General features: G+C 44.8%; 193 protein-coding genes, 2 pseudogenes and 1 riboswitch (2 of these 196 running past the window's edge). Of the genes and pseudogenes, 157 read left to right on the plus strand and 38 right to left on the minus strand.

The window, feature by feature from the left end; genetic code table 11:
- The 3 genes from F0220_RS13710 to F0220_RS13720 all read left to right on the plus strand — a co-directional run.
- Positions 1-399, plus strand: partial view of a sulfite exporter TauE/SafE family protein gene (locus tag F0220_RS13710; RefSeq protein WP_105598562.1) — the 3' end only. The gene continues 399 nt to the left of window position 1, outside the view; only the last 399 of its 798 coding nucleotides appear in the window; the start codon falls outside the window, past its left edge; it ends in the stop codon at positions 397-399.
- Between the two features lie 187 nt (positions 400-586).
- Positions 587-2,968, plus strand: a complete 2,382-nt coding sequence (locus F0220_RS13715; protein ID WP_105598563.1) for a polyprenyl synthetase family protein — start codon at positions 587-589, stop codon at positions 2,966-2,968.
- A gap of 268 nt (positions 2,969-3,236) precedes the next feature.
- Positions 3,237-5,864 carry a PAS domain S-box protein gene (locus tag F0220_RS13720; RefSeq protein WP_181155389.1) on the plus strand — a complete coding sequence of 876 codons (2,628 nt, stop codon included), beginning with the start codon at positions 3,237-3,239 and terminating at the stop codon, positions 5,862-5,864.
- 123 nt (positions 5,865-5,987) lie between these two features.
- Here the strand turns inward: F0220_RS13720 and F0220_RS13725 are convergent, their stop codons facing one another.
- A complete protein-coding gene (locus F0220_RS13725) occupies positions 5,988-7,754 on the minus strand; it encodes an ABC transporter substrate-binding protein (protein ID WP_149846592.1) in 1,767 nt (588 codons plus the stop codon).
- Positions 7,755-8,083: 329 nt separating this feature from the next.
- Between F0220_RS13725 and F0220_RS13730 the strand changes: the two genes are divergently transcribed.
- The 3 genes from F0220_RS13730 (at position 8,084) to F0220_RS13740 (ending at position 13,433) form a co-directional block, all read left to right on the plus strand.
- Complete coding sequence (locus F0220_RS13730; protein WP_105598566.1) at positions 8,084-9,319, plus strand: MDR family MFS transporter; 1,236 nt, start codon at positions 8,084-8,086, stop codon at positions 9,317-9,319.
- Positions 9,320-9,921: 602 nt separating this feature from the next.
- Positions 9,922-11,667, plus strand: a complete 1,746-nt coding sequence (locus tag F0220_RS13735) for an ABC transporter ATP-binding protein (RefSeq protein WP_091016650.1) — start codon at positions 9,922-9,924, stop codon at positions 11,665-11,667.
- Complete coding sequence (locus tag F0220_RS13740; protein ID WP_105598567.1) at positions 11,664-13,433, plus strand: ABC transporter ATP-binding protein; 1,770 nt, start codon at positions 11,664-11,666, stop codon at positions 13,431-13,433. Before F0220_RS13735 ends, F0220_RS13740 begins: the two co-directional genes overlap by 4 nt.
- A 115-nt stretch (positions 13,434-13,548) precedes the next feature.
- On the opposite strand, the gene cyoE is transcribed toward F0220_RS13740, so the two are convergent.
- Positions 13,549-14,478 (minus strand): heme o synthase, encoded by a 930-nt coding sequence (gene cyoE, locus F0220_RS13745; protein WP_036608378.1) that lies wholly within the window; start codon positions 14,476-14,478, stop codon positions 13,549-13,551.
- Positions 14,479-14,940: 462 nt separating this feature from the next.
- Between cyoE and F0220_RS13750 the strand changes: the two genes are divergently transcribed.
- Together F0220_RS13750 and F0220_RS13755 are read left to right on the plus strand one after the other, a co-directional pair.
- Positions 14,941-15,861, plus strand: a complete 921-nt coding sequence (locus tag F0220_RS13750; RefSeq protein ID WP_105599127.1) for an NAD(P)/FAD-dependent oxidoreductase — start codon at positions 14,941-14,943, stop codon at positions 15,859-15,861.
- 298 nt (positions 15,862-16,159) lie between these two features.
- The gene (locus tag F0220_RS13755) at positions 16,160-19,411 is read left to right on the plus strand and encodes a bifunctional cytochrome P450/NADPH--P450 reductase (RefSeq protein WP_105598568.1); all 3,252 of its coding nucleotides are present in this window, start codon (positions 16,160-16,162) and stop codon (positions 19,409-19,411) included.
- Between the two features lie 306 nt (positions 19,412-19,717).
- Here F0220_RS13755 and F0220_RS13760 read toward each other — a convergent pair whose 3' ends face one another.
- Positions 19,718-21,421, minus strand: coding sequence for a collagen-like triple helix repeat-containing protein (locus F0220_RS13760; RefSeq protein ID WP_105598569.1), 1,704 nt, complete (start codon positions 21,419-21,421; stop codon positions 19,718-19,720).
- Positions 21,422-21,682: 261 nt separating this feature from the next.
- Between F0220_RS13760 and F0220_RS13765 the strand changes: the two genes are divergently transcribed.
- The 3 genes from F0220_RS13765 (at position 21,683) to F0220_RS13775 (ending at position 24,779) form a co-directional block, all read left to right on the plus strand.
- Entirely contained in the window at positions 21,683-22,270 is a 588-nt protein-coding gene (locus tag F0220_RS13765) for a TetR/AcrR family transcriptional regulator (RefSeq protein WP_074094904.1), read from the plus strand.
- A 68-nt stretch (positions 22,271-22,338) separates the two neighbouring features.
- Positions 22,339-23,820 (plus strand): DHA2 family efflux MFS transporter permease subunit, encoded by a 1,482-nt coding sequence (locus F0220_RS13770; protein ID WP_105599128.1) that lies wholly within the window; start codon positions 22,339-22,341, stop codon positions 23,818-23,820.
- Positions 23,821-24,131: 311 nt separating this feature from the next.
- The gene (locus F0220_RS13775) at positions 24,132-24,779 is read left to right on the plus strand and encodes a protein kinase family protein (protein ID WP_091016643.1); all 648 of its coding nucleotides are present in this window, start codon (positions 24,132-24,134) and stop codon (positions 24,777-24,779) included.
- Positions 24,780-24,866: 87 nt separating this feature from the next.
- Here the strand turns inward: F0220_RS13775 and F0220_RS13780 are convergent, their stop codons facing one another.
- Entirely contained in the window at positions 24,867-25,844 is a 978-nt protein-coding gene (locus F0220_RS13780; protein WP_091016641.1) for an alpha/beta fold hydrolase, read from the minus strand.
- A gap of 199 nt (positions 25,845-26,043) precedes the next feature.
- Here F0220_RS13780 and F0220_RS13785 point away from each other — a divergent pair, with 199 nt between their 5' ends.
- The gene (locus tag F0220_RS13785; protein WP_105598571.1) at positions 26,044-27,021 is read left to right on the plus strand and encodes an MBL fold metallo-hydrolase; all 978 of its coding nucleotides are present in this window, start codon (positions 26,044-26,046) and stop codon (positions 27,019-27,021) included.
- Positions 27,022-27,073: 52 nt separating this feature from the next.
- Here the strand turns inward: F0220_RS13785 and F0220_RS13790 are convergent, their stop codons facing one another.
- Entirely contained in the window at positions 27,074-27,655 is a 582-nt protein-coding gene (locus F0220_RS13790; protein ID WP_105598572.1) for a LysE family transporter, read from the minus strand.
- Between the two features lie 129 nt (positions 27,656-27,784).
- Here F0220_RS13790 and F0220_RS13795 point away from each other — a divergent pair, with 129 nt between their 5' ends.
- On the plus strand, positions 27,785-28,339 hold the full coding sequence (locus F0220_RS13795) for a helix-turn-helix domain-containing protein (RefSeq protein ID WP_105598573.1): 555 nt from the start codon (positions 27,785-27,787) through the stop codon (positions 28,337-28,339).
- Positions 28,340-28,469: 130 nt separating this feature from the next.
- On the opposite strand, the gene F0220_RS13800 is transcribed toward F0220_RS13795, so the two are convergent.
- Positions 28,470-30,887, minus strand: a complete 2,418-nt coding sequence (locus F0220_RS13800) for an arabinan endo-1,5-alpha-L-arabinosidase AbnB (RefSeq protein WP_105598574.1) — start codon at positions 30,885-30,887, stop codon at positions 28,470-28,472.
- 385 nt (positions 30,888-31,272) lie between these two features.
- Between F0220_RS13800 and F0220_RS13805 the strand changes: the two genes are divergently transcribed.
- Positions 31,273-35,010, plus strand: a complete 3,738-nt coding sequence (locus F0220_RS13805) for an alpha-L-arabinofuranosidase C-terminal domain-containing protein (RefSeq protein ID WP_105598575.1) — start codon at positions 31,273-31,275, stop codon at positions 35,008-35,010.
- Positions 35,011-35,147: 137 nt separating this feature from the next.
- On the opposite strand, the gene F0220_RS13810 is transcribed toward F0220_RS13805, so the two are convergent.
- Together F0220_RS13810 and F0220_RS13815 are read right to left on the minus strand one after the other, a co-directional pair.
- Positions 35,148-36,545: a TrkH family potassium uptake protein gene (locus F0220_RS13810; RefSeq protein ID WP_105598576.1), complete on the minus strand. Its 1,398-nt coding sequence runs from the start codon at positions 36,543-36,545 to the stop codon at positions 35,148-35,150.
- On the minus strand, positions 36,529-37,194 hold the full coding sequence (locus F0220_RS13815) for a potassium channel family protein (protein ID WP_091016628.1): 666 nt from the start codon (positions 37,192-37,194) through the stop codon (positions 36,529-36,531). The genes F0220_RS13810 and F0220_RS13815 overlap by 17 nt, the downstream gene beginning before the upstream one ends.
- A gap of 310 nt (positions 37,195-37,504) precedes the next feature.
- Here F0220_RS13815 and F0220_RS13820 point away from each other — a divergent pair, with 310 nt between their 5' ends.
- From F0220_RS13820 to F0220_RS13840, 5 genes are all read left to right on the plus strand, one after another.
- Positions 37,505-38,410 (plus strand): ABC transporter permease, encoded by a 906-nt coding sequence (locus F0220_RS13820; RefSeq protein WP_105598577.1) that lies wholly within the window; start codon positions 37,505-37,507, stop codon positions 38,408-38,410.
- A gap of 15 nt (positions 38,411-38,425) precedes the next feature.
- Positions 38,426-39,316 carry a carbohydrate ABC transporter permease gene (locus F0220_RS13825; RefSeq protein ID WP_091016624.1) on the plus strand — a complete coding sequence of 297 codons (891 nt, stop codon included), beginning with the start codon at positions 38,426-38,428 and terminating at the stop codon, positions 39,314-39,316.
- A gap of 62 nt (positions 39,317-39,378) precedes the next feature.
- Positions 39,379-41,160, plus strand: a complete 1,782-nt coding sequence (locus F0220_RS13830; RefSeq protein WP_105598578.1) for a sensor histidine kinase — start codon at positions 39,379-39,381, stop codon at positions 41,158-41,160.
- 4 nt (positions 41,161-41,164) lie between these two features.
- On the plus strand, positions 41,165-42,844 hold the full coding sequence (locus tag F0220_RS13835) for a response regulator (protein WP_105598579.1): 1,680 nt from the start codon (positions 41,165-41,167) through the stop codon (positions 42,842-42,844).
- Between the two features lie 119 nt (positions 42,845-42,963).
- The gene (locus tag F0220_RS13840) at positions 42,964-44,607 is read left to right on the plus strand and encodes an extracellular solute-binding protein (protein WP_105598580.1); all 1,644 of its coding nucleotides are present in this window, start codon (positions 42,964-42,966) and stop codon (positions 44,605-44,607) included.
- An 82-nt stretch (positions 44,608-44,689) separates the two neighbouring features.
- Here F0220_RS13840 and F0220_RS13845 read toward each other — a convergent pair whose 3' ends face one another.
- Together F0220_RS13845 and F0220_RS13850 are read right to left on the minus strand one after the other, a co-directional pair.
- Positions 44,690-44,950, minus strand: coding sequence for a hypothetical protein (locus F0220_RS13845; protein ID WP_105598581.1), 261 nt, complete (start codon positions 44,948-44,950; stop codon positions 44,690-44,692).
- Between the two features lie 95 nt (positions 44,951-45,045).
- Positions 45,046-45,174, minus strand: a complete 129-nt coding sequence (locus tag F0220_RS13850; protein WP_047842809.1) for a DUF4023 family protein — start codon at positions 45,172-45,174, stop codon at positions 45,046-45,048.
- Between the two features lie 206 nt (positions 45,175-45,380).
- Between F0220_RS13850 and F0220_RS13855 the strand changes: the two genes are divergently transcribed.
- The 4 genes from F0220_RS13855 (at position 45,381) to F0220_RS13870 (ending at position 48,845) form a co-directional block, all read left to right on the plus strand.
- Complete coding sequence (locus F0220_RS13855; RefSeq protein WP_091016614.1) at positions 45,381-46,133, plus strand: TrmB family transcriptional regulator; 753 nt, start codon at positions 45,381-45,383, stop codon at positions 46,131-46,133.
- Positions 46,134-46,261: 128 nt separating this feature from the next.
- Positions 46,262-47,425, plus strand: a complete 1,164-nt coding sequence (locus F0220_RS13860; RefSeq protein WP_105598582.1) for an MFS transporter — start codon at positions 46,262-46,264, stop codon at positions 47,423-47,425.
- A 217-nt stretch (positions 47,426-47,642) separates the two neighbouring features.
- Positions 47,643-48,209, plus strand: coding sequence for a sugar O-acetyltransferase (locus F0220_RS13865; protein WP_105598583.1), 567 nt, complete (start codon positions 47,643-47,645; stop codon positions 48,207-48,209).
- 39 nt (positions 48,210-48,248) lie between these two features.
- Positions 48,249-48,845, plus strand: coding sequence for a sugar O-acetyltransferase (locus tag F0220_RS13870; RefSeq protein ID WP_105599129.1), 597 nt, complete (start codon positions 48,249-48,251; stop codon positions 48,843-48,845).
- 185 nt (positions 48,846-49,030) lie between these two features.
- Here F0220_RS13870 and F0220_RS13875 read toward each other — a convergent pair whose 3' ends face one another.
- Positions 49,031-50,464: a glycoside hydrolase family 1 protein gene (locus F0220_RS13875; RefSeq protein ID WP_105598584.1), complete on the minus strand. Its 1,434-nt coding sequence runs from the start codon at positions 50,462-50,464 to the stop codon at positions 49,031-49,033.
- Between the two features lie 180 nt (positions 50,465-50,644).
- Here F0220_RS13875 and F0220_RS13880 point away from each other — a divergent pair, with 180 nt between their 5' ends.
- Positions 50,645-51,613 (plus strand): LacI family DNA-binding transcriptional regulator, encoded by a 969-nt coding sequence (locus F0220_RS13880; RefSeq protein WP_091016606.1) that lies wholly within the window; start codon positions 50,645-50,647, stop codon positions 51,611-51,613.
- Positions 51,614-51,817: 204 nt separating this feature from the next.
- Positions 51,818-52,111, plus strand: coding sequence for a DUF3817 domain-containing protein (locus F0220_RS13885; RefSeq protein WP_091017704.1), 294 nt, complete (start codon positions 51,818-51,820; stop codon positions 52,109-52,111).
- Positions 52,112-52,190: 79 nt separating this feature from the next.
- Here F0220_RS13885 and F0220_RS32490 read toward each other — a convergent pair whose 3' ends face one another.
- Complete coding sequence (locus F0220_RS32490; RefSeq protein WP_179198532.1) at positions 52,191-52,328, minus strand: hypothetical protein; 138 nt, start codon at positions 52,326-52,328, stop codon at positions 52,191-52,193.
- A 118-nt stretch (positions 52,329-52,446) separates the two neighbouring features.
- Between F0220_RS32490 and F0220_RS13890 the strand changes: the two genes are divergently transcribed.
- The 6 genes from F0220_RS13890 (at position 52,447) to F0220_RS13915 (ending at position 59,063) form a co-directional block, all read left to right on the plus strand.
- Positions 52,447-52,791 carry a thioredoxin family protein gene (locus F0220_RS13890; RefSeq protein ID WP_105598585.1) on the plus strand — a complete coding sequence of 115 codons (345 nt, stop codon included), beginning with the start codon at positions 52,447-52,449 and terminating at the stop codon, positions 52,789-52,791.
- A 180-nt stretch (positions 52,792-52,971) separates the two neighbouring features.
- Entirely contained in the window at positions 52,972-53,994 is a 1,023-nt protein-coding gene (locus tag F0220_RS13895) for a LacI family DNA-binding transcriptional regulator (RefSeq protein ID WP_091016602.1), read from the plus strand.
- A 119-nt stretch (positions 53,995-54,113) separates the two neighbouring features.
- Positions 54,114-55,103, plus strand: a complete 990-nt coding sequence (locus tag F0220_RS13900; protein WP_206099103.1) for an ABC transporter permease — start codon at positions 54,114-54,116, stop codon at positions 55,101-55,103.
- 15 nt (positions 55,104-55,118) lie between these two features.
- Positions 55,119-56,006, plus strand: coding sequence for a carbohydrate ABC transporter permease (locus F0220_RS13905; RefSeq protein WP_017688674.1), 888 nt, complete (start codon positions 55,119-55,121; stop codon positions 56,004-56,006).
- 37 nt (positions 56,007-56,043) lie between these two features.
- Positions 56,044-57,687, plus strand: a complete 1,644-nt coding sequence (locus F0220_RS13910) for a type 2 periplasmic-binding domain-containing protein (protein WP_181155394.1) — start codon at positions 56,044-56,046, stop codon at positions 57,685-57,687.
- Between the two features lie 29 nt (positions 57,688-57,716).
- Positions 57,717-59,063 carry a glycoside hydrolase family 30 protein gene (locus F0220_RS13915; protein WP_105598586.1) on the plus strand — a complete coding sequence of 449 codons (1,347 nt, stop codon included), beginning with the start codon at positions 57,717-57,719 and terminating at the stop codon, positions 59,061-59,063.
- A gap of 113 nt (positions 59,064-59,176) precedes the next feature.
- Here F0220_RS13915 and F0220_RS13920 read toward each other — a convergent pair whose 3' ends face one another.
- Positions 59,177-59,581, minus strand: coding sequence for a hypothetical protein (locus F0220_RS13920; protein WP_223199941.1), 405 nt, complete (start codon positions 59,579-59,581; stop codon positions 59,177-59,179).
- A gap of 311 nt (positions 59,582-59,892) precedes the next feature.
- Here F0220_RS13920 and F0220_RS13925 point away from each other — a divergent pair, with 311 nt between their 5' ends.
- Complete coding sequence (locus F0220_RS13925; RefSeq protein ID WP_146118053.1) at positions 59,893-60,885, plus strand: CgeB family protein; 993 nt, start codon at positions 59,893-59,895, stop codon at positions 60,883-60,885.
- 59 nt (positions 60,886-60,944) lie between these two features.
- Complete coding sequence (locus F0220_RS13930) at positions 60,945-62,030, plus strand: glycosyltransferase WbsX family protein (RefSeq protein ID WP_105598588.1); 1,086 nt, start codon at positions 60,945-60,947, stop codon at positions 62,028-62,030.
- Positions 62,031-62,056: 26 nt separating this feature from the next.
- Here F0220_RS13930 and F0220_RS13935 read toward each other — a convergent pair whose 3' ends face one another.
- Positions 62,057-62,902: an AraC family transcriptional regulator gene (locus tag F0220_RS13935; protein ID WP_105598589.1), complete on the minus strand. Its 846-nt coding sequence runs from the start codon at positions 62,900-62,902 to the stop codon at positions 62,057-62,059.
- Positions 62,903-63,024: 122 nt separating this feature from the next.
- Between F0220_RS13935 and F0220_RS13940 the strand changes: the two genes are divergently transcribed.
- Both F0220_RS13940 and F0220_RS13945 read left to right on the plus strand, forming a co-directional pair.
- Positions 63,025-64,482 (plus strand): alpha-L-fucosidase, encoded by a 1,458-nt coding sequence (locus tag F0220_RS13940; RefSeq protein WP_105598590.1) that lies wholly within the window; start codon positions 63,025-63,027, stop codon positions 64,480-64,482.
- Between the two features lie 283 nt (positions 64,483-64,765).
- On the plus strand, positions 64,766-66,151 hold the full coding sequence (locus F0220_RS13945; protein WP_105598591.1) for an exosporium glycoprotein BclB-related protein: 1,386 nt from the start codon (positions 64,766-64,768) through the stop codon (positions 66,149-66,151).
- Between the two features lie 121 nt (positions 66,152-66,272).
- On the opposite strand, the gene F0220_RS13950 is transcribed toward F0220_RS13945, so the two are convergent.
- Positions 66,273-66,707: a hypothetical protein gene (locus tag F0220_RS13950; RefSeq protein ID WP_105598592.1), complete on the minus strand. Its 435-nt coding sequence runs from the start codon at positions 66,705-66,707 to the stop codon at positions 66,273-66,275.
- Positions 66,708-67,700: 993 nt separating this feature from the next.
- On the opposite strand from F0220_RS13950, the gene F0220_RS13955 reads away from it, so the two are divergent.
- The 33 genes from F0220_RS13955 (at position 67,701) to F0220_RS14115 (ending at position 109,267) form a co-directional block, all read left to right on the plus strand.
- A complete protein-coding gene (locus F0220_RS13955) occupies positions 67,701-72,947 on the plus strand; it encodes a S8 family peptidase (RefSeq protein ID WP_105598593.1) in 5,247 nt (1,748 codons plus the stop codon).
- Positions 72,948-73,204: 257 nt separating this feature from the next.
- On the plus strand, positions 73,205-74,377 hold the full coding sequence (locus tag F0220_RS13960; protein ID WP_308737306.1) for a GntR family transcriptional regulator: 1,173 nt from the start codon (positions 73,205-73,207) through the stop codon (positions 74,375-74,377).
- 223 nt (positions 74,378-74,600) lie between these two features.
- Complete coding sequence (locus tag F0220_RS13965; RefSeq protein WP_105598595.1) at positions 74,601-75,902, plus strand: glycoside hydrolase family 125 protein; 1,302 nt, start codon at positions 74,601-74,603, stop codon at positions 75,900-75,902.
- Between the two features lie 78 nt (positions 75,903-75,980).
- The gene (locus tag F0220_RS13970; protein WP_105598596.1) at positions 75,981-77,360 is read left to right on the plus strand and encodes an extracellular solute-binding protein; all 1,380 of its coding nucleotides are present in this window, start codon (positions 75,981-75,983) and stop codon (positions 77,358-77,360) included.
- Between the two features lie 68 nt (positions 77,361-77,428).
- Positions 77,429-78,295 (plus strand): carbohydrate ABC transporter permease, encoded by an 867-nt coding sequence (locus F0220_RS13975; protein ID WP_036608294.1) that lies wholly within the window; start codon positions 77,429-77,431, stop codon positions 78,293-78,295.
- A gap of 22 nt (positions 78,296-78,317) precedes the next feature.
- Entirely contained in the window at positions 78,318-79,142 is an 825-nt protein-coding gene (locus F0220_RS13980; RefSeq protein WP_076211825.1) for a carbohydrate ABC transporter permease, read from the plus strand.
- Between the two features lie 18 nt (positions 79,143-79,160).
- Positions 79,161-81,962 (plus strand): alpha-mannosidase, encoded by a 2,802-nt coding sequence (locus F0220_RS13985; RefSeq protein ID WP_105598597.1) that lies wholly within the window; start codon positions 79,161-79,163, stop codon positions 81,960-81,962.
- Between the two features lie 241 nt (positions 81,963-82,203).
- Entirely contained in the window at positions 82,204-83,208 is a 1,005-nt protein-coding gene (locus F0220_RS13990; RefSeq protein WP_105598598.1) for a Gfo/Idh/MocA family protein, read from the plus strand.
- 24 nt (positions 83,209-83,232) lie between these two features.
- The gene (locus F0220_RS13995) at positions 83,233-84,156 is read left to right on the plus strand and encodes an AraC family transcriptional regulator (protein ID WP_223199942.1); all 924 of its coding nucleotides are present in this window, start codon (positions 83,233-83,235) and stop codon (positions 84,154-84,156) included.
- Positions 84,157-84,168: 12 nt separating this feature from the next.
- Positions 84,169-85,266: a Gfo/Idh/MocA family protein gene (locus F0220_RS14000; RefSeq protein ID WP_091016569.1), complete on the plus strand. Its 1,098-nt coding sequence runs from the start codon at positions 84,169-84,171 to the stop codon at positions 85,264-85,266.
- Positions 85,267-85,417: 151 nt separating this feature from the next.
- A complete protein-coding gene (locus tag F0220_RS14005) occupies positions 85,418-86,131 on the plus strand; it encodes a glycosyltransferase family 2 protein (RefSeq protein WP_091016567.1) in 714 nt (237 codons plus the stop codon).
- A gap of 385 nt (positions 86,132-86,516) precedes the next feature.
- Positions 86,517-87,269, plus strand: coding sequence for a FadR/GntR family transcriptional regulator (locus F0220_RS14010; RefSeq protein ID WP_091016565.1), 753 nt, complete (start codon positions 86,517-86,519; stop codon positions 87,267-87,269).
- Positions 87,266-88,477, plus strand: a complete 1,212-nt coding sequence (locus F0220_RS14015) for a M20 metallopeptidase family protein (protein ID WP_091016564.1) — start codon at positions 87,266-87,268, stop codon at positions 88,475-88,477. Before F0220_RS14010 ends, F0220_RS14015 begins: the two co-directional genes overlap by 4 nt.
- The gene (locus F0220_RS14020; RefSeq protein WP_105598600.1) at positions 88,474-90,039 is read left to right on the plus strand and encodes an ABC transporter substrate-binding protein; all 1,566 of its coding nucleotides are present in this window, start codon (positions 88,474-88,476) and stop codon (positions 90,037-90,039) included. Before F0220_RS14015 ends, F0220_RS14020 begins: the two co-directional genes overlap by 4 nt.
- A gap of 101 nt (positions 90,040-90,140) precedes the next feature.
- The gene (locus F0220_RS14025; protein WP_105598601.1) at positions 90,141-91,058 is read left to right on the plus strand and encodes an ABC transporter permease; all 918 of its coding nucleotides are present in this window, start codon (positions 90,141-90,143) and stop codon (positions 91,056-91,058) included.
- A 16-nt stretch (positions 91,059-91,074) separates the two neighbouring features.
- Positions 91,075-92,004, plus strand: a complete 930-nt coding sequence (locus tag F0220_RS14030) for an ABC transporter permease (protein WP_091030896.1) — start codon at positions 91,075-91,077, stop codon at positions 92,002-92,004.
- Positions 92,005-92,025: 21 nt separating this feature from the next.
- Positions 92,026-94,044, plus strand: a complete 2,019-nt coding sequence (locus F0220_RS14035) for an alpha/beta hydrolase family protein (RefSeq protein WP_149846593.1) — start codon at positions 92,026-92,028, stop codon at positions 94,042-94,044.
- Positions 94,041-94,517: a hypothetical protein gene (locus F0220_RS14040; RefSeq protein WP_105598603.1), complete on the plus strand. Its 477-nt coding sequence runs from the start codon at positions 94,041-94,043 to the stop codon at positions 94,515-94,517. Before F0220_RS14035 ends, F0220_RS14040 begins: the two co-directional genes overlap by 4 nt.
- A gap of 164 nt (positions 94,518-94,681) precedes the next feature.
- The gene (locus tag F0220_RS14045) at positions 94,682-95,044 is read left to right on the plus strand and encodes an Asp23/Gls24 family envelope stress response protein (protein ID WP_091016552.1); all 363 of its coding nucleotides are present in this window, start codon (positions 94,682-94,684) and stop codon (positions 95,042-95,044) included.
- Positions 95,045-95,076: 32 nt separating this feature from the next.
- Positions 95,077-95,685 carry a GNAT family N-acetyltransferase gene (locus F0220_RS14050; protein WP_091016551.1) on the plus strand — a complete coding sequence of 203 codons (609 nt, stop codon included), beginning with the start codon at positions 95,077-95,079 and terminating at the stop codon, positions 95,683-95,685.
- 252 nt (positions 95,686-95,937) lie between these two features.
- Entirely contained in the window at positions 95,938-96,543 is a 606-nt protein-coding gene (locus tag F0220_RS14055) for a pentapeptide repeat-containing protein (RefSeq protein ID WP_017688649.1), read from the plus strand.
- Positions 96,544-96,680: 137 nt separating this feature from the next.
- Positions 96,681-97,064 (plus strand): hypothetical protein, encoded by a 384-nt coding sequence (locus F0220_RS14060; protein WP_105598604.1) that lies wholly within the window; start codon positions 96,681-96,683, stop codon positions 97,062-97,064.
- A 35-nt stretch (positions 97,065-97,099) separates the two neighbouring features.
- On the plus strand, positions 97,100-97,636 hold the full coding sequence (locus F0220_RS14065) for a GNAT family N-acetyltransferase (protein ID WP_105598605.1): 537 nt from the start codon (positions 97,100-97,102) through the stop codon (positions 97,634-97,636).
- Positions 97,637-98,011: 375 nt separating this feature from the next.
- A complete protein-coding gene (gene abc-f, locus F0220_RS14070) occupies positions 98,012-99,490 on the plus strand; it encodes a ribosomal protection-like ABC-F family protein (protein WP_105598606.1) in 1,479 nt (492 codons plus the stop codon).
- A 215-nt stretch (positions 99,491-99,705) separates the two neighbouring features.
- Positions 99,706-100,272: a TetR/AcrR family transcriptional regulator gene (locus F0220_RS14075; RefSeq protein ID WP_105598607.1), complete on the plus strand. Its 567-nt coding sequence runs from the start codon at positions 99,706-99,708 to the stop codon at positions 100,270-100,272.
- A gap of 244 nt (positions 100,273-100,516) precedes the next feature.
- Positions 100,517-101,032, plus strand: coding sequence for an RNA polymerase sigma factor (locus F0220_RS14080; RefSeq protein ID WP_091016540.1), 516 nt, complete (start codon positions 100,517-100,519; stop codon positions 101,030-101,032).
- Positions 101,019-102,629, plus strand: coding sequence for an RNA polymerase subunit sigma (locus F0220_RS14085; protein ID WP_105598608.1), 1,611 nt, complete (start codon positions 101,019-101,021; stop codon positions 102,627-102,629). Before F0220_RS14080 ends, F0220_RS14085 begins: the two co-directional genes overlap by 14 nt.
- A gap of 369 nt (positions 102,630-102,998) precedes the next feature.
- Positions 102,999-104,153 carry a glycosyltransferase family 2 protein gene (locus F0220_RS14090; RefSeq protein ID WP_091016536.1) on the plus strand — a complete coding sequence of 385 codons (1,155 nt, stop codon included), beginning with the start codon at positions 102,999-103,001 and terminating at the stop codon, positions 104,151-104,153.
- A 37-nt stretch (positions 104,154-104,190) separates the two neighbouring features.
- Complete coding sequence (locus F0220_RS14095) at positions 104,191-105,498, plus strand: aminotransferase class III-fold pyridoxal phosphate-dependent enzyme (RefSeq protein ID WP_091016535.1); 1,308 nt, start codon at positions 104,191-104,193, stop codon at positions 105,496-105,498.
- A 42-nt stretch (positions 105,499-105,540) separates the two neighbouring features.
- Positions 105,541-106,572 carry a zinc-dependent alcohol dehydrogenase gene (locus F0220_RS14100; RefSeq protein ID WP_091016533.1) on the plus strand — a complete coding sequence of 344 codons (1,032 nt, stop codon included), beginning with the start codon at positions 105,541-105,543 and terminating at the stop codon, positions 106,570-106,572.
- An 80-nt stretch (positions 106,573-106,652) separates the two neighbouring features.
- Positions 106,653-107,897 carry an MFS transporter gene (locus F0220_RS14105; RefSeq protein ID WP_091030860.1) on the plus strand — a complete coding sequence of 415 codons (1,245 nt, stop codon included), beginning with the start codon at positions 106,653-106,655 and terminating at the stop codon, positions 107,895-107,897.
- 95 nt (positions 107,898-107,992) lie between these two features.
- On the plus strand, positions 107,993-108,586 hold the full coding sequence (locus F0220_RS14110) for a DUF1349 domain-containing protein (RefSeq protein ID WP_149846595.1): 594 nt from the start codon (positions 107,993-107,995) through the stop codon (positions 108,584-108,586).
- A 39-nt stretch (positions 108,587-108,625) separates the two neighbouring features.
- Entirely contained in the window at positions 108,626-109,267 is a 642-nt protein-coding gene (locus F0220_RS14115; protein ID WP_149846596.1) for an HAD family hydrolase, read from the plus strand.
- Here F0220_RS14115 and F0220_RS14120 read toward each other — a convergent pair.
- Positions 109,264-110,079 carry an AraC family transcriptional regulator gene (locus F0220_RS14120; RefSeq protein ID WP_149846597.1) on the minus strand — a complete coding sequence of 272 codons (816 nt, stop codon included), beginning with the start codon at positions 110,077-110,079 and terminating at the stop codon, positions 109,264-109,266. The genes F0220_RS14115 and F0220_RS14120 overlap by 4 nt on opposite strands.
- A 295-nt stretch (positions 110,080-110,374) precedes the next feature.
- Here F0220_RS14120 and F0220_RS14125 point away from each other — a divergent pair, with 295 nt between their 5' ends.
- The 3 genes from F0220_RS14125 (at position 110,375) to F0220_RS14135 (ending at position 113,245) form a co-directional block, all read left to right on the plus strand.
- The gene (locus tag F0220_RS14125) at positions 110,375-111,517 is read left to right on the plus strand and encodes an NAD(P)/FAD-dependent oxidoreductase (protein WP_149846598.1); all 1,143 of its coding nucleotides are present in this window, start codon (positions 110,375-110,377) and stop codon (positions 111,515-111,517) included.
- Positions 111,514-111,801 carry a hypothetical protein gene (locus F0220_RS14130; protein ID WP_149846599.1) on the plus strand — a complete coding sequence of 96 codons (288 nt, stop codon included), beginning with the start codon at positions 111,514-111,516 and terminating at the stop codon, positions 111,799-111,801. The genes F0220_RS14125 and F0220_RS14130 overlap by 4 nt, the downstream gene beginning before the upstream one ends.
- Before the next feature lie 211 nt (positions 111,802-112,012).
- A complete protein-coding gene (locus tag F0220_RS14135) occupies positions 112,013-113,245 on the plus strand; it encodes a cytochrome P450 (RefSeq protein WP_149846600.1) in 1,233 nt (410 codons plus the stop codon).
- Positions 113,246-113,346: 101 nt separating this feature from the next.
- Here F0220_RS14135 and F0220_RS14140 read toward each other — a convergent pair whose 3' ends face one another.
- A complete protein-coding gene (locus F0220_RS14140; protein ID WP_149846913.1) occupies positions 113,347-114,786 on the minus strand; it encodes a DHA2 family efflux MFS transporter permease subunit in 1,440 nt (479 codons plus the stop codon).
- 282 nt (positions 114,787-115,068) lie between these two features.
- Between F0220_RS14140 and F0220_RS14145 the strand changes: the two genes are divergently transcribed.
- The 16 genes from F0220_RS14145 to F0220_RS14220 all read left to right on the plus strand — a co-directional run bounded on the left by F0220_RS14145 (position 115,069) and on the right by F0220_RS14220 (position 133,786).
- Entirely contained in the window at positions 115,069-115,674 is a 606-nt protein-coding gene (locus F0220_RS14145; protein WP_105598614.1) for a TetR/AcrR family transcriptional regulator, read from the plus strand.
- A 45-nt stretch (positions 115,675-115,719) separates the two neighbouring features.
- Positions 115,720-115,881: a hypothetical protein gene (locus F0220_RS32880; RefSeq protein ID WP_223199943.1), complete on the plus strand. Its 162-nt coding sequence runs from the start codon at positions 115,720-115,722 to the stop codon at positions 115,879-115,881.
- A gap of 27 nt (positions 115,882-115,908) precedes the next feature.
- Positions 115,909-116,583, plus strand: a complete 675-nt coding sequence (locus F0220_RS14155) for a response regulator transcription factor (RefSeq protein ID WP_017688634.1) — start codon at positions 115,909-115,911, stop codon at positions 116,581-116,583.
- Positions 116,580-117,950, plus strand: coding sequence for a sensor histidine kinase (locus F0220_RS14160; RefSeq protein WP_149846601.1), 1,371 nt, complete (start codon positions 116,580-116,582; stop codon positions 117,948-117,950). The genes F0220_RS14155 and F0220_RS14160 overlap by 4 nt, the downstream gene beginning before the upstream one ends.
- A gap of 218 nt (positions 117,951-118,168) precedes the next feature.
- A complete protein-coding gene (locus F0220_RS14165; RefSeq protein ID WP_149846602.1) occupies positions 118,169-119,155 on the plus strand; it encodes an alpha/beta hydrolase in 987 nt (328 codons plus the stop codon).
- A 126-nt stretch (positions 119,156-119,281) separates the two neighbouring features.
- Positions 119,282-120,265, plus strand: coding sequence for an alpha/beta hydrolase (locus F0220_RS14170; protein WP_149846603.1), 984 nt, complete (start codon positions 119,282-119,284; stop codon positions 120,263-120,265).
- Positions 120,266-120,393: 128 nt separating this feature from the next.
- Positions 120,394-121,848 carry an alpha/beta hydrolase family protein gene (locus tag F0220_RS14175; protein WP_149846604.1) on the plus strand — a complete coding sequence of 485 codons (1,455 nt, stop codon included), beginning with the start codon at positions 120,394-120,396 and terminating at the stop codon, positions 121,846-121,848.
- 36 nt (positions 121,849-121,884) lie between these two features.
- Complete coding sequence (locus F0220_RS14180; RefSeq protein ID WP_149846605.1) at positions 121,885-123,972, plus strand: serine hydrolase domain-containing protein; 2,088 nt, start codon at positions 121,885-121,887, stop codon at positions 123,970-123,972.
- 226 nt (positions 123,973-124,198) lie between these two features.
- Entirely contained in the window at positions 124,199-124,873 is a 675-nt protein-coding gene (locus tag F0220_RS14185; protein ID WP_149846606.1) for a response regulator transcription factor, read from the plus strand.
- Entirely contained in the window at positions 124,870-126,231 is a 1,362-nt protein-coding gene (locus F0220_RS14190) for a sensor histidine kinase (RefSeq protein WP_149846607.1), read from the plus strand. Before F0220_RS14185 ends, F0220_RS14190 begins: the two co-directional genes overlap by 4 nt.
- Before the next feature lie 194 nt (positions 126,232-126,425).
- Entirely contained in the window at positions 126,426-128,555 is a 2,130-nt protein-coding gene (locus tag F0220_RS14195) for a serine hydrolase domain-containing protein (protein WP_149846914.1), read from the plus strand.
- A 57-nt stretch (positions 128,556-128,612) separates the two neighbouring features.
- Complete coding sequence (locus F0220_RS14200) at positions 128,613-129,554, plus strand: alpha/beta hydrolase (RefSeq protein WP_149846608.1); 942 nt, start codon at positions 128,613-128,615, stop codon at positions 129,552-129,554.
- A 178-nt stretch (positions 129,555-129,732) separates the two neighbouring features.
- On the plus strand, positions 129,733-130,107 hold the full coding sequence (locus F0220_RS14205) for a hypothetical protein (RefSeq protein WP_149846609.1): 375 nt from the start codon (positions 129,733-129,735) through the stop codon (positions 130,105-130,107).
- 2 nt (positions 130,108-130,109) lie between these two features.
- Complete coding sequence (locus F0220_RS14210) at positions 130,110-131,828, plus strand: ABC transporter ATP-binding protein (protein ID WP_091016502.1); 1,719 nt, start codon at positions 130,110-130,112, stop codon at positions 131,826-131,828.
- Between the two features lie 459 nt (positions 131,829-132,287).
- Complete coding sequence (locus tag F0220_RS14215) at positions 132,288-132,710, plus strand: MarR family winged helix-turn-helix transcriptional regulator (RefSeq protein ID WP_091016501.1); 423 nt, start codon at positions 132,288-132,290, stop codon at positions 132,708-132,710.
- A complete protein-coding gene (locus F0220_RS14220; protein ID WP_091016499.1) occupies positions 132,707-133,786 on the plus strand; it encodes a threonine aldolase family protein in 1,080 nt (359 codons plus the stop codon). The genes F0220_RS14215 and F0220_RS14220 overlap by 4 nt, the downstream gene beginning before the upstream one ends.
- 179 nt (positions 133,787-133,965) lie before the next feature.
- Here F0220_RS14220 and F0220_RS14225 read toward each other — a convergent pair whose 3' ends face one another.
- A complete protein-coding gene (locus F0220_RS14225; protein WP_149846610.1) occupies positions 133,966-134,883 on the minus strand; it encodes an AraC family transcriptional regulator in 918 nt (305 codons plus the stop codon).
- A 371-nt stretch (positions 134,884-135,254) separates the two neighbouring features.
- Here F0220_RS14225 and F0220_RS14230 point away from each other — a divergent pair.
- The 13 genes and pseudogenes from F0220_RS14230 to F0220_RS14290 form a co-directional block, all read left to right on the plus strand.
- Positions 135,255-135,530: pseudogene (locus F0220_RS14230) on the plus strand (aldo/keto reductase); the annotation flags it as partial.
- A 163-nt stretch (positions 135,531-135,693) separates the two neighbouring features.
- Positions 135,694-136,473 carry a class I SAM-dependent methyltransferase gene (locus tag F0220_RS14235; RefSeq protein WP_149846611.1) on the plus strand — a complete coding sequence of 260 codons (780 nt, stop codon included), beginning with the start codon at positions 135,694-135,696 and terminating at the stop codon, positions 136,471-136,473.
- On the plus strand, positions 136,470-137,099 hold the full coding sequence (locus tag F0220_RS14240) for a pentapeptide repeat-containing protein (protein ID WP_149846612.1): 630 nt from the start codon (positions 136,470-136,472) through the stop codon (positions 137,097-137,099). The genes F0220_RS14235 and F0220_RS14240 overlap by 4 nt, the downstream gene beginning before the upstream one ends.
- A 70-nt stretch (positions 137,100-137,169) precedes the next feature.
- Positions 137,170-137,270: riboswitch (guanidine-I (ykkC/yxkD leader) on the plus strand.
- Positions 137,271-137,372: 102 nt separating this feature from the next.
- Entirely contained in the window at positions 137,373-137,711 is a 339-nt protein-coding gene (locus tag F0220_RS14245) for a DMT family transporter (protein ID WP_105598629.1), read from the plus strand.
- A complete protein-coding gene (locus F0220_RS14250; protein ID WP_105598630.1) occupies positions 137,711-138,025 on the plus strand; it encodes a DMT family transporter in 315 nt (104 codons plus the stop codon). The genes F0220_RS14245 and F0220_RS14250 overlap by 1 nt, the downstream gene beginning before the upstream one ends.
- A 117-nt stretch (positions 138,026-138,142) precedes the next feature.
- On the plus strand, positions 138,143-139,570 hold the full coding sequence (locus F0220_RS14255; protein ID WP_105598631.1) for a DEAD/DEAH box helicase: 1,428 nt from the start codon (positions 138,143-138,145) through the stop codon (positions 139,568-139,570).
- Positions 139,571-139,713: 143 nt separating this feature from the next.
- Positions 139,714-140,070 carry an MmcQ/YjbR family DNA-binding protein gene (locus F0220_RS14260; protein ID WP_149846613.1) on the plus strand — a complete coding sequence of 119 codons (357 nt, stop codon included), beginning with the start codon at positions 139,714-139,716 and terminating at the stop codon, positions 140,068-140,070.
- A 56-nt stretch (positions 140,071-140,126) separates the two neighbouring features.
- A complete protein-coding gene (locus F0220_RS14265; protein WP_149846614.1) occupies positions 140,127-140,816 on the plus strand; it encodes a hypothetical protein in 690 nt (229 codons plus the stop codon).
- Positions 140,817-140,987: 171 nt separating this feature from the next.
- Complete coding sequence (locus F0220_RS14270) at positions 140,988-141,872, plus strand: alpha/beta hydrolase (protein WP_149846615.1); 885 nt, start codon at positions 140,988-140,990, stop codon at positions 141,870-141,872.
- 265 nt (positions 141,873-142,137) lie between these two features.
- The gene (locus tag F0220_RS14275) at positions 142,138-143,295 is read left to right on the plus strand and encodes a type III polyketide synthase (protein WP_149846616.1); all 1,158 of its coding nucleotides are present in this window, start codon (positions 142,138-142,140) and stop codon (positions 143,293-143,295) included.
- On the plus strand, positions 143,282-144,001 hold the full coding sequence (locus F0220_RS14280) for a methyltransferase domain-containing protein (RefSeq protein ID WP_149846617.1): 720 nt from the start codon (positions 143,282-143,284) through the stop codon (positions 143,999-144,001). The genes F0220_RS14275 and F0220_RS14280 overlap by 14 nt, the downstream gene beginning before the upstream one ends.
- 6 nt (positions 144,002-144,007) lie before the next feature.
- The gene (locus F0220_RS14285) at positions 144,008-145,156 is read left to right on the plus strand and encodes an NAD(P)/FAD-dependent oxidoreductase (RefSeq protein WP_149846618.1); all 1,149 of its coding nucleotides are present in this window, start codon (positions 144,008-144,010) and stop codon (positions 145,154-145,156) included.
- 178 nt (positions 145,157-145,334) lie between these two features.
- Entirely contained in the window at positions 145,335-146,525 is a 1,191-nt protein-coding gene (locus tag F0220_RS14290; protein ID WP_149846619.1) for an aminotransferase-like domain-containing protein, read from the plus strand.
- A gap of 69 nt (positions 146,526-146,594) precedes the next feature.
- Here F0220_RS14290 and F0220_RS14295 read toward each other — a convergent pair whose 3' ends face one another.
- Entirely contained in the window at positions 146,595-147,020 is a 426-nt protein-coding gene (locus F0220_RS14295; protein WP_091016472.1) for a MaoC family dehydratase, read from the minus strand.
- A 161-nt stretch (positions 147,021-147,181) separates the two neighbouring features.
- On the opposite strand from F0220_RS14295, the gene F0220_RS14300 reads away from it, so the two are divergent.
- From F0220_RS14300 to F0220_RS14340, 9 genes are all read left to right on the plus strand, one after another.
- Positions 147,182-148,180, plus strand: a complete 999-nt coding sequence (locus tag F0220_RS14300) for a LacI family DNA-binding transcriptional regulator (protein WP_317452000.1) — start codon at positions 147,182-147,184, stop codon at positions 148,178-148,180.
- Positions 148,181-148,298: 118 nt separating this feature from the next.
- On the plus strand, positions 148,299-149,183 hold the full coding sequence (locus tag F0220_RS14305; protein WP_188310548.1) for an AraC family transcriptional regulator: 885 nt from the start codon (positions 148,299-148,301) through the stop codon (positions 149,181-149,183).
- An 85-nt stretch (positions 149,184-149,268) separates the two neighbouring features.
- On the plus strand, positions 149,269-150,534 hold the full coding sequence (locus F0220_RS14310) for an ABC transporter substrate-binding protein (protein ID WP_091016467.1): 1,266 nt from the start codon (positions 149,269-149,271) through the stop codon (positions 150,532-150,534).
- A 105-nt stretch (positions 150,535-150,639) separates the two neighbouring features.
- Positions 150,640-151,530, plus strand: coding sequence for a carbohydrate ABC transporter permease (locus tag F0220_RS14315; RefSeq protein WP_091016465.1), 891 nt, complete (start codon positions 150,640-150,642; stop codon positions 151,528-151,530).
- A 14-nt stretch (positions 151,531-151,544) separates the two neighbouring features.
- Positions 151,545-152,426, plus strand: a complete 882-nt coding sequence (locus tag F0220_RS14320) for a carbohydrate ABC transporter permease (RefSeq protein WP_091016464.1) — start codon at positions 151,545-151,547, stop codon at positions 152,424-152,426.
- Positions 152,427-152,627: 201 nt separating this feature from the next.
- Complete coding sequence (locus F0220_RS14325; RefSeq protein WP_091016462.1) at positions 152,628-154,037, plus strand: spore germination protein; 1,410 nt, start codon at positions 152,628-152,630, stop codon at positions 154,035-154,037.
- Between the two features lie 40 nt (positions 154,038-154,077).
- Positions 154,078-155,193 (plus strand): GerAB/ArcD/ProY family transporter, encoded by a 1,116-nt coding sequence (locus F0220_RS14330; RefSeq protein WP_179198528.1) that lies wholly within the window; start codon positions 154,078-154,080, stop codon positions 155,191-155,193.
- A gap of 42 nt (positions 155,194-155,235) precedes the next feature.
- The gene (locus F0220_RS14335) at positions 155,236-156,387 is read left to right on the plus strand and encodes a Ger(x)C family spore germination protein (protein WP_188310549.1); all 1,152 of its coding nucleotides are present in this window, start codon (positions 155,236-155,238) and stop codon (positions 156,385-156,387) included.
- A 44-nt stretch (positions 156,388-156,431) separates the two neighbouring features.
- Positions 156,432-156,650, plus strand: coding sequence for a hypothetical protein (locus F0220_RS14340; protein ID WP_091016457.1), 219 nt, complete (start codon positions 156,432-156,434; stop codon positions 156,648-156,650).
- Between the two features lie 87 nt (positions 156,651-156,737).
- On the opposite strand, the gene F0220_RS14345 is transcribed toward F0220_RS14340, so the two are convergent.
- Complete coding sequence (locus tag F0220_RS14345; RefSeq protein WP_149846621.1) at positions 156,738-158,012, minus strand: stalk domain-containing protein; 1,275 nt, start codon at positions 158,010-158,012, stop codon at positions 156,738-156,740.
- A gap of 181 nt (positions 158,013-158,193) precedes the next feature.
- On the opposite strand from F0220_RS14345, the gene F0220_RS14350 reads away from it, so the two are divergent.
- Together F0220_RS14350 and F0220_RS14355 are read left to right on the plus strand one after the other, a co-directional pair.
- Positions 158,194-158,562, plus strand: coding sequence for a hypothetical protein (locus F0220_RS14350; RefSeq protein ID WP_091016454.1), 369 nt, complete (start codon positions 158,194-158,196; stop codon positions 158,560-158,562).
- Positions 158,563-158,580: 18 nt separating this feature from the next.
- Positions 158,581-159,813 carry a sialidase family protein gene (locus F0220_RS14355; protein WP_149846622.1) on the plus strand — a complete coding sequence of 411 codons (1,233 nt, stop codon included), beginning with the start codon at positions 158,581-158,583 and terminating at the stop codon, positions 159,811-159,813.
- A gap of 80 nt (positions 159,814-159,893) precedes the next feature.
- On the opposite strand, the gene F0220_RS14360 is transcribed toward F0220_RS14355, so the two are convergent.
- Together F0220_RS14360 and F0220_RS14365 are read right to left on the minus strand one after the other, a co-directional pair.
- Positions 159,894-160,319: a hypothetical protein gene (locus tag F0220_RS14360; RefSeq protein WP_149846623.1), complete on the minus strand. Its 426-nt coding sequence runs from the start codon at positions 160,317-160,319 to the stop codon at positions 159,894-159,896.
- 42 nt (positions 160,320-160,361) lie between these two features.
- Entirely contained in the window at positions 160,362-161,597 is a 1,236-nt protein-coding gene (locus F0220_RS14365; protein ID WP_149846624.1) for a GAF domain-containing hybrid sensor histidine kinase/response regulator, read from the minus strand.
- Positions 161,598-161,759: 162 nt separating this feature from the next.
- Between F0220_RS14365 and F0220_RS14370 the strand changes: the two genes are divergently transcribed.
- From F0220_RS14370 to F0220_RS14390, 5 genes are all read left to right on the plus strand, one after another.
- The gene (locus tag F0220_RS14370; protein WP_149846916.1) at positions 161,760-162,068 is read left to right on the plus strand and encodes a hypothetical protein; all 309 of its coding nucleotides are present in this window, start codon (positions 161,760-161,762) and stop codon (positions 162,066-162,068) included.
- 153 nt (positions 162,069-162,221) lie between these two features.
- A complete protein-coding gene (locus F0220_RS14375) occupies positions 162,222-162,827 on the plus strand; it encodes an esterase/lipase family protein (protein ID WP_411157706.1) in 606 nt (201 codons plus the stop codon).
- Between the two features lie 205 nt (positions 162,828-163,032).
- Positions 163,033-164,031 carry a helix-turn-helix domain-containing protein gene (locus tag F0220_RS14380; RefSeq protein WP_091016447.1) on the plus strand — a complete coding sequence of 333 codons (999 nt, stop codon included), beginning with the start codon at positions 163,033-163,035 and terminating at the stop codon, positions 164,029-164,031.
- A 130-nt stretch (positions 164,032-164,161) separates the two neighbouring features.
- On the plus strand, positions 164,162-164,956 hold the full coding sequence (locus tag F0220_RS14385; RefSeq protein WP_149846626.1) for an SDR family NAD(P)-dependent oxidoreductase: 795 nt from the start codon (positions 164,162-164,164) through the stop codon (positions 164,954-164,956).
- A 188-nt stretch (positions 164,957-165,144) separates the two neighbouring features.
- Positions 165,145-167,964, plus strand: coding sequence for a DUF8487 domain-containing protein (locus tag F0220_RS14390; RefSeq protein WP_149846627.1), 2,820 nt, complete (start codon positions 165,145-165,147; stop codon positions 167,962-167,964).
- Between the two features lie 105 nt (positions 167,965-168,069).
- On the opposite strand, the gene F0220_RS14395 is transcribed toward F0220_RS14390, so the two are convergent.
- Positions 168,070-169,443: a sugar phosphate nucleotidyltransferase gene (locus F0220_RS14395; RefSeq protein ID WP_149846628.1), complete on the minus strand. Its 1,374-nt coding sequence runs from the start codon at positions 169,441-169,443 to the stop codon at positions 168,070-168,072.
- A gap of 17 nt (positions 169,444-169,460) precedes the next feature.
- A complete protein-coding gene (locus tag F0220_RS14400; RefSeq protein ID WP_149846629.1) occupies positions 169,461-170,270 on the minus strand; it encodes a DUF6492 family protein in 810 nt (269 codons plus the stop codon).
- Between the two features lie 202 nt (positions 170,271-170,472).
- On the opposite strand from F0220_RS14400, the gene F0220_RS14405 reads away from it, so the two are divergent.
- From F0220_RS14405 to F0220_RS14425, 6 genes are all read left to right on the plus strand, one after another.
- Positions 170,473-171,237 (plus strand): YheC/YheD family protein, encoded by a 765-nt coding sequence (locus F0220_RS14405; protein ID WP_223199945.1) that lies wholly within the window; start codon positions 170,473-170,475, stop codon positions 171,235-171,237.
- Positions 171,238-171,433: 196 nt separating this feature from the next.
- Entirely contained in the window at positions 171,434-172,174 is a 741-nt protein-coding gene (locus tag F0220_RS14410; RefSeq protein WP_149846631.1) for a LytR/AlgR family response regulator transcription factor, read from the plus strand.
- Position 172,175: 1 nt separating this feature from the next.
- Positions 172,176-172,379, plus strand: a complete 204-nt coding sequence (locus F0220_RS33320) for a hypothetical protein (RefSeq protein WP_317452001.1) — start codon at positions 172,176-172,178, stop codon at positions 172,377-172,379.
- 80 nt (positions 172,380-172,459) lie between these two features.
- On the plus strand, positions 172,460-173,473 hold the full coding sequence (locus F0220_RS14415) for a sensor histidine kinase (protein WP_317452002.1): 1,014 nt from the start codon (positions 172,460-172,462) through the stop codon (positions 173,471-173,473).
- Between the two features lie 110 nt (positions 173,474-173,583).
- On the plus strand, positions 173,584-175,635 hold the full coding sequence (locus F0220_RS14420) for a serine hydrolase domain-containing protein (protein ID WP_149846917.1): 2,052 nt from the start codon (positions 173,584-173,586) through the stop codon (positions 175,633-175,635).
- Positions 175,636-175,832: 197 nt separating this feature from the next.
- Positions 175,833-177,236 carry a PQQ-binding-like beta-propeller repeat protein gene (locus F0220_RS14425; protein WP_149846632.1) on the plus strand — a complete coding sequence of 468 codons (1,404 nt, stop codon included), beginning with the start codon at positions 175,833-175,835 and terminating at the stop codon, positions 177,234-177,236.
- 69 nt (positions 177,237-177,305) lie between these two features.
- Here F0220_RS14425 and F0220_RS14430 read toward each other — a convergent pair whose 3' ends face one another.
- On the minus strand, positions 177,306-177,980 hold the full coding sequence (locus tag F0220_RS14430; RefSeq protein ID WP_149846633.1) for a class I SAM-dependent methyltransferase: 675 nt from the start codon (positions 177,978-177,980) through the stop codon (positions 177,306-177,308).
- Between the two features lie 163 nt (positions 177,981-178,143).
- On the opposite strand from F0220_RS14430, the gene F0220_RS14435 reads away from it, so the two are divergent.
- The 13 genes from F0220_RS14435 to F0220_RS14495 all read left to right on the plus strand — a co-directional run bounded on the left by F0220_RS14435 (position 178,144) and on the right by F0220_RS14495 (position 197,370).
- The gene (locus F0220_RS14435; RefSeq protein WP_149846634.1) at positions 178,144-178,767 is read left to right on the plus strand and encodes a DUF8580 domain-containing lipoprotein; all 624 of its coding nucleotides are present in this window, start codon (positions 178,144-178,146) and stop codon (positions 178,765-178,767) included.
- 169 nt (positions 178,768-178,936) lie between these two features.
- The gene (locus tag F0220_RS14440) at positions 178,937-179,917 is read left to right on the plus strand and encodes an SDR family NAD(P)-dependent oxidoreductase (RefSeq protein WP_149846635.1); all 981 of its coding nucleotides are present in this window, start codon (positions 178,937-178,939) and stop codon (positions 179,915-179,917) included.
- Between the two features lie 267 nt (positions 179,918-180,184).
- Entirely contained in the window at positions 180,185-181,075 is an 891-nt protein-coding gene (gene murB / locus F0220_RS14445; protein ID WP_091016425.1) for a UDP-N-acetylmuramate dehydrogenase, read from the plus strand.
- Positions 181,076-181,222: 147 nt separating this feature from the next.
- Positions 181,223-181,918, plus strand: a complete 696-nt coding sequence (locus F0220_RS14450; protein ID WP_149846636.1) for a hypothetical protein — start codon at positions 181,223-181,225, stop codon at positions 181,916-181,918.
- A 268-nt stretch (positions 181,919-182,186) separates the two neighbouring features.
- On the plus strand, positions 182,187-183,146 hold the full coding sequence (locus F0220_RS14455; RefSeq protein WP_091016421.1) for an ABC transporter permease: 960 nt from the start codon (positions 182,187-182,189) through the stop codon (positions 183,144-183,146).
- Positions 183,147-183,148: 2 nt separating this feature from the next.
- Positions 183,149-184,018: a carbohydrate ABC transporter permease gene (locus F0220_RS14460; protein WP_083679484.1), complete on the plus strand. Its 870-nt coding sequence runs from the start codon at positions 183,149-183,151 to the stop codon at positions 184,016-184,018.
- A gap of 23 nt (positions 184,019-184,041) precedes the next feature.
- On the plus strand, positions 184,042-185,580 hold the full coding sequence (locus F0220_RS14465) for an extracellular solute-binding protein (RefSeq protein WP_091016419.1): 1,539 nt from the start codon (positions 184,042-184,044) through the stop codon (positions 185,578-185,580).
- Entirely contained in the window at positions 185,577-186,905 is a 1,329-nt protein-coding gene (locus F0220_RS14470; RefSeq protein WP_149846637.1) for a Gfo/Idh/MocA family protein, read from the plus strand. Before F0220_RS14465 ends, F0220_RS14470 begins: the two co-directional genes overlap by 4 nt.
- Position 186,906: 1 nt before the next feature.
- A complete protein-coding gene (locus F0220_RS14475) occupies positions 186,907-189,138 on the plus strand; it encodes a glycoside hydrolase family 88/105 protein (RefSeq protein WP_149846638.1) in 2,232 nt (743 codons plus the stop codon).
- 87 nt (positions 189,139-189,225) lie between these two features.
- Positions 189,226-191,520 carry an AraC family transcriptional regulator gene (locus F0220_RS14480; protein ID WP_149846639.1) on the plus strand — a complete coding sequence of 765 codons (2,295 nt, stop codon included), beginning with the start codon at positions 189,226-189,228 and terminating at the stop codon, positions 191,518-191,520.
- 43 nt (positions 191,521-191,563) lie between these two features.
- On the plus strand, positions 191,564-193,621 hold the full coding sequence (locus F0220_RS14485) for a glycoside hydrolase family 65 (RefSeq protein WP_149846918.1): 2,058 nt from the start codon (positions 191,564-191,566) through the stop codon (positions 193,619-193,621).
- Between the two features lie 66 nt (positions 193,622-193,687).
- A complete protein-coding gene (locus tag F0220_RS14490; RefSeq protein ID WP_223199946.1) occupies positions 193,688-194,833 on the plus strand; it encodes a glycoside hydrolase family 88/105 protein in 1,146 nt (381 codons plus the stop codon).
- Positions 194,830-197,370: a glycosyl hydrolase family 95 catalytic domain-containing protein gene (locus F0220_RS14495; protein ID WP_149846640.1), complete on the plus strand. Its 2,541-nt coding sequence runs from the start codon at positions 194,830-194,832 to the stop codon at positions 197,368-197,370. The genes F0220_RS14490 and F0220_RS14495 overlap by 4 nt, the downstream gene beginning before the upstream one ends.
- Before the next feature lie 163 nt (positions 197,371-197,533).
- Here the strand turns inward: F0220_RS14495 and F0220_RS14500 are convergent, their stop codons facing one another.
- Entirely contained in the window at positions 197,534-198,310 is a 777-nt protein-coding gene (locus F0220_RS14500) for a DUF817 domain-containing protein (protein ID WP_149846641.1), read from the minus strand.
- 266 nt (positions 198,311-198,576) lie between these two features.
- On the opposite strand from F0220_RS14500, the gene F0220_RS14505 reads away from it, so the two are divergent.
- The 7 genes from F0220_RS14505 (at position 198,577) to F0220_RS14535 (ending at position 204,013) form a co-directional block, all read left to right on the plus strand.
- Positions 198,577-198,921 (plus strand): YojF family protein, encoded by a 345-nt coding sequence (locus F0220_RS14505; RefSeq protein WP_091016410.1) that lies wholly within the window; start codon positions 198,577-198,579, stop codon positions 198,919-198,921.
- A gap of 23 nt (positions 198,922-198,944) precedes the next feature.
- Positions 198,945-199,619 carry a bacillithiol biosynthesis deacetylase BshB2 gene (bshB2, locus tag F0220_RS14510; RefSeq protein WP_091016408.1) on the plus strand — a complete coding sequence of 225 codons (675 nt, stop codon included), beginning with the start codon at positions 198,945-198,947 and terminating at the stop codon, positions 199,617-199,619.
- Positions 199,620-199,936: 317 nt separating this feature from the next.
- Positions 199,937-201,325 (plus strand): right-handed parallel beta-helix repeat-containing protein, encoded by a 1,389-nt coding sequence (locus tag F0220_RS14515; RefSeq protein WP_223199947.1) that lies wholly within the window; start codon positions 199,937-199,939, stop codon positions 201,323-201,325.
- Positions 201,322-201,903 carry a nitrous oxide reductase accessory protein NosL gene (locus tag F0220_RS14520; protein WP_091016406.1) on the plus strand — a complete coding sequence of 194 codons (582 nt, stop codon included), beginning with the start codon at positions 201,322-201,324 and terminating at the stop codon, positions 201,901-201,903. Before F0220_RS14515 ends, F0220_RS14520 begins: the two co-directional genes overlap by 4 nt.
- A 28-nt stretch (positions 201,904-201,931) precedes the next feature.
- Positions 201,932-202,753, plus strand: a complete 822-nt coding sequence (locus F0220_RS14525; RefSeq protein ID WP_149846920.1) for an ABC transporter permease — start codon at positions 201,932-201,934, stop codon at positions 202,751-202,753.
- Entirely contained in the window at positions 202,746-203,459 is a 714-nt protein-coding gene (locus tag F0220_RS14530; RefSeq protein WP_149846642.1) for an ABC transporter ATP-binding protein, read from the plus strand. Before F0220_RS14525 ends, F0220_RS14530 begins: the two co-directional genes overlap by 8 nt.
- A 53-nt stretch (positions 203,460-203,512) precedes the next feature.
- Positions 203,513-204,013, plus strand: a complete 501-nt coding sequence (locus F0220_RS14535) for a TlpA family protein disulfide reductase (RefSeq protein ID WP_223199948.1) — start codon at positions 203,513-203,515, stop codon at positions 204,011-204,013.
- Between the two features lie 173 nt (positions 204,014-204,186).
- Here the strand turns inward: F0220_RS14535 and metE are convergent, their stop codons facing one another.
- The gene (metE, locus tag F0220_RS14540) at positions 204,187-206,481 is read right to left on the minus strand and encodes a 5-methyltetrahydropteroyltriglutamate--homocysteine S-methyltransferase (protein ID WP_149846643.1); all 2,295 of its coding nucleotides are present in this window, start codon (positions 206,479-206,481) and stop codon (positions 204,187-204,189) included.
- Between the two features lie 223 nt (positions 206,482-206,704).
- Between metE and F0220_RS14545 the strand changes: the two genes are divergently transcribed.
- A complete protein-coding gene (locus F0220_RS14545; protein WP_149846644.1) occupies positions 206,705-207,328 on the plus strand; it encodes a hypothetical protein in 624 nt (207 codons plus the stop codon).
- 73 nt (positions 207,329-207,401) lie between these two features.
- On the opposite strand, the gene F0220_RS14550 is transcribed toward F0220_RS14545, so the two are convergent.
- On the minus strand, positions 207,402-208,067 hold the full coding sequence (locus F0220_RS14550; protein WP_149846645.1) for an MBL fold metallo-hydrolase: 666 nt from the start codon (positions 208,065-208,067) through the stop codon (positions 207,402-207,404).
- A gap of 218 nt (positions 208,068-208,285) precedes the next feature.
- On the opposite strand from F0220_RS14550, the gene F0220_RS14555 reads away from it, so the two are divergent.
- The gene (locus F0220_RS14555; protein WP_091016394.1) at positions 208,286-208,756 is read left to right on the plus strand and encodes a GNAT family N-acetyltransferase; all 471 of its coding nucleotides are present in this window, start codon (positions 208,286-208,288) and stop codon (positions 208,754-208,756) included.
- Positions 208,757-208,866: 110 nt separating this feature from the next.
- On the opposite strand, the gene F0220_RS14560 is transcribed toward F0220_RS14555, so the two are convergent.
- Positions 208,867-209,235, minus strand: coding sequence for a winged helix-turn-helix transcriptional regulator (locus F0220_RS14560; RefSeq protein WP_149846922.1), 369 nt, complete (start codon positions 209,233-209,235; stop codon positions 208,867-208,869).
- A 124-nt stretch (positions 209,236-209,359) separates the two neighbouring features.
- Here F0220_RS14560 and F0220_RS32885 point away from each other — a divergent pair.
- A pseudogene (locus F0220_RS32885) lies at positions 209,360-209,877 on the plus strand (arginase family protein); the annotation flags it as partial.
- Between the two features lie 102 nt (positions 209,878-209,979).
- Positions 209,980-211,158, plus strand: a complete 1,179-nt coding sequence (locus F0220_RS32495) for an MFS transporter (RefSeq protein ID WP_188310550.1) — start codon at positions 209,980-209,982, stop codon at positions 211,156-211,158.
- 85 nt (positions 211,159-211,243) lie between these two features.
- Here F0220_RS32495 and F0220_RS14570 read toward each other — a convergent pair whose 3' ends face one another.
- Positions 211,244-212,056: an undecaprenyl-diphosphate phosphatase gene (locus tag F0220_RS14570; protein WP_091016392.1), complete on the minus strand. Its 813-nt coding sequence runs from the start codon at positions 212,054-212,056 to the stop codon at positions 211,244-211,246.
- A 209-nt stretch (positions 212,057-212,265) separates the two neighbouring features.
- Between F0220_RS14570 and F0220_RS14575 the strand changes: the two genes are divergently transcribed.
- From F0220_RS14575 to F0220_RS14590, 4 genes are all read left to right on the plus strand, one after another.
- On the plus strand, positions 212,266-213,294 hold the full coding sequence (locus tag F0220_RS14575; protein ID WP_149846646.1) for an ABC transporter substrate-binding protein: 1,029 nt from the start codon (positions 212,266-212,268) through the stop codon (positions 213,292-213,294).
- A 184-nt stretch (positions 213,295-213,478) separates the two neighbouring features.
- Entirely contained in the window at positions 213,479-213,904 is a 426-nt protein-coding gene (locus F0220_RS14580; protein WP_091016387.1) for a MarR family winged helix-turn-helix transcriptional regulator, read from the plus strand.
- Positions 213,905-214,101: 197 nt separating this feature from the next.
- Positions 214,102-214,446 (plus strand): rhodanese-like domain-containing protein, encoded by a 345-nt coding sequence (locus F0220_RS14585; protein ID WP_149846647.1) that lies wholly within the window; start codon positions 214,102-214,104, stop codon positions 214,444-214,446.
- Positions 214,447-214,558: 112 nt separating this feature from the next.
- Entirely contained in the window at positions 214,559-215,581 is a 1,023-nt protein-coding gene (locus F0220_RS14590; protein WP_149846648.1) for an NADH:flavin oxidoreductase/NADH oxidase, read from the plus strand.
- Positions 215,582-215,715: 134 nt separating this feature from the next.
- On the opposite strand, the gene F0220_RS14595 is transcribed toward F0220_RS14590, so the two are convergent.
- Positions 215,716-216,639 (minus strand): AraC family transcriptional regulator, encoded by a 924-nt coding sequence (locus F0220_RS14595; protein ID WP_149846649.1) that lies wholly within the window; start codon positions 216,637-216,639, stop codon positions 215,716-215,718.
- 289 nt (positions 216,640-216,928) lie between these two features.
- Between F0220_RS14595 and F0220_RS14600 the strand changes: the two genes are divergently transcribed.
- Complete coding sequence (locus tag F0220_RS14600; RefSeq protein ID WP_149846650.1) at positions 216,929-217,510, plus strand: TetR/AcrR family transcriptional regulator; 582 nt, start codon at positions 216,929-216,931, stop codon at positions 217,508-217,510.
- Between the two features lie 96 nt (positions 217,511-217,606).
- Here the strand turns inward: F0220_RS14600 and F0220_RS14605 are convergent, their stop codons facing one another.
- Complete coding sequence (locus F0220_RS14605) at positions 217,607-218,020, minus strand: MerR family transcriptional regulator (protein ID WP_017688550.1); 414 nt, start codon at positions 218,018-218,020, stop codon at positions 217,607-217,609.
- A 191-nt stretch (positions 218,021-218,211) separates the two neighbouring features.
- Here F0220_RS14605 and F0220_RS14610 point away from each other — a divergent pair, with 191 nt between their 5' ends.
- The 3 genes from F0220_RS14610 (at position 218,212) to F0220_RS14620 (ending at position 220,412) form a co-directional block, all read left to right on the plus strand.
- On the plus strand, positions 218,212-219,252 hold the full coding sequence (locus F0220_RS14610) for an NAD(P)-dependent alcohol dehydrogenase (protein ID WP_149846651.1): 1,041 nt from the start codon (positions 218,212-218,214) through the stop codon (positions 219,250-219,252).
- 153 nt (positions 219,253-219,405) lie between these two features.
- Positions 219,406-219,912 carry an HIT family protein gene (locus tag F0220_RS14615; RefSeq protein WP_223199949.1) on the plus strand — a complete coding sequence of 169 codons (507 nt, stop codon included), beginning with the start codon at positions 219,406-219,408 and terminating at the stop codon, positions 219,910-219,912.
- A 128-nt stretch (positions 219,913-220,040) separates the two neighbouring features.
- A complete protein-coding gene (locus F0220_RS14620) occupies positions 220,041-220,412 on the plus strand; it encodes an iron chaperone (RefSeq protein ID WP_105598678.1) in 372 nt (123 codons plus the stop codon).
- Positions 220,413-220,486: 74 nt separating this feature from the next.
- Here the strand turns inward: F0220_RS14620 and F0220_RS14625 are convergent, their stop codons facing one another.
- From F0220_RS14625 to F0220_RS14635, 3 genes are all read right to left on the minus strand, one after another.
- Positions 220,487-221,467: an aldo/keto reductase gene (locus F0220_RS14625; RefSeq protein ID WP_149846652.1), complete on the minus strand. Its 981-nt coding sequence runs from the start codon at positions 221,465-221,467 to the stop codon at positions 220,487-220,489.
- Between the two features lie 230 nt (positions 221,468-221,697).
- The gene (locus F0220_RS14630) at positions 221,698-222,576 is read right to left on the minus strand and encodes an SDR family oxidoreductase (RefSeq protein WP_149846653.1); all 879 of its coding nucleotides are present in this window, start codon (positions 222,574-222,576) and stop codon (positions 221,698-221,700) included.
- 146 nt (positions 222,577-222,722) lie between these two features.
- Complete coding sequence (locus F0220_RS14635; RefSeq protein ID WP_149846654.1) at positions 222,723-223,040, minus strand: winged helix-turn-helix transcriptional regulator; 318 nt, start codon at positions 223,038-223,040, stop codon at positions 222,723-222,725.
- A gap of 366 nt (positions 223,041-223,406) precedes the next feature.
- Here F0220_RS14635 and helD point away from each other — a divergent pair, with 366 nt between their 5' ends.
- The gene (gene helD / locus F0220_RS14640; protein WP_149846655.1) at positions 223,407-225,821 is read left to right on the plus strand and encodes an RNA polymerase recycling motor HelD; all 2,415 of its coding nucleotides are present in this window, start codon (positions 223,407-223,409) and stop codon (positions 225,819-225,821) included.
- Between the two features lie 221 nt (positions 225,822-226,042).
- Positions 226,043-226,747 carry an SDR family oxidoreductase gene (locus F0220_RS14645; RefSeq protein ID WP_036616036.1) on the plus strand — a complete coding sequence of 235 codons (705 nt, stop codon included), beginning with the start codon at positions 226,043-226,045 and terminating at the stop codon, positions 226,745-226,747.
- Between the two features lie 117 nt (positions 226,748-226,864).
- On the opposite strand, the gene F0220_RS14650 is transcribed toward F0220_RS14645, so the two are convergent.
- From F0220_RS14650 to F0220_RS14660, 3 genes are all read right to left on the minus strand, one after another.
- Entirely contained in the window at positions 226,865-227,695 is an 831-nt protein-coding gene (locus F0220_RS14650) for a carbohydrate ABC transporter permease (RefSeq protein ID WP_017688542.1), read from the minus strand.
- 1 nt (position 227,696) lies between these two features.
- Positions 227,697-228,569, minus strand: coding sequence for a carbohydrate ABC transporter permease (locus F0220_RS14655; protein ID WP_036670879.1), 873 nt, complete (start codon positions 228,567-228,569; stop codon positions 227,697-227,699).
- Positions 228,570-228,637: 68 nt separating this feature from the next.
- The gene (locus F0220_RS14660) at positions 228,638-229,951 is read right to left on the minus strand and encodes an ABC transporter substrate-binding protein (RefSeq protein ID WP_091016368.1); all 1,314 of its coding nucleotides are present in this window, start codon (positions 229,949-229,951) and stop codon (positions 228,638-228,640) included.
- Between the two features lie 206 nt (positions 229,952-230,157).
- Here F0220_RS14660 and F0220_RS14665 point away from each other — a divergent pair, with 206 nt between their 5' ends.
- Positions 230,158-230,686, plus strand: the 5' portion of a protein-coding gene (locus F0220_RS14665) for a sensor histidine kinase (RefSeq protein WP_149846656.1). It continues 1,235 nt past the right edge of the window; 529 of the gene's 1,764 nt are visible here — the first part of the coding sequence; the start codon lies at positions 230,158-230,160; its stop codon lies beyond the right edge, outside the window.

Here is a 230,686-nt window from a genome sequence, read left to right on the forward strand (position 1 = left end):
CCCGGAAAAGGAAAGCTTGATACCTCAGCACCACTGGTGTTTAATCGATGGATTGCAGCAGGCACTGCTTTTGCAGTAGGCATTGTATCAGGAATTGTTGGTGCGGGTGGTGCCTTTATTCTTATTCCCATCATGCTGACGATTCTCAACATCCCCGTACGAACGACGATTGCTTCTTCACTGGCGATTGTATTTATCTCCGCTATTGGCGGCGTTATAGGGAAAATTACGGGTGGAGACATTCCGATGGAACCCATCATCTATACGGTGATCGGCAGTTTGCTCGGGGCATCCCTTGGTTCACGGGTTAGTTCGATGATCAATGTGAGGGTACTTCGATATGCATTAATCGTACTTATCGCCATCACAGCGGTCAAAGTCTGGTCATCCATTCTGTAAAATCACATATATGGGAATGAACAATGACGATTTCGTAACCAAACGGTTGGATCGCCGTATAAAGGTTATGAACATGAGCTGAAGCGTTGGATACACGATCAAATGAGTTCAGTTTTCGTCCATGGAGCACCTCATCTCCTTTCATGGATACATGTTTAACATTAATAGAATTTGAGGTATCCACCCTATGAATAACGTACTTACAGAACAGGCTGATGCAGGATATCGGCTAGCTGAGCAGAAAGCATCTCAGTATTTTACTTCTCTTAGGCAGCAACTTATGGATCATACGTATACGACAGCACTTACCCAAGATATTCATGTATGGCAAAAAAAACATATTCATCGTTTTGCCTGGCTTTCTCTGTTATCACCTAGCAAAAGAAAACCGGATCCCCGGGATGTCCATAGATATATCCACTGGCTGAATACGACTGGAAAGCTGGATGATTACCTGGATCGGAGTATCTCATATATTTATATGCGAGATCTGGGGCAAGCCCTTGATTCTCCGGATACGCAAGCCCGAATTCAGCACGTTGTCCAGAATACCAAAAAATACTTTATGGGCTCTGCCACTGGGCGCAGAGGACAGCCCGATTATATCAGTCTGGCTGCGTTGTACCGGTGGGGACAGAAGGAGCACATTGAAACGGCTGTCATCTGGGTGATGAACAAATTAAAGAATGTAGCATCCAACATTCCGAAGGAGCTGGATGCAGAGCAGGCGCAGCGGAAGCTTATCAAAATTATTCTCGGCGTGGTTCTTCATGTGGACGATGAGATGAACGAGCAGACCCCACCTGAGGAACGGGCCCGAAGATTTGATGCGGCGATCAGACTCGGTTATTCATACGGTTTGACGTATCCATTTGTGGATGACCTGCTGGATTCTCAAGCCTTGACTGTTCAGGAAAAAGAACAATATTCACTGATGATACGCGAAGCACTTCTTACCGGGGTTGTACCTGATCTGGGAGAGTGGAAAGGCAGTAACCTTGAAGTGATTGAATATGTGCATTCCGAGCTTCGGGAAGCATTTGAGTACATCAAGAACTATCAGCATCCAGAGAAACAGCGCACGTTTTTAGAGCAATCCTATGTGTTCTTTCAGTCCCAGGAGATCGATCGCAATAAGAAATTAGCCAATGCGAATTATACCAATGAAGAATTGTACATTCCGATTATTATCAAATCTTCGTCTTCCCGATTAATCGTCCGGTCTGTTCTCAGTGCACCAGTGGATGAAGGATTTGATCTGCGGACGTTCTATTACGGGATATATAATCAGTTGTCCGATGATTTTGCCGATATGTTTGACGATATGGAAGAAGGGGCAGTAACTCCGTATACGTACTATTTGAAGTATCGAGATTTGCGTCCCGACTTGATTAATCCATATGAATTGTATTGGGCAGTCATCTCTCATCTAATCCATGATGTATATAACTCGGACGCCAAGACCCGCGAGGTCATACTGGATCGTGCCATTAACGGTCTGAAGCGTTGTAAAGAACGGTTGGGGCAGCAGAAATATGATGAAGTGATGTCGATCTTTACCTCTGGGCAGCCTGAATTCAATCAACTGGTTCAACAGATGGTGCGAAAAGCAGATGACGTTGATTTCCTTGATAAATTGTTACGGGATCAGGTCGTGCTTCAATTGAAAAATGACAAGCAGGAGAAAGAGGAGTTCAAGCAGACCATTCGAACAGTTCGCGAACAGATTAATGTGGAGTTGCAGATTGCGAAGCCCGGTGGACTTCATGAGATGAAAGAAACGCTGATCGATGCAGCCAATTATAGCTTGCAGGGAGACGGAAAGAGGTTACGCCCTATATTAACCTGGGTTATGGGCGTGCGCGAGTATGGCCTACCCGAATCGTCTATTGTTCCGCTGCTACGATCGCTGGAGTACATGCATACCGCTTCCCTGATCTTTGATGATCTGCCTACGCAGGATAATGCTTCGACAAGACGTGGACGATCCACGCTGCATCAGGTACACAATAGCGCCACAGCAGAGCTTACGGGTCTGTTTCTCATTCAGAAGGCGATAGGAGAGCAATCCTCATTGGATCGTTTCGATGCGGCGACCGTGCTCAGACTCATTCAGTATTCGGCTGAAAAAGCAGAGGATATGTGTATGGGGCAGGCGATGGATCTGAACTCCAAAGGCAAGGCACTGACGCTTGAGCAGTTGAACATGATCTGTTTTTACAAAACAGGCATTGCCTTTGAAGCTGCCCTGGTCATGCCAGCGATACTTGCCCAAGTGAAGGAACCGGAGATGGCTACGCTGAAAAAGTTCGCTTATCATGCGGGGATCGCCTTCCAGATCAAGGATGACTTGCTGGATTTCGAGGGGAATCACCTCATACTTGGGAAACCCGCAGGTCAGGATGAGCGGAACAACAATTCAACCTTTGTATCCATTCTTGGTGATGAAGGCGCGAAGAAAGAGATGTGGGAGCATTATTGTCTTGCTACAGATGCATTGAACGAGATGCGAAAACCGATTTCATTTTTGAGACATTTATTGGATTATCTTGTTGGTCGTGAGCGCTAATCCATTTTTCTAGCGATTCATTATTGCATATGACTTATAATGATATATACTGACAAAGGTCAGGATTCCATATGAATGGATTCCAGGCCTTGTTTGAATTTGTAGACACAAAATTCTTAAAAATATTTGTTTCAACTCCTGAAATTTGGGGTATTAAGCAGATACTGTTGTTTTAAAACTGACTATATTTTATAGAACATCTTATATCAGTAAAAATTTAGTTTTCGACAAACTTTACATGGAGTCTATGCCAAAAGGAGAACTTACAATGCAGGTTCAAAAGGTCGATCATCATGAATTGTTCGAGCAGATCTATAACCAAGCACCTATTGGAATTGCACTCGTTGCTCCAACAGGACAATGGATGAAAGTGAATCCTGCTTTTTGCTGTTTGCTAGGTTATACAAGTGATGAATTAATGGATCTCACGTATCAGGATATTACACATCCGGATGATTCACCGCAAGATATGATCTGTAGTTACGAGTTATTTGAAGGTAAAATAAAAGAAAATCAATACGAAAAGCGTTACATCAATAAAAATGGTGACATCTTATGGACGTCATTGCATGTTACATTAGTTCGTAGCGAAATTACGGATGAACCTATTTACTTTATTTGCCATATTGTTGATATTACTGACCGCAAAATGTCTGAACAAAAGCTTCTGCATAGTGAAGAGATGTTCAAACTTATTACAGATCATGCTCAGGAGATCATCTATATTGCCGATCAGGAGGGTGTTTGTCGATTCTGCTCACCCTCCGTTCAAGGTTTACTGGGTTATTCGCCAGAACAAGTAATTGGCCAAAATAATGATGCATATTTTCATCCACAAGATCTGGAACGGATTTCACAGATGGACTTGACCAAGGGTAATCTGTTGAATACTAGGGTCCGTCATAAAGATGGGCATTATCTGTGGTTTGAAACCACATACAAGGTCTTTGGTGATGCTGAGCATGGAATGCAGATTTTTTCAATTGGACGAGATGTATCCGAACGAAAAAAACATAAAGACATCAGTGCAGAGGCTGAACGCATCGCCTTAATTGGCAGTTGGGAATGGGATATGGTCAATGACCAGATCGCTCTTTCAGATCAGATTTTTGAGATTCTTGAATTCGAACGTACACGAAAATCATATCGTGCAAGTGATATAGCTAATGTGATTAATCCCGCGGATAAAGCCTCCTTATACGAACAAATGGAATGGGTAAAACAAGGGAAAGCGCTAGATTTCGAGTACAAGCACATTAGCACGAATGGAAGTGAGAAGTATCTTCACTTACGCGGGTTAGTTACGCTCGATGAGAATGGTCAGCCAGTCCAGCTAAACGGAACACTACAGGATATTACTGAACGCAAACGTATCGAATTTAAATTGCAGGAATCTGTGGAGCGATACACTTCGCTTAAGAAATACAATCATGACGCCATTATCTCGTTTAACATGGATGGTAATATTATGAATGCGAATCCAGTAGCGGTGAAAATGACGGGCTGTCCCGTGGCTGAAATGATCGGCACAAGCATAAGCAGATTTATCGGAGCTGTTAATCTGGGTCTGATTCTGGGCAGTAATTATGAGATGGCTGAGAAGGAGATCAACGTTGTTCGGCACACGGATGGCTTTGAGACAGAAGTCTTGGCTACACTTGCTCCAATCATTGTTAATAAATCCAATGTCGGGTTTTACCTGATTGCGAAGGATATTACAGAGCAGAAAAAACTGCTTGTAGCCAAAGAGACAGCGGAGAGAATGAATAAGGCCAAAAGTGAATTTTTGGCGATGATGAGTCATGAAATCCGTACACCTATGAACGGTGTAATTGGGATGACGGATTTGCTCTTGGATACTCCTGGACTTAGCGGGGAACAAAAGGAATATATTGAAATCATTCAGAAGAGTGGAGATTCCTTGCTGGCCATCATTAATGATATTCTTGATTTTTCCAAAATCGAGTCAGGCAAAACTGATCTGGTCGAAGATCCTTTTGATTCCGTAGAAATCGTGACCGAGACGGTGCAAATCGTTAAACCACTGGCTCGTGAAAAGAAGCTGGATGTTCGTATGTGCGTAGAAGACGCTATTCCAACTCCAGTGTATGGTGATGCTTATCGTCTTAAACAGGTACTTACCAATATCATTGGCAACGCGGTCAAATTCACTTCAGAAGGCGGCGTGGAAGTTAAAGTGGGTGTTAAGGAGCAGCAGGGCAATACCGTGCAGCTTTATTTTCAGGTAAAGGATTCGGGCATTGGGATTCCCGCTGAGAGGAAACAACAATTATTTGAACCTTTCTACCAACTGGAGAATTTTATGACCCGCAAACCCCAAGGTACGGGTCTTGGCCTTGCCATTAGCAAGAAACTGGTAGAGCTTATGCATGGAAATATCTGGATTGAGGAGTCGGATGAACCGGGTACAATATTTATATTTACTGCCCAATTCAAATTAAATAACGGTGAAGAGAGCAACAGGTTAGATCAACAGCAGAAGAAGAGCAGAACTTCAGCCTTGCGAATATTAATCGCAGAAGACAATGAGGTGAATAAGCTCGTCCTTAGCAGAATTGTTGAGAAAAAAGGGCACTTCGTGGATCATGTGGTGGATGGTGTTGAGGCAGTCGAGGCGGTCAAACACAATTCATATGATATTGTCTTCATGGATGTGCATATGCCAAGGCTTAATGGATTTGAAGCGACAAAATTGATTAAAAATTCTTTGCCCCCCGAGAGTTGTCCATACATTATTGCGGTAACTGCAAATGCCGTAAGAGGAGACATGGAGAACTGTTTGAAGGCAGGCATGGATGCGTATGTCAGCAAACCGATTAAAATCGAGTCCATTATGCAGGTATTGGAGACCTATTACACCAAATATAATCTCTAAGTGCACTCAAAATGGATCGGCAATAGAGCCGTTAGCTTATCGTAAATAGGCTAGCGGCTTTTTTGCCGATCCATGATTTTGTTCAGCCCTGTATCTCGCAGTTGCGTCTGTGAACATATATCCCTAAGGATTTTTGATCCACAATTGGGAGATGTCCATATATCCGAATTCTGCTATCTGCATGCCGAAAATGCTCTGATCCAGTTCAGCCTGCTTGTTCATGTGACAGCCATGCAAGATCCAGCAGTGATCACGTAGCAAGGCTTCAGCTTCATCCAGGAGTGTTGTGCGGTCTGCCCGATGAAGCGTTGCGAAATGATCCAGTTTGTCATCCAGTTGAGACTGGAATACAGGGGACATACACATATGAAAATGATTGGACAGGTTTTTGAAAAAATGAATCATGCCGTACTGCCAATCTTCCTCCAGTATCTCTTCAGCCAAGATCAATTGGGCGTTCGTGGTTTCCTCTGAGTTGAAATAATCCACAACGGCGTGCATGCTGATGTTCATTCCGATGGACTGCGCACGACATTGGAACCACTCCGCAACGTCTGCGTCCTTATTATGCTTATACGATAAAGTTATCGTCTCACCCCGGTACCCACAGCTATGCAGCAATTCACGAGCATGGTCAAGAGAAACGGCTGTCCAGTCTTGGGCTGCACTTCTCCAGGGAAGGAAGCTGCTGGCTGGTGTGATCCGATTGCCACCGAGATCTCTGACAAGCGCGACCGGATCATAGACGATACGCAGGGCTTGTCGAAATAGGGGATGATGATGGATGCCTTCCTTGTGAAAATTAAACAGCATATACTGACAACCCAGCGCCGGATAATTGATGCTGTTGGTCTGTTCACAGCCTGTTGTGAGACTCAATCGATCAGTACCTGGTAGCTCATAATAGCGATCATTCGGACTCAGGTCAGTCACAAACCAGAAATGAACTTGATCCAGATGTGGCCGGATGCCGTAATAGGCATCAAATGCGGTAAGTTCCAACACATCTTCATTCAGCTCAGAGATCTGAAAAGGACCGGTACCTATTAAGGTATTGGCTACATTGTAATCGTAGGGCAGGATTGTCATTCGAATACAACTGAACAGATGCAAGAAGAACCGATTAGGACGACGAAGAACAAACTTGATACAGTAATCGCCAGCTACTTCCGCACGTTCGATATCCCGGTACAACCAGATGGACGGACTATTCACATCTATCAATCGTTGCAACGTCGCTTGGACATCCCGGGACGTCATGATACGTCCGTTGTGAAAACGTACACCTTTCCTGAGATAGAAGGTCCACAATCGATGGTCCTCACTACACTCCCACATATGAGCCAATGCTGGCCGGAATGATTCCATCTTGGCATTATAAGTGATCAACGTATTACAGACCTGGCTCAGCAGATAGGTTTCAAATGCAGTATAAACAAAGGCTGGGTCCAGATCACCTAACTGGCGAGACCTCATAATGCGCAGGATATCCTGACCTGAGGAAGTTTCCTCGTGGCTGTGAAATCCCATCTGTTGATGGAGGGAGAGCATGAGCTGTTCTCGCAGTGAATCATGCATCTGAATGGTTCCGATGAGTTCAATGGCATCTTTCATTTTGCCTTTAGCGAGAAGTTCGGTAAAACTGGCTTCCAGCGCATCATTCATGCTACGCAGTAACGTTAACTCCGAATGGTGCCCACGACCACGCCCGGGTTGCCAGTGGATGAAGCCTTGCTCCTCCAATTTTCTAATGATGAACTTCACATTACGAGGGGTGCAGCACAAGGCAGCGGACAGGCTATCAATTGTTACCGCTACAGGTTCATGGAGCTTGAACGAAAGTTGTTCGGCCCCGGCGAGCCTTATAAAGTGTGTATGTAGGGTATCCATGTGCATAACTCCTCTATTAAAGGTGAAAAGTGTGATCATATGTTTACACTTTTACTTCCCCCTTTTATCCTTACAATTATACATTAGTAGAAGTTGTTCAAAAAGTCCGCTTTTGATTACAAAAGATGCCTAAAGGCATCATCAGCATCGAAGATGGAATTCAGCCGAAATGTCCGTTGCTCACGTAGTTTTCCCTACGCTCCGCTACTCCATTTCTAGCTTAATCCCATCTTCTCGGTACTGAAAACCGAACTTTTTGAACACGAATTAGTAGAAGTTGTTCAAAAAGTCCGCTTAGGAAGCATCTAGAATGAATAGGAGAAGTTCGCATGAAGCAATATTTAAGGCAAATTCACCCCTTGGCATGGACCATCATTATCGGAACCATGTTTGGACGTCTTGTCACGTCAATGAGTATCCCGTTTCTATCCATCTATCTGACACGTGTACTAGAGGCTACACCGACCCAGACCGGTATTACTGTGGCCGTTAGCTCGCTGGCAGGTGTAATGGTCAGCTTTTATGGCGGTTATATTTCGGACCGGATCGGTCGCAAAATCGTGATGTTAATCTCGGTATTTAGCTGGGCAGGTGTTTTTTTCATTTTTTCAGCAGCAGAGCATCTATGGGTGTTCTTTGTTGCCAATACGTTAAACGGATTATGCCGCGCAGTATTTGAGCCCACCTCCAGAGCGCTGTTATCGGATATTACTTCTCCGGAGAACAAATTGCTGGTGTTTAACCTCAGATATGCTGCAATTAATCTCGGTGTAGTCTTTGGGCCAATTATCGGATTTCAGCTGGGATCATCTGAATCAACGTTTCCGTTTGTGATTTCCGGATTGGTATACATAGCCTATGGACTTGTATTATTTCTGCAATTCAAGTTACAGCATGCCAATCTGCCAGAGCGTCATCAGGCAACTGCACCACGTTTGCGTGAAGCACTTATGACCACCGGTCGCGACCGGGTATTTCTGCCGGTATTGATCGGTACCACATTCTGTGTTCTGGGCTACGGACACTTTAGTTCTACGTTGGCACAGTACTTGGCAAGGAGTCCGATCTTTGAGAATGGAAGCCAGATGTTCTCGTACATGCTTTCCCTGAATGCCGTGACGGTACTGATTATTCAGTATCCTCTTGTGCGAACATTCCGAAACTTTCCACCGCTGGTTCCTCTGATTGTAGGTAACCTGCTGGTCGCAACCAGTCTGATGATGGTCGGAATCGCTGAAGGTGTACTCATGATGATGATGAGTGTCATACTATTTACCATTGGGGAAGTGCTGTTGTTCACCATGATGGATATGCTCATTGACCGGATTGCGAAGCCGGAATGGAAAGGAACGTATTTCGGTACCATCGGCTTCAATAATATCGGTAGTGTCATTGCTCCTGTCATGGGAGGGGTGTTGTTAAGTCAATTTGGAGCGGAGAATGGGCTCGCTGTCTTTCTACCGATTGCGCTGACGACTGCTCTGGGAGTACCTTTTCTTCTGATCGCACATAGACGTCTTGTTGTTAGAGAGAAGCAAACAGAGTCCACATCATTGAGTATGTAGCAGGAATTGAAAGATTAATGCCATGAATTAAATAACAATTCAGTTAAAATTATCTTGACGGATGTTAGTCCAGCGAATACAATAAACAACAAATATGTGAAACGGGTGGGATGATGATTATGTTTATGCCTATACAGATTTCGAATCGATAACTGAATACGCATGAGCATAGTGACATTAATCCAATTTTTTTGCAATGATCGCGTTGGGACAGTCATGTTTGTGCACCTCTGTCGTGGACGCTCATCATTATTGCGATGCAGAGGAGATACGGGAAATGCTTTGCATTTCATTCGATCTCTTTTGGCTACAAGCTGTAGATGAACATTAGTTCATCTATGGCTTTTTTGCATGCATTTCACCCAATTTGTTCACATGGAAAGGAGCGTTTGGAGCGTTATTTTATAAAAAACTAACTTGTTAAAAAGGAGAATGTACAATGGTCAACATAGGTTCTACATATCAATTATGGGCGGGAAATACCGATTTTAATGTCTTTATGTATGACTCATCCTAGTGATCGCAAATTTGCTATCGTTAAGATCATCAATAAATATGAATAGGCAAGAACAATTAAATAAACCGATAAAGAGGTGGGACCTGTGCCCAAAACAGAGAAAGGCTCCATGTCATGGCTGCTGCGTTATCTGAAACCCGTTAAAGGACGGCTGGCCTTACTTTTAATCATGTTGCTCACATCAACGGGGCTTCAGCTTTTGAATCCACAGATTATTAAACGATTTATTGATACAGCAGCAAGTGGGGGAGTCCTCACCAATCTTGTTCAGCTTGCAGGAATATTTCTGGTTGTAGCCGTGTTTAATCAACTCATTACGGTAGCGGTCAGTTATTTGGGGAACGACGTGGCCTGGCGGGCCACGAATCAACTGCGCGGAGATCTGCTGAAGCACTGCCTGCGTCTTGATATGCGTTTTCATAATGTGAAAACACCTGGAGAGATGATTGAACGTGTGGATGGTGACGTAACGAGCATCTCCAATTTTTTCGCGATGTTCATTGTGCAAGTGATCGGGAGTTTTGTGCTGCTGGCCGGAATTCTCGGATTCATGTTCAGTGTCAATGTGCCCATTGCTTTGGTGATGACCGTGTTCACATTATTATCGATCCTGTTCATGGTCTTCATCCGAAATCTGGGCGTGGACTCTTCCAAAAATGAACGGGCGGCAAGTGCCTCTCTGTTCGGATTAATTGAAGAACGCATCGCCGGGATTGAAGATGTGCAAGCGAATGGTCATGTGCCGTATGTGATGAACCGCTTTTACCGCACGATGCGCACGGTATTCCGTAAGGGGAGAAAAGCCTGGCTGCTACGGGTTATTCCGTGGAATACCACAGTGGTTCTGTTCGCTCTGGCGGTCACTGCGGTGCTTTTGCTGGGTGTGCATTATTATATGGAAGGTCTAATTAGTATCGGAACGTTATTTCTGATCTACCAATATACGCAGATGCTGAATGATCCGATTGAGATGCTTGGAGATCAGGTGCAGGAGTTCCAAAAAGCAAAATCAGGCATGCTGCGCTCCAGAGAGCTGTTGTCCATGCAGAGTGTGATTGAAGAAGGGATAGAGGAGCAATTGCCTGAAGGACCGCTTGGATTGGAATTCAGTCAGGTACACTTCAGTTATAACCAGGATAAACCGGTATTGCAGGACATTACTTTTGCTATTAAGCCTGGTGAACGTCTGGGAATCATTGGTCGCACAGGTAGCGGCAAATCGAGTCTTAGTCGTGTTCTTCTCCGGCTGTACAATCTGGATCGGGGTACGATCCGCGTAGGTGGAACGGATATCACAAAGCTTTCGTTACAAGCGCTTTATCGCCGCGTTGGTATGGTAACACAGGATGTGCAGTTGTTTGATGGCACGCTGCGTGACAATCTTACCCTCTTCAATGGGGATGTAACAGATCATATGATCAAGGAAACGACGGATCGCCTTGGGCTTAGCCAATGGATTAATTCACAACCAGAAGGACTCGATACGTATCTGGCAGCAGGTGGAGCTTCATTGTCGGCAGGGGAAGCACAGTTATTTGCCTTAACCCGCGTATTCCTGACCGAACCAAGTCTGGTTATTCTGGATGAGCCTTCGTCACGTCTGGATGCTGCGACTGAAAGCATGCTGCAATCTGCAATTGACCAGTTAATGAAACAATCCACCGGAGTTATTATTGCTCACCGATTAGCTACACTCGAGAAAGTGGACCGGATTATGGTGCTCGGGGATGGGAAGGTACTGGAATTTGGAGCGAGAGAAGAACTTGCTAGTAACCCGGCATCTCATTATGCCAGACTGCTCATTACAGGCCGAGAGGAGGAATTGGCATGACTGTAGCAGGATTTATAGGCCGTTTGTTTCGATTCAGGCCTTTGTTATTTGTAATCAACGGATTGTTATGGTGTATATTTCACTCCTTGCCGCTAGCCATTGGTATTGGAATGCAATGGTTTTTTGATCGCACAACAGTGGGGTCAAATGACTACATGTGGCTTGTTGTGCCGCTTATCTTTATTGCTTTGGTCCGAATGGCACGGGTGGGTACATTTTTTGTAGCCTTCTATGCATGGGTTACGTATCTGTATCATGTTCAGGCGATTTTGCGAACCAACATGCTCGCAGCGATCATGCGCTGGCCTGGGCGTAATCTTCCGGCTTCACCAGGGGAGGCGATGAGTCGCTTTCGGGATGATGTCGATGAAGTCGTCGAGTATGTAGAATCATGGGTGGACTTCTGGGGACGACTTGTATTCGCTATTGTGTCCATCGTCATTATGGCGAACATTAATTGGCAGATCACGTTGGTTGCAGTGCTGCCATTGGTGGTCGTGACCTTACTTAACAACCTGTCCGGAAATCGGGCTCGAAAGTATGCACAGGTTAATCGCGAAGCGACTGGGCGAATTACCAGTTTTATTGCGGAAACGTTTGGAGCAGTGCAAGCCCTGAAACTGGGTCAGGCCGAAGAGAATGTCTCTTCACGTTTTAACCAGTTGAATGAGGATCGTCGTCAGGCTGCACTCCGGGACAATCTGTTTAAGCAGTGGATGAGATCGATGAATCAGCATGTTCTAAGTATCTGTACCGGATTGATTCTACTGATGTGTGCAGCTGAGATGAAAGCAGGGAACTTTACCGTAGGTGATTTTGCCTTATTCACGAGTTATCTGGCCAATATCGGATTTAGCATTTCACTGTTTGGTTATATGGTATTTCAGCACAAAAGGCTCAAAGTATCCTATGATCGTATGCGTAAGCTATTCCGCCCAGGAGAAGAAGACCAGATCATGGATTCGAGGGAAATCTATCTGTATGAAGATCCGCCGGAGCTTGTAAGTGAACAGAGGGACCCTAAGGAGAAGTTGCAATCTCTTGAGGTGAATAAGCTGACTTATCAATATCCGAATTCTGCAAATGGCATAGAAGAGATCAGTTTCCGTCTGAAACGCGGACAATTTCTTGTTATTACGGGACGGATCGGGTCAGGTAAATCAACACTTGTACGCACACTTCTTGGACTGTTACCCAAGCAAAAAGGGGACATTCACTGGAATGGAGCAGCTGTTGATCCAGCCACGTTCCTGATGCCGCCTAGAGCAGCGTATACCCCGCAAGTGCCAAGACTGTTTAGTGATACGTTGAAAGAAAATATCGTCCAGGGCAAACAGGGTAACACCGAGCAAGCCCTTGAAAAAGCCATTCGTCTGGCTGTGATGGAGAAGGATATCAAACATCTGGATCAGGGGCTTGAGACTCCAGTTGGTCCCAGAGGGGTGATGCTGTCAGGCGGGCAGATTCAGCGCGCGGCCACAGGACGCATGTTAATGACGGAGGCGGACCTGTTTATCTTTGATGACCTGTCCAGTGCACTGGATGTGGAGACAGAACAACAAGTATGGGAAGGGCTGTTCCAAGAGCCGGATGTCACTTGCATCGCAGTTTCTCACCGCAGGGCAGCACTTTCCAAAGCAGATCACATTATCGTGATGAAAGATGGACGTATTGAAGCCGAGGGAAGTTTGGCCGAATTGCTTGCCACCAATGAAGAGATGCAGTTACTGTGGCAAGGGGAGCAAACCCCAGCCAAAGTCGGATAGCTTTAAAAATTTAGAAAAGATAATAACAAAGCAAAAAAGCCTTACAGACGACTCCTTGGTAGAGTACAGTCTGTAAGGCTTTTATCGTTATAACGAGTGGAAATATGGAATATTTTTATCTCATCATTTGAGCAATCAGGGAATACGCAATGATAACCAGGAAGATAATAGTGATATGGTTAATGGAGAAGATAAACATCCGTTTGGACCATTTTTCTGTTTCTTTCTTATCAAAGGTAGCCACACTAAGAATGAGCCAGGCCAAGCTGACCAGAAATGCCACAATAGCGACAAATGGGCTCATCGGCCAGAATAAAAAGCTGGAGATCAGTAACAGTACCAGATACACATTTGTCTGAATGTATGTCCGTCTGATGCCTTTAACAACGGGTAGCATGGGAACACCAGCAGCTTTGTATTCGTCAAAACGACGAATCGCAATCCCGTAGAAGTGAGGCATTTGCCATAAGAGCATCGTAACAACCAATGCCCAGATCTCGAAATGACCCAGTTCCGGTGAAATGGCTGCCCAACCGATGAGTGGGGGCACAGCACCCGAAAGACTTCCCACTTCCGTGTTGTAGATCGTTGTACGTTTGGTCCACATCGTGTAAGGGAACACGTAAAGCAACAGACCCAAAATACCAAATACAGCAGCGGATGGGGAAGCGATGTACAACATGATGCCCCCGATGATGGTGATGGCAATACCGAGAATCAGACCCGACTTGGTATCTACGCGACCCGTAACGGTAGGGCGTTTCTTCGTACGTTCCATGATCGCATCGATATCACGATCATACAAGTTGTTAAACACCCCTGCAGCTCCAATAATGAGAGAAGACCCAATAAAGGAAAGGATGATTGGTACAATATTAGCTAAGATTGAAGCATCAAATACATATAAAGCCAAACTTAAACCCGCAAACATGGCGATCAGGTTGGACTTGATGATTCCGATTTTGATCGTATCGAAGAATACTTTCGGAATCGAGCTATACTCCAGGCTGATATTGGTCTGTGAACCATTATTCAATGTTTTCAAGAACTCACTTCCTATATCTATACTTGTATATTATGTCGCTATTATACCATTCAATACACTATGTGATTTAATTAACGTTTTAGTATTTAAAATAATGTCATTTGATTGTGAACAATTTAAAAACAAGGTTGTTTTTAATTGTTAAATAATTATTTCTGTGTTACAGGAGAGAATCCAAAAATCCGGGTATAACAGTGATTTAAAGTTTGTTCTGTCATTGTAGTGTAAGTGTAAATAATCTTTTATTCAACTGACACAGACTGGATTGAAGAAGGTAGTTAAAGATATATGTTGCAAAATGGTTAGGTTTTGTTTATTGTAGATATAAGATATCTTTAATAGACTTTTTTTGGTGTGTTCTTGCAAATCTCCGATATTACTTTCTTAAGAGAGAGCGGAGGTTATTTTTAAAACTTAATTAGAGATATTAAATGTCTGGAAAGGGTGAGTAATATGAGTAATATGAATCAACTCTTGGATGTACTTATTATTGGTGGAGGACCAGCGGGGCTTAATGCAGCCCTAGTACTCGGCAGGGCCCGTAAGAACGTTGTGGTCATCGATGATGAGACACCGCGAAACTGGGTAACAAGGGAGTCGCATGGGTTTGTGACAAGAGATGGGGCTAGTCCACGTGAATTCCGCAAAGCAGCCAAAGAACAGATTGCAGCGTATCCCTCAGTTCAATTTGCATCCGATACGGCAACAGCGATAACAGGTAACGATGGTGATTTTGTAATCAAGACTACTCAGGGGGCAAGTTATCGCACGAGAAAGATTTTGTTTGCGGTAGGTAAGAAAGACCTTCCTTTGGATATTAACGGATTAACAGAGGTTTACGGTAAAAGTGCGTTTGTGTGTCCATATTGTGATGGATGGGAGTTAAGAGACCAATCGCTGGTCATCATCGTTAGTGGAGATAAGGCATTACATATGGCAAAAGTCATATCCGGCTGGACAACACAATATACGATCTGTACGAATGGATCAGATTCCTTAACCGATGAGCAGCGTGAAGAGCTGAAGCGGCATAATGTTACTGTATTCGATGCACCGATTCAATCCATTAACTCTGAAGAAGGGATGGTACAGCAAGTTGTACTAAATGACGGTATAGCGATTCCATGCACAGGAGTCTTCTTCCAACCAAAACTGTTTACCGGATCAGAACTGCCAAAGGCCATCGGTTGTGAAATTACAGAGTCGGGGACGGTTATCGTTGATGCTTCCGGCAAAACATCCGTAGCGGGTGTTTACAGTGCTGGTGATGCAGCATCCGAGATGTATCAGGCAATCACGGCTGCGTCTCTGGGGGCATTGTCTGCGGTAAGCATTAATAATGAATTGAATTTCGAGAAGTGGGATGAGCCAACTCATCGTTAGATTAAATTAATAAGCGTCATAGAATCATAGCGTCATTGGTTCATACAGTAGGGGATTGCATATGCAATCCTCTATTTGTTGTTATTCAACCTAAATGTTGAATAATTCAAATGAAAGTAATAAAGCCGGGAGAAATTTGATATTAAATCAATTATGGTTTATCATTTTATCAAATGATACATATTTCTATCATTTATGAAATCATTAAAGGAGAGATCACTTATGAATGAAAGCAGAGCAGCCATCATATGGCTAACGAATACCCTGCTCCACGACGTACAGTTAAGAGGTGATCATCATGAGTGATGCAACTTACATTCCACAACCGAGAACGTATGGACCACTTGGAAACCTGCCCCTGATTGATAAAGAGAAACCAACGCTTTCTCTTGGAGTACTTGCCGAACAGCATGGACCAATATATCGACTTACCGTTCCCGGTTATTCCGGTTTAATCGTATCTGGACCAGATCTTGTTGCTGAGTTATGTGATGTGTCCCGTTTTGACAAATATGTATACAATGAACTCGAAAATGTACGTGCCTTTGGAGGCGATGGTTTATTTACAAGCAGAACATCGGAGCCCAATTGGAAAAAGGCCCATAACATTCTGCTTCCCACCTTCAGCAAACAGGCCATGAAAGGTTATCATCCCATGATGGTTGATATTGCCGAACAGTTGATCAACAAATGGGCACGTCTCAATTCCAACGATACGATTGATGTTGCGGATGATATGACACGCCTTACGTTGGATACCATTGGATTATGTGGATTCAATTATCGGTTTAACAGTTTTTACAGACAGGACCACAGTCCTTTTATTGAAAGTATGGTTAGGGCATTAAATGAAGCGATGCAGAAGAGCTCACGTTTGAAAATTCAGAATCTGCTTATGGTGAAAACCAAACGACAGTTCCAGGACGATATTCAGACGATGTTCTCTCTGGTAGATCAAATTATAGAGGAACGTAAAGCGAGTTCAGCACCCGAAGAGGTTGACTTGCTCGCTCGTATGCTGAATGGCAAAGATCCAGAGACTGGAGATATGCTGGATGATGAGAACATCCGTTATCAGATTATTACTTTTCTTATTGCCGGACATGAAACCACGAGTGGTCTATTATCTTTTGCTCTTTACTTTCTACTGAAAAATCCGGAATCGCTTCAAAAGGCGTATGACGAGGTGGATCAGATATTGGTCAGTGAATCACCACAGTACGAGGAAATTCTTCAGCTTTCCTATATTCGCATGATTCTCAGTGAATCGTTACGTCTCTGGCCAACCGCCCCGGGATTTGACGTATATGCCAAAGAAGACACCGTCATAGGTGGCAAATATCCCTTGAAGAAAGGGGAAAGCTGCAGTATTCTCCTGCCTCAGCTACACCGTGATAGAGAGGCATGGGGAGAGGATGCGGAGCTTTTCCGTCCAGAGCGATTTGAAGATACGGCGAAAGTGCCTCATCATGCGTATAAACCTTTTGGTAATGGGGAGAGAGCGTGTATCGGCATGCAGTTTGCTTTATATGAAGCAACACTTGTGCTTGGCATGGTCCTCAAACATTTTGACCTGATCGATTATAGCAACTATGAGTTGGATGTTAAACAGACACTAACGTTGAAGCCGGGAGACTTCCGGATCCAGGTGAAAGAGCGCAAGGTGTCACAAAAGATGAATAAGTCTACCGTATCCGTGAAAGAGAAACCTGCTCTTGTTGTTCATAGGAATATAACAAGTGACAGCCTGAGGGGAGAAATCCTGGTCGTTGAAACAGATGGTAACCCTTCGCTTCTGGTGTTATATGGTTCCAATCTGGGAACGGCAGAAGGCATTGCCCGAGAGCTTGTGGAGAAAGGCCGTTCTTATGGAATCCCAAGTGAAGCAGCCACTCTGAATGAGTGGGCTGGCCGCATACCCCGCCAAGGTGTCGTTCTCATCGTCACTGCTTCGTATAACGGTAAACCTCCGCAAAATGCTACGGCATTTGTAGACTGGTTGAAGGGAGCAGAGTCAGAGGAAACAAGGGATGTAAACTATGCAGTTCTGGGCTGTGGAGATCGGAGTTGGTCTGGAACGTACCAGAGCATTCCTCGATTAATGGATGAGAAGCTTGAAAAATTAGGTGGCAAACGACTGTTATCCCGCGGTGAAGCCGATGCCGGAGGTGATATGGAGAAACAAGTCGAGGCATGGCAGCATATGTTGTGGCCGCAGGTGTTGAACGCTCTGGGAATCAACGCGGAAGTAGTGAAGCCAACCCTGCCAAGCACAAGGGGAATTCAAATGGAGTTTGTCCATGAGGCAGCTGAGATGCCGCTTGCACAAACATATGATGCCAGCTATGCCACGGTATTAGTTAATAAAGAACTTCAGGAGATGGGAAGTGGGAGAAGCACACGTCACATTGAGGTGTTACTGCCTGATGGTACGAGTTATAGAGAGGGCGACCATCTCGGCGTGTTGCCTAGCAACCCGAAGCAGAATGTGGATCGGATACTCAGTCGGTTCCGACTAAATGGGGATATTCAGATCCAATTAACTTCGGACGTCAGCCATCTTACACACCTACCACTGAACAGACCCGTCAAGATTCATGAGCTGCTCGCTCATTGTGTGGAATTGCAGACACCAATTTCCAGAACACAGTTGCAGGAGTTAGCTAATCATACGGTATGTCCACCTCATAAGCGTGAACTGGAAGGCATGTTGGATGAAAACAGCTACAAGGATTATATTCTTGCCAATCGAATCACGATGTTGGACCTGCTAGAAAAGTATGAGGCGTGTGAGCTGCCATTCGAAAGGTTCCTTGAACTATTGCCTCCGCTTAAGCCCAGATATTATTCAATATCCAGCTCGCCAAGCCTGAATACCGGGCAAGCGAGCATAACGGTATCGGTAGTAAGAGAGCCTGCATGGAGTGGCAAAGGCGAATACCAGGGAGTTGCTTCATCGTACCTTGCCGGTTGTCCATCCGGAGAACGTATTCTGATGTTTGTACGTACGCCGGAATCCGAATTTCATCTGTCCGAAGAGGTTGATGTTCCAATGATCATGGTGGGACCGGGGACGGGGGTTGCACCGTTCAGAGGTTTCCTCCAGTCGAGAGCGGTCATGAAACAGAGAGGTATGCCACTGAGTGAGGCGCATTTGTTCTTTGGGTGCAGGAATGATTCAGACTTCATCTATCGTCAGGAGCTAGAACAATACGAACGAGAAGGCATTGTTAAGTTACACACTGCTTTTTCTCGTGCGGATGGCAAGCCCAAAACGTATGTACAGCATCTGATGAAGGAGGATTCCGAACAGTTGATTCACATGCTGATGAACAAAGGAAAACTCTACGTATGCGGGGATGGAAGCCAGATGGCTCCTGCGGTAGAAGAGGCTTTACAGCAATCATATCAGGAGGTGCAGGGAGCAACGATGCAGCAAGCGAAAAACTGGCTTATTCAGCTTCAGGTGGAAGGACGCTACGTGCAAGACGTGTGGGCATGTAATAAACGAACAAGTGTGGGTTATCAGAATCTATCTATTAAAACTTAAATATGAAAGAAAGATGATGAAAAAGAAACGTATGGTAGTCTTCTGACTGTCGTAGCATGTTTCACGCTTGCGATATTCCGATGACAGCAAGTTATAAAGTTGATCCATATCGGGGACAACTCACACTACAATCCGTTGATGGTCAGACAGGTTATACATGGACCGTGACCTACGGAGGTTATGTAACCTATTAATTAATAATGGAATAATGCTCTACTCATCCAAAAACAGCCGTTCGATCTGGAGTTCCACATCCAAATCGGCGGCTGTTTTGATTAGGAGCTTTGTAAGAACGAGTAATGATTTTTATCTGGAATCCTGAACCGTTGCCGTACTGTTGTTGGCGCTCAGGGCGGAAATCGGATCGAAAGGGGGACCTGTTATTGTACCTACGAGCAGTGCAATATCCACCGCATTGACCGGGCTGCCCCATGAATTCCCAGAGAAGACCATGACGGCCCGGTCATTAACAAATCCTCGGGTATTATAAACAACATTGCTAATAACTTCTCCAGTCGTATTAGGGTTAAAGTAGGCTGGCTGACGTAAGGAATAAAAAATATTATTTTGTACAAGCAAGCCAGTCATATTTCCAGTCTGGGTCACGAGACCACGATTGACAACCCAACCTGAAGAAGGGCCAGCTTGAGGAGGACCGAATATCGTATTATTTATTACGGTATGATTGGTTCCGCCTAATTGAATAAATTCAACAGCATAAGGGTTATCACTAGTGATCGTTAATCCGTCTACAGTTACTCCGCTTCCAATGATAGTGAAAGGGATAACAGCAGCTTGTAACAGGATGATTGTACTAGGATAGCCTTTTAGAGTTATTCCTGCTTTATTAATGGTAATGTTCGCAGTGATTGGGTATGTGCCACCAAGAATATGAACGGTTCCTGTTGGAGATACCGCGGTTACACCTTGTTGAATCGTTCCAAAAGGACTGGCCTGTGTTCCATTTCCGCCCACCGCGCCTTGTAAAACATATACATTAAAGGGATCGGGCAGTACAGTACCCGTCGCCCCCGTTGCACCCGTGGTGCCAGTAACACCTGTCGCTCCAGCGAGGCCAGTTGCTCCAGTGGCACCTGTATTGCCTGTAGCCCCCGTTGCACCTGTAGCTCCGGTAGGGCCCTCCGGACCGCCAGAGGGTCCAGTGTCACCCGTGGGACCTGTAGTTCCTGTCGCGCCCGTGGCTCCGGTGAGTCCAGTGGATCCGGTAATGCCCGTTGCCCCGGTAGGACCTGTCGCACCAGTGTCACCCGTGGGACCTGTAGTTCCTGTCGCGCCTGTGATTCCGGTAAGTCCAGTGGATCCGGTAATGCCTGTAGCCCCTGTAGGACCTGTCACGCCAGTGTCACCCGTGGCACCTGTAGTCCCAGTTACTCCAGTGATGCCTGTAGCTCCTGTAAATCCTGTAATGCCCGTGACTCCTGTATCGCCTGTAGAGCCGGTAATACCTGTAGCTCCGGTAGGACCTGTACTCCCGGTAGGACCTGTCACGCCCGTGGCACCCGTCGTGCCCGTATTGCCACTGGCACCTATCGCGCCTGTAAGACCCGTGGCGCCTGTTGTCCCGGTAGCTCCGGTGGAGCCAGTGACTCCTGTAACGCCTGTAGCTCCTGTAGCCCCGGTAGCTCCATTAAAATTCTCACTGCCAAATAATTCGGAATAAACGAGTCGGTGAGCAGCAACCAAAGAGCCGGCAGTGTTTTTCCCCCAAAAAGAAACCAAAATGTCCTCAGGGGTTGCTCCTGTAACGGTAATAACGTATTCGAAACTGTTAAGATCAGCAAAATAAGTTCGTGTAGCTACTGCACCGGGTAAGATTGTGAATTGCTCACTTACATATAGAGCTCTGTTTGTAATTAATGAATATCCCTGGACAAGTATAGTTGCGGCGTTTACGACACTCTGATTTTCAACTTTAATGGAAACAATCTGAGTTGGCCTTACCCCATTCACGGGGCTATTATCAATAGGGCCAGTTAGCAGGATTGCCAAGTTTCTCACTCCTTTTCTCAAAAATCGAAACTAAGTGTGATTCAGCATTGATGTATGTGTATTCGAAGACAGGGAAAAGTTCCCTACTTTCTCAGAATGAAATCTATAAAAGGTAATAATTAAAAAAAGAGGATGTTATGATGCCTCTCATATGAAAATGCTTTCAAATTAAAAGTGAAATATTATGATTGACAGCACCGATCTGAGCGGGTTTAATTATATAGACCGATTGTTATAATTATTTGAAGGAAGTGGCTTTCGTTGAGTGAAAAGTCTAATGCTAGAGAGTCCATTGTCAGCACAGCAGCGAGACTGTTTTTTTCACAAGGATATCATGCGACCGGTCTGAATCAGATCATCAAAGAGAGTAGTACGCCGAAAGGGTCGTTGTATCATTATTTCCCGCAAGGCAAGGAAGAGCTCGCGCACGAGTGTATTCAAAAAGCCAATGAACAAATCTTGCAGACATTTGAGAAAACATTTGCAGCCCACGACAATACGGGGGATGCCATTCAGAGATTTATTCATGATTTGGCTCATGAAACAGAAGCAGCAGGGTTTACCGGATTTCTCCCATTCAGCTTCTGGGCAGCTGTGGAGACTTCGTGTATTAGCCAGCAGTTACGTATTGCATGTCAGGGTGTATTTGCAGATTGGCAGGATGTCATTAAGAAACATCTGATTCTGGATGGCGTTGGTGAAGAGAAGGCGCGGGAGACGGCACTTCTGATCATTTCTTTGATGGAGGGAGCACTGATTATCAGCCTGACAAATCAAGATAAACAGCCTCTGCTGACGGCTGCTGAGTATTTGTCGGTTGTGACGAAGAACGCCAAACAGATTCAATAAGTTATAGCAAGAGACAGAGAAAAAGAAAGTTTGATACGTTTGAGGAGGATGGGATCGTGGAGGTTTCCATGAAGGCTGATTCTGCACAGGATCAACAAGAAACGAAGCAATACAAGGTATTTCCGATTTTGTTCGCAATGCTGCTGAGCGGCTTTATAGGTCTGTTTGGTGAAACGGCATTAAACGTGGCTTTGACACCACTTATGGGTCTGCTTGAAGTTGGACCTACAACGATTCAATGGTTAACCACAGGTTACTTGCTTGTGTTGGGAATCCTGGTGCCGGTATCCGGTATGCTGTTGCAATGGTTTACAACCAGACAGCTGTTCACAACGTCCCTGATTTTCTCCATTGCAGGAACATTTGTTGCTGCACTTGCACCTAGTTTCGAAATTCTGTTGGTGGCACGGGTACTACAGGCGATAGGTACAGCGCTATTGTTGCCACTGATGTTTAACACCATATTGGTTATTTTCCCGATTGAAAAACGTGGAGCGGCCATGGGATTGATTGGTTTGGTTATCATGTTTGCACCAGCAAGCGGTCCGAGTATCTCCGGTCTGATTCTGGCTAATCTGAGCTGGCACTGGATCTTCTGGATCTCCTTGCCGTTCTTCCTGATCTCACTGGTATGCGGCTTGTTGTTCTTGCCGAATATTTCGAAATTGACCAAGCCCAAAATTGACGTACTGTCCATTATCCTTTCTACCCTTGGTTTTGGTGGTATCGTATACGGCTTCAGTAGTGCAGGGGGACACGGGGAAACTGGCGGAGGCTGGACGAGTCCGGTCGTTGTTGCCACTCTCGTTATTGGTGTGTTGTCCTTACTGTTATTCAGTATCCGTCAGTTGAGAATGAAACAGCCAATGATGGATTTGCGAGCGTTCAAATATCCGATGTTTACGATTGGCTTGATCCTGATATTCATCTGTATGATGATGATGCTGTCATCCATGCTGATCCTGCCAATGTATCTGCAACAAGGTATGGCCGTTACAGCGTTAACTGCCGGACTGGTTCTATTGCCGGGTAGTTTGCTAAATGGTTTACTGTCTCCGGTCATGGGCCGACTGTTTGACAAATTCGGTCCGAAGTGGCTTGTGATTATTGGTCTGGCTGTCGTGACGGTTGTACTCTTCATGTACACTGGGATTACACCAACAACGACACTGGCCAAAATTATTACGCTGCATGTGTTCATGATGGTCGGAATCTCGATGATTATGATGCCTGCACAGACGAATGGTCTGAACCAATTGCCACGTGAGTATTATCCTCACGGTACTGCCATCATGAATACGTTGCAACAGGTATCCGGAGCAATCGGTACGGCTGTTGCGGTAAGTATACTGAGCGCAGGACAATCCCGCTTTTTGAGCGGAGTGGCGAATCCGGAAAGTCCAGAAAATCAACTGGCAGGTTTCACGTCAGGTGTACAGAATGCGTTTGTATTCGCATTGGTTCTGTCGATTATCGGTCTGATTACTTCACTCTTCGTGAAACGGGTCAAAGTAGGATCAACGCCAGGACAACAAGGTCCTATGCATTAATCCATTCACTAACAATAATAATTAAATATTATATAAGAGCGATGTGTCCCTTAACTCTAAGGACGCATCGCTTTTTTGCATATGTATTCTATCTTTTTTGGTGTTGACGTGAAACGGGTTACAGGCTTTAGAGTAAAAATGTAGCCGGAATACGGCGGTTCAAAGAATGAATTTCAGAGCAAATACTTCATGTTCCGGCAAAATTGTATATGTTCATACTAATATAAAAGGGTAATATAGAATGTATTAGGACAATTTTTAACCAATTCGAAAACGGTTTATATTTTATTTTTACTCAAGGAGACATCGTTATGATCATCATCAATCCCATTGGCAATAACATTGAAAAGATGCTGTTGCACTACGAAAAAAATGGCCATCTCACTCTACAGGCTTCGCTTATTAGTAATAGCTCGGTTGTATATAGATTGCAAGACTATTGTCTCAAGGTATATGCTTCACGTGCAAGATTGGATGGGGAGATGGAAAGTGAAGCACTTAGGGCATTGCAGAGTAATTCTTATGCACCTACATTGTATGCGTATTCACCAGGTGAGTACACCCTGACAGAGTGGATTGAAGCATACAAGCTGAAAGAGTACCGTGTGACATATGGACACATTCCTCCCAACTTGATATACGATATGTTTACGACGGAACTTCAGCAGATTCATGCTGGATATTGGGACTGGGATGTCATCCGATATGAGAATTTGCTCTGGACCAAGACAGGTGATGTGAAGAGAACGAACTTTTGGTTGTGTGAGCCTGTAAACTCCAGACGTGAGAGCTTATATAACCAAGTTATACGAAGAATTGATAACATCTACAATGGCGATCGAACCGAAATGGAGGCGATGCAGCAGTACTTTTACCGTCACCGGCTCACCTCATCTGAAATTGAACAAGCCTTCAGCGATTTCCGGTCTCAACGGCCAAGACTGGCGAAAGCACAATAAATCTCATACTTAAAACCCCAAAGATATTAGAGAATCTTTGGGGTTTCTTTCATGATATAACATAGTCCTACTTTAGTAGAGTGTACGTTACTTCTTCACCAGGGCCAATATTTCATCGGCAACGAGGTCAGGATGATATTGATGGATGTAATGGTCGGTATCTTTGATGGTTACCTGTTTCGAATCATCTGACCAAGATTTGAATTCTACTTGTGTTTTATCCCATTCGGGCTCACTTGCACCAAAGTAATCAGCCGTCAGTATGGTGAGTGGAAACGGTAAGGTTTGCTTGTGATCTACAACCACTTTGCCATTTTCAGCTATTTCACGTAATTCATCCAACGTGTTTGCATTGCCATAGTTGTGCAACAGCGCAGTTGTATCCAATTTTTTCAGATCGTCGGGTACAAGTTTCAGTTCATTACGATTGGCATTGGATGTTTCCACAACCAAGTCAGATTGCATGGAGAGGCGGAATAGTCCGGTTTGGATACGGAATTTATTCGCAAAACCACCAATTGTGTCTGCCAAAGAGTCATCGTCATTCGAATAATATTCGGGGCTTCCGCCATCAATCATGACGATACCCTTGACGAGATCCGGGTATTTTTGTGCGAAACGGATGGTTTCCAGCGAGCCGAGCGAATGCCCAACTAATACATAAGGTGGCTTCTGTCCAGATACCTGCAACAACTCGTGTAATTCTTCAGCTATGGTATCGACATCACGTTTCTTATCGGTCTGATCACTATATCCATAGCCAAATCGGTCATATACAGCGAATTTTGTGTTGGGAGCAAGCTTTTCATATAATGGATAATAATCTACATAGGGATTAGCGGTACCCCAGCCAGAGGCGAGTACGACAGTTACATCGCCTTCTCCACCAGTATATAGATGCATATTGTCTCCATGTACTTTGTAGAGTTTTCCAGGGGGGACGAGTATTTTGGCATCTTGCCTTAAACCCACTTGTTGGTAGATCACGCCTGTACCCAGAAGCAACAGAATTACCGCGAGGTCAAATATCAAAAACTTAACTAATCTTTTACGCCATTTCTTCATGTTCTCTCACATACTCTCCATGTATTTTCTCTATCATATATGCCCAATCTTATAGGAGAGAAAACAGAGTCTTAATTCTATCTTAATTAGCCGAAAATTGAATATCACCGGCCAATGAATTAATATATAGCTACGATATGAATAGTTCTCATCCAAATATTGAACCTAGATTGATTATATAGAACAGAAGGTATGTATAATGACAAAATACGAAAATCAGCTCCCGACATCAGCCGGCATGAACTTCAAGTCCCTGATCAGTATATTGAGAGATTCCATGCGTGGCAATGTAGAGCGGAGGCCATCTGGCACGATGCCTATGGAGATATGTGAACCCGCTGAAATCTTTAGTGCATCCGATAATCCACAGGTTACATGGTTCGGACATTCGGCTTTTTTACTCGAAATTGAAGGGCACAGGTTGCTCTTTGATCCGATGCTGGGCAATCGTCCATCCCCCGTGTCTTGGGTGGGTACCAAACGTTACAGCACCAATCTACCAATTCAACCGAAGGATTTCCCAACGCTGGATGCAATTATTATATCGCATGACCATTATGATCATCTGGATTATGACTCCATTCGCAGATTAAAGGATAAAACAAAGCGATTTATCGTGCCGCTTGGCGTCCGTCGTCGGCTGATTCAACTGGGTGTGCCTTCGGAACAGATTACCGAGCACAACTGGTGGGATGAGTTATCGTTCAAAGGTCTAACATTGGCTTGCACGCCAGCAAGACATTTCTCGGGCAGAGGATTATTCGACCGTAATTCTACCTTATGGTGTTCGTGGGTTATCGCTGGACAACATACCAAGGTGTTCTTTAGTGGGGACAGCGGATACGGTCCTCATTTCAAGGAAATTGGCAGTAAATACGGTCCATTTGACCTGACCTTGATGGAATGTGGGCAATATGACGAGCGTTGGTCCAACATTCACATGATGCCGGAAGAAACGGTACAAGCACATTTGGATGTAGGAGGTAAGTTGCTCATCCCGATTCATTGGGCCGCATTTACGCTGGCCTATCATGCTTGGAATGAACCGGTCGAGCGGATTACCAAAGCTGCACATACTATGAATGTTAAGATTGCAACACCTAAAATTGGCGAGAAGGTTGTACTTCATACGGAGGATTATCCTACACATCCATGGTGGAGACCGGGGTTAGGGTAAAATTAAAAGCGTTCAGCTCATTCAATGAGTGGACGCTTTTTCTTGTTGCATTTTACATCAGGATCGATAGGGCACTGTAGATTAACATTATACCCATCACGATATTAACTGGACGTTCGTATCGCAATAGAAAGCTCTGGAATAACATGCCACCGAACGCCCAGGTCATATTGGCGCTAATCCCGATAAAGGTGAGAAGCAGGGAAAATACGATGAGTTGAACATGGGATTGCCCAAGAGGCAGAACAAAAACGGATATGGCCGTAAGTCCATACAGAATGACTTTGGGATTAATGAATTGCAGGGTGAACCCAAATAGAAATGAATAATGATTCACTGTGTTTTCTTCCGTATCTGCAGGTTTGCTTCGCATAATTTTGATTGCCAGGTAAAGCATGTACCCACATCCCAACAGGTTCAAAACGGGTGTGATCTTGGGGATATATTGATGAAGAATAAGGTTGAAATAACTGGACAGAAACATAATAAGCAGGCAGCCGGCTGCAACTCCACTAATAAACGGAAGGGTCTTGCGGAAACCCTTATTTCTTGCATGCGTCATGGAAATGATATTGTTGGGTCCGGGTGTAAATGAAGCAATGATTGCATAGGTCACTAAAGGTATAATGTTCATGGTTCCTCCACGTTTTCTTAGTTGTGTGATATAATGAACTGAAATGTACGTTACAGCGTACGGTCTTTATAATTGTACAATATGTGCGTTATAAAGCACAACATAAATATAAAATGAGGAGGATGGATTTTGAAAAACATTAATAGTATTCTTGCTCAGAACCTGAAACAGCTTAGGGAACAAAGAAAACTTAGTCTGGACAAGGTCGCCGAAATGACTGGTATTAGCAAGACCATGCTTGGTCAGATTGAACGTGGTGAATCCAATCCATCCATTGCAACTGTATGGAAGATTGCTAATGGCCTGAAAACCTCCTTCACTGCTTTGATCCACGAGCCGAAGTCAGATACTACCGTTGTTACGGGGGATGATATTCAAGTATTGATGGAGGATGAGGGAAAGGTTCGGATTTATCCGCATTTTCCTTTTGAAGAGGGGCGTCGTTTTGAAATATATATGATGGAGATGGATCTTAAGTCTGAGTTGAATGCTGAACCGCATATCGAAGGTGCGGAAGAATTTATTACGGTCTTTGAAGGTGAAGTTACGATTCGAGTAGGGGCGGAAGATTATACGGTGAGTTCAGGGGAGTCGATCCGTTTTGGAGCGGACAAGCCTCACGCCTATGTTAACTCCGGTGCTAAGACAAACAAATTAAACATGGTCATTCATTATTCGAAGTGACATAAAGCAGCCTGATGTAATGAACTGCAACACCGCTGTTAGTCGTCTCTAACAAATGGATGCAGTTCTACATTGGCTGCTTTATAGGTTTGTTCGCTATGGAGTCCAACGCCTATGATAGGACTCTAACTTATGGCTTTTCTTTGGCCTGACGCTGGATTTCCTTGGCTGTTAAAGCTTTATCATATACTTTTACATTATCCAAGCTGCCTTTGTAGAACGGATCAGCCGTATAACGACTCTTGCCTACATAAGCTTCGGTTACCTGTAGATCTTTCGGGTTAAAGGTGATCTCAGTGCTGCTTGCAACCGATGTACCATTCACATACAGAGTTCCCACATCACCCTGAAGGGTTACAGCGACATGAACCCACTCTTTAGAAGGCAGTGGATCTGCGGCAATGATGCTCTGATCCCGTCCCTCATTATGAATGGTGAATTGTAATGCCCCATTATGCTGGGATGGTGTAAGGAACATATGCCTCGTCAAGCCATTTCCAAAGTCGAAAATACGCTGCCAGGGCCCGCCGCCATCCCAATTAACCCAAGCGCTAAACGTGAAATCTGTTGTGTCTGTAACGAGTCCAGGTAACTGAATGTAACTGTCGGTTCCGTTAAATGTGGCAGCCTGATTTTTGCCACTTGCAGCAGAACTGACCACGTTAAAGGCTTGCCCGTGATATTCGTTTTTGCTGTAATCCTGTGCGACTTTGCCAAGTTTCTTGTGTTCAAAAGTATACTCCCCGAGCAATGGGCTTACCGCTTGCTGTGGAATGATAACGTTAAACGTTTTGGAGCTTACCGCAGTTCCTTTACGAATCGTGGCGGTTAATTTCACTTTGGCATCGCCCTTACCAGCGCGTGGTCGCTGCACTACACCTGTAGTGGATAGAGCCGAAGCATTGGAGCTTTTCCACGTAATGTCTGCATCACTTGTTCCTTTGGTAGGCAGAGACAGATTGAAGAACACGTGATCCGTATTGCTAATGTTCAGATCCTTTTTCACTGCATCTACAATGTCTTGATCACTCCGTTCAACACCTTGACTTCCCCAGATGGCAATCCCGGAGGAGGAGAGGGCGCTAAAGGTCAGAACCGTACTTTGAGATTCCGAGTTCCATTCATGTGTGAAGACGCCTTTGTACACAACGTTATTCGAAGTGATCTGAACCTTGTTGTCTGCACCAAGACTCCATGTTCCTGTCACGGCACCCTGAATCTGCCCATCTGCCGTGAACTGAACGGTCTGGGATGGCTTGATGTCCGCTGTGATGTCCTTACCATGATTCACCCATTGGTACTGACCAGCGATCTCCTGAGTTGTCAGCTGGGTGGTATCTTCTCCCAAAGCCGCATAGCGATATGGAGAAACGACGGGCCAACCGTCTGCATTCATATGCATCTCATGTACGCGAACTTCATGCTCTTCGCCACGCCCTGGAAAGCGGGTATGGAAGATGAGAAACTGTTTGCCAGTCTCCGGATCAACATAAGCAGAGTTATGCCCTGGCGATACATAGCCGCTACCCAGGCCTGTGCCCGGATCACCGATCTGTCTCTCGAACAGGAAGTTCCCCATCAATTTGACTCCAAAAGGCTCAATAGAACGATCATCAAACAACGGTTTATCCTTGTCCGCTTTAACGTTGATCATATCGTTTCCTTCCGCATCGAGGAAAGGCCCATCCGGTGATTGGGAGCGAGCAACACGAATGTTGTATCCTCCATCAGCACCTAGTCCACCGTAAGACAGGTACAGATAATAATAATCGGTTTCGGGACTGTAGAGCATATAAGGGGCTTCAATACGACTATGATTGCCTCCGGTCAGCTTCTTGCCATAACCTTGATTTGGCAGTGGTTTACCTGTCGTTGCATCCATCTCCAGAATGAAAATCCCTCCGGAATACGAGCCATACACCATCCATAACTTGCCGTTTTTATCATAAAAGACATCAGGATCGACCACATTGGGATGGATCGTGGCATCGTAAATGGTACCATCCTCACTGATCTGATCCCACATGCCGGATTTCAACAGAATGCCTTGATCCTTATAAGGGCCTTCGATATTGTCTGCGACAGCAATGCCAAGTGCTGATCGCGGAGAGTCCCCTTTACAAGCATTGTAGTACATATAAAATTTGCCGTCCGCCAATTGAATGACATCTGCTGCCCATAACGTATCTGTCTGCGCCCATTCCAGCGCTTCAGCGAATTCCTTGGTTACATTGGGGACAACAGGATTGTTATCCGTAACACCCGATGCGACGAGATCCCAGTTCAGAAAGTCTTTAGACTTGGCCACTTGCAAGTGTGAACCAAAAATATAAAACGTATCATCCACCTTAATGACAGATGGGTCATGAACGGAAACATTTTTGAATGATGTAGCAGGATTTGCGAGAGGTGTGGTGGAAGTCTGCGAGTTACCCACGGTTGCCGCTGAACCATTTGCGAACACCGAGACCGGTGCCAAAGTTGTTGCAGTAAGTAGAGTGGTGCTTAGTACAGAAATGTTAAGTACGCGAACCCAATAACGTTTCATACGTTTCCCCTTTCCTATTCCCTGGAATGAAAAATCAACCGATACTTGGCAGCACACGATAAAAGGTTCGGCAGACCTCCTTTGAGTAGCTCATTATATCAAGCGCTTTCATTTGTTATATTATCAATTGATTTATATGTTTGTAAACCATAAATGTAATGTTTATAAGAGTAAACTGAAAAATAAATAAGAGACGGGAAGAGCCGATAAAGGTCATTACATTCAAATAAACTAGTTGTCTTTCTCAAATTTAGGATTGAAATGGGGATCGATGATGCGATATTATTACGTTTAAGAAATGTATTTAACTATTTATCAATCATTTTATATTAATACGAATCAAAAGCGTGAATCGACAATTCCCAACTACATAGGAGGTAAGAACATGAGCACATATCAAAATCAATTAATCGCACAATACACGTTCGAAGATGCCGGTCAGATCGGGAAGGACAGCTCCGGTAAGGGACATGATGGTATAGCCAAAGGTGAGATCCTACCTGTGGTATCCGAGTTGAAAGGAAGATCCGCGGTGACTTTCAACGGGGGAGCGAATGGAACTTCTTATCTGCAACTACCCTCGAATCTGCTTCGGGATGTAAGCGATAACACAGGAGTTACGATTGCCACTTGGGTGTTTCTGGGCAAGGGGTCCAATGTGTGGGAACGCATTTTTGACTTTGGTAAAGGGGAGAAGGGACCGTATTTATTTTTGACACGTCAGCTTCTGGGTACGTTATATGCCGGAGATAATCTGGTTGTTCATCCAAGTGGGGGAGTTGCAAGCGGTGAATGGATGCATATTGCACTCTCCGTGGCAGGCAGCCAAGGGGGGACGCTCAGCAGTGCGGGTCCAATTGTATATGTGAATGGGGAGAAGGCCGCAGACGGCTCGATCAGTCAGACATCCAGTGGCAATTATGCCAAACTGCGCGAATGGTTTGATTCGTTCACTGATCCTGAGAATTATAGCCAGAATTATATTGGACGCTCCCAGTATGCAGCGGATGTGGATTTTGCAGGTTCGTTATCCGACTTTCGGATCTATGGGGCAGCGCTCACCATGGATGAAGTTATTGAAGTGATGTGTGAATCACTGACAGATGAAGCGATTGTGAAGCTTGCGGCAGACAAGTATTTGTCCTTCCCCAACCGAATTATCACCAAAGATGTGTCACTGCCCGCACATTTGCTGGGTGATAAAGTGACGGTTCAGTGGAGTTCCAGTAATCCGGAAGTCCTGTCTGAGAATGGAGAGGTTCAGGCAATTACATCCGCACAAGAGGTTACGCTCCGTGCGCTTCTGAACAGAGGTGATCGTAAGCTGAGCCACAGCTTTGACGTGTCTGTTGTGCCGGCGCATCTTCCGCCTTATACGGTCACCATCCATGGAGATCAGAAGGTGGCTGACATCAGTGAAGTGATGTATGGTTTGTTCTATGAGGATATTAATAACGCGGCAGATGGCGGTATCTATGCGGAGCTTGTCCAGAATCGATCATTTGAATCTTTTACATTTGATACATACTCGCATGACTCTGGAGAGTGTGGTTGTTCGACAGGTCGAAATCGTGAGCCTTTGTTTGCCTGGTCAGGCGATACGGATAAAATGCTCGTGCAGCATACGGATGGACTAAACGTTCACTTTAACGTGGAAGATCCTGAAGTAAATGCTTATTATGTCACGGTTCAGGATGGGGCAACGATTCGGAATCGTGGATTCTCAGACTCTAACCAGTATTGTGCCATGTCCATCAAGCAGGGTGAAACATATGACTTTACCGTATGGGCAAAAGCAGAATTGGCAGGAACGATCACTGTTCAATTGCAGGATAGAGAAGACACTTCCATCAGTGATTCGGTAACGTTACATGTTGAAGGCGGAAACACATGGAAGAAATACGGCTTGTCACTTACCGGAACGGAAACTGTACTTGGTCAATTGGCACTTACGTTTGCAGGTGATATCTCTGTCGATATGGTGTCCTTAGTGCCTCAGAATGTATGGGGATCTGATCCGACAGAAGAAGGGATATCCGCTACAGCACATGCCAACTACACAGGTAATCCGAACTATCGATTGAGAAAAGATCTAATTCAGGCACTCGCAGATCTGCATCCAAAGTTCCTTCGTTTTCCGGGAGGATGTATCTCGGAAGGGTCCTTCATATGGGACAACGTATATGATTGGAAGGATTCTGTAGGACCAGTTGAGCTGCGCAAAGAGAATTATAATGTCTGGGGTTACATGATGACGATGGGGCTTGGTTATATGGAGTACTTCCAGTTGGCGGAGGATCTGAATGCTGCTCCGGTTCCAGTGATGGCTTGCGGTGTGTTATGTCAGGCACGTTCGGATTATGCTCATCCTGCGGGTGGCGCATTAAGGGATTATTATATCCGCAACTTCACAGACCTGATCGACTTTGCGCTAAGTACAGATTTTGAACACAACGAATGGGCGGGGGTACGAAGCCAGATGGGACATCCTGAACCGTTTGATCTTCGTTATCTCGGCGTAGGTAATGAGAACTGGGGCACTGAATTTTTTGCCAACTTCGAAGTATTCAAACGTTCGATAGATGACTACATGAAACAGAACTACCCTGATCATGAACTGCACATTATCTCGACAGTTGGTGCTCAGGCGGATGATAATGCGTACCAGGAAGGATGGAAATTCCTCAGTGGGAACCTCACCGGGTCAGCTCAAGTGGCTTTTGCCGATGGTACTGAGGTGATTGAGGAGACGGTAACCTGGTATGAAAATCAGGACAATTATATGGACACCATCGCAGATGAGCACTACTACCGCTCCAATGAATATTTGCTGAATAACGTAGATCGATACAACTATTATGACCGGGCTTATCATGAAGATGGAAGTATCGATTGGAAAGAAACATCCAAAGTGTTTGTTGGAGAATATGCTTCCACGGACAAAAACACGCTGGCAGGAGCGGTCGCAGAAGCTGCGATCATGACCGGATTTGAAAATAATGCAGACGTTGTTCGTTTGGCTGCCTATGCGCCATTGTTCAACAAAGTACTAACGGACGGTACCTATCGCTGGACGCCAGACTGCATCTGGTTTGATGATGAAACAGTATGGTATACACCGAATTATTATGTACAGCAGCTTTTTGCAAAATATGTAGGGGATCAGGTGCTTGAAACTTCATTCTCCACCTATAGCAAAGGTAAACCGCTGAGTCTTATTCCGCGTGGCGGCATCGAAATTGCAACAGGGAATGCAGAGATTGTGGTGAAACGAGTCACAGTCACGTCCAATGTGGATGGCAGTTTGATGTTTGATGAAGATTTCAGGGAACGTACAGAGCCTAGTGAGGCATGGATTCCAATTCCTGGATCGGAAGGATATACGTTAAACGCAGGAAGAGGGCTCAGCCTGAGCGCACAAACTAGTGGATTGAATGGACTGTACCTGCTGAATGACGAATGGACCAACTACAAGGTGCACGTTGAGGCGGAAAGAATTTCAGGTGAGGATGGTTTTTACATCGGTGTGGGGCTGACGGATATCTCGCCCGAGAACAAGGATGTCATTGAGTACGCAATCAGTTACGGCGGGAATGCAACAGGAGTGAAGGTGTACAAACAAGGGATTGAAGGTTATACACTGGGAGACTATTCATCCAGCTCGGCAGCAGGTAACCTGAGAGCGGCCAATTATGAACCACTCGAGAATGGGACCGATTATACAATCACGGTTAACTATGGTGGGGATACAGGAAAAAATCTGATTTGTTCCTATACAGACGGACGTAATATCAGCAAGGTTCTGGATTACAAGTTGGAAGCTTACAACCGGGAAGTATTCCACTCTGTTACGAAAGATGAACGTCATGTGTATGTGAAACTGGTCAATGCAGATGGTGTAGATAAATCAACCTGGATTTGCCTTCAGGATCTGAAGGTTGATGCTTCAGCCAGACTGATCACACTTACTGGAGAAGATCATTTGGTACATATTCCAAATGTGAATCAGAAGAATGATGAGAAAGTGATTCCCCAAGAACAGCAGATAAAATTGAATGGTGAATCAGTGATCGTTGGTTTGTCAGCTCATTCGGTAAATGTTCTTATTATGGATCTTCTGTAAGCAAATATATAAATAAAGGCCCCCTTAAGCAGACATCTGTTGTTTGCGATAAGGGGGCGTTTTGCTATTGAACTTGTTTTGAAATAAAAAGAAATTACTTTTCCGCAATAAGATTAACATGTCAGTAGTCCGGTATGTTAACCAATAAGGACATGGTCCTCTGCATAACCGATTTTGGATGTGCGTTTCTTCTGAGCCAGTGCAAAAGCCAGAGTTAAGGGTCCCAATCGTCCTGCAAACATCGTAATAGAGACTATAATTTTACCGGTAACACTCAACTCACTTGTCAGACCCATCGAGAGTCCAGTGGTGCTAAATGCTGAAGTGGCTTCAAACAGAACATCCAGAAAATGATTTTCAAGAATGCCTTCGGATATGGATAGCAGAATGGAGATCCCAAGCACAAAGGCGAGAGAACTTAAGACAACAGCGAGTGCACGCATTACTGTTTCTTCTGCAATTTTACGCTCAAAAGCATGAATCTGTCCGCCGCCCCGAAATGTTTGTATGGTCGCAAGAACAAGGACCACAAAAGTATTGATTTTAATTCCTCCACCTGTTCCGCCGGAAGAAGCCCCAATGAACATTAGGATAATAATGAAAAATTGGGATGTGGCCAACATACTTCCAATGTCAATGGTATTGAATCCAGAGCTTCGAGGAGCAGTACCCTGAAATAGAGAAGCCCATATACGTTCACTGTAAGATAAATCAGCAAACGTAGAAGGATTCCAACTCTCGAGTAAAAAAATGGTGATAAATCCAAACAAGTACAGAGAAAAACTACCGATTAACACAATTTTTGAATGAAGGGAGAGCTTTCTCCATGAACGTTTGCGGAATACATCCACAACCACAATATAACCTAAGCCGCCAATGATAAAGAGCGTAATGACTGTAAGATTAACAATCGGGTCACCAACAAATGGAGTAAGGCTATCACTCCAAAGAGAGAAACCCGCATTATTGAAGGCAGAGATGGAATGGAATATGGCGTAATAGAAAGCTTGTCCCCATCCCAAATCGCTCTGCCAGCGCAATGTAAGAACCACGGTAGCCAGAGCTTCAAAAGCAAAGGCTATAAGTACAATATACATGGATAACTTAACCAGACCTTGAGCAGAGGAGGTATTGGTGGCTTGTTGAATAAGAAGCCTCTGTTTCAAACCAATCCGTTTCCCCAGAATAATGGCAACCATTACACCTAGTGTCATGAAACCCAGTCCACCAACCTGAATTAAAATCATGATGATGACCTGTCCGAATGTTGAAAAGACACTCCCTGTATCCAAGACAATCAGCCCATTTACACATATAGCGGAGGTTGCTGTGAACAAGGCATCAAGTAAACCGATGGAATTCCCGGTACTTGAAGATATCGGCAGTGCAAGCAATATGGCTCCGATCCAGATGAGAGTGAAGAAGATCATCATGATGAGTTGTGGAGGGCTCATATTATTTTTCAACTTGTTTACAATCGATTCAATGTTTGTCAGAGTCGGAGTTCCCATCACGCGTTTATCTCTTTGGCTCATAATCGCTCTCCAGATTTCGAATGTCATCGTTACTACCTATTAACAAGAGCATATCTCCCGCACGGACTGTGTCTTCCGCCATGGGTGAGATATTTAGGTTATTCCCTGTTTTGATGGCGATAACCGTACATCCATATTCAGCCCGAATATTGAGTTCTAGCAAAGTCTTCTGATTCATACTTAAGGGAGCTTTGATCTCGACCAGATTATAATCTGAAGACAATTCAATGGAATCAATAATGTTGTCTGAGCTAAGCTGATTTCCCAGCCTTGTGGCCATGTCACGTTCAGGATAAACGATCTGGTCCGCACCAATCTTGCTAAGCACACTGCCATGGTTATCATTTTTTGCTTTGGCTGTTACTTTGGGCACATTAAGTTCTTTCAATAACAAAGTGGTTAGTATACTTGCTTGCAGATCTTCGCCGATCGCGACAATAGCGTGTGAAAAGTTGCTTGCCCCAAGCTCCATAAGGACTGATTTGTCAGTGCAATCTGCTTGCACCGCATGGGTTGCCACCGTTGAAATCTCCTGAACAAGAGTTTCGCTTTTGTCTACAGCGAGCACTTCATGCCCATTTTTAATGAGTGTGTGTGTCAAGCTTGAACCGAATCGTCCAAGACCAAGTACCATAAATTGTTTTTTCATAATATCCCTCATTGTAATCAAAATAAATAACAGTTTCCTCTACACCCTAATGGTAAATATTACATTACGTACACTGGAATGTAAGGTTTCATATCGTAGTTAGCAAATCCTGTCCGTCATGTCTATGTCTAAGCATATCTCAAAAGAGTTCATTCTAATGGCTTAAGAATAGAATTGCAACTGATTCGATTCTTTTTGGTATGGCGGTTGAACTGTGCAAAGGGTCAACAAAAGATACCCAAAGTAAATAGCCTACACTATTGCGGTGATCTGGCTGCTCCTATAATAAACGTTGAAGGAGGAGTCAGCTATGCGTTCCAACTACAAACAATTTATCCGAAACGTTCCGCTTCATCTTATGATTTTACCCGGACTGCTGATTATTATTGTATTCGGTTACATTCCGATGGCGGGGCTCTCTATTGCCTTTCAGAATTTCTCTCCCATTGCCGGATTCAAAAACATGAACTGGGTGGGGTGGGATAATTTCAGGTATCTGTTCGATCTGCCCGGTTTCTCGCAAGTTGTATGGAATACGGTGTTTATATCAACGATGAAAATTGTGTCCGGCTTGGTCATTCCGGTACTTGTAGCCTTATTACTCAACGAGGTTCGCAAGACAGGTTTCAAAAGAACGATTCAGACTGTAATTTATATGCCTCACTTTTTCTCTTGGGTTATTCTGGCGGGAATCATCGTGGATGTGTTATCTCCCAGCACGGGGATCGTTAATATGTTGCTCAAAGCCCTCGGAATTGACCCAATTCAATTCCTGGCCAGTAACGAGTGGTTTCCATACATACTTGTCATTACAGACCAATGGAAAGAATTCGGATTTGGTACGATTATCTATCTGGCTGCCCTCACGAATATTGATAAGTCACTCTACGAAGCTTCTGTTATGGATGGAGCGGGAAGATGGAAGCAGACATGGCATATCACACTGCCAGGCATTCGCCCGATCGTGATTTTGATGGTAACGCTTAGTCTGGGTAACGTACTTAACGGTGGCTTTGACCAAGTGTTCAACCTCTATAATCCATTGGTATATGAATCAGGAGATATTCTGGATACGATGATCTACCGGATTGGATTGCAGGATGCACAGTATTCCGTATCAACAGCTTTGGGTCTGATCAAATCTGTTGTTTCCTTCATTTTTATCGGACTTGGTTATTTCTTGGCCTATCGGTTCGCGAATTATCGGATATTCTAGAAAGGAGGCAGAGTCATGCACCACGCTTCAAGAGCCTATCGGTGGTTCCTAGGGTTTAACTACGTCATCCTGACGATTCTTGCCTTGTTATGCTTGTTCCCGATTGTGAATATATTAGCGATTTCATTTAGTTCAAGTGATGCGGTCAAAGCGGGAAGTGTCACATTCTGGCCTGTGGATTTTACATTGTCCTCCTATCAATACATTCTGGAAAATCAGCAGTTCCTGAACTCATTTGGCACGAGCCTTCTCCGTGTAGTACTGGGGGTTACGACCAACTTGGTATTCACCATTCTGGTGGCTTATCCACTCTCTAAAGAGGCTACGAAATTCCGTTCAAGAACGTTCTATGCCTGGATCTTCGTATTCACCATGTTATTCAGTGGGGGATTGATCCCGGGTTACCTGGTGGTTAAGGAAGCGGGCTTGTTGGATTCCATCTGGGCCCTGATTCTGCCAGGTGCTGTTCCGATCTTTAATGTACTTCTAATGCTTAATTTCTTCCGGGGATTGCCGAAGGAACTTGAAGAGGCCTCCTGGATGGATGGGGCAGGACATTTCCGCACGCTATGCAGCATCTATCTTCCTATTTCACTTCCCAGTATTGCGACCATTACGCTGTTCGCCATGGTAGGACACTGGAACGCCTGGTTTGATGGCATGATCTACATGAAGAGTCCGGAAGGTTATCCGCTTGCTACCTATCTTCAGTCCATGTTGCAGCAGGTGACGATGATTCAGAGCGAGATGATGACGCTGGAAGATGCAACGCTCTTAAGTCAGGTATCGGATAGAACCACCCAAGCTTCCCAGATCTTTTTGTCCGTTATTCCCATCCTGCTTGTGTATCCGTTCCTGCAACGGTATTTCGTTCATGGTCTTGTCGTCGGAAGTGTAAAGGGATAAGATCGATAGGAGGAAAACCGATCGATGGAAGGAGCCGATTTCTGGCTCCTTTTTTGCTATTGATGAGAGAGCGTGAGGAAAGGAGGAGGGAAACTTTGCGATTCATCCGGGGGAGATGGAGAGAGTCATCCATTGTTGTCAAACTGATGATTGCTTTTGTACTGGTCATTCTGCCCTTGTATGGGATAAGCATTATGATTACGCAAGTCAGCTCCAAACAAATGCAAACGGAGGTGGAGAAGGCACATGAGTCCAAATTGTACTTCTACCATAATCATCTGCAATTCGAATTGGAGCGAATGAGTGCACTGGTGACCGAATTTTCATTTGATGAAACCATGTCCACACTAAGTACACGAGCCGCAATTATGAGCAGGTATGAAGTCACGTCCAGTCTGAACAACATTCACAATAAGTTGGGTCAGATCATGGTGACGAGTCCTTATATTAGTGATGTTGTGTATTACGTTCCCGCTCTGCATAAACGGGTCAGTGCGGCGGACGGAATTCGGGATGTAGAGGATACCGAGTGGAAGAATCTGCTCGCGACGATGGGGAATCTGAATGGCGAATTATCGCATTCCAATAACGATCTCTATTTCCTGAAAAGTAATCCATATAACATGAACCATGAGGAACCACCCAATTTCATATTAGGAATACGCTTGTCTGCTGAAGAACTGAAACATCGTTTGCAGCAGCTATCGGAAACGGGAGAAAGTGAGATTACACTGAGTTTTGGTGAACAGCAACATGTAGTGATTTCTTCTTCCGAGCAGCCAGCACCTGTAAAACCGATCCAAACAGTTTCGCCGGAACCGTCTGAGTCCATGCAAGTTACAAAGTTCCAATCTGATCCATATCTCTATTATTCGTTGCATGATAAGGATCACTCGTTCACCCTGACAGCTACTATACCGCAGGATGTGCTGAGTGCGCCGCTGAAACAATACAACGTATGGTTATGGATGGTGACCTTCATGTCAGTTGTAATTATTATTGTCTTCTCGTTTTCGATCTACAGATCGATTCACCAACCGTTAGCGTTGCTCATCCGAGGATTCAGAATGGCTGAACAGGGCCAGACAAGTGTACATATTCCTTCATCCAGAAGGGATGAATTCGGCTATTTGTACTCCCGATTCAACCATATGATAGAACGCCTACATATTTTGATCGATGAGAATTATGTTGCACGCATTCGAACAAGTGAGGCGGAACTCAAACATCTGCAATCCCAGATTCAACCTCACTTTTTATACAACAGTCTGTTCAGCATCAAGCAAATGGCTGAGGTGGAGAATGTGGAGCTCATTCAGGAATTCACCGACTACTTGGGTCAATATTTCAGGTATATGTCTCGGGATTCTCATACGGAGGTATCGTTGGGGGCTGAGATTGACCATGCGCTGGTCTATGCATCGATTCAAAAAATTCGGTTTGGTTCGAGGATTCAATTGGAATTGGAGGATCTGGACGCAAGATACAGAGACATTTCCGTTCCCAGAGTTATGATTCAGCCGATCGTAGAGAATGTGTTTGAGCACGCACTAGCCAAACGCAGCGAAGGAGGTATCCTACAGATCTCGTACCAAAAGGGGCTGGACAATCTATCCATTCGCATTGAGGATGATGGGGATCAGTTAAGCGATGAAACATTGATTTATCTGCAATCTGCATTTGAGGAAACAGAGCGGAAACATGGAAACGAAGAGATAACCGGGCTCATCAATGTGAGTCAGCGATTACGAATCAAATTCGGGGCTGGTTATGGTCTTACAGCGCAGCGAAGTGAGCTTGGTGGGTTGTGCATTATAGTGAAGATTCCATGGGAGGGGGAGTAATGTCATGCAGAGGATGCTTATTGTAGATGATGAACCCGTTATTTTAGATGGACTGTATGCGTTCTTTCAAAAAGCAAATCTTCAGGACATGGAGATAATCAAGGCATACTCTGCCTATGAAGCTATCGATTGGCTGAACTCGGTCAAGGTTGATATTGTACTCAGCGATATCTGTATGCCTGGCATGGATGGCATGCAGTTAATTGAGCAGATTATGGATCGGTGGCCACGATGCAAAGTCCTATTGCTGACAGGTCATAACGAATTTGATTATGCACACCAAGCTATTCGGAATCCTTGCGTTGTTGATTACATGTTAAAGACAGAGGGCATGAATCACATTCGGGCTGCGGTAGAACGGGCATTAACACAGATCTCGGAAGAGAATGATTTTCGCTACCAAGCTGCATGGTTTCGCAGTAAATTGCCACGAGCGCTGCCCCAGTTACAGCGTCAATTGCTGCTGGATGTGCTGAAGCGAACGGATAGACCTGATATCGCTTCACTTCAGGAAGAGCTGGATGCCGTGCAGCTCCCCTTCCAATCTGATCAACTTGTTATTCCTGTGATTATAAGAGTGGAGGAGTGGAACAACTACCAGTCTCAGGCGGACCGCAGTCTCATCCGGTATGCCGTTGCCAATGTTGCGGAGGAGTTGCTGCAGGACAAGGCCAAGGTGAAGGCAATTGATCTGGACACTCAGGTCATCGCTTGCTTTATTCAATCGCAAGGGGCGCATCCGTCCCACATATCTAATAATGAAGGGGAACGAGGGAGTCAGCTGGATAACTGGCAACAAACTCTTCGTTTTGTCTATGGCACACTGGAGTCTGTGCAGCAATCCTGTGCGGACTGTCTGAACCTGTCTGTATCCATCATGGTCAGCGAGCAGGCGGTAGAGTGGAGCAGGGTTAATCAGGCAATCGGGCAGTTACGCCTGTCGATTCATGAGAGTCCCGGGCTTGGGATGGAGAAGCTGCTGCGTGTAAATATCCAGGATGAATTGCCTTACACCCCTAGCATCATGAATCAACAGGGTGTTGTAACGCTGCATCTGGATCAGATCAAACAGCGAATAACCGCCGGGGATCGGGAATGGATGGAGTCTTTCCATAAATGGACCGAGGCTGCGAAGGAAGGGCTTCAAGATCCGTTCTTCCGCATGAAAACGTATACGGGTGCAGCGAGTGTACTCATTGAAGTCCTGCACGAACTGGGGTTGTATGAATCGGCAATGGAAGAAATATCGCTTTCCCGAATGCTGCATTTTGACATCCATACCGCATGGTCTGATCTGGTCATCTTTTATCAATCGGCATACGAATGGATGATCTCCAAACGAAGCGATGCTCGCCTGAATGATCAATCACAGATTCTAATTACGATCCATCATTATATCAAACACCATCTGGAGGACGACCTCTCACTCACACGGATCGCACAGGAAGTCTCTCTTAATCCTTCTTATCTGTCGCGTTGGTACAAAAGGATTACAGGCAAAGGCATATCCGACTACATCCATGACCGCAGAGTGGAGCGAAGCAAAGAGCTGCTTCTGGGTTCTTCCTGCAAAATGCATGAAATATCCGCGAAAGTTGGGTTTAGCGATCAGCATTATTTTTATCGTTTCTTCAAAAAAGCAACAGGCTGCACCCCTCAAGAGTTTCGGGATCAGAAAAGTTAAATGATATCTCAAATGGTAAATCAAAGATACCAGATGTCAACGGGATACACTCGAAGTGATAGCGCTTTCTTTGTAATATAAAATTATACCTCACGGGAGGAGAAAAAAGGGGGATTCGCATGAATATATCATTTAAGAAGTTCTCATTATTAACATTAACCATGGTACTGGCCACCACGCTTGCTGCCTGTTCATCTGGTGCGGGAAGTGCCGAGAATGAAGCTGAACCGAACACACAGCAGGATGCGGGAGGACCACTTACGAAATATGACCCACCCATTAAATTGACTTCCACCATGAATGAAACAGGGAAAGAATCGCTTGCCCAAGGAGATACACACGCCAATAACATCTGGACCAGAGGGTACAAGGATGAACTTGGTATTGATGTAACGTACGAATGGATTGTTCCGGATGCCAATTATAACGATAAGATGAATGTCACATTGGCGAGTGGTGATCTGCCGGATGTCCTGAAAGTGAGTGCTGTTCAATTCGAACAACTGCATGAAGCAGGAATGCTGGAGGATCTGACCCAAGTATATGACAAGTATGCATCCGAACTGGTGAAGGAGTTCATGTCTGCTGAAGATGGAGCAGGTCTGAAGCCAGTAACGAAGGATGGAAAAATATACGCCATGGTGAGTTTCCCAGGCTCGCTGGATTCCTCGGATATGATCTGGATTCGTCAGGACTGGCTGAAAAAGGTTGGTCTTGAGGCACCTAAAACCATGCAGGATGTCATCCAGATTGCGGAATCCTTTACCTTCGAAGATCCAGACGGAAATGGCAAAGATGATACGTACGGTATTGCCTTAAACAAGGATTTACCTATTAATGCGTTCTTGCTCGGTTATCATGGTTATCTCGAAACCTGGATTAAGGATGCTTCAGGTCAAGTCGTGAATGGAACGATCCAACCAGAAGTGAAAGAAGGATTGCGTGAGCTTCAGACTCTGTATCAGAAGGGTGTGCTTGATCCCGAATTTGGCGTGAAGGATTTTGCTAAAATGATGGAGGATGTGAATGCAGGCAAGTCAGGCATGTTCTTCCTGCCACAATGGGCACCTTTTCAGGTTAGCAGCATGATTAAAAAAGACAAAAACATCGACTGGATGGCTTACCCGGTTCAATCGATTGATGATCAACCAGCCAAAACACAGAATCATCTTAGTCTGGGCGGTATATTTGCCGTTCGTAAAGGCTACGAGCATCCAGAAGCGTTGATTAAACTGCTTAATTTCCAGGCTGAAAAAATGTTCGGTGAGTCTGCGAAGGAAGAACGGGCTGCTTACTTAAATGGACTGACAGGTCTTGGTTTTCATAATGCAACGGTCTCTAACCTGCCAGCCAACAAAAATGTGAAGGCGCAGGACGAAGTAGAGCAGGCGCTCAAAACTGGAGATACGTCCGGATTGGAACTCGAAGCGAAGCTGTTCTATGACGATATTATGGATTATCGGAATGGGAATCTCGACAAGTGGCATATGGAGCGTATCTTTGGCCCAGAGAGTTCACAAGGTGTGATTAAATATTATCGGGATAATGACCTCATTGTCATGAATGAATTCATCTATGCACCGACGAGAACAATGAATACGAAGCAAGCTACACTGGATAAACTGAGAGCCGAGACGTTTCTGAAAATCATCTATGGAAACTTGTCGATTGACGAGTTTGATAATTTCGTAGCCAATTGGAAGAAACTTGGCGGGGATCAAATCACACAGGAAGTGAATGAAACGATCGCTGCTAACCAATAGCATGATTGATTCATATTATCCAAGAATGGAACATGAAAAATGGTGCGCTCCTTAAAGGGAGGCACCATTTTTTTGCTTCTAATTATTTGCGTTTCAGTAGCAGAACTCCACTGATGGTTGACGTTTTCTGGCGGTATACCACTTTGAATCCAATATCATTGTCCAGCAAGCAGTTCAGTGCATTGATCAACCGTGCACCAGGAACCAGTGTGAATGTACATGGAGACGTATTACCAATCACACGTACACTTTGGATTCTGCGCGCAGAACCGGGAATGAGCGGATTTCTGGACCAATAGATTAATACCAGATCCGGTTGTGGAACAGCATTGACACGAGCCATACTAATCATCTCTTTTCTATTAAAGGTTCTTAATAGTAGATGAAAAGTAGAGGAAAGGGTGCTAGACGGAAGTCATGCTGTTCAATAAATAGACTTTACTTATTCGTAGAATGCTGTTTGGATGGCAACTTGTCCCCTGGTGTTCCCTTGCCGTTGTTTTTATTGTGACGCGCTTTTTCGGCATTTTCGTTAACTTTTTTCACAAAATCTTGAGTACTTTCCATTATAAATTACAGCTCCTTCCATAAGCAAAATGTGTATTCCTGATTGTTAATATAACCACTGGAAAGTGATTTTATTTTGGTGACATCGTTAAATTTAATTGTGATTCCACATTCCTAGGTCAATTGGGACATACTGGACATGGGAAGTTCATGCGTCTAAACTAGATAGACCAGACATACTAAGAAGGGATGCGCAGATTTAAACCATGTTGCAGAAATTCGGGTTTACACAATATGAAAGTCAGGTATACGAGGCTATATTTGCACAGGATGAACCTCTTGATGCTACATCGATCGTAAATTACTCCAACGTTCCCAAAGCCAAAATCTATGAAGTGCTTAATCGCCTGATCGACAAGGGAACGGTGCTGACAACGATGGATGGGAAGAAAAAACTATATATGGCTGTGGATCTTCAGTCCATTATTCATAAGATCAAGGCTGATTTTGAGAAAGATATTGAGGAATTGAAAAGTTACAAAATCAAACGTACATTTACGGATGAGCATATTTGGACGTTAAAAGATGAGTCGTCCATCGCATCGAATATCGAACAGCTTATCGAGGAAGCAGATTCATCAATTCTTTTTCTGGCCTGGAATGAGCGAATGGAGAAATATCGTACACTGCTGGAGCAGAAGGAAAAGCAGGGCGTGTACGTTGAAGTGCTTGCCGTTGGGGGAATGGAGACATCCTTAAACCGGATATACTCGTTGATTCCATTGCTTGATGCGCCGGAACCTTCACAACTGCTTATTGTGGATCATGCATATCTGCTGTTTGCGGGTGTGGAGCACGATTCATGGCGAGCGATCAAGACGATGTCCAAACCGATTGTCAAAGCGATGACTGATTATTTCTACCATGATGTTGCGCTTACTCAAATTACCAAAAAATACGGTGACCAACTGTTACAGGATGCTGAAATCGAGAAACTGCTCACCAGATTGATCTATTAAAACTATTCTCTTGGAGAATAGTTTTTTTGTTATATCTTTGTTTGAAAATATTCATGAAAATAACTATTGAAACTTTCAATCTTATGGGTTACTATCGTAGTTGTAACTTTTTTGAGGAGGATTCAAAAATGAATAAGAAAGTATATGTGCTTGCTATCGCAGCATTTGTGGTCGGAACCGTTGAACTGATCTTGGGCGGAATTCTGGACCTGATTGCTACGGATCTTCGTCTTTCCCTGGCTAAAGCCGGGTATTTAATTTCTATTTTCTCACTTGTCTATGCGTTGTCTGCGCCGATTTTATTAAATATGACGGCCAGATTCGAGCGTAAAAAAGTATATATGTGTACGCTGTTTGTATTTCTAATCAGTAATCTGATCTCTGCATTCAGTACCAGCTTTTATATGCTGATGGCGGGCAGAGCGCTCGGAGCCGCCACGGGCTCACTTATTTTTGTACTCTCCCTGACCCTTGCAGCTCGCATTGTGGAACCACAATATAAAGGACGCGCCGTGGGGATCATTACCATGGGAGGTAGTGCATCACTTATCCTGGGTGTACCTCTTGGAATCTTTGTAGGTAACTTGGCAGGCTGGCGTGAGGTGTTTATGTTGATCGCTGTTCTGACCGCAGTGGTTATGGTGGCCATCTGGATTGCGATGGATCGTGTGCAGCCGATTCCTGCGGTATCCTTGAAGAAACAGCTTACGGCTCTGTGGAATCCTAAAATGTTGGCAATCCATGCGACAACTTTACTTGTGCTTGCGGGTCATTTGACTTTATATGCGTATTTTACACCGTTTCTGCAAGAAACGCTGGGAGCCAGCGCCACGATGGTTACCTTTATCTATATGATGTTTGGGATCGCTGCTGTTGCAGGTGGAGGCATAGGTGGCATGTTATCCGATCGTCTGCATCCTGCTAAAGCCATTGTCCTTGTGCTGATTCCTTTTATCATAAGTATGGCTGTCATTCCGTTCAGTGTGGGATTACCTTTGATCGCCTTCTTGTTATTGTTAAGCATCTGGAGTGCACTGAGCTGGACCGTTACGCCTGTACAAAATAGTCTGATTATCAAAACGTCACCGGAAACAGCCGAAACGCTAATCAGCACCAACTCAGGTATTGCACATGCAGGTATTGCACTGGGTACTTATATCGGTGGCATGGTGATTGATCACTCATCGATTCTGAACACCGGATGGGTTGGTTCTGTTCTGATTCTGCTTGGTTTGCTGTCTGCCATCTATGCCATTAGCGTGAAGGAAAAAACCGTTCAGGCGGTTGCTTAGAATAAAGAAATTAGACAGCAGCTTGAACCTCTGCATTCCCATAGTCTAATGGGTGTAGAGGTTTTTTTGCTGTTTCACTAGAGTACGCGTCAGTAGATTAAACCATTTTCATATCAAGAAAAACTTGCTTTATTCATACTAATCTATATAATTAAAATAGTTTTTAAAAGTATTATTTAATGTGAATTACATGATGTGTATTGAGGGAGCGGTGATCATGACTACGAAGACGGAAAAACAAAAAATGCTGGATGGCGAGCTGTACATGGCTTCGGATCTTCAATTGTCTGAGGACAGAGAGTATGCAAGGAAAATGACTCGGACGTTTAATCAAACGAAGGAAACGGACGGTGAGCTTCGCACCAAGTTATTGAAGGAACTGTTTGGATCAACAGGTGAACACCTAGGCATGGAACCTAATATTCATGTGGATTATGGATATAACATTCATGTAGGCAATCATTTTTATGCCAACTTTAATTGTACGATATTAGATGTGTGTGAAGTTCGTATTGGAGACCATTGCTTAATGGGACCAGATGTACATATCTATACAGCTACTCATCCACTCCATCCGCATGAACGCAATACGGGTGCAGAATACGGCAAGCCAGTCACGATTGGCAATAATGTATGGATTGGTGGTAGAGCCGTTATTAATCCGGGGGTTACCATTGGAGACAACGTGGTCATTGCTTCCGGGTCTGTGGTTACAAAAGATGTTCCCGATAATATGATCGTTGGCGGCAATCCTGCCAGAATCATTAGAGAGATAGAGCTTTAACATATGTATAGATAGAAGATGGGAAGTGCTTACGAAATGATGACTGAAAAAGAAAAATCCCAATTAGGGCTCTTGTATAACGCCAATTATGATCAAGAGTTAATTGAAGAGCGTTTACATTCCAAAGGGCTTTGTTACGATTATAACCAGCTCCATCCAGGGAAGATCAATGAAAGAGAAGCGTTAATCAAGAAACTGCTCGGGAAAACGACGGATCGTTTCCTGATTGAACAGCCCTTTGTATGTGATTACGACTATAATATTGAAATTGGTGAGAACTTCTATAGCAATCATAATATTGTCATGCTGGATGGAGGAAAAATCAGTTTTGGGGATAACGTTTTTGTTGCTCCGAATTGTGGATTCTATACTGCAGGCCACCCTTATGATGTTGAGCAGCGCAATGTAGGTCTGGAGATCGTTGGACCCATCACGGTGGGCAATAATGTATGGATCGGTGGCGGTGTGACAGTTCTTGCCGGTGTGACGATTGGAGATAATACGATCATCGGCGCAGGGAGCGTAGTGACCAAGAGTATACCGTCTGGTGTGATTGCTGCGGGTAATCCTTGCAGGGTCCTTCGCAAGATAACGGAAGAAGACAAAACAAAGTACAGCAGGGATGTAGTAAGGTGAAGAACATAAAGCGAGGATTAGCATTTTAGCCCATGACAAAGCCCGATGTTTATCATCGGGTGTTTTTAATAAAATCCCCCACACAGAACACTTGCCAAGGTATCGTATAATCGACACTTTTTCATGTGATTTGCTGGGGGATAGAAGGATATATCTGTTACATTTGCTTAAACTTTTGCTTGAACTTAACGTTTCAAATTTTTTCCGTTACTGCTGATCACTTCTTTGTACCAATGGAAGGATTTTTTGCGGTAACGTTCGAGTGTTCCTGAACCATCGTCATGACGATCAACATAAATGTAGCCATAACGTTTTTTCAACTGGGCAGTAGACGCACTGACTACATCAATACAACCCCATGAAGTATAACCCATGATCTCCACACCATCTTCAATGGCTTCCCCAACCTGAACCAGATGATCGTTCAAATACTTGATCCGGTAGTCATCCTCAACCGTTTTCTCGCCATCCGCACCGGTGATCAATTCATCCACTGCACCAAGGCCATTTTCCACAATGAACAGCGGCTTCTGGTAACGGTCGTAGAACATATTGAGTACATAACGCAATCCTTGCGGATCAATCTGCCAACCCCACTCACTTGCATCCAGATATGGATTAGGGTAACCACCAAGCAAGTTCCCTTCACCGGCAATCTGTTTCGCTGGATCAGCAGTCTGACACAGGCTCATATAGTAGCTGAAGGAGATAAAGTCTACCGTATGAAGCAACATATCTTCGTCGCCATCTTCCATATGAATCTGAATTCCGTTCTCACGGAAGTAACGTTTCATGTATCCTGGGTAGCGGCCTCTAACATGCACATCACCAAAGAAATAATTGCTATGTTCGAATTCCATTACCTGGATCATGTCGTCTGGATGTGGCGTCAGCGGATACGTTGGCATGCTGAGCATCATACAACCAATCTGAGCATCGGGAATAATCTCATGACAGAGTTTAACGGCAGAAGCACTGGCTACAAATTCATGGTGAATAGCTTGATACAGATCCTGCTTGCTCAGTTTCTCTTTGGGTGTGTATATACCTCCGCTCATGAATGGTTCTTCAAGAATGGAATTGATTTCATTGAAAGTTAGCCAGTATTTCACCTTGTTTTTATACCGGTTAAAGACAGTAGTTACGTAGCGCTCATAGAATCCAATCATCTTGCGGTTCACCCAGCCGTCGTATTCTTTGGATAGATGAAGAGGGGTCTCGTAATGGGACAATGTAACCAATGGCTCAATTCCATATTTATGGCATTCGTCAAAGAGGTTGTCGTAGAATTGCAAGCCTTCTTCATTCGGTTCGAGCTCATCACCTTTCGGGAAGATTCGGGACCATGCAATGGACGTACGGAAAACTTTGAAGCCCATCTCGGCAAACAGTTTCACATCTTCCTTGTAACGGTTGTACAAATCGATACCAATCAGTTTCATATTATCTTCAGTCGGCTCTTCCGTGATGGGACCCTTGATGCCTTGGGGAGCTACATCCTGAGTAGAAAGACCTTTGCCGCCTTGATTGTATGCACCTTCAGCCTGGTTGGCTGCAATTGCGCCACCCCACAGGAAATTTTCCGGGAATTGATAGATATGATTTTGAGAGTTATTCATGTGTATCGCTCCATTCATCAAATTTATATTTAAGATGATTCATGTATGACATAAAAAAAGCTTAAACGTTGTAACGGGTTACACGTCAAGTTTTACTTTTGACCCAGATATGAGGCATACTATTATTCAAAATAGTACTGGATGAACTTATGTAGTTCGTTAGCAAGAAAGGAGTCTCCGATGTCAAAGTTCGATGAAATTATGAAACGATCTGGTTACTCAAGAGCGACAGTGTCGCGAGTAATCAATCATTCCCCACATGTTAGTGACGAAGCAAGACATATCATAACGAATATTATGAAGGAGTTAAATTATATTCCGAACCGGAATGCAGTATCATTATCTACAGGCAAGACCAAACAAATTGGCATCATAACGTCAACCATTGACGATCTCAGTCTCACCTTCATGAATCAGTTTATGGAAACAGCGATGGATTTCGGGTTTCAGACGATCGTGTATACTTCCCGTGGAAATAAGGAAATTGAGTTACAAGGATTTGAAGACCTGCGTAGCAAGCGGGTGGATGGACTCCTAATTGTTACCTGTGTTAACGATCCTCGGAAATTAAAAGCGTATATGGAATACGGCCCGATTGTTTCCTGGCAGCGAATGGGGAACGACGAGATTCCGTCTGTTGCGATGGATCAGGCAAAAGGGTATAAGTTAGCTCTGGAGCATCTGGTATCAAGAGGATACACTCGAATTGCAAATGCATTTGGCAGGGCTGAGAGTCTGAATACCCAGAGCCGCCGTAAAGCCTATGAAACTTTCATGAAGAGTAGAGGGTTACCTGTATGGAATGAAGCATATCAGTATTCCGTATTTAGCTCCTCTGATGGTGAAGAAGCGATGCGAAGAATGGCAGAGGAGCGAGAGCTTCCACAGGCCGTATTATGTTCGAATGACTATGCAGCCATCGGCATTCTGAGTGAAGCACGCAGACGGAATATTCAGGTACCGGAACAACTTGCCATTGTGGGTTTTGATGATATCGAGCTTTCCCGTGTTCTTGGAATCACGACCATACACAATCCGATTGCGGAGCAAGCCACCCAAGCTTTCCATCAATTGTGGGTCGTATTGGGTAAAACAGAGTTGAAGACCGAACAGCTAACATACCAGCTGATTGAGCGTGAGACGACTTGAATCCGTAAGACCTGTTGTGGGAATCGGGTTTTATGGATTCAATAATTATTCAAATTTGAAGCATCTTCGAATTAACCTCATACGTTATACTGAGGATAAGCTTCAGAACGACATATCTGTACGGAGATGTGATTGAAGTTCTCGTAGCATGTTACAAGTTACATATTTCACAAACGATCAGCGGGAAAGGTGAGAATGGACTTTATGAAGACAGTGACAGGCCGATTTAGAATTGCGGGCATATGGGAGGGTGTATCCTTACTTCTGTTGATTTTTATTGCTATGCCTCTGAAATACTTTGCAGATATTTCTTCTGCTGTAGCCATAATGGGCATGATTCATGGTATTTTGTTTCCTTTGTACCTTATTGCGCTAGTGCATTTGGCTGTGGTCAAAAAGTGGAAGATCACGCGCTGGTTAATGGGTGGTCTCGCCGGTCTATTGCCGTTTGGAACTTTTGTATTTGAATCTTATCTTCGGAAGAGAGATTGGAAATAAAAATCAATATGACTAAATGAAAGCAGGCGACTAATTCAGATGTTATCCGAATTGTCGCCTGCTGGTTTCTGTACAAGTGCTACTTTACTGTACCCTGTTGACGATCGGATAACAGGCTTACTCCAATATCGCCAGAAGCATCCGATACAGGTGCATACGCCGAGAAGGAAGTAACAACAACCAGGGCAGTGAACAGAAATAAGAATGATTTTTTCATACCATAACCTCTTTCATATGGGGATATATTCCATTTGATTTTAACGCACATAGACTATACTTGAAAAGTAAAAGTTTAAATGAGCAAGCTATTGATTGACTGAAAGGGTTGAGCTTCTATGAAAGATATTCATGAGTTAACATCCATAGAAATGGTTGAAGAAACTATTCAACAACATGAATTGGTTTTTTTGTATGTATCTCGGCCAGAGTGCAGCGTGTGCCACGCTTTACTTCCTAAGATCAGGACGTTGCTTGAACCTTATCCATCGATATACCTGGGTCACATTAATGCTAATGAAGTGGAAGAGGTTGCGTCCAAGTTTCTTATTTTTACCGTTCCAACAATGATCATGCTTGTGGAGCAGAAGGAATATATTCGAGCGGATCGTTTTGTTCGCTTGGAACGACTGGAAGAGCAGCTGCAACAGATTCACTCCATGTATGTCCAGGATGAGGAATAGAAAGATAAAACTACAGGAACGGCGGCTCATACATGAGCCGTTTTTTTGCGCCCGCAGTGGCGTATAGCTATGAATAAAGTGCATGATGCCTGAGCTCGCAAATTAAAGTGTTGCCATGAAAACGGTTTTATGATAATTTAAACATTATAAAAACGTTTTTATAGTAAAGGAACAAAACTTATGGCAAAGATAACGATTAAAGATGTAGCAAGGGAAGCAGGCGTATCCATCTCTACAGTCTCCAATGCTTTAAATGGTGTGGATGTCTTGAACCCGGAGACAAAATCACATGTTCTCAAGGTGGCAGAGCGTTTAAATTATGTGCCTAATCTGAACGGCAAGCTTTTGAAGTCCGGTCAAACCAAAATGCTCGGTTTTTTCACTACAAGTGTATCGGGTCCGTATTTCTATAAGCTGGTCGAGTCGATGTCTCGCGAATGTGATCGTCTTGGGTATGGTTTGAATGTATTTGTGACCAAGGATAAACACGTTATTATGAGTAATATTCTGGGTCGGCGGGTAGATGGTGTCATTATCTACGAAGAGCTTCGGATCGATGAGCAAGATATTATCGCCATGGAGAAAGACAAGATCAAGGCAGTTTTTCTGGATCGGGTCTATCAGAGTGATACGATGGGAAGTGTTATTTTCGACTCGTATGTTGCGTCTTATGAAGCAACCAAGTATTTAATTGGACTGGGGCACAAGAAAATTGCTTATATTTCGGGTGTGGATACGATGTTTGACAGTGTGCAGCGTAGAGACGGCTATCTGGCTGCCTTGCGTGAATACCAGCTTCCAATTGATGAAGATTACATTATTCAAGGGTATTTTGAGGAGGACAGCACGTATAGTGCGATAAAATCTTTTCTTCATTTGCACCCCGGCAAGCGGCCTGATGCATTTCTTGCAGGGAATGACTTGAGTGCAATTGGCTGTATGCATGCGTTGAAGTCTGAGGGTTTTGAAGTACCTCAAGACGTTAGCGTTGTGGGTTTTGACGATATTGATATCGCACAGTATTTTTCTCCACCGCTCACAACGGTAAGAAATCAAATTGCAAGACAGGGTATCCTGGCAATTAATCAACTGGTGGGTATGATCAAGGAGAATGAACAAGGGTCTGCGCAAAAATTGGCGGGTGAGTTGGTGGTGAGAGGTTCAAGCCATGTGAAGATCGACCGCAAAGACTACCGTACGTAAGTTGATTCAGCGTCTTCTCCGGTCTTTTTTTACATAAATATAAATAAAGGGGTTTTTTATGTCGAAAAATAAAAACGTTTTTATAAACATGCATACATGATGGAGGGGAGTAAAAAAACGTGGATAAATTAGCCGTAGAGACATCAACCGGTAAAAATGCGATCAGTCCCAATGGGAAGAAACCCATCGGACAACGGATTAAAGAATTCATAGTCGATTATCGGAGACAATGGGAGATTCAATCGATGATTATCCCGGGCATTATCTTTATGATTATTTTTTGTTACATCCCGATTTACGGTTTAACAATTGCCTTCAAAAATTACACGGTCATTGATACGCTGGCAACCGCTCCTTGGGTAGGGCTTGATAATTTCAGAATCATTTTATCAGATAAATACTTCTGGGATGCAGTCGTGAATACGCTGGGGATCAGTTTTTTGAAATTAGGTATCGGGTTTGTCATTCCCATCATTCTCGCGATCATGATCTACGAGTTAAACAGCGGACGATTCAAGAAGTTTGTGCAAACGGTTTCATATTTACCTCACTTTTTGTCCTGGATTGTACTTGGGGGAATGCTGATCACCTGGTTTTCAACAACGGGGTTATTTAATCAGTTGTTACTTAGCCTGGGAGTGATCTCGCAACCGCAGAACATCTTGCTGGATGCAGGCAAGTACTGGTGGATTGCTACGTTGTCGGATATCTGGAAAGAAGCAGGTTGGGGAACGATTCTGTATCTGGCCATTATGGCGAAGATTGATCCTACGTATTATGAAGCAGCTAAAATCGATGGTGCAAGCCGTCTGAGACAGATCTGGAATATCACATTGCCTAATATGAGATCCATTATCAGCCTAAATCTGATTCTAACTGTAAGCGGTTTATTGGGGTCGAATCTGGATCAGACCCTGGTTCTCATGAACTCCCAGAACCGTGACAAAGCGGAAGTCATCAATTCGTACGTCTATCGTATGGGGATGTCACAGGGTGACTTTTCATATGCAACGGCCGTTGGCTTGGGTGTCTCAATCATCTCTGTCATTCTACTCGTCACGGCAAACAAAATCACAAGCAAATTAAACGATAATCAATCTGTGTTGTAGAAGGAGGCATCCCGCGTGAATGGAAAGGTGGCAAAAGAAGATCTCGATAGTCGGATCTTTGATACCTTAAATATGATTTTGTTAATCATCTGTACGATCGTTATCCTGGTTCCACTCTGGAATGTCATTATCTCTTCCTTTAGCTCAGGCAAAGCGTTGGCGGAAGGTGGATTCATCTTCTGGTCACCGGAATTCTCGCTGGAGAATTACAGAGCAGTATTCAACGATCAGGGCATATGGCAGGCCTTCTTCATATCGGTGTCCAAAACAACGATTGGTGTTGTTACACATGTGTTCTTCTGTGCCATGGTTGGTTACGGTCTGAGCAAAAAGTACATAAGAGGCCGTAAATTATATGTTGCCATGGGGGTCATCACAATGTTCTTCTCCGGTGGCATGATCCCAACATATCTGTTAATCAAATCACTTGGATTATTAAACAGCTTCTGGGTATACATTATTCCGGCGTTATTCAGCTTCTATGATGTTGTGATTCTGATGAATTTCTTCCGGAATGTCCCGGATTCGCTGGAAGAATCGGCCAAGATTGACGGCGCAGGGGATTGGCATATTTTCCTGAAAATCTTCATTCCACTCTCCATGCCGGCTATGGCTACGATTGCGCTATTTAATGGGGTGGGGCAATGGAACGACTTCATGACAACCAAGTTGTACATTACCGATCAGTCACTGTATCCACTCCAGATGATGCTGTATGAGATTATCGTTCAGTCCCAGACCCAATCCATGCAAAATGTTGGGGGTTCGGCCGTGATTGAAACAACGACCAAAGGCGTACAGTTGGCCACCATTGTCATTACAACACTACCTATTGTACTGATCTATCCCATCGTTCAGAGATACTTTATCTCGGGAATGATGCTGGGTGCGGTCAAGGAATAGAAGAAACCAATACCCCAATATGAGGAGGAACAAAAACATGTTGAAGTTGAACAAAGCATCAGGAAAAAAGGGGATTAAATTGTTCGCGACATTGCTTGCAGCAGTGATGATGATAACGGGTTGTAGCGGTGGATCTGGAGGCTCCAGTGAAGGCAACTGGGTGTCCATTGAAGATCGTTATACGGTAGACCCGGAAAAGCCAGCTTGGCAGTTGGATAAAAAAGAAGAAGCTACAGACCTGACGTGGTACGTCAATGCTGACTGGTGGAACACCGATTTTGGCAAGGACATTGTCACGAAGAAAATTAAAGAGGATCTGAACATCAATATTAAATTTATCACGGGTGATGATACCAAGTTAAACACCTTTTTCGCCGGCGGAGATATGCCTGACCTGCTAACCGTATTTGACTCCAATTCTCCAGTGGTACAAAAAGCCGCTACCTGGGCTATGCCGCTGAACGATCTGGCGGAGAAATATGATCCTTATTTCAATAAAGTTGCGGCTGCCGATACATTGAACTGGTTCCAATTGGCGGATGGCAAAACCTATGGTTACCCGAACTATTCCAATACACAAGAGGATTATGATAGCGGTAACATTCCTGCAAAAACGGCATTTATCATTCGTAAGGATGTGTACGAAGCTTTGGGTAGTCCGGTCATTGGAACGCCAGAAGAATTCCAGAGTGTGATGAAACGAATTAAGCAAGAGTTTCCTGCGCTGATTCCGTTTGGATTCAACTCCATTGGTGAAGGAACAGGTTCACTCGGGGATACATTGCAAGATTTCATCGGCGTCCCGCTGGAGACCGAATCGGGAGAATTCTACGATCGTAATCTGGATGAAGATTACCTCACGTGGTTGAAGACATTGAACACCGTGTACAGAGATGGCAATATCAGTGATGACAGTTTTGCTGATGATGGAACGGCTTTTGAGGAAAAAGTAAAGTCTGGTAAATACGCGACCATGCTGCTTGACGGTACACCTCAACAAGGAGGAAACCTGCAAATTTACATGAGTGCCAACCCGGGCAAAGAATATATTGCAATTGATGGTCCGCAGAGCACCAAAGACAATGCCCCGACATTGAATCAATCCGGGATAACCGGGTGGATGATCAATTACATCTCCAAGGATTGTAAAGATCCGGCCAAGGCCATTCAGATATTCACATACTTATTAAGTGAAGAAGGACAGACACTTATGAATTACGGGATCGAAGGGGAGACCTTCCAAACCAAAGCCGACGGTAGTGTAGAATTACTGCCAGCAGTGAAAGACATGCAACTGAATAACGCAGATCAATTCAAAAAGGATTATCGGATGGGTGAGTTTATGTTCTTCGGCCATGATCGTCACAAAGCACTCAGTGCAGATGCTTTTCCGGAAGCGATTAAACAGATGCAGGAGTGGGGCAAAGGCAAGCTGAAACCACACTTCATTCTGGAGAATATTAGCCCAGATCAAGGTACACCTGAAGCTCGTGCGTTGTCAGCTATCAATACGAAATGGAATACGACACTGGTCAGCATGGTGCGGTCCAAGGATGCTGCCTCTTATGACAATGCATTGGCTTCTTACAAGTCATTTTTAGGTGAGAACCGTTGGGAAGAGATTGTGAAGGTACGCAGTGAAAAGATGAAATTGAACAAAGACAAACTAGGCATTCAATAATAGAAAAATGAAATATGAAGGAGAATCTTATGACTACATTCAAAATGTACAAATCAACAGGAGAAAATGAATGTTTTGTACCCATATCCTTGGATCAATTGCAACCTCCAGCACCTGATCTGGAGACCGCGACTATTCTTCTGGATGATCAGCTAACGTATCAGGAGATGGATGGATTTGGTGCTTCTTTTACCGACTCTTCTGCCTATCTGATCAATCAAATCTTGAATGAGGAGCAACGGGAAGAGGTCATGTCCCGCTTGTTCCATCCGCAGGAAGGTATTGGACTCTCGGTCATTCGTAACCCGATGGGCGCTTCGGACTATGCGAGAACGGTATACAGTTATAACGATATGCCAGAACAGCAGACAGATCCAGAATTAACCCAGTTCAGTATTATGCATGATGAAGAGGACGTTATTCCGTTAACGCAAAAGGCGTTGGCACTGAATCCTGAATTGAAACTGTTTGCTTCACCATGGAGTGCACCCGGCTGGATGAAAACGAGTGGATCGATGATTACCGGACAATTGAAAACGGAATGGTATCCCGTTTATGCTGAATATTTCGTGAAATACATTCAAGGGTATAGAGAGCATGGATTACCGATCCATGCCATCACACCACAGAATGAGGCGCTTTATGAACCGGGGCATTATCCCGGTATGTTGATGCCAGCCGAAGTCCAAGCGGATTTTATCAAAAACCATCTCAAACCAGCCTTTGTTCGTAACGATATTCAAACCAAAATTCTCTGTTACGATCACAACTGGGACCAACCGGACTATCCCCTGACCGTACTTGAACAAGCGGGAGAGGAAGTGGATGGTGTAGCTTGGCATTGGTACGGGGGCGATGCTTCTGCTCAAACGAAGGTTTATGAAGCCTTTGCAGGCAAAGAAGTACATTTCACCGAAGGCTCGGGTGGAGAGTGGATTCCGCCATTTGAGCAAGCCTTCTCGAATGTGATGCGAACAGGGATCCACATTCTTCGTAATTACAGCAAATCCTTTGTACTTTGGAATATGGCACTTGATGAGAACAACGGGCCAACCGTGCCGGGATTTGGCCGCAGTACGTGCCGTGGCATCGTGCAAGTGAATCAGCAAACCAAGGAGCTTACGTATACACTCGATTATTATGCCTTGGCACATTTCAGTGCTGTGATCCGCCCGAAGGCTGTTCGGATCGAATCAACATCCAGTGATGATGGAATTTGTTCTGTGGCTTTCAAAAATGTAGACGGTTCCGTCGCACTAGTCCTCTTCAATGATGGAGATGGGACGGGTAACGTACAGGTTAAGCTGCGGGACGATACATTGATGAAGTTTCAGCTGGAAAGCAAGAGCGCCTTGTCCGTATTAATCAAAGGTTGATAAATGAATGAAGTTATAAATAGGTTTCATCAGAAACGAAAGCAAAAGAAGCGACGTCCGGAGAATACACGGACATCGCTTCTTTTGCTGACATTACCTGTGGATGGATCACCTTATAAAGGTTGAATGGCAAGATTGGGCGTTCCACTACTCTCATCAACGAACAGAATATATTGATTGCCAGCGGTCCCCGTTAAGACCAGACCGGGTTGACCTGCAACACCAGGATTGTAATACCTGAGCTGCTGTACAATCGGCAGAGCTACTGGAAGCACTGGTTGATTAAGTGCCATTAATTGTGTAGTAGCCTTGACGCTGTCTCCAGCTTCAATAACACCGCCTACACCCAGATTATTAACGATAGAGGAGCTGGCATTGATTTGGAGGCTGCCTGCTACGGTCTGGCTACCATTGACTTGTAGATCAACGCCAATGGTTTCATTACCATTGACTTGCAGATCCTGGTTAATGGTCTGATTACCGGTGACAAGGATACTATCAAATGTTGGCAATGACATCATCTCCTATATAGTATTCTTATATTCTATGAGGACAAGATTTGAACCGACACGGGTGACCACACATTGTATATCTGGGATAAAGCCCCTTTTGGAATGAAGAGGGAGTGAAGTGGGCAACAGAAGAAACCATGCCACTATGTCGTGCATATTGTAGGCAGAGAATGTTTTCGTATGGAACGGGAGGGTTTGCTATCCAAAAGAAGTCAAAAATGCAGGTTAAGTCCACGAAAAAGAAACGTTCAGTTCATGATGCGAACCGGTTATTCCTGAAACAGATGAATGTGGTTCTGAACAGGAAACTCAAATCCATGCGTAAACATATGGAAGTACAGCAATTAGAACTGAATCAGCAATGGCTGAAGATGATAAAGGTGGGAAGCATACCTACCCGTGAAGTGCCAAAAGTGATCTATAAGGAGTTAAATGTGCTTCTTATTAATCCTTGTAATGACCGGGAAATGTCATCACATTGTGTACTCATTGAACAGAGTTTGAAACATCTCGTGAGAAATGTGAATGAGATTAAATATATCGAATCCGTGTCAGCCTGTTTATCTTCTTATGATGTTGACCTGATTATGGTCATCGGAAGCGAAGAAAACTTGCCGGATGAGAATATCACAGCATTAAGGACATCAACCATGAAGAAGGCAATCTGGTTGTCTGCCGATCAACATGTGATTCAAAGCGAAACTATTCTACCGATTTTTGATCACGTGTTTACACAACATTCGACGCAAATAAGCGATGTTCAGCATCATATGGGAAGCACTGGTAGTCATGAACTTTTAATGCCGCCTGATCCACATATATTCTGTCCTCAAGCTGTTCCTCCGGAGTACGAATCGGATGTTTATATCATCGGGGATGCAGAACCTGATGGCATCGTCACCGCTATTGCCAAATCGGGTCTTTTGAATAACAAAATAGTTCGGGTGGATGGGAAGGGTTGGGCACAGCTTGGAGATTTCTATCCCGTTCGCAGACATGAAGCTCGCCAGATTTTATTTAACGGAAGCAAACTGGTTATTCATAGTGGCGAATCAATCAAAAACGTGATGGAAATTGCCGCATGTGGGACGTTTCAGCTCATAGGACCATCTGTGAATCAGAGCAACGGGATAGATCTTAGTAACTTTCAACAATACAACTCTTGTGAAGAACTCACTCAGAAGTTTGAACATTACTGGCAGAGTGTTGATGCAAGGAGACTGGCCGCTAGCCATGCTCTGGCATACATGAAATATAATCAATCCCATCTGCAAAAAACATTGCGACTGCTGGATATCATATTCACATAAACCATCAAGAATCACACGAGTTTAGGCTGCATCATGTTCCTGCATTGGAGGAGTTCTGTTTGAAAGTAATTGCTCTGCATCTACCCCAATTTCACCGGATTGAGGAGAATGACCGATGGTGGGGGAATGGTTTTACTGAATGGACCAATGTAAAAAAAGCCACTCCCTTATATTCGGGTCATCATCAGCCTAAGCAGCCGTTTCAGGGGAAATATTATGATCTTTCCGATCCAGATGTACGAAAGTGGCAAGCGGAAACGGCTAAACAGCATGGCATTTATGGATTTTGTTATTATCATTATTGGTTCAAAGGCAAGCGTTTGTTGGAAAAACCAGTGAATGAAATTTTGGATCGTGGGGAGCCTGATTTTCCCTTTTGTTTGTCTTGGGCCAATGAGACATGGACAAGAAAATGGGATGGGCAAGAATCCGATATTCTCATGGCCCAGAACTATGGGGATCGAGATGATTGGGAAGAACATTTTAATGATTTGGTTAAGGTATTTAAGGACAAACGATATATTCGAGTGGAAGGTAAGCCATTATTTCTGATCTATCGACCAGCCAGCATTCCCCAATGTGAGGAAATGATTCAGTTTTGGCGTGAATTGGCTTTGAAGCATGGCCTGAAAGGGATTCATTTTGTGCAGACCATTGGTGGATTCCCTACATTTAATTGTCAGATCTTTGAAGCGAGTATGGAATTTGAACCGCATTATACGTTTGCACATGGACATATGAATGGAATCTGGATCGAAATGAACATCAAGGGACAGCAGCATATTGCTGTGAATTACGACAAGGTATGGTCCTCCATTCTCGAACGAACACCACACCGTAACGGAGAAATCGTCTATCCAGGTGCTTTTGTGAATTGGGATAATACACCGCGGAGAGGCGTTGACGGACAGAGTACGCTCGGGTCCACACCAGAGAAGTTTGGGCTGTATCTATCCAGACAGATGGAACGAGCGAGGACGCTGTACAAAAGTGAATATCTTTTTATTAACGCCTGGAATGAATGGGCGGAAGGGGCATATCTTGAGCCGGATCAAAACTATGGTTATGCTTATTTGAGAGAACTCAAGAAGGTAACTCAGCATGAATCGAACAGAAACAAGTCAATAGGAGGGAGTTCCGAATGAGGGAACTCTCTCTGCTTTGTGCTTATTTATAGACCACGTTTCGTTGTAAGTACCTTTTTTTGTTTGCGGTATTCCGTTGGAGTTAGCCCTGTATGCTTTTTGAACTGTCTGGAGAAATAATACAAATCACTGAAACCGAGATGCTCGGCGATGGCAGTTATTGTGTTCGGGGTGCAGGCCAGCAGTTCCTTGGCCTTATCGATTTTTTTGCCAGTAATATAGAGGATCGGAGGAACTCCGATCTGCTGCTTGAAGAATCGAATGAAATAATTTGGATGCATGTAGGCGATCTGGGCCAGTTCCTGAACCGAAATATTCTCTTCGATGTTGGAATCAATGTAAGCCAGAATGGTAGACAGTTTCTCCATGACAGGAACGTTAATAAAAGAGATTTGATCCAGATCCAGATTCATTAAATAGTGGGACAGTAACTCGGTCAGTTTGCTCTTGGCCATCATATGGGCATAGACTTCATCGGATTTTGCATATGTAAGGATGCTGCTGAAGATTGCTTGAATCAACTCAGGTTGATCTATCGTACAGATGTGTGGAAATTTCAGAATTTGGAACAAATTGATTCCACCAACCTTTGCGCTAAAGTGACACCAATATTTGAGAAAAGGACTTTCATTAATGGCAGAGTAAGACTGTTTGATCCCCTCTGGCATTAAAATAAGCTGATTAGGCGCAGGATAATACTCCTCATCCCCAATTTTGAGCCAACCTTCACCTTCGCATATGAAATAAAACTTGCTGTAATCGGGCGTGTAATCCAGATCCCTCCAATCCGTATCGCACCGATTGTAGTTGACCATGAATAATTCGACTTGGAGATTGGACAGGTAGTTCGTAAGCAAAGTTTGGTGATTCATACTTTTCATCTCCATACAAGGTTATTATTGTCCATCTAAAAGTTAGTGTTCTGCATGTCTATCCTTCAGCCGTAGCACTACAATACAACTACAGACAATAACAGAAGGGATGAGAACATCTCATGGACAAAAACGAATATTTGCAACAGATTGAAGCAACGATTGAGAGCGGTAAATTCAAGGACAACTGGAGTTCGCTTAGCACCTTCCAAGTACCCGAATGGTACCCAAAAGCGAAATTCGGCATATTCATTCACTGGGGGCTATATTCCGTACCGGCCTATGATAGCGAATGGTATTCGCGAAATATGTACATACAAGGTACCAAAGCTTATGAACATCACCTTGAGGTGTATGGACCTCATAAGGACTTTGGATATAAAGACTTCATTCCGATGTTTCGTGCAGAGAAGTTCGATGCAGACGAATGGGCAACGTTATTCAAACAGGCTGGAGCCAGATATGTTATGCCTGTGGCTGAGCACCATGATGGTTTTCAGATGTACAAGAGCTCTATCTCTCACTATAACACATATGAAATGGGCCCCAAACGGGATCTTCTGGGTGAGATGAAGGCTGCATACGAGAAGCAGGGGCTCACATTATGCGTTTCGTCTCACCGCGCCGAGCACTGGTTCTTCATGTCTCACGGCAAGGAGTTTGATTCAGATATTAAGGAACCCCTTGAGCGTGGGGATTTCTATTGGCCAGCCATGCCTGAGCCGGATCATCATGATCTGTATGGTTCGCCTCCAACCGAGGAGTATCTGGAAGACTGGTTGATTCGCTGCTGCGAACTGGTGGATCAATATCAACCGAAGGTCTTCTATTTCGATTGGTGGATTCAAACGGTTGCGTTCAAACCCTATCTTAAGAAATTCGCAGCCTATTATTATAACAAAGGCGACGAATGGGGCGTTCCTGTAGCTATCAATTATAAACATGAGGCCTACATGTTTGGAAGTGCCGTTCCTGATGTGGAGCGGGGACAATTCGCTGAGCTCAAGCCCTATTTTTGGCAAACGGATACGGCTGTCGCTAAAAACTCATGGTGTTATACGGAAAATAATAACTATAAAACGGCTGAGGAGATCATTCGGGATCTCGTCGATATTGTAAGCAAAAACGGAAATTTGCTGCTGAACATTGGACCTAAAGCAGACGGCAGTATACCGGATGAAGATCGCGACATTTTGCTCAGCATCGGCAAGTGGCTGGAAGTGAATGGGGAAGCGATCTATGACACGTCATTCTGGCGTACGTTTGGCGAGGGTCCGACAGAGGTGAAGGAAGGGCAATTCACGGATGGGGATACGAAGATATTTACGAGTGAAGATATACGGTTTACGTTAAAAGAAAGCAGCCTGTATGCCACGGTTCTTGCCTATCCAGATAACGGGGTGGTACAGATTAAATCCCTGAAGGAAAATTCTCACCATTTTCAAGGGGTCATTCAAGATATTCAAGTACTTGGCTATGAAGAACAGCCGCAATGGGAGAGAACAGCGGACGCGCTGACGATCACAACGACAACTGTGAAAAGTAATGCGCCTATTGTTTTCAAAATTAAATTGGACTAATCAACAAAGATAAATTAAATACTGTAAATATAAAAAGGGCGCATCCAGGAGTATTGTACTCATCGGATAGCGCTCTTTTGGTTTGCCTATACATAGGGCTGACTTCCATGCAAAATCCTCTCCATGATAATGGAGGCTGCTCTGAGCTGAAAACGGTAATTCGGAGATTTACTTATATAATAATCACGAAATTCTTTCTTGCTAATATACTGATATCATCAAACCAGTGATGTTCGCCTATTATGGAATGATTGAGACTCACTAAGGAGGATCTGCAAAAAAGATGAAACCAAAGAAACGCATCAGTTGGAGCGGATTTAAGAAAAAAAAAGCTGAGGACTGTGACCATCCCCAAGAACAGCACAAAGAACATCACCACGAGCATCATCATAACCACCACAATCATCACCACAATAACCACCATCATAAGTGTTTTGACAAAGAAGCTGAATTTCTTCTCAAATTAATTGGTGAGTTGAAGGGAGCAATTGTACAGGTTTTTGCCAATCCCACGCCTCATAATGTTTCACTTCTGATTGAGGTACTGCGTAAATTACTGGCTCTGGTTCATCATTCGGATTTGAAAAAGGGAACCAAGGCAGATCTCGAAGCGGTCTTGGAGCTTACCATTGTATCTGCAGAGGCCGTTCCATTTTCTCCGATCAGTGTAGGAAGCAATTTGCAGCAATTGCTGGATGTGCTCCTATCTGTCATTTTACAGGGGAATATCGATTCGGCTGAGAAAGATCAACTGGTCATTTTGATCCGGGCGACCGAATTGGCTATCACAACAGGGCTAAGAAACATAGGGAGTCAAGGTCCGGCAGGACCTGCAGGACCAGCGGGTCCTCAGGGCGTGCCTGGTCCACAAGGCCCGGCAGGCGTTGCTGGTTCTCAGGGTGGTGTAGGTCCAGCTGGTACACCGGGAGCTGCTGGTGCCCAGGGACCAGCAGGTGCGACAGGTGTTACTGGAGCAACGGGTGCGGCAGGCCCAGCAGGTGGCGCAACAGGAGCGACAGGTGCAACGGGGAGTACAGGAGCAACAGGTGATCCTGGCGTAGCAGGAGCCACCGGAGTCACCGGGGCTACCGGCGCAACTGGGATTGCGGGAGTAACAGGCAGCACTGGTGTTACAGGAGCTACGGGTTCGGGCGCCATCATACCGTTTGCTTCTGGCGGACCTGCCATATTAACAACGGTTCTTGGTGGACTGGTTGGAACGACAAGCCTTATCGGTTTCGGCAGCTCGGCAACAGGAGTCAGTATTCTTGGTGGCACGATTGATTTAACGGGAACGATTGTCGGACCACTTATAAACTTTGCGTTCTCTGTTCCACGGGATGGCGTTATAACTTCGATTGCTGCCTATTTCAGTACCACAGCAGCCTTGGCCTTGGTTGGTTCAACGGTGACCATCACTGCGCAATTATTCAGTTCACCTACTCCTGATAATGCATTTACTGCGGTTCCGGGGGCGGTCGTTACACTGGCACCTCCACTCACCGGTATTATTGCATTGGGTAGTATCTCCAACGGCATAACAACTGGATTGGCTATACCTGTGACTGCACAGACACGACTTCTGCTTGTATTCTCTGCAACGGCAACTGGACTTAGTCTTGTGAATACCGTTGTTGGCTATGCAAGTGGCGGCGTGAACATTACATGATGAGATATAAATTTTGATCTGGGGCCGACTCAATCGTTTCTTTAAAAATCATAAAGTAACCCCATGACTCATGGGGTTAGAACTTTTTATAAATAATTGTGATATCTATTACTACCAATCATTAGTAGTAAATGTCATAGCTTCCACCATAACCATTGGGTGAGTAAGCTACAATTTTATGATAACCATACAAGTTCTCAAGAGTGATGCTTTTCGTTCCATAATCAGACACGATTACTCTTCCATCTCCCTTCAGGTTTCCAATCATATCTTCAACTTTAAACACATATTCCCCTGTTGTAAGAGGGTTAAACCTAAAGGTGACTTTTCCACTCAAGTAAATATCGGTACTATATCCACCATTGAAATATTCTCTTAAGGAATTTTGGGCAAAAATATTAATTTCTTGTGCTTGGGACTGTTGTTGTGTCTGAACTTCCTGGGAGGAAGGGTTAGTTAGCGTAAGAGCTTCATCAGCGAATACCGCTGGAACAGATGCTAAAAGCATCGCCATGGAAGAAAGAGCTGCAATTGCTGTTTTTTGATATTTTTTCACAATCAAACATCTCCTTATGGTATATAAAATTTAAATTAGATTAGAGTTCGTACTGTTCACAAAAAGACAAAAGATCAATAGAGCAGTAGCTTTCCTCACAGTCATTTCCTAGGATGAGAGTAAGGTTGATCTGGCGCCAAATGTATGTTACAAGATAATCGTACATTTAATTCCAAATATATACAATACTATTCTCAGGATTTTCTATACTATTTTTGTTAAATATATACTTTATTCATATATAGTTCACAAAGTAACATTTATAAGCTCAGACGATTACGGAGAGGTTATACACGATTCGAACACGCCATAAACGAAAATTGACACAGCAGGATGAGCCTCTGCTTTGCCACATTGTTTGAATAGTAATCTTGAACATCAAGTCGTAGTTTCATAGAACTACTACATTTGTTCATTAAGCGAAATGAAATACATAAATGCGAAATGAGAGTATGAATACGTAAGCGACAGGAGACACATAAAATCATTAAATAGACTTATTTTCTATATTTTTCAATAAAGTGCTTGTATATATCGAATAATGATTTTATACTATACCAATAAAATCCAATTAAATTCCTAATCGACTATTATATGTAATTAAATTGTTTAACTACTCACTCGAATCACGATCGAAAGTCATATCCACCACTCCTTAGCAAGCGTTCTGCTAACGCTCCAGATTACCCTTCCACATGAATGCTTATAGACATTCACTCTCATTGCATTATTCAAACACCCAAACTATTCACTCACATGGTTTAATCCGACTCAATCAATCTCCTAAACTTCCAAGTAAAAAAACATAGACTAATCTGTTATCTCTTCTGACTCATATTGATCCCTAACCAGACCTGTAAAGGAGGTGAGGCTTTATGTGAAATCCAGAGTATCTATCTCGTCCGCAATAAAGGTTATATACCGTTTTATTCTGCAGAGAAGGGCATATGTACCAGACTAAATTAAAAAACCGGGTAAAAGGAGTGGAAAAGTTTGATAAAGATTAATCGGTTACGCAAGCCCATCTCCATGGGGCTCTCGCTTCTCCTTGCATTTTCGATCATTCATCCGGTTTCAGCTGAAAACTCCACATCATCCAAATTGGATATGAAATCTGGACTTGCCAAAGTTACGGAGTCCAAAGTAAACGCCAAATTGACCAAAGAATTTGATGGTAGTGAGTATGTTACCTATCTGGTTAAAATGAAGGAACAGGTGGATACAGCAGCAGTCTCCAAACAGGCCCTTGAAAAGGCGACCATAGCCAAACAAACGGCTTCAGCCACAAAGCTGTCCGTTCGTAATTCGGTCGTCAGCTCTCTGCGAGAAACGGCCTCGCGTACACAATATCCATTGGAAACTTATCTGGAAAAGGAAGTTGACCTGGGTAAGGTTAAAGAATATAAAAGCTATTTTATTGTCAATTCATTGGCAGTGACGAGTACCAAAGAAGTCATGGAACAGATTGCGCTGCTGCCTGAGGTGGAGAAGATTCTACCGAATGAGACACGATACTTACAGAAAGCCGAAGTGAGTAAAGAACCGGCGAATGCGGCATCAGGCAAAGATGCTGTACAAACGCCAGCTAAAGACTCTTCAGTCGGAGTTAAAGACAAGGAGCCTGCTGCCAAGGACAAGCTTGCGACTGAAAACGTGGAATGGAACCTGGATTACATCAATGCGCCAGCCGTGTGGGATCGGGGCATCGATGGAACAGGGATTGTTGTTGCTAATCTGGACAGTGGTGTGGATTATACCCACCCGGCGCTTCGCAGCAAATGGCGGGGACTGGATGCTTCGGGCAATATCGTTGATCCCGAACTAAGCTGGTATGATCCGCACAGTAATGCTTCCCTCCCTGCGGACGAAGACGGACATGGTACTCACACGATGGGTACGATGGTTGGCTCTGAAGCGAATGGCACCAACCAGATCGGGGTTGCTCCCGGTGCGAAATGGATTGGTGTACGGATATTCAATCCGGAAACAACGGATGCCATTATTCTGGATGGCGGACAGTGGTTGATCGCTCCAGTGGATGCGGAAGGCAATCTGCATCCTGAACTTGCACCGGATGTGGTAAACAACTCGTGGGGTGGAGGTGCCGGACTGGATGAATGGTTCCGTCCTATGGTGCAAGCCTGGCGTGATGCTCAGATTTTTCCGGAATTCTCAGCAGGAAATGTGAGACTGGGTAACCCGGGCGGACCTGGTTCTGTTGCTAACCCGGCTAACTATCCTGAAAGTTTTGCTACAGGAGCAACCGATATCAACGGAAATCTGGCTTCGTTCTCCCTACTGGGCCCATCCCCTTATGATGAGATCAAACCGGAAGTATCTGCCCCTGGTGTGAATATCCGTTCATCAGTTCCGGGCGGTGTATATGAAGGAGGCTGGAACGGAACATCCATGGCAGGTCCGCATACAACCGCCCTTGCTGCACTGCTGCTTCAGGCCAATCATTCCCTTACCGTGGATCAGCTGGAGCAGATCATTACAGATACAGCCACGCCGAGAACGGATAGTCAGTATCCGACCTCTCCTAATAACGGCTACGGTCACGGCATTATTAATGCCCTTGATGCTGTGGGTTCTGTACTCGAAGGGATTGGAACAGTATCCGGCAGAGTGGTTACAGCCGGAGATGATCTGGAAGAGCCAGTACTGGCACATACCCCTGTCAATTCAGCCTTTACAGGCATTGATATACCATTAACCGCTCATGTGACAGATAACGTCGCGGTAGTCTCTGTTGAGGCTTTTGCCAAAACGACAGGTACCAACCAGTACGTCTATCTGCCGATGAATCGAATTGCTGGAGATAACAAAGATGGGACGTATACAGCGACAATCCCTGCTTTTCTTATTGAATCGCAAGGTGTGGAGTATTATATCCGAGTGAATGATTACGGCAACAACGGATTCGAAAGTCAGGTATATAAAGTGGCTGTGTCCAATGGTGTGCAGCCAGGATACCTTCAGGATTTTGAAGAAGATCAGCTGGGCTTCACGACTGGTGGTACCGGAAGTACCTGGGTATGGGGAACACCAAGCAGTGGTCCTGGAAATGCATACTCCGGTGACAAGGTAATTGCAACCAATCTGCAAGGGACTTATGTAGCGAATAGCAATGCATATCTGCTTGCGCCGCCAATTGATCTCACCGAGAGTCCAGAAGGTGCGTTATTATCCTTCAAGCACTGGTATGACTTGGAGAATAACATCGACTTTGGCAAGGTATACATCGCTTCCGAGGATAGCGATTTTGTGTTCCAAGAACTGTTAACCTTCACGGGTACAGGTGGCAATTGGAAGACACAATATGTGGATCTTCGCGAATACGCGGGACAGCAGGTGTTCATCAAGTTCAATCTGACGAGTGATAATTCATTGCAAAAGGCTGGCTGGTACATTGATGATTTCGCTGTAGAAGAGCTGGATGAGATTGCTCCGGGCGCACCTGCCGGATTGTCTGCGACTGCCGATATTCTTGGTAATGTAGCCTTGAGTTGGACTGGTCCGAACGATGAGGATCTTGAATCCTATATCGTATATCGCTCCACAACCGCAGGTGCAGGTTATGAATCCATTGGAACTGCAACCGGAACAACGTTTACAGATACGGCTACGGTGACAGATTCGACGTATTACTATACCGTTGCCGCACTTGATTATAGTGGCAATGAAAGCGATAAATCGAATGAGGTCTCCATTACAGTAGAGGTGCCTCAGGATATCTACATCGATCATTTCGATGGCAGTGATGATAACGGCTGGACTCATTCAGGAACCAAAGATGAGTGGGAACGCGGCATTCCGGTAACGGGACCTGCCAGCGCGGTTTCTCCGCCGAATGTCTGGGCGACTGATCTCGACAATACGTATGAGAGTGGCTCCAACTATTCACTCGTATCTCCGGTCATTGATTTGACGGATGTGTCCGAAGGAACACTCACGTTTAATCATTGGTACGAGATTGAGAGTGGATACGACTACGGGTATGTGGAAGTCACCAAGGATGGTGGAACCACATGGTCAGAACTGGGCAAATTCTCACATAGTACAAACGGTAAACAATGGACACCCGTATTTTATGATCTGGATGCACTTACCGGTAATGAAGTTCAATTCCGGTTCCGCCTGACCTCAGATAACAGTGTTGTGAAGACAGGCTGGTTCATTGATGATTTCCGTGTACTGGGAGTTGCTGCGGAGACGGTAACGGAGGACAGTGCGGTTGTGCTTAACAATGACAAACCGAAACCGTCTTATGATAATCCATGGTACAAAATTTCGCGGACTGACAAAGCGGAATTTAACAAAACGAAACAGCAACAACCGGAAGTTGAAAAACCGGAAACAGGTTCGGTTAATCCACAAAGCCTGCCTGCAAGTGCAACGGTTACTGTACTGGAAACCGGACGTTCGGTGAAGACAGATCCAGCTACAGGCAAGTATAACTTCACACACGTAGCAGGTGATTACACGTTAAAAGCTGAAGCATATGGATATTATCCTCGAACTCAGCAGGTAACGATCACGGATGGCAATGGTGCCAAAGCCAACTTTAATCTGGAGGCGATCCCGCATGGGCAGATTGAAGGTGTTGTAACGGATGAGCGGACAGGACAACCTCTGGCTGATGCTTCCGTTCTCGTGGTGGAAGATGCCAATGTAGGCGAAGTCCACACAGGTTCAGATGGTAGCTTCGTTATTCAGGTACTGGAAGGAAGTTATACTCTGTCCATCCGTGCTGCTGATTACTACAGTAAAACCGTTACTGTAACTGTACCTGGTAATGGTACGGCAGAGGCGAATGTTGCCTTGAAACCGTTCATCGGTTTTCCAGGGGAAATTGCTTATGATGATGGAACAGCAGAGAACGCACGAGCTTTTAACGCTGCGGATAACGCCTGGGCAGTTCGAATGACACCAGAGCTGGAGACCGCTCAACTGACAGGTGCATCGTTCCGATTCTGGAACACCGAATGGCCTGTACCTGGAGGCACAGCGTTCCAATATGCCGTATATGATGCATCGGGTGCGGGCGGAGCTCCGGGACGACAACTGGCTGGACCATTTGACGGTACTGCACTTCGTAACGATCAATGGACAACTGTTGAATTCTCGGAACCGGTCATTGTAACGGGTGATTTCTATATCGTGTACGTACAGAGTTTAGCTGGAACTAGCGCTCCGGGACTCGCTACCGATGAGGATGGTCCAAATGCAGGTCGAAGCTGGCAGCGAGTAGGTGGAGCGTGGAGCACTTCACCTGATGAAGAAGGTAACTACATGATTCGTGCAGTTGTGAGATATCCGGTAAATGCACCTGTGCTCACAGCACCTGCGAACACGTATACGAATCAATCATCCTTCACCGTGTCGGGAACGTCTCCGGCATCCGGCGCTCAGATCAAGATCTACAACGGCAAAGATCTGGCTGGTACGACAACTGTGGTAAATGGGAAGTTCTCTTACGGTGTGAAACTCCGTTCTGGGATTAATGCGATTACTGCCGAGGCAGTGGTGGACGGGAAAACGACCGACCGCTCACTCCCCGTCGTCATTATTCTGGATCAGACCAAACCGCAGTTGACCATTGTTACGCCAACTCAAGGAGATCGCATCAATGCGGAAGTTGTTCACGTAACGGGTAATGTCGTGGAACAATTCCTCGATAAGTTGACTGTTAACGGACAAACCGTACAAGTGGGCAAAGACAGAAGCTTCAGTCATCGCGTATTGGTTAACGAAGGCGAGAACACGATTACCATTACAGCAACCGATCTCGCTGGCAATAAAACTACCGTAACCCGCACCGTCTACGTGGAAACGGCGTTGCCAGAACTTACGAATATTACTCCGGCTGAGGATGTTCGAATCACATCAGGAGAGAGTGTTACTGTTTCATTTGACAGTAAACCTGGTTTGCAAGCATCTTTCCGGATTCAGTTACCGCTGAATCTGAATGCCCAAGGGGCAGGAGAGATTCCATTAGTGGAGACCGAACCTGGTCGTTACACGGGTACGTACACAACACCTTCATCCCTTGTTCTGGATGGTGGAGTCATTGTGATTCGAGCTCAGGATGCAGCAGGCAACAAAGTAGAGGCGGAAGCAGCTGGACGATTGTTCGTCAGCGCAGCACAAGAACAATCCGTTCCAGAACCAGATTCGAGCCCTGAAGAGACTGAAACGGAAGTGAGTCCACCGTCTGCTGAGGGTCTGCAACCTTAATTATGCAAAGTATGAGATGGATGAAAACTACATTTTGACCATCTAAGCAAGAAGCCGATAAGCCGAGGTATTAGGGCTTGTCGGCTTTTTGTTGTATCTCGATTCACATCTGACGCCTAAGATTAATGAAGCATCCATTGGGAAGCTTTTTCTTTTGCTCTCATATGACAGCAGGTGAGTTGTCTCCGTTCTTCACATTAATGATATAACATGATATATTAGGATGTAGAACATGAGAAGTATGGGTATTTATGGAGGTGCTTGTATTGGGGAAAGACTCGGCATCCAAGCCGATGTATGAACAGATCTTTGAATCCTTGCGCGAACGGATACAGCTTCATCAATATCAAGTGGGTGAACGTGTTCCTTCGGAGAAGGAATTATGTGATGAATTCGGAGTGAGCCGGATTACAACGAAAAAGGCGCTTGAAATGTTGGCGAGTGAACAATTGATTGTTCGTCAGCCGGGACGGGGTTCTTTTGTAGCTGATACAGCAGATATGACACAAGAAAGACCTAACAGACCTGCTCCGCGTGCTGCGATCAAAGATCCAGAGAAGAAGCTGCTCATTGGTCTGGTCATCACTAACTTCAGCGATATGTATGGTACAGAACTGTTATATGGTATGGAGGAAGCTTCGCGAGAGCATGATTGTTTTCTCGTACTTAGACGCTCCTTCGGGATTCCCGAGCAGGAGGAACAGAGCATTCAGGAACTGCTGGAACTGGGTGTGGATGGATTGATTATTTTCCCGGCACAAGGTGAATATTTCAGCGATGAGATTCTTAAATTGGTCGTTAACAAATTCCCGTTTGTCCTGATTGACCGGTACTTGAAAGGCATTCCGGCTTCATCTGTGAGTACGGATAATGTAGGCGCGGCGCGAGAAGGGATGAATTATTTGTTCGATCTCGGTCACCGACACATCGCTTTTCTGACGCAGCCTCCGGCGAACACTACACCGATTGAAGAACGAATTGAAGGAATCATTGAGGCTCATAATGATCAAGGAGTGCTGGTGAACAGGGAACTGTGGTTAGAATCTTTTCTTTCGACACTGCCAAGTGTGTTTGATCCTCAAGTCGAGGTCCGTGATGTGGAGACACTGGTGGAACATTTACAGAAATACCCCCAGATTACTGCACTCTTTGCTGCGGAGTATCATATTGCTTTACTTGCAGAACAGGCAGCGGATCGGCTTGGTCTGAGGATACCTGAAGATATGTCCATCATTTGTTTTGACAGTCCAAACGCTGCCGAAGGAAGCCGTGTAACACATATGAGACAAAGCCAGTTTGATATGGGAAAACAGGCGTTCGAGATGGTGCTTCAGAGTATGCAGAACAACGAGATGGCAGTGAATAGGGTTATTTTGCCTGCCCGTTTGGTGAAGGGTAAGTCAACAAGTATGGTGAAACAAAAGGGTTAATTTTAGCAACTTAATATTCATTGTGTTCAATCAGGGACTTCGTGTAAACGAGGTCTCTTTTTTATGCGGATAAAATGGGGAGAATTACTTTAAATGGTATACTATTTATTGTCCTTAAATTAAAATAGCATGCTAATATACAAATAAATATATTGACATAACATTACATTCGTTTTAGGATGATGAAAGCGGTTAACAAATTGGATTACATAAGGAGGACAACATGCTGACACCCAGAGATGATCAAGAAATTTCCCCCTCGATATACGACATGATTGATCAGGTTAACAAACGTATGCCAGACCATCCGGAACTTAATCAAATGTTCAAAAATTGTTTTACCAATACGATGGCGACTACCATTCAGCGCAAAGAAGATGGAACAACTTTTGTGATTACGGGAGATATCCCTGCCATGTGGTTACGTGATTCTGCCGCTCAGGTCAGACCTTATCTGGTTCTCGCTTCAGAGGATGAAGATATCGCCGACATGATCGCTGGGCTGGTTGAACGTCAACTGAATTATATTCTCCTGGACCCTTATGCAAACGCTTTTAATGAGATGGAGAGTGGAAAAGGACATCAGGAAGACCTGACGCAGATGAATGATTGGATCTGGGAACGGAAGTATGAGATCGACTCACTGGCTTATCCGATTCAGCTCAGTTATCTCTTGTGGAAGAACACGGGAAGAACAACTCAATTCAATAATACGTTCCGTAAAGTAGCCCAGATCATCATGCAGTTATGGCAAGTGGAACAGCATCATGAGACGAAATCACCCTACACGTTCCAACGTCTGGATGCTCCCGAAACCGATACGCTCACCCGAGAGGGACGAGGTACTGAAACAGTCTATACCGGCATGACTTGGTCGGGATTCCGTCCTAGCGATGATCGATGTGAATATGGTTATCTGATTCCATCCAATATGTTCGCCGTTGTGGCGCTTCGATATCTGCAGGAAATTGCTGAAGCTGTGTTCGAGGATGAAATGCTGGCAGCGACTGCACAGCAGTTGGAGGAACAAATCAACAAAGGAATTCAGGATTATGGCACCGTTGAACATCCGGAATATGGAACCATATATGCATACGAAACGGATGGGAAAGGCAATCACAATCTGATGGATGATGCCAATGTGCCGAGCCTGCTGTCTTTACCTTATCTCGGATATGTCGAGGAGAACGACGAGGTGTATCAGAATACACGCCGTTTCATTTTATCCACGAACAACCCGTATTTTTATGAGGGAACAGCAGCAGCGGGAATCGGTAGTCCGCATACACCAGAAGGGTACATCTGGCATATCGCTTTATCGATGCAGGGGCTGACTACAGAGGATCGCAATGAAAAACTACGATTGCTTCAGCTTATCCATAAGACGGATGCGGATACCGGACTGACCCATGAAGGTTTTTCGGCCAACAATCCACATGAATATACACGTCCATGGTTTTCATGGTCCAACATGCTCTTTAGTGAACTGATTATGGATTATTGCGGATTCCGCGTACAGAAATAGATAGGGAAGCAAGAGATAACCTGCGAGTACATCATAACGTTCGGAGTTCGTTGAATTCCGACAAGAGGAGAGCGAATCATGAGAAAAATATCATTGAAAATGCCGGTAGCAGCAGTTATGACATCCTTGCTCATTCTTACTACAGCCTGTTCGGGCGGAAGCTCAAGCACAGGCACAACCAGTGACGGTAAGAAGGAAGTAACTGTATCGTTCCGTTCTTCAGGATCTGAAGATACACTTACGAAGTTTTTCCAATCAGGTTTGGTGGATCAATTCGAGAAAGAAAACCCGGATATCAAAATCAACATTGCGCCTGTATTGGCAAGTGAGGGTGATTACACGTCCAAAATGGTTTTGCAGATGAAATCGCCTGATACGGCGCCTGATGTTATTGCCGAAGATACATCCATCATCAAATCCGATGCTGCTGCGGGATATCTGGAGCCGCTGGATACACAGGTTCAGGGCTGGCCCGATTGGAAAGAACACATCATCGACAATCTGAAGGCAGGGGTTACGGGTGAAGACGGCAAGGTATATGGCGTTCCGGCTACCTCGGATACACGTGGAATCTGGTACAACAAGGAACTGTTTCAAAAAGCAGGTCTGGAAGTTCCATTTAAACCTGCAAGCTGGGCAGAGGTACTCGAAGCAGCACGTACCATCAAGCAAAAACTGCCGGGTGTGACACCGCTTAATATGATCGTGGGCAAAGCAAACGGTGAAGGTGTCACCATGCAAACGCTGGAAATGCTGCTCTATGGTACGGCGGATACGCTGTATAACGACACCAGCAAGAAATGGGTCGTTAACAGCCCTGGTCTTTTGGATTCATTCAAATTCATAGATCAAGTGTTTAACACGGATAAAACAGGTCCGACCATGCAGGTTGCCCTGAATGGACAAGCTGGCAGTATTGCATTCCAGCAACAGTTCCCGCAAGACAAACTGGCGATGGCTGTAGATGGTAGCTGGGCAGGTTCGACATGGGCCGAGAATGGTGCGGCTCCAATTGCCAACGTCGAAGAGAAAATAGGATTTGCGCCATTCCCGACACAAAATGGGGAAGAACCTGGAGCAACGACGATGTCTGGAGGATGGGCTTGGTCCGTTCCTGCACAAGCGAAGAATAAGGAAGCAGCTTGGAAATTTATCGAGTTCCTGATGAATAAGGAGAATGCGACTGCGCGCGTCGTAGCGGAAGGCAGCCTCAGTCCACGTAATGATTCCACAGAAGTTGAAGGTTATACCGATCGTCCATATACCAAAGAAGCACAGGAACTCTTGAATGTAGCCCATTTCCGTCCAGCGAACGATCAATATGCAGCGGTATCCGCACAATTGCAAAGCATCGTTGAGAGTATTGCCTCTGGCAAGCTGACGCCGGAAGAGGGAGTTACGCAATTGAAGGATAACGTATCCCGTTCCCTTGGCGCGGACAGCATCGAAGAGAAATAAGGATATCGATATATTCGGAGGGGGAGGCATAATACTCCCCTTTTTCCGGTTCGAATGGAGAGTGACTTATGAAAAGGAAAGCACCAGGTTCATTTCTGTTTCTCATGCCTTCCGTACTGTTATTACTTGTGTTTTTCATTGTTCCCATCATTCTGACGATCTGTTTTGCCTTTACGAATATGGCCCTGACCGGGGCGGCAGCCAAGAGTCTGGAGTTCGTCGGATTTCAGAATTTCATTAATATGTTCCATGATCCGGACTTCCGCATTAGTGTCTGGCGTACACTGGTCTTTCTCATCTTCTCCGCAGTCATTGGTCAGGTATTGCTTGGGTTCATCCTGGCTCTTCTAATGAAGGAGAAGAACGTGACGTTCCGCCGCGTCATCGGCATCATCGTCATTGCTGGTTGGGTGACACCCGAGATTGTCGTGGCATTCTGTATGGTGGCTTTTTTCAGTGACAATGGTTCATTGAATCAGATCCTCGGCTGGTTCGGGGCGAATCCAGTCTCCTGGTTATTCAGTTTCCCGATGGTGAGTGTCATTATCGCGAATATCTGGCACGGCACAGCCTTTTCGATGATGGTCTATCAGTCGGCACTGGATGATATCCCGAAGGAAGTTGAAGAAGCTGCGATTATTGACAGTGCCACCGGGTTCCAGATTGTTAGACACATTACGATCCCAATGGTAAAAGGGTCCATCGTGACCAACATGATGTTGGTTACTCTACAGACACTGGGTGTGTTCACGCTGATCTATACGATGACCGGTGGTGGCCCGGGTACTTCAACACAAACCTTGCCGATCTTCATGTACAATCAGGCCTTTGTGAACTATCAGTTTGGATACGGCACAGCCATATCTCTGGTTCTGTTGTTCATCGGTATTATCGCCAGCCTGTTCTACATGCGATCCATGAAAGTGAAAGTGTAACCATGAAGGAGGTTCGATCCCTATGGTCAAACATGGGCTTCAACGCAAAATCCAGTACGGGATTCTAGTTTTTCTGGGACTCTGTTTTTTATTGCCGCTGCTCTGGATCATTCTGGCTTCATTTGACCCGAACGCGCAACAGGGTATTAAAATGCCCAGTACCTGGACCATTCAAAATTTCAAGGATGTACTCGGGGATTCGAGCAATCTTCGTTCATTCGGTGTGGGCCTGATTCTGTCGGGAGGGCAAGCGATATTGGTTGTTCTGGTATCTGTTCTTGCTGCGTATCCATTATCCCGTTATGAAATGAGATTCAAAAAAAGCTTCTTGTTATCTATTCTGTTCATGACAGCACTTCCGATTACTGCCGTGATGGTTCCGGTATTTCAAATGTTTCTGTTCTTCAAAATGCAAAATAGCATCATTGCCACGATGCTGTTCCTGACCGCATCCTCACTTCCTTACGGCATCTGGATGATGAAAAACTTCATGGATTCGGTGCCCATTGATCTGGAAGAATCGGCATGGATTGACGGTGCATCCGTGTGGAACGGATTGAGACGAATTGTAGCGCCATTGATGTTGCCGGGTATTGCAACGATCGCGATATTTACCTTTTCGGGAAGTTGGGGCAACTTCTTCGTGCCATACATCCTGCTCCAGACACCGGAGAAACTTCCGGCATCGGTCACGATTTATCAATTTTTCGGCAGCCACGGTATGGTTGAATACGGCAGATTGGCTGCATTTTCACTACTTTATACGATGCCTTCGGTTGTGCTATACATCTTCTCCCAGCGTTACATGTCCAAAGGTTTCAGCATGGGCGGGGCAACCAAAGGTTAATGACAGGAGGTACGCAACATGACAACCAAAAAGACGGCACATCTCATCTCGCATACCCATTGGGACCGCGAATGGTATATGCCTTATGAACACCATCATGTTCTTCTCATTGAGCTGATGGATAAACTGCTGGATACGCTCGATCAGGACCCGGAATATCGCTATTTCCATCTGGATGGGCAGACGATTATTCGTGAAGATTATTTGCAGGTTCGGCCCGAACAGCAGGAGAGGCTCGACCGTTATATACGTGAAGGACGCATTCATTTTGGTCCATGGTATGTGTTACAGGATGAGTTTCTGACCAGCAGTGAGGCCAACTTGCGTAATCTGCTCATCGGTCATCGTGATGCTCGACCTTTGGGGGTGATATCCAAGACGGGGTACTTCCCAGACTCGTTCGGAAATATGGGACAGGCACCGCAGATTCTGCAACAGGCGGATATTCATAACGCGATCTTTGGGCGTGGGGTAAAGCCTACGGGATTCAATAATGCGGTGGTTGATGCAGACAGTTACGAATCTCCCTATTCCGAGATGATCTGGCGTTCGCCGGATGGTTCGGAAGTACTCGGCATTTTGTTCGCGAATTGGTACTGCAACGGGATGGAAGTTCCGGTTGATCCGGAGAAAGCTCAAGTATACTGGGATAAAAATCTGGAAGATGCCGAGAAATTTGCATCGACTTCACATCTGTTGTTCATGAATGGTTGTGATCATCAGCCGATCCAGACGGATCTGCCAGAGGCTTTACGTACGGCGGCTGCGTTGTATCCTGATGTAGAATTTATCCACTCCAATTTTGACGATTACATTGAGGCGGTTACGAAGGATGTGCCTGAGCATCTGGCGACCATTGAGGGCGAGCTTCGCAGTCAGCACACGGATGGTTGGGGAACACTGGTGAATACGGCATCTGCCAGGGTTTATCTGAAACAGTTGAATCAGCAGGGGCAGACGTTGCTCGAAAAAGTAGCCGAACCACTGGCCGCCATGGCCCATATAGCCGGGGTAAAAGATTATCCGCACCATCTGTTGACGCATGCATGGAAGATGCTGATGCAGAACCACCCGCATGATAGCATCTGCGGATGCAGTGTGGATGAGGTTCACCGTGAGATGGTGACCCGCTTTGCCAAGAGCAGACAGCTTGCAGAGAAATTGGTTTCCCAGAGTGCGCAGGCGATTGCTGAGTCCATTCATGTGCAACCTGCTGAGGCTTGGGGTGAGGAAGCGGTGCTGTTCACTGTGTTTAACACGAGTGGTTGGAATCGAAATGGAATCATTGAAATGGATCTGATTGTGGACAAAGCATTTTTCCCAGAAGGTCCTGATCCCCAGGCACTTGCGCAGAAAGTGGAAAAAGATGCACTGCCAGTGTATCAACTGGTCGATTCGGATGGACGCACGTATTCGGCAGAAATCAAGGATCTGGGTGCGCATTTTGGCTATGAACTTCCGAAGGATCGCTTCCGACAGCCCTATATGGCTCGTAAAGTAAGAGTGACTTTCCAGGCGGTGGATGTACCTTCGCTGGGTTATAAGACGTATGCTCTCATTCCAGTTCAGAAGCAAACAGAGAGTGCTGAGATTGCTGAAGTGTCCGCTACGAGCGAACTCGTTCAGGTTCAGGGAATGATGATGGAAAACGGTCATTTGCGGGTGACGATTGAAGAGAATGGTACGGCTACAATTGAAGATAAGGTCTCCGGTGCTGTATACAGGGGATTGAATTCATATGAGAATACCGGGGATATCGGCAATGAATATGTCTACCGACAACCAGAGGGAGAGACAACGCTGACCTCTGAGCATCTGAAGGCAGACGTGCGGATCGTGGAGCAATCTCCATATCGTGTAGTCATGGAAAGTGTATTACGTTGGGAAATTCCTGTTGGAGCAGATGAACTGTTCGAACGGGAGAAGCGCCAAATGGTTCCTTTTACAGAACGGAAGGCACAACGGGTGAAGAACACGGTTCCGTTGGTGATTACGACAACGTATACACTGGAAGCAGGAAGTAATATGGTCAAGGTAAAGTCTGACTTTAACAATCAGGCCAAGGATCATCGGTTGCGCGCACTCTTTCCATCCCGACTGGTGACAGACAATCATTATGCGGATTCCATCTTTGAAATTGCCAAACGCTCCAATACACCGGCCAAAGAATGGGTGAACCCGAGTAATGCACAGCACCAGCAGGCATTTGTACATGTGACCGATGGTGATCATGGCTTGATGATTGCAAACAAAGGGCTGAATGAATACGAGATTTTACAGCATGAAGAGGGCAGTACGATTGCGGTTACGCTTCTTCGTGCCTCTTCGGAGCTGGGAGATTGGGGTGTGTTTGAAACACCGGAAGCCCAATGTCTGGGACCTCAGAGTGTGGAATATGCGATTATTCCATTTGCAGGTGATGCGGCACAGTCAGGTGCTTGTGCATCCGCATACGTGTATCCGATTCCGTGGACGACTGTACAGCTAGGGGCATTAGCACGCATGTTTGAGCAAGAGGGTCATGCTGGAGCTGATGGGCAACAGGTTGAACTACCTTTGACGAAGCAATGGTTAGCGTGGAATTCGCAAGGTTCGACACTGGCCTTCTCCACATTGAAGATCGCAGAGGAAACCGGAGATTTGATTGCTCGTTGGTATAATCTGAATTCCGAACCGCTTGAATTGAACGTACAGCCTGGATTTGAATGTGCCTCTGTTTACGAGAGTGATGTGCTGGAACGGGTTAAGGACACGTTGCAGGGTCAAAGCCAGACGATATCTGGGTACAAAATAGTTACACAAGGGTATGCTGTACGTTGAGTTGATTTTGAACATCATAACTATAGAAACCTCCTGTTCACGGTAGTGTGGACAGGAGGTTTTTGTCATGTGCTCTGTTATGTGCACCCAAACTAAAGCGTTATGCTGTATAAATATATAATAACAATTCATGTCGTGATTTTATACATTTATTGTCGTGAGTTTCTATTAAAAATAGATTAAGTCTGTGATAACTTATAGATAAATGTCAGAATATTATATAGTATGGAGGTAAGATACATTGACCATTCGAATTGGGAAAATTAGCTTGTGGCATGTTCACGCATGGGATTACATCAAGCAGGCACAGGAACATGAAGATACAGTCATCGCAGCGGTGTGGGATGAAGATGCCAAGCGGGGACAGGAAGCGGCTGAACGTTTAAACGTACCCTTCTATGCTTCACTCGAAGATATGCTGGCCAAGGATGACATCGATGCCGTTATTGTAGATGCGCCAACCCGCTTCCATGAAGAAGTGATCACCGCTGCTGCAAAAGCAGGGAAACACATCTTCACGGAGAAAGTTATTGCAGCGACACAAGCGGAATCCAACAGAATCCTTCATGAGGTAAAGGCAAACAAAGTCAAGATGACAGTCTCCTTACCACGTCTGAATGCAGGGTACACGCTAACGATTCAGGAGGTACTTAACCAGGGATTGCTTGGCAAAGTGACTTATGTTAGAGCGCGTTTATCGCATGATGGAGCGATTTCGAACTGGTTACCTGAACACTTCTATGATCTGAAGGATTGTCAGGGCGGTGCACTGATTGATCTGGGCTGCCATCCAATGTATCTGGCCAAACTGTTTCTGGGTCAGGAAGTAACAGCGGTTAATGCAAACTTCGGATACATTACAGGCAATGAAGTTGAAGATAATGCCGTTGCAACCTTGTTTACGGATTCCGGAGCAGTTGGCGTTGTTGAAGCTGGTTTTGTGAACAGCCATTCTCCATTTACGATTGAGGTTCATGGTACGGAAGGTACGCTTCTGTACGGGACACCTGATGATAAGCTGTTGATTCGTACAAAAGCAGCACAGGGACAATATGATGACTGGACTGAACTTCCTTTGGCAGACAAAAGGGAAAGCGCATTCAATCAATGGGTCGCACATATACAAAATGATACGGATGCAACTGAAAACGTGCAAATCGCTATGGAGCTGACCCGTTTGATGGAAGCAGCGAATCTCTCTGCCAAAGAAGGGCGCAGAATCACTCTGAATGAATTGAAGGGTTAGGTTTTATTAAGGAGGTGTGCAATCTTGAGCCTGTATCCTTATGAGAAAATGCTTGAACGGCAGGATCTCCTGGAGAGACTGGATATTCTAATGGTTTGGGGACATTATGAGATTCGTGTGATGCGATTTCATCTGACTTCTTTTCCAGCGGGCCGAGTTGTGGATTTCCATAATCATGCGGAGTTTGAGTTTCATTTTATCCCGAGAGGTAAAGGTAAAGTTATTCTGGATGATCAGACACATGCACTCTCGGAAGGTATGCTGTATTTGACTGGTCCGGGTGTCGTACATTATCAGGAGGCTGATGCCAAAGAGGACATGGATGAACTATGTCTTCATGTGGATATCGTTCACAGGCCAAGAGAGCATGTCGATCCCTGGGAAGCAGCTGAATCGGAGGAAACGATTGAAAAGCTGAGAACGCTTCCGCTTACTCCAGTGAATGATTATCATCGGGCGATGCATTGTTTTTTGGAAGCCTATGAGGCATGTGATCAGAAATTGTTAGGTTATTATACGTCGATCAAGCAACTAGTTATCAGCATATTACTCAAAACCGTGCGCGCATACGACACCGGGGGGAATCGACCGGAAGCCCCTGTCCGGGATATGTCGGTATATCGCTATGAGTATGCAGTGCAGTATATGGAAGCGAATCATCCTACAGTGGTCACGCTGGAGCATGTAGCTGAGAAACTTCATATTAGCAGCAGACAATTGCAGCGAATCTTCTACCAAGTACAGCCGGAGATGCCGTTCAGCCGCGTACTGGAGGATATTCGTCTGCGCGCCGTGTGCCGCAATCTGGAGGAAAGTAACGTATCCATTGAACAGATTGCTCTTGCTTCAGGCTTCAATAATGCCAACTATTTGCATGCTGTATTTCGTAAACGTCTGGGGATGACCCCATCGGCTTTTCGTAAAATGAAACAACCAATACTTAAGTGAGGGTGAATATATATGAGTAAAGTATATCGTATCGGAATTATTGGCTGTGGTGGAATCGCGAATGGTAAACATCTTCCGAGTCTGAGTAAACTGGATAATGTTGAACTGGTGGCTTTCTGCGATATTGTTCAGGAACGTGCAGATGAAGCCAAACAGAAATATGGCTCTACCGATGCTGAAGTCTACACGGATTATCAGGAATTGCTTAAGGATGAATCTTTGGATATTGTACATGTGCTTACGCCAAATATTTCTCATGCCGAGATTTCCATTGCTGCCCTGGAAGCAGGAAAACATGTGATGTGTGAGAAGCCAATGGCGAAGACCTCTGCCGAAGCACAGCTCATGCTTGAAGCGGCAGAACGTACCGGCAAAAAACTGACCATCGGATACAACAACCGTTTCAGAGAAGACAGTCAATATTTGAAGAAGGTGTGCGAAGCGGGTGATCTGGGGAATATTTATTTTGCCAAAGCACATGCGATTAGACGTAGAGCAGTACCAACCTGGGGTGTTTTCCTGGATGAGGAGAAACAAGGCGGCGGTCCGCTGATTGATATTGGTACACACGCACTTGATCTGACGCTATGGATGATGGATAACTACCAACCAAAGGTTGTTCTCGGCACGACCTATCATGAACTCTCGCAACGTGAAAATGCGGCCAACGCCTGGGGCCCGTGGGACCCTAAACAATTTTCCGTAGAAGATTCGGCCTTCGGCATGATTGTGATGGAGAATGGGGCAACAATCATGCTGGAATCCAGCTGGGCGCTTAACTCATTGGACGTGGATGAAGCCAAATGCAGCTTGAGTGGCAGCGAAGCGGGTGCGGATATGAAGAATGGACTGCGCATCAATGGTGAGAAATTCAGCCGTCTATACACCAACGAGATTGAACTGAGTGCAGGCGGGGTAGCATTCTATGATGGCAAGAGCGAGAGCGCACCGGATGTGGAGATGAGAAAGTGGATCGAAGCGATTGAGAACGATCAGGAGCCAGTCGTCACACCAAAACAAGCGCTCGTTGTATCTCAGATCCTGGAAGCACTCTATGAATCTTCTCGCACAGGCAAGGCTGTGTACTTGAATAACGGTAGCGAAGCATAGTAAAGGCTTAAAACAATAGATTAGAGAACCCTTTGTCCCGTTATTGGCGACAAAGGGTTTTTGGGTATTTTGGTTACTAGCTATTGGTCCATACCAGACTCTATTTCAGCACATATGATGAGAGAAAACTGAGCTGAAAAGAGGGTATGTCTTGACTAAACACAAAACGGGTCATGGTGTTTCCATTGTTGTATGTACAAATCGGCCGCAATTTTTTGAAAACATCCTGCAAAATTACAGTCGGCAGCGTTATAAAAGCAAAGAATTGATCATTGTCCTGAATCATGACAGTATGAATCTGGCATTATACCAAAACCGGGTTCGAAATCTTGCCAATGTTCATGTATATCAAGTTCCGGAGAGTATTTCGCTAGGACAAAGTTTAAACGCCGGAATAACAAGGACTCGCTTTTCGTTGATTGCCAAATTTGATGATGATGACTACTATTCGCCATATTATTTGACTGAACAGGTGAGAGAACTTAGACGGACCAAAAGTGATATTGTGGGCAAACATTCGTGTCTCGTCTATTTGGGCGCGTCCAAGACACTGTTGGTCAGATCCCCCGCTGAAAAAAATAAACCGGTTGAATTTGTACAAGGGGGTACTATTTTATTCAAAAGGGAGATCTTGAAAAAGGTCCGCTTCACGGACCGTTCCATAGGGGAAGATGTGACCTTCCTGAGACAATGCAGGAAAAGAGGATTCAAAGCGTACGCGACCTCTCCTTATAATTATGTCTATCACCGCAGACAGAACAAAAAGAGTCATACTTGGAGAGCGGATGATAACTTTTACCTGGAGGGAAGCAAAAAACTTGCGGTTACAGAGGATTTCAGACCCTATGCTAATAAGAAACTATAGAGGACAGGAACTAAACATTTACACAAAACGGAGAGGACAGAAAGAGCCTGAAGAAGCGGAGCGTTCGCCTACAAGCTTTCTGAAAGAAAGCTACATCGGAAGCATCCGCTATCTCCGGATTTTCCCCTTTCAAAAAGGGATTCAAAGAAATCCGGGGATAACAGCGATCGGAAGGTTGTTCTGTCATCGTAGTAGCTTGTGTAAATAACGAAAGCAAAGATGCATCTGCTGCGTGTAGATGCGTCTTTTTTGTGCCAAAATGCTTCAATTTGGAGGTGGTGAGAAAAAAATATGAATTTACTTGAAAAAAAGTATTGCATATAAGTTTAGTCGGAATTATATTAATGGTATAAGGTCTAGACCATATACAGATCGGAGTGTTTAGATGTCCAGTACGTTTTCATTTCGTTTTGAGAAAGTATCCACCAAAAAGGTTAGTGAATTCATTAGGGAGCAACTGGAAGAAGCCATTATTTTGAAAGAATTGATGAGTGAAGAACAGCTTCCAGCCGAGCGAGATCTGGCAGAAATTTTTAACGTAAGCCGCATTACCGTTCGTGAGGCACTCTCTTCACTGGAAGAGAAAGGCTTGATTGAGAAAAGGGTGGGTGCCAAAGGCGGAACATTTGTATTGCCTCTGACAGCCAATTCGCATAAACGGACCAGAGAAGAAATTAAACGGGATTGGTCACAGATGCTGAAGGTGTTTGAATATCGAACCATCATCGAGCCGGAGGGAGCTTTCCTCGCTGCTGAGCGGATCACCGCAGGCGAACTGGAGCTGCTTGAGGGTTACATGGAACAAAGTATAGAGCCAGACTGCACAAGGGAATGGTTCAGAGCGCTGGATGTGAAATTTCATCTGGCCATCGCCAAAGCGTCTGGGAATCCATACTGCGAGAGAGCTGTCAGACAGATCCGGACGAAAATTAATCCGGCGCTCGACTTGATGCCTTATGATGACCGGATACGTACCGTCAATCACGGTGTACATATGGAGATTCTTGAAGCATTGAAAGCCCATGATAGCATCAAGTCTAAGGAGACGATGAAAAGGCATATCGAATTCTCGGCGGATGCAATCTATGCCCGTTTGGTTTCTGAATCGGACAAAAATGAAGGGAATGACAGCGAATGAATCGTTCAGAACTAATACAGCTGGCTCAGCCACTACAAGCCCAGTTAAGTGCTTGGCGCAGAGATTTACATCGCCATCCGGAAATCGGTTACGAGGAGCATCGCACATCCGCTATCGTAGCTGAGCATCTGGAAAGCCTGGGGCTGGAAGTTACACGTAATGTCGGACAGACCGGGGTTACAGGCCTGCTTCGCGGAGAGACCGATGGACCAACCTTTGCTTTGCGCGCGGACATGGATGCCCTACCAATCCAGGATCAGAAAGCGGTGGAATACCGCTCGCAAGTGGAAGGCAAAGCGCATCTGTGTGGACATGACGCTCATACCTCCATCCTGATGGGTGCAGCCCAGCTGCTTACTGGTCTTGGAAGACCGAAATCAGGCAATATCAAATTTATTTTCCAGCCAGCAGAAGAGGGACTTGCAGGTGCAAGAGCCATGATCCAGGACGGTGTTCTGGAGAATCCGAAGGTTGATGCCATCGCAGGATTACACATGACACCTGGACAGAACACGGGAACCTTGGGTGTAAGTCAGGGCGTTGCGTTTGCGTCAGCTGATCCCTTGATCATCAAGGTGTTTGGTAAGGGTGGCCACGCAGCTCGTCCGCATGAGGGCATTGACGCGATCGCGGTATCCGCTCAGGTCATCACCGCATTGCAAAATATCGTCAGTCGGATGGTTGATCCACTTGAACCGGCAGTAGTCACGATTGGCAAAATCACCGGAGGTTATATGGGAACAGCCATCGCCCCGGAAGTGGAGATGATCGGTACGGTTCGTACACTCTCACCTGCCATTCGTGAGCGGATGCCAGCTTTGATCGAGCAGGTTGTTAAAGGTGTCTGTGATTCTTTTGGAGCAGGATGCGAAGTTGTCTACGGCGATGGATACCCTGTTGTCGTGAATGATCTCGGCATGGTTGACCTGCTAACAGAGACTTGTGATCAGGTTAATGCGGAGAAGGGATGGACTTATATCAAACCCTCCACAGGGGGCGAGGACTTTGCCTTTTATTGTGAACAGATTCCGGGTGTGTTTTTCAGACTAGGATCTGGGAATGATGAGGAACGTACTCGCTATCCACTCCACCATCCCATGTTTGATCTTGATGAGACAGCGATGCCTTATGGTGTAGGCATGTTGTCTGCAGTAGCACTTGAATTTTTGGCAAGGAATACAACTTCTGAGGGGGAGCAATCACAATGAAAAAAAGACAATGGACAGGCTTGTGGATCACGTTACTGGCAGTCGTAATGGTACTCAGCGCTTGCGGAGGAAAATCGACAAGCACGAATGATAGTTCCGCAACAGAAGGAACGGGCAGTGGAAGCGCAAGTACAATACTGACCGTTGCTGCAGCAACAGACATTGAGAGTTTCGATCCGCACAACAATAACAACACCTCCAGTGAAGCGGTTCTGGTCAACGTTTTCGATTATCTGATCAAAAATGACAGTGAACAGAAAAAAGTTGCGGGACTTGCGACATCATGGGATCAGGTTGATGATACAACATGGAGATTCAAGCTGCGTGAAGGTGTTACCTTCCACAATGGCGATCCATTCACTTCAGCAGATGTAAAATACACGCTGGAGCGCGTAGCCAAGGACGAGACACTGAAACAAAACAGTTATTTCAAAAATATCGTAGAAGTTAAAGCGGTGGATGACTATACCGTAGACATTATCACAGATGGTCCAGATCCATTGCTCCTGAATCGTCTGTCCAAAATGGGAGCAGGCATTCTGCCAGCAAAATATATTGCGGATAAAGGATTCGATGCTTTCCTGAAACAACCGGTAGGCACAGGCCCTTACAAGTTCAGTAAATGGACCAAAGATGATCGTGTGGAATTGGTGAAAAACGAGAACTACTTCGACGGTGAACCAAAATGGAATGAAGTGGTATTCCGCGTTATTCCTGAAGCCTCCACACGCGTATCCGAATTGCTTGCTGGTGGTGTAGATGTGGCGTCTTCCATTCCGTCCACCGACATTGCCCGGATCGAAGGCGAAGCAGATAAAAAGATTGTCAAAGCGCCAATCCAACGTGTGCTTCAGTTGATCTTCCGTCAGACAGAAGGCAGCATCACGGCTGATCCGAAAGTACGTGAAGCGATTGACCTGGCTATCGACAAACAAGGAATCGTGGACAGCATTGCCGGCGGAGCAGGTATCGTAACCCGCACGTCTGTAACTCCAGGCAACTTCGGTGCTGATCCTTCATTGTACAAAACGTCACTCTATGACCAGGAAAAAGCCAAACAGCTCCTGCAAGAAGCTGGCTATGCAGAAGGTGAAGCTGAGATGACCATCTCCGTTTCTGCACAGTACAAAGAACAAGCTGAAGTTGTTGCAGCCATGCTGGAACAAGCCGGATTCAAAATCAACCTGGATGTCCTGGAAGCAAGTGCATTCAGTGAACGTTACAGCTCCAAATCATTCAAAGAAATCTTCATGATTGGTATCGGTAACTCCTTGTTCGATGCTTCGAATAACTACAATCGTTATATGTTGGAAGAAGCAAAAGGCGAGTCGGATTACAACAATCCTGAAGTAGAAAAACTGCTTCAATCGGCACTGGTGAACATGGACCCTGCGTCTCGTGAGAAAGAGTATCAACAAGTACAACAGATCTTCTCTGAAGAACGCCCAGCCGTATATCTGTACCAAATGGAAGGTGTCTACGGAACAAATGCTAAAGTGAACTTCGCGCCGCGCAGTGACGAGATGTTCTATGCTGACGAGATTACACCTGTGGCACAGTAACATCGGGTATAACACCGGTCATTGAAAAGATAGGCCGTGAACGGCAGGGACTGGATAACCATGTTCCTGCCGTTCTTTTTTAAAAGGGAGGTGAACAAGGAATGGGCAAATACGTTCTTAAGTCATTACTACAGATCATTCCGGTGCTGTTCATTGTTTCATTAATTGTGTTCATTTTGGTTCGAGTTACCGGTGATCCGGTTGCGCTAATGTTGCCTGAAACGGCTACCGCTGAAGATCGTGCTGTCTTGACGCAGGCACTTGGTTTGGACCAGCCTTTATATACGCAATACGTGAAGTTTCTGGGCAGTGCGATACAGGGAGACTTTGGTCAGTCTTTTCGCTACAATCAGCCTGCGTTAGAGCTGGTGCTGGAGAGATTACCTGCCAGCTTTGAACTGGCTGTAGCCGCCATGTTTTTTGCCGTACTTATGGCTGTGCCACTTGGCGTCATTTCAGCTGTGAAACGCAATACGTTTACCGATCTCATCATTTCAGGAATATCCGTTATTGGTAAGGCGATGCCAAACTTCTGGATGGGGATTATGCTTATCCTCTTGTTCTCCGTCATGCTGGGCGTATTGCCGGTATCTGGTCGCGGAGGGTTGTCACATCTGATCTTGCCGGCATTCACGCTTGGCGTTGGACTGGCCGCGCAGATGACCCGGCTGATTCGCTCCAGCATGCTGGAGATTCTGAATCAGGACTATATTCGAACAGCCCGCAGCAAGGGGCTTGGCCGAATGGTTGTCATTGTGAAACATGCATTTCGGAATGGATTGATTCCGGTCGTGACAATTATGAGTTTGCAGTTTACAAGTCTGATCGGGGGAACCTTGATTACGGAAACGGTATTCTCCTGGCCTGGACTGGGTCAATTGCTGGTCGTTGCAGTCAACACACATGATATGGCGATTGTACAGGCAGCGGTGTTTGTCATTGCCTTTATCGTTGTGATAATCAACATCTTGACGGATGTGGCTTACAGGCTGCTTGATCCGCGCATCAAATACGATTAGAAGGAGGTGCAATCATATGACAGGCAGCAATGAAATGCCAATTCCGGGTACGGAACAGGAACAAGACAATGGGCGTGCACCAACGGGATTTCGTTATATCTGGCAACAACTGATCATCAGCAAGACCGGAATGTTTGGTGCTGTGCTTGTATTGTTGGTTGTGTTAATTGCCATAGGTGCACCTCTATTGACGAGTCATGATCCGGCGGCGGTTAATCCGCTCAATCGACTTAAACCACCAGCGTGGCTTGAGGGCGGAACGGCCGAATACTGGCTGGGTACCGATAATCTGGGTAGAGACATGTGGAGTCGAATTGTATATGGTGCCCGAGTTTCATTAATCGTGGGGATGGGTGCCGTGATTGTGTCAGGAATCATTGGCGCGATTCTGGGGCTGGTATCCGGATTCTACGGGAAATGGCTGGATGCAGTCATCATGCGTGTAGGTGATGCATTCATGGCGATTCCAACCATTCTGTTCATGCTTGTTGTGATGGCGATTGTTGGCCCGGGTATTACAACGTTGATCTTTGTCATCGGGGTGACGAACTGGGTTCCATTCACCCGTGTGGTAAGAAGTGAAGTACTAAGTATCAAAGAGCGGGATTTTGTTCATGCGGCCAGATCGATTGGCGCGAAGAATGGAAGATTGATTCTGAAACACATTCTGCCGAATATCCTTTCATCCTTTATTGTAATCTGCGGTATGAATGTCGGCACGACAATTATTATGGAAGCTTCACTCAGTTTCCTGGGTCTAGGTATCAAACCACCTGATGTATCCTGGGGAGGGATGCTCAGTGATGGCAGACAATACGTTGCAACAAGCTGGTGGGTCGCTACATTCCCGGGACTAGCCATCACATTTACCGTACTCGGTGTTATTTTCCTTGGAGATTGGCTGCGTGATGTGCTTGATCCACGTACGGAGACAACCCATAAATAAACGGAGAAGGGAGCCATCAATATGAATCAAAGACCAATTATGCCGGAGGATCTGAGTCACTACCGTTGGATAAGTCAGCCGGTGATTAGTGCTAACGGACAAGTGGCTTATGTGGAACAGACCATAGATCAGGATAAAAACGAATATAATACACAAATTCGAGGAATTTCGCTCGATGGTGATGAAGATATTGCACTTTCGGATGGAACAAAAGATTCCTCACCTGCTTGGTCGCCTGATGGCACACAGCTCACATTCATTCGCTCAGTGGATGGGGGTAAAGGACTATGGTCGCTCCAGTCAGATCAAAAAGAGACTGTCATGCTGATATCTCCCACACGTAAAATATTGAGTTATATCTGGTCGCCGAACGGGCAGTACATTGCGTTTACCAGCAAAGTACAACCGGAGGACCAACAGAAGAAAGCAGACGCACATCAGGAGTCTGCATCTGTGCTGCGAGGTAAAGTCTTCGAGCGCACAACTCCGAAGGCGGAAGGGTCTGGCTGGTGGGACGGTCAATACAGCCAGTTGTTTGTATATGAGATTAAAAGCGGGGAAATCACACAGGTGACTTCCGGGCTATGGAATATCAGTGCCCCGGTATGGTCGCCAGATAGCCAGCAGCTTTCTTTCATTTCGAAGCAAGTAGAGGATGAGGAGCTTGATACGGATCTGCTGTACTTTACGGATATATACAGCGTTCGATTGGGAGAGCGTGATCTGTTCAAAGTGACGGATTCCAGTCTGGCGATAAGCCAATTCTCTTATTCGTCCGACGGGCAGCAGCTGATCCTGATCGCCAGTGATCGTGAGTATGGAAGCGGGAGCCACAACAGCTTATACGCTGTTCCCGTTCATCGAGGTATACCCAGGCCAATCGCACCTCAATTAGATATGCAGATTGGTAACGCGGCGCTTGGAGATATGAAGTCGGCAGGTGCGTCACCTTCTCCTGTCTCGGATGCCAATCATCCCGAACGCGGTGTATATGTACTCGGAACACATAACGGGAATGTGGACGTGTACCGTATTCAAGAAGATGGGGCATGTCAATTGGTGACGGGCGCTGGTGAAAAGGATGTTTATCAGTATACCTTAACACCAGATGGTACCTCGCTGGTTATCGCTGCATTGACAGATGGACATCCTGGAGAGTTATATCACGTGGATATCAACAGTGGTGAAATGTTCAGACTCACCCGGCGAAATGATGAATTCATGGCTGGATTGGCTGTAAATGTGCCAGTTCGTGTAGAGTTTACGTCCTCCGATGGATGGCCGCTTCAAGGTTGGTTAGCCACACCGACAATACGTGACACCAATGGGAAACTGCCACTGATTTTGCAGATTCATGGTGGACCCCACGCAATGTATACGGGAACATATAGTCATGAGATGCAAACACTCGTTGCGCAAGGTTACGCTGTGTTATGGATCAATCCTCGCGGAAGTATGGGATACGGTCAGGAGTTTGCCAGAGCTTGCCGTGGCGACTTTGCCGGAGGGGATTACCGGGATCTTATGGAAGCTGTTGATTATGCCCTGGCTACATACGATTTCCTTGATGCATCACGTCTGGGTGTAGCGGGTGGCAGTTATGGCGGAGTGATGACCAACTGGATTGTAGCGCATACCCACCGTTTCAAGGCGGCTGTAACCCAGCGTTGCATCTCCAACTGGTTGTCCATGTATGGAACGAGCGATATCGGAATTTCCTATGTTGAGGGAGTCATTGGTGGTAATCCGGCGGAAAACGCTGAATTCCTGTGGTCCCGCTCACCACTAGCTCATGCACACCACATTGAGACGCCACTTCTGATTATGCACGGAGAGCAGGATTATCGGACACCGATTGCACAAGCGGAGGAATTATATACTACGCTAAAACGATACGGCAAAAAAACCAAACTGATTCGTTACCCGGGTTCCAACCACAGTTTGCTAAAAAGCGGTAAACCTTCATTACGTATCGATAGCTTCGAACAGGTGAATGCCTGGTTCAATCAGTACCTCGGGAATGAGGAGGGCGAGCAATGAGTCGAACTCAGCTGTCCATTCCTGTAGGGCTTCTTGTAGAGAATGTTCTGACAAGTGGGGAACCCAAAGAAGTGATTATTGAATGTTTACAACGTCGAGACTATTCCCGGTTGTTGCCTCTGGTTAAGGAATCCGCGATGGACTTTGATGAAAGACTACAGACAGCAGCTGATATCGGAGACGATTGGGAAAAGGCGATACGTCAAGGTTATGAGTTCAAGTTTTTGCATATTAACGGGTTGAAACGATTGCTCGATTTCCGGTTTGACCGTAAGGTGGATCGGGATTACGTTCAAGATGAGTTGTCTCTGAAGCATATTCAACTGACCGCAGAAGAGATTGAATTGCTGCAATCGTTAATTAGCAGGCAATGGCTCGTGCAAGAAGAAGAAACAGAGGCGGCAGAAGAAGGTAAAACAGAGACCAGGCCATCCTCCCACATTCCTGTCCGTATTCAATTGAAATTACCATAGTATGATTAACAGAAGCCGCGATGATCGCGGTTTTTTTGCTATTTACAGGTAGAAATGAGGACGACTGCATTCAAAAGTTGAAATCGGACTCTTCATGATTTATATTTATATTAAATGATATTATTATCTATCAAAAAATGCAGGCATAAAGAGGGGGACCTAAGATGTCCATTCAAAATGTTTTTGGGAAAATTCAAATATCGGATGATGTGATCTCCAAAATTGTCGGCAAGATCGCGAATACCACCAGTGAGATTTCATCCATGTCGACAGGACTTGTAGAAGGTATCACCAAAAAGTGGAGTGGGAAAAGTCTGCAAAATGGCATAGCCATCCGCAAGGTAGAATCAAGACTGGAGATAAACTTAAAGGTTGTCGTTTGTTATGGAACAAAAGTGCATGAAGTCTGCAGGGAATTGCAACACAATGTGAGATTACATGTGGAACAGCTGACCGGATTAACCATTGATACGGTGAATGTGATCGTTGAGGGGTTATCATTCAACCAACCTGATGCGAGGTTTTAGTCCAATTTCAGCTACATAGAGGAGTGACAGCGATGAATAAGATTTCCATAATAAAAGCCAGTCCACAATCATTAGTCGGCGGGCAACTAAATCAGATGGCACTTGAATATATGGCCTATTCGCTTGCAGGTACCAAGGATAAAGGCATTATTGAGAAAACATTCAACAAGTTATGGCGTTCGAATCAGAACCGATTCAGTCACCAATATGCTTATGAAGCTAAAATGGGTAACCAAACGCTGGGCATGATCATGTGTTATCCGACCACTATAATGAACAAACTTGCTTTGCCAACGTTCTCCAAACTGTTTGAACTTCGTAAATGGAGCCTGATTAAGTATAATCTCCAACACTGGAAAGAGTTTTACTCCATGGTGACATTAAAAGAAGCGGAGGACGACGAGTACCACATCGGAACATTGGCTACCTTACCTGAAAGTAGAGGACTTGGTGTAGGGACACACCTCATTCATTTTGCTGAGGAGCAAGCTATAACACAAGGTCTGTCCAAATCTTCACTTACGGTTAAAAAGGAAAATCTACTAGCTATTAAACTCTACGAGCGTTTGGGATACCAGAGAGTAGGGGAAATCAATAAACCGTCGTTATCCCTGTACAGGATGTCCAAAAAACTGGTGTAATGTTTTCTGATACGAATAGAAAAAAGCAGTAAACTGGAGAGTTTCACATATATAAGCCTACATTTGAACAGTTAAAAGTGTGAGCTGGAGGGGCGCTTTATGCGTCCCTTTTTTAGTTTTCAGATTTTTCTCATAAAAAAAGTAACTTGACTTTTGTGGGTGATTAAGCAGGTACTTGACAGGGGTGTGGTATAGTATAAAAAGTTCTTTAATGAAGTAAGACGGAGAAATATACAATGTGGGGTGTAACCAGTGTATCAATATAAGGATCAGGAATATGAAGAAGTACATTTTGAGGGACGTGATCTGCGCTATGGAGAACTCATAAGCTGTGTTTTCAAGCAGTGTACATTTATGAACGCTTCTATGGAAGAAATCGAAACGAGTAACTGTCGTTTTATCGAGTGTGACTTCAAAGGGGCTTCCATGAATGGTTCGATTCATACGGAATCGGCTTTTGAAAACTGCACCTTTGGTGGTGCAAATCTCTTTGCTTCCAAATTCAGCTCCTGCAAGATGACAGGCTCAGACTTTTCAGGTGCGCAAATGGATGGCATCACACTAAGTCACGGCGATTGGTCCTATACAAATCTGAGACATACACGTTTGGGGAAACAGGATCTGCGAGGAATTCGTTTCTTTGAGGCTGACTTTACGGACACGGATTTCACCAAAGCGGATTTGAGAGACTGTGATCTTACCCGAGTTGTATTAAGCAGAGCCAAGCTGCAAGGGGCCGATCTAAGAGGGGCTAACCTGGAAGGAATCGATCTGAAATCACTGGATATCAAAGGCGTACGTTTGGATCGCGAACAAGCCGTTCTGTTTGTACGCTCGTATGGTGCGAAAGTAGATTGAGTTGAACATACACAGCAGCAAGCCGCCCTTAAGGCGGCTTTTTTGACGTTAAAGCTTTCCCATTCAAGCAAATTGGCAGGAATAAGAGATCTAAACAAGAAGTAGTTAACATAAGTTTCAACTAAAAGGAGGTTATCATGACCGTCACATTAATTACTATTGTTGCTATTATTGTCTTTGGGCTTATAACAGGCACAATCACTACAATTATGGCATTTAAACTGCTACGTAACAATAAAGAGAATCAGCATCTTCGAAAGAGCATTCTGATGGACGGAATTCCAGCAGAAGCGATTATTCATGATATTGTACAGACTTCATCCAGTATGGATGGAAGGCCAGGGGTACGACTGGATTTGACTGTAACCCAAGTGGACGGCCGCACCTTCCCAACAATTGTAGAGACGTATATTCCAATCACACATATTTCCCACTTTCAGAAAGGGAATGTCATTAACGTAAGATACATTGCGATGGGGAATGAACGAAAAGTTGAGGTAGAGGATGCTTATGCTCCGTAACGTGTATCAATGGCTTGATTTAGGAGGATATTTTTTTGAAATTAATTAAAACATATGATGTGGATCTAAGTGAAGAATGGTCAACTCTTCTTCAAGAATTACTTGTTGCCAGTTTTCCGGAAGTTTATCCGAAAGACAGATTGTTTTTTAAGCAAATACCACAGGGCAGAGTACTGGCATTTGCCCCAGATAACCAATTAGTTGGGCATGTAGGAATAGATTACAGGATAATGAATTTAAATGGAAAACCCATAAGAGTGTTAGGGATCATCGATTTGTGTGTTTCTTCTGCTATTCGCTCTCAGGGAATCGCTTCTTTGTTAATATCCGAAGTGGAAAGGATGGCCAAAGGGCGTGTTGATTTTGTCCTTTTATTTGCAGATCATGAGGAATTGTATAGCAAAAATGGATTCAAAACGGTAAGCAACACATGTAAGTGGTTGAAAATTGATCATGAAACCTTAACCACAGTTGGAGTTGGGCATCAAGAGGTGGAGGGGTTAATGATTAAAGAAGTTGGAAGCATGCCATGGAGTGAAGGAGAACTCGATTTTTTAGGATATTTATATTAATCTTTACTCGCCAAGATTGAAGAAGGGCGCCTTGACCCATATCGTATTCCATGTTACGTTTTCTGTATTAAATTTTGAACTTTCAAAGGGGGGATAGAGTCATGACTGAATTAGAGGTTGTGGATGTTTATGTGGACCTGTCAACGAACATGAACAGTGGCATGGTTCACAATATGACTAATCAGAATCCGACACTTTGTCCTCCTATGCATAGATCTACTTGGCGTTGAGTAGTTTATCGCCAGGTTTCTTTATTGTATAAGCGAATCTACATTCTGATTATGTTCAAATATTAAAGTGAGGGAATCCATGCCATGTTCGATGGTGAAATCCCGTCAGTTTACTTTTATATTTCACATAAAAAGGATGATCTGCATGTCTTTAATTAACGTTACCAACCTGACCTTTGCCTATGATGGCAGTTACGATAATATATTTGAAAATGTTAGTTTTCAGTTAGACTCCGATTGGAAATTGGGTTTTACCGGCAGGAACGGCAGAGGCAAAACAACCTTCCTCAATCTGTTGCTCGGTAAATATGAATACAGCGGACATATCTCTGCGAATGTTAGCTTTGAATACTTTCCTTTCCAGGTAGAGAATAAGGGAGCCATGACGGTCGATGTCATCGGCGAGATTCATCCTGAATATCTGCACTGGCAAGTTGTACGCGAGTTTAACCTGTTGAAGGTGTCGGAAGATGTATTGTATCGGCCTTTCGACACGTTATCCAACGGAGAACAAACAAAGGTGATGCTGGCTGCCTTGTTCCTGAAGGACAATCGGTTTCTGCTCATTGATGAACCAACCAATCATCTTGATCTTCATGCGAGAGAAATCGTAGGTGATTATCTCCGCAGCAAGAGTGGATTTATTTTGGTGTCTCATGATCGATCCTTCCTGGATCAAAGTGTAGACCACATCCTTTCCATCAATAAGAGCAACATCGAGATTCAGAAAGGCAATTTCTCCGCTTGGTGGGAAAATAAAAGAAGGCAAGATCAGTTTGAACTTGCGAGTAATGAGAAATTAATAAAAGATATCAAGCGTTTATCCGATTCTGCCAAACGGACCGGCGGATGGTCGCATGAAGTCGAAAAGACCAAAAATGGTACAAGAAACTCCGGTTCCAAGGTGGATAAAGGATATATTGGGCATAAGGCTGCCAAAATGATGAAACGTTCCAAAAATATTGAACAAAGGCAGCAATCTGCGATTCAAGATAAGTCTAAACTTCTCAAAAATATCGAGAGTGCAGAACGACTGCAGATCCATCAGCTGGATTTTCACAAGCATGAACTTGTCGAATTGGAACATGTGTCGATATCGTACGGGGCCAATACGGTGTGCAAGGATGTCAGTATCACGGTTGAAAAAGGAGATCGTATTGCCCTTTACGGTAAAAATGGATCTGGCAAATCCAGCATTCTTAAACTGATCTGTGGTGAAGATATTGCTTATACAGGTCTTTTCCGAAAGGATCATCAGCTTAAAATCTCGTATGTATCGCAGGACACGTCCGATCTTGGAGGGCATTTATCTGAGTATGCGGCCACACACGGGATTGATGAAAGCCTGTTTAAATCAATACTTCGAAAGTTGGATTTTTCCAGACTGCAATTGGAGAAAGATATCTCAACGTTTAGCGCAGGTCAAAAAAAGAAAGTGCTCATTGCCAAAAGTCTTAGTGAGAAAGCTCATCTGCATATTTGGGATGAACCACTCAACTTTGTAGATGTCATTTCACGTATGCAGATCGAAGACTTATTGCTGGAATACTCGCCAACCCTGCTTTTTGTAGAACATGATCGTGAATTTTGTACCAATATTGCAACAAGAATCATTGAACTATGAGTATTAACAAAGAACAATTCCTTGTTAGGAGCCGCCATATGGCGGCTCTTAAACTTTACATATTCTCATATCTCGATCAACCATATAAAAGTTGTTTGTTACACGCACACATTGGTATGGTCAGGAAGTATGCTATAATTTTATGGTCTAATCCAATCATATGATGGATGAACAGATCAATTGTTGAACTATACTCGCTAAGAGGTGTAATACCAATGAAAAAAGAAATGACTACAATCAAACAAACCAGGCTCAATTCCATTTTGGACGAGGCCACCAAGTTGCTGATTGAAAAACCGAATGCTTCCATGAATGAAATTGCAGAATCTGCAAAAATCGGTATTGCGACTTTACATCGATATGTGGAAAGCCGCGAACAGCTCATGGTTCATCTAGGATTACGCGCAATCGAGGTGGTCAGTGAGACTATGCAACAAGTTCAACTGGATGAAGAGCACTGTGAAAAGTACATACCTGAGCTGATTGAGGCGCTGATTCCATTGGGCGACAAAATATATTTTCTGGCTCATGACACCACCATTAACTATAATCCAGAGATTGAGGGAGCAGATCTGAAACTGAGAGAACCGGTACTGCATGCAGTCGGTCTGTTACAACAAAAAGGTTATTTCCGCTCCGATCTTGATAAAACCTGGATTGTTGATGTGCTGTATTCCATCATGTTCCTGACGTGGCAGCAGGTTGTAAGTGGTCACATCGCGAGAAAAGCAGCCCCCGCGCTTGTAGTAGACACGTTTTATCATGGGTTTAAGCAGAAGTGAAAATTAGGAGTGAGAATAAACCCAACAGCATTAGCTCGATAATGATGACCAAATGATTTCATAAAGTCGCTAATTTAGCGGCTTTTTTTGCTTGTTTACATGTACAAATACCTGTTCAAGCAGAGACATTGAACTAATCTATTCTAGGTATCCGAGAATTTAGCAAAACCAACTATAAACAAAATGAACGATTACATAACATTATTTGTCTTATTAATGAAAACACGGCAAAGGGGGGGATAGAATGACTGACAGAGAAATTTTTGAATTGTACAAAGAGCAAGTTTATTATTTCTGTTATTATCTGATGAAGAATCAAGCAGATGCTGAGGACATTTGCCAAGAAGTATTTGTCAAAGTTATTTTGGCTGACAGAACTAAGGTAAGGAACATGAAATCATGGATATTGCGAATTGCTTCAAATGAGTGTCATAGCGTTATGAGAAGACGGAAATCTGGATGGTTGAAAGAAATGCGGCATTATTTGTTGTCCAAATCCCAGAGTTATAACCCTGTGGAAGAGGGTGTGTACCATAGGGAAACAAAAGAAGAGCTACGAGGATTATATAGTGGGCTTCCTGACAAGATTAGGACGGTTGTTGTCCTTCGATTTATCAATGATTTGACTGTACCTGAGATATCTAAAGTTATGAACATACCTGAAGGGACTGCAAAATCCAGATTAAACAAAGGATTAAAACTTCTCAATAAAATGGTTGAACCTCAACTAAAGGAGCTGAGTAATAATGAATCAGTATAATAAGGAAAAAAATATATCTCATCCGGATTATGATTTGATGTGGACAACCATTGAAAAAGAAGCACATAAACGACGAGTCAATCTGAAATCTTCACAAAAGCCTACTGGATATCGAGCTAAAGCAATTCCTATAAGCATCCTTTTTACTTTTTTCTTACTTGTTGCTATTCCTGTATTCGCCAGTATGACGATTGATTGGGATCGAATCGGAGGCCGGGGCGTCGCAAGCGCAATAAATAATGGTATCGGTCAGCAATATGATCTTCAGTCCGCTAGTTCAGGTGTGACAATGAATCTAAGCGGTGTTGTAACAGATGGAGAAAAAATGAAGATGCTCATATCTCTGGACACATCAATCGATCTTTCAAAGTATACGGGGTTTGCTACGGAGAAAAATATCTTAAAAGATGAGTCCGATTCGAAGGCGAAAGTATATGGTTCCTTAGGATACGATCCTGAGAGCCAAAAACTCATTGGGGTCTATGAAACACCTGATACATTAAAGGATGGTACGAAAGAATATAGATTCGAAGCGCAAAATCTTGTTTTTTACCGGGATAGGGATGTTTCCTTAAAGTCATCTCTTACTGTTGGAGATACGATAGTCACTGGAGTTACGCAATATCCAACGATCCATATTGAATCCGTTAACCATTCGGCAAATCAAACCGTTATTCGTTATAAAATTGCTTCATCCCCATCTGATATGGGACGAGGTAATCCTCACTTGGTAGTACATGAAGGCTCTCAAGTGTTAGAGGCAATTCCAACCTTGTTGCCCAGTAAAGATACAGGTTTGTTGATTGAACAGGTTTTCGATATAACCGAAAAAGAATGGACAAATGCGAATCTTCATCTCGGTTATATTGAAGAAGCAGAGCGTATATTGGCAACTTGGAAGTTTGATTTTGTAGCAGATGGAAAAAAAGCAAGTGAGTCTATTTACACTAAAAAATTGTATAACAATCCTAAATTCCAAGAAAAAACAGGCGTCACTTTAGATCAACTCAAAATAACTCCCTTGGATCTCCAGGTTCTAATTGATGAAGAGGGTTCGCTTAAAAAAGGTATTATTCATTACAATACAGCCCAGTTAGTTATAGATGATAATACAATAACTGGGGGGAAAACTTTGATAGGAAACGATCGCGGCGGTTATCAGCATTTATTCCAATTTGAATCCCCTGAGTGGTATCAAAACTGGTCTGATGTTCCAATGAAACTCATCTTAAAAGATGCCGTTGTTGAGAAACGAGATACCACTAAAAACTGGATTCATTTAAATGAACCCAAGAAACAAAAGCAGTACACCAAACTTACTGTCGATGGACTTGAAATACAATTCTCTTATTATAGGGATGGGGAGAATTTAATTGTAGAGTCATACTCCAAAACACCTAGTTTCAGAGGTGTGAACCAAACTACGTTACGTATTAACGGCAAAGAAGTGGTACCTGAAGTTACACCTAAGGGCATGGTATCTTCGGGAATTTACATTGATACCTACAAAGGTATTCCACTTGACGGAAGGATTGAACTAAATCCTGGGATATATAAATATAGCGATCCACACCGAAACGTAGAAGTTAAACTATAAGGTAAATTTATTTAAAAAGTCAGGCTAGAACGTTCAATTGAATACGCATATAATTGCGAACACCCCAAAAAAGTCGAATGTATCGTTAGATACACAGACTCTTTGAGGGTGTTTTTTTGCGTTCACAAAAGCGTTTCTCAGTGCGCAAGCTGCAAAAACTTGATTTTCTCACATATTCAAATATTAACAGAGTTCAGAATTTAAGATTTCCAGTTCACAAAAAATGATATAAATTTCTAGTAGATTCAAATCATTACCAAATAAAGACAAAATATTCAAGCAAGGGAGGCCGGACAGAAACACCAGCATTTGTGCAGTTCAAAATCAGCTTATGTACTCATTCCATCAACCCAAATCAGGAGGGATTCCATGCTTTACACCATTATTGTGCCAGTCAACCAGGACTATAACATTTTGAACTTGTTCACAGATTCGCTGCTCCGGACGGTAAGTCCATCCACCCAGATTATTTTCATCAACGATGGTTCCGGCTCAGCAGTCTTTCAACATCTGGATAAACTGAAGCAAGAAGTAAGAGAAGGTGTGACCATCGAGATTCTTCAGCATGATTTTCCACTCGGTTGCGCCGTGTCGATTAATAGCGCACTGAGTCTAGCCAAGGGAGAGTACATTTTCTTCCTGGATTCTGACACCATTCTTCAACCGAACTGGCAACCGATGATGAAAGAGACACTGGATAGCGATATTACGATTGGCATGATTGGAGGGGTTCTGTTGTATCCGCAAACAGGAGGCGTGCAGCATTGCGGCATTGCTTTTGCGGACACCATCGGCCGACACCTGTTCCTGAACGCATCTCCTGATGATATCCCAAAAGAAACCTTCTCTGTTCAACTGGTGGTGTTCGCCATGTTTGGCATGAAGCGGGAGGTGTACGAGACCATCGGTAACCTCGATGAGAAATTCTTTAACGGGTACGAGGACTTTGATTATCAGATGCGGGCACGAGCTGCCGGATACGATACGGTCATTAACCCGAATATTCAGGCGTATCACTGGGAACGCAGTAGCGGCATTCACCGGAACTTCAACCGCAAGAATAATCTGGCACGCTTCTGGAAAAAGTGGGGCGGTCAAATCGAGGCTGATGTGTGGCCATTCGTTTTCAGTCATCTGAAAGCACAGCTAGAGAGTCAAGTTGAATACCAGCATCTGCCGATTGTTGGCATTGACCTTGCCGAGGTTCGCAGTGATGCGGATACATTCTGGACCAAGTTGGAGGAAGCTGACTTTGCCAATGTAGCCGAGGTACGCGACTATTCCAATCGCTTCAATTCCAACGGGGCCATCTGGCTGCCACAGGTACTGGGTAAAGAACTGATTCATAGTGAGAACCGGTTACTGTTTTTGGTAGACAATTTCGCCCGTTTATTAGAGAACCGCTACTGGATTGAGATGAGACATGCCCATCGAGCCAAGGATCTGATCATTGATCTGTATGGCAATGTGATCACGATGGATCGCATATACGATGGATGCTGGCCTGGAACCAAAGTTCGGTAATTCACTCACAACGAAAATAAACAGGGAGGTACTTAAGGTGAAAGAAAAAGAGAGCACGCTCGATCGTGCCGTAAGATTTACCCGTAATCTGGAGTGGTTGGAGCAAGTCGAAAAGGTAATTCCGAGCGGATGCAGCACTTTAGCCAAAGCACCTGAACGTTTATTTCCGGGGCATACACCCGTATGTTGTGCAGAGGCTTACAAATCCCGATTTACAGATATCGACGGTAATGAATGGCTGGATTGCGAAATGGCCATGGGTACGGCGTCTTGGGGCCATGCGAGGCATGAAGTCCAATTAACCGTCATTCACCAGCTGAAAAAAGGGACTAGCTTCTCGGTTCCGGCCGACATCGAGCTTGAATGCGCCGAGTTAATTCTGGAGCGGTTCGAGGGTCGTTATCCGTCGCTGCGCTTCACCAAGAGTGGTGCCGATGCAGTGAGTGGGGCCGTACGACTTGCTCGTGCCGCAAGTGGCAAAAGCAAGGTTATTGCGACGGCTTATCATGGGTGGCATGATTGGTCCGCATACGGCTATTATGGTGGCCAAACGAAAGAACGGGGCATTCCAGTGGATATCGAGCGTTCAACGATCTGGGTCAACAAACCTACTGCGGAGCGAATTGAGGCCCAGATTACCTCATCTCCCGAGGATATCGCATGTATTGTTTTATGTCCCAACGAGTGGAAAAGGGAGGCACTGGAGGAAGTCGTCAACCTATGCCGCTCTCTGGACATCATTATCATATTCGATGAAGTCACTTCCGGTATTCGAATGGGCAAACAGGCTACAGCAGGAGAATATGACATCTGGCCTGATCTGCTCTGTATCTCCAAAGGTATGGCGAACGGGTTACCGCTCGCAGCGGTTTTGGGGCCAGAGCACTTGATGTCTCTGTCGGGACAGGTCCGATTCAGCAATGCCCATTCCAGCGAAACAACAGCGCTCGCGGCAGCCATTGCCTGTGAACGATTAATGAAAAATGCGAAAGTGTGGCCGACTTGGCGTGATCCGGCAACCCGGATCATGGATCGTCTGGAATCTGAACTTGTATTACTCGGATTAACAGATCAATTGGAAGTGAAGGGGACGTATGCAAGCTTCTGCATTCAATCTCTGGCCGAGGAGAACTTTCAAACGGACCCTTTCCGCGAGTTCATGGTAAAGAGAATGGCTCACTTCGGCATCTTCACCAAAGGTTACTTGATTTTCTCAGATGCCCATACACGGGAAGAATTGCTGTGGGTCGAGGAAGCGCTGTTGCAGATCCTGTCAGACTGGAAAGAGATTCAGAAGCAGGAACATCTTCATGCGATGCAACTTTCGAAAACGTTTGAAGCTTAATCCATAGATCATAATCGACAATCGACTAGGAGGAATTATTCAATGAAAGCACTCGTATATCAGGATCTCAAACAGGTGACTTACCAGGAGATTGAGGAGCCAACCATTCAAAAGCCAAACCAGGTAAAAATTAAAATCTATGGTTCAGGCATCTGCGGTACAGATCTGAATATTGTCAAAGGCAAAGTGCCGGCGAATAAAGGAACGATCATTGGTCATGAAGGCGTAGGCACAGTGGTTGAGGTGGGCGAAGAAGTTCGTGGTTTCAAGATCGGTGATCGGGTATTGGTTGATCCCACGCAATCTTGCGGTACCTGCTCATACTGCCGTGAGGGTCTGTTCATCTACTGCGAGAATTTTGATGACTACCAAGTAGGGATGACGACACACGGAACCTTTGCTGAATATTTTGTTGGGGACGAAAAGTATATCTATGCTATCCCGGATTCCATGAGTTGGGAAACGGCCATGATGATCGAACCACTGGGATGTGTACTTCAGACGTTCATGAAAGCAGGGACTAAGCCAAGTGACTCTGTACTGGTCCTCGGTTCTGGAGCAATCGGTTCCCTGTGTCAGCTTGTTAGCAAACGATTGGCAAGGCTTACCGTAGGCACGGAAGTTGATCCATACCGCAAAGAGTTCGCTTCAGGGATCGCGGATCATGTGTTCTATCCTCAGGATCTGACACTGGATAAAGTATACGAGATCAATAATAACAAAAAGTTTGATATTGTAGTGGACGCGGTTGGTAACCAGCTTCATGTAGGGTTTGAGCTGATTGCCAAAGGCGGCAAAATTATTCCTATGGGATATGACGACAGCTATGAGGTGACGTTCAAATCAACAGCCGTGATTAATGATGGCATTAGTATCATCGGCGCGGTAGCTAATCACTCGATGATCAGTACGGCACTGAAATTTGCCCAAAGCATCCCGGAACTGGAACAGATGGTGACAGCCAAGGAACTGCTGAGTGATTATGAACAGGCCTTTAATGGAACGATTGGTTATGACATGCATACTGGAGAGAAGTTGCCGATGAATTCGGTCAAAACAGCTCTTATCCTATAAGCATGTAGACATTAGCAGGTTTGCCGCTGCGAAAAGTTGGAATTCGCAGCGGTAAAAACCGCAGAAGGAAGGGATATCGATTGAAATTGCTTCAAGATTTGCCGAAGAATCCACGCTACTCCATTTTACTCGAACCGGTATGGGCCATTCCGGGCACGATCGTTCTATTCTACGCTCCTTTATATATGAAGGAAGCCGGACTTTCGGACATAGAAATCGGTTTAATCAATTCGGTGAATCTTTATTTTGCCTTTATCTTTCAATTGTTTGCGGGTTCCATTACGAATAAGCTGGGCCGGAAACGAACAACGCTGATCTTTGATCTGCTTGCCTGGAGTGTTCCCATGTTCATCTGGGCATTCTCCCAGAACTTCTGGCTGTTCCTGATCGCTTATTTACTAAACGCAACATCCAAGTTTGTAACGGTCGCCTTTAACTGTCTGATCATAGAGGATGTGGAGGAACACAAACGATCCAAGGTGTTTGCCATTCTCAACATGATTATTACAGGGGCTGGGGTACTCACGCCGATTGCCGGAGTTGTCATTGCTGACTTTGGTATCGTGCCAACACTGGCCAGCATTTACTTTGTCGGGGGCATCCTCATGACCGCCATGTTTTTCATTCGTAACCGATATACGGATGAGACCGAGGTCGGCAAGGAACTTATGGGATTGCATAGTAAAACCCGCGTGCTTCAGAGCTTGGGTTCCAGTCTGCGCCTGTTCGGCAAATCGTTCTACAAACGGAGACTTTTTCCGATTATTCTGATCACGGTGTTGTCCAATCTAATCTTGCAGCTGAATTTCTTTCAGGTCATTTTCTTCAAGGAACAGTTGAAATTTGATGACCGTGTCATTTCGTTTATCCCAGTAGTGACTGCGGTAACCGTCATGCTGCTTTATCTGGTCATCATTCCGCGACTGAAACGGCGTTCGGAGGAAAAGTATGTTGGTTTTTCCATTGTGCTTAGCACGGCCGGAGCCATTCTGTTTCTATTGATCCCTGTGGGGAATATAGGAATGTTGTTTCTCACGCTAATCGTGCTCGCTGCGGGTAACTTCATTTTGCAGACGTACCGGGATTCCCTGTTGATGAACCGATTGGGTACGCATGAAAAAGCCGATATGTTCTCGGCCGTGCAGACAGTCATGACGCTTACAGCCATTCCATCCGGTTACCTGACAGGCCTGCTCTACCATCACAATCCAACGCTGTTGTTCAGTGTCATTCTTGGTCTATATATCGTACTCATGGTCATTATGTTCTTCCTGCCAGATCCGCAAAAGCACTCCCAAGTGCTGGAACCTTACAAAAATATGTAGAAAAAGGGGTTTACTGTATTTGAGGCGAATATGTAGTACAGAAAAAAACTAGAACTACCTCTAGAACATATTTTAACTTGGGAGGCTACTAACAAATGACTAACGTAATGACAACAGAAGCACGGAAGCAATGGAGTTGGATGAACGAGCCCGAAACCTGGTCCTATACGGATCAGGGAGGTGTGCTGGTGGAAGCGAAGGCGGACACCGACTTTTTCCAAGATCCAGCGGGGAAACACATTCGTGCAACTGCTCCTTTCTTGTCCATGCCTGTGCCTGGCGATTTCGAAATTACAACCCAATTAACCGTTGATATGAAAAATCAATATGATTCCGGATGCCTGATGGTGATGGCGGATGATCTTAACTGGTGCAAAATTTGTTTTGAATATGATGGAAAAGTGCCTACCATCGTGTCGGTGGTGACACGTGATGGTTCATCCGATGATTGCAATTCGGTGGAAGTCTCCGTACCTAATCCTTATCTGCGTATACGCAAAGTAGAGGACTGCATATCATTCTTTTATTCACCCGATGGGGATGAGTGGAAACTAATTCGTTATTTCGGCATGCCGATACAAGGGGAACTTCGAGCTGGATTAGTTGTACAATCGCCGACTGGAACGGGCTGTACGTGTCACTTTTTATCCGTGAACGTTACTCATCCGGACTTGACCGCACGTTTCTAATCCGCTCCCCTGGCCGATCATTGGAGGGAGAACAGGTTCATGGTAAAAGCATTTATATTTGATTTTGATGGACTCATTGTGGATACAGAGACGCCCTGGTATTATGCATTTCGCGATATTTATGAAGAGCACGGAGTAGAACTTGGTCTGGAGCTTTGGTCGAAAAATGTGGGGACATCCTTTGAGGAGTTTCATCCATTTCTGTATCTGGAGCAGGCGCTCCAAAAAAAGATAGATCATGATCATATCAAACTTCTCTCTGAACAGAAATACGAAGTCTATTTGGGACAGGCAGCCATTCTTCCAGGGGTGTATGAATTGCTTCAGTCTGTGAGGGAGAAGGGGATTCAACTTGCGGTTGCTTCCAGCTCCACACGGGACTGGGTGCATGGTTACTTGCAGAAATTAGGCATTTTCGATTATTTCACAGTCGTTCATACATCCGAGGATGTGAAGCGAGTGAAACCGGATCCTGAACTGTACCTTCTTGCTCTCCAGAGTCTTGGGATCGAGGCTTCCGAAGCAATTGTGTTCGAAGACTCACCTAATGGCTTGAAGGCAGCCAATGCTGCAGGTATTCGTTGCATCATCGTGCCTAACGAGGTAACGCGTGGTCTGGAATTCGCCATGCATGAACTGCGGTTATCCTCGCTGGCCGAGATTGATATGGAGGCGCTTTAATCCAGATACTGCTTGCGTAGCTCGATAGGGGAGATCCCTTCGTATTTTTTAAACACTGATCCAAAGTAACTGGCACTATTGAAACCAACGGCTTTGGCTATTTCATGAGCGGTAGTAGCGTTATTTTCGATGAGCATTTCCTTGGCTTTCAACAATCGATATCGCATCAGATACTCCAGTGGAGTCATTTGAAATTCTTTTTTGAATATCCGATTGAGGTGCTGCTCGGTAACATCCATCTGCTCAGCCAACATGGGGAGAGAAATATCCTGATGATAATTTTCTTTGATAAAAGTAATGAGTTCATCCAATCTTAATCGGGCATCAGAACGTTCGTAAGCACTATAGCGTTCACCTTCAATGGTTAATCTGACCAAAAGCATGTACAGTAATGCGGAGACGTGCCAGATCTGATCCTTGTGCCGGGACTGCAGCGCCAACGTAATTTCACGCAACAGGATATGAAGCATTCCATCCGGCTTGAAGGCGCGCAGCTCCCCGATCTGCAAGGAATGCAAGAACCGTGGCAACAAATAGCCATTGAAAGACAGACAATCAAATCGTAATGAATCACTCAGATTGTGGTAACGGTAGGTTACCTCCGGGAACAAAATGAGAGCGGTCCCTTTTTTGATCGAAAATTCATGATTCTTTGCTGCGATTCGCCCTGTTCCTCCGATGCACTGTACAATGCTGTAATCCCGTGAATGGTCGCTCCAATTCATCAATTCATCAACGGTCAACTGGTTTTGCCCTGTAATCATGAGCGGCATATCGGTATCCAGCGGATTCCCCATGCTAGGTTTCGGCATCGTTGTGTTATTCCTCTTTTCGTTAAAGGATCATGTGCGTAAGTGGCGTGGTTACAGAGTTAAAAGAAACCTAGAAAGAATTATATTACATAAATGGAATAATTTTAATTGAATGACGGGCAATATATAAAACGTTTTCATATAAATGCTTCAACAATTATTTATTGGATGAATGAGTATGAACTGTAGTCTGATCAGCCTCTATTTATGGATCCCAAAGTATGCCTGCCTTGCCAACAGAATGCGAAACGGTATACGCTATAACGAATGAGTGATTAAAGAAAGGAATGCAAACATGAAGAAAGTCATCGTAGTTGGATCGGGTATTCTGGGGGCATCAACAGCCTATCAATTAGCCAAACATGGCGCAGAGGTCATCATCATAGATCGAAAAGATATAGGACAGGCGACGGATGCAGCTGCTGGGATCATCTGTCCATGGCTGTCACAGCGACGTAATCAGGACTGGTATCAGCTCGCCAAGGCTGGTGCGCGGTTCTATCCGGGCATCATAGCGGAGCTTAAAGCCGAAGGAGAAACGGAAACCGGTTATGCTCAAGTGGGCGCGCTTAGTATTCATACGGATGTGGACAAAATCAACAAGATGGAAGAGCGGGCCCATCTTCGCAAAGCAGATGCACCGGAGATTGGCGACATTACACCTCTTGATGCCAAAGAAACCCGTGATCGTTTTCCTCTACTGGATGAACGTTATCAATCGGTACATATCAGCGGTGCTGCACGTATAGATGGAAGGGCGCTGCGCGATGCCTTGATCCGGTCTGCACAGCGAAATGGAGCGGAAGTGATCCATGGAGACGCCACGCTTCAATTCAAAGCGGATCGGGTCATTGGTGTGAATGTTAATGATCAGAGTTTCTTGGCAGATGAAGTCGTTGTCTGTGCAGGTGCATGGGCCAACGAACTGCTGAAGCCACTAGGCATACACTTTAAAGTGCATTATCAAAAGGCGCAGATTATGCATTTACATGTGACGGATGAGGAGAATACAGGCCGTTGGCCTGTAATTATGCCCCCGTCTGACCAATATCTCCTGGCCTTTGATCAACAGAAGATTGTCATTGGAGCCACTCATGAAAATGATGTGGAGGGTTATGATACAAGAGTCACTGCAGGGGGCATGCAGGAAGTTTTGAATAAAGGTCTGGAACTGGCGCCGGGGCTAGCCAATAGCACATTCCAGGAAGTAAGAGTTGGGTTCCGTCCGTTTACACCTGGCTTTCTGCCAGTAATGGGGGCTGTCCCAGGGTGGCAAGGTCTGATTACCGCGAATGGACTTGGTGCCTCTGGATTGACCATGGGTCCTTTTATCGGGAGTCAACTGGCGAAACTAGCTCTCGGCATGGAGCTGGATATCGATATTGAGCCCTATACTGTTGGCAAAGCAATGGATGATATTAAAAGAGGTGAGTCATGACATATTCACAACGTTTATCCGATGGAGCGAACTTGTCCGACATCATATATCTGGAGCATCAGATCGGTACGACAAAAGAAGAATTGCGAATCGCTTTGGAGAAACAAAAAACATACGAACGCGAATTGTCAGAATTGAAGTCATCAACAATCGGTAATGCATCGATAGACGGTTCGGACGAGCAAGTCTTAATGGAGAAGGCAAGCCAAACGAGGAACTTGATTGAAACCCTGTCTGAACAACTGGAGCAACTACAGGAAACATTGACGAAACTAGGCGATTAATCGGCTCATATCTCGTTTTTTCTGAAACCCTGACACTTAAATATACGCTGTGTATACACAAAAACCCCTTATTTAAGGGGTTTTTGTGATTTAGTTCAAATGGTTTATACCATTAAATGAACGTATGGTATAAAATGGATGTGGGTGCTGAACTGTCAATTCAGGTACCCATGTAACCAATCACGAAACAATGCTGAGAGGTGGATTCCAAATGTATAAAGAAGTGATACGTGTTGAGGACATCACGGGGTTTCAGTCCAGGTCTGAAGAGTTTTTCCCACTGCACTGGTTTCGAAAAATGCTGTCCGAGCATCCTGTCTACTATCACGAAGATACAGATACCTGGAATGTGTTCAGATACAATGATGTGAAGCAGGTCCTCAGCAATCATGAGTATTTTTCAGCCGAAGGAACTCGAACGACCATTGCGGTGGGAGCGAAGAATAACGAAGGCACACCTCCGGACAAATTAAACATTTCAAGTATCGATCCGCCCCGTCATCAAAAAAGTCGTTCGTTGTTATCCGCTGCTTTTACACCACGTAGTCTGAAAAACTGGGAGCCACGAATTCGCAACATTGCAGAGCAGCTGGTAGCAGATATTGAGCCAAATACGACCATTGATATTGTTCAAGCGTTGGCTGCTCCGCTGCCTTCGATGGTTATGGCTGATCTGCTCGGCATCCCTCTCACAGACAGTCATCGCTTCAAGAACTGGGTAGATATTCTGTTTCAACCTACCAATCCGAAGACTGCTGAAGAGAGTGAACTGAAAAAACAAATTGCAGCGCAAGAGTACTATCAATTCCTGTATCCTATTGTAGTTCATAAACGGACTCATCCTGGTGAGGATATCATTACCGATCTGTTGAACGTTGATGTTGAGGGGGAGAAGTTCACGGAGGATGAGGTTGTTCGCACGACCATGCTTCTGCTTGGAGCCGGTATAGAGACAACGAGCCATATGGTATCCAATACATTTTATTCCTTCCTGTACGATGACCCGAGTCTGTATGAAGAACTTAGACAGAATCCGGAGTTGGTACCGCTAGCAGTGGAAGAAATGCTTCGTTATCGGTTCCACAATGCCAAACGACATCGGACAGTGAAGCAGGATAACCAACTGCTCGGAGTGGATTTGAAAAAAGGAGATGTCGTCATCTCTTGGATGAGTGCAGCCAATATGGATGAACAGATGTTTGAAAACCCGTTTGAGTTAAATATTCATCGTCATAATAATAAAAGACATCTTACCTTTGGCAATGGCCCACACTTTTGTCTGGGTGCCCCGCTGGCAAGAATGGAACTCAGCATTGCCTTGACTGCATTTGTTGAGAAGATTGCTCGAATTGAACCGGTGGAGTCCTTTGATCTGGAGAATAGTCTGGCCACTTCAGCTCCGGGACAGTCATTGACCCATCTGCCAGTGAAGATTGTCGGCTAAGGTAATGAGCTTCATCATTGGACAACCTAAAAAGCGGCAGATCAGACGTGAACGTCTTGATCTGCCGCTTTGTTATACAAGCAATTATAAGGCTGGACACCTTAATTTGAATTCATGGAAACTTTTTGTCTTACAACCTGTTTGATTTCTTCCTCTTTGGCTTGTTTGGTACGTTTAATAAAGAAGGAAAGGACCAATCCCACAACAGCGATACCGATGATAACGACATAAGCATCATTTATACCCTGGATCATGGATTCTGTAGCAAGCTGTTTTTGACTGAGACCATTGGCTGCACCAGTTGCCATCATATCCTGTACGTGTGCCGTTGTACGGGAGGTCATGACACTTACGAGCAATGAAGTACCTACAGCGCCAGCCACTTGTCTGACGGTGTTGGAGATAGCTGTACCGTGTGCACCAAGTCTTGGTGGCAGTTGGTTAAGCCCCGCAGTCTGAATCGGCATCATGAGCAAAGCCATACCAATCCGGCGGCCGGTAGACATTAATACCAGGTAACCATAACTGGTTGAATCTGTTAAGTCGATGAAACCAATTGTCGTTACGATGGTGATCACCATCCCGATAACAGCAAGCCATTTCGCACCAAATCGGTCAAACAATTTTCCGGCTACTGGCATCAGGAAGCCCATGACAAGCGCACCCGGCAGAAGTAATAATCCGGACTCCAGTGCAGTGTAACCACGTGCGTTCTGGAGATACAAGGGAAGCAACATCATGTCAGCATACATGATCATTGTAATCGCGATACTGATGACCGTTGTCAGGGAGAACATGTTGTATTTGAAAGCCCGCAGATCAAGCAGCGGAGTTTCGGAAACGAGCTGACGCCATGTAAACAGGGCAAGAGAAACAATTCCAGCCGCAATACAGATAAGAACTTCTGTACTTGACCATCCCAGACTTCCTGCTCTGCTGAAACCATAGAGCAATGCGCCAAATCCGATCGTGGAGAGCACCACACTGATTGTGTCGAACTTGGTGTTGACCCGTTCGGATACATTCTTCAGGTATACAAACGCAAAAGCAATGACAATAAGAGTTAATGGAATCATGCCGTAGAACATCGTTTGCCAAGAGTAGTTCTCAAGGATATAACCGGCAAGGGTAGGCCCGATTGCAGGGGCAAAAATGATGGCAAAACCAACCATACCCATCGCAGATCCTCGTTTTTCAGGGGCAAACAAGGTCAAAATAACGTGCATCAAGAGCGGCATGATAATACCGGCACCCGCTGCCTGAATCATACGTCCTGTCAGCAATGTGCCAAAGTTATTTGCAAGAGCGGATACGATGGTACCAATCAGGAAAATAAACATGGAAGCTTGGAATAATTGCTTGGTTGAAAAGCGTTGCATGAAGTAGGCCGTAATGGGGATAAGCACCCCGTTCACCAGCATGTAACCTGTCGTTAACCATTGTGCGGTTGCGGCGGAGATGTTAAAATCACCCATCAGTTCGGGTGTAGCGACACTCATGATCGTTTGATTCAACGTTGCAAGGAAGGCTCCCAAAATCATGATAAACAGGATGGGACCTTTCTTTACGGATAATTCATCTTGTATTCTAGCCTGACTCAATCCTTTTCATCCTTTCAATCCACGCGTGACTAAATTTACAACGTGTTGTATAGTTTACATTGTATTTATTGAATTATATACATATTCGGACAGATTACAATTTACGTTATGACGTGTTTTCGTCGTTTATTTTACAAATAAAATGAATTTGTTGTGTAAATCAAAAATAAACGACTGATTGTTTTAAATTGTAATGTTTAAAATTTGATGGGAGGGATACACGTGAAAAATGAGAAGAAATCAGCCGTGGACCCAAGAATATTGCGAACGCGTCAGTTAATTCGAGGTGCATTTGTTGAATTGCTGCAGGAAATGGATATTGAGAAGTTGTCAGTGAACAAAATTGCCGAACGAGCGACGATCAATCGGGTAACCTTCTACCTGCACTATCGTGATATTACGGATATGATGGAGAAGATGGCCGATGAGATGATCGAGCATATTGAACGGATCGTGGTTGAATATGCTCCTCATTTTGAGAAGCAAAGGACGGAAGAGGCTTGGCCTGTTCTGGTCAAGTTACTGGAGCATTTTGCAGAGAACGCCTCGTTCTATCAGGTGGTACTTGCCACAAAGCGCACACCCATTTTCACAGAACGACTCCTGAAACTGTTAAGTACCTTGGTCAAAGCCAAGATAGATCGAGCCGAAATGGAAGATGTTCTGGAGGATTCCGGCATTCACAAGGAAATTGCCATCTGGTATGGTTCGTCTGCTCTAATCGGTACCATTGTGGCTTGGTTGCGTAATGATATGCCATATTCCCCTCATTTCCTGGCTAAACAATTCTCGTTGATTCGCTCGTACTCTTATAATGACCTGATATAATCATGCTACAATTGCACCTAACGTTAATAGAGGAGGGATAATGTAATGAAATATAGTGCAGAACTCGTCGGTGAGATTTCTTTGTTCGAGATCATACTGGATTCTACTCCTAAATGGATCGTTGGTTATGTGACGGATACTCTGCTGTGGATATACTATAAGCAAGATGTTTTACTATTTAATATACAAGTTGGACTATATATTTAAACGTAACGGAGAGGACAGAAAAAACATATGGCTACTATACTCGTTGCAGACGACGATGCAAACATTCGTGAACTCGTCTGTCTATTTCTCAAAAACGATGGATTCACCACAGTGGAAGCTGCGGATGGTAAGGAAGCTCTCACTATATATGGCGAAACTCCAGTGGATCTGGTCGTCCTTGATATTATGATGCCTGTCATGGATGGTTGGGCACTGTGCAAAGAACTCCGAAGAGCCAATCCCGACCTCCCGTTACTCATGCTGACGGCGAGAGGAGAGACTTGGGAGAAGGTGAAAGGATTCGAACTGGGTACGGATGATTATTTGACCAAACCGTTTGATCCATTAGAGCTGACCGCTCGTGTCCGAGCATTACTGAAACGATACAAAATCGGCTCCACACACACAATCCAGTTTGGCAACGTCATTCTGGACCGTCAGACGTATAAGGTGATGAGAGGCACGGAGTCGCTTACGTTACCACTTAAGGAGTTCGAATTGCTGTATAAGCTTGCTGGAACACCAGGACAAGTCTATACACGTGAGCAATTAATCGATCAGATATGGGGTATTGATTACGCGGGAGATGATCGAACAATAGACGTACATATTAAGCGCCTGCGCGAACGATTCGCGACGACACCTGATTTTCGGATTGAAACGGTGCGTGGGCTAGGGTACAGACTTGAGGTCTATGAATGATCAGATCATTATACATTCGTGTGGTGCTCACCTTTCTGATCTCTGTCATCGCTGGTACAGTTATTTCTTTTTTTATGTCAACCTGGATATTCGAAGATAAATTGAACGAAAATGCCCGAATTAACATACGCAACTTTGGCCAGGACGTTGTGCAGATTTATAAGACGCTGCCTGCTGATGAAGCAGAATCATTTGTTAGTCGAATGAAACAACTTGATTCGTATCATATTCGAATTTATGATGCAACGGGCAATTTCCAGTCTTATGGGAAGCTTAACGAACATAAATCATCCCCCGTATCGACGGATCAACTCAAGAAGGTGTTAAACGGAGGGGTTGTACAGGACACACCTAAAGGTATTGCTACCGTTCTTTTGGGGCTACCGATCAAGACGGAAACGGGTACAAGAGCGATGTTTCTAGAAACACTCTCACCGCCCTCAGCCTCTTTTGTGGTCCAGTTTGGCTTGATTTTTGCAAGCTGTTCCTTGATTGTAGGAAGTTTGTTGATTGTGGTTGCTTCTGTATATCTGGTTAGACCGATCAAAAAATTGACCAAAGCGACCAAACGGATTGCAGCTGGAGATTTCAACGTCAAGCTGAACATTAAACAAACGACGGAGATTGGTACGTTGGCCCGCAGCTTTGAAGAAATGATGTATGATCTTCAGCAGTTGGAGCAGATGCGCAGGGAATTCGTTACCAATGTTTCGCACGAGGTTCAATCTCCGCTCACCTCGATATCCGGTTACGCTTCGGCACTGAAGCAAGTAAATCTCTCAGAGCAAGAACGAAACCGTTACTTGGATATTATCATCTCTGAAGCAAAACGAATGTCCAAAATGAGCGATAGCCTGCTCAAGCTGAGTTTACTTGAATCGCAGTCACAGCAACTACGGCTCACCACCTTAAGCCTTGATGAACAGATCAGGCGGGTCATTGTGGCGCTTCAGCCGCAATGGTCTGGGCGCAACATTCATTTCGAGCTTGATTTGGAGAATGTGAAGGTAACGGCTGATCACGATCAGTTAAATCAGGTATGGACAAACATCATCGGAAATAGCATCAAGTTTTCCGAGGATGGCGGTATGATTAAAGTCAGTATCGAAGAGGACTCCAAAAATGTGACTGTTCGAATATCCGACACGGGCATTGGAATTCCCCTGGAAGATCAGAAGCGTATATTCGACCGTTTTTTCAAGGCAGATCGTTCCCACAGCCGCAAATATGACGGGAGTGGCATGGGACTTGCTATCGTTAAACAGATCGTGTCCCTTCATCAGGGTGACATCCGAGTGGAAAGCGAACCTGGTCAAGGCACGACCTTTATGATCACGTTGCCCATACATCCACCAACGGATAGTTAGGCTCACAGGATAGGGTCAATGAATAGAATATCCATCGGATTATCTAAACCGAATGTTCTTGTCCTATGTAACATGCAAGCTTCCTTGTATGTTACATAGGACATTTTTTTTTGCTTGTTCATACTCCGTTCATATTCCGGTCATGGGGAGTACATCTTTCTTGATTAGGATTTCTTAAGCAGCCTACCAGGCTAATATACAGATGAGGATAGGAGCAGATGAATGTGAATCAACAAACAGACAAAGAAGTTCAGAGTAAAAGCAAAACCAAAAAAGTGTTAAGCATTTTGTTTAAAGTACTATGCGCAATCATTTTAGCAATTTTACTTTTTGTAGCTACCGTATATACCGTCAATAAAATCAGCAGTTATTCGGAGCAAAAAAGAATGGAGCCTTATGGTCAACATGTATCCGTGGATGGGAAAAATATGAATGTGTTCATTCAAGGCGAAGGCGAGGAAACGATTGTGCTTCTGCCTGGTTTTGGAACAGCGTCACCTGCACTTGATTTTAAGCCCCTTATCTCGGAGCTAGCCCCATATTATAAAGTCGTCGTGGTTGAACCTTTTGGTTATGGATTAAGTGATCAGACCGAAAGGGAACGCAGTACGGCAAATATCGTCAGTGAAATCCACGAAGCGTTACAGAGTCTACATATTGATCGTTATATCTTGATGGGTCATTCCATTTCGGGAATCTATAGTCTGGATTATGTGAACAAATATGCAGATGAAGTAAGTGCATACGTTGGGCTGGACACCAGTGTTCCAGCGATTAGTGAACAGAAGGTTGAAGCATCAGAAATCGTACCGATTCAATGGTACCGTAACTTGGGTTTCCCGCGTTTGCAATTGAAATTGAGTGATGATCCATATGCTGGGCTCCCGTATGATGAACAAACCAAAGAACAATTGAACATTTTGATACAAAAGAACATGTTTAATTCAACTCAATTAAACGAGATTGTAAGCATGTATTCCAATTTTAAAGCAGCTGAACAGTTAACGTTCCCAGTCGATCTCCCGATTCTTTTCTTTGTTCAAAAGAATCATCCTGCAGTGGACAATTGGGTTCCCGAACATGAGAAGTTAATAGAGAACTCTGCGCGTGGTGAAGTGGTGCTACTGGAAGCAAATCATTATCTATACCGTTCCCATGCCAAAGAAATCGCTGAAAAATTCAGGGGGTTTATGACGCAACGGTAAATATTAATTAGCTTGTTCATATTCAGTTCATATTGACGTCACGGGGAGTACATCTTCCTTGGATAAGATTTCATTAACGGCAATGAAGCAAGTCCAATAAGCGGTTCAAGACAGGAGAAGATCAGCGTGACACAACCAGAAGGAAAGAAAGCCAAGAATAGTACCAGGGCCAAGAAGGTACGAAATATTATACTTAAAATACTAGGAGCAATCTTAATTGCCATTGTTCTATTTCTGGGTATTGTTTATATCACAAATGTAATCAGCAGTAATTCTGAGGCGAAAAAGATCGAGTCTTACGGTCAGCATGTATCTGTAGACGGGAAAAATATGAATGTGCTCATTCAGGGTGAAGGCAAGGAAACGATTGTGTTTCTGCCCGGTTATGGAACAGCAACACCAGTGCTTGATTTCAAGTTGCTTATTGATGAATTATCTCCATATTACAAAGTGGTTGCTGTTGAGCCATTCGGTTATGGATTAAGTGATGAAACTGAAAAAGAAAGAACCACAGAGAATATCGTAAGTGAAATTCATGAAGCTCTGCAACAACTGGATATTCAGCATTACATGCTCATGGGTCACTCCATTGCGGGCATTTACGGCATTGATTATGTGAACAAATATCCGGATGAGGTAACTGCTTTTGTCGGTATTGATAGCAGTGTATCCACCCAACCAAGTATTACAGATGCAAAGTTCCCATTAAAAACATTCGCTTTCCTCAGAAATACAGGTCTCTTAAGATTAATGATGAAAGTGGGTGCAGACCCCTATGAGGGACTTGCGTTCGATGAACAGACGGTTGAGCAAATGAGAATGATCTCGAATAAAAACATGTATAATCCCACGTCATTAAACGAGATGGAACATATTTATTCCAATTTTAAAGGTGCACAAGGTTTAAGCTTCCCTAAAGATCTTCCACTTCTTCTCTTTGTACAAGCGAATAATGAAGGTGTAGAAGGATGGATACCGCTGCATGAAGGGCAGATCAAAGATTCGGTACATGGGAAAGTGATTACAATGGATGGTTCACATTATTTACATCACACTCAATTCAAAAAAATTGCTGAAGACTTTAGAGCTTTTATGAACGAAGCGAAGTAATTATGGTGTAGACGTACACTCTTTAACTTAACAAGGTGCATGAACGAATATGAGAAACCGTCCTGAGAGGCTGTTTTTCCATAATACGATAAATTTGGCCGTTGCCGTGATGAGAGAGAGGAATTCAAATGAGATTATTTGAGATACTGTTAGTTCTATCCTGTTTCGCTTTACTCGTAGACCTACTATTTATAAAAAGAAGTGCAAAGAAAGTAGGCTTGGGTTTGGGTATAGGAAGTAGCGTTATATTATTAGTTCAATTGTTTGTTGAGGGATACAGATGGCAGTTGCTTTTGGTATATATCATGACGGCTCTATTCATAATCATCGTTTTATTCAGACATTCCGAAAAGATGATGAATCTTAAAATAGGGAAGTTCTTGAAATATAGTTTATCTTCCTTAATCGTTATTCTGCTGGTTGGTTCTACTGCCTTGTCTGCATACTTACCTGTCTTTAATTTGCCGAAGCCGGATGGTCCAGAGAAAGTGGGTACTCAAACCTTTCATTTTACAGATCAGAACAGAGATGAAGTCTTCACTGAAGATCAAAGTGATAAGAGGGAACTCATGGTTCAAGTTTGGTACCCTACTGAAAATAGGAATAATATCAAGCGTGACACGCTGTTTCCAAAAGATAAAGAGAGGTTCAAAAAGTATATTCAGAGCTTCTCTGCTTCTTTAAAACTGCCCGAATTTGTGCTCGACTACTGGAAATATAGTCAAACCAACTCTTATGAAAATGTAGAAATATTACCTTCTACAAGTCCTTATCCCTTGGTACTGCTATCTCATGGCATGGGAACCAGTAGAGTTCTACAAGCATCACAGGCGGAGAATCTGGCCAGTCATGGGTTTATCGTGGTCACCATCGATCATACGTATAGCACCTTTGCTACCCTTTTTCCAGATGGCCGTGTAACGGACTATAAAAAAAGTACGACTACACTAGATGAACGTACAAAAACAGGGGATATATGGACGAAAGACGTGGAATTTGTAATCGATCAAATCGAAAAGCTGAATTCAGGTGCAATCGAAAGTCAATTTAAAGGGAAGATCGATCTAGATCACATCGGCGCGATGGGGCATTCTTTTGGGGGTGCAACTGCGTTTAATGCAACGTATTTAGATCAGAGAATCAAGGCCGGGGTTAATATGGATGGGTCACTATATGAAGTGGAAAATAGAGATGATATAAATAAGCCGTTTATGTTCATCCGATCGGGAAATTTTGAAGACTGGTTAGCCAATTTTGAAGCGGATAGAAATTCCGATGATGAAGTAACTAAATTTCTTTCAGATGAGCTGCACATTATGAAAAATGTTATCAATCATGGGGGAAATGTGATTTATATAGAAGGAACCCAGCACTTCAATTTCACGGACCTTCAGTTCTATTCGGAGCTGGTTAAACTGTCCGGGATCACAGGAGACATCAATGGTAAAAGAGGATCAAACATCGTAAATCAATATGTACTCGATTTCTTTAACAAGCAGCTGAAAGGAACGGGTGGAAATCTGATTCAGGGACCGAGCGACATGTATCCAGAAGTGAAATTTATAGATCCTAAGGAACTTTAAACGACCAAAACACTTAAAATTCAGGAGATGATGTGAATGGGACGACAAAAGAGAAAACGCACTTCAATCGCCATGTTCACTATGGCATTAATGATGTTAGCTCCAATGTCTGCAATGGCCGCGCCTGCTACAAGTAGCAGTGATTTTACGTATGAAGCAACCAAGAAAACGGTGATGGAGAAAGCCGAGTTACTCACCGAGAAACATGGAATTACAAGCCTGCAATATGCCCTTATCGATGGTGGCGAGATTGTGGTGTCCGGTCAGACGGGTAAAAACGATAAAAACAACAAGGTACCTCTTACGTCGGATACGATCTATGGCATAGGATCAACGAGTAAAATGTTCCTCACAGCTTCTGTAATGAAGTTAGTTGACGAAGGCAAGGTGGATTTGGATCTGCCTGTTGTGAACTATATACCTGATTTTCAGATGAAAGATCATCGCTACAAACAAATCACACCACGCATGCTGTTGAATCATTCTTCCGGTCTGCTAGGCAGCACGGGCAGCAATGCCACATTGTACGGGGATAATGATACGTACTCACATGATACGTTTCTAGAGCAATTGGCGAGTCAAAACCTGAAGGCAGATCCCGGAGCGTTCTCGGTGTATAGTAACGATGGGTTTACGTTATCCGAGATTATGGTTGAACGTGTTAGCGGCATGAGTTTTACAGCTTTTATACACCAATATATTACGGAACCTTTGGACATGAAACATACCAAAACACCACAGGATGTGGTTGACACGGCAGCAATGGCGGGAATCTATTCTCCTATGTATGAGGGTCAGCTTCCACAAGAGAATTATAATGTTATCGCTACTGGCGGCATATATTCTACCGCTGAAGATCTTGCGAAGTTTTCACAAATCTTCACGGGAGAGGTCCAAGGCATTCTTACCGATAAGTCTGTAGAAGCCATAGCGCAAGAAGAGTACAAAAAAGGCATGTGGCCAGAGGATGGGGATACGTCTATATCTTATGGTTTAGGGTGGGATAGTGTAAATCTGTACCCATTCAGTGAATATGGTATCAAGGCAGTAACAAAAGGTGGAGATACCATATCATATCATTCATCATTAGTCGTACTGCCGGAATACAATCTGGCTGCAGCCGTTACCTCATCAGGTGGGACAAGTGCCAAAGATCAGTTCATTGCGAGTGAATTATTACTCAGCGCACTTGAGGAAAAGGGGATTATTACAGAACGGAAGCCGGAAAAATCGTTTGGTGTGCCTGTGAAGGCAGATATACCTAAAGAAATAGCCACGAATGCAGGTATATATGGAGGCAATAATTCGGTTAAGAAGATCGAAATGAATACTGCTGGACAAATGACTGTATCCACACCCGCAGCTCCAAGTGATTCGGCTCAAAAATACACCTATGCAGCGGATGGTACTTTTGTTAACGATGAGGGCACGGAAAAGTTGAAATTTGTTAAGGAGAAGAATGGAAGGACTTATCTGTGGTATCGATCTTATATATCCTTACCAGGACTTGGACAATTGGCTTTCTCCGAATATAAAATGGAGAAACTGGGAGCCAATGAATTATCCCAGGATATTACGGCCTCATGGGAGCAGCGTGAAGGTAAGAAATATTACCTGGTGAATGAGAAATATACATCAACGGTTTATCTCAATTCGACACCAATTCTCCCGATTCATTTGGACAAAGAGACCCCGGGATATATATCCAATATTAAGATTATTGGAGCAAACGAAGCAGTCACGGAGCTGCAAATCCCTGGCCTGGCTGGACGTGATACAAAGGAGATTTATTTTGCTGAAAAGAACGGAGTAGAGTACATTACAGCCGTTGGTAGCATATACGCCAGTGAGAAAATGGTACAACCACTCTATTCGGGTAAACAATCTCTAGTAACGATTCAAGCAGATGGATATGCCAGATGGTATTCGATACCAGCAACGGTGAAAGGAAAAGTCATGACGGTTAAAATGCCTGCAACTGGCGCCTTTGCTGTATATGATCAGAAGGGTGTTTGTATTAATCACACCGTAGTCAGCGGTAAGAATGAGGTTGTTTTACCAGAAAACGGCCGCATTGTATTTGCAGGTGACGTGGATTCCACATTTGAAATTTCATTAAAATAGATGAATTCTAAAAAGGTAGCATGTTTAATGAAACTAAGAAGGCAGCCGATCAAAGTAATCGGCTGCCTTTGTTATATGGGAGCAGCGGGACTTGTTAATGGGATTATGCAAAGAAGAAGATGTATTTATAGTAGAACAGAGTGATTTCAACCAATGAGGTAAGCATGATTTAGAATTCTTCGCTCTTGCTCTTGAAGAATTATTCTTTTTTAGGAGAGTGGAAACGATGCCTACGATATTAGTTGCTGACGACGATGCGAACATTCGCAAACTCGTCTGTTTATTTTTGCGCAACGACGGATTTACAACCATCAACGCCGTAGACGGAAAGGAAGCCCTGGCTATCTATACCTCCACGCCAGTCGATTTGGTTATTCTTGATATTATGATGCCAGTCATGGACGGTTGGGCATTATGCGAGGAACTTCGAAGAGCCAATCCGGATCTTCCGTTACTCATGTTGACGGCAAGAAACGAGACCTGGGAGAAAGTACAAGCATTTCAGCTAGGGACAGATGACTATATGACGAAGCCATTCGATCCGCTTGAGTTAATGGCTCGCGTGAAGGCACTGTTGAAACGATACCGTATAGGTTTAACGCAGACCATCCAATTAGGAAACGTTATTCTGAACCGGCAGACTTATAAGGTCCAGAGCGGTACAGAGTCGTTCACCTTGCCGCTTAAAGAGTTCGAATTATTGTATAAACTTGCTGGATTACCGGGACAAGTCTATACGCGGGAGCAATTAATCGATCAAGTTTGGGGAATTAATTATACTGGTGATGATCGAACGATAGACGTGCATATTAAACGTCTACGCGAACGTTTTGCCGATATCTCCGATTTTCGTATCGAAACGGTGCGGGGACTTGGTTACCGGCTAGAGGTGCAGGAGTGACCGGCTCCCTCTATACACGTGTAGTCCTGACCTTTCTGGTCTCCGTGATCGGGGGCACAATCCTTTCTTTTCTTGCTACAACCTGGATATTTCAAGATAAATTAAACGAAAACTTACAAGGCTCCTTGCTTGACTTTGGCCAGGATATCGTCCGCATCTACGAGACATTGCCTCTACGCGAAGCAGAAATGTTTATAAGTGAAATGAAACAACTTAACTCTTACCACATTCGAATCTATAAAGCTACGGGTCAGTTTCAATCCTATGGAGAACTTAAAGGACAACATCCTTTCCTAGTAACTACAGAACAAGTAAAGAAAGTGCTGGATGGGGAAAGGGTCCAAGTTAATGGAATCGATACGATCTTCTTGGGATTGCCGACAAAAACTGAAATAGGAAGCATAGCCATGTTTGTAGAGCCCCTCACTTCCTCTTCCACCTCATTTCTTATCAAGTTTGTTGTAACCTTTTTGATTTGTTCCTTGTTAGCAGGAAGCCTATTGATACTAATTGCGGCTATTTTTCTGGTAAGACCGATCAAAAAATTGACAGAAGCGACCCGGCTTATAGCTGCTGGAGATTTCAACGTTAAGCTTAATATTAAACAAAAGGGTGAGATAGGTACTTTGGCTCGCAGCTTTGAAGAGATGATGCACGATTTAAAGCAGCTTGAGCAGATGCGCAGGGAATTCGTAGCAAACGTGTCCCATGAAGTTCAGTCTCCGCTTACTTCCATTTCCGGTTTTGCTATAGCGCTCAAGCAGGTAGACCTCCCGGATGACGAAAGAAGCGATTATCTCGACATTATCATCACTGAAACTGCACGAATGTCCAAAATAAGTGATAGTCTGCTAAAGCTGAGTTTGCTTGAATCTCAATCATTGCAAATGCGGCTCGCCACGCTCAGTCTGGATGAACAGATCAGACGAGTAATTGTTGCTATTCAACCCCAATGGTCGGCCCGTAACATTCAGATCGATCTTGATTTGCAGCCCACCCAAATCACGGCCGATTATGACCAGTTAAATCAGGTGTGGATCAATATCTTCGGCAATGCCATCAAATTTTCCGAAGATGGTGCCCGAATTAACGTCACGATCAAACAGAATATCAAGAACGTGGCGATCCGCATATCGGATTCGGGTATTGGTATTCTCCCGGAAGACCAAAAGCGTATATTTGACCGATTCTTTAAAGCTGATCGTTCCCACAGTCAGAAATATGAAGGAAGCGGTATGGGACTAGCTATTGTAAAGCAGATCGTCTCGCTTCATCAAGGGGACATCCGGGTGGAGAGCGAATATGGACGAGGAACGACCTTCATAGTCATCTTGCCAATCACAACACCCACAGAGTGATTGGATTTCATGCCTTCACTAGGCTATGACACCCTGTATAAACCTCCTTGCGTATGATGATGCAAACTTTTTTTGCCTGTTCATCCTCCGTTCATGTTGCAGTCATTAGGGGGACATCTTGGTTTGTTATATTGTCTTTAGCGCCCACGTTATGGTGGCTTAACACAATGATGAAGACAGGAGTAGATGCAAGAATGAAACCAAGAGAGGTAACAAAACTGAAGATGAGTGTGAGGAGAGCAAGAAAGAGAAATACTATAGCTGCTGTGACTCTCATGCTGACGATACTTGCCCCAATGTCTGCAATGGCCGCACCGGCTGCCATGAATAACAGCATTAACCTTACGTATGAGACAACAAAGAAAACCGTAATCGAAAAAGCTAAGTTGCTGACTGAAACGTACGGTACGACGAGTCTGCAATATGCGCTCATTGATGGTGGAGAGATTACGGTGTCCGGTCAAACGGGCAAGAACGATCTAAACGACAAGGTACCTCTTACTTCGAACACAATCTATGGCATTGGTTCAACCAGTAAAATGATGCTTACAGCCGCTGTAATGAAGCTGGTTGATGAAGGCAAGATCGATTTGGATGTGCCTGTTGTGAACTATATGCCTGATTTTACAATGAAAGATAAACGATACAAACAGATTACACCCCGTATGTTGCTGAATCATTCGGCCGGGCTTTTCGGAACCTCTGTCGGTAGTGCTATACTTTATGGGGACAATGATACCTATGCACATGATACCTTTTTGGATCAATTGGCGACCCAGAATCTGATGGCAATGCCAGGTGCGTATTCGGTGTACTCTAACGATGGATTTACATTAGCTGAAATTCTGGTTGAGAGAGTCACTGGTATGAGCTTTACGGCATTTATACACAAAAATTTTACAGAGCCTCTGAAAATGAATCATACCAAAACACCACAGGATATAGTTAATACGGGAGAAATGGCGGGAATCTACTCTCCTGTGTATAAGGGGCAGCTTCCACGCGAGAATTATAATATCATAGCTTCAGGAGGCTTATATTCCACCGCTAAGGATCTGGTGAAATTTTCGCAAATTTTCACAGGAGAGGTCAAAGGGATTCTTTCCAACAAGTCGGTAGAAGCCATGGAGCAAAAAGAATACAGAAGAGGCATGTGGCCAGAGGATAGTGATTCTTCTATGTCTTACGGATTAGGGTGGGATAGTGTGGACTTGTTCCCATTCAGTGACTACGGCATCAAGGCTGTTACGAAAGGTGGAGATACGTTATCTTATCATTCTTCACTCGTCGTACTTCCGGAATACAACATGGCTGCAGCCGTGATCTCTTCAGGCGGAGCAAGCATAACCAATCAATTCATTGCGAGTGAGTTATTACTTAGCGCACTTGAAGAAAAGGGCATTATTAAAGAACGGAAACCGGAAAAATCATTTGGTGTACCTGTGAAGGCAGATATGCCTAAAGAAATCTCCAAGTTTGCAGGGAATTATGGTGGCAATAATTCAGTTACGAAGATCAAAATAAATAAGGCAGGACAAATGACGCTCTCCTCTCTCTCGGCTCCAAGTAATCCGGTTCAAGAATACACCTATACATCAGATGGTACTTTTGTGAGTGATGATGGTACAGAAAAGTTGAAATTCGTTGTGGAGAAAAATGGGAATACCTACCTGTGGTCTCGATCTTATATCTCCGTTCCAGGACTCGGACAGGTGGCTCTCTCAGAATATAATGCGGAGAAGCTCAAAGCCAATACATTACCCAAGGAGATTAACGCTGCATGGTCAAAGCGTGATGGTAAAAAATATTATCTGGTGAATGCGAAATACACATCCATGCTCTATCTTAATGCTACATCGATCCTGCCTATTCAATTGAATAAAGAGAATCCAGGGTATATGTCCAATAATAAAATTATTGGAGCAGGCGAAGCAGCCAATCTATTGCAGATTCCGGGTAGTGCCGGACGAGAACCGATGGACATTCATTTCTCCAAGAAGAACGGAGGAGAGTATCTTACATTTTCAGGTTATGTATTCGCCAGTGAGGGATTGGTAAAACCAATCTATTCCGGTAAACAATCCGCAACAACCATTCAAGCAGATGGATATGCCAAATGGTTTTCGGTACCCGCTACTGCGAAAGGAAAAGTCATGACAGTGAAGTTACCTGCAAAAGGAGCCTTTGCTATCTATGATCAGAACGGAATTTGTATTAATCACAGCGTGGTTAGCGGTAAGAATGTTGTTGTTTTACCCGAAAACGGCCGTATTGTATTTGCTGGTGAGGCTGGTTCTCTATTTGAAATTTCATTAAAAAAGTAAGATGAATGGAGTTTCAAACAGTTCGACAACAATCTAACTCAACAGGAGAGAACCATCATGATGAAAAAAATATTAATCATTTTGCTCAAAATATTCGGTGCGATCGTTATCGCTTTTGCATTATTTATTGCGACTGTCTTTATTGTTAATGCGGTTAGCAACAAATCGGAGGAAGGGAAGATAAAACCTTATGGCCAGTTTGTAGCGGTTGATGGCAAAAACATGAATGTGTTGATTCAAGGAAAAGGCAAAGAAACGGTGGTATTGCTTCCTGGGTATGGAACACCCGCCCCAGCCCTTGATTTCAAACCGCTCATCGATGAGCTATCTCCATTTTACAAAGTCGTTGTCATTGAACCTTTCGGTTATGGATTAAGTGACATTACTGAAAAAGAGCGTACTACGGAAAATATGGTTAGTGAAATTCATGAAGCGTTACAGCAACTTGGTATTCAACGTTACACGCTCATGGCTCACTCCATTTCAGGGATATACGGACTGGATTATGTGAACAAATATACAAACGAAGTAACTTCCTTTGTCGGCATCGAGAGCAGTGTCCCAACGCAGGGAGGTAACGATGATCCATTCCCAACCGGAACGTACAAACTGCTTAAAAAATCAGGATTCTACCGTTTGTTAATGAAATTGGCCCCTGATCAACTGATTGCACCCGATGTTGATGATGAAACCAGAGAGCAAATTAGAATACTCTCACTCAAAAATACGTTTAATCCGAACAACCTGAATGAAGGCAAAAATTTCGCTCCTAATTTCAAAGCAACTGAGAACCTGTCTTTCCCCAAAGATCTTCCGTTGATTTTCTTCTTACAAGCGAATGATACGGAAACGGAAGGATGGATACCCTTGCATGAAGAGCAAGTCAAAGATTCAGTGCATGGAAAAGTAATGACTTTCGAGGGAGATCATTATTTGCATCACACCCGCTCCAAAGAAATGGTTCGAGAATATAGGAAGTTTATGAGTGAAATAGAGTAGAGTGTGTCAACAAAAGAAGCCGCGAAATCGCGGCTTTTTTTCTATTGAAAGAGTTGATGAGCATCCATGCGTAGTTACTTTATTGGAAAATTAAGGTTGACACTCTTTATCACCACGTATACAATCGTATACATGAATGCGCTGTATACATATGTATACACGCAATGGAGGTGGCAGGATGAGAGATCGACAGATCGAAGAATCGGATGGAAGTGTACGTCAAGGCGAACGTCCGAGACGTGATGTGAGTGACAGTGAGCAACGTGGAGAGCGCTCCAGACGTGGCAGAGGACATGGTGAACAACAGGGAAAACGGGGCCATGGTGCGCAAACATTCCGTCGCGGCCGGATTCTTGTATTTCTGGAACAGATGCAGAATCGAAGAACAACGCTCGCCAGACAACTTGGTCAGGAGGAGTACGAACATATTCGCCCGATAATCAGTGGGGAGTTGAAAGCCATTGATCAGGTCATCGATGAGTATGTCCATCTATTCGAACTGCAAAATGAAGATGTAATTCCCAATAAGAACCTGGAGAGTGAGAGTGAATAAGTATGATTCGTCGTTTTTTTTCGTATTATCGTCCTTATAAAAAACTGTTTTTGATTGATTTTGGATGTGCTGTACTCGCAGGTCTTCTGGAGTTGGCTTTCCCCCTTGCCGTCAGCAAATTCATTAATGAGTTGTTGCCTGGTCAGGATTGGCCTCTTATTTTGCTTGCCTGTATTGTGCTGTTATCCATCTATGCACTTAATACGGTATTGAACTATGTCGTTACATACTGGGGACATATGCTGGGCATTAACATTGAGACCAACATGCGTGAGAAGATGTTCGCTCACTTGCAGAAGTTGTCTTTCCGGTTCTTCGATAATCGCAAAACGGGTCATTTAATTGGTCATCTCACGAATGATCTGAACGATATCGGCGAGGTTGCTCACCATGGACCTGAAGATGTGTTCATTGCAGTGATGACATTAATCGGATCATTCTGGCTGATGGCTAACATTAATCTTGAGCTTGCGCTGCTTACCTTTATCATTATCCCAATTATGGCTTGGGTCATTATCGTATTTGGAGGCCGTATGACGAAGACGTATCGAAGACTCTTCGGAGACGTCGGCAATTTCAATGCGCGCATTGAAGACAATGTCGGTGGCATGCGTGTTGTGCAATCGTTCGCCAACGAAGAACACGAGAAAGAGCTTTTTGCTGTAGATAATCAGAATTTCCGTAAAACCAAGCTGCTTGCCTACAAAACGATGGCAAAAAGTATCTCGGTCAGTTATATGATGATGCGACTGGTTACGGTATTTGTCATGATCAGCGGGGCTTGGTTTTATATTGACGGCAGAATTAATATGGGTGATTTTATGGCCTTCCTGCTGCTGTCGAATATCTTCTTCCGTCCTATCGAGAAGATTAACGCAGTCATCGAAAGTTATCCGAAGGGCATCGCTGGTTTCAAGCGTTATCTGGAGATCATTGATACAGAACCTGAAATTGCTGATAACAAAAACGCCGTGGAATTCGAAAGTGTGAAGGGTGATATTCGTTTTGAGAACGTCTCGTTTGGATATGAATCCAGTCGGCGTATTTTAAATGATATCAGTCTGACTGTTCGACCAGGGGAAACCGTCGCTTTTGTTGGCCCGTCAGGCGCAGGTAAGACAACGATCTGCAGCCTGCTTCCGCGATTCTATGAGGTAGAAGAGGGACGGATCACTGTAGATGGTGTGGACATTCGGGATGTTAAGCTTCAATCGTTGCGTAAGCATATCGGGATCGTTCAACAGGATGTATTTTTGTTCTCGGGTACCATTAAGGAGAATATTGCTTATGGTGACCTGAGTGCAACGGACGAACAGATCTGGGATGCCGCTCGCCGTGCCTCATTGGAGGAATTGATTCTTACGTTGCCGGACGGTATGGATACGGTCATTGGTGAGCGTGGAGTCAAGCTATCCGGAGGACAGAAGCAACGGTTATCCATTGCGCGTATGTTCTTGAAAAATCCACCCATTCTTATTCTGGATGAGGCAACCTCCGCGCTGGATACGGAAACGGAAGCACTTATTCAGCAATCACTCGCTGAATTGTCGGTGGGTAGAACAACACTTGTGATTGCACACCGATTGACAACGATCAAGAATGCGGATCGAATTATCGTGGTGAACACAGATGGTATCGCTGAACAGGGTAACCATGAGGAATTGGTCGCCGCTGGAGGCATATATAGCCGTCTTCATCAGGTGCAATACAGCCACTCTTAATCCATATAAAATGAACAAAAAAATATTTACACTGGGTACTCCGATGACAGAACAACCTTCCGATCGCTGTTATCCCCAGATTTTTTTATTCCTTATATAAAGGGGAAATCCGGGGATAAAGGCGAGTTTATGCTTACGAAGTAGCTTTCCACAGAAAGCTTTTAGCTCCGCTTCTTCAGGTTCTTTCTGTCCTCTTCGTTTTGTGTAAATGTTCAGTTCAATTTATATAGAAACTTAAGTAGGTGACTAAGTATCTGGATAAAGTAACTAAATCAATTAAACCTTGCCGCGCATATGCGCGGCTTTTTCTTTTGGGTTAACTAATGAAGTTATAAATGCTATACAAAATATAATGTTGACAACGTCCACTAACCTGATTATTATAATGTTGACAATGTCCACTAAAAAGGAGGGTTTGACATCGACTCTCAGTACATAAATCCAGATATTCTGGCTGACATGCGACGTTTTAACCGTTTTTATACCAACATACTTGGTGTACTCGACAAGCATATTCTCGGAACAGGGTATTCCTTTGCTGAAGTACGGGTCATTATTGAGATTGGAATTCGGGGAGAGAGCATTGCGAACAATCTGGTGGATACACTGACCATTGATCGCAGTTACATGAGCCGCATTGTAAACAAGCTGTCCAAGGAAGGTCTGCTGGTGAAAGTGAATTCTGCGGCCGACAGCCGGGTCAGTCTGATTCGTCTGACAGCCAAGGGTGAGGAACTGTATGCCCAATTGAATGATCGATCCGATCAACAGATTCTGAAATTAATGCAAGACCTCAATGAAGAAGAGATTCAAGAGGTATACACCTCCATGATGAACATACAAGAGAAGTTGAACAAGAAGGCAGGAGAGACAACACGATGATACGATTTGAATGTGACTATAACGAAGGTGCGCATGATCGCATTTTACAAAAACTGATGGAAACTAACATGGAACAGACAAGCGGTTATGGTACGGATGAGCATTGCGAACGGGCGAGAATGCTTATTCGTCAGGCTTGTGACAACGAGCAGGCTGATGTTCATTTTTTGGTTGGCGGTACACAGACAAATACAACGGTGATTGCCTCTATTTTGCGTCCTTATCAAGGTGTGATTGCAGCGAGTTCAGGACATATTGCTGTTCATGAGACGGGGGCTATTGAAGCAACGGGTCATAAGGTACTCACAGTACCAAGTGAGGACGGAAAGATCACGCCTGAGCAGGTTAGAGCAGTCTACGATGCGCACATGAATGAGTCGTCGCCGGAACACTGTGTGCAGCCAGGTATGGTCTACATATCTCAGCCAACGGAGAACGGAACGATGTACAGCAAGGCAGAATTGCAAGCTTTGCACGCAGTCAGCAGAGCGTGTGGTCTTCCATTTTTCGTGGATGGAGCACGCCTTGGATATGCACTTGCCTCCCGAGATTGCGATATGACACTTGCTGATCTTGCGCGCTTGTGCGATGTATTTTACATCGGGGGAACCAAGATTGGCGCATTGATGGGAGAGGCGGTTGTCATCCTGAATGATGCGCTCAAACCAGATTTTCGTTATATGATCAAACAAAAAGGTGGCCTGCTTGCCAAAGGCAGATTGCTGGGAATCCAATTTGAAACGTTGTTCGAAGATGGTCTGTACCTCGATATTTCTCGTCATGCCGTAGATATGGCCTTGAGAATTCATGATTCACTCGAACAGCAGGGAGTACGTTTCCTGTACGATTCACCAACTAACCAGCAGTTTCCGATTCTACCTGATTGTTTGCTTGAGAAATTACGCAGCGGTTATACGTTCACCTTCTGGGAAAAGGTTGACGATACACACAGTGCGGTGCGGTTCTGTACCAGCTGGGCAACTCGTCAAGAGAATGTGGATGCACTGACTCGTGAAATTACTCAATTATTGCACGAAGAGATCCACGTGCCAGAACGGGTCGAAGTATTGGTCTAATCTTGTTCAAAAATTAAGGAGAACAGTTCCGATTTCCTTCTCATAAATACGAGTAGCTTGAATAAATCCAAAAGCAATTACGCAGAATTCTGATACAGAAAAAAGGACAACTCATTGTGGTTGTCCTTTTTTGGTTTACCTTTTGTGAGATAGTTGTGAGATAGAGAGTGCATATTCGGTTACTCACTCAAGGCCATGTCATATTTCTCTTTCAGCCGTCGGATATCGGCTCTAGGCGGCGCACCGAACATGCGTGCATATTCGCGGCTAAATTGAGAAGCACTCTCGTAACCAACCCGGAACGCTACATCTGCCGCGTCAGCAGATTCGGCCATCAGAAGTCGCCGGGCTTCCTGTAATCTTAATTGTTTCTGGAATTGTAATGGACTCATGGCTGTGATCTCTTTGAAGTGACGATGGAATGAAGAGACGCTCATGCTGGCGGTCTCAGCCAGATCTTCAATGCGAAATGGCTGTTCCCAATGATGAACGATGTACTCAATCGCTTCTCTGATCCGATAAGTGCTGCTACCTTCAACCGCAATCTGCGCCAGTTCTCCTCCGTAAGGTCCTTGAAGGAGGCGGAACAGGATTTCTTTAACGTACAACGGAGCCAGAAACGGAATCTCTCCCGGCGTATCCAACAATCGAACAAGTCGGAGTACAGCATCCTGAATGGACGATTCCATCTGACCTACAAACATGGCTCGTCTGGCGTTTTCGTTGAATGTTACCTTGATATTGCATTCGTTAAGTACTTCGAGAATTTGGTTCGGTGTGAATTCGAGCTTAAGACTTAAGTAGGGTGCTTCAGCGGATGCCTTGATAATCTGCCCGATGACCGGAAGATTCATGGAAGCAATCAGGTAATTGGAAGGTCCGTATTCATAACGCTCCTGTGCGAGCAATACTTCTTTCAACCCTTGAACAATCACACAAAATGAAGGTTTATATACTCTGTATGCGGGTTCGCTAATCTTGGAATGGTGATAGACAAACAGGGAAGGAATCTCCGTTTCCATTGCACCGTTATGGTGGGAATGGCGTTTAATCAGGTCACTCAATTCCTGTTTTGGTTGAAATGATTCTTCGGTCATACGTATCCTCCTCACGGATTTAACCTGCTTACATTATAAAGCTTACCGTACAGAACCAAAAGTGGGCCTGAGAGGATCAGGCAATCAATTAAGACGATTGATATACCGCTTGCAGTCCATGACTCGGCATACTAAGAGTATATCAACAGAGCCAAGCGATTAAAGTTTATTCGAAAAGTTGGGTGAGTAAGGTGATGAAGTGGTTATCAAACCATGTGAGGCAAATATTGATTGACAGGCTCGAATCACAGATCAAGTTCGAAGAAAATTCCGTACATCGAGAGATATACTTCACATGCTGGTTAGAGCTAGTTACCGAAGAGGTCGAGACAACATCCATTCACAGAACAAATTCAAGGAGAGTGTGAAATATGGAATATGTGAAATTAGGACGTACCGGTCTGGATGTCTCCAGATTATGTCTAGGTTGTATGAGTTACGGTGTACCGGAACGCGAAATGGCTCCATGGTCCCTGAATGAAGAGCAGAGTCGACCGTTCATCCGGAAAGCAATGGGATAATACAACTCCTATTGAGGAAACCATGGAAGCTCTTCATGATGTCGTTAAGGCCGGAAAGGTCAGATACATTGGAGCTCTTCGATGTACGCCTGGCAGTTCATGAAAGTCCAATATACAGCTGAGCGTCGCATCCGGTAACTGGCAATCTCAGTTGATCCCAATTCTTAAATGTTAAAGTCGCCATTCGGCGGCTTTTTTTATAGTTATCTGTTGAGTGAATTGACACTTCTCTTATATTAAAGTTATTATAGATACATTAGATCCTTAATTGAGAAGGAGATTATATTCTATGAACAACGGACATTCATCCGGTCAAACGAACGAATCGTGGAGTGGTCATTCTGCTCCTTTTACAGCGTTACAGGAAACACCTATCTTATCCTTGCTCCAGCCGTCCCATGGAGAACGAATCCTTGATGTGGGTTGTGGCAATGGGGATCTGACAGCCAAAATTGCAGTCGCAGGAGCGCTGCCAACAGGTATAGATTTTTCAGAAGAGACGATTAGGCAAGCTAAACAGAAATACCCTGATATGAATATTCATGTAGCAAATGCTTGTCATTATCGGACAGAAGAACCTTTTGATGCTGTCTTCTCTCATGCCGTTCTGCATTGGATAAAGGATGCCCCGGCAGTAGTACAATCAATACAGTCAGCGCTCAAGACGGGCGGGCGATTCGTGGCTGAGTTTGCTGCAAATGGCAACACGGCTATATTAATAAGAGCGGTAAGGGAAGAACTGCATGCCCGTGGATACAAATGGGAAGGCCGGAATCCATGGTATCACCCTACCATTGGCGAATATGCTAATTTACTGGAGCAAAACGGATTTCGAGTTAGTCTGGTCCAGCATATTGACCAATTTACCCCGTTCAAGCCAGGTGCCAGAAAGTGGTTGGACAGCTTCGCGGAGTATTTATTCAGTGGTATCACACCTGCGGAACAGGATGTTATTATGGAAGCTGTAGAGAAAAAAGTACAGCCACAACTGATGCGGGATGGACAATGGTATCTGGACAGAAGCCGACTGCGAGTCGTAGCTATTAAGGAATCGGGGAATACGATATGAAAATGGACAAACCCAAGATTCAGGAGCAGTTACTCGAACCGGAAACGATTGCATTCTTGGAATCCAAAGTTGAGTACAAACACAAACTGATCGAGAATATCATGCTGGATCAACAGGAAGCGAGTAAAGTTTCCTTTGAAAATGTTGTATTTAGACATGTGACAATCTCGGAGTCTACCTTGGAACAATTTGAATTCACCGATGTCCGGTTCGAACACTGTGACTTCTCCAATGTCAATCTCTCTGGTGCCTTCATGCACCGGATCGAATGGCATCACTGCAAGTTTGTCGGAACTGATCTTTCCAATAGTCGATTGCAAAATGTCAGTTTCCTTCATGGTCTAGGTGACTACAGCAATTTCCGTTTTGCTCATTTGAAACAGGTCTCCTTCTCGGAATGTAACTTGATTGGTGCGGACTTTGCCTATCTGGCACTGCAAAAAATGGAGTTTAGTCAATGTAACATCGACCAAGTTTCCTTAACGGGGACCAAAATGAAGGATCTGGATCTTAGCGATTGCGAATTTGACTCCTTGGTACTGACCATGGAAGATCTCAACGGTTGTGTGATTTCACCACATCAAGCCGCCACATTTGTAGGATTAATGGGTTTGATTATCAAATAAAGGGCATGATCACATTTACGGGGTTGCCAAGATAGTGGAAGTGTGTATAATTGGAGTCACATTAGAATAAAAACAGGTTTTCTAGGGTTCCGCGATGGATGTGTCGGTCTGGTCCGAGAGAAAACCCGCAACCTGTTGGTTGTGCCACGGAGGGATAAAAGCCTGGGAGATGAACTGCGACGTGCAGTTTGTTTCCCGGGCTTTTTTTTGCTTTTCGCTAATGAACCCTTACAGGTTGTACAAAAAATGTAGTAGAGAAGGAGTGTTACAGGTATGAATAAAACGTGGATGTCGGTTGTGGTTGCTGCGTTGTTTGAAGTGGGGTGGGTCATTGGATTAAAACATGCCAGCGGGATGCTGGAATGGAGCCTTACAATGGTTGCCATTATGATAAGTTTCTCCTTGATGATTGCAGCTTCGCGTACACTGCCTGTGGGAACGGTCTATGCAGTATTCGTTGGACTCGGTACCGCTGGTACTGTATTAGCAGAGATTATTTTGTTCGATGCAACTGTTCAAGCCGGAAAAATGATACTCATTGGTATACTTTTACTCGGCGTAATTGGTCTTAAAATGCTGAGTAAAGAGAAGAGTAAGGGGGTGCAGCTATAATGAACTGGGTATTTCTTATCTTGGCAGGGGTATTTGAGATGGTCGGAGTGCTTATGATAAACAAGTTGCACAAAGACCGTAATCTCATTTCACTGGTTCTATTGGTAGCCGGGTTTGGTTTAAGCTTCCTATTCCTGTCCATTGCAATGGAAACTCTTCCGATGGGGACAGCATATGCCGTATGGACGGGAATCGGGGCCTCCGGTGGTGCGATTCTGGGCATGGTGTTTTATGGAGAACCTCGAAATGCCCTAAGAATTCTGTTTATCGCTATGGTGCTCGGATCGGCAGTCGGTCTTAAATTGGTCAGTTAAACAAAGTGATATTAAAAAGATAATGTACAGATTACGTTTTTAATGGTATCCTTATACGTTACGTGTGAAATAAAAGATGCGTCTTATTCATAGATGTGCGTAAATGAAGGAGAAAACATGACATTTAAGGACTTAAATATTATCCCCTCTATTATGGAAGGGTTAAGCAAAGCAAACTATACTAATCCTACCCCTATACAGGAACAGGCCATACCAGCTGTATTAGCTGGCAGAGATCTGCTGGGATGTGCACAGACAGGAACAGGCAAGACAGCAGCATTCTCGGTGCCGATCATTCAATTATTAAGCGAAAGATCCAAAGGACAAGGATCAAAGTCGGCACGACATATTCGCTCATTAATTTTGACACCAACACGAGAACTGGCTATTCAGATCGCGGATAACATCAAGGTATATAGCCGGTATACGGACATTCGTTGTACGGCAATCGTTGGCGGTGTTTCGCAAAAAGTACAAGAGCGTGCGTTGAATCAAGGTGCAGATATTATTATTGCAACACCTGGCAGATTGAACGATCTGATTAACCAGAAACGTATTGATCTGAAGATGGTTGAGATTCTCGTTCTGGATGAAGCAGACCGGATGTTGGACATGGGTTTCATTCATGATGTGAAACGAATCATTGCCAAAATGCCGAACAAAAAGCAGACGCTGTTCTTCTCAGCGACCATGCCTCCTGAGATCACCAAAATGGTTAAGACATTGCTTGTTGATCCAGTCAAAGTAGAAATTACACCGGTATCTTCAACCGTAGACCGCATTGAGCAGTCTATATATTTGTTGGAGAATGGCAAGAAGCAGCTTATGTTGAACCAAATTTTGGAGGATAAATCCATCGTCACGGCATTGGTGTTCACACGCACGAAGCGCGGCGCTGACCGGGTTACACGTGATTTGGCCAAAGTGAATGTTACGGCACAAGCCATTCATGGCAACAAGTCGCAGAACGACCGCCAACGGGCACTGAACAATTTCAAGAGTGGGGCTACGCGAGTACTGGTGGCGACGGATATTGCAGCAAGAGGAATTGATGTGGAGGAACTGTCACATGTCATTAACTTTAACCTGCCTAACATTCCGGAAACATATGTTCACCGTATTGGACGTACAGGTCGAGCAGGGAAAAGCGGGATGGCCATCTCATTCTGTGAGAAAGATGAACTTCCATTCCTGAAGGATATTGAGAAAGTAATCAAGAAGACGATTCCTGAAGTGAAAGGTCATCCGTATCCGATGACAGGTGTACCTGTTTTTGAGAAAACCAGCAAACCATCGGGCAGTAAACCTGCGTTCAACAAATCGGCTGCAGGCAAACCGGCGAAGTCCAAGGCGAACCCGGCACGCAAGCCGAAATCCGAGTGGTTTGCCAAGAGTGGCAAAGCCAATAGCAGTCGTTCAAGCGAAGGTAGATCCAATAGCAATCGATCAAACAGCAGTAGCAGTAGATCGAACAGCAGTAGCAGTAAATCAAATAATGGTTCATTCAGCCGCAGTAGCAAAACAAGGAATGATAGAGCCAATTAAGACCTAAATAAACCGAAATAAACCCAGATAAAACCTTCTCCATCTTATGGAGGAGGTTTTATTGTATGTGTAGAGAGCTTATTTACATACGAACTTACATTCGGTATCATTATATTGTCCACTGGTGAAAGGGAGGTACTGATTTGAAAGATACGATGATTAAATACAGTTTGAACAAGAAAGGTGCGATCAAGGATTATCCATTTGGGCCTGATCCAGTCGCGATCAAGGTTGCGGGTAAGATGTTCGCCCTTATTTTTGAAAACAAGGAAAAGCACTGTCGCTTAAACTTAAAATGTGATCCTATAATTGCAGAGAACCTGAGAGAGCAGCATGAAGCAGTTCAACCAGGATATCATATGAACAAAAAACACTGGAATACCATTACGCTGGATGGTTCCTTGTCCAATGAGGATGTCTACGTCATGATCGATCACTCGTATGATATGGTTATCCAATCCCTTCCGAAAAGGGTTCAGGAATCTCTGGTCGAATCGTGAGGTATTTAGCTCTTATCAAGGCCAATGGTCTGCTCGCCAAGTAGAATGAATATCTTATGAAAATGAAGACATACTTGAAGCCCATATGGGACCGTTATCTTGGAAATAAGCAAGATCGAACGGCCTTGTTCAACGTTGCATCCCTTGTTATCAATGCCTGGATTGGGATAGGCAAGCTAGTTTTGGGGATATATCTCCTTTCCGGATGGTTCATCACAAATGCAGTGTATTATTTGATTCTGTGTATAGCCAAAGGCCAGGTGCTTCATCAATATAAAGTTGCCAAAGGGATGGGGTCTCCCCAAGAAAGATATTCTTTGGAGCTTGCGGTGTATAAACGCGGAGGTCTTTTTCTATGTTTTCTGGGCGTGTCCTATTCGATCGTCTGTCTGCGAATGTATCTGATCGGTGATGCATTCATATATAGCGGACTTATTGTATATATCGTAGCTATAGTCGCTTTTACCAAACTTGCTTTTGCCGTGTACGGTACCTGGGCTAATCGTCATCTACATAACCCAATTATATCTACATTGAAAATGATTAACTTCACCGATGCCATGGTATCCATCGTCGTGACACAAGCGACACTACTTACCATGCAAGCCTCACCTCTCGCTTTAAAAACCAGTAGTTTGTTCGGCATGGGGTGCAGCGTTTTCTTTTGTCTGATGGGGGTCAGAATGATGTCCCACAAGAAAAAGGACTCAAGTATGGAGCAGGGGAGCGCATCCAACGAACAGTGAGACAACTGGGGAGCTTGATATTTCGCATGAACATGCTGTCACAACGGAAGGTGGACTGGCAACGACAGTGGGGGAGGAAAATTACATCACTGTCTTGAATTCATTGGAGAATGAATGATTCAAATTTCCGATTGTCGGATTCATTCTTAATGCAAATAAGGAGTGATAAATATGGATCAACAACAACAACTGGCAATGGTACAACAAATGCGTCAAAATGTCGTCGGTACAGGTGCAGCTCTTCAACCCAGTTCCACGTATGCTGTCACAGTAAAAGAAGTCATGATTCCTACAACTAAAGGTGATACACGTGTACTTGTGTATACACCGGATAGGGACCATTCCGCTCCTCTGCCGGTCTTCTTCAATATGCATGGGGGTGGTTTCATCCTCGGACAAGCAGAGATGGATGATCCATGGTGTCGCTTGATCGCTGATCGATCTGATTGTGTGGTTGTTAATATCGATTACCGTCTTGCACCAGAGCACAAGTTCCCAACGGCGGTCCATGAATGTTACGACGTTGTAAAGTGGGTCCACGGCAATCCGGAATCCTTCTCGGTGAACCCGTCTCTATTCGCCATTGGTGGGCATAGTGCTGGGGGGAATCTTGCTGCAGCAGTGTGTTTATTGAATCAGCAACGTGGAAGCGAGCTGCCGATTGTACTTCAGGTTATCGATTATGCCGTATTGGATGTGGCTACAGATCCGGCCGAGAAACCTAGTTTTGAAGAAGCCATTCCAGCCGATATCGCGAGAACGTTCAATGCCATGTACCTTGAAACGCCAGAAGATGCGCAAGACCCGTTGGCTTCACCTGTGCTTGCAACTTCATTAGAGGGACTTCCAGAAGCATTGATTATTACCGCGGAGAAAGATTCACTGGCCCAAGAAGCAAGAACATATGCAGCAAGGCTGGAAGCAAGCGGTGTGAAGGTGACTTTTAAGGAGTACGAGGGAGCCGCTCATGGATTTACGCATTCTGGGGATCTCCAGATGGCTGAGGATGCCTGGTACCGGATGAGTGACAAGATCAGAGAAGCATTTTCCAAATAAAGTACATCAGAATGACGTGTAGAAAGAACTGAGAAGTGGTTAGATATCATTTGAGCAAGTTGTTTAAAAAGTTACCTTGAAGTCGCCTAATGGCGGCTTTTTTCGTTCACTGGTGTGATTGCTTCAATGGCTTGGTGAAACCAAGCTTCTGAGCTTGCGGATGTGTTAATAAACTGGATTAGGAGCCTTCTTGAGATTATAACGATATCGTTAAGGGTAAGAGTGTTAATTAGAGGAAATAATAACCAATACCAGGAGGTTTATTATGAACCAATATAACAGTCCATCCGATATCGCGATTCTTGGCATGGGAACGGCTCTCCCTGCTCACCCCGTAGCACAGTCAGATATTGCAGAACTAATCGCTTCTTCTCTTCAGGATCGGCCAGATTTGGCCCGTTTTGCCAGGCGAATATTCAAGTCCTGTGGTGTTGAAACGCGATATACCGTGGAACCGAGCTATCTCGGTTCACTGGAAGAATGCCGATATCTGCCCTCTGGCGAGCAATCAGACATCCCGACAACGGAAGAACGAATGAATACATACAAGCGGGAGGCGCTTCCGCTCGGGATTGAAGCGGCAGAAAAAGCCCTAGAGGATTCAGGCGTATCTCCAAAGAGCATCACGCATATCATCACGGTCAGCTGCACCGGTCAATATCTGCCGGGTCTTGATGTTATGCTCATCCGTCATTTGGGTTTGTCTGCCCGAGTTAATCGACTGCCGCTGATCTTTCAGGGGTGTGCCGCAGGGTTGAAAGCCATTCAGATGGCACGAGATGTCGTGCAGGGAGCTCCCGGATCACAGGTCCTTGTGGTCTGTGTAGAGTTGTGCACCATTCATTTTCAGCCCGTACAAGATCGGGAAGCGCTGTTTGCAGCTTCATTCTTCGGAGACGCTGCTTCTTCCTGTGTAGTGGGTACACCAGAACCTCAGCACAAGAATGTTCTGAGTCTGGGCATGGGTTATTCTGTGCTTCTTCCGGATTCGACTGAAGATATGACCTGGGAGGTGGGGAATCTGGGGTATGACCTGTATCTATCCCCTCGTATTCCAAAGCTGTTAGGTGTTCACCTGGAAGAGGAACTGCGTCTCTTATTGCAAAGTGAACAGCTTCCTGAACTATGGGCCATTCATCCGGGAGGACGTGGGATTGTGGACTCTGTGCAGAATGTAATGAAACTGCGAGACGAGCAAACAAAGTATAGCAGGGATGTCCTCAGAACGTATGGTAACTTATCTTCCAATACCATTCTGTTTGTGCTGAATGCGATGCGTGAGGACATGAAGGTACAGGGTCAATCCTCTACAGATGGTGTAGCCATGGCATTTGGACCGGGACTCACCGCAGAGTTGATGAAATTCACTTATGTACCCTCATTAACTTCAGTGATGGAGGAGCACGATCATGTCCTTTTTTAGAACATTGTCCATTCGGGCCAAGGAAGATGAACTGATGGATGACTTTTCTCTGGGAGGGGAGGAGCTGCGTGAAGCGTTAAGACATCTGAGACGTCTTAACAAAATATTTGCAGCACCTGGCCCAACTCTGGCTGGTGTAGAGAAGTTGTGGAACTCAGTCGGTAAGCCGAATAAGCTGACCCTGCTGGATGTGGGGGCAGGTTCAGGAGACGTGAACCAGAAACTACTGCAGTGGGCGGATCGTCAGGGCGTTCAGCTGGAGATTACGCTGGTTGATCTGACGGAAGAAGCGTGTGAGGAAGCGAGACAACTATTCCGTCACGAACCCCGAGTCCGGGTACAACGTGCCGATCTTACACAACTGCCGGATGCTTCAGCAGATATCGTGACAGGTTCCCAGTTTGTACATCATTTTGACGGAGATATGCTGGTTGATATGGTTTCTCATATGCTGCGAGCATCCAGATATGGTGTCGTCATTAATGATATTCACCGCCACCCCGTGTCCTATAAGGCGGTCTGGATTACTACACGGATGATCTCGCGCAATCGGTACATTCGTCATGATGGGCCTCTTTCCGTAGCCAAAGGTTTTACAGGGAGGGATTGGAAGGAACTTAAACAACGTCTCAATCATGATACGATGACTTATGAATGGAAGCCTTTATTCCGTTACTCTGTTGTTATTCCCACGAAAGGCAGGTGATCTGACGTGTCGAAATCCATAGATGTGATTGTCATCGGAGCCGGAATTGCCGGTAGTACGTGTGCAATGCAACTGGCAGGAAAAGGTCATCGGACCCTTTTGCTGGATCGCCAAGAGTTCCCTCGGCACAAAACCTGCGGTGAGTTCATGTCACCCGAAACCAAGGAGATGCTGGAGGTTCTGGACATTCACCTTCTGGACCAGTCGAAGAAACCCAGTACCATGGATCATGCCAAAATCGTTATGCCACAAGGCGGAGTGATTGAAGCACCGCTGCCGGGATTCGCATATGGCATAAGTCGATATGAGCTGGACCAGATTTTGCATCAGAAGGCTCTGGAGGCCGGAGCCCAGATTGTGACCAAAGCGACCATAACGAGCATCGAGCAGCTTGAGGATGCCAGTTATGAGGTTCAGGTGAAACAGGGAGATGAGCAGATCGGTTACAGAGCCAAAGCCGTTATCGGGGCACATGGGACCAAAAAGCCGCGTGGGATGGCTTCCGCACCTGATCTGCGGGACCAAACCGTATACGTTGGCGTTAAGTCCCACTTCAGCGGGATAGAGATTCCCGCACGGGTAGAGTTATATTTTTGCGAGGGTGGTTACGTGGGCATTTCCCCGATTGAGGATGGCATTGTGAATGTCGCCGCATTGTTGACACTGGATACCGTTCAGGGAAGTGGCAAGTCTGTAAACGATATTTTACAGGCGGCATCCCTAACAAACGTGAGTTTGGCAGCCCGTTTAGCCGAAGGAAAACCTGTAGATGGAACGCAAGTGTCGATTGCACCGCTGCATCTGTCCAATGTTCCAGAACCGTGGTCCCAATATCCGCATATTGGGGATGCCATGCTGATGATACCGCCCTTATGTGGAGACGGAATGTCCATTGCCCTTCGCTCTTCACTTCTGTGTGCAAGGTGGACTGACAAGTACCTGCAAGGCGATATTGAACATGCCGATTGGCAGAGTAATTACACACTGGAAGCAAGCCGTGAATTCACTCAATTGCTCAGACGCGCAAGAAGAATTCAAAAGCTGGCTTTTGCCAAAACCAATAAATTCTATCCTGGTCTGGCCCGGATGATCCCCGGTCTAGCCGCTTATGTTGTAAAGGCCACACGGTTATCCGAGATGAACGCAGTGCGCTAAAAGGCTGAAATTTGCTTAATACTTATGCGAAAGAGGTTGCTGACGGCGGCCTCTTTTTTGGTGTATAAACATTAATTTTGTGGAGACAGTTTGGAAATTCGGGAAATGCTCGTATAATAGAATCTAATGTAACGATAGAGAACTAAGTCAGATGAAATGTCGGGAGGCACTATTTAAGATGAACTATTCATTTTCCAATCGTATCGCAGCACTGCAACCATCCATTATTCGTGAGATTCTGAAGGCTTCTTCGGGACAAAATGTGATTCCATTCTCTGCGGGAAACCCCGCACCGGAGACCTTTCCTATTGAGGCGATTCGCACGTTCACCCAAACCATTCTGGAGCATGACCCGGTCACGGCTCTGCAATATGGAATTACAGAAGGGTATGTTCCCCTCAGGGAAGCATTGACACAACATCTGAAGACAGGTTTTGATACCGGTAAACCATCCGATCAATTGTTCATTGTATCTGGAGCGCAGCAAGGGATTGAACTGGCCTGTAAAGTGTTTTGTAATGAAGGGGATACGATTATCTGTGAGAGTCCAAGCTTTATTGGTTCCCTGAACTCCTTCCGGGCATCCGGTGCAAAGCTTGCCGGTGTTCCGATGGAGATGGATGGTATGGATATCGAGAAGCTGGAACAGGCGCTGCAAACGGAGCCTAATGTGAAACTGATCTACGTGATCCCAAGTTTTCAGAATCCGACGGGTGTAACAACGAGTCTTGCGAAACGTAAGGCCATATACGAGCTGGCTAAGAAGTATGGCGTTATGATTTTGGAAGATAACCCGTACGGAGAACTTCGATTCAATGGAGACGATGTGCCAACCATCAAGTCTATGGATGATGAAGGTCTGGTCATCTATGTTGGATCATTCTCCAAAATTTTGTCGGCGGGATTACGTGTTGGTTTTGTACAAGCGCCACATGAAGTGGTAGAGAAGATGGTTGTTGCCAAACAGGGAGAAGACGTACATACAGCCATGCTTCCACAGATTCTGGCATACAAGTTCATGACAGATTATGACTACGCGGGGCACATTAACAGCATTCGTGAGGTATATCGGAGAAAAGCTACATTGATGATGGACAAGCTGCAAGAGTATATGGGTGAGTCCATTACCTATACTCAACCGGATGGTGGACTGTTCCTCTGGTGTGATCTGCCAGCACATGTGCCCATGCTTGATTATGCCAAGACAGCGGCAGCTCAAGGGGTTGCAGTTGTACCTGGAAATGCATTCCTGGTGAACGAGCAAGACCCTTGTAATGCCATCAGACTTAATTTCTCAACTCCGTCAGACGAACAGATTGTCAAGGGTGTAGAGATTTTGGGGAAGGTATTGAAAGGGTATAACGCTTAATATTATAAAACGCAATATATCCATGAGAAGTCGCCCATTGGCGGCTTCTTTTTTTGCCTTTCGCAGCCCTTAATTATCGATTAATGCACTTAATTCTGCCTGAAATACCTTTTGATTCTTCTGATTGAAAGTACTCAGCAGCACGGTAACAATCCCATTTCCTTTTCGTCTGGGAGACAGTCCAATAACTTCTGCAATGACATGAAGTTCATCATCCGGAAAGACAGGTTTCAGAAATTGAATGTTATTCATTCCGGTGCCCGCCACGACATGCTCTCCATATACCCCGACCTCAATCCATAATTTGAAGGAGATATTCATCGTTTGCATGCCAGAAGCAATTAAACTGCCAAAGCGGCCTTGCTTGGCCTTTTCCTCATCCAAGTGCATGTACTGTGGATCATAGATTGTGGCAAACTCGATAATATCGCTCTTGGACAATGCCAAGGATGTGGTTTCGTAGCGCTGACCTATTACATATTCACTGAATCTCATGAAGGCACCTCGGTTTCTTTGATATGTTTTTTCGTAGTCGATGCCTTGGAAAGAGACATGACTGGACTGACGTGTTAAAATGCTAGTGAACAGTCCGGTGTGTATTGCTGTATTACTGCCATAATGGACTAAACAGATGAAACTTTGTTTGAGGAGTATATATGATGATAACGATTAAAGATGTAGCCAAGATGGCGGGTGTAGCCAGTTCGACCGTATCTTGTGTACTCAACGATAAAGGGAATGTAAGTGAGCCGACAAGACTCCGAGTACTTGAGGCAGCGAGCCAACTTAATTACGTTAGGCATGGTCCTGCATCTGAATTAAAACGAAATAGTACACAAACCATTGGTATTATTGTCCATGACATGTCCAGTCCATATTTCTCGGATTTGGTGAACGGAATAGAAACGGTCGTCATGAGTCATGGATACGATATGATTGTATGTAGTTCGTTGGGTGGAGAGAAATCAACAGCCCATCGATACATCCGAGAAAGAAGAATTGATGGAGCTATTGTTATCGCTCAGAATATTCAAGATCAATTGCTTATTGAAGCATCTGAAGCAGGATTTCCGATTGTCGTCATGGATCGGGATCTGGATGCTCAACATATTGTAAAGGTTTTGATGAGTGATACGCAAGGCGGTTACTTGGCTACCCGTTATCTGATCGATAAAGGTCACCGGACAATAGCTTATATTAGTGGTCCGTCACAATCGGAATGTAATCTCCATCGTTATCAGGGTTATTTGAAAGCCTTGAAGGAGGCAGGCATCGAAGAGAACCCCGAATGGAAAATTGGCGGACAATACATGAAGCAAGATGGCTACATTGCAGCCAAGAAACTGCTTGAAGGAGAGTTGCCCTCTGCTGTTTTCTTTGCTAATGATGAAATGGCGATCGGCGGCTTGGAAGCCTTCAGAGAGCATGATATTTCAATTCCCGAGCAGTTATCCGTGATCGGCTTTGACAATATACCTGCATCACAGTACATGAATCCACCACTAACCACCTTTCGTCAGCCAAAGAGGGATGCAGGTCAGCTTGCAGGTCATGTTCTCTTTCAATTGCTGAATGGAGAGGTAGTTGAGACGTTGTATACACTGGACATCCAATGCGTGGAACGCGATTCTGTTCGGCTCCTCAACCTGAGTTGAGGAGTTTTTTTTCATTCTATAGAATTTTAAATACTTAAAAAGAAAGGAGAGTAGCCATGAATGCATAATATAAAGACGAGGAGTTTATTTGCTTTGGAAATAAATGGAGGGTGATACGATGGGCGTACCTACGTTTCTGGAGACAGGTCATATGCAAGAAGGTTTTCCCATTCGGGTAATTCACACAGGAAATCAATTCAATTATGCCGCACACTGGCATGATGAGGTTGAACTGATTCTTGTCAATGGTAAGAGCGCCAGAATTGGCGTGAACGACCACGTGTGTGAGTTGGAAAAAGGGGATGTGCTGCTGATCAAACCAGGGGATGTGCACTGCTTTTTTCCAGGGACTGAACAGCTAACCATTATCTTGTTCCGACTCGAATTGTTAACGGGAAGTTTCACGACAGAAGCCGAAATTCAGGATCTCGGTCAACTGTTCAACAAAACAACAGTTATTCCCTCAAATACGGAGAGTCAGAGCAAACTGGCTCATTATATAGATGTCATCATTACCGAGAAGAAAAATCAGAAGCCGGGATATCGGTGGTTAATGGTATCCAGATTATATGATCTCATCATACTTTTACTACGTACCATCGTACCGGTTACCACCGATGAATCAACATCTTCAGGATGGCCCTGTACTTCCTCCAAAAAATTTGAATTCCTTGAATCGGTCTGTGAATACCTGGAGGAGCACTATGCTGAACCGATCAAGCTGGAGCAGGTGGCGGAACATATTAAGTTCAGCAAGTTTCATGTCTGCAAGCTGTTCAAGGAGATTAAGGGCGTAACACTGATGGAATACTTGAATCACTTTCGAATCATCAAATCAGAGTGGGCCTTATTGTTCCGTCAGGATACCATTCTGGAGATTGCGATCGGACATGGATTCAACAATGTAAACTCCTATAACCGTCTTTTCAAAAAATATAATGACTGCACACCCTCCGAATTTCGTAAAAAACACCGTACGAATATCACAAAATATGGAGGGTAATGCACAATATTTGTGGAGAAAGCCCTCTCCAAAATCAATATACTCTAATAAATTGTAAGCGTTTCCTTTTTGAAGGAGGGGGCCTATGAAGAAGTGGTTTAAGCCAACTATTGTATTTGTATGTGCAGCACTGTTGTTAGCTGGTTGTCAGTTCAGTCCATCCAATCAAAGCAAGCAACAGGAGATTACCGTGTGGAGTTTTACGGATGAAGCAGGATATGCCATCGAGAAATTCGAACAGCAATATCCTGACATCAAAGTGAACTTTGTCAACATCCCCGGTAATTTCTATATCACCAAGCTGAAATCTGCGCTACAGACGACCTCGAAGGCTCCAGATGTATTTATGATTGAAAATGCGAATATTCGAGAACTGATTGACGTTCCTTATCTGGAGAATCTATCAGCTTCGCCGTATAACGCCAATGAACTTATCCAGGAACAATATGCTTTTGTGCAGGCCAATGAAAAGGACAGTGAAGGAAATGTCAGAGCGATAGGTTACCAGGGAACACCAGGGGGCATCTATTATCGTCGGGATTTGGCGAAGAAATATCTGGGCACCGATGATCCTGAGAAGGTGGGTTCACAGATCGATACATGGGAGAAAATCTTCGAGATTGGAGAGAAGGTGCAGCAACTAAGCGGGAATAAAGTACATGCATTGGCAAATTGGAATGCTATATCGAATTCATATGATGGTATACCTTGGGTGAAGGACGGCAAACTCGTCATCGATCCAACCTACTTGGAAGTGCTCGATCTTGTACGTGAAGCACGTGAGCGGAAAGTGCTTGCCGAGTATGATGATGGAAGTGCCGGTTACGCTGCATCCATGCAAAAAGGAGAGGTCATGTTCTATCCCGGGGCAACCTGGGCCCTGCAATTTACGTTCAAGGCAAATGCCCCGGATACCGAAGGCTTATGGGGCTTGGCACAGGGTCCTTCAGCGTTTAGTGCAGGCGGAACTTATATAGCGATGTATAGTAAAAGTGACAAAAAAGATCTCGCCTGGAAGTTTATCGAGTTCTATAACTTTAACCACGACTTTCTGTCGGAGCTCGCGAAAGAACAGGATTATTTCACGAGCAACATGGTTGTGAATGATGAACTTGCACCGTCTCTCTCATCGTCCTATTTGGGAGGACAGAAGCATTTCGAGTTTTTCTCGGAGGCTGCAAAACGGGTACCTGTATACGAACGAACCAAATATGATGCCACAATTAACAACGATATCTACAAGATTGTACTCCAGTTATATCTCAATAAGGACATTCAGACCAAGGAAGAAGTCGTAAAGCGAATCAAACGTGATGTCACCTTGAGATTTCCGGAGCTGGAAGTGGATTAGCTTAGGACGTGTCTGAAAACCTTCCTTCGGAGTTTTCAGACACGCCCTCGAAGTAAGCGATGGTTATACACATCACACATCCGATGATAACTGGGGGGATAGAACATGTTTGCCAAAACGATTCGCAAGGACCATTACGGCTACTACTTCATTGCTCCGTTCTTTATTATTTTCACCATTTTTGGGCTTTATCCCATTTTATATTCGCTCTATATCAGTTTCACCAACTTTGATGGCATCACGACGCCTGACTTTGTAGGGATCGGTAACTACGTGGCCGTACTACAAGACCCGTTGTTCTACAAAACCTTGTTTAATACGTTATTCATCTGGGGCGTATCTGTCGTTCCGCAGCTGACGATCTCCCTGGTGTTGGCCTTTATTTTGAATGATAAGCTGCTCAAAGGACGGGACTTTTTCAGGGCCGTATACTTTTTTCCGAATATCGTAACGGCTGCATCCCTTGGGTTGCTTGTCAGCCTGATTTTTGACTGGCAATCCGGGGGACTGAATCATTTTTTGGTGCAAACCGGAATCATACAAGATCCAATTAACTGGAAAAATGATCCGTGGTTTATGCGGCTGATTGTGTCTTCGATTCTCTTTTTCCAATACTTTGGCTATTCCATGGTCATCTACCTCGCAGGTCTTCAGGGGATAGATCCGTCGCTACTGGAGGCAGCCCAGATGGATGGAGCGAAAAAGAAACATATTTTCATTCATATCATCGTGCCAATGCTCCGTCCAATTATTCTGTTTCAGATGATCACATCCATAATTGGTGGCATTCAGATTTTTGATCAGCCATTTACATTAACCAATGGCAATGGTGGTCCTGACAGGGCAGCTATGACAAGCATTATGTATCTCTATAATGTCGCATTTCAGAGCACTCGTTTTGGTTACGGCGCTGCAATCGCATTTTGTCTGTTTATTATCATCATACTGTTGTCCGTTGCATCCTTCATCATGACCAAGCGGAAGAGCCGTTCATAGGGAGGGGAGTTCTTATGCAAACTGCAAAATCAGTTGAACAACCAAATGCAGCGATTCAGCAATATGCCACCACAAGGCGACTGACGGCAGGCAAGATTATCATCTATCTGTTATTGATAGGTCTTGCTGTGCTGTGCATTATTCCATTTTATCTGATGCTCATCTATTCAACACATAACAATGCAACGATTGCTTCAACATTCACCTTTCTTCCCGGATCGTTTTTAGTGGATAATTATATGAACATGGTATCCAAAATTAACATTTGGCGTGGGTTTGCCAACAGTATTTTCATTGCTGGATCATCAACCGTGTTATCTCTCTATATTGGTGCTTTGACCGCATACGGTTTTGCCAAATTCAAATTCAAAGGGCGGAACTGGTTGTTTCTGTTTCTGTTAGCGACCATGATGGTGCCGGGTCAGCTGGCCCTGATTGGGGTATATCGCCTATTCAGTATGTTGGGGCTTCTGGACAGTTATGCCGCGATTATTTTGCCTGCGGCGGCTAACGCATTTAATGTATTCTTTATCAAACAGTTCATGGAGAGCAGTATCCCGGATGAGATTATTGAATCTGCGCGGGTGGACAGTGCCGGTGAGTTCCGGACGTTCAATCAGATTGTATTGCCTATTCTGGGGCCGGCAATCTCAGCTCTTGGCATATTCACGTTTATTGGGTCATGGAATAATTTTTTAACACCGCTTGTTCTGTTTTTCTCTCTGGATAAATACCCGCTTCCAGTACTGGTTGCGTTAGTGCAGGGTTACTATGGGATGGATTATGGGCTCTTGTATTTGGGCGTAGCAATCTCAATCCTGCCTATTATTGTTGTATTCTCTGTGTTTTCCAAACAGATTATCGGAAGTGTTGCTTTGGGTGCTGTAAAAGGATAGTGATAACTAGAAAATAGGGTATAGCAAAGAGCAACATATCCGTATTCATAGGCATGAACAGCATTCTATATCATCAGGGTCGCTCAAGAGGGCGGCTCTTTTTGCTATTCACTATTTTGCGTATATATCCCAACTTATAAGTAAAGGATACCTTTAACTGAGAATATCTGGACGCAGCATGCACAGAAAGGGGAGGGCGGTATGGACACATCACTGATAACACAACAGAACCTGCCGTTAACCGGACATCTTGCTGTTGATCAAGAAATGTTAAGCTCTGTTTTTGCAGGTTGCTCGGATGTTGTGTTTCATACATTTCAAACCGCATGCCATACTTCAGCGCTATGCGTATATTGTGTTGGTTTATGCGATACAGAACGGCTGGAGAGACAGGTACTAACGCCTCTTCAGGAGATGGGGATTGAAGCTGCGCAGGTTCCTCTGGCTTCTGTTAAAAGTGTTGATACAACCACTCAGGCGGTGCAGGCGATATTAGAGGGGGAAGCTTTGTTACTGCTGGAAGGTTCAATGACTGGAACTACATACCCTCTATACAAAGCTGAAAATCGTTCAACCGAGGAACCATTAGCTGAATCGACAGTGCGCGGTGCACGAGATGGATTCACAGAATCGTTGACCATGAATATGTCTCTTCTGCGCAAACGTCTCAAGACACCTGCATTGAAGATTCATACACGTAACATGGGAGATCGTACCAACACCAGTATTTCACTTGTATACATGGAGGGGATTATTGACCCCAAACTGGTAAAGGAAGTGAAAAAACGACTTTCAGATTTAAAGCTTCGAGACGTACTGGAGAGTCAGTACATTGAAGAAGGCATTGTTGATCAGCGATACTCCCCATTTCCACAGATGATTGCGACGGAGCGTCCGGATGTTGTCGCTTCCAACTTGCTGGAAGGTCGGTTTGCTATTCTTGTGGACGGAACGCCTTTCACCCTTATCGCGCCAGTGACCATCTTTTCCATGTTACAATCCCCCGAAGATTATTATCAAAATGTGTTTATGAGTGTTTTTGTACGCTGGCTGCGATACATTTTTTTTGTGTTATCCATGCTGCTTCCATCTGCTTATGTTGCGATTACGACGTTTCATCAGGAGATGATTCCTACCGTATTACTTCTCAGTATTGCACGGGCGAGAGAAGAGATCCCTTTTCCTGCATTGGTGGAAGCGCTCATTATGGAAATCGCCTTTGAAGCACTGCGGGAGGCTGGCGTCCGTTTGCCAAAGCAGGTCGGATCAGCGGTCAGTATTGTGGGAGCCTTAATTATTGGGCAAGCGGCGACGAGTGCCGGAATTGTGTCAGCCCCCATGATTATCATTGTTGCGATAACCGGTATCGCTTCTTTCATGATTCCTCGCTACGCTGCCAGCATCGCGACCCGATTACTGCGTTTTCCTATGATGTTTCTGGCGGGAACGCTGGGACTCACAGGTGTCATGTTGGGAGTCATCCTGGTTGTCATTCATCTGAGCAGTCTTCGTTCATTCGGAACACCTTATCTGTCACCAGTAGCCCCTACGATGAGCAAGGAACTCAAGGATGTATGGTGGCGTCCAGCACCAAGGAACAAACCGGACTAGAACAATTCATACTCAAGCAATCAAGGGAGCGGGATTACACATGTTAACTGACAAAGGAAAAATATCAGAGACTCAATTGGCATTCATGATCTTTCCTGCCATTCTCGCAACAGCCATCTTGTCTGTTCCTGGAATTACAATGCACTATGCAGGTCATGACATGTGGCTCTCTCCGATTATAGGCTCCATTATTGGTATTGCAGCGGTAGCGATCTCTATAGGACTGGATCGCCTGTACCCCGGAAAAACGCTCATTCAATCGAGTGTATCGATTGCGGGGCGTATCTCTGGAAAATTAATAGGATTGGTATATATCATTTTTTTGCCCCATTTGACGGGCTTGATTATACGGACGTACGGTGAATTCATTGTTAACAATGCACTTCCGCGGACTCCGCTATTCGTTGTAATGGGGACGATGGTTGCGGTGTGTGCGCTTAATGTCAGACTAGGAATCGAAGTAGTTGGACGCACGTCTCAAATCTTTGTGACCCTCCTTATCGTGTTGCTTAGTCTAATCTTCATTCTATTGATCGGGGAACTGAATCCAGCGGAATTATTCCCTTTCATGGAGAACGGACCACTACCTAGTATTAAAGGAGCCCTTGGACCTGCTGCATGGTTTAGTGAATACATCGTAATTGCCTTCTTGCTTCCTTATGTCAATCGTAGAAAACGCACAACACGAGTTATGTTGGGTTCCCTTATACTAACGACAACCGCAATGACGGTAATCAATCTGTTTTGCCTGTTTTTAATTGGAGATCTGACGGATAGCTTTGTATATCCGGTTATGATTGCTGCAAGATACATAACCATTGCAGACTTTCTGCAACATATTGAATCCCTGATTATTGCGGTTTGGATTTTTGGAATCTTCGTCAAGATTTCTGTTTTTCTTTATATTTTTGCGACATCCACAGCAGAATGGTTCGGTTTGAAGGATTACAAACCCGTCGTTGTGCCGCTTTCGTTTCTATGCATGGTATATGCCTACTGGGTTGTGTCCGGCGGATCGGGTGCTTCTAGTCTGATTGGGCCTTCAGCTAACTTGTATACGATCAGCATTTTATTGATCCTTCCGGCTATGATCTACGGTGTCGCATGGCTGAAGAAAGGGTGGGCACATTTTCGAAAGAATCAAGCGAACACCTGATTGATGGGGGAGGAGCACTTGCGAATATATAGAGTACTACTAATGCCAATATTGTGTTGTGTACTTTTAAGTGGATGCTGGGATCGCATTGAGATTAACGATTTGGCTATTGTGCTGGCTACGGGTATAGATTACGAAGACGGCAAAGTACAACTGACTTCACAGATTTTCATTCCGCGAAAGGCCAGTGCAGGAGATAGCAGTGGGAGCGGAGGCAGTCCAAGCGGGGTTACGATGATTCGAACGGCGGAAGGACTTACAATTGCCGAGGCATTGAATCGGTTACAACGTAAGGTTCCCCGGAATATGTTCTGGGGCCACTGCGAAGTCATCATCATTAGTGAGCAAGCCGGTAAACGCGGTATCCGCGAGTACATCGATTTCTTCCTGCGCTACCCTCAATTCAGGGAACATGCATATGTCTTTTCCAGCGAAAGGGCGGCGAAAGATATTCTTGCCTTGCTTGATCCTCTGGAGCGAAGTTCTGCAGAATCGTTGCGAGAAATGGCCAATATGAAGCTGGGTACACGGATGACTGCTCTTGAACTAGGTAAATCGATCGAAGGTCCAGGTAGCTCCGTCATCTTGTCTCGCATGTTAATCTTACCCCCGGAGCCCGATCAGGATAAACTGACAACTACGCCATATGTAAAAGGTTTGAGCTTGTATAAGGAGGATCGCTACGTCAAGACGGTCAAAGAACCATTAAGTGTAGGTGTATTATTACTTGCAAAAGAACTGAACAACATTATCATGCCTGTTGAATTTAAGCCGTTAAAAGGTTCTTTTTCGATCCAGCCCATTGAAATCCAAACGGTCTTGAAACCTCGGATTGTAAACCAACAGTGGAGTATGAAGGTCGACATCCAAACCCGGGGAGAAGTGGTGTTAAATACGACGGAGGCCGATCTGACTGATCCCGCTGTGTTATCTAAATTGGAACAGGAATGGTCAGCTAAGCTTACAACACTGGCTCATGATGCTTTAGAGATGGCCCAGAAGGAGCTGCGCACAGATTTTTTCAAATTTGCTGTTGAATTTCGTAGATATTATCCAAATCAATGGAAGAAGCAGGAGAAGAACTGGGAAACCATCTATCCTGAAATGGACGTGGAAGTCAAAGTGGAAGCACATGTAGTACGTACCGGAAAATCAACAGGACCTCAGGGGATACCTGATGAGGACGAAAATTGAACAGAGATCGCTCCTGTTATAAGCCTGAGAAATGAGGTGATTGTATGAAAATAGGCTCAATCCTTGGAATTTTGATGCTGTCGGCTGCGATAATGTATGGAGAGTGGAAGAGTAGCAAAGAGAAGCGAGCCAGAATAGTGAGTGCGGGGATTACTGCAGTGGCGACAGTCATTGGGATTATCCTTCTCTTTCAGCCCCGATTTCCTGGTCCTACCCAGGTTATGAAGCTTGTATTTGGAAGCGTGGATAAATTAATGAAGTGAGAATATGGAACAGAAGGACCACGTCTTTACGTACCAAAGATGAGGTCCTTCTTTTATTTTAAGTGAGCTGCATCCACTTAAAGATGTCTATTCTTTGATCACAGAAGCGTTCACGGCATCTTCCATCTTTGTATTGTAGGAACGGAACAGCCCCAAACGCCAGAACGCGGCTCCTTTGAGGTCATAACGTTTGGCAAGACCGAGCTTATCATCTACAGAGGAGGGCGTTTCACTGCTTAGACTGATCCCGAGCAGAAGCTTGCTCTTCGGGACACCGGCCTGTATGGCTAATTGAATCGCCTGATCTACAAGACTATTTGGCTCAGGTACCTGAGATTTGGTGCCAACCGGATTATACTGATAGGCCATAATAATAAGATCATCTGCAATAGAGGCAAGAGTTTTGTAATCATAACCTTTATAAGCACTATTTAGCGGGGGTACCGCCAGAGATAAAGCTGTGTCCTGGGGCAAGGAACTCTTTAGTTGTTTCACGTAAGCATTGAGCAGCTTCTGTTGTTCTACTGCATCCAGTTTAAAGCCCAGTCCTTCAAAATCCAGAACAACTCCGCCAAAACCATGTTCAGAAACAGCAGAGGTTATACCTTCAATCGATTTCTGACGCAGGTTGGTGTCACTCAACACTTTGGTCAGTTCGCCGTTTCCGTCCAATGCATATACCATTAGTTGCGGTTGGATACGCTGATCTGCTGCGTCAGCAACAATAGACTGCGGCGTAATATCACCCGCAGCAGCAGGAAGACGGTACTCTTCCCCCTGGAGTGTAAACTGACCTTCGCGATCAATGCGGCTCCAGCCAAATGCTACAGAATTCATGGAAGTAATGAGATCCTTTTCTTGAAAGGATTGCAATGCATAGAAGGCTCTCAGGTGCATCTCGCGTTGTGGGGAGACGAGAGAGACCGTCTTGGTTGCCTGATTCCAGCTTACTTGTACACCGAATTGGTTACTGAATGAACTTAATGGAATAAGTACTCGTCCTTCCCGCTGAACTGGTGGTGCAGGAAGTTTTACGTTCTTTCCGTTTACGGTTGCTGTAGTGCTGCCTACCGTTAATACTACCTCGGTGGTTTGACCTTTTACAGCATTCGTTGCTTTTACAGTCTGCGTTTTGCTGTTCCACGTTATATCGATACCCAGAGCCTCTCCAACCGTCCGAAACGGAACATAAGTGACACCCTTATCCATGCGTGGAGCTGCATCAAACGTTAAGGGGACATCGTCCAGTTGAACGGTAATGGCCGGAGCAGCATAGGCTCCACCGATATTTGGGGTGTTTCCAAGGACAGAGAGAGTAATCACTGTAACCGCAGCAATTTTTCCTACACGCTTAATGAACATCGTCTGTTTCCTCCAACTTGGTACATAATAGTAGATTCTTGCTTTAAAAGTAATCTAGTAATCTAGCATATGTATCATAACAAAATTTTCATATCGTTCCAATATAAGAGTCGAAGTTTAGTCATATTGGCGGCAAGAATCGTAATATACTTTACTATATATTGCGGAAGGAGTGTGCTTTTTGCCAAACTCTACGGGTTTTATATACAATCCAACCACCGGTGCAACTCAGTCCACGCAGCTTATCGTGACTTGCATTAACGATTCTCTTAATGCTCCCGTTAATATTGAGCTTGAGGTTTTCAGGTGGGATACTACTCAAACTGCACGTATTGCGATTGGTCATGATCTGTTTGAATTATTGCCTCAAGCGACTAGAACCGTAATCTATCCACTGATCAACGCCGCTTTTTTCGAGGTGCAAAGTGATTATTTTAGCGCCACAAGCACTATCATTCATGTATATGGTGTTGATTCTACAGGTCAGATCATCCAGCGTGTGCTCCAATCCGAGATGACATTAATTGACCGATTCACAAATATCCCTTAAAGGAAGAGAGGTGAGCAGATGGCAGTTGTGAATATTACTGGAGCATTAGCAGGCAGCCAATTCGAACCTTCAATTGCAGTTAATACGTTGAACCCGAATATTATGTGTGTGGTAGCTGTGGATACCAGTACTGGACCAACATTGACTGGATTCTATCGTTCCATTGATGGAGGGAGTACCTGGTCTACAACGATACTTCCTCAACCAGCAGGATATGCAGGAGCAGAAGCACCAACAATAGACTATACGTTTCCAAATACCTTTATCGTTACCGTTCACTTGTTTAACGGGATTAATGATGGGACGATTGCAAGTTACACCTCATTTGACGATGGGTTAACGTGGCAGCCACCGGTTATCGTGCAGGCAGGTTTCGGTACCATTGTTCATAATGATGAGCCTTACATAGCGGTAGACCGTTCTCCTGGTAGCCCCTATCGAGGCAATGCATATGTCGGATATACCCCACTTGCCACGACTTCTTCCGCTATATTTACACAACGGTCGGTCTCACAGGGGTTAACCTGGGAGCCACCTGACCGACAGTCGAATCCGCGAGGAATTCATGACCGGGCAGCGCTGGCTGTTGGATTCTCGGGTGAGGTCTATGCAGGCTACATCATAACAGGGCCTGCCAGCCCTTCTGCACTTTTGCGTATTTCCTACGATGGTGGCATTACCTATCAACCTCCTCTGGATAGACAGGCGACATTCATCTCATCCGTTGTGCCAGCTCCATCGCCTTTACCTGTACCGAATTACGCTTTTCGGGTACAGACCAATCTAAGTCTGGGAGCAGATATTTCCGTTGGACCTAACAGTGGAACCGTATATGCCGTATGGAATGATGCACGAGCTGGCTATACCGATGTGTTACTCTGCGAATCTCCGGATGGCCTTTTATGGTCAGACCCCATCAGTATCACAGGCGCGCCACCGGGTACACAGAATTTTTTCCCGTCGATAACCGTATCACCTTTTGCAGGGACGATCAGGGTTATTTATTACTCCAATCGAATTGACGGATTCCTGCTGGACGTTTTTGTTGCGGAATCATTTGATGGCGGGACCAGCTTCGCCAATCGACGTATCACAACCACATCTTTCAATCCCAATGGTAACTCTCCGATGCCAACGGTACTGATTGGGGACTACATCACTGCTGCAACGTATGCTCCAGATAATTTAGCAGCCGTGTGGATGGCCACAACACCACCCACGGGTAAGCTGGATGTTTATTTTGGAAACTGATTCAATGTAAATTGGAACACCCCCACACCTTAATCTTTATGAACAAACAGATTAAGAGTATAGGGGTGGAGGTGTTCATTTTAATCAGAAACGACAAATCCGTCGAAACTCTCAGGACCGACCCGAACCGTTCCGAGCAGGTTGGTACTGATAAATGCAGTGTACGTTAGTTGTGGCTGGATCGGTGGATTATAGTCGTTGGCAGAGAAAACAATAACTTCGGGGTTGAGGAAACCGCTTAAACCATAAGTGAAGTTAGCAGAGTAAACAATCGGATCCGTAGCAACGGTGCCTCTAACAATGGTAATTCTGACTTGAAAGAGTGCAAGCGGTAGTCGCACCGTAATGGTTCCTTTCAATGAAACTCGTGGATTGGCTCCAGCTCCAACCGTTTGCAGACCAATCTGTGCAAATAGTTGAGGCGTATTAATCACTGGAATCGGTATAGAAATGGAATTAAACAACGCAGCATTTTGCGAAGATCTTGCATCCAGAAATTGTGTCAACGTATATACCTCCTATCTGTTTCAGATAGAATAATATATTCCTCATTCAGAGATTTGCATGGACGTTGGTGACGCGCTGGAAATATTAAAGGCAAATCGACTGCCCAAGTGACTTGTTTCTTTAAGCCATACAATCCCACCCATCAATTCAGCGAGTTGTTTACAGATGGATAGGCCTAGCCCGGCTCCACCATACTTTCCGGAGTTGCCGTGAATCTGCGAATAGGATTTGAACAATAGATCTTGGCGATCCTGGGGGATGCCGATGCCCGTATCTATTATCTCGTAAGATGCATGGAGTGTACCTTCTGGATCAGCAGATACTTGCGTAGAGATGCATACTTCACCTTGCTCCGTGAATTTCAACGCATTGCCAACAAGATTGATTAGGATCTGACGGACTTTTTGCTGATCGCCTATAAGCATCAAATGATCATTTATATCGTATTCTGCGTATAATCGGACACCTTTTTTCTGTGCTTCAGATGAGAACAACTGGAGTACATGGTCGACGGTTTTAATGACACTGTAGGGGTTAATCTCCAGAGAGATCGCACCCGCTTCTGCTTTGGAATAGTCGAGAATTTGATCCATCATGGATAACAGACTGGTTCCACTAGACTCTATGACATTAACATATAACGATTGATCCTCATTCAGCTTGGTAGATTGCAATAGATTTGCCATTGCAAGAACACCATTCATCGGGGTACGAATTTCGTGGCTAAGGACGGCTAAGAGATTTTTCTTCTCTTCCAGTACTTTTGCAGCGGTTTCTTCCGCATGTTTTAACTGTTGCAGTGTCGTTTCCATCTCAAGAAGACCTGTGAAGAATGAAGACAAGGAGAGAAGCAGATCCACGTCCTTTTGTTGATAGGAATAGAAATCCTGATCAAACGAACAGAGGGAGCCATAAATTTCTCCGTTCTCATTATGTATAGGTACGCCTACAAATGAACAACCACCTACGAATTCTGTAGCGTCCATATGTTTGGTTAACGGATGAGTCAGATTGTTATTAATTACCAATGGACCTTGGGTATGTTCAGTCACAAGTGCACAATATGACTCGGCGTTTTCAACGACAAGTCCCTCACCTAAAATTAGTTTGTCACGATTATATACGTTCAGAACTTTGGTGGATAGATGATCCAACTGAGCGATACAAAACGTATTTGCAGGAATTAACCTGCTTGCCGTGTCCATAACATTAGCAGCCGAATCATATAATTTATGTGAGACTATAGATAGCACATCAATGAATTCTGTTTTCAACATATTGATTTGACTCCTCCTGATTGTAGAAATTCGTTGTGCACTGTATTAAGTATATATGAATTCGAAGAATAGAGCATGTATGGTTTTGACAGTGGAAGATGGAAATGAGAAAATATAATGCTGTAGAACATGAAAAATATATTAAGTGGTGGAGGCATTTCAATGAATCAGCGTTTTCGAATTACCCGGTCCGTACAAGAAAGCAATGCGGAACAATCCATCTCCCTGGAAGAATGCAAACTCTACTTCGAGTCCAAGCCCGAATTCACCTATTCATCGGTTCTTCACATTGTTGGAGCAGAGAGCACCATGTCCATCGATGGGGATTTTTTTATGTGGGACCTTGAGGGAACACAGATTGCTTTTCGTTTGTACATGGGAGATCTGTATGTAGCTATTTCTAACGAAGCTATTGTACCCAAAATGATTGAGATTGCAACGGATCTACGTGCAGACATCGTTGAAGGATAAGAAGTAGAGAACTAGGTTTGATAAAAATGTAATCATGTTAGTTGTAGTATACTTTAGACATTCCTGTAAAAATGAGACTAAAGGTTCATTTATATTCCATATGTTAGATTGTAATATATGGAATATAAAACATTTTACAGGAGAGTGAATGAAGTGAAAAAGACCAAATTAATACTTATTGCATTCATGAGTATGATCCTTGCCTTATCAATAACTGGAATAGGATCGAGTTCAAAGGCATCTGCAGCTACGGCACGTACACCCATTGTATTGGTACATGGATTGACTGGTTCAGATAGCAATTTTACAGCAATTGAGAGTTATTTGCGTAGCCAAGGGTGGACAAGAGACGAATTATTCGCGATTGACCTTCCTAGCAAACAAGGAAACCAGCTGTTGAACTCTGCAGCAATTAGTCGATTCGTAGATGATGTTCTGCGCGAAACGGGTCATACAAAAGTCAATATTATAGCTCATAGCATGGGTGGAGCTAATAGTCTCTATTACATACTTAACCGTGGAGGCTCTTCCAAAGTGGATAAGTTGATTACCCTTGGCGGGGCTAATCGATTGACCACAACGACAGCTCCGAGTGGAATAAAGGTGACTTCGATCTATTCCACCAGTGACACGATTGTGTCCCCAGTACTTTCCCGGTTGAACGGGGCAAACAATGTTTCGGTTTCCCTCGTATCCCATATCGGTCTGCTGTTTAACTCACGGGTGAATGCCCTGATCAAAACTGCGTTGAATGAGTAGCTAACATTATAAAAATGGAAAACAAATGTATATTTTTCATAATATACTGAATGATTGACTTGAACACGACGGACCATTCATGGTTAGTCGTGTTTTCGTATTACCCGGAAATGGCTCACTGAGGTAAGATTTAAAAATAGCAACATTCGTTCTATAATTAGAAATCAGAATGAAAAATGGAACAAAGTTAAAGGAGTCTGGATGTATGCAATCTCAACCGAATGATCGAATTAAAGTTCACCCAGGCTTTTGGGCTGGATTACATCAAATAGGGATTGGTGCAGAAGACATCGCTCGCACAGCACAATTATCTCTTGAGACAATAAATAAACCTGTAGTGACCCAATCTCAGTACTTTGCAATCTGGCAGGCCTACTCTGATCTCATTGGGGACACCGCTGAGGGCATCATCAAACTTGCAACCGGATATGAGATATCCAAGTATCCTCCGCCTGTGCTGGCGATGTACCATGCTCGTGATTATCGTGATGCGTTGAATCGAATGGTCCGTTACAAGCAAATGTGTCCTCCCGAGAGTCTGCAGATTACCGAAGCAGGGGAGGAATGTATCATTGAACTCGAATGGTTACATAAGGAGCTAACAGGTCCGCCATTATTGGTCGGTATTACACTGGCATTTTTGCTTGAACTTGGACGGAGGGGTACAGGCCAGCCTTTGATGGCCAAAAGGGTCGAGTTCACCCAACCGATGGGCAACGTATATACCCTTGAAGCTTACTTCGGCTGTCGAGTCGATACAAATTCTAACCATAATCGGCTGACGCTAGAGCGAAAAGATCTGAATCTTCCATTTCTCTCGTATAACGAGGAGTTACTGGAGATCCTGACCCCGGCTCTGGATCGGTCGCTGGACGAACAGAAGAACAGTCGTTCCGTTACTGAAGTGGTCAAATGGATCTTGAAACGTAACCTCACAGGAAAGCGCCCTGACATCCAGACGGTCGCCAAAGAGCTTTGTATGAGTGATCGTACCTTGCAACGGCGACTGACGGAAGAGAACACAAACTTCAAGCAATTATTAACCGAAGCCAGACGTGAGCAGGCCCGGGAGTACCTGGCAGATCCTTCGCTCGATATCAAAGAGGTAGCATTCCTGGTTGGATATGAAGACCAGAATTCGTTCTATCGTGCGTTCCGGACCTGGGAAGGAGATACTCCTTCGAATTGGCGTGTCAGGCATTAACTTTGTCGCAAGATGCTAGTTACTGAGCCCTTCAGACTGCGTAATATTATATCTATCCAGTGAATGAAGCTGTTCGCAATGTTCAAGAAACAGCTGCCGGATAGTTGTAATCAAGAAGGAGAAATGCAGGATGGATATGGGACTAAAAGAGAAAACAGCCTTAGTTACAGGATCAACAAAAGGGATCGGCAAAGCGATTGCTATAGAACTCGCTCGAGAAGGTGTTCATGTTCTGATTAATGGACGTAATGATGAAGAGGTAGAACGAACAGTTCGTGAAATCAAGTCTACTTTTCCGGAGACCTCTCCGCAAAAGGCTACCGCTGATCTTGTGGATCTGGCGCAACGCCAAGCTTTATTCGAGAAATTTCCTGAGGTCGATATATTAATTAATAGCATGGGTATATATGAAATCATGAGTTATGAAGACATAAATGATGAAGTGTGGGAGAAATATTTCCGTACCAATGTGTTGGCTGCCAATGGCTTGTCTCAATTTTATTTACCTAAAATGGTGAAGAACAATGACGGGCGTATTATTTTCATCGCAAGTGAAGAAGCCCTTATGCCTTCAGGCCAGATGCCCCAGTATTGCATGACCAAGTCAATGCTGCTGTCATTATCTAAAAGTTTGTCCAAACTGACAGCAGGGACCGAGGTTACCATCAATACGATCCTGCCAGGTCCGACACTGTCCGAAAACGTACGAGAAATCATTGAGGGCATATACCCTAATGAGGCACTGACTTTTGAAGAAAAAGAGAAAGACTTTATGAAGAGTAATCTGCCACAGTCCGAATTACAGCGATTCATCAAGCCAAGTGAAATAGGCAGACTCGCTGCATTTGTATGCAGCCCATATGCTTCAGCCTTCAGAGGTTCTCCCATCCGGATGGACGGGGGCATGGTTCCCACCATATTTTAAAATTGTCCAGGATACAGGATATGTATCCATAAGATGTCGCCAGCATTGGCGACTTTTTTATTTGTAAATGATCTATGCGAGGGGCGTCAATCGAGTTTATAATACAGGTATGATTTATCGAAAACGATTTCTGTTCATTGGAAGCGATTACTTTTATTGATTATATGAATCTAAAAGGGGACACTATCATGATAGCTGCAATAAATCTGGAAGGCGTTTGGAAACTCCAACTCGATGAACATAAGGTGGAACGTGGTCTGAATTTCTCAGACATTATTACATTGCCAAATACTACATCTCATGCGGCCAAGGGCAAGAAAAACGAGAATGTGTTAATCGGTGCGCTGACGGATGAGTACTTATTTGAGGGTTATGCCTGGTTTTCACGCGAGATCGAAATTCCCGAACACTTGGCTGGCAAATGTTGCTTCTTGCATCTGGAACGAACACGAGTAACCACAGTTTGGATCGATGGGGTGGAATGCGGAACACAAAACAGTCTGAACACACCTCACCGTTACGAGATTGAGGCAGGGCTAACCGCGGGGACTCATACAATTACCATTCGAGTGGACAATACCAATTATCCAACCAAAGGTGGTCACCTTACATCCGAAGACACGCAGACGAATTGGAACGGCATCACCGGGAAATTGGAACTTCAATTTTTTGAGCGTGTTTTCCTGGATAATGTTCAGGTCTATCCCGATCTTGCGACTCGATCTTTCGAGATCAAGGCAGCACTTGTTGGTGACCTGCAAGAAGTACGAATCGTGGTTTCGGCTGTTGCAGTCAGTGCAGATCCGGTGTATACGACCGAGGAACAGATTTTCGCCCCGGATTCGCAGGAAATCCAGCTGACGTACAAGATTGGCGAAGATGCGATGTTATGGAGTGATGATGAACCTAACCTGTACCAACTTCATATTCATCTGCAAGATCAGGACGGCGAAGTGCTGGATTCCACCGAAGTATGGACGGGATTACGGGAATTCCGGGCTGCTGGAGACAAATTCACCATTAATGGTCGCAAAACGTTTCTTCGAGGCAAACATGACGGGCTGATCTTTCCGCTCACGGGATACGCGCCAACAGATGTGGATGAATGGGTTCGTATTCTCGCTATCTCCAAGTCCTACGGTATCAATCACTACCGTTTCCATACCTGTTGTCCTCCGGAGGCTGCTTTTATTGCAGCGGATCTGCTCGGCATCTACATGGAGCCTGAGCTTCCGTTCTGGGGAACCATTACGGATGAATCTTCAGATGGGCATAATCAAGCCGAGCAGGATTACTTGATTAGCGAAGGATTTGCGATGCTGCGTGCTTTTGGTAATCATCCTTCGTTTGTCATGATGTCCATGGGGAATGAACTATGGGGAAGCAAGGACAGATTGAATTCGATCCTGAAGGCATACAAAGCATATGATCATCGTCATCTATACACCGAAGGTTCGAATAACTTTCAGTTTGTGCCGGACATTCTGGAGGAAAGTGAATTCTTCTGCGGGGTTCGTTTCTCCAAAGAGCGCCTGTTCAGAGGTTCATATGCGATGTGTGATGCTCCGCTCGGTCACGTGCAGACCGACCTGCCAAATACATTGAAAGATTACGATTCAAACATTGTACCTGAGCAAGGCAGCGATGCTGACCCTTCTGGTCAGACTGGGGACAAAGAGATTCAGATTCAGTATGGGACAGGTTCCAAAACAGTGCAGGCCGAAGCTGGAAGTGACCAACTTGTCTCACACGTACCAATCATCTCGCATGAAATAGGACAGTACGCCACGTTTCCTAATTTCGAGGAGATCAACAAGTATACGGGTTCTCTCAAAGCCAAGAATTTCGAAGTGTTTCGAGAGCGTCTGAATGCCAGAGGGTTGGGACATCTGGCGGAAGCATACTTCAGAGCCTCTGGTAAACTCGCGGTAGCATGTTACAAGGAAGAACTGGAAGCTGCCTTTCGTTCGCAGCAACTAGCCGGGTTCCAGCTGCTGGATCTTCAGGATTTCAGTGGTCAGGGAACAGCGCTGGTGGGTGTACTGGACGCATTCATGGATTCCAAAGGCATGATTACACCTGAGGATTGGAGAACGTTTTGTTCCGACGCTGTGCTGCTCGCGAGATTCCCCAAATATAATTATCAAGCGGGTGAATTGTTCGAAGCACGCATTGAACTAAGTTACTTCCGGAGACAAGCATTGGATGGACTTCAATTGAAGTGGGAAATTCAAAGCGAGCAGATCGAAGGAAGCGTCCTATTGGAAGGGAAAACAGACCTGCCAGCGACCCATGGAGAACATTATGTGAATGTCGCGGATCTCAGCATTCGCATTCCTGAAGTCTCCAATATGACCAAAGTGGAGCTTAGACTGTCCATTCCGGGTACGGATATCCGTAAGTCTTACGACCTGTGGATCTACCCGCGTCAGGAGGAAGTGGACCTGAGCGGTTTCAATCTATTTACCGAACTCTCGGAACAGGCGTTGGCGCTGCTTGAGCAGGGCGAGGATATTTTACTTTTCCCGAATCCCAATCAGCTTCAACACGCGATTCAAGGTTTCTATAGCACCGATTTCTGGTCTTACCCTATGTTCCGATCCATCTCGGAGAATATGAAAAGAGAAGTTCCTGTGGGCACAATGGGCTTGTTAATTCAACAGGATCATCCGGCCTTCGACCATTTTGTCACAGAGGAGCACTCAACTTATCCGTGGTGGAGCATCGTGTCCGAGTCGTCATCGATCATCTTGGATGAGTTGGATAAAGACTTGAATCCGATCGTGCAGACCATTGATAATTTTGAGCGAAACCACAAGCTCGGCCTGTTGATGGAGTGTCGGGTCCGGAAGGGGAGAGTGCTGATGGGAGCGCTGAATCTGGAGCGTCTGATGACTACATTGGAGGGCAGACAGTTGTTATACAGCTTCCAGCGTTATGTACAAAGTTCCGCTTACCAGCCCGTTGCACGTCTGGAAGTAGAGGAACTTCGCAAGTTGTTTAACTAAGATATAGGGAGAAGAAGTGTCAGGTTTCCCTTAATTATGTTTTATAGCCCCTTCCGCAAATGGAAGGGGCTATAAGACATGCAGATTGAATCGGTTCATTCTCCGTTAAGCGCTAGATGAACCTGCACTTTTTAGGATGACATTCCAATCTTTTTCTTCAAAAAGTATGTTGTCTTTATCTTCTGTTACTCCGATCCGGACCTCAAGGATCACCATCCTGATTTCAGCCAGAATAGAAAAGAGACTCTCCTTGGTAATCGCGAACTGAGTGCCCATATTCACTTGCATGACCTTTCCGTTGACAAGCACTTGCCCACTGCCTGCAAGCACGGTCCATGCTCTACACCCAGTTCTATGCCAGTTCAACCCGATATGTTTGCCTGGTAGAACCGTTATGTTTAATGTGGTTACAGTTGTATTCTCATCGTCTAACGAACTCTCAATGACACGATAACTGCCCCAGGTTGCTTCACCATACATCGGTTTTAATGGCAAGTTACCCAATTGCGCTTTAATTTCATTTGAATTATTTTTGTTGGCAATGAGAATGCCATCCGGACTTGCGGCAGCGATAATACCTGGCACGCCAATGACTTGGATGGGGTAGGGAAGTTCGTTAATAATATAGGAATCGGAGGAAGAACCCGAGATTCCACCGTGTCCGATTACATGGGTATCTAACTGTGCGCACAGCGTATCCCAGCTTCCGATATCCTGCCATACTCCCTTATAAGGCAGGACTACGGCCCGCTGCGCCTTTTCTGCAACATGCTTGTCAAAACTGCGTTCAGGCAACGCTTCATACAGGGACGACAATTGATCATAATGAACCGGAAGCCCCATTTTTTTAATATGGGATATCATAAACGCGACGGTGAATGCGTACACACCACAGTTCCACAGTGCCCCACGTTGTAGCAGAGTTTCAGCAATGGTGGCTTCGGGTTTTTCTATAAATTGTGTTATGGGCGCATAAGCATTACGTTCTTCTCCACCCGGCAGGATGTATCCATACTGTTCTGAAGCATGTGTAGGCCTTGTCCCAATTAAAGCGATATCGGCTTGAGAATGTTTCAATATGTCCGGTAGTAATTGGAAGTTGCTGAAAAAATCTTCACCTGCGAACACATCAGCTGGCGCGATACAAATCACATCGTCATCCTTGGCCATTCGGAAGGATTGCAAATATAACGTCGCTAAAGCCGCCGCAGTAAAAGTGCCTCGTTTATAAGGTTCCCCAATGACTGGAATTTTGCCTTGAGTATGTCGTGCCGTAATATTAGCCTGATCCTGATGTGAAATAATGAGTGTTGAATCCGTTAGGGATGAACTGTCAAGCTGGCGGCATACTCTGCTGATCATGGATTCCCTACCTCCAGCGGGTGATGGAAGTATATCTATGAACAGCTTGGAGCGAAGCTCATTGGATAAAGGCCAGAGCCTTTTGCCAGAGCCGCCGCACAGCAGTACGATATGCATGGGCTTCCTCCTTAAGCTCAGGGAGCTTTACTATAGATTTTCCGTTTATGAAAGGAAAGAGAACGATATTTAAGAGCGAGATTGCGGATTTGTTGCTCTTTTAACGAAGAAGCGTTCACATTCAGACTTTTATTCTTGGAACTTCTAAGGATCATGCCGCCTGGGTTCTTCGTATACATAAAATTGGCATACGTTTCATACTCGGAGAAACCAAACTGTTTCTTCTTATTGATATTGGAGATGATCGCTTTATACCATGGCTGCTTATGAACAGCTTCAATTTTTTGTTTTAAGGCAGCGAGTTTCGATTTGTCGAACAGCATATAATGGGTGACAAAAGAGCGGGGACGCGGAGCTTTCATGCCTAACAACTTGCGGTAGGTATTGAAATATTCCGGTTGGCTCCAGTCACGGCAGTAAAAGACTGTTTTTCCTTCTACAAGAAATGAATGAGGTTTAATCAGTACGGTATCTGCATCCATGACTAGAAAGTACTTTGCCTTCACAATGGAATCTCCGTTCATTTTGAGCAGCTGCTGATATAACCAGCCTGACCGATTCCATCGGGAGGACTGGTAGTGTATCTCGTTTTTGGTTATAGGCAGGACGGATCGCTCATTAACAAAAATGCAGTTTTTAAGGGAACAAAGTTTTCTGATTTTGGTGCTGACCGGAGAAACAATATATATGCTTCCGATGGGATGTTTTACATAACGACGGATGTTATCGATGACGAGGGGAAGGGTAGCCAAATCTTTCTCGATCGCTGGTATAAGAACATCAATCTTAGGTGCATTATTCAACCGGATTCCAGGCTGGACGGACATCTTCTCAACTCCTTGCACAAATCGTGATGACTCATTATATGGTATGTGTGCAAAAGTGTTTTGGTCAGGGCATGTGCAAATATACATTTTTACGAATAGGGGCTTTTGTTGAGGGTTCCTTTATCGGTATTACATATAATGCTTGCAGGATCTTGATCAAACAGCGGGCTATGATGCGGTTGCTGAAGGGAGAGTTTACGACATGGGAGTTGATAAATTGCAGCCGTTAAGAAGTAAGTGGTTAAAAACAAAATTAATCATTAATAATGAATTAATTAAACCGTTTATCCCCGACACACAGAAATATAACAAAACGAATCTGAAATCCATGATCAGCAAATATGGAATGGTCTATGTCAAACCCGAGAGAGGCACTTTCGGGATGGGTGTTATTAAGGCCGAGATGGAAAGTCATCAACATTTTGTCTATCAGATAGAGCAAAAACGTCTGACGTTTGACAGCTTTGAATCGTTTTATAACAGTCTGACTCGCTTGGTGAATAAAAGAAGTTATCTGATTCAGAGAGGAATCCATCTTCTTAAGCACAATAACAGACGTTTTGACATCCGAGTCATGATACAGCTAAGCCCGACCAAACATTGGGAAGCTACCGGAATCATCGGCCGACTGGGTCATCCAAAGAAAATCGTAACCAATTATCATAGTGGTGGTACACCGATGGATATTCACAAGCTGCTACAATCACATGTATCCACAAAACGCAGGAATGAACTGGTTCAGGAGATGAATGAGCTTAGCCTGCGCATAGCTCGTCATATGAAAAAAAAGTACCCGTATCTAAAGCAAATCGGCGTGGATATCGGCCTTGACCACAGTCTGAAACCCTGGATTATTGAAGTGAATGTCAAACCTGACCCATATATATTCAATCAATTAAAGGACAAGACGATGTATCGCAAGGTCATACGATATTACCGCCATGCTGTGCCCAAAAAAACAAAATAACAGACCGGACTTTTCATAGGAATGGCTGGAGAAGGTTTCAAGCTCAAGAGTCGCCAATGTGGCGACTTTTTTTGTTGATCTGCGTTTTAAGGTCGGAATAATGCATTTCATCCCAATTCGACTCCGAAACCTATGCTAAAATAGTATATTCGAGAGTGAAATTCAGAGTCGATGTCGATGAAAGGCGGATGTCCCCATGTTCAATATTGCAATCTGTGATGATGAGGAGCAGCAACGAGAACGTGTGAAAACGATGCTGGTCTCCTTATCTCTAAAAACCAATTTTGATTTTCAAATTAGCCTATTCACATCTGGTGAACAACTGCTCTCACACTACAGAGAGGTTGGGGACACATTCAATATTCTCATCTTGGATGTGGAGATGGGCGGAATGAACGGGATTCAGACCGCTAAAGAGATCAGGAACATGAAGTTTCTGGATGTACAGATTATGTTTCTGACCAGTTATCCGGAATATATGGTGGAGAGCTTTGATGTCATCACCTTTCAATATCTGATCAAGCCAATCCAGCCGCAAGTTTTCGATGAAAAGATGATTAAGCTGTGTCAATATTTTCAGGCATTGGACAAAAAGTATGTATTAATCAAATCAGACTATGATGAACTGTTGCTGAAATATGATGATATTCTCTGGATTGAGGTCGTCAAAAGTTTAACAATCAAGAACAAGTTGAATTTTGTGACACAGGAAAATGTACATGAGACCAAAGGCATTTTATCCAACTACGCTAGCGGTTTGAAAGACCATGGTTTCTTGCAGATTCATCGCTCGATTATCATCAACCTGATGCATGTTCAGAAGTTTTCCGGTACCCAAGTCGTTATGTTGAATGGAACGGAACTGCCCATAGGCCGATCCAAGGTCAAAGAAGTCAAGGATGCGTATACCAAATACATGATCATGAGGATTCAATGATATGGATGCCTATATGATCTTTTCCATCATCTTTGTGACCTTACTTATGGCACTTCAGGCGAATTTTTATTTTGATTCTGTGCTGGGCAAGTCCAAGCGGAAGACACAGAGAGCACTCTATTTCGTAGTATTTGTTATGCTGGGTTATTTTTATTTGGCATCTTCCTTCTCCGATCTTGTTTCAACTGCTGTTGCCTGCTATTAATCTTCAGTCTGGCACAGTCCTATAAAGTGGAGTTCAAAATCAAGCTTGTTTTTACCATTCTATATGCAGTCCTGATTACTATGGCGAATACTATAGCAGTATATATTCTCGGAGTTTTGGAATCCACAGATTTCATCTCATGGGAACAGTTCAACGGAGATGACTACTGGATTCTTTCCAAGGTGATGCTGCTTGGTTGCAGCATCATGTTCATTGTTATTCAAGTTGTCCGCCTAGTCGCCAAACGTAGAAGTTTTGCCGTTCACTATCGTTATTATTTGCTGTTTCTCATCGTACCGATCATTACGATCTATCAGATCAATGTGGCCTCCATCTATAGTGAAAAAAACATATTTTACGTCTTTTCTGTACTAGGCTCTCTTTTTCTCAATGTGTTTATTGTTTATGTATTCGATAATATGGTGGAAAAGGTACAGCTCGCGCATGAAAATGCCGACTTGCAACGTCAGATGGATTACCAGGATGCCAACTATGAGAAGACCGTTCACAGTTTCAAAAACATTAAATCCATCATCCATGATATCAATCAGCAATTTCTGTATATTGATGAATGTATCCAACGTAACGAACTGGCGGCAGCAGGTGACCATATCAAGTCTACGTTAAATACGATTGAAGGTGCATACCAGAGGGTGAACTCCGGCAATCTGGTCATTGATGCTCTCGTTACGAATACCCTGGCTATGGGGCAGGCAAACGGAATCAAAATCGACACCAAAATCCAGCTTCACTCGCAACATATCCAGATCGATCGATACGATCTGTGTGTAGTGCTTGGTAACATGCTCGATAACGCAATTGAGGCCTCCAAGAAGGTTAGACAGGCCGAGGATCGATACATCCTGATTGCCATGCACTCCACATCAACTGCACTGGTCATCCAGATCATGAATCATGTGGAGCAACCGATCGTTGACTTGAAAAGTGACAAGCCCAATCCGGAGTACCATGGGATCGGTCTAACCAATATATCGCGAATGTGCGAGAAATATGGTGGACATATGAGTATTGAGCATCAGCATCGGAAATTTAACAACATGGTTGTGCTTCCGTTCCACACCGACAATCCCTGAACCTGCCGTTCAGGGGTTGTTTTTTTCCATTCAGGGTCCGTTTGCGTTTGGTCAGTCTCTTCCCGGATATGATGAATTCATTCATAAGAACATTTGAGGGAGGACATATGATGAAGAAACTAATTAGTTTTTTATGTACAGCGGTACTTGTAATTACACCGCTGGCAGATGTCAGAGCAGAGGCGAATAACAACGGTACGGTTGAGGCACGGGCGGAGCAGATCGCCAAGGAGATGGTGCAAAACTACGGTGTCACCAGTGTGCAATATGCGATCATGGATGAAGGGGAATATATTTTATCAGATAGTGTCGGACTGCACGATAAGGCATCACAGAAGCCAATAGACAAGGATAGCATGTATGGCATAGGCTCGGTTAGCAAAATGGTTGTTACGGCAGCCGCCATGAAGCTTGTCGATTCAGGTAAAGTAGATCTGGATGAGCCGCTTACTTCGTATATCAAGGACTTTAAAATGGCAGATGCGCGCTATACTCAAATCACACCGCGCATGTTGATGAATCATTCATCCGGTCTTTACGGTACACATTATGGAAACAGCATGTTGTTTGACGATAATGACACCCGCAATCATGATGAGTTATTGCTTAAACTTCAGTCCGAAAAACTGAAATCCAAACCTGGCGCATACTCCGTCTACGCCAATGACGGTTTTCAATTGCTTGAAATCCTGGTTGAACGGGTGAGTGGGTTAAGCTACAGCGAATATATCGCCAAGTTCATCAGCGAGCCGTTGAAGTTGGAATCAACGAAGACACCACTAGATTCCTTTGACAGAGCGCAATTATCCGAAACCTATTGGCCTACACTTGAGATGAAGATGCCTACCGAAAATGCAAACATTATCGGCACAGGCGGAGTGTACTCTACCGCAGAAGAATTGAGTAAATTCGGAGAGGTTTTAATGGGGAACAGACCGGATATTCTGTCCGAATCTGCTGTGAAGGCCATGCAATCTCATGAGTATCGTAAGGGCATATGGGTATCTGATGAGCAAAATACGATCAATTATGGCTTGGGGTGGGACGCGGTTGACCTTGCACCTTTCAGCGATTATGGGATTACCGCGCTTGCCAAAGGTGGGGATACCATGTTGTACCATGCCGTGTTAATCACTATACCCGAACATGATATTTCAATGGCGGTTCTATCATCTGGTGGATCTTCCGTCTACAATCAGATGTTTGCCAGCAAAGTGCTGCTGGACGTTCTCGAGGATCAGGGCATCATCGACGATGTTCAGCCTGATCAGACATTCCTACCACCTGTGAAAGTGAAAATGCCAACGGAGTTGAATACGTACTCAGGTCTGTATGGTACTGTAGGTGAAACACTTGATATAGCAATCAAGGATGGTGAATTCAAACTCCCTGCCTTGCTAGGAGGCATTATCCCGGAGCAGAACTATGTGTACACAGGCGATGAACATTTTACGAGCACGGACGGCAGTGTGAAAGCTAGTTTTGTGAAGGAACGTAATGACAAGGTGTATGTTAAAGTTCAAGGCATGATAACGTTACCCGGCATAGGCCAAACGGTAATGAACACGTATGATTATCAAAAATTGGATCATAATGCGCTTGACGCAGCAACCAAAGAGAAGTGGACAGCTCGTGACGGCTCGAAATATTACGCGTTGGATGAAAAAATAACATCGATCTTTTATCTGCTTCCATCGATGCTGATCAAGAACCTTTCCGTTGATGCCAAAAATGGCTATGCTAATGGCACGCAAATCATGGATGCGAACAACGCAGAGAATATCGCCCAGATTCCTGTGATGAACGGAAGAGACGCATTTGATCTGCAATTTTACACGAAGCATGGCGCTGAGATTTTAATTCAGGATGGACAGGAATACATTGCAGAGGATGCGATTACTCCAATCTTTGGTGGAAAAAAAGGAATTACGACTATTCCGGCAAACGGTCAAGCCCGGTGGTATGCGATCGACGCCCGATCGGGTAACAAATCCATCACGGTGGATTCTCCGAAGACCGGAGGTTATGCAGTGTATAATGATAAAGGGGAAATGGTTGACTTCTCTGTAGCAACCAATCCGGAATCGACGAAGCTCCCGAAAAGTGGTTTTATCGTTTTTGGTGGGGACGCCGGTGATGTATTCCAGATTAAATTAAAGTAAAGCAGGGATTGCGTTACAAAATCACAATCGCAATTTGTCACATAAATAATGTCATATTCAGGAAGTCGCCTTATGGCGGCTTTTTTGATTTTTTTATTAGAATAATTTAACAGTCTGGTAACTTTTCGACCTCACTGCTCGTTATATTTTATATAGTTATATATTAGGCTCATTTTTCACAGGAGGAATCACTTTCTATGATCAATCGACATAAACGTCACACAATGAAGCATTACAAAAGAAGAGCAGGCAGACCCATCATTGCTGGTCTTACTGCGGGAATGCTGATGGTTCATGGAGTCATCGGCGTGTTACCATCTCAGGTACATGCTGAAGCATCGGATGTATCCATCCGTAACTGGTACTCGTATCAGCGCATCACAGTGCCTGAACTGAAACCTACTTGGACAGCGAAAGTAGATAACCATTTGAATATGAACGAGACGTACATCGGAGCTAATGCCATTGCAGAAGAAGGCAAAGTATTCACGTTTGCTGGATCGAAGTTGATTGCACTTGATGCGACAACAGGTAAACGGTTGTGGACTTACGGCAAAGAACTGACACCTTATATTACCTATCAAGGGGGCGTCCTCTACGGACTGACCAGTGATCACAAGCCATATGCCTTGAATGCGAAGACAGGCAAAGCCAAATGGCAGTCAGGAACATCCACCTGGATTGATACGGTTCAACGTACGGAAGCGCTGATTCCAACGGTGGATACCCTCTACGTGATTAAGGGGAGTACAATGTTTGCACTGGATATACAGTCAGGCAAACTGCGCTGGAAGGCAGATGAGCCATTAGGCGAAGGTCACGGTACTGAATATCTTGAAGAGTCTAATGGTATTGTACTGAGAACCTTTTTTGTCCAAGGGGCACTTACATCCGTTCAACTTAATGCGTATGACAAGAAAACGGGCAAGAAGTTATGGGGTCATTTTGGTCAGGGGGAAGCTATTCAGATCAAAGACGGACTTGTGTATTCGGTGGATTTTTATTCTCCAATGTTGGAAGATGATGAGTCTTCACCTGAACGCAAATGGAAAGTTAATGCTTACAACCTGAAGACCGGTGTGTTGAAAGGAAGTCAGGAGTACAGGTGGACCATGCCGGGTGACCCACCGTATATGAATGGTAGAGGAGATATACTTGTCAATAAAGACAAACTGTACATTGCGCAGGGGGACAACATAGCGGAGTATTCGTTGAATACAACCAAGTCGGAAACTACGCCAATTCGAACGTTTCACCAACCTTACGGGGACAAAATGGAGTTACTTGGCATTGTACAGGAACGGCTGGTGTACAAAAACCTCGAGACAGGTGAACTTAAAGGCATTAAGCTGGCTAATGGTCAGGAGGTTCAGTGGCATGGTGATGCCCCGGTTTCTCAGATTGATGTTTACGGTAAAGGAATGTATCGAGCGCAACGTAACGGCACCCTGCTTGCCCTCAACATGATGACGGGTCAGCCAGCTTTTCGAGTCGCTACCGGGGGAGATCTGCACAACACGACATTGAAGACAAACGGAATGATTATCATCCAAGCCGAAGGCAAACTTCTCGGCGTTAAGCTGCCAGCATCGCTGAAATAAGTGATCTAGAATGAAAAATATGTGAAAAGACCGGACTACGGCATAGCTTGCTCATAATCCGGTCTTTTTTTATTTTTGCGCATAAAACACTGCAAAGTCCAAGTACTTGTACATGCAATCTGCCACACGAAACCCCGCTTCCTCCAACCACTTCAATTGATCCTCCAGCGTGGCATTGATATCCACCTTGCGTCTTTCGATCGAAGCCGAGATGGCTTCCTCAGACAAACCACTTTGTTGAATCGCTTCCAACCAGCGCTGGCGGTAATAGGTGTCCGTATCGAGGGTTCTTCCCTGAACCTGATCTGCGTTGATGAAGCATCCGCCTGGTTCTAACAGCTTATGTACAGAGTCAAACACCTTTTTCTTGTCAGCATGGGTCAGATGGTGAATAGACAGGGAGGAAATAATCATGTCGTAGGAACTGGTGAAATCGTACTTGGAGTAATCCCCGACCACATACTGCACTTGGTTCGCATCAGCAAATCTTCGACGTGCTCCTTCGAGCATATGATCACTAATATCGATCAGGGTTAATCGCGCGTTGGGATACTTTTGCAGGACCAATCCGGAGAGCAGTCCCGTTCCTGCACCCAGATCAAGAATACGTGGAGAATCGATCGGGCTTCCCATTAGGTCCAGAGCCATTCCATAAAAATCATCAAAACAAGGGATAAGCTGCTTTCGCTGCACATCATAATCTTGGGCTACCTTATCAAACAGCTGCTTTACTGAGAATTCCATGTGCTCATCACTCCTTGAGGTTTTCTCCATATTTTACAAACCGGAAGGGATCAAGGGAAATACTGATTATGGATAAACTCATAGGTTGGACCTATGGGTTCCGAGTCTCTGCCATGGGTAATAACATGTAAGCGCAGAATATAGACAGGGAGGAATGAACCTGATGTTTCAACCACGTTCTATTATGATGAGTATCTCGTTAATCGTTATAGTTCTAACACTTACAGCTTGCTCTGGTAGTAATGAACCTTCGGCTATCCCTGAACCATCAATGCCAGTAGGTGAATCTGCTCCAGCACCTTCAACAGGAAATGAAACGAAGCGTCAACAGACCGAAAGTTTTGAAATGTTGACGGCAGATGGCAATCAATCACTAGAAGCGACTTTGCAACAAGGAGAAGGATTTTCCTTGTACGTATTCGAGAAATTCACATTTGATGCTGCTCAAGGCCGTCTGTCACTGACTAGTAATGCTGACTATTATGTGGATATTGAACCACTGCCTTCGGATTATAATCTGGCAGAACTGGAGACAGCGGGTAAAGAAGAATTAAAAAAAGCAGGTAAGGTATCCGATTATAGTGGAGAACTGGTAGAACACCCGCTTGGTTATGCCGAGCTCTATCTTCAGGCCTCTGGTGAAGAAGGAATTAGCGATTATATGGTCTGGAAATCAGAAGAAGGGGACGCATTTTTATTCCGTCTTCATAATCCAAAAGGAGAAGAGGCCTCTGATTTCGCCAGCCCGGTCCTTGTTTCGTTATCCACCGTTCAGGGTGATTCGTAACTTAGATGACTATAATGTTTTCAACGGAAGTCGCCAACTGGTGGCTTTTTTACTTTTGCAGATTGCACGGAGAAGTTGCGAGGTGATGTATTCACTTTCATTTGACTTAGAGTACGCTCTAGGGTGTAGACTTTGAAGAAGAAGAAATATTGCCAAGGAGATGAACAGAATGACAGAGGAAAATAATTTTAGAACTTTACAACATAAAATAGGCTCTGGCTTCAACCATAACAGTACAGCGGAGGAGGTATTGAAAGATCTGGACTTGTCAGGACAGCTTGCTATTGTAACGGGTGGATATTCCGGCCTCGGGTTGGAGACGACACATGCGCTTGTTAATGCGGGAGCCCGTGTAGTGGTGACTGCACGTCGTCCAGCGGTTGCGAAGGAAGCACTTTCGGGTCTGGAAGGTGTTGAAATAGATGCATTGGACCTCGCTGATTTATCCAGCGTTCGTGCTTTTGCCGAGCGATTCCTCGCGAGTGATCGCAACATCGACATGCTGATTCTTAATGCGGGCATCATGGCTTGTCCGGAGACAAGGGTAGGTCAGGGCTGGGAAGCTCAATTTGCAACCAATCACCTAGGCCACTTTGCACTGACTAATCTGTTATGGCCAGCACTTGCAAGTCGGGGTGGCGCACGTGTTGTTTCCTTGGCATCAGCGGGACATCATTTCTCACCGATTCGTTGGGATGACATCCAGTTTGAGCATGGTTATGAGAAATTCCCTGCTTATGGTCAGTCCAAGACAGCAACCATATTATTCAGCGTTGAGCTGGACAGACGTGGAGCTGAACAGGGAGTGCGTGCATTCTCGGTTCATCCAGGTGGAATAATGACGCCGTTGCAGCGTCATATGCCGAAAGATGAGATGATTGCTCTGGGATGGATTGATGAATCTGGACAAGTCGCCAATCCGGCGTTCAAAACACCTGAGCAGGGGGCGGCAACGCAAGTCTGGGCAGCAACCTCTCCTCAGCTTGAGGGCAAAGGTGGTGTCTACTGCGAGGATTGTGACATCAGTGAAATGGCTCCAGAGGATGGAGGTTTCTACGGGGTCAAGAAGTATGCTATCGACCCTGAGCAAGCTCTTCGTCTATGGAAACTGTCCGTGGAGCTGACGGATACGGATATCCCAACCACGTAAACCCTTGATTTACACAACAATTAAATTGAGATACAAACTAAACGCTACTGAAGTTGTCCGTAGCGTTTTTTTATATTTTTGCTCATACGAATTGAGAAAGTAACATCCCTCATGGTTAGGTGAATATCATATATCAGAATAGAGGGAAGAAAGGATACATTATACGGCTCAGTGAAGTGAAATAACTGTGATGGATTGTAATGTGAGTGCTTTTCCATTTAAAATAGAGGAATCATGTTCTTTTTGAGAACGCAGGGAGAGAAAATCATGAATATTTTTGAGCAACACATACCTTTGGAAAAAGTGAAATTTAATGAACCGCTAAAAAATCACACGTTTATTAAAATTGGTGGTAAAGCAGATATCCTCATCCATCCAACAACGATAGACGAAATCACTAAAATCGTAGAGATTGCCAACATACATCAATTGCCGCTGACGGTTATTGGCAAAGGCTCCAACGTCATCATTAAAGATGGAGGCATCCGTGGTGTAACCATTTCCCTTAGTCATTTCGATCAAATTAAAGTGAGTGAGGACAGCATGATTGCCCAAAGCGGTGTTGATATCATTGATGTATCCAGACTTGCTTTGGAGCATAGCTTAACTGGTTTGGAGTTTGCTTGCGGTATTCCCGGCAGCACGGGGGGCGCACTTTACATGAATGCGGGTGCCTATGGCGGTCAGATCGCAGATGTTGTTGAACGTGCGACTGTGATCACCAAAGACGGTGCAGTGTTGGAGATCCCGCGAGAAGAGATGAAGTTTGGATATCGAAATAGTCTCTTCAAGATGGATCACTATATCATACTGGAGGCCGAATTCGGGCTCAAAAAAGGAAACAAGGAAGATATTGCAAGTAAAATGAAGGAATTAACGTTCCTGAGAGAATCCAAGCAGCCGCTGGAATTCCCCTCTTGTGGAAGTGTATTTAAACGACCCGAAGGACATTTTGCCGGTAAACTGATTCAGGATTGTAACTTGCAGGGCACTCGCATCGGGGGCGCTGAAATTTCCATGAAGCATGCAGGTTTTATCGTAAATGTGGATCACGCTACTGCCCAGGATTATATGGATCTGATCCAATTTATTCAGAAGAAAGTATATGATACGTTCCAAGTTGAATTGGAAACCGAAGTCATCTTTCTGGGAGAGTAACTTCATTGGAATCATTAGGAGGTCGCCTTTGGCGGCCTTTTTTGCTTGAGGGAATGGTAGTGAAACAAGAATCCACATGCTAATTATGGTAATATCAGAGTGATTGTATTTAATATTTCATCGTTATCATAAGGAGTGTACATGGAGATGTTCAAACGTAACAGGAGAATCCTGCTAATCGCGGCTATGACAATTTTACTGTCGCCCTTGTCAGTCCTGACATATATGTATATGAATGAACGTGCAGGCGGCCTAGCCGATCAACGGATATCTAAAGTTTGGGGATTAAGTGAACCTATACAGATTCCTATAGCGAACAGTCCTGAGAGGGCAGTTCAGGAATTTAGAGGTGAGTTTTATACCTCCCAATTTATTCATCAGGAGGCTGTAGACGGAGGCATGATTTTGTTCACACAAAAAAAGGGGCGGGAAAACAACAGTAATCTTCAAATGGAGTATACCCGCAAGAACATGTTTGGATGGAAATGGGTATGGGGTGGAGGTTATTCCATAAGTGAGGGTCAACACACCAAGTTTGCTTTGGATTATATGAGTATACCGAAGTTGGATAAAGTTTCGGCACCGTTTCCCATGTTGTTTGGTAATATTAAAGATTCATCCATTAAACGTTTATATGTAGAGACCAAGGACGATGGAAAAGTGATTGAGACCGAAGCGAAACTGGTTGAGGTGAGTTCGGGACGTCTAATCTGGTATGTTTTCCTTCCTCCGTCAGCCGCTATCCCATATGTAATGAAGGGATTTAACGAAGAAGGGAAACTCATTACCCATGAACAAATTAAAGATGCCAATGACAGCGGGTCGTTAACTCTCCGAAAATGATCTCGTGGACTATCTAGATACATATGGTAAAGGACAACAAACATTGATTCTTAAGAGGTCGCCTTATGGCGGCTTTTTTTATTGCCAATGTAGTACCAACCATTCCGCCAGTGAATGAACCGATCCTGCAAACCCGCGTCACGCAAGCGATTGGCTCATGCTATGGCTGATTGAACGATTGTTTGCTGACCCCGCTCTCGCTTAACATGTGAACAGAGGAGCCTGCTCGTCATTCACCATCATTCTGTCAAAGGGGGCCTGCGATCGTATGGCTGAGCTGTCGGAAACATCAACGTTGCAACCCGGGGTTACAGTCAACAAACCCGTCAAACCAAGTTATCTGCGTAACATTCGAAAACACTGGATGTTGTATGTCATGATCCTGCCCGGCATTTTGTTCTATATTATTTTCAAGTACATTCCACTTGGCGGAAGCGTGATTGCATTTCAGAACTTTCAGATTATGAAAGGCATATGGAGCAGTCCATGGGTTGGCCTGGATAACTTCAAGTTTATTTTTACGTATCAGGACTTCTATCATGTGCTTCGGAACACAGCTCTGATTGCCTTATACAAACTGGTGATCGGATTTCCTGCTCCGATCCTGCTAGCGCTATTGTTCAACGAAGTGAGAAAAATGCTTGCCAAACGCTTTTTGCAGAGTCTGTTTTATCTGCCTCATTTTCTCTCCTGGGTTGTTGTCGGGGGGATCGTGTTTGAGGTGCTAGCCTCGGGTGGTTTTGTAAACGCTGTCCGTGGATGGTTCGGGTTCGAGCCGATCCTGTATATGCAGCAGGAGCAATATTTCCGACCTATTGTTGTCTTGTCCTCCATCTGGAAAGAGGTAGGGTGGGGAACGATTATATACCTCGCTGCGGTAAGTGGTATTGACCCCACGCAATATGAAGCGGCAGTGATGGACGGAGCGAACCGCTGGAAGCAAACGATCTACATTACATTGCCTGCGTTGTTCCCGACGATCTTAACCCTGTTCCTGCTGAATATCGGCAATTTCCTGGAACTTGGCTTTGATCAGATCTATAACCTGCTGACACCGATGACCTACTCGGTAGGGGATATCATTGAAACGTACGTATACCGCTCTGGTGTCCTGCAAGGGCAATATAGCGTAACAACAGCGATTGGTCTATTTCAGTCGGTGATTGGCTTCATTCTGCTCTGGGTCTTCAATCGGCTAGCGAGAAAATCAGGAGAGGGGTTGTGGTAATGATCAAGCAGACGATTGGAGAAAAGCTGTTCCAAACCGCCAACTACATTTTCCTGACACTTGCGGCCTTTACGATGCTCCTTCCGTTGCTACATCTGCTTGCGGTTTCCCTGAGTTCGCCGGTTGCGGCAGACTCCAAAGAAGTATTTCTGTGGCCCGTTGGCTTTACTTTCGCGTCATGGAAACACATTCTACAAAGCTCGGGCTTATGGCAATCGTTCGGTGTAACCGTATTCATTACGGTAGTGGGTACTGCGCTTAGTATGTTATTTTCAGTGTTGACCGCTTTTCCGTTATCGCGCAGAGAATTCATGATTCGCAAACAAGTGATGCTGGGCATTGTAATTACGATGATTTTTAATGCCCCGATGATTCCATTTTTTCTGACGGTAAGGGAGCTGGGCATGATGAATTCCATCTGGTCCCTGATTATTCCTGGTGTAATTGGCACATTTAATATGGTCATTCTGCGTACCTTTTTCATGAGCTTGCCCAAAGAACTTGATGACACGGCCCGAATCGACGGTTGCCATGACTTCCGGATTCTGTTTCAGATTTATTTGCCGCTATCCAAGCCGGTTCTGGCTACGGTCAGTCTGTTCTATGCGGTGGGATACTGGAACACGTTCCAGCGGGCGGTACTGTTTCTACGTGATCCAGGGCTATGGCCTCTGCAGATGAAGCTGCGAGCGTATTTAACCAGCCCGGAGGAACTGGCCCAGGTAAATATGTTTCTTGGGGATTACAACTTCAATACAACCACGTTAAAGGCAGCGACGATACTTTTTGCAAGCGTTCCCATTATTTTGGTGTATCCTTATCTACAGAAGTATTTTGTGAAAGGTTCATTGCTCGGATCACTGAAAGAATAAACCATGTTCAGGGGGATGATTTCATGAGAAAACAACTTACCCGCAAGATGATGCCGCTAATGCTCAGTCTAGCCATGCTGTTGGTCGCTGGTTGTGGATCAGCGACTACAAGTTCCGGAAATGACGTTGGTAACGGCGAAGACAGTGGTGGAGCTGCAAAAGTCAAAGTATTCAAAAGCCATATGGGCGTTGGCAGCTTGCCAACTGCGGATAATCCACATGTGAAATACATTGCTGAACAGACGGGAGTCCAGTATGAGCTCATTACAACGCCTCCCGGTTCGGAGCCATCCGAATACTTGAACCTGATGATTGCCTCCGATGAACTGCCAGATATCCTGCGTCCGATTGGAGGCATTGAGCAGACACTGATTCAGCAGGGAGGCGCGTTACCACTGGATGAACTCCTGCCTGAATATGCACCCCATGTGTGGGAGAGTATTCCTCAGGAAGCTTGGGATATCGTTCGCTCTGCTTCCCCTGATGGCAAAATCTATTATGTGCCCAAGGTATTCCTTGTGCCTGAACGTGCACCGTTAATTCGTCAGGATTGGGTGGATAAGGTGGACATGGAGATGCCAAAGACCACTGATGATTATGTCGAGCTGCTCACAGCTTTCCGTGACAAGGACCCGAATGGCAACGGCAAACCGGATGAACTGCCAACAAGCGGCAGGGAATTCGGCAGATGGATGGACCATTTGTTTGCGATGTACGGGGTAGCGATGTGGGAAGGGTATCCCGAATGGGATGAATACGATGGAAAAATCCAGTACGCAGGGACTACCGACAATATGCGGGAAGCAATCAAGTTCATTCGCATGTTATATGTGGAAAAACTGCTGGACAATGAAACCTTCCTGAACAAAGGGGAAGTGTGGCAGGCCAAAATCAATAATAACCTCGTAGGCAGCTGGTACCATTTGCCTGCAAATGTGCGAGATCGGTACAATGCGATGCTGACCCAGGCTCCAGATGCCTACATTGCAGCAATGCCCTTGCCCAAAGCCGAAGGGTTTGAAGCTTTTGTCACCCAGAAAAGCATGGGTGAACCGGAATGGATGATCCCAGCCACCAAACAGGATAATGCGCCAAATGCGCTGAAGCTGCTGGACTTCTTCTATAATCCTGAAAATGATGAGTTTGGTCGCTTCGGTCTTGAGGGTGAGCAGCATGAAGTCAAGGATGGACGCAAAGTCATTCTTCCACCTGCTGACAATAAACCGCTTGCCTTGGGTATGAAGAATCTGACCACAGCAGAAGACATGAACAAGCGGATTGAAGAGACATATCCGGAAGATCAGCAGCAAATGGTCAAAGACATGTTCAAAGTCAGCACTGCCGATGCGCGGCAAATTGCCGGTGACGGTCTGCCAGCCTCTGTGTATGAAGGTTTTCCTGATATCCAGTCTCACAAGTTGTTTCAAGAGGTATTGACCAAGATTGTCATCGGCGAGCTGCCGATCGAGGCTTATGATGAATATGTGAAGAAATGGAATGCTTCCGGGGGCGAAGTGGTCACCCAGCGTGTACAGGAATGGTATGAGAAGGTGAGAAAATGAAAAAGAGATATGCCCTATGCGGGGTCAGCGGCAGAGCATTGGGACAATTTGCAAAACCAATTCATGAGCTGTTCTCTCATAATTCAGAGGTTGTCGCTTTGCTGGATACCGATCCTGCACGATTTGAAGTATATCGCGCCCGTTTTCCTGAGCACACAGAAGTAGCAGTATATGGAGCTTCGGATTTCGGGGTTATGGTCGATGAGACGCGGCCTGACTGTATCATCGTGGCTGGCAGGGACGATACTCATGCCCACTATATTGTTGCCGCGTTGGAGCGGGATCTCGATGTTATCACCGAAAAGCCGATGACGACTACTGGAGCTGATGCCAGACGCATTCTGGAAGCAGAAGCAAGGAGTAAGGGCAACGTCATCGTAACGTTCAATTATCGGTATATGCCGATCCATATGCGCATCAAGGAATTGATTCAGAAGGGGAAGCTCGGTCGCGTCACTTCCATCGACCTTAACTGGTATATCGATACCCATCACGGCTCCAGTTATTTTAAACGGTGGAACCGTGAACGGGCATTCTCGGGCGGTCTGTCTGTCCATAAAAGTACCCACCACTTTGATCTGGTCCAGTGGTGGATCAATCAAAAGCCAGTTGAAGTTTTTGCCTATGGAGCACTGAACTATTACGGGGCTGAAGGTGAATGGAATCCGGCACAGGAGGACGGAAGACATTGCCGTACATGCCATGTCTCAGAAGATTGCGCCTATTATTCCCGCTGGACGTCCCGCAGTCGTCAGATCCGGGTACCGGATGACCATCTGAACCAGCTCGGTACAGCAAGCCAGCAGGAGTTTCCATACACTTCATACCGCCCCGACCAGTGTATCTTCGATTCCACCATTGAGATTGAAGACACGTATGCCGCAACAGTGAAATATAGTGGCGGCGCGCTGATGAGTTATTCGGTCAATTTCTCACTTCCTTACGAAGGGTACCGTTTGGCGATAAATGGCACGAAGGGCAGGCTAGAAACATTGGAGTATCATATGCCGGCCCGGACGCCTTTTCCCACACCCGTCCAGACGATCGATTACTTTCCGCTCTTTGGTTCAAAAGAAACGATCCATGTTGTTCATCGTGAAGGCGGACATGGAGGAGGAGATCCACTGCTGCTGGAGGATATTTTTCTCGGCGAAGATAAGAGACGCCCTTACCGAATTCTGTCTGGCGCTGAAGACGGCGCTTATTCCGTTGCCGCTGGAGAAGCAGTGTGGCGATCTGTGGAAGAGCATCGGCCTATTTCCATAGACGAAGTGCTGGGTGGTTGGAACAGCAGAGTGCCCACACACAAAGGGAGGGAGAAGTGACATGAGCAGACCTGTGTATTTTGAACCGGAGGAGAGTATGGCTTATCACAGTGGTGAAGACGTTATGCACGCCCTGATGAGCATTGCGGGAAGGTATATTGGCGCCAATCCTCCGCATCCCCCGGTCTACAGGGTAAGTAGATCAGGACTTGTGCGCAAGTCCGATGATCACCGCTATGATTTTCCATTGGAGGGTCTATTCCCCGACATGCAGAGAGGACAACAGGTCTATGCATGGGCCAAACTGTGGAGTGACAGTGATCAGGAATTTATTTTTCATATCACCTGCTTCGGACCTGTTAGGCTATATCATAATGGCGTGTTGATCTATGGTTCTGCACCTGAAGAGGAATATCCAGCGATTCCTGTTCTGAAACTGAAATGTGGACTGGTCAGAGGCTGGAATCATTTCGTTCTTGAATTCAAATCAGGGGAAAAGGGGGGAGGTGGCCAATTTGGCACTGGCTCCCGGAAGAACAAACCACTTCACTTCATTGTGCCTTCGCTCGAACGAGATGGGGAAGAAGGCTGGCTCTACAGCGAGCCTTTGGATTTTCCGTTGTCGGAAATTCCTTCTGGCCCCATGCGAGAGAAGGCCACTGGCGTTAACTGGTTGCCTCGGGAGGAAGACCCCGAGAAGGCATCGCCTTATGGACAGTTGGCACGGATGTATGGACTGACCAGCGGCATGTCTGCGTATGCATGGACGAAGATAGGTGGTACGAAATGTGGCAAGGAGACTGTGCTAATCTCTGGTGAGGCCTACAGCCCGATTGAATTCTCGGTGGAGGGCAAGGTGGTATTCCATCAAGAGCATGCCGGACGCTTTCGCTTCGAACTGCCATTGTCAGCTGGCGTGCAAGATCTGACAGCGAACTGTGTAGGTGGAGACCGGGATTGGGGATTCCGTATGGATGCAACTACAGATGAGATGTTGACACCCGCACTGGATGTGAAGGGGCGCAGAGGCAAGTGGCTGTACCTGGGTCCTTTTCAAGCGGAACAGGAGATTGATCTGGCTTCCTGCCAGAAGATGAAGCGGACTGCTCGTAGCGGAACAGGTGAAGAGGTATACTGGCGAACAGAGCTGCCAGACGGAGAGGTACGTCCATTTCTGGAAAATGAATGGTTCGGCCGATGGAACTATCCCCTGGGCGTCACGTTATACGGATTGCTTCAGCTTGGCAAAGCGGGTCAACGATCGGATATTCGAGATTACGTGCTGAATCACATTGAATTTGCCTCTTCACGTTTCAGCTACTCCTTATGGGACAGAGAACGTTATGGTGCAGCTGGGCTGAATAATCAGCTCTCCCATATCGACAGCCTGGACGACTGTGGATCTTTCGGCGCCACCATGTTGCTTGCCGATCGGGAACGCAAGTTGGACGGCGTTTCAGAGGCGGCAGCTCATATCGCTGACTATATTTTGCATCAACAGCCCCGTCTGGAAGATGGCACTTTATACCGCAAGATTGGTGTCTCCAGATCAATGGATAACACGATGTGGTGTGATGATCTGTATATGAGCATCCCGTTCCTGTGTAGATACGCCGAATGGTCGGGTGACGATAAGCTGCTGGATGAAGCGGCAAGACAGGTTCTTTTGTATAAAAAGTATCTGTATATTCCAGAGCGTCAAATCATGTCCCATGTATTCGATGTGAAGCGAGGTGAGCCAACAGGGACCCCTTGGGGCCGAGGCAACGGCTGGGTACTGTTCTCTTTGTCGGAGTTGCTGACGGCCCTTCCTCATGACCATCCATCCTATACAGTTCTCATTCAATTCTACAGGGAATTGTGTGAAGGGTACTTGGCATTGCAGGGCAGAAACGGACTGTGGCATCAGGTATTAACGGACCCGGAGTCGTATGAGGAAACCTCCTGTACCTCCATGTTCATCTATGCGTATGCCCGAGGGGTGCGAAAGGGTTGGCTTTTAGATCCGAAACCCTATGCACGAGCGGCGTATCAAGGGTGGAAGGGGCTATCGGAGCGCACAATTGATAAAAGGGGCAATGTATACGGCGTATGTCGTGGCTCCAGCTACTCCTTCACGAATCACTATTATAAGCATGAACTGGGTTGGAATCTGAATGATACCCATGGGATCGGCATTGTACTTCTTGCTGGACTTGAAACTATTGCCATGCAAGAATGGCAGACAAACATGCGGGTTTTCGCTGCGGAAAGGGTCGGAACACCGGAGAAATTGGAGAAATCATCTTTTTAGAGGGAGAAAATAGGCTGTTGGGCCGGGTCGTATTGGGCATATGGGAACGGTATAATATCGGTATATTGCATATGAGGTGGGATAATTGTGACCCTTTCCTTCTTAAAGTGGCTAAAATTCAATTTCACCAATACCCAGACCCGGCTGCTGCTGATTCTGACTGTTGTTGTCTTCATGATTATTATTGCGGTGGGGATGACGACGTATTATTCTTCCAAATCGGTGTTACAGCAGGAATTAAGTGAGCCGCAACACCAGATGCTGCGTATCAGCATGAATGATATTGATGAAGTGATCCGGGAAAGTGATCAGATTGCGGTGAAAATTGCACTGAACAGTAATGTATACCGATTTCTCACCAATGAAGTACAGGGATCATACCGCAATATTACGGAACTGGTACAATTTCTGGAAACCTTAATCAGTAGTACGTCTTTTATTAAGAGCGCTTACATTTTTGATATGAATCGAGAAAGCATTGTTGCCTTTCCACAAGGCTACAGCTCCAGCAAAGTTAATTTCCCGGATTCGGATTGGGTTAGCGTTGCCGATGAACTTGAAGATCGTCCCATGCTGGTCAAGCAACGTGAGATTTCCACATCTTCTGGTGTGTCCATGCCGCAAATTACACTTTACCGAAAAATAATGATCGCTGGCGAGTTGAAAGGGATTATCGCAGTTAATTTCAAGACAGAGAAGATGTTCGAGCACATGCTGCTCTCATCCGTCTCCGACCTTGACAGCCACCGGTTCATCCTCGACACCAACAACCAGCCTTTATATGATCTCGGCAATTATGCCGTCGGAGAGGAAGCGGTCAGTCATGTACTCACTCAACTGGATGGTGAAAAGCTTGGTGAGTTTAAACATGAAGGTAAGCTTTTACTGGCTTCACAGACCATTTCACCGTACACCGGATGGCGTTATCTGTCCGTGATATCACAAGACAGTCTCCTGGCTAATGCACAAAAGATCCGCAATATTGTTTTTATCGTATCTTTGTTGGCTCTTGTAGCAGGAGCGGTTACGATCACAGTTTACAATGCAGCTGCTTTTAGACCGGTAAGACGCATGAGACAACTGCTCAGCGGTTACGACCAGGAGAGAATCCATCCGGAGCAGATTGATCTGGAGAAAATAACGGGGCAATTGCTAACGGATCATGCTCAGCAGGCCATCAATCTCAGGCAGACCCTTCCGGAAGCTTCATCCAAATTTCTGACGGATATCTATAACGGACATATGACAGGAAGTCGGGAAATTAGCGAGAAATGGTGCCGTTATTTCAAGGATTGGAGCGATGAGCCACTCTCTATTGCCATGTTGTCGATTGATAATTATAAGGCCTGGTGTGAGCGTTTTACGAAGTCAGATCACTCCCTGCTGAAATTTGCCATTGGTAATATCATAGCTGAACTGTTGTCTGGACAATGGCGGGTGTTATCAGCCGATCTGGGCAGAGACCGGATGCTCGTGATGCTGCAACCGATTCATTCTGGCGGTAGCAAGAGCGTAGCGACAGCAATACGAGAGACGATTGGCATGATTCCTCGCTTGCTCAAGTTTCAGGTGTCGAGCGGTGTAAGCGGGGGGCACGACGGATTCATGCGACTTCAGCGAGCCATGCATGAGGCGGAAAGTGCGCTGGATTACAGATTCTACCTGGGGTATGAACGAGTTATTTCGTTTGAAGAGATCTCGGGTCTGCAACCAACCGAGAACACATTGGAAGAACTTGAATTCATGACTCAACTGACGGAGACCGTCGAAGCAGGCAGGGGTGAAGAAGCCCTGAGGACTTTTGACAAGATAGTTGGTCGAATGACCCACGAGCAATGGCATCCTTCATCAGCGCTGGCCTTTCTTGAAGCTGTTGCAGCTACACTTGAACGAATTCGCCTGAAGCGCGAGACAGAAGGTTTCGGACTCGAAATGGTGGATATGCAGACCATGCATCTGGAGGCTGTCTGTGAAGTGCTGCGAAGCCAGATCGAAGGTTTGGCAGAATGGTTCGGTAGTCTTATGCTCAGCAAGGATTTCATACTGTGTCAACAGATGATTGCATTTATGAATAACCACCTGGAAGACCCGGTAAGCATTCAGGAGATTGCCGAGCATGCCGGGATCGGAAGCAGTTTGGCAAGTCAGTTGTTCAAGCAGGAAATGGGTGATACCATCCACGGATATTTCACCAAGCTTCGCATGGAACGTGCCTGTGAACTATTGCTGGATACGGATTATAGAATTTCCGAGATCGCAACGATGGTGGGTTATCAGCATGAGAACAGCTTTATTCGTGTGTATCGAAAATACAAAGACATTACGCCGGGCAAGTATAGGGAGGTAATGCGAAGCCGCAGGGGTGTACTACGGGAATCATGACCCATACTTGGACCCAAAGAATGACAAGGAGGCAGAGCCATTGATGGATCGACAATCGGTCGTCACCAGGAATCATCCCGTATTAACGCAGCTTGAGCCCAGATCACCTTTATCTGTAGGTAATGGAGAATTTGCATTCAGTGCTGATTTTACGGGACTTCAGACGTATCCAGAACTGTATGAACTACCTCTTGGTACACAATCCAACTGGGGTTGGCATTATACGGGCGGTCATCATGTATTCGGAGATGAGGATATTGTCTATCAGGCATTTGAGACATATGGCCGCAAAGTGCCATACCCCATGAAGCCCGAAGACAAGGAAGAAGCCTATCATTGGCTTAGGCAGAACCCGCATCGAGTTCAGCTTGGACGCATTTCATTTCGTTTGCTAGGAGAAGATGGTCAGGAGACGGACGTCACCCATGTCGTTCCGGTACGTCAGGAATTGAATCTATGGACCGGAATTCTGCACAGTGAATTTACCGTTCAAGGGGAAGAAGTGCGTGTAGAGACAGCCTGTGACCCACGGCTCGATTGTATCGCCATTTGTGTACAATCCGAATTAATCCGTAAGCAACGTCTGCAACTTTTTGTTCTATTTCCAGCGCCCGATATGACACACCGGAGCTGGTCAAAATCAGTATTCCCCGACTGGAAGCAAAATGACAGACATTCTACTGTGCTGACATCGGTCACTTCGACTTCCGCATCGTTGAAACGTGTGCTGGATGAAGATGAGTATGCATTGGAATGGATCTGGGACGCAGGTCAACTGGAACAGACAGGAACTCATGAATTCACACTATCTCCCAAGGCCGTACCAGACTCGGACATTTGGTCGTGCAGTGTATCTTTTGCTGCACATAAGCCGGAAACCTTGCCAGCAGATACAGTGTTGCGATCAAGCTCGGTCCACTGGAATCAGTTCTGGAATGATGGCGGAGTGATTGATTTTGAAGGCAGTTCAGATCCGCGTGCCGCTGAACTGGAGCGTAGAGTAGTCCTATCCCAATTCCTGAGTGCGGTGCACAGTGGTGGGTCCATGCCACCACAAGAGACCGGATATATGTATAACAGCTGGTTCGGAAAAATGCATCTGGAGATGCATTGGTGGCATGCAGCGCATTTTCCGCTCTGGAATCGGACCGATCTGTTGTGCAAGAGTCTGGACTGGTACCTAACCATCTTGCCAGAAGCACACGAACTGGCACGCTCTCAAGGTTATGTCGGTGCGCGATGGCCCAAAATGGTGGGTTATAACGGGCATCAGACTCCGTCGCCAGTAGCTCCGGGATTGATCTGGCAGCAACCACATCCCATGGCACTAGCTGAGATGTGTTATCTGTCCCGGCCTGACCCTGCTATATTAACAAGGTATAGGGATATCGTATTTGAAGCAGCTGACTTTATGGTGTCCTATGCCCATTGGGATGGGAAAAGGCAAGCGTATGTGTTAGGTCCGCCGCTTATTCCTGCGCAGGAGAATCACGCCATGACCGATAGTTTGAATCCGCCCTATGAACTGGAGTACTGGAAATTCGGTTTGGAGATAGCCATCCTTTGGGCAGAGCGTTTGAATCATCCAGCCAATCCAGACTGGCGAACAGTGGCTTCGCACATGGCTAAACCTCGACATGAGAACGGAGTTTATCTCGCACACGAGAATTGTCCGGACACTTACACCGTTAAAAACCATGATCATCCCTCGATGGTTGGAGCACTTGGACTATTGCCAGGTTCATTAATCGATCCGGAGATCATGAGAAATACGTTGCTCAAGGTCAAAGAATGCTGGGACTGGGAATCCGCCTGGGGTTGGGATTTTCCGATGTGCGCGATGACAGCGGCCAGATTGAATGAACCAGAGCTTGCAGTGGATTTCCTGATGATGGATGCCACGAAGAACACGTATTTGCCTAATGGACACAACTATCAGAGAGCAGGGTTGTGGGCATATCTTCCCGGGAACGGTGGTCTCCTAACCGCTGTCGCCATGATGGCCGCCGGCTGGACAGGGGCAGGAGAACAAGCGAATCCGGGATTTCCACGGGATGGTAGCTGGACTGTGAAGTGGGAAGGTCTTCATCCTTTGATGTAATCATCAGAACGTTAAATCCGAATGAACGGTACAGATGGCATAATCCATCAGAAGGAGGATTTCGATATGGTTGGAACTTCGACAAAGTCAGTGACACAAGAACGGAGAATGTCTGTCAAAATAGCAGATACCTTGCTTTCCGAATGCCAGAATGGCAATCATCCCAAGATTGCAGGCAAATGGGGCTATGTGGGCGGGATGACGCTGATGGCACTGGGACGCGCCGCCGAATGGAATCAAGAATCCCGCTACGCGGAACTTGTCCAGCGTCACATGGATGACCTCATCGAGAATGACGGCACTATTCGGACCTACCAGTTGAATGATTACAACCTGGATATGATAAATGAAGGCAAAAATCTGTTCAACCAGTGGAAGAATTCCGGAAATGACAAATATGCTAAGGCAATTTTGCACCTGGTTGACCAGCTTAAAGGACAGCCACGGACAAGTGAAGGTGGATTCTGGCATAAGAAAATATATCCGTTTCAGATGTGGCTGGATGGCATTTATATGTCTTCCCCCTTTCTGGCGGAATATGCGAGCACCTTCGATCATCCCGAGAGCTTCGATGAAGTGGCACGTCAGATTTTGTTGATCGAGCGAAAGACCCGTAATCCGCGTAATGGCCTACTCCACCATGCCTGGGATGAGAGCAGGGAACAACGCTGGTGCGCTCAAGATACTGGTCGATCCGTTCATGTTTGGGGCCGGGCCATGGGATGGTATACAATGGCCGTAGTAGATGCACTGGAGCACTTTCCCGTGGATCACCCACAGCGCGGACAGATTATGGGCATATTTGAACGAATGGCATACGCGATTGCTCATGCTCAGGATCATGATAGTGGACTCTGGTACCAAGTGATGGATCAGAACGGGAGAGCCGGCAATTATCTGGAAGCCTCTGCTTCCTGTATGCTGACCTATGCACTCGCGAAAGGCCTTCGGTTACATTATCTGGCTGAACTGGACCGTGAAGTCGTTGATCATGCCTATGCTGGAATATTGAAGCAGTTAGTCACTGAAGATGAAAAAGGGGTGCATCTGCACCACATCTGTCATGGTGCCGGACTCGGTGGGAAGAAGTATCGGGACGGTTCTTATGAATATTACATCAGTGAACAGGTCGTTAGCGATGTGCAGATGGGCGTAGCCCCATTCTTGCTAGCCAGTATTGAGATGGAGAGACTTAGGGCGGAAAAAGCGTGAACCAACACACTGATCACACAGACACTACAGGCATACGGCCGGACAGGAACAAGTTGTTGCTAAAATATCCTTCTTCCTGGTGGCAAGGGTTGTGGCGAGAAGCGCTTCCTTCCGGAAACGGTAAGCTTGGTGCTTCAGTGCAAGGCGGAATTCAGACGGAAACTGTGCTCTTGCAGCACAGTGAATTATGGCATTGGGGGCGCAAAGATGAACTGCCCGATGTCAGTCATACCTTATCAGAAACCCGTAAGTTAATGGATGAGGAACGATATTTGGAGGCAAGCTGGCATCTGACCCGTACACTGCAAGCAGAAGGTTATGCGTCCAAGTTGTCTTCACGATACCCACTGGCTACAATGACGGTGGAAATGAAGTGTAATAACGCTTTTCGCAAATATCGGCGGGAACTGGATATGGACACAGGGGAAGTTCAGGTCCGCTGGCAGGACGGAAGTGACAACTATACAAGAAGTCTGTTCGTCTCACGTGCAGACGATTGTGTTGTCTATGAGATCGAGACTCATAGAGTGAAAGATGGAACAAGTGCGCAGGGAACAGGTTCGGCTGAGCATTCATCGCTGTCGGGGACAATAGGCCTGCAATTCCCGCAGGGCGACAGGGTGAGAGAAGATGAGGAGTTCAACGCACTAAAGTCGTCTATAACGATAAGAATTGATCGGGATGATAGTGGAGACTATCTGTGCTATGGCGGGCAAAATGACGATGGACAGGACTACGGAGCGGTGCTGCGACTGATCCAATTGAACGAAATACCTGGTGCGAGTCATGATCAACAAAAGGAAAGCGAACCTAACGAAGATATGCTTAGCAGGCAACTTCATTTCCATATCTCTGGAAAAGTGCTTGTGCTTGTTAAAATGTTTGCTACGGGCAGACGAGCGCAGGAATGGACACGGTTAAAGCAGGAACTCGCATCGCTTGAGAGCGACTACAATACGTTGCTGGATCGGCATATCTCACTGCATCAACCGTTGTTTCGGTCCGCTGAGCTTGATCTGGGTGATAAAACGGATGACGGGCGCTGTAATGAAGACTTACTTCTGGAAGCCTATGAAGGTGAAGCACCTACAGGGTTTGTGCGCAAGATGTGGGCCTATGGTCGATATCTATTTATCAGCGGAACCTCTGAATATAGCGGATTGCCATTTGGATTATACGGCTTGTGGGGTGGTGATTATCGCTTGATCTGGGGTCACAATATGGCGAATGAGAATGTGCAAATGATGTATTGGCACACTGACGTAGGTGGTTTATCCCATCTGAATCGTTCGTTGTTCCGCTATTACAACGGATTAATGGATGACTTTCGCGACAATGCTCGCAAGTTATATGGCTGCCGAGGAATTTACATTCCCGCTGGAACAACACCGGGTATCGGTGTGCCTAACCAGATTGTTCCGGTAATTATGAACTGGACCGGAGCAGCAGGATGGATCGCCAGACATTATTATGCACATTATCAGTTCACTGGAGATAAGCAGTTTCTGCTCGAGGAAGCCCTGCCCTTCATGAAGGAGGCCCTTCAGTTCTATGAAGATTTTCTGGTGCTGGGTGAAGACGGAAAATACAAGATATACCCGTCTGTTTCGCCAGAGAATACACCTGAGAATTTTATGCCTAAGCATGGACAGCCACTGGCGCATCCTATGCCTACAGCCATTAATGCCACCATGGACATTGCTATTATTAAAGAACTGCTACAGCATGTCATTGCAGCCAGTCGACTAACTGGAGTACATACGACTAAGATTCCGTGCTGGGAAGCCATGCTGGAGCATATGCCCGACTATTTAATTGAAGCGGAGGGAGCTGTGAAAGAATGGCTGCATCCTGCGTTTGAAGATCGACGTGATCATCGTCATCTTTCACACCTGTATCCTGTTTTTCCAGGACAGGAGCTCACCCGTGAAGAACAGCCAGAACTGTTCCAAGCGTTCGAGACAGCAGTTGATCAGCGAAGGCTTGGTGCTCAGAGTGGTTGGTCCCTTACACATATGTCGTCCATATATGCTCGACTTGGCAATGGTGAGCGGGCGCTGGAAAGTCTCGATATTCTTGCGCGCTCCTGTGTTCTGAGTAATGGGTATACCTTGCATAATGACTGGCGTAATATGGGGGTATGTATGTCGATGCCCGCTGCTCCGATTCAGCTGGATGCCAATATGGGCTGGGTTAATGCAGTACAGGAAATGCTGCTCTATGTGTCAGAACAATGGATCAAGTTACTGCCAGCATTGCCAAAACGGTGGACACAAGGTTCCATTCGTGACTGGTGCATACCAGGAGGTAGAATGTCCTGTACATGGAACCGGAACTCGGGCTTCTTCCGGGCAGAACTTGTCGCGGACCGGCGGATCAATACGAAGCTTCATATTCCTGAATGGGTGAACGGATGCGTGATGCTCAGCAAAAGTGCCTGCTTATGTGAACTTGATGATAATGGCATCTATGAGCTTGAAATTGAAGTTGGTGGGGAACTAGTACTGGAGCAGTTAGCATCTGGACATATGCAATAAAAAGTCCACATTAGGCGCCTTTTCACGTAGCAATTATCAGTTGCTGCGAATACTTTCAAAGTACTGAACAGACTGAAGAGCAAAACAGCGGCACTCAAAGACTTATTTTCCAGTCTAGAAGTGCTGCTGTTTTTGTGATAAGGGGATGTAATGGCTCGTCAGGTTATGATTCATCTGCGGTTCGATTGGCCTTCACATATTTAAGTTGCGCAACGATGATGACGCTAATGATTACCAGCAGGAACCACGAACTAATTTTGCTAAAGCTAACCAGTTGCCAGGCATCATGCTGATCAGGATATTTCCAGCCATTGAAGAAGGTAGCGATATTCTCAGCAGTCCAAATGAAGAAACCAACAATGATAAAAGCAAGCGATAAGGGCATTCGATAGGTCGTTGCTCGTACCCGGTAAATAATCCAGGTTTTCCAGAAGACGACGAATACAAGCGCCGTCAGCCACCAGCGAAAATCGGGCATAAAATGATGAGTGAAAAAGTTAATATAGATGGCTGCTCCCAGCAGCATGGAAGGTGCAAAACCAGGCCATCCCGTCATGTCCATTCGCAGTCTTCGCCACACCTGACACATAAAACTGGCTACACTTGCATACATGAATCCGCTATAAAGAGGGACACCCAGGATTTTGGTGTAAGCTGGCTCAGGGTAAGACCAAGATCCCATCCATACTTTATAAATCTCCAGCACCAGGCCTATAATGTGAAATACACAGATGACCTTAATTTCATCCCGGGTTTCCAAGCCGCTTCGATACATCAGGTACTGCACAGCAAGTAATACAAGCAGAATGGCATCATACCGATGAAGGAAAGGAATAGGAATTACGCTGGACAGGGCCAGTGTACCAAAGATCGCTACGGGAAATATGCAGCTCATGGCCTGATGATAGCCAAAATGAAGTAGTTGTATTAGAGATTTCAAGTTGAGATAAACTCCTTTCCAAACATGTTGGAGCAAGATTCACTTAAGATTTAAGGTTCTTCATCACGGGCGTTTTTGCCTACACTTTATAATATAGATATGATCCATGAATAAAAAGAGAAAAAAACGCGCAAATCTGTTCTTGTTTTCAAACTGGAATCATCATGAGAACGCTCTATAAGAGGCGATAGGGTCACTCCATGTATATTCTCTTCTGGTTATGTTAAAATGAAATTCGTACAATTACATTAGACAAGGAGGCCGCTATGCAACCGATTAAACCTCAAGATATTCAGCTCCGGATCAATGAACTTGTGGATCAGGACTTATACGTACACCTCGAACTCACGTCTGGAGCGTATGCGCATCACTATGACAGTTCGAAGCACCCAGCATCGGCATTCATTACTAATGCGGCCATACGATATACGCAGGGGTCCATTTCAGGTACGGGTCCATACCGGGTTGGTCTGAAAACCACTCAGGGATGGATTTACGCCGAGGGCCTTACACATATTGACGAACAGGACCAAGAAAGACTGATTCTGGCTGGTCACGATACCCAAGGTAAACTAGTTGTGGCGTTACAATTAAGCCGAGAGATGTTCTGATGAAAGCGGAGGATTGAATAACCATGAATACTATACACAATGAGCATGAACGAATCTTGGTGGTGTATCCACACCCGGATGATGAAGCTTTCTCAGTGTCCGGAACATTAGCCAAGTACATAGAAGGTGGCTCTCACGTTACCTATGCTTGTCTAACACTGGGCGAGATGGGACGCAACATGGGGATTCCTCCTTTTGCTAACCGCGTCACATTGCCTCAGATCCGTAAACAAGAACTGATTGAAGCTTCAGCAGCCATTGGAATTCAGGATTTAAGAATGCTTGGTTTCCACGATAAAATGATCGAATTCGAAGACCCGCAACTACTCGACGATAGTATCATGGCACTGATCAAGGAACTGAATCCATCCCTTGTGATTACCTTCTATCCAGGGTTCAGTGTACATCCCGATCATGATGCGACGGGAGAAGCCGTCATTCGGACGATTAGTCGTCTTCCTGTAGGAGAGCGTCCATTGGTTCATTGCGTTGCATTTGCCCACAACCAGGAACAATTCATTGGTAAAGCGGATGTAATCGTTGATGTATCCGGATTTTTGAAACAAAAAATGGCGTCGATCCGCGCCCACCGTTCACAGTTTCAGGCAGCCGAGCTTGTCGGGGATCGAGAGTTGAATTCAGAAGAGATCCAAGCCCGTTTTGGCAGAGAAACATTCTGGACCTACCCATTTGCCTAACACCATTACGTAGAAGTCGCCAATTGGCGGCTTTTTTTTGTTTACATCACAATATCGACACAAAAATGTAGTGTTTATAGCCTGATTGAGCTATATGGAATAAATATCATTTTAAGTACACTGTGATCAGGATTGTGATAACGCTTCATTTATTACATTGCTTCAATGGATGAGGAACATGGAGAGTTGATTTTAAGTGGAATGGAGGGATGGTGTGTACAACCAACGTATATTTTGGATTAATGTAAGACCCGTTGAATACATTGCCACAGCAATAAGCAACTGTAACAAGAAGCCGGAATTGCGCGGTTTGAATCATGAGTAATCCTTGGGCAGGATTGGGTGCATTCGACAGCTGTAAGAAGAGTCGGGTTACGGGATTGATTTTTCTAATTGGAATGATGATGCTCCTACTATCCCTTCCGCACGGTGCAATCATGGCCTCCGCCGGACCTCGTGATCTCATTCCCCTTCAGTCTATGATTGACCGTTCTGCACCTGGAGAAGTCATTGAGCTTGCATCAGGTCGTTATTCTGGACCCGTGACGATTGACAAAAACATCACCATTCAGGGTGATCCTGCGGTCATAGTTGTTAATGCGGAAGCCACCTCTACGATAATGATTCGCTCGGATGGGGTGAAATTGAGCGGTTTTACAATTGAACATGATACGAATGAACAGACTGCAGCGATTCAGGTTGAAGGAGAAAACAGTGAGATCACGGATCTGCATATTCAGACCCAGGGGTATGGGATGATTATCCGGAATTCGAGTCAGGCAACGATTCAACGGAACAGCATTACGTGGGCCGGGTCTGATTCGGCTTCCAGTGGCCAGAAGGGCAATGGCATTGATCTGTACAACTCCCATGATAGCTTCATTGAAGCCAATGAGATCACCGGCATGAGGGATGGAATCTATTTGGAGAACAGTCGCAAGTCTACCGTTCGAAATAACAGGCTGTTACATACAAGGTACGGCATCCACTGTATGTACATTGACGGCTCTTCTGTCATGGACAATACCGGAGAGGAGAACATGACAGGTGCCATGATCATGGGCGTCAAGAATACGGTTATATCGGGCAATTCTTTTCGCAAACAAAGTACTAATGTACATTCCCAAGGGATTCTGTTGTATGACGTACATCAATCCTCTGTTCACAACAATGTAGTGGAAGGTAATCGTGTCGGCATGAATATTGCAGAATCGTCAGGAAATGAGATACATGACAATGCGTTGCTTCGGAATTTTGTTGGCATCCAGCTTGTTCTGGCAGAAGCTAATGAGTTTACACGTAACCGAATGGTGTCTAATGTCATTGAAGCTTCGGCACTGGATAGCCCGAATAATGTCCTGATGGAGAATTACTGGGACTCCTTTCAGGGGCTCGATCTGAATCAGGATGGAATCAGTGAAATTTCCTATGCCATCAATCCTTTTTATGAGCAACTGGTCAGTCGAAATTCTGCGTATCAGCTCTTTTTTCAATCACCGGGTATGGTCTTTCTGAGTGACTTGTTTACAGAAGGCAGAGAACAATGGACTACCGACAAATCGCCACGAATGAGCATGGATACGGAATCTGATCTGCACATGTCAGTGGAAAGGGCAGCAGGTTCCAAGTTGGTGTGGATGTTCGGGTTAGTTCTGTTGGGTATGGCAACTTTTATAATCATCTATATGGGGGTATTACGAAAATGAACAAAAGTTCGAACAGAAGATGGTCCATGGTTATGGTACTTATGTTTGGCATGGTATTGTTAACCGCTTGCGGAACTAAATACGCGGCATTGCCGATTAATGAAGACGTGGATATCTGTGCGATCTGTAAAATGCAAGTGAAGGACGATGCATATGCAACACAGCTCACTACGAAAGACGGCCAAAATTACAAGTTCGATGATATCGGGTGTATGAACCAGTGGAAAACAGAAAATGGCACAGATAACATCGGCATGGACTATGTACGTGATTACAATGACAAGGAATGGATTGAATACAGCAAAGCCACGTATGTATACGATGCTTCATTGCGTACGCCCATGGCATATGGAATTCTTAACTTTAAGGACAAACCTTCGGCTGAAGCTTTCATTGCAGAGCAAGGTGTTGGAACCATTATGACCGCTGAGGATCTTGCCTCCCATGACTGGAAACAGAACACAGAGAATATGGACATGATGGGTGAACATGGGCATGATGAGCACGGACATGGTGAAGAAGGAGATGGTAATGAGATGCATCAGGAAGGTGAGATAGAAGAAGAGTCAGGCCACTAAGTATGACAATAGAAAATGGTGATCAATGATGTCAGATATGATACAGATTGCAAGACGAGAAGTGAAAATGGGATTTCGCAATCCTTGGGCGTATTCGTTTCTGATCCTTTTTTGCACCTTTAGCTTAAGCTTGTTACTGCTGAATTCGCAGAATCTGGTTGAAGGATATTCGGGCACCACAGGTTCCATGTTGAATCTCATTCTCTACCTTTTGCCATTAATGACGCTATTCCTCGGTTCCTTCTCACTAACATCCGAAAAGGAAGACGGCAGTTGGCAACTCCTATCCACGTATCCCATCGGCACGATGTCTTTTATTGTGGGCAAGTATCTTGGGCTGTCGATTGTTTTAATCACCATTGTTGCGTTTGGATACGGCCTGATGGGGGTCATTAGCGGAGTAATCGGGAATCCATTGGATACCATGACATATCTTCTTTTTCTGGCATTTTCCTGTGGACTGGTGTTGTTATTCCTAACTCTGGCGCTATTTATCGGTTCGTTGTCGCGCAATCGGTGGCAGGCGTTAACGATCTCGGTGACCGTATGGTTTTTCGCTGTTATTGGGTGGCCGACCTTATTGCTCTCTGTGCTGGGACTGATGCCTTATCTGTGGGTGAAACCGCTACTGATTATACTAACGCTCATCAATCCGGCAGAGCTGGTGCGATTGTTTGTAGTCATCAAACTGGGAGGCGGCTCCATTCTTGGACCAGAATATTATCGATGGGTGGAGTGGGTGCAGCAACCAAGTGGCAGTTGGATCTTCATCGGGATATGCCTGTTCTGGATAACCTTCTCTATCTTGGCGGTATATGCGATCTGGGAGAGGGGGCGTTCTCATGGATAAAGTAGGGCTCGAAGTGATAGGATTGTGCAAATCCATTAAAAAGCAACCCATTGTTGAGGATATTTCCTTTCATTTGACTTCTGGACAAGTCCTTGCCCTCTGTGGAGGGAATGGCGCAGGAAAGAGCACGGTACTGCGTATGATCGCTGGAATTCTTCGGCCTACCTCCGGTGAGGTTGCGGTGAACAATGTGCGATGGTTGAAGGAACGCAAGCGTTATTCAGAGCAGATTGGATATATGCCGGACGATTATCAATTTAATCAAGGACTGAGTGCGGAGGAAATGCTTCTGTTCTGGGCTTCTCTGAGGAAAGTTCCCAAGGAGAGAGTACAGGAAGTACTGACCATGGTAGGTTTGGAAGATCAAAAGAAAAACCGGGTTACGACCTTCTCCAAAGGCATGCGCCAACGTGTGTTATTCGCCCAGGCTGTGCTGTCGAAACCTCCACTGCTCATCATGGATGAGCCAACAAATGGATTGGACCCATTTTGGATGCAGGAATTAACTCAGCTGCTCAAGGGAATCAAACAGGATGGTCACATGGTCGTGTTCTCAACCCATCAGTTGGAGATCGCGGACGACATTGCGGATCAGGTGATATTCATGAACCATGGACGTAATGTTGGAGAGGGCTCCACTCACGACTTTCGTGATCAATTTGGTTCGCTCCATGCAGCATTTCATCAAAGTCTTGGTTTAAAGTGAAGGTGAGTTTATTGCAGAAGAACAGTTTTAAAAGCAGACGTACATTTACAATTATGATTGGTGTGATCGCATTGTTAGCAGGTACATGGGCCATTTTCGAAAATGTGTCGACACCCGAATCTGGGCGTGGCATCTCTATTCAAGCAGGTGCAAAAGCCCCTGAGTTCACAGCGGTTAATTCAGCAGGCGAACAAATCAAGCTATCCGATTATCGGGGCAAAGCCGTCATGATTAACTTTTGGGCTTCATGGTGCACCCCCTGTGTAAGGGAGATGCCGCTCGTTCACCAGATAGCTCAGAACTATCAGAACGACGTGGAAACCCTGTTTGTTAACGTGGGGGAATCGAAGGGCACGATCCGTGAGTTTATGGATAAGCAGGCGTTTGATTTTCCGGTGATCATTGATGTGACGGGCAACATATCAGGTATGTATCGTATAACGGGTTTGCCCGCAACAATGGTCATTGATAGGGATGGGGAGTTCCGTCACATACTGCTCGGTGAACTGACCGAAGATATACCATTGCAACAATGGTTGGAAGAGAGTATTTAGGTGTAAGCGTTGGATGGTGAGAAAAGGGGAAGGAACGCCAGAGATTACCATGTTACAAGTGAAATGAATTTACGTTAAAATCACCTACAAAAAGTAACCAATAAAAAGCCGAACACCCATTTAACAAGGGGGTGTCCGGCTTTAATTTTGAAGTTATGCTGCTTCGCAGCCGATTACAATACAGCAGCTGAAGCGTGATTGTTACGAGCGATTCTGGTTGCGTCAACCATGTTACGCAGGGAAGCAACCGTTTCTTCCTGTCCACGGGTTTTCAATCCGCAGTCCGGGTTAATCCAGAACAGCTTCGGATCAAGAACACGCAGGGCACGTTCAATCATGCTGCTCATTTCATCTACACTCGGAACTCGTGGGCTGTGGATGTCATATACGCCAAGACCGATACCGAGCTCATACGTATTTTCTTCAAAGCTATGAATCAGTTCACCGTGACTACGGGATGTCTCAATGGAGATAACATCCGCATCCATAGCTTCAATGGAATCAATCATGTCATGGAATTCGCAATAGCACATATGCGTATGGATTTGAGTCGTTTCATGCACCGTGCACGTGGAGATACGGAACGCTTTGACTGCCCAAGCCAGGTAATCGGCTTGTTCATTTTCTTTCAGCGGAAGCCCTTCACGAACAGCCGGCTCGTCAACCTGGATCATGCCAATACCTGCCTGTTCAAGTGCCTCGACTTCCTGTCTCAACGCATACGCCAATTGATAGGCAATCTGCTCACGAGCAATGTCTTCGCGTACGAATGACCAGTTCATGATGGTAATCGGGCCAGTCAACATGCCTTTGACAGGACGCTCAGTCTGCGATTGGGCATATTTCGTTTCTTCCACCGTCATTGCACCCGTAAATGCAACATCGCCGAAGATAATAGGTGGCTTCACACAACGTGAACCATACGATTGTACCCAGCCGAACTGTGTAAAGGCAAAACCGGCAAGTTTCTCGCCAAAGAATTCAACCATGTCGGTACGCTCAAACTCACCATGCACCAGTACGTCAATTCCGATCTCTTCCTGAATCTTAATCCAGATATCAATCTGCTCCCGGATGAAGGCAGCATACTGTTCGTTGTTCAACTCGCCCTTACGCCATAATTGACGTGCTTTTCTGACTTCAGCAGATTGCGGGAAACTACCAATCGTTGTTGTCGGGAAGAGTGGTAATTGCCATTTGGCCTGTTGGGCTTCATGACGCTCTGCAAAAGGACGGGAGCGCTCTGGCTGTTGAACACTGATGGAAGAAACGGCTTTCTGTACAGCGGTACGGTTCCGATCTTCGGATTGCTGAAGCGCCAGAAGAGGAAGCTCTGCTTCGTTAATTTTAGCGGTAATCTCTGCACTTGGTGAAGATAAGGCTGTAGTCAAAAGAACAACCTCATCCAGCTTTTCATCTGCAAATGCCAGAGCATTCTTCAGTTCGGTTGTAAGCTTTGCCTCCCGTTCTGTCGTTACTGGCACATGCAGCAGGCTGCAGGATGATTGCACGATGATACGTTCAGGCGTCACGAACTCAGTCAGTTCATTCAGCAATTTTAGTTTTCCTTGAAGGGAAGCTTTCCAGATCCCACGTCCATCAATAATACCTGCACCGAGCACTTTGTCTGCTGGGAAACCGGAAGTCCGAATAGATTGTGTGTTACCAGAGAGTCCGTGTACAAAATCAAGTCCTACACCTTGAACTGGCAGTGCAACAATATCGTTGTAGTTTTCGACAGATTCAAAGTACGTTTGCAGCATGATATTCAGGCCTGGAACGGCTGCGGCAAATGCTTTATATATTTTATTCAGACGCTGTACGTCTTCATCGTTTAATTTGGTTACCAGAATAGGCTCGTCGACCTGCACCCACTGAACGCCTTCGCTTGCAAGTTCTTGAAGCAATTGAGTGTAAAGTGGCAGCAAGCGGTCCAGCCAAGCGTCTGTCTCGGATTTATCATAGCCTTTGGAGAGCTTCAGGAAGGTTAACGGTCCAACGATTACCGGTTTGCCTTCAATGCCGAGTTTTTCTTTTGCTTCACGATAAGCGAGAAGTGGTTTGTTCTCCGTCAGAGTTGGGGAAGCCCCGTCCAGTTCAGGTACTATGTAGTGATAGTTGGTGTTGAACCATTTTGTCATTTCGCTTGCTGCGGCATCTTTTGTTCCTCGGGCAATGCCATAATATACGGACAACGGAACGGAACCACCATCATAAGCAAAACGTTTAGGAATAATGCCAAACATCACAGCCGTATCCAGGATATGATCATAATAGCTAAAGTCATTCACCGGAATGATGTCGATGCCTTTCGCTTGTTGCTTGCGCAAATGATCGATACGGATCTCTTGCAAACGTGCGTGAAATTCTGATTCTTCCAGCTTGCCTGCCCAGAACGCTTCCAACGCTTTCTTCCATTCCCGATCAGCACCAATACGCGGATATCCCAATACACTACTCTTTGTCATCGTTTAAAACCCCTCTGCTTTTATGTTACACAAAATTTATCACAGATCCGGAGTTATAATGTAATTCCATTAAATTATACCTAGTTATAGCCTGGGGCTATATCAGAAAGTATGTTCAGCATGAAGTATGAACTTGAAGAAGTCATTACGTTTGAAATAGATATCACTAATGTTACAATGGTTAACTAAGTTCATACGAATGATTGAAAGGAAGGCGGTACGCATGAATCTGTATCATATCCAGTCGACCGTGCATGGAATCAACAGAGTAACATCCTTTTTGGAAGACAATTATATTGGAATCGCTTGGTCAGGTACAAGGGATCTGGAGGAAACGCCCCCGGAGCTATGGAAGGAACAGTTGGTTCAACACTATAGCTTGGATGAAGCAGAATTGGCGACCACACTCGCGACACTACATATGTTTGCTAACCTCATGCAGGATGGAGATTATGTATTAATTAGCGATGATGAATGGACGTATGTTGGAGATATCGGGGATTATTATTACGACGATTCCGCTGGCTCAGAAAACGACTTGATCTGTCACCGTCGCGGAGTGACATGGTTGGGTCGTATTCCTCGCGCTGAGCTGAATGACAAAGTGCAGGCACTGCAGAATGATTCAGCCATCCTTGCGAAGTTTGAGTATCCCATATCACAAGCACAGCTGGATCGAGGTCTTGCAGTCAGTATAACAGCCGAAGCAACGAACTCTCTCTCAACAGGGGTAGATGAAGCCACGATTCAGACAGCTCTCCAGGTGCTGAGAGAAGCGTTACACAGTGAAGAAGAAGAGGTGCGAATTCGTGCGGCTACAGCCATTTTGCAGTATGCCAAACCATAGGAAGACTATGTTAAGACTAAGAATGGTTACTGGGTTTAGATAGTAACCATTTGCGGATCAGCAATTTCAATATTTATAAACCTTGAGAAAGTTCTGAGATCTGTTCCTTTACATTCCTATGAGTTAGTCCACCGTGATAACAAACCACAGATGAAATGTCGAGTTCCATATACTTCTTTAAGGAGCAACGAGCCGTTTCGATATCCAGTGTAGTAGGTTCATGAATGCCTCCAAGCCTGCCGTCTACACTGTACATTGAATCTCCGGCGATGAGCGTCTTGCTGCCCGTCAAATATAGACTGATATGACCTGGCGTATGACCAGGTGTATGAATAACGCGAATTCCACCACAAAACGGCAGTTCCTGACCATCAGTCACCGTTTCATTTACTTTTCCCTTAGGAGGATGCTCAAGGTGACCGTCTTTGAGAAGAGGGAGCTGTCCCTCAATATATGGCTTATCCAGCTCATGCGCATATATCTTGACTTGTGAGCCACACTCTTTCAAAATCTCGGGAAGACAGCCGATATGGTCCACATCCTGATGCGTCAAAATCACTGCTTTAAGTTGGCTGATCGGCACACCAATCTTTCCGAGTGCGATACACAAATCGTCATATTGTCCAGGGAAACCGGTATCAATTAACACAACCATTTCTTCATCCCATATCAGAACAGGGTGAATCAAATTCCCCTTAAAATCAAGCTGAAGCATTTCTATTCCCTTTGAAATTTCCATAATATCAGACCTCCATGAGTTGGATTTCATATTTATCGTTGCTCATTACATTTCTTATGTAAACGAATAAAGACGGCAATAAGATACGTTCGGGTATTTATAGGGTGTACTTATAGAAATATTCAATGAATGGGGGAATTGACGCTTGCAGTTGGGAATGATAATTTAGATATATCATTTAAACCAATAAGTCCAATGAGATAAAGGGGGTATGTGGGATGACACATATCGTGCATGCAGCAGCTGAAGATATTCGGAGCGAGGATTCGCTGTTATTGATCAAGGAACTGAGTGAAGAACTGGGTTTGTTATATGGCGGTGATGGAACTGCAGGATTTCAACTGTCAGATGTTGAGGTGCCACGTGCAGCCTTTATCGTTGCCAGGATCGACGGGTATCCGGTTGGTTGCGGAGCACTTAGACCCCTTGATGAAACATCTGTAGAAGTTAAACGCATGTATACACGCAGTGGTTACCGCCGTAAAGGGATTGCCCAGGCTATATTGGCCGAGGCAGAGCGTCTTGCGAACGAACTTGGTTATACCAATCTGAAACTGCAAACAGGTCCCTTGCAACCAGAAGCTGCAGCGCTGTATGAGCGTGTAGGGTATTATCGAATTCCTGTTTTCAGTGGCAATTGGGACAGAGTGTTGGCCTACCAGAAAGATCTGGTACACGAAAAAGTATAATTCTACGAAACACAAGATAAAAGTAAAAAAGTCGCCGATTGGCGACTTTTTGCATTTTAACATACTCCATTTACTCCAATTATCTCATCTGAAAATATAGACAAAAGCGTTCAATCCGTTGCGTTATTATTGATCAATGAAGGTTCTTGATGTTGGACACCCCATTCGCATAGTCCTTCCAAAACGGGCAATAACGTTTCAGCTTTGGCTGTCAGACGGTACTCGACTTTAGGAGGGACTTGGGGATATTCTTTCCGTTCGACCATACCATCTGCTTCTAATTCTTTGAGTTGTGAACTCAGTGTTTTATACGTGATGGCGCCGATCTGTCTTTTAAGTTCATTGAAGCGGACAGGCTGGTTCTCAGCCAGTAGATACATAATCACCATTTTCCATTTGCCACCAATGACAGACAACGTATATCCAAAAGGGGTATCTTGAATGTTTTTAACTTTACCGTGGTATTCAGTCATACTCATCATTTACACTATCCTTCCGGGTAGTACCTATCATAAAAGACCGTACTATTTATTTGTTTGGGCTCAGTTTATACTAACCTTACTTTGAAGTAAAGGAGATTTACGATGACTCAACAAACAATACGTTGTCATGTTTGGCGGTGACTGATTGGTTGAACAAGCCCCGTTTGCTTATTTAAATGAACGATATGGCGGAGAACTTGGTTTGATATGGATTGATGCCCATGGTGATTTGGTTAGATACGAGGGCTATGATAAAGGTCATACTTTACCGCGCTTGAGAACCTTCTTGGGGAAGGCGATCCGGAGTTTGCCAAACATGTGAGTGTCCCCTTGAAGCCCGAACATGTCTTCATGGCCGGGTTGACAACCCCCACGGAACAGGAAACCGAAGTAATTCAAAGATTGGGTATCCGAACGGCTGGAACTGCAGAATTAACCGATGGCATGGATTCGATTAAGAAGTGGATTACAGAAAACGGCATCAAACACCTGGTAATTCACCTTGATCTGGATGTGCTTGATCCCAATATGTTCCGTTCATTGTTATTCGCCAAACTAGGGGAACCTTATGTGTTTTCACCAGCGGGAACCATGCAAATACATAGGATAATAACAAGAATATATCAGAATACTGATATAAGGAGTCAAAATATAGGAAGATTACAGATAGAAATATCAATATTATTATATGGGTGGTTCGACGAGAATCAGAAATTAAACAAACTGAGGAGAGACACCCAGATGGTCACGTTATTGTTAATCATTATTTATCTCGCATTTATAGCGCTGGGATTACCGGATGCTTTACTTGGCAGTGCCTGGTCCGTTATGAAAAACGATATACATGCGACAACAGAAATGGCTGGTTACATATCGCTAATCATTTCATTTAGTACAGTAGTGTCCAGTCTGTCCGCCAGCCGATTGTTACACCGATTCGGAACGGGTAAAGTCACATTATTCAGTATCCTCTCAACAACGATTGCGCTGTTGGGATTCTCATTCTCTGAGAATTTTGTGTTTTTACTGATTCTGGCGATCCCTCTCGGCTTAGGTGCAGGTTCAGTGGATGCGGCACTAAGTAATTATGTAGCATTACATTTCAAGGCCAAGCATATGAACTGGTTGCATTGTTTCTGGGGAATTGGGGCAGTGACAGGCCCACTCGTTATGGCATATTGGCTGAATCAAGCAAACAACTGGCGTGCAGGATACGTTACTGTGGGGTTGATTTTGCTTGGGATCGCGGTGATTTTATTATCAACTTTGTCTCTATGGAAGATTTTTGAGAAGGGCAGAGTAGAGGGTTCAGGTGATGAGAAGAAACGCGTAAGTAACCGTGAGGCCATACGTATCCCCGGCGTGAAAATGTCGATGCTTGCGATGCTCTGTTACAACGGTTCCGAAACTGCTGCCGGTCTGTGGATGGCTTCTTTCTTCATTGTTAGCAAAGGAGTTTCTCCAGGTACTGCCGCAGCATTATCCTCCCTATTTTTCATTGGCATTATCTTGGGACGCGTAATTTCAGGTTTTCTTTCGACTCATGTATCCAGCAAAAATCTCATCAGATATGGTGGAATCGTTGGATGCTTCGGATTAGTTATCCTGGTTATGCCGATTCCTTACTGGATTGCTGCAGGGGCTTTATTTATCGTGGGATTGGGCGGAGCACCGATCTATCCGAGCATTGTTCATGCGACACCGGAACGCTTCGGTGAGAAGGCATCCCCAAGTGTAATTGGACTTGAAATGGCCAGTGCCTATACGGGTTCAACACTCATCCCGTTAGGTATGGGACTCATAGCCAGCCAATGGGGAATGTCAATGGTACCCCTGATCCTGCTGATTCTGTTCAGTGTCATGTTCGCGGCTACAGAGCTGGTTAACAGAAGCAACAAGGCTACGCGCCTGACCGTATAGCTCTTGCTATAGGTCATTAAGGCTCTGCCACTATACAACAAAGGAACAACCATCGCTGGTTGTTCCTTTTGGTGTGTGTAATTTTTTATAAGAAAATCAGCAACAATGTACCTGCGGCAAAACAGTAATACGAAAAGTATTTCAGGTTGCCTTTGGCCATAATGCCCATAAACCATCTCATGGAGAAATAGGTGACGAAGAGCGTCGTGATGAATGCGATCAGATAAGGGATAGCCAGCTGTGATCGATTCGGATCATTGGCAATGTCGGATACCCCCATGATGAGTCCACCAATACTTATGGGAATGTACAGCATAAATGAGAACTTCAAAGCTGTTTCCTGTTTCATGCCGACAGCGATGGACGCAATTACAGTTGCCCCTGAGCGGCTAATCCCCGGAATAAGAGCGACCGCCTGAGCCAGACCTACCAACAATGCATCTTTTGTAGACAGATCACCGTCTTGCTTGCGACCACGAAGATTACGAATCAACCATAAGGCAACTCCAGTGATCAATAGCGCGATGGAAACGGTATATACGGATGAGAAAATTTCTTCAATCCGGTCCTTGAACAGGACTGCAACGACAGCAGCAGGGATCGTACCAATAATTATGTATAAGCAAAACATGAAGTCTGCTCGATATTCTTCTTTACGAGTACGCAGGTAACCGAGTGCACCAATAATCAACTTTTTGATATCTTGCCGGAAAATAAAAATAATAGCGATAAGTGATGCCGTGTTAGTTAAAATCTCAAATGACAATCCATTCTGCTTGATGCCCATGAGCCTCTGGGCGATGATCAGATGACCGCTTGAGGAGACGGGAATCGGCTCCGTTGCACCTTGAACAATACCTAAAAACAAATACTTTAACCACAATATGATCTCTTCCATGTTTTCCTCCTTGAATACGTTTCATTGGCTTTTCAAAACTCTCTTTTTAATAAAAGTGATATGTCTACTCTATTGATGATAGCTGTTTAAGTTGGTGACTTGCAAGTTAGAGTTCATAGAGAGAGGGAAATAAACATAGCTTGTCAAATCCTGCATAGCATGATATCGTTGATAACGATTATCAATATCAATGAAAAGGTGGGTTTATTTTGCGTAAACAGATAAAATCTATATGGATCATGATGGCGCTTATCTTGCTGATTGTACTTAGTGCATGTGGTCAGTCTGCCACGACCAATAGTACAACCGGGGACAGCACGAATGCAGCTGCGGAGACAGAAACCAAGACGAACTCGGATTTAGCTTCTTCCGCTGAATCAACGGCAAGTGCCGAAGAGGAACTTGTTACATATCAATCGGATGCAGGTGAAGTACAGGTACCGAAGAATCCTAAGCGCATTATTGATTTGACATCATTTTCGACAGGCTACTTTGTTGCCCTGGATGCACCGGTAGTCGGCGCCTTATCAGGAGCGATGAATAACAAATATATCAAGGACCAACTTGCAGCAGCGGGCACCAGTGATCTGGGTGAAGAGCCTACGCCAGAGAAGCTAATCAGTTTAAAACCTGACTTATTTATCGTGTACACTGGAACAGAGGGTATCGACAAGCTGGAGCAGATTGCGCCTGTTGTACAGATTGCTTATGGTAAGCGCAATTTCAAGGATCTAATGATTGAAATGGGTAAGCTCACCAATAGAGAAGACGCTGCTAGAACTTGGATTGCTAAATGGGAAGCGAAGATCAACGAACTGAAGCCCAAGGTTCAGGAAGCTGTAGGAGATCGTACCGTTTCCATACTGAATCCATATGCCAAAGGATTATTTGTATTTGGTCATAACTATGGTCGAGGCGGTGAAATTATTTACGGGGAGTTTGATCTCAAGGCACCAGCCAAGGCCCAAGCTGAAGCGATTGACAGTGGAACTGGATGGGCTTCAATCTCCATGGAACTATTACCGGAGTATGCAGGTGATATCATCTTTACCAGCCCGTGGTCGGGAGATAAAACCGATCCCAAGATCGTATATGACAATACATTATGGAAGAACTTGCCTGCTGTGAAGGCAAGTCATGTGTTCCAGCTTGATCCGACTTCAGACTCGTACAACGATCCGTTAACGTTGGAAGGTCAGCTGCAATTTATTTCCGATAGCCTGCTTACCGCGAAGTAAGATTGCTGCATAAATGGTAATACTGGAGCATTTCCAAACGTCGTTACAAGACGGGGAAATGCTCTTCTTAAGAGATTAGAATGTTATATACGTCGATCTTGGATGCATTTTGACCAATGTAATTAAGCTTGATACAATAGGATAACAGCTGATGAACATTAAATATCAAGTGGGGTGATCCAGATTGCAGCAAAAGAGTGAACGTTTGAATGTTTGGTTGGCTTTCTCTAACATTCATACCCATCTGAACGAGAAGCTGGAACAAGCTCTGCTTCAACAATATGACTTATCTTTGAAGGAATTTTATGTGTTAAACTTCATATATAATGCGGAGGGTAAGGAATTACGCCTACAGCAACTTCAAGATCTGGTGGGGTTGAGCCAAAGTGCTACTTCCAGGCTCGTCGTCAGGATGGAAGCCAAAGACTGTGGGGCTCTGGAAAGGCATGCATGTGAAGATGACCGTCGTGGCATTTATACTCGTATTACGGAGCTTGGAGAGAATAAATACAAGAAAGCACTCCAAACGTTTAATCAGGTCTTGCAAACTGAATTGGAACAGGATGGATTTGAGACTCGATTAGAGAACCTCACTAAAGAATTGTTCTAAGACTAGGGTGAATATAGGGTAATGTAGTCATTTACCCTATAAGAAGACTTGACACTCATTAATATATCCTTTAAATTAAATGCATGCGCATGAATTTAATGTGGATGCGGTGATTTTGTATAAAGGAGGCACTGAGTAGACTTTGATCCAAAACAAAATTTTCGACGATATCTGATGAATTAAGAGAGGGCTATACAATGATTATGTTGATGCTTTTGACCTTCATATTAGGTATCTTCATCGTTGTACGTCAATTTTGGCCACTGCACAATCTTGAATATATAGATTATGAAGTATTTCTCAGACATGAGCGTGATTTTCGGCTGTATAAAGTGATTGATATTCGAGATGCGACGGATTATATGGCTAATCCTACTCCGGATACGATTAATATCTCATTGGGACGCCTTGCTTTCACATGGGAAAAATACCTTCTTCGAGAAGATAACGTAATTATAATGTCACCTGGTATGCTTCAATCCAAAAAGGCTGTCCGTATTTTGCGAAAGCATGGATTTGAATGTCTTTATGTGATGAAGTAAAAGATAAATGTGAGTTCTAAATCATACGGAATTATTAATTGCAGGTATTATTTCGATGCTTGCGCATGCATTTTTATTATACATGATTTATGAAAAGGGGAATTTTATTTTGATGACAGATTTGTTTAGTCCATATTCTTTTAAAAGCCTAGAGCTTAAAAACCGTGTCGTAATGGCTCCAATGTGCCAATATTCAGTTGAGCAAAAAGATGGTATAGCAACCGATTGGCATTACATGCACTACGTTAGTCGTGCTGTGGGAGGAACAGGTCTCATTATCATTGAAATGACAGATGTGGAGCCGGATGGCCGCATTTCGGACTTTGATCTTGGGTTATGGTCAGATGAACAGATCCCAGCTCTGAAGCGGATCGTAGATGCGTGTCACAGTTATGGTGCCAAGGTCGCTATACAGATTGCGCATGCGGGCCGCAAAGCAGAAGATGCTGAGGTTCCAGTAGCACCTTCCGCGATCGCCTTTGATGAGAATTCCAAGCAACCAAGAGCGCTCACAACGGACGAAGTAAAAGGAATGGTTGAGAAATTCCGTAGTGCAGTAGCGCGTGCTGTGAAAGCTGGTTTTGATGCGATTGAGCTTCATGGTGCACATGGATATCTGATTCATCAGTTCCATTCTCCACTTACAAACAAGCGAGAAGACGAATATGGCCAAGATTTAACGTTATTCGGCCGGAAGATCATTCAGGCTGCAAAGGCAGAGATGCCGAAAGATATGCCTTTGATGATGCGTATTTCAGCTAAAGAATATGTAGAAGGTGGCTATGGCATTAACGAAAGTTCCGAGTTTGCCAAGGCTTATAAAGAGGCAGGTGTTGACGTATTTGACATCTCATCTGGTGGCGAGGGACCTATTGCTGCATGGGGCAGACCAGGGACTCACGCGGCGTATCAAGTACCTCTGGCTAAAGCAATCAAAGAAGCTCTTGATGTACCCGTGATTGCTGTTGGAAGACTCGATGATCCTACGTTGGCGAATGCAGTCATCGGAAATGAAGAAGCTGATCTCGTTGCGGTTGGAAGAGGTCTGTTAAGAAATCCTTACTGGGCTTTGGAAGCTGCGTCTGCTTTGCGCAAGACAACAGACGTTCCAAAACAATATACGACTGGTTTTTAATGTATTAATAATTTAACGATTTAATGATCTTCATTAATCCTTGCATAGGGAAGGACTCCGACTGACAAAACAGAAGGAGTCCTTTTTGAGGTTAAACTAGGCGAGGTAAAGGAACGATACTAGCCAGTAACCAGTCAAGAGATGGTAGTCGTCTCATCGGTTTTACCTCGCAGGCGTTTAATGTCTTCTCTGGGTGGGAATCCAAACATGCGAGAATATTCACGACTGAATTGGGAAGGGCTCTCGTAACCTACCTGAAATGCTACATCTGCTGCATCGGTGGACTTGGATAATAACAAGCGGCGGGCTTCTTGCAGCCTAAGTTGTTTTTGAAACTGAATCGGACTCATGGCAGTCACTTCTTTAAAGTGTCTGTGCAGCGAGGCAGTACTCATATTTGCCAAATCCGCCAATTCCTCAACCCGAAAATTTTGCTCAGAATGATTCATAATATATTCAATAACGTCTCTGATTCGATAGGTGTGGCTGCCCTCCATGGTAGCTTGTTCCAAGGCAATCCCATGTGGGCCCTTCAGAACTTTATAGAGAATTTCCTTTTTGAACAAAGGAGAGAGCAGTGGGATATCTTCCGAATGATCTTCCAACAAACGGGCTAACCTGACGACCGCATCCAGCAGAGACGGCTCAGCTTGGCTGACAAACATCGCACGTCTCGTCGTTTTTCGCGGTCTTGCTGGGAAATCGGAATGGTTCAATACCTCCAGAATCTCACTGGATGTGAATTCAAGTTTCATGGCCAGATAGGGAGCCTCAGACGAGGCTTGAATCACTTGTCCACTAACCGGCAAGTCAACGGTTGCCACGATATAACTTCCTGGACCATACCGGAAACGATCTTGTCCCAGTAGGACTTCTTTCTCACCCTGAACGATAATGCAGAAGGATGGTTCATTCACTCTAAATATAGGTTCAGTGACAACGGATTCCCGGATTAAAAATAATGAGGGAATGGCAGTAGAATGCACCCCGTCCTTGTCAGAATAACGGTCAATGAGTGTGGCTAATTCGTTCTGTTGTTCGTGTATTTGATCAGACATGCAAAGTTCTCCTTTTTTCCTCACAACATAATAATCACATTCTAACGTATATTGACCGAAGGCGGTAGAAAACGGATAGAAATAGGCAAACATTTGATGTGAATGGATAAGACATGCTGAGTGCTGGTTGCATATTCACAATTACACAGGTCATGATATACAACAAGTACAGAAGATATACACTTATGGTTCAGCTAATACATGATCAGATGAGAATGAAAAGGGTATCTGCATCTTTTATTTACTGATCGTTCCCGATGTGTTAGATTGATTTTGGGAGGGAAGTTGAATGGCTAGAAGTAAAGAGTTTGAAGTGAACGAAGTATTGGATAAAGCAATGAAGATCTTCTGGGAACAAGGTTACGAGAAAACGTCGATGAGTGACCTGGTTGAGCATATGGGAATTCATCGCAGGAGTATATATGATACATTTGACGACAAACATTCGCTGTTCTTGCAGGCAATCGATCGTTACAGAGGTAAGGTCAGCGCCACATTACTTGCAGAAATCAAGGCATCCAAGACGGCAGTGGAAGCACTGCATAAAATTTTCGATGTTATGATCCGTGAAGCAGAGGAGACACCATCGGGTTGTTTGATCGTGAACTCGGCTGTGGAGCTAGGCGCGCGTGATGAAGAAGTGGACAACCGATCCCTTGAATCATTTAACGACACAGAGCTGATGTTCGAGCAGATTATTCAATGGGGACAACGGGACGGAGAATTCGCCTCAGACCATGATGCGAAGGAAATGGCAGAGTACCTGCACAATATTTCTGTCGGCATTAGAGCCATGGCAAGAACCTCGACGGATAAGGAAAAATTAAATCGCATTATCAATGTATCGATGAAAATTTTGGAGAAAAAATGAGTAGAGACGTACCCAAAAAAGTAGCTTGAAATCCGTTAGAGGACTTCAAGCTACTTTTTTTGTGCGCTAATTTTAGAAAATAGAAAGCATGAACCATCAATTGGTGATAGCATTTTCCATCGGTTTAATTTTATGAATCTCTTCGGTTCCAGCCTCCAAAGCTGTTTCGTAATAGGAGCGTTTGTGCTCGATGACTTCCATGGTTCTTCTTAGTTCCTCCATTTGTGCTTCCACAATAGCTTTTCGCTCCGTAAACATGTCATATCTTTGCTTCAGCGAGGAGTCCCCTTCAGAGCACCATTCAATAAAGTCCTTAATGTCTTTAATAGGCATGCCGGTCAGCTTCAGACATTGGATGATCTTTAGAAAGTCAATGTCGGAGTCTTTGAACAAACGTGTTCCACTCGTGGTACGTTCCACAAAAGGCATGAGTCCTTCCTTGTCGTAGTAACGCAATGTATATACTGTAAGGTCTAATTTTTTGGCAACTTCACCGATTGAATAGGTCATTTAGAATGAATTCCTTTCTACTAGGGGTAGACTTCGAGTTAACTCTAGGATTGATCCGAGTGAATTCTAACATGTTGGATTACTGGATGTCAAAGTACGTTGGAGATAAAAAATAAGATAAACATTTGACCTAGAGTTAACTAGAGGGGGTAAGATTATTTTGAACTTTAAATTACTAGGAGGTTATCCCATTGATTATAGCTAAAGCCAGAGCCGTTGACGGACCAGACCAACAATTCAGAAGTGCTGAAATTAAACGACGTAATCTGGATACTAATGATGTATTAATCGAGATTAAATATGCCGGTATTTGCCATTCTGACATCCATACTGCCCATGGTGAATGGGGTCCAGTGAATTATCCACTCGTTCCTGGCCACGAAATTGCCGGGATTGTAACCGATGTAGGTAGCGGAGCCTCAAAATATAAAGTTGGTGACCGAGTAGGAGTCGGATGTATGGTCGACTCTTGTGGTGAATGTGTTAACTGCCGCAAAGGTGAAGAGCAGTACTGTCTCAAAGGAAATATTCAAACTTACGCTGGAGTAGACAAATACGGTGAGCCTACGCAAGGTGGGTATTCAACTCATATTGTTGTCGTAGAAGATTTCGTCGTTCGCATCCCTGATAACATTGCACTTGATGCAGCTGCACCTTTGCTGTGTGCCGGTATTACGACATATTCACCACTTCATCATTGGGGAGCTGGCCCGGGTAAGAAAGTTGCCGTTGTAGGTATGGGCGGTCTTGGTCATATGGCTGTCAAAATTGCACATGCGATGGGTGCCGAAGTAACCGTTCTTTCCCAATCCTTGAGCAAAAAAGAAGATGGACTGCAATTTGGCGCAGATCACTACTTTGCCACAAGTGAACCGGAAACATTCGAGAAACTTGCAGGCACCTTTGATCTGATGATTAACACGGTAAGTGCGAATATTGACATTAACGCTTATTTCTCACTGCTCACGCTGGATGGTACACTCGTGAACGTGGGTGCTCCTCCAGAGCCTTTAGCTGTTAACGTATTTTCTCTTATCGGTCATCGCCGTTCATTCGCAGGTTCCATGATTGGTGGTATTCGTGAGACGCAAGAGATGCTTGATTTCTGTGCAGAACATGATATTGCGCCTAACATTGAGGTCATTTCCGCCGATCAGATTGACGAAGCCTACAAACGTGTATTGGCTTCCGACGTGAAATATCGCTTTGTTATTGATATCGGCACCATGTAAGTGTGAACTGTGCAATAGTGATAGTTAAAGATAGAAGAAAGCAGCTGCCGCCAAGGTCAGCTGCTTTTTGCTTTTCAGTTTGTTAATTGCTGATCGTTCTACAATCAGCACTCTTATCGCAACGAACAGAAGATACCTGCGTCCAATAACTAGTTGGAAAAATATGAAAGGAGTGGGATGAGAAAGATGACAGTATCATTTTCACATCAGCCTGAAGGGTACGAATGTCCATTTTGTCGTATTTGGGGTATTGAGCGACCTGATCAGGGAACAAAACAAAGGGATATCATCTATCAGAATGAAAAGGTAACGGCATTTATAGCAGGCAAATGGTGGCCAAACAATAAAGGACATGTTCTTATTGTTCCGAATCAACATTTCGAGAACATCTTTGAACTCCCTGCGGATTACGCTGTTGAAATTCACCACGCGGCTCAGCTTACAGCATTTGCAATGAAAAGTACATATGGATGTGATGGGATTTCGACACGGCAACATAATGAACCTGCTGGCAATCAAGACGTGTGGCATTATCATCTGCATGTTTACCCTAGATACGTGAATGATCAACTTTATCTGTATAATGGTTCTCAATCCGATCCTGATGAACGTGCTTTCTATGCTGATCAGTTGCGTTCTTGGATAAAGGAAAACATTTAAAGTCTAGCAGGCTGCTCATTTTTTGTTGAGTTATCGGGCAGATAAGGGGTTTTGAATTTGATATTCATGATAGAATGAGTTTGAATGGGGCAAATTAAATAGTATATTTTATGATATGGGGGAAACCAATGGAGACCTTTGCAGAATTTATAGCACGCATCGATAACCCGGAACACCAGGCACGAACGGAAGAAGTCTTGAACTGGATTACTGAAAAATTCCCGAATTTAAAGCAAAAAATAGCCTGGAACCAACCGATGTTTACTGACCATGATACCTTTATCATTGGCTTTAGTGTATCCAAGCAACACTTGGCTGTTGCTCCCGAAAAGGCAGGAATTAATCGTTTTTCGGAAGAGATCACACAGGCGGGTTATGATCACACCAAAGAGTTGGTGCGGATGAAGTGGAAACAGGAGATTGATTTTTCGTTACTTGAGAGAATGATTGAGTTCAATATAAAGGATAAGGCAGAATGTTCAACATTCTGGCGCAAATAAATCGCGATATAAAAAGAAGACCCCAACTTCCGGATGTGGAAAGAGGAGGTCTTCTATATTTTAAGCAAAAACGATTATTGAGCACCTACAACATGGTGAGGTATATAGGGCTCTTCAAGGAATGAGACGTCTTCTGAGGTCAACTTAACAGAAAGAGCACCTACCGCATCTTCCAGATGCGATATTTTGGTGGCACCGATAATTGGTGCTACTACAGTGTCTTTTTGCAGCAACCACGCAAGTGCAATGTGAGTGCGAGGGACACCGTATTTTTCTGCAATGGATGCAACTCGTTCAACAACAAGCCGATCCGCATCGCTAGTCGCATTGTACTTGGATTTCTGAACTTTGTCTGTCTCGGATCGAAGTGTTGATACGGACCAGTCACGGGTTAACCTGCCTGAAGCTAGGGGACTGTAGGGAGTTACACCAATCTTCTCTTCCTTGCATAAAGGCAACATTTCTCGTTCCTCTTCACGGTAGATGAGATTCAAGTGGTTTTGCATGGAGACAAACTTGGTCCAACCATTTTTCTCTGCTACATGTAATGCTTTTTGGAACTGCCAAGCGAACATGGCTGAAGCCCCAATATATCTAACTTTACCGGACTTCACCACATCATGTAAGGCTTCCATGGTTTCTTCAATAGGCGTATTGTAGTCCCAACGATGAATGATATAGAGATCCACATAATCGGTTTCCAATCGTTTCAGGCTTTTATCAATCTCACTCAGGATGGCTTTTCTGGAAAGCCCTGAACCGTTGGGTCCTTTATGCATTTGTCCGTGTACTTTGGTTGCAATGACAACCTCATCCCGATTTGCATAATCTTTTAACGCCCGACCAAGGTATTCCTCGCTTGTACCCAGAGAGTATACATTAGCTGTATCGAAGAAATTAATGCCTAAATCCAACGCTTTTTTGATCACAGGGCGAGAATTTTCTTCATTCAGTACCCATTCATGAACCCATTTACTGGCATCCCCAAATCCCATACATCCCAAGCAAAATCGAGATACGTCCACGCCTGTGTTACCAAGTTTTGTATATTCCATATCATGTTCAAATCCTTTCTAGTGTTTATTATTTCCACCAGTATGGTGATCTATATACACATTATTATGTCATAACGAATGAACCAATCTGTACCACATTTCTATCAAAGTTTTGCCTAATCCTATCAGATTCTCTGAATCTGAATCAGTTGAGCCATTAAAGTTCTCCTATAAAAAGAACAAGCCATGCGTTTCTCCGTTGGAGATTCAAATGGCTTGTTCATAAAATATTATTTAATCATTGTTTGGTGAATCCAATCGCTTATTTTGGTTAATTTAAGATTGGCTTTGATGTTATCATCCAACTCTTGATACCGTGGAAGAAGATCTGTATGCCCATCAATCCATTGGTACAATCCTTTAAGACCTGCAGCTGTCTCACTTCCCAACAAAGGCTGAATCGCTGCTTCAAAATGATCAAAAGGTAGAGACATGAAGCTGATCTTTTCACCTAATACAGCACTGAATTGTTCCGCTAATTGTGCACCTGTCAGGGCTTCTAATCCCGGTGCTGGGATAATGCTTCCTGCCAATTCCGAATGAGTCAAGGCATAATAGTGGAATTGAGCTGCATCGTTTAAGCTAATCCAGGAGATCGGCTTGTCTGCTGGTACCGGGTAGGCCAAAACGCCATTGTTCAGTATTCCGGGAATCAGGAAGTTTTCCAAGTATACAATGGGTTCCACAATGATATATGGAAGACCACTTTGCTGCAATTCATGGATAACTTCACGTTTCAATTCAATTCCTTTGGAATGGGTGATAGGGTCAGGAACATAGGTACCCGTGTTAACTACAATCAATTTAACGTTTGCCTGTATAGCAGCATCAATTGCATTTTTGGTATATTGTCTGATCTTATCCGGATTGAACTCCACCGGCAGGTTTAGGAATACTTTACTTACACCTTCATGCGCCGCATGGAGCTGTTCTACATCTGATAGATCCCCGATGAAAGCTTCAATGTTTTGTTCCTTTAATGTTTTGGCTGTTTCCTCATTTCGAGTAATCGTGCGAACCTCAAAACCGTGTTGAACGAGTAATTGAGCGACAGCGCCGCCTTGGGATCCCGATGCTCCATATACTAAAAATCGATCATTCTGTGTCATAGTGGTCAATAACTTCCTTTCAATATGTCATTGGAATGGATGAGTTAACACTCAGCATTGACCTCAGCATAACGGATTTAGAATAGGAGCGTAAGTACGCACATTAATGATATAAAGTATCCCTTGAGATACTATGGGAAGGCGTTTTACATATGTTTTGATCCCCAATCACCTAGCTGAAACAAGATCGAAGTCAGGCTTTGTCCTTTTTCTGTAAGGGAATATTCGACTTTAGGTGGAACTACAGGGTGGGTAACACGGTTTATCAAACCAGCTTCTTCAAGTTCTCGTAATTGCCTGGTTAACGTGCGATGCGTAATGGGGTTAAGCATTTTTTGCAATTCATTGAATCGAATTGTTGAATGGAGGATGAGCCGATTTATAATTAATAGCTTCCATTTCCCACCAATCATATTGACTGCAAACTCAACAGGACAACGGTCCTCCACAGGTTCTATATTCATGTTTATGTATCCCTCCTAAAACATCAACTCATGTTTCATGTTTCGTTCATTTTATCGAATTTATAAAGGGGTGTATAGCTTACCACATTCAGGGTATGAACCATGCCCGAGACATAAAAAAAGATGCCCTCAGTGTAGCTCAAGGGACATCTTATTTAATATAAATTATTGTTCAACTCAGACAGAACAGAAAAAAAGCATTGAACGTGAAAAAAAGCCATGATATAATCTATAGCGCAATTGACATTTCTATTGATTGTAAAGGATGAATCATTATTTCTCCTAATTTAATTTTACATCCGACATTCCGATTTGTCAATGCTCTTTTTTTGGTCCTAATAAATGGAAAAGGGAGTGGACTCATTCATGGATAAAACAGTGGAATGGAAGTTGGAAGAGGAACGACTAGTGCAGGTGAGGAACAAACTTCAGGCACGACTCGACGAATTAGAACCGAAGGTTGCAGGACTGCATGAACAGGCTGCCGAAATTCGTAAACGCTTTTGGGAAGAAGTGACGATTAATACGGGTTCGTACACGGATTTTGAAGATGCATTTTATACCATTAATCAGCAGTCCAGAGTGTTGGCCGAGAGGGAGCGCGGGCACAAGCTGTTAACACAACAATGGAAAAATACAAAGAGACTGCTTCCAACGCCGTATTTTGGCCGTTTCGACTATAAGGAAAAAGGCATGACATTGACGGAACAGATCTACATCGGCGTATCATCCTTCATGGATGAAGATGGATTGAACTTTCTAATCTATGACTGGCGTACGCCAATTGCGAGTCTGTACTATGATCACTCTCCCGGACCAGCTAGTTATGACACACCTTCAGGACGAATCGACGGAAAGATGGAGCTCAAGCGTCAATTCCAGATTCAACATGGGCAGCTTCATAGCATGTTTGATTCAACTGAGACGATTGGTGACGAATTGTTGCAGCAAGTGCTCGCCAAGGGTGCAGACTCACAAATGAAGAGCATTGTAGCAACAATCCAGAAGGAACAAAACGCCATTATCCGTGATGACCGAAGCCGAATGCTTATCGTTCAAGGGGCAGCTGGCAGTGGCAAGACGTCAGCTGCGTTACAGCGAGTGGCCTACTTACTATACAAACACCGCCAGACCGTCAAAGCAGATCAGATTGTGCTTTTCTCGCCGAATCCGATGTTTACCAGTTATATTTCCACCGTGCTTCCGGAACTTGGCGAAGAGAACATGCAGCAGACAACTTTCCAGGAATATCTGAATTATTGGTTGGATTCCTCCTTACGACCAGAGGATGCCTTTGATCAGATTGAATATGTGCTGACAGCTCAGAATGATCCGGGATATGAAGCTCGTCTGGAGGCGATTAAGTACAAAGCTTCCGAGACATTCCTGCAAGTGCTCCAAAACTACGGTAAGTGGTTAGGAAGAGAGGGGATGCGGTTTAACGGGATTCAATTTCGGGGACGTGAATTCATCACTGCGGACCGAATTAAGACTCAATTTTACAGTTTGGATCAAAATCTTACCTTGTCCAACCGTATTCTTCTTTTGCAGGAATGGTTGTTGAGAGAACTTGTCTCGCTGGAACGTCTGGAACGGGAAGCAGACTGGGTTCAGGAGGAATTGAATTATCTGGACACGGATGAGTATGTGGAAGCTTTCCGCATGTTGCACAAAGAAAAGCCTGTGTTCGATGTAGCGGAAAAATACGCAGCACGAGATAACGGTAATAACAGCGCAGAGCAAGATGAGGGTGCCTTTAACTTTGGAGTGCGGGAAGAGGAGTTGCTTCGTCAGAAACTGGTGAAAGATATGTTTAAACCTTTAAGAAAGAGTGTGCGGAAATTCCAGTTCGTGGATGTGAAAGGGATATACGAACAACTATTTGTAGATGAAGCCGCTTATCGGGAACAAACGAATGGGGCAATCCCCCCACAGCACTGGCCTGAGATTTGTAAACAGACCAAGGCCATGATCCTTCAGAACAAGCTGTTCCATGAGGATGCTACTCCGTATTTATATGTAAAAGAGATGATCGAAGGCGTCCGGACGAACACAGAGATTCGTTATGTCTTTGTCGATGAAGGCCAGGATTATTCGGCGTTTCAATACGAATATCTGAAGAAACTGTTTCCTCGTGCTCGCATGACAGTGCTGGGGGATTTCGGGCAAGCGATTTTTATGCAGGCTACGGATTTGGCAGCATCCAACTCGCCACTAGTTCACCTTTACGGAGAAGCCGATACTACATTGATACGGCTCGTACGCAGTTATCGCTCAACCAAAGAGATTGTTGAATTCACGAGACAGATGTTACCAGGTGGAGAAGAGATCAGACCCTTTGAAAGGGGAGATCAGAAGCCTCTTTTAACAGGATTGAAGGACGAAAAGCAGCGTGGTGCGCAGATTATCGCAGACATTGCCGCGCTTAAGGCAGAGGGGTTTGATTCCATCGCTGTGATTACGAAGACCGCGGCTGAAAGCCGTGACGCCTATGAAAGGTTGCAAAGTCAAGGCGGCGAAGGGTTGCAGCTCATAACAAAGGACACACAGATTTTCGAAAAAGGAATCATGGTTATTCCTGTGTACCTCGCGAAAGGCGTTGAGTTCGATGCTGTCCTGGTCTATGATGCTTCACCCGTTGATTACAGCCAGGAATATGATCGCAAGCTTCTGTATACGGCATGTACACGGGCCATGCACCGACTTCATCTATATACAGTGAGTGACTGGTCACCATTTGTGCAGGCGTTACCTGCGAATCTGTATGACATAAAATCATAATCCATATGTAAATCCATTCTCAATGAAGGACCAAAGAAAGATGCTCGGAGCCTTTTTTCAAAGGTTATCGGGCATCCTTTTTTTATGAAGATATGAATCATAAAAGTTATTCTTTACTGATCGTTCCCGATGTGATAAGTTGTTATTGGGAGTTATGAGAATGATCATTCCCATAACAGCTCGAAAATAAATAAATTCTCAATGAGAGGGAGTAATATTAAATGAATATTTCCAAACAAGTTGCTATTGTAAGTGGGGCTAATCGAGGGTTGGGCAAGGAACTTGCTCTTGAATTGCTGGCGCGGGGAACAAAAGTTTACGCTGGCGCAAGAAATCCTGAATCCATTGATCTGCCGGGGGCTATTCCACTGCAACTCGATATTACTGATCCACAATCTGTCATGGCTGCAGCTGAGGTAGCTAGTGATGTAACCCTTCTAATCAATAATGCTGGTTCCGCTACAGGTGCTTCTCTGCTCACAGGTGAGCTGAACGATATTCACTTGGAGTTCAATACACATGTATTCGGTACGCTTTCAATGATTCGTGCGTTTGCACCGGTGATAGAGAAGAATGGAGGCGGTTCGATACTGAATATCCTGTCTGCTCTATCTTGGCTCAGCCTTGGTAACTCAGGAGCATATTCAGCTGCAAAATCCGCTCAGTGGGGAATTACGAATGCATTACGTCTGGAATTAGCCCCTAAGAACGTTAGCGTTGCCGGATTGCACGTGGCGTTCATGGATACGGATATGACGGCAGGTATCGACGCACCAAAAACGAGCCCAACGGATATTGCCAAAATTGCAATAGATTCCATCGAAGCGGATCTCTACGAGATTATTGCTGATGATACCAGCCGGAATGTACAACAGGGTCTTGCTGGTGGTGTTGCTGCCCTTTACCCGCAATTGTTTCAAAAATAAAGAGGTGTAGATGCATTTTCACGCTATAAATAAAGCAACCCCCACCAGATAGGTGGGGGTTGAGTACGTCATGAATTCTCCAATTCCATTCCTTCAAGAACGGTGAGAATATGAGGTTTAACCTTTAACTGCACCGGCAGTAAGGCCGCTGACGATATATTTTTGCCCGAATAGATACAGGATGAATACAGGCAGGGAAGTAAGCACGAGATTAGCGAAGATCAGGTTCCAGTCCCGGCTATATTTGCCGTAGAAATTGTAGATCGATAGTGGCATCGTCCAGGTGGAACTGTCTGTCAGGAAGTACACCGGAATCGTGATGTCATTCCAGACGGACATGAACACCATGATGGCTACCGTTGCGTTAACGGGCAGGATGAGCGGTGTGACGATGCGGAAGAACACCCCGAACACACTTGCTCCTTCCAGAAATGCCACTTCGTCCAGCGCTCGTGGAATGGTTTTGATAAATCCACTATACAAGAAGACACTGAAGGCTGTATTTAACGCGGCGTAGATCAGGATAACACTTGTGATGCTGCCGTAGAATCCCAATCCCTGTACAACACGAATGGTCGTAATAATCGACATTGGTGCAATCAGTCCCATGAAGAAATACATGTAGATCGTGCCGGATAGTTTGGTTTCCCGACGTGCCAGAATGAATGCCGCTGCCGAAGAGGCAACGATATTAATAATGGAAGATACGCCAGTAATCAAAATGCTGTTGAAGAACGCTCGCGACAGACCGCCTTCCTGGAAGACACGAACATAGTTCGAGAACTGCCATGTTTCCGGAAAACTCAGGGAGAAGCTAAGCACTTCGGCGCTGGTTTTGAATGAACCAAAGATCAGAATGACAAGCGGCAACAGAACGATAAGAGAGGCCAGAATCAGGAAACCTTCCACGATATAGTTGCGGATGGCGAGTTTGCGTGTATAGCCCATGTTATTCCGTAACCTCCTTACGCCGCATGAAGATCAATAGCGGTATAGCAATAATGGTAACGACCACGAACAGTAGAGTGTTGACCGCGGTACCAAGTCCCCAGTTGCCTTCGCCGAAAGATCGCAGAATGATCGTACCTACGACCTGTGAAGCGTTACCCGGGCCACCACCGGTCATGACATATACTTCGGAGAATACTTTGAGTCCACCGATCAAGGTCAACATCAAGTTAATGTTAATCGCGGGCAGCAAGAGTGGTAGTGTGATTTTGAAAAAACTTCTCCACGAGCTTGCGCCATCAATCTTGGCGGCCTCGTAATACTCTTGAGAAATGGACTGCAGGCCCGCCAGATAGATGGCCATCTGGAACCCTGCACTCTGCCAGATCGAGACGATGGCAATCGTCCAGATCACAATTGATGGGTTGGTCAGCCAAGCTTGGCTTAACGAATGTAACCCTACAGATTCCAATAGATTGTTAATCGTACCTTCGGTACGCAACATGGGAGTGAACAGAATGCTGATCACAAGAATGCTGAGTATGGAAGGAGAGTAGAAGATGGCACGTAGCAGGTTCTTCGTTCTTAATCGCATGTTAAGTCCTACAGCCAGCAATAGACCGATAACGTTTTTGCCCACGACAGTGACGATTGCAAATATCGCCGTGTTTTTCAGCGCCAGAATAAGCGTTTTGTCCGAGAAAATTTTCTGGAAATTATCCCACCCGATGAACTTCAGCTCCAGCCGATCCAGCCGCCAATCCGTGAATGAGTAATAGAAAGCGGCGAGAGCAGGCACAACGAAAAAGATGGAGTAGATGATCAGTGCGGGAAATATCATGTAATACGAATACAAATTTTTAGTCCTTTTCATGTCTCACACTCCGTTATAGCTAGGCAGCATAACGGTCGATCCTGTTATGCTGCCTTATATTTCACTCTTTAGAAACCTTCTACACCTTTATCCTGCATCAGCTGACTGAACTTCTCATCCCATGATTTCAGTACTTCTTCCGGTGACAATCCGCCTGCAAACTGATCCTGCAATAATCGGTACAGTTCGCTGCGATCAACCAGCATGTATGCGTCCGTTGTCAGCACGGTTTTCTTCGGCGTAATATAATTGTCTACAATATCCTGTTTGTAAGCTGGCAGTTCCGGTGTAGTAACGTCACTGAAATTGGATACGTATCCTTTGGAATCCACGATCTGTTGTGCGACATCTTTGGAAGCGATATAGTCCAGGAACTGCTTCGCCTCATCCAAATGTTTGGATTTCTTCGGAATGAACAGTTGTCCTCCGAGTGGACTTGCACCGAGACTGGCATTATCCGACGATGGAATCGGGAATACGCCCAGTTCCATATTTGGATCTTGCTCGGCCACGCCTTCAATTAACCAATCGCCCATAAACATCATGGCTACTTCCTTGTTCAGGAATTTACCTACGGCCATGTCATAGCTGTCGCTAAGCACATCCGTGTTGGTGTAACCTTTGGTGTAAATTTCATATTGTTGTTCCAGGAAAGTTTTGAATTCCGGGATATCAGACCATTTTTTCTTATTGCTGTTCAACTCATCAAAAAAAGTCGGTTCATTTTTGGCTACAAAATCGGCAAAAGCTGCTGCAGGCCAGATGTTGGCAGCCCAGGCATCTTTGTAAGGCATGAATACAGGTGTAATGCCACTTGCTTTGATTTTTTCACAGATCGCCAGGAATTCTTCGTAGTTCGTTGGAATGGACAACCCGAGTTCTTCAAAGATTTGTTTGTTATAAACGACCCCTTGCATCCCTGTATCTTGGCTGACATGGAAGCTGTAGAGATGGCCACCTGAAGAGAGGACGTCTTTGTTCACAATTCTGCTCGCCCAAGGCTCGTTGTCCAGAATTTCGAAGTTACGTTCAAGGTTCAGGTCCGTGACTGCGCTCGCCAGATTGTACTGAATAATGTCAGGCGTCTCATCTACAGCCAGTTTGGTTTGCAATACAGTTGTTGTTTGTTCCGCTGGAATCAGCTGCAAATTGACGCGAATGTTCGTTTGTTTTTCGAATGCATCGAGAATGTCCTGCTGGATGAAGGCAGAGTCCTGAGAACTTTTAGAGATTGCCAGCTCCAATGTGACTTTGCCACTCTTGCTGTCCCCGCCAGCAGCAGTCCCGGAATCCGTACCTCCTGATCCACAAGCCGTTAACGAGACCGATAATAAACTGGCCAGAATAATGGAAAACGCCTTTTTTCTTTTTATTGTTTTCAATGCAAATCCCCCTCTAAAACGTGTAGTGAATCCGTTTACAAGTCCGATTATAGATTCTTTTCTCGCCCCGGTACATGTCTGTGCTTGAACGTTGATGTGTAAAATCCTGAACTTGAAATCGCTATCATTTCATGAAATACCGTGATAGAGTAGACATGAATATAAGGGATTTCACATCATGTCAGAACAGGAGGGCATCTCTGAGAATGGCAAAGCTCATACATAAAGCAACTCAATTCAGTTTGCAGACAAAGGTGTTTTTGACATTTCTGGCTCTGCTTTTGTTCGTGCTGGGCTGTTTTATCGTTTATGTGAATGTGATTGTTGTCCGCCCGCTCAAACTGAAAACAGAGCAGGATACGCTCGTTACAGCTACGAAGGTAAGAGAGCAAGTGGATCTCTACGTAGAACAACAGAACCAGATGTCGCAGCGAATATTATCCAGCAAAAATATATTTGCAGCCATGGACAAGAGCTCCTCTGCGCATAGTAATTATGAAAGGCTGAAACAGATTCGGATCCTCAAAGACATTATGTTTCAGGCCATCGGGCCGAGTATGAATATCAAAGACATGTCCATCTACGACAATCATGGTGTTCTCCTGACAACATATCTGGGTTCGGGCAATCCTCCCGCAATATTGAACACCATGATGGAGAGTAGTCAGGTCGGACGAGATTGGACGGAAAGTGGTTTTGTTCTGCTGCGTCAAGACGATACGATCTCCTTTGTGC

The sequence above is a fragment of the Paenibacillus sp. 37 genome (assembly GCF_008386395.1).
GTDB lineage: Bacteria > Bacillota > Bacilli > Paenibacillales > Paenibacillaceae > Paenibacillus > Paenibacillus amylolyticus_B.

Bases quoted from the DNA above. Each gene is read 5' to 3' on its own strand.
- F0220_RS14275 (WP_149846616.1), top strand. From the start codon at position 142,138: ATGAACCAATATAACAGTCCATCCGATATCGCGATTCTTGGCATGGGA.
- F0220_RS13885 (WP_091017704.1), top strand. From the start codon at position 51,818: ATGAAGACAGTGACAGGCCGATTTAGAATTGCGGGCATATGGGAGGGT.
- F0220_RS14160 (WP_149846601.1), top strand. From the start codon at position 116,580: ATGATCAGATCATTATACATTCGTGTGGTGCTCACCTTTCTGATCTCT.
- F0220_RS13845 (WP_105598581.1), bottom strand. From the start codon at position 44,950: ATGGCTCGTGTCAATGCTGTTCCACAACCGGATCTGGTATTAATCTAT.
- F0220_RS13805 (WP_105598575.1), top strand. From the start codon at position 31,273: ATGAGCACATATCAAAATCAATTAATCGCACAATACACGTTCGAAGAT.
- F0220_RS13895 (WP_091016602.1), top strand. From the start codon at position 52,972: ATGGCAAAGATAACGATTAAAGATGTAGCAAGGGAAGCAGGCGTATCC.
- F0220_RS14040 (WP_105598603.1), top strand. From the start codon at position 94,041: ATGAGTCGAACTCAGCTGTCCATTCCTGTAGGGCTTCTTGTAGAGAAT.
- F0220_RS14010 (WP_091016565.1), top strand. From the start codon at position 86,517: ATGTCCAGTACGTTTTCATTTCGTTTTGAGAAAGTATCCACCAAAAAG.
- F0220_RS14545 (WP_149846644.1), top strand. From the start codon at position 206,705: ATGAATCTGTATCATATCCAGTCGACCGTGCATGGAATCAACAGAGTA.
- F0220_RS14075 (WP_105598607.1), top strand. From the start codon at position 99,706: ATGAAAAAAGAAATGACTACAATCAAACAAACCAGGCTCAATTCCATT.
- F0220_RS32490 (WP_179198532.1), bottom strand. From the start codon at position 52,328: ATGAAAAAATCATTCTTATTTCTGTTCACTGCCCTGGTTGTTGTTACT.
- F0220_RS14315 (WP_091016465.1), top strand. From the start codon at position 150,640: ATGTTTGCCAAAACGATTCGCAAGGACCATTACGGCTACTACTTCATT.
- F0220_RS14530 (WP_149846642.1), top strand. From the start codon at position 202,746: ATGGATAAAGTAGGGCTCGAAGTGATAGGATTGTGCAAATCCATTAAA.
- F0220_RS13750 (WP_105599127.1), top strand. From the start codon at position 14,941: ATGAATCAACTCTTGGATGTACTTATTATTGGTGGAGGACCAGCGGGG.
- F0220_RS14015 (WP_091016564.1), top strand. From the start codon at position 87,266: ATGAATCGTTCAGAACTAATACAGCTGGCTCAGCCACTACAAGCCCAG.
- F0220_RS14440 (WP_149846635.1), top strand. From the start codon at position 178,937: ATGACAGAGGAAAATAATTTTAGAACTTTACAACATAAAATAGGCTCT.
- F0220_RS14220 (WP_091016499.1), top strand. From the start codon at position 132,707: ATGATACGATTTGAATGTGACTATAACGAAGGTGCGCATGATCGCATT.
- F0220_RS13890 (WP_105598585.1), top strand. From the start codon at position 52,447: ATGAAAGATATTCATGAGTTAACATCCATAGAAATGGTTGAAGAAACT.
- F0220_RS13830 (WP_105598578.1), top strand. From the start codon at position 39,379: ATGAGAGAGCGTGAGGAAAGGAGGAGGGAAACTTTGCGATTCATCCGG.
- F0220_RS14120 (WP_149846597.1), bottom strand. From the start codon at position 110,079: ATGCCGAAACCTAGCATGGGGAATCCGCTGGATACCGATATGCCGCTC.
- F0220_RS13850 (WP_047842809.1), bottom strand. From the start codon at position 45,174: ATGGAAAGTACTCAAGATTTTGTGAAAAAAGTTAACGAAAATGCCGAA.
- F0220_RS14525 (WP_149846920.1), top strand. From the start codon at position 201,932: ATGTCAGATATGATACAGATTGCAAGACGAGAAGTGAAAATGGGATTT.
- F0220_RS14505 (WP_091016410.1), top strand. From the start codon at position 198,577: ATGCAACCGATTAAACCTCAAGATATTCAGCTCCGGATCAATGAACTT.
- F0220_RS14570 (WP_091016392.1), bottom strand. From the start codon at position 212,056: ATGGAAGAGATCATATTGTGGTTAAAGTATTTGTTTTTAGGTATTGTT.
- F0220_RS14205 (WP_149846609.1), top strand. From the start codon at position 129,733: ATGAGAGATCGACAGATCGAAGAATCGGATGGAAGTGTACGTCAAGGC.
- F0220_RS14115 (WP_149846596.1), top strand. From the start codon at position 108,626: ATGGTAAAAGCATTTATATTTGATTTTGATGGACTCATTGTGGATACA.
- F0220_RS14050 (WP_091016551.1), top strand. From the start codon at position 95,077: ATGAATAAGATTTCCATAATAAAAGCCAGTCCACAATCATTAGTCGGC.
- metE (WP_149846643.1), bottom strand. From the start codon at position 206,481: ATGACAAAGAGTAGTGTATTGGGATATCCGCGTATTGGTGCTGATCGG.
- F0220_RS14335 (WP_188310549.1), top strand. From the start codon at position 155,236: ATGCCAATATTGTGTTGTGTACTTTTAAGTGGATGCTGGGATCGCATT.
- F0220_RS13910 (WP_181155394.1), top strand. From the start codon at position 56,044: ATGTTGAAGTTGAACAAAGCATCAGGAAAAAAGGGGATTAAATTGTTC.
- F0220_RS14425 (WP_149846632.1), top strand. From the start codon at position 175,833: ATGATCAATCGACATAAACGTCACACAATGAAGCATTACAAAAGAAGA.
- F0220_RS14470 (WP_149846637.1), top strand. From the start codon at position 185,577: ATGAAAAAGAGATATGCCCTATGCGGGGTCAGCGGCAGAGCATTGGGA.
- murB (WP_091016425.1), top strand. From the start codon at position 180,185: ATGAATATTTTTGAGCAACACATACCTTTGGAAAAAGTGAAATTTAAT.
- F0220_RS14535 (WP_223199948.1), top strand. From the start codon at position 203,513: ATGATTGGTGTGATCGCATTGTTAGCAGGTACATGGGCCATTTTCGAA.
- F0220_RS14550 (WP_149846645.1), bottom strand. From the start codon at position 208,067: ATGGAAATTTCAAAGGGAATAGAAATGCTTCAGCTTGATTTTAAGGGG.
- F0220_RS14650 (WP_017688542.1), bottom strand. From the start codon at position 227,695: ATGGGCTATACACGCAAACTCGCCATCCGCAACTATATCGTGGAAGGT.
- F0220_RS13935 (WP_105598589.1), bottom strand. From the start codon at position 62,902: ATGAATCACCAAACTTTGCTTACGAACTACCTGTCCAATCTCCAAGTC.
- F0220_RS14020 (WP_105598600.1), top strand. From the start codon at position 88,474: ATGAAAAAAAGACAATGGACAGGCTTGTGGATCACGTTACTGGCAGTC.
- F0220_RS13865 (WP_105598583.1), top strand. From the start codon at position 47,643: ATGACTACGAAGACGGAAAAACAAAAAATGCTGGATGGCGAGCTGTAC.
- F0220_RS13715 (WP_105598563.1), top strand. From the start codon at position 587: ATGAATAACGTACTTACAGAACAGGCTGATGCAGGATATCGGCTAGCT.
- F0220_RS14270 (WP_149846615.1), top strand. From the start codon at position 140,988: ATGGATCAACAACAACAACTGGCAATGGTACAACAAATGCGTCAAAAT.
- F0220_RS14290 (WP_149846619.1), top strand. From the start codon at position 145,335: ATGAACTATTCATTTTCCAATCGTATCGCAGCACTGCAACCATCCATT.
- F0220_RS14195 (WP_149846914.1), top strand. From the start codon at position 126,426: ATGAAACCAAGAGAGGTAACAAAACTGAAGATGAGTGTGAGGAGAGCA.
- F0220_RS13855 (WP_091016614.1), top strand. From the start codon at position 45,381: ATGTTGCAGAAATTCGGGTTTACACAATATGAAAGTCAGGTATACGAG.
- F0220_RS14325 (WP_091016462.1), top strand. From the start codon at position 152,628: ATGGACACATCACTGATAACACAACAGAACCTGCCGTTAACCGGACAT.
- F0220_RS13725 (WP_149846592.1), bottom strand. From the start codon at position 7,754: ATGGATACCCTACATACACACTTTATAAGGCTCGCCGGGGCCGAACAA.
- F0220_RS14215 (WP_091016501.1), top strand. From the start codon at position 132,288: ATGCGACGTTTTAACCGTTTTTATACCAACATACTTGGTGTACTCGAC.
- F0220_RS14340 (WP_091016457.1), top strand. From the start codon at position 156,432: ATGAAAATAGGCTCAATCCTTGGAATTTTGATGCTGTCGGCTGCGATA.
- F0220_RS14035 (WP_149846593.1), top strand. From the start codon at position 92,026: ATGAATCAAAGACCAATTATGCCGGAGGATCTGAGTCACTACCGTTGG.
- bshB2 (WP_091016408.1), top strand. From the start codon at position 198,945: ATGAATACTATACACAATGAGCATGAACGAATCTTGGTGGTGTATCCA.
- F0220_RS14235 (WP_149846611.1), top strand. From the start codon at position 135,694: ATGAACAACGGACATTCATCCGGTCAAACGAACGAATCGTGGAGTGGT.
- F0220_RS14430 (WP_149846633.1), bottom strand. From the start codon at position 177,980: ATGGAATTCTCAGTAAAGCAGCTGTTTGATAAGGTAGCCCAAGATTAT.
- F0220_RS13720 (WP_181155389.1), top strand. From the start codon at position 3,237: ATGCAGGTTCAAAAGGTCGATCATCATGAATTGTTCGAGCAGATCTAT.
- F0220_RS14330 (WP_179198528.1), top strand. From the start codon at position 154,078: ATGTTAACTGACAAAGGAAAAATATCAGAGACTCAATTGGCATTCATG.
- F0220_RS14400 (WP_149846629.1), bottom strand. From the start codon at position 170,270: ATGTCCGTCCAGCCTGGAATCCGGTTGAATAATGCACCTAAGATTGAT.
- F0220_RS14130 (WP_149846599.1), top strand. From the start codon at position 111,514: ATGACATATTCACAACGTTTATCCGATGGAGCGAACTTGTCCGACATC.
- F0220_RS14625 (WP_149846652.1), bottom strand. From the start codon at position 221,467: ATGGAATATACAAAACTTGGTAACACAGGCGTGGACGTATCTCGATTT.
- F0220_RS14410 (WP_149846631.1), top strand. From the start codon at position 171,434: ATGTTCAATATTGCAATCTGTGATGATGAGGAGCAGCAACGAGAACGT.
- F0220_RS14185 (WP_149846606.1), top strand. From the start codon at position 124,199: ATGCCTACGATATTAGTTGCTGACGACGATGCGAACATTCGCAAACTC.
- F0220_RS13945 (WP_105598591.1), top strand. From the start codon at position 64,766: ATGAAACCAAAGAAACGCATCAGTTGGAGCGGATTTAAGAAAAAAAAA.
- F0220_RS14305 (WP_188310548.1), top strand. From the start codon at position 148,299: ATGGGCGTACCTACGTTTCTGGAGACAGGTCATATGCAAGAAGGTTTT.
- F0220_RS13975 (WP_036608294.1), top strand. From the start codon at position 77,429: ATGAAAAGGAAAGCACCAGGTTCATTTCTGTTTCTCATGCCTTCCGTA.
- F0220_RS13780 (WP_091016641.1), bottom strand. From the start codon at position 25,844: ATGAAGAAATGGCGTAAAAGATTAGTTAAGTTTTTGATATTTGACCTC.
- F0220_RS14135 (WP_149846600.1), top strand. From the start codon at position 112,013: ATGTATAAAGAAGTGATACGTGTTGAGGACATCACGGGGTTTCAGTCC.
- F0220_RS33320 (WP_317452001.1), top strand. From the start codon at position 172,176: ATGGATGCCTATATGATCTTTTCCATCATCTTTGTGACCTTACTTATG.
- F0220_RS14600 (WP_149846650.1), top strand. From the start codon at position 216,929: ATGGCTAGAAGTAAAGAGTTTGAAGTGAACGAAGTATTGGATAAAGCA.
- F0220_RS32495 (WP_188310550.1), top strand. From the start codon at position 209,980: ATGGTCACGTTATTGTTAATCATTATTTATCTCGCATTTATAGCGCTG.
- F0220_RS14405 (WP_223199945.1), top strand. From the start codon at position 170,473: ATGGGAGTTGATAAATTGCAGCCGTTAAGAAGTAAGTGGTTAAAAACA.
- F0220_RS14635 (WP_149846654.1), bottom strand. From the start codon at position 223,040: ATGAATATAGAACCTGTGGAGGACCGTTGTCCTGTTGAGTTTGCAGTC.
- F0220_RS13875 (WP_105598584.1), bottom strand. From the start codon at position 50,464: ATGAATAACTCTCAAAATCATATCTATCAATTCCCGGAAAATTTCCTG.
- F0220_RS14515 (WP_223199947.1), top strand. From the start codon at position 199,937: ATGAGTAATCCTTGGGCAGGATTGGGTGCATTCGACAGCTGTAAGAAG.
- F0220_RS14345 (WP_149846621.1), bottom strand. From the start codon at position 158,012: ATGTTCATTAAGCGTGTAGGAAAAATTGCTGCGGTTACAGTGATTACT.
- F0220_RS13815 (WP_091016628.1), bottom strand. From the start codon at position 37,194: ATGAAAAAACAATTTATGGTACTTGGTCTTGGACGATTCGGTTCAAGC.
- F0220_RS14090 (WP_091016536.1), top strand. From the start codon at position 102,999: ATGCTTTACACCATTATTGTGCCAGTCAACCAGGACTATAACATTTTG.
- F0220_RS14155 (WP_017688634.1), top strand. From the start codon at position 115,909: ATGGCTACTATACTCGTTGCAGACGACGATGCAAACATTCGTGAACTC.
- F0220_RS13770 (WP_105599128.1), top strand. From the start codon at position 22,339: ATGAAGGCTGATTCTGCACAGGATCAACAAGAAACGAAGCAATACAAG.
- F0220_RS14250 (WP_105598630.1), top strand. From the start codon at position 137,711: ATGAACTGGGTATTTCTTATCTTGGCAGGGGTATTTGAGATGGTCGGA.
- F0220_RS14590 (WP_149846648.1), top strand. From the start codon at position 214,559: ATGACAGATTTGTTTAGTCCATATTCTTTTAAAAGCCTAGAGCTTAAA.
- F0220_RS13870 (WP_105599129.1), top strand. From the start codon at position 48,249: ATGACTGAAAAAGAAAAATCCCAATTAGGGCTCTTGTATAACGCCAAT.
- F0220_RS14420 (WP_149846917.1), top strand. From the start codon at position 173,584: ATGAAGAAACTAATTAGTTTTTTATGTACAGCGGTACTTGTAATTACA.
- F0220_RS14520 (WP_091016406.1), top strand. From the start codon at position 201,322: ATGAACAAAAGTTCGAACAGAAGATGGTCCATGGTTATGGTACTTATG.
- F0220_RS13970 (WP_105598596.1), top strand. From the start codon at position 75,981: ATGAGAAAAATATCATTGAAAATGCCGGTAGCAGCAGTTATGACATCC.
- F0220_RS13755 (WP_105598568.1), top strand. From the start codon at position 16,160: ATGAGTGATGCAACTTACATTCCACAACCGAGAACGTATGGACCACTT.
- F0220_RS14165 (WP_149846602.1), top strand. From the start codon at position 118,169: ATGAATGTGAATCAACAAACAGACAAAGAAGTTCAGAGTAAAAGCAAA.
- F0220_RS13730 (WP_105598566.1), top strand. From the start codon at position 8,084: ATGAAGCAATATTTAAGGCAAATTCACCCCTTGGCATGGACCATCATT.
- F0220_RS14240 (WP_149846612.1), top strand. From the start codon at position 136,470: ATGAAAATGGACAAACCCAAGATTCAGGAGCAGTTACTCGAACCGGAA.
- F0220_RS14045 (WP_091016552.1), top strand. From the start codon at position 94,682: ATGTCCATTCAAAATGTTTTTGGGAAAATTCAAATATCGGATGATGTG.
- F0220_RS14365 (WP_149846624.1), bottom strand. From the start codon at position 161,597: ATGTTGAAAACAGAATTCATTGATGTGCTATCTATAGTCTCACATAAA.
- F0220_RS14385 (WP_149846626.1), top strand. From the start codon at position 164,162: ATGGATATGGGACTAAAAGAGAAAACAGCCTTAGTTACAGGATCAACA.
- F0220_RS14140 (WP_149846913.1), bottom strand. From the start codon at position 114,786: ATGATTTTGGGAGCCTTCCTTGCAACGTTGAATCAAACGATCATGAGT.
- F0220_RS13915 (WP_105598586.1), top strand. From the start codon at position 57,717: ATGACTACATTCAAAATGTACAAATCAACAGGAGAAAATGAATGTTTT.
- F0220_RS14025 (WP_105598601.1), top strand. From the start codon at position 90,141: ATGGGCAAATACGTTCTTAAGTCATTACTACAGATCATTCCGGTGCTG.
- F0220_RS14395 (WP_149846628.1), bottom strand. From the start codon at position 169,443: ATGCATATCGTACTGCTGTGCGGCGGCTCTGGCAAAAGGCTCTGGCCT.
- F0220_RS13835 (WP_105598579.1), top strand. From the start codon at position 41,165: ATGCAGAGGATGCTTATTGTAGATGATGAACCCGTTATTTTAGATGGA.
- F0220_RS14390 (WP_149846627.1), top strand. From the start codon at position 165,145: ATGATAGCTGCAATAAATCTGGAAGGCGTTTGGAAACTCCAACTCGAT.
- F0220_RS14355 (WP_149846622.1), top strand. From the start codon at position 158,581: ATGGCAGTTGTGAATATTACTGGAGCATTAGCAGGCAGCCAATTCGAA.
- F0220_RS13920 (WP_223199941.1), bottom strand. From the start codon at position 59,581: ATGTCATTGCCAACATTTGATAGTATCCTTGTCACCGGTAATCAGACC.
- F0220_RS13790 (WP_105598572.1), bottom strand. From the start codon at position 27,655: ATGAACATTATACCTTTAGTGACCTATGCAATCATTGCTTCATTTACA.
- F0220_RS14245 (WP_105598629.1), top strand. From the start codon at position 137,373: ATGAATAAAACGTGGATGTCGGTTGTGGTTGCTGCGTTGTTTGAAGTG.
- F0220_RS14555 (WP_091016394.1), top strand. From the start codon at position 208,286: ATGACACATATCGTGCATGCAGCAGCTGAAGATATTCGGAGCGAGGAT.
- F0220_RS14060 (WP_105598604.1), top strand. From the start codon at position 96,681: ATGACCGTCACATTAATTACTATTGTTGCTATTATTGTCTTTGGGCTT.
- F0220_RS13880 (WP_091016606.1), top strand. From the start codon at position 50,645: ATGTCAAAGTTCGATGAAATTATGAAACGATCTGGTTACTCAAGAGCG.
- F0220_RS14255 (WP_105598631.1), top strand. From the start codon at position 138,143: ATGACATTTAAGGACTTAAATATTATCCCCTCTATTATGGAAGGGTTA.
- F0220_RS13965 (WP_105598595.1), top strand. From the start codon at position 74,601: ATGCTGACACCCAGAGATGATCAAGAAATTTCCCCCTCGATATACGAC.
- F0220_RS13985 (WP_105598597.1), top strand. From the start codon at position 79,161: ATGACAACCAAAAAGACGGCACATCTCATCTCGCATACCCATTGGGAC.
- F0220_RS14655 (WP_036670879.1), bottom strand. From the start codon at position 228,569: ATGAAAAGGACTAAAAATTTGTATTCGTATTACATGATATTTCCCGCA.
- F0220_RS14210 (WP_091016502.1), top strand. From the start codon at position 130,110: ATGATTCGTCGTTTTTTTTCGTATTATCGTCCTTATAAAAAACTGTTT.
- F0220_RS14415 (WP_317452002.1), top strand. From the start codon at position 172,460: ATGGCGAATACTATAGCAGTATATATTCTCGGAGTTTTGGAATCCACA.
- F0220_RS14465 (WP_091016419.1), top strand. From the start codon at position 184,042: ATGAGAAAACAACTTACCCGCAAGATGATGCCGCTAATGCTCAGTCTA.
- F0220_RS13840 (WP_105598580.1), top strand. From the start codon at position 42,964: ATGAATATATCATTTAAGAAGTTCTCATTATTAACATTAACCATGGTA.
- F0220_RS14490 (WP_223199946.1), top strand. From the start codon at position 193,688: ATGGTTGGAACTTCGACAAAGTCAGTGACACAAGAACGGAGAATGTCT.
- F0220_RS14455 (WP_091016421.1), top strand. From the start codon at position 182,187: ATGGCTGAGCTGTCGGAAACATCAACGTTGCAACCCGGGGTTACAGTC.
- F0220_RS13785 (WP_105598571.1), top strand. From the start codon at position 26,044: ATGACAAAATACGAAAATCAGCTCCCGACATCAGCCGGCATGAACTTC.
- F0220_RS14435 (WP_149846634.1), top strand. From the start codon at position 178,144: ATGTTTCAACCACGTTCTATTATGATGAGTATCTCGTTAATCGTTATA.
- F0220_RS13740 (WP_105598567.1), top strand. From the start codon at position 11,664: ATGACTGTAGCAGGATTTATAGGCCGTTTGTTTCGATTCAGGCCTTTG.
- F0220_RS14485 (WP_149846918.1), top strand. From the start codon at position 191,564: ATGGATCGACAATCGGTCGTCACCAGGAATCATCCCGTATTAACGCAG.
- F0220_RS13860 (WP_105598582.1), top strand. From the start codon at position 46,262: ATGAATAAGAAAGTATATGTGCTTGCTATCGCAGCATTTGTGGTCGGA.
- F0220_RS14265 (WP_149846614.1), top strand. From the start codon at position 140,127: ATGAAAATGAAGACATACTTGAAGCCCATATGGGACCGTTATCTTGGA.
- F0220_RS13940 (WP_105598590.1), top strand. From the start codon at position 63,025: ATGGACAAAAACGAATATTTGCAACAGATTGAAGCAACGATTGAGAGC.
- F0220_RS14085 (WP_105598608.1), top strand. From the start codon at position 101,019: ATGAATCAGTATAATAAGGAAAAAAATATATCTCATCCGGATTATGAT.
- F0220_RS14030 (WP_091030896.1), top strand. From the start codon at position 91,075: ATGACAGGCAGCAATGAAATGCCAATTCCGGGTACGGAACAGGAACAA.
- F0220_RS13925 (WP_146118053.1), top strand. From the start codon at position 59,893: ATGCGTAAACATATGGAAGTACAGCAATTAGAACTGAATCAGCAATGG.
- F0220_RS14295 (WP_091016472.1), bottom strand. From the start codon at position 147,020: ATGAGATTCAGTGAATATGTAATAGGTCAGCGCTACGAAACCACATCC.
- F0220_RS14310 (WP_091016467.1), top strand. From the start codon at position 149,269: ATGAAGAAGTGGTTTAAGCCAACTATTGTATTTGTATGTGCAGCACTG.
- F0220_RS14110 (WP_149846595.1), top strand. From the start codon at position 107,993: ATGACTAACGTAATGACAACAGAAGCACGGAAGCAATGGAGTTGGATG.
- F0220_RS14645 (WP_036616036.1), top strand. From the start codon at position 226,043: ATGAATATTTCCAAACAAGTTGCTATTGTAAGTGGGGCTAATCGAGGG.
- F0220_RS14320 (WP_091016464.1), top strand. From the start codon at position 151,545: ATGCAAACTGCAAAATCAGTTGAACAACCAAATGCAGCGATTCAGCAA.
- F0220_RS14370 (WP_149846916.1), top strand. From the start codon at position 161,760: ATGAATCAGCGTTTTCGAATTACCCGGTCCGTACAAGAAAGCAATGCG.
- F0220_RS14605 (WP_017688550.1), bottom strand. From the start codon at position 218,020: ATGACCTATTCAATCGGTGAAGTTGCCAAAAAATTAGACCTTACAGTA.
- F0220_RS14100 (WP_091016533.1), top strand. From the start codon at position 105,541: ATGAAAGCACTCGTATATCAGGATCTCAAACAGGTGACTTACCAGGAG.
- F0220_RS14200 (WP_149846608.1), top strand. From the start codon at position 128,613: ATGATGAAAAAAATATTAATCATTTTGCTCAAAATATTCGGTGCGATC.
- F0220_RS13810 (WP_105598576.1), bottom strand. From the start codon at position 36,545: ATGAGCCAAAGAGATAAACGCGTGATGGGAACTCCGACTCTGACAAAC.
- F0220_RS13980 (WP_076211825.1), top strand. From the start codon at position 78,318: ATGGTCAAACATGGGCTTCAACGCAAAATCCAGTACGGGATTCTAGTT.
- F0220_RS14300 (WP_317452000.1), top strand. From the start codon at position 147,182: ATGATGATAACGATTAAAGATGTAGCCAAGATGGCGGGTGTAGCCAGT.
- F0220_RS13825 (WP_091016624.1), top strand. From the start codon at position 38,426: ATGCACCACGCTTCAAGAGCCTATCGGTGGTTCCTAGGGTTTAACTAC.
- F0220_RS14000 (WP_091016569.1), top strand. From the start codon at position 84,169: ATGAGTAAAGTATATCGTATCGGAATTATTGGCTGTGGTGGAATCGCG.
- F0220_RS14080 (WP_091016540.1), top strand. From the start codon at position 100,517: ATGACTGACAGAGAAATTTTTGAATTGTACAAAGAGCAAGTTTATTAT.
- F0220_RS14450 (WP_149846636.1), top strand. From the start codon at position 181,223: ATGTTCAAACGTAACAGGAGAATCCTGCTAATCGCGGCTATGACAATT.
- F0220_RS14225 (WP_149846610.1), bottom strand. From the start codon at position 134,883: ATGACCGAAGAATCATTTCAACCAAAACAGGAATTGAGTGACCTGATT.
- F0220_RS14175 (WP_149846604.1), top strand. From the start codon at position 120,394: ATGAGATTATTTGAGATACTGTTAGTTCTATCCTGTTTCGCTTTACTC.
- F0220_RS14180 (WP_149846605.1), top strand. From the start codon at position 121,885: ATGGGACGACAAAAGAGAAAACGCACTTCAATCGCCATGTTCACTATG.
- F0220_RS13800 (WP_105598574.1), bottom strand. From the start codon at position 30,887: ATGAAACGTTATTGGGTTCGCGTACTTAACATTTCTGTACTAAGCACC.
- F0220_RS13820 (WP_105598577.1), top strand. From the start codon at position 37,505: ATGCGTTCCAACTACAAACAATTTATCCGAAACGTTCCGCTTCATCTT.
- F0220_RS14585 (WP_149846647.1), top strand. From the start codon at position 214,102: ATGATTATGTTGATGCTTTTGACCTTCATATTAGGTATCTTCATCGTT.
- F0220_RS14125 (WP_149846598.1), top strand. From the start codon at position 110,375: ATGAAGAAAGTCATCGTAGTTGGATCGGGTATTCTGGGGGCATCAACA.
- F0220_RS13775 (WP_091016643.1), top strand. From the start codon at position 24,132: ATGATCATCATCAATCCCATTGGCAATAACATTGAAAAGATGCTGTTG.
- F0220_RS14560 (WP_149846922.1), bottom strand. From the start codon at position 209,235: ATGAGTATGACTGAATACCACGGTAAAGTTAAAAACATTCAAGATACC.
- F0220_RS14380 (WP_091016447.1), top strand. From the start codon at position 163,033: ATGCAATCTCAACCGAATGATCGAATTAAAGTTCACCCAGGCTTTTGG.
- helD (WP_149846655.1), top strand. From the start codon at position 223,407: ATGGATAAAACAGTGGAATGGAAGTTGGAAGAGGAACGACTAGTGCAG.
- F0220_RS14620 (WP_105598678.1), top strand. From the start codon at position 220,041: ATGGAGACCTTTGCAGAATTTATAGCACGCATCGATAACCCGGAACAC.
- abc-f (WP_105598606.1), top strand. From the start codon at position 98,012: ATGTCTTTAATTAACGTTACCAACCTGACCTTTGCCTATGATGGCAGT.
- F0220_RS32880 (WP_223199943.1), top strand. From the start codon at position 115,720: ATGAAATATAGTGCAGAACTCGTCGGTGAGATTTCTTTGTTCGAGATC.
- F0220_RS14630 (WP_149846653.1), bottom strand. From the start codon at position 222,576: ATGACACAGAATGATCGATTTTTAGTATATGGAGCATCGGGATCCCAA.
- F0220_RS14280 (WP_149846617.1), top strand. From the start codon at position 143,282: ATGTCCTTTTTTAGAACATTGTCCATTCGGGCCAAGGAAGATGAACTG.
- F0220_RS14475 (WP_149846638.1), top strand. From the start codon at position 186,907: ATGAGCAGACCTGTGTATTTTGAACCGGAGGAGAGTATGGCTTATCAC.
- F0220_RS14595 (WP_149846649.1), bottom strand. From the start codon at position 216,639: ATGTCTGATCAAATACACGAACAACAGAACGAATTAGCCACACTCATT.